This is a genomic window from Nocardiopsis sp. N85 (assembly GCF_028882275.1).
Classification (GTDB): domain Bacteria; phylum Actinomycetota; class Actinomycetes; order Streptosporangiales; family Streptosporangiaceae; genus Nocardiopsis; species Nocardiopsis lambiniae.
The window spans coordinates 1-222,299 of the sequence record NZ_JARBUT010000007.1 but is presented as its reverse complement, the minus strand read 5'-3'; the positions used below and the strand labels follow the sequence as shown (position 1 = coordinate 222,299).

The window sequence follows — 222,299 nt, the reverse complement described above, 5'->3', positions numbered from 1 at the left end:
GACGGGTCGGACGCACAGGGCGTGGATCTCCCGTGCCTCCGGTTCGTCTTCGACCACGTCGGCCACGGCCACCACACGGGTGGTCAGGGTCAGGTCCGATCGGGAGGGGCGGGTGCGTCCCCCGGTCAGCGCGTAGGGGCGGATCAGGTCCGGCCCTTCGGCGTGGTCGTCGGGGTTCACCCGCGTCCGCCCCGGCGCGGCAGCGCCGCCAGGTGCGGGCCGACCTGGCGCACCAGCCGGTTGATCTCGAAGGCGGCCTGACCCATGTCGCAGGCGCTCTCGGCGGCCAACGCCAGTGACGCCCCCCGGCCGGCGTCCACGACGAAGAAGAACACCGTGTCCAGTTCCACCACGGTCTGGTGGACCCGGGAGGCGCCCAGGGGGGCGCGGGCGCCGCGGGCCAGGGACGCGAACCCGGAGGCGATCGCGGCCAGGCGTTCCCCGTGTTCGCGGTCCACGCCGGGGGAGGCGGCCAGGGGCAGTCCGTCGGCGGACAGCAGCAGCGCGCAGCGGGCGTGCGCGACCTTCTCGACCAGGTCGGCCAGGAGCCAGTCCAGGGTGCCGGAGTCGTTCGCCTTGGCATGGGCGGACATCGTTCTCATCCTTCCTCGTGGTCGCCGTCGAGGTCGGGGTGGCCCGCGCGGGCGCGCAGGGTTCCGGCCTGGAAGGCGCTCATCATCGAGCGGATCCGTTCGGGGGAGCGGTCCGCGTCGTCGTCGGTGCTGGAGACCGGGGCCGGTGCCACGGTGCGTCGCCTGCGGCGGGGCAGCCCCTTGTAGTGATCCGATTCCGGACCTGGGGCGGACGAGGAGGCCGGCGCGGTGGCCCGCGCGGGCTCCGGTGCCACCGCGGCGGGCACGATCGCCGGTTCGGGGGTGACCACGGGCACGGTCTCGGGTTCGGTGAGGGCGTCGGCGGGCACGTGCACCGTCGCGCGCACCCCGTGCCCGCCGGGACCGGCGGCCAGCTCCACCCGCAGGCCGTGGCGGGCGGCCAGGGTGGCCACCACGAACAGGCCCAGGGGGGAGTCCTCGACCAGCCCGGCCACGTCGAACCGGGGTGGGTCGGCCAAAAGCGCGTTGGCCTCCTCCAGGGCCGCCTCGCCCATGCCCAGACCTCGGTCGATCACGTCGATACGGCACCCGTCCGCGTCGACGGAGGCGCGGACCTCGACCTCGGTGGAGGGCGGGGAGAACGCCGTGGCGTTCTCCAGCAGTTCGGCCGACAGACGGGCGGTGTCGGCGGCCACGTCGCCGCGCAGTGCCACCGGGGGCAGGTCGCGCGGCTGCACCCGGGTGTAGTCCTCGATCTCCCCCGCGGCGGCCCGCACCACCTCGTACAGGCGCATCGGGGCGCGGGGACGCCGGACGGGGGAGCCGCCGCTGAGCAGCATGAGGTTCTCGGAGTTGCGGCGCAGCCGGGCACTGAAGTGGTCGACCCGGAACAGCGCGGCCAGGGTGTCGGGGTCGCTCTCGTCGCGTTCGAGTCGGTCCAGGACCGCCAGTTGGCGGTGGACGAGGGACTGGGTGCGGCGGGCCAGGGTGCCGAACATGGCGCGTACCCCGGCGCGCAGCCGGGCCTCTTGGAGGGCGGCGGTCACGGCGGCGCGTCGGGCGTCGTCGAAGGCGTCGGCCACGTCGGTGATCTCGTCGTGGCGGGTGCGCGGTGCGGCGGCGGGTTCGGGTTCGACGTCGTGGCCGGCGCGCAGGCGGGCGGTGAGCCGGGGCAGGTGCACCCGGGCGTGCTCCAGGGTGGTGCGGCGCAGCAGGTGCAGGCGGCGACCCATGCGGACGGCGCCGGTGACGGCGAAGGCGGCCGAGGCCAGGGCCACGATCAGGACGGGGAGACCGATCAGGAGCACGCCGCCGGTGAGCTCGGAGGAACGTGCGTCGTTGAACTCGCCGATGCGGTCGATCTGGTCCTGTTCCACGGCGCGCATGCGCTGGTCGGAGGCTTCGGCGGCGCCCCGCCAGGCGGTGGCGTTGACGGGCGGTCGGGTGTGGGCGGGGGCGGCGATGACCTCGTCCTGGAGGTCGTGCACGCGTTCGAGGGAGTCGTAGGACTCCAGGAGCCGGTAGGTGCGGGCGTCCTCGGAGGAGAGTTCGGCGCCGATGCGGTCCCAGGTGTGGCGTTGGGCTCCGGCTGCCGCGACGAACTCGTTGTGGGCCTGGGGGGTGAAGCCGTCGGTGGCGACGGCGTGGGCGAACACGGTGCTCTGCCGGCCCAGGAGTTCGCGGGCGCGCATGAGGGAGGTCAGGGAGCGCAGGCGGGGGATCTGGGCGGGGTCGGCGTGTTCGACGCGGGCGTCCCAGAAGCGCAGGCCCTGCTCGATGATGTCGTTGTAGGGGCCGCCGGAGTGGAGGTGGTCGCGCTGGTGGGGCGGCAGGCCGTCGACGGCGGCGCGGTGGGCGGGCAGGCGATCCAGGGCGCGTTGGAGGTCCAGGGCCTGGTCGGGGAGGACGTCGGTGTCGAAGCCGGCCAGGGCCTCGCGCAGCTCGACCAGGGCGGTGTCGGTGGTGTCGCGGGCGGTGCCCAGGGCCTGGTCGGAGCGTTCGGTGTCGCGCGCGGAGTCGGCGGTGGCCAGGCGTTCGTCCTGGAGGGTGTCGATGACGAGGGAGACGGCGGTGCCGACCTGGCGGGTCAGGTCGGCTTCGGCGCGCAGTTCCCGGATGTCGTCGACGAGCAGGGAGGTGAACAGGGAGCACACCAGGAGCAGCACGACGCTGGGGGTGAGGACCAGGGTGATCATGCGGGCGCGAAGCGACCGGCGCTTCTTGGGGGGCATGGGCTCGCTTCCGGGCGATATCGGGGGATGGGGGTGCCGGATCCCCAGAGTGAATCCGGTCGGTGGGGGATCGTGCAAGGGTCGAGTGGTGCGCGAGGGCCCGGATGGGGGTGTCGTGGCAGGTCATGGGCCGGGGCTCAGCTTGGTAACGGGCGGCCGGACACGGGTCTGTTCGACTACTAAGAATCTACGTAGTAAAGGTGGGGGTCTTGTTGTTCAGACATCCACAAACAGAAAAAGGAGCGGCTCACGCCGCACCGACCACCCGATTCACGCCCCTTGGCCGCGGGTACGGGACCGTCCGTGACCATGACGAACGGGAGAGCGATCGTGAACCTCAGCGAAGACCTGATCCGCGACGGACTGACCCGCCTGGACGGCTGGGAGTTGGACCCGGACGGCCCCGCCATCCGCCGCACCCTGCGCCTGCCCGATTTCCCCGCCGCGATCGCCCTGGTCGGCGTCATCGCCCAGGCGGCGGAGCAGGCCGGGCACCATCCCGACATCGACATCCGCTATGACACGCTGCACCTGCGCCTGACCACCCACTCGGTCGGCGCCGTCACCGACAAGGACATGGCCCTGGCCGCGCGCATCGACGAACTCGTCCCCCGGGGCTGATCCTCACCGAGGGGCGCCGCGGGCGGGGGCCGCGCTCACACGCGCGGACGGCTCCGGTCGAGTGCGGACCATGGGAGCCGGGGCGCCCCGAAACCCGCGTCGGTGTCCCACAACGCGGGGTGCTCCGTCATTCCGACCTCGCGACCGCGGAAGCCCTGTTCAGGACCGTGTCGGTGGAGATCCAGGTCTCGGAACGCGGGGTCGGTCGACGGCTCAGCGCAGGCGGGCGCGGCGCATCTTGCCCGAGGCGGTGCGCGGCAGCTCCGATACGAAGCCCACCACGTCGGGGGAGGCGTGGGTGGCGAACCGCGTGGCCACCCATTCCTTCAGCTCGGTGGCCAGCGCTTCGGAGGCCTCGAACCCGGGGGCCGGGACGATCCGGGCTCCGATGAGCTGTCCGGCGAGTTCGTCGGGGATGGAGTACACGCCGCACTCGTCGACGGCCGGGTGGTCGTTGAGGACCGCCTCGACCTCGGTGGGGCCGATCCGGTAGCCGCGGCTGAGGATGGCGCCGTCGTCGCGGGTGGAGAAGAACAGCCAGTGGCGCCGGTCGAGGATGCCGGTGTCGCCGGTGAGGTAGAAGGCCTTGTCGGGGGTGAAGCGCACCTGGGAGGCGGAGTCGTTGTCGAGGTAGCCGGTGAACCAGGCCAGGGGGCTGTGTTCGAGGTCGACGGCGATGCGTCCGTAGGCGCCCAGGGGTGCGGGTTCGTCGGAGATGGCCTCCAGGACGGTGGCCGTCCAGCCGGGGAGGGCGGGGCCGATGGCGCCGGGGGTGACGTCTTCGATGTCCTGGCCGGTGTCGCCGTTGGGGATGCCCACGCACCAGCCGAGTTCGGTCTGGCCGAAGTGGTCGCGCACGGGAACGCCGAAGACGTCGGTGACCCAGTCGATGACGTCGGGGGCGAGGGGTTCGCCGAAGCTGGTGAGGCGTTGGACGACGACCTCGGGCGGCAGGGTCTTGGTGGCGGCGCGCAGGGTGCGGTAGGTGGTGGGGTCGGCGGCGAGGTTGGTGACCTCGTACATGCCCAGGACGTCGAGGGTGAGTTCGGGGTCGAAGAATCCGGCGCGCAGGGCGAGGGAGGTGTGTCCGGCGAGGAGGGGGGAGATGACGCCGTGGTAGAGGCCGAAGGCGGAGCCGGGGTCGGCGGTGTTCCAGAAGATGTCATCGTCGTCGACGCCGAGGCCGTAGTGGTGGTAGGCGTGCATGGCCGCGAGGGCGCGTACGGGGACGGGGACGCCGCGTGGGGGGCCGATGAGTCCGGAGACGTAGACGATGGCGAGGAGGCCGTCGCCGCCGACGGCGGTGTCGGGTGCGGGTGGGGCCTGGGTGTCGGCCAGGGCGGTGAGGGTGGTCTCGCCGTCGCGGAGGGGGCGGGGGCCGGTGGTGACGATGGACCAGGTGGGGGTGGTGTCGGTGTCGAGTTTGGCGCGGTTGTCGTCGTCGACGACGACGAGGCGGGCTCCGGAGGAGGTGAGGCGTTCGCTGATGGCGGAGGGGGCGAAGGAGGAGAAGAGGGGGACGAGGACGGCGCCCAGGCGCCAGACGGCGAGGGCGGTGACGGCCATGTCGATGCCCTTGGGGATGAGGGTGGCGACGCGGTCGCCGTGGCCGATGCCGTGGGCGGCGAGTCCGGTGGCGAGGGCGTGGGATCGGTCGCGGAGTTCGCCGAAGGTGAGGGTGGCGGGTGCGAGGTCGGGGCCGATCTGGGTGATGGCGTTCCGGTCGGGGTCGTGCCGGTCGCACAGGAGGTGGGACACCGAGGTGGTGGGGGAGTCGTAGGCGGTGAGCCACTCACGTACACGGTGCGCCGGTTCGGGCATCGAAGGTCGTCCTCGTCTGGGTCGGAGTGGTGGGGTGGGTCACGTCAACACTATGCCCACCTGGCAAACCTCTTCTGGGGGATGGGAGGGGTTTTCGGTGTGTGGGATGTCCGCGGGGGTCTGTGGGGTTCGTGGTTTTTCGTGGGGGAGGTGCGGGGGTGGTCCTTCCTCTCGCGTGCGGGTGGGCGGGTCGGCCATGATGTGGGGTCATGGACGCTGACATCGTGGCCGACCGGTTGGGTCTGGCCGAGGACGAACGCCGTTGGTTGATCGCCGCTCACGAGTTGCCGGATCCGGTGGAGCCTTTGGTGGTGCCGCAGGGTGAGGATGCCCGTCGGGTGTGGGACGAGTTCGCTCTGGCGGAGGAGGATCGGGCGGAGTTGGCCGGGTTGTGGCCGGGTCCGGGTGGGGCGGGGTGGTCGCCCGAGGTGTGGTTCGTGGTGGAGGGGATGTACCGGCGGTTGGCGGCGGACGCGGATCTGCCGGTGGGGTCGTGGGTGGATTGGCCGGCGTTGGTGGGTCATGGGGATCCGCGGGTGCGGTCGGCGTCGTTGGTGGCGTTCGCGGCGCGGGTGCCGGCGCAGTACGCGGCGCATGGGGCGTTGGGTGTGGATCCGGCGGTGACGCGGGCGACGTTGGCGGATGTGGGGGTGCAGACGGCGCGTTCGCGGCGGATGTACGGGCGGTCGGGTGTGGAGACGGCGTCGTGGGTGGCGGCGCAGTTCCGTGGTCGGTTGTTCTGGGTGGGCGGGTTGCAGTTGGAGCCGGCGGTGTTGGGGGATCAGGGCGGGGTGGAGTGGTATCCGGAGGGGGAGGCCGCCGGGTTGGGTGCGGGGATGGCGGTGGGTGATCCGGTGTTGCGGTTGCACATTCCGACGGGTGGTCTGGATCCGGTGTCGGTGACGGATGCGTTGGGGCGGGCGCGGCCGTTCGCGCGGGCGCATCTGGGGATCGATCCGGTGGTGGCGACGTGTACGTCGTGGTTGTTGGATCCGCAGTGGGGTGAGGTGTTGGGGGAGGGGTCGAACATCGTGTCGTTCCAGCGGCGGTTCACGTTGGTGGGGCGTGGGCAGCCGGGTGAGGCGGATGTGTTCCGGTTCGTGTTCGGGATGTCGGAGGTGGATGTGGTGGCGGCGCCGCGTCGTACCCGGTTGGAGCGTGCGGTGGTGGAGCGTGTCGAGGGGGGTGGTGGGTGGTGGGTGCGGACGGGGTGGTTGCCGTTGTCCGTGTGATCGTGGGTGTGGGGTGGTGGGGGGTCTTGGTGCGGGTGGTCAGGTGTGGGTCGTGGTGTCGGGTGTGTCGGGGTGGACGGTGGCGGTGAGTTCTTGGTGGCCGGTGCGGTCGCAGTCGGTGCAGGGGTGTCCGAGGAGGACCTGGGTGAGGGTGTGGTCGGCTTCCCGGCGGGCGAGGACGACGGCACGGGTGCCGGTGCCCAGGCAGGTGCGGCACAGGATGCTGATGCGCATGTGCGCAGGATAGGTTTCTTTGCCGGTTTCGTCTGGGAGAACACGGCTTTTTTGCGGTGATATCCGGGCAAAGGGTGTCGGGGGTCCGTCGACGGGTGTCGGGCGCACGGGTGGCGGGGGCGGGCCCTGTGGTCCGCCCCCGCCGGTGTGGGGTGGGTCGGTGGTGGCGTGCGGGGCCGCTCCGCGGGGTCCGTCGACGGGGGGCGGCCTCGATGGTCTTCGGGGTCGGGGTCAGGTGAAGATCGGGGCGCCTTGGCGCACCAGCCGCCAGTTCACCTCGTGGAAGTCGGTGGGGTCGATGACCCCGACCGCGGTGGCGTGGTCGATGAGGGCCTGGCGGATCTCCCGCTGGGCGTTGTAGACGACGGGCGCGTCGGTGATGTGGGGGAAGGCGCCGCCGCCGGATTGGCGGTAGTTGTTGACGGCGACCACGAATCTCTGGTCGTCGGCCACCGGGGTCCCGTTCAGGGTCAGTGAGGTGACCCGTTGTCCGGCGGGGCGGGACACGTCCAGTTCGTAGTCGACGCCGGCGAACTGGTCGCAGTTGTAGTCGGGGGTGTTGTCGGCGTTGGTCAGGTCGGCCGGGTCGACCGTTCCGGTGGCCGGGACCTGCTTGTAGTAGCGGGCGGAGTGCTCCAGGTAGGCCCGTAGTCCGGCGCCGGTCAGTACCGATCCCAGCAGGGTGTTGTCGTAGATGTAGAGGGCGGCGATGTCGCGGATGCTCAGGTCGCCGGCGGGGAAGACCGCGGAGCGGCTGAAGGGGGCGGCGATGGAGACCACGGGCAGGTCTGCCTCGGGGGTGCCGGTGAGGGCGGCGGTGACGGTGTCGATCTGTACCTTGTGCACGAAGTCGACGATGGCGGTGTCGGTCCAGCAGGCCTCGGCGGCGCGCAGTTCTCGGGCGCTGGTGGCCACGACCTGGTTGACGTAGGCGACCGTGGTGGCGTGCTGGTCGGCGACCAGGGCGGCGATCTGCGGGTCCTCTTCGACGGTGTTGGCGTTGAGGGTGAGGGCGTTCTTGGAGATGACCTTCCAGCGGCCGTGTTCGCGGCGCAGGGCCAGGTCCATCACGGAGAGGCGGCGTCCCCAGAAGGAGGGCATGGTCATGAGGACCTGTTCGCCGGTCTCGGTGTTGGTGACGAAGCGTTCGGGGACCTCTCGGTGGGCGTGTCCGAACAGGATGGCGTCGATGCCGGGGACCTGTTCGGCGACCATGGCGGAGGCGTTCTCGACGGGGATGTCGCCTTGGTAGGAGGAGGTGCCGCTGTCGCCGGCGTGGGCGCTGACGATGACGATGTCGGCGCCTCGGGCGCGCATGATCGGTACCCAGTGGCGGGCGGATTCGATGAGGTCGCGGAATTCCAGGCGGCCGTGGACGTGGTGGCGGTCCCAGATGGCCGAGCCGGGGTTGGTCAGGCCCAGTACTCCGATGGTGAGGGGTTGGGTGCCGGGTCTGTTCGTGCAGTCGACCTTCATGCGTTTGAGGGCGTAGGGCTTGTAGGCGGGGTCGTCGGTGCCGTGGTGGACGGCGTTGGCGGCCAGTGCGGGGGCCCGCATCTGGGAGATCCAGGTGTCGAGGTGGTCGATGCCGTAGTTGAATTCGTGGTTGCCGAGGGTGATGGCGTCGTAGTCCAGGGCGTTCATGGCGCGGGCCATGGGGTGGGTCTCGCCGGTGTCGGTGATGGGTTCGACGACGCTGTAGTAGGTGGCGAGGGGGGCGCCTTGGATGGTGTCGCCGGAGTCGAACAGCAGGGTGTTGTTGTGGCCGCGTTCGGCGCGGATCTCTTTGACGAGGGCGGCGGCCTTGGCGATGCCGATGTGGTCGCCGTTGGCGTCGGAGTAGGTGGTGTTCTTGTAGTAGTCCCAGTTGAGGCAGTGGCCGTGCAGGTCGGAGGTGCCCATCACGGTGATGAGGGCCTCGCGGGCGGAGGAGGCGGCGGCGGGGGTGGGCCAGCCGGCGAGGGTGAGGGCTCCTGCGGCGCTCAGGCCGCCTATGGCACCGCGTCGCGAGATGGTGGGCTCCTTCGTCATGGGCTTCTCCCGGGGGTTTTCGAGCGGGGCGAAGCCACACACGGTAGCGAGGCGGTCGCGGGGGAGGGAACCGGGCTCGCGTTAACAATCGGTGCACACGATAGGAGAAGGGGGCGCGTTATGGAAGGTGGGGGTGCGGCGGTGGTGGAGGTCCGTGATTCTCGGGGCCATGGCGGGGGTGGGGCCCCGGTGGGTGGTGTGTCGGGGTAGGTCACGGCGGTTGGTGTCGGGGTCGTGTCCCGGTGGTGTGCGATGTGTGTCGGGTGTTGTCTTCTGGGGGCGGGGTTGGCGTTGTTCGGGTACGTGTCGTGCCCGTCGCCCCCTCTCCGGATCGCGACGGGCACGCGGGCGGGCCTCAGGGTTCGTGTTGTTGTCGGGAGGCCGCCGTGACCTCGTCCCGGACCTGTTCTTGAGTGCTGTGGGCGGCGTCGGTGGCGCTCTCCTTGAGGTGCTCACCCGCTTCCCGGGCGCTCTCGGTCGCCTGGTCCCGGACGCGCTCGACGGACTCCGTGACCGCGCGCCGGGCGGGTTCGATCAGGTCCGAGGCCTGGTCCTTGGCCTTGTGGGCGGCCTTTCGTTCCGCTTCGCTCTCGGACAGCACCGAGGCGGCGAGGAGGCCTGCGCCGAAGGCGATCAGGCCGGCCGCGAGCGGGTTGCCGCGGGTCTGTTCCATCGCCTGTCGTGGCGCGGATCGTGCCGCCTCGCCCATTTGTCCGGTGCCGTGCCGGATGCCGCTCATCGCTCCTTGTGAGGACGGTGCCGCACCCATGATCCGGTCTCGCAGGCCGCGTGCGCCGCGGCGTACGCGCTCCGTGCGCCGCTCGACCGCCCGTCGGGGGTCGACGCGGTCCACGAGTCGGTCCGTGTCCGCGGTCAGCTCGGCGCGGGTCCGTTCGATGTCCTGCCTGATCCGGTCGGATGTCTCGCCCATCGTGCGTCCTCCTTCAGTGTCTCGATGGTGTGTCGGGGTGTGGGGGACACGAGGCGCATACGCTTGCGGCCCATGACGAACAGGATCGTTCCGGCGATCGCCCAGAGCGCCGCCACGGCCAACGCGGCCCAGGCCGATCCGATGAGGACGGACAGGCCGAACACGGCCGCGAGGCTCAGCAGGACCACCGTCATGTAACCGGCGAACGCGGCCGCGCTGAGCATGCCCGCGGCCTTGCCGGCCTTGGTGGCCTCTTCGCGGAACTCGGCTTTGGCGAGCTCCAGTTCCTGTCGGAACAGGGTCTGGAGGTCGTTGGCGACCTCCGTGATCAGTTCGGCCACCGATCTGTCGTCCGGTGTCGTGTCCAGTGTGGGTGGTGAGGGTCGGGGAACGGTCGCCATGTCAACCACGCCCTTCCCCGGGTGCCCGTTGGGGCTCTTCGAAGGGTGTGGGGACCGGTTCCTCCGTGGCCGACTCGCCCTGTCGGGGCAGGGGAGCGCTGGACCGTGCCCGCTCGCTCGTGTCCTGCGGTGCGGTCGTGTCCTCGTCCTGTGAGGTGGAGGAGGAGGCCTTGAGGAGGCGTCCGAGTGCGAAGCCGGCGACGGCGGCGCCCAGGAGGAAGACCATGGGCCTGCGTCGCGCGAGGTCTCCGGCCTCGTCCAGCAGACCGTCGACGCCCCGGTTCTCCAGGAAGTCGGCCGTCTGGGAGCCGCTCGCCGCGACCCGGTGGACGACGCCGCCCACGGGGGAGTCGGGCGCGCCGTGTTCGGCCATCGATTCGAGGTCTTGGGACCACTGGCGCAGGTGGTCCGAGGCCATTCCGGTGAGGTGTCCCACCTCTGTGCGGATCTGGTCCTGTACGTCGTCCATGACGTGGCCGGTCTCGGCGCGGGTGTCCTGGGCGAGGGAGCGCACCTGGTCTTTCGCGGAGGACGCGACTTCGCGGGCGGCCGTGCGCGCTGCTTCGGCCTTGCCGCCGCCTCCTGGTCCTTCGGTACCGTCCAACGGGCGCATGAGCACGACCTCCTCGGTTTCGATCGGTGTCTTCCCTGTGCCGCGCCGTACCCCGCAGGAGGTCATGGAAGCGGTTTGACATGCCTTGATGCCCAACCATGAGGATGGTTTTTCTCTGGTTTGGGGTTTTTCTGGTCTTTTGGCGCGGTTTCGGTCGTGGTCCGGGGGCTTTGCGGCGGTAGTGGGCCGTTTGTGGGTGTGGCCGGGTGTGGTGTGTGGCCGGCCGTCGCGGTGATCGGCCGGTGGTGGGGCCGTCGGGGTGCGACGTTCGCCGGTGGCGGTCGTACCCACCGTGGGTGTGGGGTGGGTGTCAGGGGAGGACGACGACCTTGCCGCCGTTGTGGCCGGCGCGCACGTGGGCGAGGGCGGCGGCGGTGTCGGTGAGGGGGAAGGTGCGGGCGACCACGGGGGTGAGGCGTCCTTGTGCGGCGAGGTCGGCGAGGTGGGCGAGGTCTCGGGGGGAGTTCTCGGTCATGAGTCCGGTCAGGGTGTGGGTGGTGAAGGGGGACCACAGGGCGGCCCGGAGTTGTCGGTCGGTGCCCTGGATGAGGGGGCCGCCGCCTTCGGATCCGACGATGACGAGGGTGCCGTGGGGGTTCAGGGCGCGGCGTAGGAGTCGGAGGGGGCGGTGTCCGGCGGTGTCGATGATGAGGTCGTGGCGGTGGCCGTGGTCGGTGATCTCGGCGCGGGTGCGGTCGATGACGTGGGTGGCGCCCAGGGAGCGGACCAGGTCGAGGGTGGCGGGGCCGCATACGCCGGTGACGCGGGCGCCGGCGTCGGCGGCGAGGGCGACGGCCAGGGTGCCGACGCCTCCGCTCGCGCCGATGATCAGGACCGTGCGGTCTTTCAGGTCGCCGCCGGTGCGCAGGGCTTGGAGGGCGGTGCGGCCGCAGGTGGGCAGGGTGGCGGCTTGTTCGAAGGTGAGGGTGGTGGGTTTGCGCACGAGGTCGTCGGTGGTGGTGAGGGCGTATTGGGCGCAGGCGCCCGGGGCGGTGCCCATGACCTCGTCGCCGGGGGCGAGGTCGGTGACGCCTTCGCCGATGGCGGTGACGGTGCCGGCCAGGTCTTCGCCGATGCCGGTGGTGCGGGGGCGGCGTACTCCGTAGCCGAACAGGCGGGTGAGGTAGGGGAGGCCGGTGGTGAGGTGCCAGGTGCCCTGGTCGATGCCGGCGGCGTGCACCCGTACCAGGACCTGTCCCGGTCCGGGGGTGGGGAGGGGGGTGTGGACGGTGCGCAGGACGGTGTCGGGCGGGCCGTAGCGGTCGCGGACGATGGCGGTCATGGTGGTGGCGGTGGTGTCGGGCATGGTGTCCTCGTTCCGTGCGGTGGGTGGCTCGGGGTTCAGGTTTCGGGGTAGTGGAAGACGTCGTCGAGGCGGGTTCCGAAGACGCGGGCGATGAGGAACGCGGTCTCCAGTGAGGGCGAGTAGCGGCCTTGTTCGATGGCGATGATGGTCTGGCGGGTCACTCCGACGCGTTCGGCGAGGTCGGCCTGGGTCATTTCGTCGTGTGCGAAGCGCAGGGCGCGGATGGTGTTGGTCACCCGGGTCTTCTTGGGCACGGTTCACATTCCTCGGCGGTAGGCGACGATGCGGGCGGCCGATGAGGTCAGTGCGGAGAGCACGAATCCGAGGTAGAGGGTGTGGGCGATCCAGAAGTGGTCGGCTCGGGTGAGGGTGAGGGCCAGTGCGGCCGCGGCGCCGATGGCCAGGACGATGAATTCCCAGCGCAGGCCGCGGCGGTCGATCTCGGTGTCGCGTTCGTCGCGCAGGTGGGCGTCGCGTGGCCATAGGGCGCCGGCGATGACGGTGAGGAGGAGGTTGGCGGCCAGGGCGGTGCCGATGGCGATGAGCAGGGGGCGTGTGTAGGTGATGTGTTCGGGTGGGGTGTCGGTGAGTCGGGTGGCGATGATCGCGGTGTAGATCACCGGGATGATCAGGGCGATCGCGGTGTAGATCCACACGCGTCTTTCTTCGAATGTCATGTCCGCCTCCATGTCAAATATCTAAGACTCAGTGTCAGGTACGGCGGACATGATGTCAATGATGTTTTACATCTGAGGGTGTGCGGGATCGGCGGATCGGCGGGGTCCGTCGGTCACAGGTCCCTGCGGTAGACGATGTTGGGGATGCCGGACTCGGGGAAGCGGCTCTCGCCGACGGGGTACCAGCCGGTGGCCTCGTACAGGGCGCGGCCCGCGGTGTTGGCGTGCAGGACTTCGAGGGTGAGGGAGTCGGCGTGGTCGGCCACGCGGGCCAGGGTGGCGTCCATGAGGCGGCGGCCCCATCCGGTGCCCTGGAGGGCGGGGGCCACGGCGAGGTGGGTCAGGTGGGCGGTGCGCTCGCCGCCGGTGGGCAGGCGGGTGAGGGTGTAGCCGTTCAGGGCGGGGGTGCGCAGGAGCAGCAGGAGTCGGGGGGTGTGGAGCAGTCGGTGTTCGGCGCGGGCGCGCACCACGGGGTCGGGGGCGGTGCCGTCGCGGTGGGCGACGGCGCGGGTCCACAGTGCGGCGCAGGCGGGGTGGTCGGCCTCGGTGCCCTCGACGATGGTGTGCCGGTCCACGGTGGTCCTTCGGGGTGTGGGGGCGGGGGGCGTCCCCGCCCGTGTGGTCCATGGGGTCGGGCGGTGCCGGCGGATCGCGCCGTCACCGGTGGGGGCGGGCGTCGGGGGTGGACACCCGGGTCCCCGTGGCCGCCGGGGTGGGGGCGGGCCTCACCTTCTCGGGGCGGTGGCGGCGGCGGACAGGTCGGTGAGCGTGGACAGGGCGGCGACGACGGCGGGGTGCGTGCGCGACCCCCGGCGGGCGCAGGTGAGGATCTTGCGCGCCGGGGCCGGTGTTCCCTTCAGGGGGACGCGGACGACGGGCAGTGGGGGCAGGTCGGCCAGTCGGGGGACGAGCGCCACTCCCAGACCGTGGGAGACCATGGCGGCGATGGCGTTCCACTCCCGTGCCCCGTGGGGGCCGTGCGGGGTGAAACCGGCCGCGCCGCAGGCCGACACGGCGTGGGCGTGGCAGGTGGTGTCCGCCGGGGGCAGTACCCAGGTCTGGCCGGCGGCCTGGGCCAGGGGCATCTCGGTGCGGTCGGCGAAGGGGTGGTCGCGGGGCACCACCAGGTCCAGGACGTCGTCGAGCAGGGGTGTCTGGTCGAAGCGCGTGTCGGTGGGCGGTGGTGTGGCGGGGGAGGCCTCGATGACGGCGAGGTCCACCTCGCCCTGGAACAGCAGGTCCAGGGCGCGTTCGGGGGCGTTCTCCGACAGGTGCACGTCCAGGCGGGGGTGGGCGGCGGTCAGCGCGGCGGCCATGGGTGCGAGCAGGCGGGAGAGCACCACCGGGAATCCGGTCACCCGCAGTGGTCCGGCGGGTTCGGTGCCCAGGCCGCGCAGTTCGATCTCGGCGCGTTCCCAGCGGGCGGTGATGTCGTCGGCGTGTGCCAGCAGGCCGTGCGCCGCCGGGGTCAGGCGCACGCCGCGCCCCCGGGGTTCCAGGAGGGTGACGTCGAGTTCCCGGGCGAGCAGGCGGACCTGTTGGGACGCGGCGGAGGTGGTCATGTGCAGCGCTTCGGCGGCGGCGGTGACGGTTCCGTAGTGGGCGACGGCGCGTAGGACGCGCAGGCGCCGTAGATCGATCATGTAGTTCATACTTCATGGTCTGGTCCATGAATTCAACGTGGACATTGAAGGTCGGTGGGGAGAGGCTGGAGGGGTCAGACTTCCGGCGACGAAGGACGAGGAAACGATGACGAGTGTGTGCCCGCACTGCGGTCGGCCCGATGGTCGGCCCTTCCGTGTGGTGTCCCGCCATGCCACCGCCTCGGGGATGACCGTGTGGGTGCGCTGTGCGTGCGGTTCCCTACAGATCCGTGAGGTCGGCCCGGCGGGGGTGCGGGTGGTCTCCCGTGGTGGGCCCGTCCTGGTGCCCGAGGGCGGGGGGTGCCCGGCCTGATCCCGCCGTTGCCGTCGTCGGTGGGGGTTGGGCTCGGGGGGACGGTCGAGCGACGCCGGGAGGTCCGCCGTGGTCGAGTCGGAGAAGGTGTCGCCCACGGAGTTCCCCGCGAGCATGGGCGGGGTCGCCCCGCGGGAGCCGGCCGCCCACGGTCACACCCGGTTCGATCAGTTGACGGGGGTCACCGCGGGGGAGTTGCTGAAGATCCGCGGTGTGGGTCCCAAGGCGGTCCGTGTCCTGGAGCGGGAGCCGGCCGCCCGGGGGTCGTCCTTCGCGGATCGGTGACGCGTCGGTGGTGGGGCGCCCGGAGTGGGGTCCCGTCTCCGAGGCCCCCGAGGGGGTGTGGAAATCGTGGCCTGTGGGCGGTCCGCGATACGGTTGTGGGCATGAGCGACACCCCGACACGGCCGTCCACGTCGGTTGAGGACTACGTGAAGGTCGTCTACGACCTCCAGGAGCGCGGTACCGGGCCGGTCACCATCTCCGGGATGGCCGAGCGGCTGTCGGTGTCCAATTCGTCGGTGTCGGGCATGCTCCGCAAACTCGGTGAGCTGGGCCTGGTCGAGCACCGCCGCTACGGGACGGTGAGTCTCACCGAGGCGGGCACCAAGGCCGCCCTGTCGGTGCTGCGCCGCCACCGGCTGTTGGAGACCTATCTGGTGGCCGCCCTGGGTTACTCCTGGGACGAGGTCCACGACGAGGCCGAGATCCTCGAACACGTGGTGTCGGACAAGTTCGTCGACCGTATCGCCTCCTACCTGGGCGATCCCGTCGTGGATCCGCACGGCGACCCCATCCCCACCACCGAGGGCCACATCGTCGAACGCCCCTCGGTGCTGTTGTCGGACGCCGAGGAGGGGGTGGAGGGCGTCATCGTGCGCGTCAACGACACCGACCCCCACCTGTTGCGCTACCTGGCCGACATCGAGATCGGCATCGGTATGAGCGTGCGGGTCGTGGAGCGTCAGCCCTTCGCCGGGTCGCTGCGCATCGCCGTGCGCCCCGACCACCAGACCCCGGCCCACGACCGCTCACTGGGGTTGGTCGCCGCCGAGGCGTTGTGGATCGCCCCCGACGATTCGTGAGCGGGGGCCGGCGGCGGCCGGCCCCCGCCGGTCTCAGCCCTGCGGTGCGGCTCCGGGGACGCCGTCGGTGATGACGAACCGGGCCCGGTCGGTGATCGGTTCCCCGGGCACCGACACCCGTTCCACGGTCCGGTAGTCGGCCGTCCACTCGGTGGGCGTGACCACGTTGCGCACGTAGCCGCGTTTGCGGTTGATGAAGGTGATGTGGGGGTTCTCGGCGAGCTGTACGGCGTCGCCCGGGTTCTGGTCGGTGCCGTCGCCGCCGCTGGTGAAGGAGGTGCCCACCAGTTCGGTGGCGACGGTGGCCGAGGCGGGGTCGTCGAAGTCGGCTTTGACGTCCACCACGTAGCCGGCGTGCACGTCCCCGGTGATCACCACGGGGTTGCGCACCCCGGCGAGGTGGTCGCGGACCTCGTCGCGTTCGACCTTGTAGTTGTCCCAGGCGTCGTCGCTGAAGCGGGTGGGGTCTCCGGCGGCGAAGTCGCGCTGGGAGAAGAACACCTGCTGGGCGAGGATGTTCCATTGTGCCCGGGAGGCGGACAGCCCGTTCAGGAGCCACCGTTTCTGGTCGGCGCCCAGCAGGGTGCGCGCGGGGTCCTCCCGGTCGGCTTGGGACTGGGCGTCGCGGTACTGGCGGGTGTCGAGCAGGTGCAGGTCCACCAGGCGGCCGAACGCCAACCGGCGGTACAGGTGCAGGTCGGGTCCCTGGGGGCGTTGTGCGGGTCGCAGCGGCATGTGCTCGTAGTAGGCCTTGAGGGCGTCGGCGCGGCGCTGGAGGAACTCCTCGGAGGGCTGTCCGCCGTAGGGGTGGTCGTCGGCCCAGTTGTTGTCCAGTTCGTGGTCGTCGAAGACCACCGCCCAGGGGAACGCGGCGTGGGCGGCCTGGAGGTCGGTGTCGTTCTTGTACTGGGCGTGGCGGATCCGGTACTCGGCGAGGGTGTGGACCTCGCGGGCGGGTACGTGGGGGCGGCCCACCGATCCGGCCTCGCCGGTCTCGTAGATGTAGTCGCCCAGGAACGCGACGAGGTCGAGGTCCTCGTCGGCGAGGTGGCGTTGGGCGGTGTAGTGGCCGTGGGTGAGGCTCTGGCAGCTGGCGAACGCGAACGCGAACCGGTTCACGCGGGCGCCGGGTGCGGGGGTGGTGCGGGTGCGGCCGACGGGGCTGATGTCGGTGCCGACCCGGAACCGGTAGTGGTAGTGGGCTCCCGGGCGCAGTCCTCGGGCCTCGATGTGGACGGAGTGGGCGCGGTCGGGGCCGGTGGTGGTGGTGCCGGTGGCGGTGACGCGGGTGAAGCGCTCGTCCTCGGCGATCTGCCATTGGACGTCGACGTCGCGGTCGGGCATGCCGCCCAGGCCGTCCTGGGCGAGGGGGTCGGGGGCCAGGCGGGTCCACAGTACGACGCTGTTGTGGTCGGGGTCGCCGGAGGCGACGCCGAGGGTGAAGGGGTCGGTGAGGGGGGTGGCGCGGGGGGTGGCGTCGGCGGGTGCGTTCCAGGGGGTGGCGGCGCCCACCAGTGCGGCGGCGCCCAGGGCGGCGCCGCCGGCCAGGACCGTGCGTCGGGTGGTGTGGGGGTGGTTCGGGTGGTGGGGGGTTCCCGGCATGGGTGTTCTCCTGTGGTGCGGGTGTGCTCGCCGCGGGAGCGGCGGGGCCGTGTCCCATCCGGTCACGGGAGGGAGAACGCCCCAACCATCCTGCGGTGAACATCGTCCCTCATTCAGTGACGAATCGGTTGCATTGAGCGACGGTTCGGGGGGCGATGTGCCGGGCGGATCGCGGCCGCACCGTGATCGGGGGCGTCCACACGGTCCACCTCGCGTGAGGAGAACGGCATGCGGCGGTCTCACGGGGCGGTCGGGTCCCTTCGTTCCGCGATCTCCGAGGACCGTCGTGACCGTGGTGAACGTCGGTATCGTCGCCCATGTCGATGCCGGTGAGACCGGCCTGACCGGGTGCCCGCCCTTCCACCGCGGCGCCGTCGACCGCCTGGGCGGCGGGGGCGGCGTGGACACCCGTACCGACAGGTCGTGTCGAACGCGAACGCGGTATCACCGTGCGCGCCGCGGTGGCGCCCTCGCGGGTGGGCGAGGCGCGGATCTATCTCGTCGACGCTCCCGGGCACACCGATGTCGTGGCCGAGGTCGAACGCGCCCCGACCGTGTGGGACGGCGCGGTCCTGGTGCTGTCGGCGGTGGAGGGGGCGGGCCCACACCCGGGTGCTGGTGCGCACCCTGTGTCGGGCGGGGCGCGTCGAGTGCTGGTCCCGTGGACCGCCGGCCCCGGGCGGGGTCGGCGGCGTATGCTGGTCCCATGCGCAAGCGACATTAAGTTCCACGATGGTCCTCGGTCCGTGCACGGGCGCCACCGGGTGGTGGTGTTCCCCGGTGTCCCTGCACGTTCGACCGAAAGACCTCCATGTTCCTCTCGTTCCCACGCGCGTGCGGCGCGCGTGTGTCCCGTGTGACCGGGCCCCTGTACGCCTATGCGGCGTCGGAGGAGTTCGTCCTCCTGTACCCGGTGTACGTGCTGTTGTTCGCCGACCACGGCCTGTCGGTGACGCGGATCAGTTCCCTGTTCGTGCTCTGGGCGGTGACGGGTCTGCTCACGTCCGTGCCCGCCGGGGCGTTGGCCGACGTGGTCCCGCGTCGGTACCTGTTGGCCGCCGCCCCGGTGTTCGCCGGTGCCGCGTTCGCCCTGTGGTCGTGGTCTCCCGGGTACGGGGTGTTCGCCCTGGGGTTCGTGCTGTGGGGTGTGGGCGGTTCCCTGTCCTCGGGCGCCTTGGAGGCGTTGGTCTACACCGAGTTGGCCCACCGTGGGGCCGCGGACCGTTATGCGCGGGTGATGGGTGTGACCCGGGCGTTGGGTGTGGCCGCGGTGGGCGCGGCGACCCTGCTGGCGGTGCCGGTGATGTCCTGGGGCGGGTACGGCGCGGTGGGTGCGGCCAGTGTCGCGGTGTGCGCGGTGTGCGCCCTGGCCGGTCTGGCCCTGCCCGAGCACCGGTCGGCCTCCGACGCCACCGGTCCCGAGGCCGACGACTCCGAGGCCACCGGGCCGGCCGGTTCCGGTGGGTGCGAGGTGCGGGCGGTGCCGCACGCACCGGGGCACGGACGTGGCGGCGCCCCGGCCGGTCGGGCGCACGATCCGGCCGAGGAGGACGAGGAGCCGACCGGCCCTTCGGAGTACGTCGCCGCGTTGCGGGCCGGTCTGGCCCAGGCGCGCGGGGACCGTCGGGTGCGCGGTGCGATCCTCATGCTCGTGGTGGTCACCTCCGTCTGGGGCGTGCTGGACGAGTACGTGCCGTTGCTGGTGGCCGCCGAGGGTGTGCCGGTGGAGACGGTGCCGGTCGTGGTGGCGGTGGTGTGGGCCGGGGTGACCCTGGGCGGTCTGGTGGCCGGTCCGGTCTCGCGTCTGCCGGCCGGTGCGTTCGCGGTGCTGTTGGGTGCGGCGGCGGTGGCCATCGCGGCGGGTTCCCTGATGGGCGGTCCGGTGGGGTGGGTGCTGCTGGGGGCCGGGTTCGGTGTGTGCCAGGCCGCGAGTGTGGTCGCCGACGCCCGGTTGCAGGAGCGCATCACCGGTTCGGCCAGGGCGACGGTGACCTCGGTGGCGGGGTTGGGGGTGGACCTGGTCACCACGGTCTCCTATCCGCTGTACGCGGTGGTGTTCGCGGTGACGGGGCACGGGATGGCGTTCGCGTTGTTCGCCGTGCCCTATCTGGTGGCGGCGTGCGTCCTGGGGTGTGCGAGGCGATCGGTCCCCGCGGTGGGGAGGTAGGGGGTTCTCGTCGGGGAGGCGTCCGGGGCCCGGTCCGTGCGGGAAGGCGTCGTCGGGGTCGGTCCCGAGGGGCGGCCGGGGCGTCCTCCCCGGGGTCGGGTGTCCCGGGTCTCCGGGGAGGACGGGGTGGTCTTCACCACGTCGTGCCGTGCCCGGGGACGGCGGGTCACGGCGTGTGGGGGCCGGGATCGCGCACGGTCCCCGTCGTTTCCGTCGTCTCCAGGGTGGGCCCCCACGGATCGATGCTCTTGCGCGGGTGAATAGCATCGTTTCTTGTGGCACATCAGACGAACCCCGTGAACAGCGACGGATCGCGTACCGCCCGCGTGCGCGGTATCGACGTCCACTACGTGGACCTCGGTGTGGGGTATCCGATCCTGTTCGTGCACGGGCACCCCTTCGACCACACCATGTGGGAACCGCAGGTCAGGGCGTTGGCCGGTCGTGGGTTCCGGGTGATCGCGCCCGATCTGCGCGGGTACGGGCGCAGTACCGTCGTGCCCGGTGTCACGACCATGGACGCCTTCGCCCGTGACCAGGACGCGCTCCTGGAGCATCTGGGGCTGGACGTGGTGGGCGTGGTGGGGTTGTCGATGGGCGGCCAGATCGCCCTGGAGCTGTGTCGGCTCTTCCCCGACCGGGTCGACTGTCTCACCCTGGCCGCCACCAACCCCTACGCCGAGACGGAGCAGGGCCGGGCGGGGCGTCGGGCGATGGCCCGGCGGCTGCGGGTGGAGGGCATGGGCGGTTACACCGACGAGGTGTTGGTCGGGATGATGACCGAGGCCAACGTGCGGGCCCTGCCGGCGGTCGCCGACCATGTGCGGGCGATGATGTACGCGGCCCCGCCCGAGGGGGCGGCGGCCGCCTTGGAGGGGCGGGCGCAGCGGCCGGACCACGTGCCGTTGCTGCGTCGTATCTCGGCGCCGACGTTGTTGGTGGCCGGCCAGGAGGACGTGTTCACCCCGCCGGACTTCACCGAGGCCATGCACGTGCGCATCCCCGACTCGGTGGTGGAGATCATCGAGGGTGCGGGGCATCTGCCCAATCTGGAGCGTCCCCAGCGGTTCAACGAGGTGTTGCGGCGTTTCCTGGAGCGCTCCCGTGCCCGGGTGCGCGCCCCCCATCTGTGAGCGCGCGTCCCGGCCCCGGCGCGCGCCGGGGCCGGGACGCGGTCAGTGCTGCTGGGTGGCCAGGTCCAGGTCGCGGGGTACCAGGGCGAAGACCACCGCGGCGGCGGTGAACATGACGATGGCGCCGATGAGGCCGGTCTGGACGAGGGCCTCGGTGAAGGCCGTGCCGGCGCGGGTGGCCAGTTCCGTGCTCTGGGCGCGTTCGGCGATCTCCAGGGCGGCGCCGAGCGATTCCCGGGCGGCGGTCAGGTCCGCCGGGGTGGGCCCGGTCAGGTCGGCCACGTCCAGGTGGGCGCGGTAGACGACGCTGGCGATGGAGCCGACGACGGCGACCCCCAGGACGTTGCCCAGGTCGTAGGCGGTCTCCTCGATGGCGGCGGCGTTGCCGGCCTTGGTCTGGGGGGTGCCGGACATGATGATGGCCGAGGCGATGGCCAGCGCGCCCGCGCCGATCCCCAGCATCAGCAGCGAGACCAGGACCACCGGGTGGGCCGGTGGGCTCGGTGCCAGGTACAGCAGGAGGAACCCCGTGCCGGCCACGGCCAGGCCGCCGGCCAGGGTGGTGCGCGCGCCGATCCGCGCGGCCAGCCAGGGGGCCAGGGGTGAGGCGACGACGGCGCCCAGGGCCATGGGGGTCAGGTACACCCCGGCCATGAACGGGGACGCGCCCAGGACCAGTTGCAGCCATTGGGCGACCAGCAGGAGCAGGGAGGCCATGGCGAACATGGACGCCAGCGCGGCCAGGACGCCCGCGGTGAAGGGGCGTCGGGTGAACAGGCGTACGTCCAGCAGGGGGTCGGGGCGGCGCAGGCAGCGCAGTACGAACCAGGTGAGGACGGTCAGGGCGGCGGCGAGCGCGGCCCAGCCCAGGGGGTCGCCGGGGCCGGCCTTGGCGAAGTGCTTGATGGACCACACCAGGGCGAGCATGCCGGTGATGGCCTGGACGGTGGCGAGGGCGTCCCAGCGGCCGGGGGAGGGGTCGCGGGCCTCGGGGAGCAGGAGCAGGCCGGCGATGATCGCGGCGACCATGAGCGGCACGTTGACCAGGAACGCGGCGTGCCAGGAGAAGTGTTGGAGCAGTAGTCCGCCGAGGATGGGGCCCACGGCCATGCCCAGGGAGGAGGTGGCCGCCCACACTCCCAGCGCGGTGGCGCGTTCGCGCGGGTCGGGGAAGAGGGTGCGGATCATCGACAGGGTGGTGGGCATGATCATGGCCCCGCCGGCGCCGAGCAGGGCGCGTACGGCGATGACGGCGGCGGGGGTGTCGGCGAGGAGCACCAGCAGGGAGGCGCCGCCGAACACGGCGAACCCGGCCAGCAGCATCAGGCGGCGGCCCCACCGGTCGGCGAGGGCGCTCATGGGTACGAGCAGTCCGGCCAGGACCAGGGAGTAGACGTCGACGATCCACAGTTGTTGGCCCGCGGTGGGGCGCAGGTGGGCGGCCAGGTCGGGCAGGGCCACGTTGAGGATGGTCATGTCCATGGCCACGACGAGCAGGCTGGCGGACAGGACGATCAGTCCGGCCCAGCGGCGGCGTCGGGAGGGGGCGGGGGTGGTGGTCCGGGGCAGGGGCGAGGTCGTCACGGGGTCCTCTCGGCCGCCGCGCCCATGAGCGCGGTGATGGTGCGGTGCAGGGTGGTGGTGTCCAGGGGGGTGTCGTGCAGGAGGGCGTGTACGACGGCGCCGTCGGTGAACACCGTGATGGCGTGCGCGGTGTCGGGGTCGGTGTACCGGCTCAGTAGTTCCACGAGGCCGTCGAACCAGATCAGGGACAGGGGGCGCAGGGCGGGGTCGCTCGCGGCGGCGGAGGTGAGGGCGAAGTCGGTGTGGACCCGGTCGCGGTCGGCGAGGTAGTCGGCGAGCAGGGCGCACAGTCCGATGGGGTCGCCGTCGTGGTCGGCCAGGGCGGTGCGTGCCCGTTGGAGCCAGGCGTCGCATTCGGCGGTGAGGTGTTCCAGGGCGGCGACCTTGAGTTCGGTCAGTGAGGAGAAGTAGTAGGTGGTCGAGCCCAGGGGCACCTGGGCTCGGGAGGCGATGCGGCGGTGGGTGAGGTCGGCGGCGCCCTCGTGGACGATGAGGTCGGCGGCGGCCTCGATGATGGCGTGTCGGCGGCCGTGGGGGTCGCGGCGGGCGCGGGGCGGTGGGGTGCCGTGCCGTTGTCCTCGTCGCATGGTCGGGCTCCTCGCTCGCCTGGGACATATGTACATGTACAAACGTACTGTACGTGTGTTCCCGGTGGGTCCCGTGGTGGGGGAGGGCCCTTGTGGGGTGTGCCGGCGGGCCCCTTCGAGGGGCGTCCGGTGTGTGCGGGGCCCGTCCCCGGGGCCCGCGCGCGCCGGTGGCGGGGCGGGGGCGCCCTCGGCCTCGCCGCCCCCCGGGGGTGATCGGGGCCCGGACACGTTCGACGGGCACCGCCGGTGGTCGGGTTCGCCGCCCTCAAGCCACCGGGGGTCGACGTCGGAGGTCACCGACGGCACCCCGGCCGTTCGCCGTCGGACAGGGCGTCCAGAGCGGCCGGGGTGTCGTGTCCCGGGCCCCGCACGAACGTCTCGATGGCGGGTCGGGTCCCCCCGTGCACCAACGGCACCCGCGCCCGGTGGCCCACCAGGCGCAGCGCCCTTCTCCTCCACGATCCGGTACCGCACGGCGGTACCTCCCTCCACGGTCAGGCGGAACGTCGTCCGCGGTTGTGAGGTGAGCGTCGCGTCGGCGCGAGGGGCCTCGCCGGGGCCCACGCCGTGCAGGGCGCGAAAGGCCCCGGCGAACGCCTCGGCCGACCCGTGGCCGTACCGGACGGCGATGCCGAGCGGGGTGGCGTCGCCGTCGACGACCGGCCGCCAGGGGCAGGCGGCGTCTGCGCGGGTACTCCCACAGCGGCGTTCCGGCCAGGGCGCGGAACAGGCGGCGCAGGTGGTGTTCGAAGGTGAGCGCGACACGCGCCATCGCCGCCGTGTCCAACGATTCCCCGGTGTTCTCCTCGACCGGTTCCAGGGCCCGGTTCAGTCCCTCCGGCGCGGTCGCTCCCTTCGTCCGGCACCGACGTTGCGCAGGAGGGACGCGGTCGCACCCGACCGTCGCGGTGCCCGTGATGTCGGGTCGGTGGGCGGGCCCGATCTCGGGCAAGGCCGGGACATCGTTGGGCAAGGACTTGTGACACCGGCGACGTGGGCGGTTACGGTGGGCAGCACCGTCCCCTGAGGATGGCCCGAACAGGCCGACCCCGAGAAGGAGGTGGGCGGGGCGAGGTGGAGACCGCGCCCCGCGGATACATGGATCTGGGTTTTCTGCGACCGCTGTACGAGAGCGACGCCCCGGTGGCCTCGGTGCATCTGGACACCAGCCGCGCCACCACCGACGCCGACAAGAAGATCGAACTGAGCTGGCGCCACCTGCGTGAGGATCTCGCCGCGATGGGTGCCGACGAGGCCGACCTGAAGGTGCTGGGGGAGGCGGTGAGGGAGGGCACCTCCCGGGCCTTCGGTGAGCACGGCCACGCCCTGTACGCCTCCGAGGGGCGCCTGCTGGGGGTGTACACGCTGAGCGAGCCGCCCTCCCGGGACCGGGCGCTGTGGTCGCCGGTGGCGGACACGCTGCCGGTGGTGGTGGACCGGGGCCGGCACCTGCCGTACGCGTTGGTGGCCCTGGACCGGGTCAACGCGAAGGTGTACGCCTACGCCGGGGAGCCCGACCCCAAGCCGGTGACGGAGAAGTCCTTCACCGGTGCCGACCTGCACAACATCCCCACGATGGGGCGGGGCGGGCCGGGCAACCTGGGCGGGTACGGCGGCGACTTCGTCCGCAAGCAGTACCCGTTGGAGACCTGGCGGGAGAACACGGCCCGGCTCGCCGAGATCGTGCGCGAGGCCGTGGCGGAGGTGGACGCGAGGATCATCCTCGTCGGCGGGGACGACGAGGCCATCGCCTACCTGCGCGACAACATGCACGAGCGCAAGCTCTCCATCCCGATCCAGGTGGTGCCGGGCGGGCGCGGCGGCCCGGACGCGGAGGAGCGGCTGCACCAGGCGGCGGCGGAGGCGTTGCGGGCGTTCGTGGTGGACTCCCACGACGAGGCGTTGGACGAGTTCGAGCGCAAGTTGGCCCACGACCAGGCGGTGCGCGGCACGGAGTCCACGTTGCCGATGCTGTCGGAGGCCCGTGTGCGGACCCTGCTGTTGGGGGCCGAGCGCGACGGCGAACCCGACCTGTGGGGTTCGCCCACCGAGCCGATCCTGGTGGCCGCCAAGCCGACGCATCTGGACGACCCGGACAGGGCCTTCAAGGCGCCGGCGAGCGCGCTCATGCTGCGCTCGGCGGCGATGGCCGACGCCGGGTTCATGGAGGTGTTGCAGCACGGGGAGACCGCCGCGGACAGCGGGGCGATCCTGCGCTTCCCCAAGTAGGGGCCGCACACGTCGCGGGGCCGTCCGGTGCGGGCGGCCCCGTCCTGGTGTCAGGCGCCGGTGGTCATGCCCAGCAGTACCAGGAGGTCGGCCTCGGTGACGAAGTCGATGCGCTGGCCGCGTTCGACGTAGGTCTCGGCCTGGCGGTGCTTGGCGGTCTTGCCCGCGCCGTCACCGACGCCGGTGACCAGCACGTCGGTCTTCTTGGTGACGTTCTTGGCGGGGGTTCCGCCGGCCTCGGCGATGCGCCGCCACACCTCGGGTTTGTCCATGGACGCCAGGTCGCCGGAGACGCACACGACCTTGCCGTACAGGGGGCCGGCGGGGTCGGCGTCGGGGGAGGGCGCGGGCAGGTCGGCCTTGGCGGCGCGCTGCCAGCGCGCGAAGCGGTCCTCGCCGCCCGCCGGCGCGCGCACGGGCACCGCCACGGGGGTGAGGGTGGCGGTGGCGGCGGCCAGCCGGCGCAGTCCGCCGGCGGCGCGGGCCAGGTCGGCCAGGGAGGTCGTGCCGTGCCGTTGCATGGCGGCGATGGCGATGCGCGCGGCGGCCTCGGCGTCGGCGTCGGCCCGGTGGTGGTGGGTCACCCGGTGTCCGATGTGGGCGCTGACGGTGGGCAGCCGGTGGTCGGGCAGGTCGGCCCAGGTGCGGCGGGACAGGGCCAGGGTGCAGGCGTAGTCCCAGTCGGGGTGGGCCAGGCCGGTGTGCGCGCAGGCCCGGACGAGCACCCCCATGTCGAAGGGGGCGTTGTGCGCCACCAGCGGGTCGCCGTCGGCGAACTCCACGATGCGGCCGTGCACGGTCTCCCAGGTGGGGGCGTCGGCGACGTCGGCGGGGGTGATGCCGTGGACGGCGATGTTGTGGTGGGAGAAGAAGTCGATCCCGGCGGGCGGGCGGATGAGGGTGGTGTGGCGGTCCACGATCACCCCGTCGCGCACTTTGACCAGACCGACGGCGCAGGCGCTGCCCCGGTCCTGGTTGGCGGTCTCGAAGTCGATCGCGGTCCACCTGTCGGACACGGTCGTCCTCCCCTGTCTGCCCCTGTGCGGTGATGACGCATCGAGGCTACCGCCGCTTCCGGCCGGCGGGGGCCGAACGGGGAGGGTCCGCCCCCGCCGGGGCCCGGTCGGGTGTCCCCGAGTCGGTGGCGCGCGCCGCCGGTGCGGCGTTCCTGGACACCCCCTTTCGCGCTGGGTCGGGCTCATCCCCTCTGGCGGGGGCGTGGTACTGCTGTGCCGGGCGGCGGTGGCGTCGGTCGGGTGGCCCCACGACCGTGCGCGCCGTCCTGCCCCGGTGACCGGCCTCGCCGGGAGACGAGAAGAGGGACGTTTCATGCGTTTGGTGATCGCCGACGACTCGGTCCTGTTACGGGAGGGGCTGGTGCGTTTGTTGGAGGAGGAGGGGGACGAGGTGGTGGCGGCGGTCGGGGACGCCGAGGCCCTGCTCGTGGAGGTGGCCCGGCGGGTGCCCGACGCGGCGGTGGTGGACGTGCGGATGCCGCCGACCCACACCGATGAGGGGTTGCGGGCGGCGTTGCGCATCCGCGCCGAGCACCCGGGGGTGGCGGTGCTGGTGTTGTCGCAGTACGTGGAGCGGCGCTACGCCACCGAGCTGCTCACGGGTTCCTCGGGCGGGGTGGGGTACCTGCTCAAGGACCGGGTGTCGGAGGTGGGGGAGTTCCTGGACGCGTTGGAGCGGGTGGCGGGGGGGGGGGGGGGGGGGGGGCGGGGCGGCCTTCGACCCGGAGGTGGTGCGTCGTCTGTTGGCGCACGCCGGCCGCGCCGATCCGCTGGCGCGGTCGACCCCGCGTGAGCGCGATGTGCTGGAGCAGATGGCGCAGGGGTGGAGCAACCCGTCGGTCGCGGCCCGGTTGCACATCTCGTTGAGCGCGGTGGAGAAGCACGTCAACGCGATCTTCGACAAGTTGGACCTGGAGCACGGCACGGGGCACAGCCGTCGGGTGCGCGCGGTGCTGCGTTACCTGGGGGACTGACCCGGGCGGGTCCGGTCGGGCGCGGTGTGCCTCCCGGGGCGGTCCACGTCCAGGGAGGGGTCGCAGAAGGATCCGCCGAGCCGGTCGTGGGGCGGTCGGGTCGGGTCGGGTCCCCCGCCCCGGGCGGCCGGGATCTCGGGGGCGTGCGTCTCCGCGTCGTCCCGGGGGTCGTAGCCCAGGGCGCGGGCCTCCTTCAGCGACCACCAGCGGCGGGTGTTGTCCGAGACGCCCCACACCACCCGGAACCCGGGGGAGGGCGCGGTCAGCAGTGCCTCCATCAGGCGTGCGCAGTCGTCGGGTGAGAGCCACGTCTGCAACATGTGGGCGTCCAGGGGGCGGGGGAAGCAGGCGCCGATGCGCACGCACAGCACGTCGAGGCCGTAGCGGTCGTGGTAGAGGCTCCCCAGCGCCTCCCCGGCCGCCTTGCTCACCCCGTAGTGGGTGTCGGGCCGGGGGAGGGCGTGGTCGCCGGGGTCGCCGGCGGCGCGCGGGTGGAAGCCCACGACGTGGTTGGTGCTCGCGAAGACCACCCGCGGTACCTTCGCCCGGCGGGCCGCCTCGAACACCTGCCGGGTGCCGTGCACGTTCAGGCGCAGGACGTCCTCCCAGGGGCCTTCGGTGCTGAGCCCGCCCAGGTGGATCACCGCGTCGGCGCCGGCGCAGGCCGCCTCCATGGCGGGCAGGTCGGTGATGTCCCCGTGGACGGTCTCGACGGCCTCCCCGGGGGCGGGCGCCGGTTGCGGGGCGATGTCGACCAGGCGCAGGATCCGCCCGGGGCGGGCCATGCGGGGGCGCAGCAGGGTGCCGATCCGGCCGGCGGCGCCGGTGATGACGATGAGTTCGGTCATGTCCGCCCGCTCCCGGATCGCCGGACCTGTGAACCGGGCCATTCTCACAGGTGGGTGCGGGGGGCGCAACGGTCCCGCCCGGACACGGGCGCGGGGCCGACCGGGAGTGGTCGGCCCCGCGTCACGGGAACGGGTCACTGGGAGCCGGTGGCGGTCTCCACCTCCGACATCCACTGCTCGGCGGCCTCCTGGGGGGTGAGGTCGCCGAAGGCCATCGAGTCGGTCACGCGCTTGGTGATCTCCACGACCTGGCCGGCGCCGATGGGCGGCGGCGGGTTGCCGTCGACGATGGTGCCCTCGACCTCGGACAGGAACACGGCGCTGCGCTCGTCGGCGGGCGGCAGGGAGCTGAGGATCTGGGCGCGCACGTCGACGTTGGCGGGCAGGCCCAGGTCGGACAGGATCAGCTCGGCGGCCTCGTTGCTGTTGAGCATGAAGTCGACGAACCGGGCGGCCTCCTCGGGGTGCTCGCTGCCGGCCGAGACGGAGTAGAACATGGCGGGCTTGAAGTACATGCCGGTGCGCTCGCCGGTGGTCTCACCGGGGTAGCGCAGGAGCTCGATGTCGCTGCCGGAGGCCTCGGTGATGCCGCCGAGCTGGTTGGTCCAGAAGTGGGCCATGGCGCCGGCGTTGGTGGACAGCACCGACTGGTCCGGGCCGCCCGCCTCGATCTCCACGCTCTCGGACGCGGAGGGCTGGCCGCCCTCGTCCAGCAGTTCCTTGGTGATCTCGAACCAGGCGGCGAGGGTGTCCTCGGAGAAGCCCAGGGTGCCGTCCTCGTTGTAGAGGTTCTCCCCGTGCTGGCGGGCGAAGATCTGGAACCCGGACTCGTTGTAGGACATGCTCTGGGTGCCGACGATGTCGCCGCCGGAGGCCTCGGTGATCTCGGCCGAAAGCGCGACGTAGTCCTCCCAGCTCCAGGTGGAGTCGTCAGGCAGTTCCACACCGGCGGCCTCGAACGCCTTGGGGTCGGCCATGACCGCGTAGGCGTTCACGCCGCTGGCGATGCCGTAGGTCTTGTCGTCCAGGTTCCCGCTCTCGGCGACCAGCGGGTCGACCTTGGACAGGTCCAAGTGGTCACCGAACTCCGACAGGTCGGCCAGGGCGCCCCGGTCGCCGTATTCGCGCAGGTAGCGCTCCTCCTGCATCATGATGTCCGGTGCGTCGCCGGCGGCGGTGGAGGTGGCCAGCTTGTCCCAGTACGAACCCCAGTCGGTGTAGTCCGCGACGATGCGGATGTCGGAGTTCTGCGCCTCGAAGACGTCGATGACCTGCTGGAGGGTGGAGTGGCGGTCGTCGGAGCCCCACCAGGAGTAGCGCAGTTCGACGACGCCGTCGTCGCTCTCGGAGCCGCCTCCGCCGCAGGCGGAGGTCATCAGGGCCAGTGACGCGGCCACCGCGGTGAGGGTGAGGAGGCGACGCGGGCGTCGGCCTTCGGGGAGGATGTTCATGGGGGGATGGGTCCTTTCCGTCATTTGATGCCTGTGGTCGCGATGCCCTTGACGAGGTAGCGCTGACCGGCCAGGAAGAATCCGAACACGGGTCCCAGTGCCACGACCGACATGGCGAACAGGGGACCCCAGGAGGTCTGGGAACTGGAGTCGACGAAGGTGCGCAGCGCCACCGGGACCGTGTACATGTCGGGCCGGGTGAGGAAGATGAGCTGGCTGAAGAAGTCGTTCCAGGTCCAGATGAAGGTGAAGATCGCGGTCGTGGCCAGTGCCGGCATCGACAGCGGCAGGATGATGCGCAGGAAGATGCGCACGTGTCCGCAGCCGTCGATGCGCGCCGCCTCGTCCAGGTCCCGGGGCAGGCCGCGGATGAACTGCACCATCAGGAAGATGAAGAAGCCGTCCGTGGCCAGGAGCTTGGGGACGATGACCGGGTAGAAGGTGTTGATCCAGTCCAGCTGCGCGAACAGGATGTACTGGGGCACGATCACGACGTGGATCGGCAGCATGATCGTGGCCAGCATGATCGCGAAGAAGAGCCGCTTGCCGCGGAATTCCAGGCGGGCGAAGGCGTAGGCGGCCATGGAGCAGCCGATGAGGTTGCCGACGATGGATCCGCCCACCACGATCGCGGAGTTGAGCAGGTAGTGGTGGAAGGGGTACTGGAGGGCGGTCCAGCCCTCGCTGTAGTTCTCCGGGGTGAAGTTCCAGGGGATCAGCCCCGGTTCCCGGAAGATCTCCGCGGTGGGTTTGAAGGAGCTCGACAGCATCCACAGCAGCGGGTAGAGCATCACCAGGCCGAAGCCGATGAGTCCGATGTGGACGAGGAGCCGTCGGATGTGTGCGGTCCGCTTGCCGGCGTCGTTGGAACGCGCGAGGGACCTCGTCTCAGTCGCCATAGAAGACCCAGAACTTGGAGGCGAGGAAGTTCACGGCGGTGAACCCTCCGATGATCATCAGCAGGAGCCAGGCCATCGCCGAGGCGTAGCCCATGTCGAACGCCCCGAAACCCCGTTGGTAGAGGTAGAGCGTGTAGAAGAGGGTCGAGTCGGAGGGGCCGCCGGTGCCGCCGCTGACGATGAACGCCTGGGTGAAGGTCTGGAAGGCGTTGATGATCTGCAGCACGAGGTTGAAGAAGATGATGGGTGTGAGCATGGGGACGGTGATGTGCCAGAAACGGCGCACCGGTCCCGCACCGTCGACCGCGGCGGCCTCGTGGTACATGGCGGGGATCTGGCGCAGCCCGGCCAGGAAGATGACCATGGGTGCGCCGAAGGTCCACACGTTGAGCACGATGAGGGTGCTCAGGGCGTGGTCGGGGTGGGACACCCAGCCCTCGCCCTGGATCCCGAACACCGCCAGGACCTGGTTGACCAGGCCTTGGGCGCCGAACACCTGGCGCCACAGGATGGCGATGGCGACGCTGCCGCCGAGCAGGGACGGCAGGTAGTACACCGACCGGTACAGGGGTAGGCCGCGCACACCCCGGTCCAGGACCATCGCCAGGGCCAGGGCCATGGCGAGCTGGAGCGGCACCGACACGAACACGTAGACGAAGGTGACCCTCAGGGAGCTGTGCAGGCGGGCGTCGTCGAGCATGCGCTCGTAGTTGGCCCACCCGACGAACTCGTGGTCGCCGATGAGGTTGTAGTCGGTGAAGGAGAAGTACAGGGAGGCCAGGAGGGGGCCGGCGGTGATGAGGGCCAGGCCGACGAACCAGGGCGCCAGGAAGGCGTAGGCGGCGAGGTTCTCCCGCTTGTGGCGACCGGTGCCGCCCCGGCCCGCCTTGGCGCGGCGGGGGCGTGCCGAGGACTCGGACACCGGGGCCGCCCCGGGCCTCCGTTGGAGGAGTGCGCTCACGGGGACCCGCCTCCTCTCGGGGCCGTCTCCCACTGCGAGGTGGGGACGCGCGTACCGGGATTCATGCTCAGAGACCACCAATCTGGTCGGGGAGGGCGCGGGACACGGGGTCCCATGGGCCCTGTGTCCGAGAACACTGCGGGAATTCGCAGGTGATGAGTTGGTAAGCGCTATCCAGCTACTAAGATGTTCAGTTTCTAGCACCGGGTTACATGGGTGTCAACGCCCGGTTTCCCCTCCCGCGACAACCGCAGGCCGGATCGTTACCTTCCCGATCGGCCCGGAGGGCGTCCCCCGGAGGGCTTTTCGGGCCCCGCCGAACCTCCCCGGCGGCCCCCGGAGCCCGGGATTCCACCCCGATGATCTTCGCGGGGCCATTGTGGTCTTGTTCGGAAAGCGTTTACCATCTCGGTGTGAACCACACCACGCAACGCAGGTACGCGATCGTCGGCACCGGTTCCCGGGCCCGGATGTACACCCGTGCGCTCACCGGCGGCCACCGTCGGCACGGCGCCCTGGTCGCCCTGTGCGACACCAACGCCACCCGGATGGCCGTGCACAACCGGATCGTCACCGAGGCCGGCCTGGACCCCGTGCCCACCCACCACGCGGACGACTTCGCCCGCATGCTCGGGGAACGGGCCGTGGACGAGGTCATCGTGTGCACCGTCGACCACACCCACGCCGACTACATCGTCACCGCCCTGGAGCACGGCGCCGACGTCATCACCGAGAAGCCCATGACGACCGATCTGGAGGGGCTGCGCCGCATCGAGGAGGCCCGGGAGCGCACCGGCGGGCGCGTCACCGTCGGCTTCAACTACCGCTACAACCCCGTCCACCGCAAGGTCCGCGAGCTCATCGCCGAGGGCGCCGTCGGCGAGGTCGGATCCGTCCACTTCGAATGGCTGCTGGACCTGCGCCACGGCGCCGACTACTTCCGCCGCTGGCACCGCGACAAGACCCGCTCGGGGGGTCTGCTCGTCCACAAGGCGAGCCACCACTTCGACCTGGTCAACTGGTGGATCGGCGCCCGTCCCGAAGAGGTCTTCGCCTCGGGGAGGCTGTTCTTCTACGGTGAGGAGAACGGCCGCCGGCACGGCGTGGCCGCCGACTACGAGCGCGGCCACGGCGCCGACACCGCCCAGGACGACCCCTTCGCCCTGCACCTGGCCGACAGCCCCGACCTGACCGCCCTGTACCTGGACGCCGAGCACGAGGACGGCTACCGCCGCGACCTCAACGTGTTCGGTCCCGGCATCACCATCGAGGACGACATGTCGGTCCTGGTGCGCTACGACACCGGGGCCCGGCTCACCTACCACCTCACCGCCTACGCACCCTGGGAGGGCTACCGGTTGACGATCACGGGCAGTCGCGGCCGCCTCGAACTCGACATGGTGGAGTTCGACCGCACCACGCCCGGTCGCGACGAGACCAACCCGGTGCGCGGTATGCCCGCGCCCAAGGAGGACACCGTCTCCCGGCTGCTGCTGCGCCGCCACTGGCAGGCCCCGCAGGAGATCTCCGTGGAGGTGGGCGAGGGCGGTCACGGCGGCGGTGACACCGCCATGCTCGACGCCCTCCTGGGGCGTGTGGACGACGGTATCCGCCCCGACCACGCCGACGGCGGCAACGCCCTGCTCACCGGGCTGGCCGCCAACGCCTCCATGGCCTCGGGGGCTCCGGTGCGCGTGGCCGACCTGCGCGCGGGGAAGACCGGATGAGCGTGCCCGTCGCCGACCCCGTCCCGTTGCTGCTGGTCGGCCTGCACGGCCACGGCCGTTCCCATCTGCGCTCCCTGCTCCCCCTGGCCGCCTCGGGCCTGGTGCGGCTGGTGGGGGTGTGCGACCGGGTGCCGCCCGCCCCCGACGACGACCTGGAGGGGCACGGGCCCGTCCCGTTCTTCGAGGACCTGTCCACGGCGCTGGAGCGCACGCGGGCGCGGATCACCGTCCTGGTGACCCCCATCCACACCCACCTGCCGTTGGCCCTTCTCGCCCTGGAGCACGGTTCCCACCTGCTGTTGGAGAAGCCCACCACCGCGACCCTGGCCGAGTTCGACCGGTTGGTCGACGCGGTCGAGGCCTCCGACCTCGCCTGTCAGGTCGGGTTCCAGAGTCTGGGGTCGGCGGCCGTGGACGCGGTCCGCTCCCTCGTCGCGGAGGGGGCGGTGGGGCGGGTGCGCGGCATCGGCGGGTGGGGGGCGTGGAAGCGCACCTCGGCGTACTACGCCCGCGCGCCCTGGGCCGGGCGGCGTCGCCTGGACGGGCGTGACGTCGTGGACGGCGCGCTCACCAACCCCTTCGCGCACGCCACCGCCACGGCCCTGGCCGTGGCCGGAGGCGGCGATCGGCCGCCCTTGGAGATCGAGGTGGAGCTGCACCGGGCCCACCCCATCGAGAGCGACGACACCTCGGCGTTGCGGTTGCGCACCGCCGACGGGACCGTCGTCACCCTCGCGGTGACCCTGTGCGCGCCCGAGAGCGTCCCGCCGATGCTGGTGGTGCACGGCGAGCGCGGACGGATCGAGCTGGAGTACACCCTGGACCGGGTGACCCTGCACCGTCCGGGACGGGCTCCGCACGTCACCACCCATCTGCGTCGCAATCTGGTGGCCGATCTGGTCGACCACGTGCGCCACGGCGCGCCGCTGTCGGTCCCGCCCGCGGCCACGCGCGGTTTCATGCACGTCCTGGAGGCGGTGCGCACCGCGCCCGATCCGCTGTCCATCGGGCCCGAGCACCAGGAGGTGCGGGAGGAGGACGGGGTGGTCCACCGCTCCGTGCACGGCATCGCCGACCTGGTGGCCCGCAGCGCCGAGTCCCTGTCCCTGTTCTCCGAGCTGGGCGCGCCCTGGGCGCGCCCGAACGTGGAGGTCCACCGATGAACCTCGTGATCGACGGCACCGTGGTGGCCGTCGGCGTCGACGGCGCCGACATCGAGCCCCGGCTGTCGCCCCGCCCGTACCTGCACCCGGTGCGCACGCCGGCCGGGACGACGGTGACCGAGGTGCTGCCCGCCGATCACCCGCACCATCTGGGGGTGGGGGTGGCGGTGCCCGACGTCTCCGGTGTCAGTTTCTGGGGCGGGCGCACGTTCACCCCCGACCGGGGGTCGGTGCTGCTCGACAACCACGGTCGGCAGCGGCGTCTGGCGTGGCGTGGCGATGGCGATGGCGGGGGTGTGGAGGAGGTGTCCTGGACCGGTCCCGACGGTGGGGAGCTGGTGCGCGAGGAACGTCGCCTGCGCGCCCGCCCCCTGGACGGCTCCGCGTGGGTCCTGGACCTGGACACGACCCTGCGCAACACCTCGGGCCGGGACCTGGACATCGGCAGCCCGGCCACCAACGGTCGGCCCGGCGCCGGTTACGGGGGGCTGTTCTGGCGGGCGCCCATCGGTCCGGCGGCGCCGCGCGTCCACGGCCCCGATGGTCTGGAGGGTGAGGCGGCTTTGCACGGTTCGCGCGCCGCCTGGTTGGCGCTGGTCGGGGACGCGGGCGGGCCCTGGACCCTGCTGTTCCACCAGCCCGGGGGGCACACGGACCCGTGGTTCCTGCGGGCGGGGGAGTACCCGGGGGTGGGCCCGGCCCTGGCCTGGGACGTCCGCCTGCCGGTGCCGGGGGGCGCGGTCCTGCGTCGGCGGCTGCGCGTCGCGGTGTGCGACGGGCACGTCGGTGATCTCGCCGGTCTGGCCGCGGCCGTCGTCGCCCTGCCCTGAACCCTTTTTCTCCGATTTCCCAAGTTCCGGAAAGGTGGAACGATCCATGCGCGTGCTCGTCACCGGGGGCGCCGGTCGGTTGGGGCGCAGTGTCGTCTCCGGGCTGGTCGACCGAGGACACGATGTGACCTCGGTGGACATCGCCGAACACACCCATGCGTCGGGGGCGGTGGGGGTGCGGGCCGATCTGCTCGATCCCGCCGCGCGGGCGGCCGCCTTCGAGCGGGCGCGTCCGGAGGCGGTGGTGCACCTGGCGGGGATCGCCGTGCCGTTCGCCCGACCGGACGTGGAGACCCTTCAGGTCAACACCGGTCTGGCCTGGGCGGTGCTGGGCGAGGCGGTGGAGCGCGGGGCCCGGTGCGCGGTGGCCGCCTCCAGTCCCACCGTGTACGGCTACAACACGCCGTCGTGGCGGCCGCGGTACCTGCCGTTGGACGAGGAGCACCCGGTCGAGCCCTGGCACGCCTACGGGTTGAGCAAGGCGATCGTGGAGCAGACCGTGCGGGCGCTGGCCCGCACCTCCTCGGCGTGCACGTTGTGCGCGGTGCGTCCCGGGTACGTGGTCGCCCCCGAGGAGTGGGCGGGCGCGCCCACCCAGCAGGGGCACACCATGGCCGATCGGGTGGCCGATCCGGAGTTGGCGGCGGTGTCGTTGTTCAATTACGTGGACGCCGGTGACGTCGCGGACCTGTTCGCGCGCATCGTGGAGCACCCGGAGCGGGTGGAGCACGGCGGTGTCTACAACGCGGTGGCCGCCGATCCGTTGGCGGTGGGGCCGGTGGACGGGTTGATGGCGCGGTCGCATCCGGGTTCGGCGCCGGTGGCGGGGGCGTTGGCGGACGGGCGGGCGGTGTTCTCCTCGGCCAAGGCGCGGCGTGATCTGGGGTGGGCGCCGACCGCGACCTGGCGTGACCGGTTGCGGTCCGATCGGGTGCGCTGAATTGGCGAAGCCTCGGAGCCCCGGGCGCTCGGCTACTCTGGGAAAGAGTTTTCCAGGACGTGGGACGAGAAGGGCCAGGGGCGTGGACTCCGGTTACGTAACGCTGGAACAGGTGGCCGAGCACGCGGGCGTCTCCCTGGCGACCGCTTCGAGGGTCATCAACGGCAGTACCCGGCAGGTCAGTCAACGGCTGCGGGACAAGGTCAACGCCAGCGCGGAGGAGTTGGGCTATCTGGCCAACGCCTCCGCGCAGACGTTGGCGCGCAACAGCAGTTCGCTGGTGGGCCTGTTGGTCCACGACATCTCCGACCCCTATTTCTCCTCGATCGCGGCCGGGGTGACCCGGTGCGCCGAGGAGCGGGGGCTGGTGTTGGTGCTGGGCAGCACCAACCGGTCGGCGCAGAAGGAGGGGCGGGTGCTGGCGGCGTTGCGCTCCCATCGGGCCAAGGCCGTGATCCTGGTGGGGTCGCGTTCCACCGACGAGGAGAGCAACGCCCGCCTGATCGGGGAGATCGAGGCGTTCCGCCGCCAGGGCGGTCGGGTGGCGTGCGTGTCGCAGCCGGGGTTGCCCGCCGACACCGTCAGCCCCGACAACCATTCCGGGGCCGCCGCCCTGGCCCGGCACCTGGTGGGGTTGGGGCACCGGCGGTTCGCGATCCTGGCGGGGCCCACGGACCTGCGCACGGCCCGCGAGCGCCTGGACGGTTTCCACGGTGCGCTGTCGGCGGCCGGGTTGGAGTTGGCCCACCACAACGTGGTGCACGGGGCGTTCACCCGTGACGGGGGTTATGAGTCCACGCGTCGGCTCATGACGTTGGGCACCGACGCCACCTGTCTGTTCGCGGTCAACGACGTCATGGCCACGGGGGCCATGGCGGCGTTGCGCGATCTGGGCATGCGGGTGCCCGACGACCTGTCGGTGGCGGGGTTCGACGACATCCCCACCCTGCGGGATCTGACTCCGGGGTTGACCACGGTGCGGTTGCCGTTGGAGGAGATGGGCGAGCGGGCCGCCGCGCTGGCCTTGGACGAGGACCATCAGGGAGGGCACCGGGTCATCACGGTGCCGGGAGAGGTGGTGGCGCGGGAGAGCACCGCGCCGCCCACCGCGTCCTGAGGCCGGTTCGGGGCACGATCCGCCGACCGGTCCTTCTCCGTGTCGGGGTGGCCTTCGATGCCCGGACGCGGGGTCCCGGGCCGCTGGGCGGACCCGGGTGGAGGGCGTTCGGGGGGTGCGCCGGGTCGCGGTGTTGATCCCCGCAGGCCCCGCTCGGACGGGTGGTGGGGCGCCGTGGGCGCCCCACCACCGGTCACCCCGTCCAGTGCTAGGGGAGAGGGGTGAGCGTGTCGGCGAACACCAGTCCGTGCCCGAGGCCGGTGTCCGCCGACAGCGCGCCGCGCTCCACCCGCACACCGCTGGGGGCGGCCAAGGCTCCCAGTGCGGCGAAGGAGGCGCGATCGATGTCCTCGACCATGGCGGGTCGGGACAGGCACAGGGCCAGCTGCCCGGACAGTTCGGGCAGCAGGTGGGGGGCGACGGGCACGCCTCGGCGGGCGGCCGTCTCGGCGATGCGCAGGAACGGGGTGATCCCGCCGACGCGCACCACGTTGGGTTGGGCGATGTCGCACACCCCGGCGTCGATGAACCGTTCGAACTCCTCGATCGTGCGCAGGTTCTCCCCGAGCGCGAACGGTACGTCGGTGCGGGCGCGCAGCCGGGTGTGGGCGGCGAGGTCGCCGGCGGGCAGCGGTTCCTCGACGAAGTGGAGGTCGAAGGCGGTCAGGGCGTCCAGGGCGCGGGCCGCTCCGGGCACGTCCCACCGCTGGTTGGCGTCGATCATCAGGGTTCCTTCGGCGCCCAGGAGGTCGCGCACCGTGCGCACCCGTTCGACGTCGCGGGCCGGGTCGGGTGAGCCGACCTTGATCTTCGCGGCCCGGTGTCCGGCCGCCGACCACCCCTTGACCTGGTCCGACAGGTCGGACAGGGGGTAGTCGAGGTTGACGCCGCTGCCGTAGGCGGGCACCCGGTCGCGGCGTCGGCCCAGCAGGTCGACCAGGGGCAGGCCGGTGGCCTTGGCGGTCAGGTCCCACAGGGCGATGTCGATGGCCGCCAACGCCATCAGGGTGAGCCCGCCGGTGCCCGCCTCGCGCAGGTGCCACAGCAGGTCGTCCCATCGGGAGGGGTGGGCGGGGCCGCCCACCAGGGCGGGCCGCAGGTCGTCCTCGACGAGGGCGAGCACCGCCCGGGCGCCGATGAACGGCGTCCAGGAGAAGCCCGTTCCGGTGATCCCGGTGTCGGTGTCGACCTCGACCACGACGATGTCGTTGCGGTCCACCCCGCCGTCCCACGCCCGGTGCAGGGGGAGTCGATGGGCGCGGGCGCGCACCCCGGTGACGCGCACGCGTTCAGCCCTTCCCGACCAGGGCCAGCCCGGTCTCGATGAGGGCGGCCAGTTCGGTCTCCTCGTGGGGGGTGAGGTCGACGAACGGCGGTCGTACCCCGCCCACCTCGACGCCGCGCAGTCGGGCCCCGGCCTTGACCAGGGACACCGCGTACCCGGGGGTGCGGTCGCGCAGGGCGACCAGCGGGTCGAAGAAGTCGGCGAGGAGCCGGTCGGCCAGCGGGTCTCCGGCCTCCACCGCCTTGTGGAAGGCGTCGGCGACCTCGGGGACGAACGCGAACGCCGCGGAGGAGTACAGCGGCACCCCCACCCCCCGGTAGGCGGGGACGGTGAGTTCGGCGGTGGGCAGGCCGTTGAAGAACGCGAAGTCCTCGCCCCGCACGGCCCGTACCGCGAGCACGATCCGCTGCATCAGCCCCAGGTCGCCGACCCCGTCCTTGATCCCCACGACGGAGGGCAGGGCCGCGATCTCGGCGGCCGAGGCGGGGGTGAGCACCATGGTGCCGCGCTGGTAGACGATGATCGGGATCTCCACCGCGGAGGCCACCGTGCGCACGTACTCCACCAGGCCGCGCTGGGGCGCCGTCACCAGGTAGGGGGGCAGGAGCAGGATCGCGTCGGCGCCCGCCGCCTTGGCGGTGCGGGCCTGTTCGACGGCGGTGCCGACGCTGCCGCCGGCTCCGGCCACCACCGGGACCGCCCCGTTCACGACCGCGACGGTGCGTTCGACGACGGCGGCGTGCTCGGCCGCCGACAGGGCGTGGATCTCCCCGGTGCCGCAGGCGGTGAACACGCCGCCCGCGCCGTGGGCGACCCCGGAGGCGACGTGTTCGGCGAGCACGTCCAGGTCGACCGTGCCGCCGTCGGGGCCGAAGGGGGTCAGGGGGAAGAAAAGGATTCCGTCGAAGTGCATGACTCTCCTCGTCGGGGAAGGGGGACCGGGTTCACAGGACGTGTTCGACGTGGCGTCGGGCCATGGTGGCGATGACGTCGTCGACGTCGGCCGCCCAGATGTCGGCGTTGAAGATCTCGACCTCGATGTCGCCGGTGTGGCCGGCGGCCGTCACCGTTTCCAGCAGGGAGCGTACGTCGATGTGGCCGTCCCCGACCATGCCCCGGCCCAGCAGGGCGTCGGAGGGCAGGGGCAGGACCCAGTCGCAGACCTGGAACAGGGCGATGCGTCCGGTGTGTCCCGCGCGGGCGATCTGCGCTTCCACCTCGGGGTCCCACCACACGTGGTAGGTGTCCACGGTGACGCCGACCGTCTGGGCGGGGAAGGTCTCGGCCAGGTCCAGGGCCTGGCCCAGGGTGGACAGTACCGCGCGGTCGGCGCAGAACATGGGGTGCAGGGGTTCCAGGGCGAGCCGGACACCGCGTTCGGCGGCGTAGGGGACGAGTTCGCCGATGGCGTCGGCGGCCCGGGAGCGCGCCCCGGCCAGGTCCCGGTCGCCTTCGGGCAACCCGCCCAGGACCATGACCAGGGCGGGGGCGCCCAGGGCGGCGGCCTCGTCCAGGGCGCGCCGGTTGTCGTCCAGGGCCTTGGCCCGGTCGTGGCCGGTGAGGAAGCCGCCCCGGCAGTAGGAGGAGACGCGCAGGCCCGAGCGGTGCACGAGGTCGACGGCGCGGTCCAGGCCCAGGTCGGCGACGTGTTCGCGCCACAGGCCGATGGCGGGCAGCCCGGCGCGCAGGCAGCCGTCGACGGCCTGGATCAGGGTGCTGGGGCGCACGGTGGCCTGGTTGAGGGCCAGGCGTGCCAGGCGGGGGTCGCCCGGTTCGGGGGTGGCGACGGTGGCGGGGCGTCCGGTGGGGACGTCCACGGCGGTGGGGACGGGGATCAGGGCGGTCATCGTCGCACCCCCGCCACGTCCAGGAGGGCGCCCATGCGGGCGGCGGCCAGGTCGGGGTCGGTGAGGACCCCGGCGGCGTCGGCCAGGCGCAGGGTCTGCGCGAGGTGGGGCAGGTCGCGGGCGGACTGCATCCCGCCGACCATGTGGAACCCCCGCTGGTGGCCGTTGAGCCAGGCCAGGAACGCGATGCCGGTCTTGTAGTGGGGGGTGGGGGCCGAGAACAGGTGCCGGGCCAGTGGCACGGTGGGGTCCATCAGGGCCCGGTAGCGGTCGACGTCCCCGGCGTCGAGGGCGGCCAGGGCCCGTGCGGCGGCGGGGGCGATGGCGGCGAGCACACCGAGCAGGGCGTGGGAGTGGCCGTGGTCGTCGCCCAGGATGAGGTCGGGGTAGTGGAAGTCGTCGCCGGTGTACATGCGCACCCCGGGGGGCAGCAGGCGGCGCAGGCGCACCTCCAGCCCGGCGTCCAGGAGGGACACCTTGATGCCCTCGACGCGGTCGGCGTGGTCGGCGATGAGCGCGGCCACGGGTTCGATGGCGTCGGCCGGGTCGGCGAATCCCCAGTAGCCGGCCAGGGCGGGGTCGAAGACGGCGCCCAGCCAGTGCAGGATCACCGGCCCTTGGGTGCGCTCCAGGAGGGTGGAGTAGACGCGCACGTGGTCGTCGTGGCCGGTGGCGATGGCGGCCAGGGCGCGTGAGGCCATGAGGACGGGGGTGGCCCCGGCCTTGTGGACGAGGTCGAGCTGGTCCGTGTACGAGGAGATGACGCCGTTCAGGTCGGCGTCGGAGGGCGCCAGGTCGTCGGTGCCGACACCGCAGGCCAGGGCGGCGCCCCGGGCGGCGGCCTCGGCGCCCGAGCGGCGGATCAGTTCGGCGACGGTTCCGGGGTCCAGGCCCATGCCGCGTTGGGCGGTGTCCATCGCGTCGGCCACGCCCAGCCCCTGGTCCCACAGGTGGTGGCGGAAGGCCATGGTGGCGTCCCAGTCCAGGTGGGCGGGGGCGCCCGGGGCGTTGGGGAGGGAGGGGTCGGCGACCACGTGGGCGGCGGCGTAGGCGACGCGGGAGCGGGCCGGGGGCAGGGGGGAGGTGTCGGCGGCGGCACCGCTCAGCGTGTAGGGGGCGAGGGTGCCGTCGCCGGTGGGCAGGCTCAGCGTGCTCATCGGATGGAGACCTCGCTCAGCTCGACGGTGCGGCCGGTGCGGGCCGACTCCAGTCCGGCCTCGGCCATCTGGAGTCCGCGCGCGCCCGACAGCAGGTCGTGGGGGAAGGGGGTGTCGGTGACGACGTGGCGCAGGAAGTCCTCCCACTGGGCGCGGAACCCGTTGGGGAAGTCGGTGTTGTCGGGGACGGTCTCCCACCCGTCGCGGTAGCGGCCCGGGTCGACGGCGTCGGGGTCCCACACGGCCTTGGGGGTGAGGGAGCGGTGCTGGACCCGGCAGGAGCGCAGGCCCGCGACGGCGCTGCCGTGGGTGCCGTCGACCTGGAACTCCACGAGTTCGTCGCGGTCCACGCGCACGCTCCAGGAGGAGTTGATCTGGGCGATGGCGCCGCCGTCGAGTTCGAAGATGCCGTAGGCGGCGTCGTCGGCGGTGGCCTCGTAGGGGAGGCCGTTCTCGTCCCAGCGGCGGGGGATGTGGGTGGCGGTGCGGGCGGTGACGGTGCGCACCGTGCCGAAGAGGTGCTCCAGGACGTAGTGCCAGTGGGGGAACATGTCCAGGACGATGCCGCCGCCCTCTTCGGAGCGGTAGTTCCAGCTGGGGCGTTGGGCGGGCTGCCAGTCGCCCTCGAAGACCCAGTAGCCGAACTCTCCGCGCACGGACAGGATCTCGCCGAAGAAGCCGGACTCGACCAGGCGGCGCAGTTTGAGCAGGCCGGGCAGGAAGAGCTTGTCCTGGACGACGCCGTTGCGCACGCCCGCCTGTTCGGCGAGCTTGGCGAGTTCGAGGGCGGCGTCCAGGGTGGACGCGGTGGGCTTCTCGACGTAGATGTGCTTGCCCGCGGCGATGGCCGAGCGGACGGCGGCCTCGCGGGCGTGGGTGATCTGGGCGTCGAAGTAGATCGACACGTCGGGGTCGGACAGGACCGAGTCCAGGTCGGTGGACCAGCGGTCCAGGCCGTGGCGGTCGGCGATCTCGCGCAGTCTGCGCTCGGAGCGGCCGATCAGGATGGGTTCGGGGAGGATCCGTGATCCGTCGGGCAACGGGATGCCGCCGTCGTCCCGGATGGCCAGGATGGACCTGGTCAGGTGCTGACGGTATCCCATGCGCCCGGTGACGCCGTTCATGGCGATACCCAGTACGCGATCGCTCATCGTTTGTGACCACCTCTCGTGTGAAAGCGCTTTCCACCTTACGACAAACCCGGGCGTCGCACCAGGGGCGAACAGGGGGTACGGGGGTCGGGCGGGTGGACGCGAGGGGGTGCCCGGTCGGTGTGCCGGCGCCGGAAGGCCCTCGCGTCACATCGGCGACGGAAAAGGGCCGGTTTTCTCCGGAGCCCGACCCCGGAATGCGCCCGCCCCTTTTCCGACTTTCCTCTCGGGCGCCCTGACCTGCGCAGACACTGGAAAGGCATATTCCTTCACGGTGGCGTTCCGACAATGCTCCGATGCGGAGCGTCGGCACCGTGGTATCGCGTGCGCGCCGCCCGAGATATGGAAAGCGCTTTCATTTCGAGTGGCGACGGCGCCCCCCATCCGTTCCGCGGGGGACCCGCTCGGACGGCCGCACCGCCGGTCGCCGTGGGGCGCATCCGGCGGCGCGGGCCCGCCTCCCTCGCGGGCGCTCACCGAGGTCGACGCGGAGCCGGGCGGGCCCGACCGATCGACCTCACCGGACTGAAACCCCCGCCATGTCGAGGAACTCGTCGACCTCACCGTCGAGGTCGACCTCCCCGAGGCCCGGGTGCGGGCGGTCCGCGGGTGACACCGCCACCGGCCGGACGCCGCCCGCGCGAGGAGGCGGTGTCCGGCCGGTGGGCGGCCCGCAGTCCCTCAGAGGAGGAACGGGATCACGGCGGTCGCGACGAGGATCCCGACGAGGAGGGCGGTGGCGGCGAGGCCCCTGCGGTCGGCGGGCAGGCGGCCGAAGAGCCGGGACAGGCGCCCGAGGAGGGCCAGCGGCGGTGCGGCGAGCCAGACGTCGCGCTCGACGCGGGAGCCGGCGGCGCGCACGATGCCGGGCAGGTGCCCGACGGCGCGCAGCAGCGAGCCCGCCATGCCCCTGCTGTGGCCGCGTGCGGGCGCCCGCCCCCGCACGGCCGCCGCGAGGGCGCCGCGCAGACCGCGTTCGTCGTTGGCCCAGTGGGCCCGGTAGAGGATCGTGCCCTCCGGGTCGATGAGGTAGGCCGAGTTCGGTTTGGGGCTGAAGGCGCGGTGCGTGGCGCCGTCGATGTCGTCGACCGCGACCTCGAAGGGGAGCGCGTGGTGGCGGCGCAGTTCCCGGGCGTGCTCCCATTTGCGCTCGAAGGTCCGGGGCTGGGGGAGGAGCTGTCCGGGGTGCGCCTCCCGGGTGTTGACCAGGACGAACCGGACCGCCTCGCCGAACTCGGCGTGCAGGTCGCGCAGGACGGGGCCGGCGCTCTCGGTGACGGGGCAGGTGCGCGATCCGAAGACCAGCAGGACGGGGAGAGGTCCCGGGTCGGTGCTGGTGAAGCGCGCGCCGTCGAGGGTGGGCAGGTCGAAGGCGGGGACGCGGTCTCCGGCGCCGGGGGCGTCGGGGCCGAAGTACATGTCCTTCGCCAGCAGCCCGGTCCGGAACCGCTCGAAGCGGTAGGCGTCTCCCGTCGGGGTGGCGGCCGGGGCCGGGTCGGGGGTGGGCGGTCGGTTCATGGTGGCTCCTCGGTCGGGATGATCCTTGATTGACTGGTCAGTCAAGTGGTGCGGCAGACGGAACCGGTCCGTGTCCGGGCCGGCGGGGGTGCGGGTTCAGCGGGAGGGGGCGAGCAGGGCGCGGACGCCGTCCCGGGCGTGCTCCACGATCTCGGGCCGGTCGTAGGCCTTGGCGAGCAGTGCCGTTCCCTGGAGGTAGGCCAGGATCCGCAGGGCGGTCTCGTGGGGGTCCACTGTGGGGTCGACCTCGCCGCGGGCCTCGGCCTCGCGGATGGCGTCGGAGAAGTAGGCGGCCCAGGCGTCCAGGATCCGTGTCGCGTGGGCGCGCGGCTCGTCGCCCTTCGCCGAGAGTTCGGCGGACAGGCCGCCGATCGGGCACTCGGGCGTGCTGCCCGTCCGCTCCCGCATCAGGGCGATCATGCCGCCGAAGCCGCGGACGAACCGGTCGATCCGCTCCAGGGGAGGGGCCTCGGCGCCGAAGGCCTCGTCGAGCAGGGCCGCCATCATCGCCCAGTTGGCGTCGAGCACGGCCAGGCCGAGTCGTTCCTTGGAGGGGAAGAAGTGGTAGAGGCTGCCCCGGTGGACGCCGGCCTCCTTGCAGATGTCCTCCACGCTCACCTGGGCGAACGAGGAACCGTGGATGAGGTCGCGCGCCACGCGCACCAGCCGTTCCCGTGTGTCCCCGGCCATGCCGCCTCCTCGCATTGACTGTTCGGTCAAGAATCTAGGCGCTCTTGACCGAACAGTCAACAAGGGGTCGTCCCGGAACGCCGCGACCGGCATCGCCCTTCATCGCGGGAGGCCTCCCGCCGGAGTCCGGTCTCGTCGGCGCCCGGCTTTTCGCGCGTGATCGACCGGGGCCCGGTGGCTCAGGCCCGGGTCGTCACGTCCAGGGTGATGCCGGGGAGGGCGGGCAGGTCGGTCAGGGTGGTGACCCGGTGCAGGTGGTGCACGCCCGGGGGCAGGGCGGCGGCCAGGCCCACGGAGTGGGCGGTGAGCAGGGCGGTGGCCCGCGACTGCCCCCGGCCCCGGGCCCGGCGCAGGTGGGGGCCGCTGCGGGCGGCCACCGTCCAGGCGTCCGAGCCCGGCAGGTGCGGGACCTTCGACAGCCGGCCCGCGCCGGGCAGCCGGGCCAGCAGACCCAGGCCCCGGGTGAGGGCGGGGGAGTCCAGCCCCAGGTGGGTGCGGACCGGTCGGCCCAGGTCCCGGGTGAGCGTGTGCTGGTCGGAGAAGTCGGCGCGCAGCAGTCGGCGCCGCCCCTGTCCGGGCAGGTCGAACACGGCGCCCCGGGACAGGTTGCGCACCGGTTCCCCGGTGGTCGGGTCGGCGAAGGAGCGCCCGATCAGACCGATCGTCCACGCGGTGGCCGCGGCCCCGTGCGCCTCGCCCGCGCCCAGGATCACGGCCACGTCGATCGGGTCGTCCCCCGGGTGGGCCGCGTGCAGGTCGGCGGCGAGCAGGTTGGTCAACCCCGGGGCCAGGCCCACGCTGAGGAGCACCGGGGCGCGCGGGGTCAGGCGTTCCACGCGGGCGATGTAACCGGTGGTGGCGGTGGCGTCGACGAAGGCGGCGCCCCGGTCGGCGGCGATCCCCGCGAGGGCGGGATCCTCGGCGCCGGAGGCGTTGACCACGACGTCGATCCCCTCCAACGCGGCGCGGTAGTCGTCGGGGCGGGTCAGGTCCAGGGGTCGGTCGGCGCGGTGGGGGTCGCGCCCGGCGGTCAGGCAGGTGTGGCCGGCCTCGCGCAGTGCGGCCGTGGTGGGCGCGCCGACGGCCCCGTAGCCGCCCAGGACCAGCACCCGAAGGGTTCTTGTAGTCATACTCCACATAAGATATGTGTAGTGGCACTACAGTCAAGTTCGAGGATCGTGGGCATGGACACGCAGACCGTCGACGGGCGCACCGCCCGCTCCCGGGCCACACGGGCCCGGATCGCCCTGGCCGCCGCCCGGCTGTTCACCGCACGGGGGTACGCCGCCACCAGCGTCCAGGCCATCGCCGACGAGGCCGGCGTGGGGGTGCAGACGGTGTACTACACGTTCAGGACCAAGGCGGCGGTGCTCAAGGAGGCCGTCGACCGGCTCGTGGCCGGGGACGACGAACCCGTGCCCACCCTGGAGCGGCCCTGGGTGCGCGAGGCGTTGGCGGCCCCCGACGCGGCCGGGCAGGTGCGCCTCCAGGTCGCCGGGACGGCCGAGATCATGGTCCGCGGGGCCGGGCTGCTGGAGGCGGTGCGCGGTGCGGCCGCCGACGAGCCCGACCTGGCCGCGCTGTGGGAGGTCAACGTGGCGCAGCGGCGCACCGTGCAGCGGGTGTTCGCCGACGCCCTGGCCGACCGGGGCGCGCTGCGTCCGGGGACGGGCCCCGAGGAGGCCGCCGACACCATGCTCGGCCTGCTCTCCCCGGAGCTGTTCACCCTGTACACCGTGCACGTGGGCCGACCGGTGCGGTGGTGGCGCGACTGGGCGACCGACGCGGTCCTGAGCCAGGTGGTCGGGGTGTCCTCCTAGGCGAGGAAGGCGCGGACCAGCGCTTCGACCCGGTCGGGGCACTGGCGGTTGACCCAGTGCCCGGCGCCCTCGATCGTCTCCAGGCGGGCGCCGGGCACGCGGGCGGCCGCCGCGGCGGTGCGCCGGGGGCTCACCCCCACGTCACGATCGCCCTGGACGAACAGCGCCGGGCAGGTGATCGCCCCCAGGCGGGGGAGCAGGTCGACGTTCATGCGGGTGAACCCGATGGAGGCGTTCTGCCAGTCGGAGGAGTCGGAGCCGTTGGCGCGGGACTCCTGGACGATCTCGTCCACGATGGCGTCGAAGTCGGGGACCGGCCCGGGGATCAGCGCGGTGCGCACGAACCGTTCCACGCCGCTGCGCGAGCGCAGCATCAGGCCCGGCAGGGTGGTGTTGAGGAACCGGCTGCGGGCGGTGAGCCACAGCAGCTGGTGCACCAGGGGTGGGAAGGAGAGCGTTCCGGCCGGGGCGATGGCCACCAGCCGATCCACCCGGGCGGGGTGTTCGATGGCGTAGGACAGGGTGAGCGCGCCGCCCTGGGAGAGACCGACGAGGGCGACGCGGTCCAGCGCGAAGTGGTCCAGGACGGTGTCCACGACGCTCAGCAGCGCCGCGTGGTCGGCGGTCCCGCGCCAGGGGCGACTGCGGCCCTGTTTGGGCCAGTCGGGGGCGAACACGCGGTGGTCCCGGGCGAGGGCGGGGATCAGGTGCCGCCAGCTGAGCAGGGCGTTGTCCCGGCCGCCGCCGCTGAGCAGGACCACGGGGGTGCCGTGGTCGCCGGCGGTGACCACGCTGAGGGGACCTTCGGGGCGGGTGATGACGGTGCGCTCGTGGGGGTCGGCGATCACGGGGAGGTGTCCTTTCCCCGGGTGTCCTGCCAGCGTCGGAAGAGGGCGGGCAGTTCCGATTCCAGGAACCGGTACAGCTCGTTGACGTTGGCCAGGCGTTCGCGCCGTTCGGGCGAGGCGTCGTCCAGGGCGCGCAGCCCGCGTTCGGTGATCTCGCGGAACCCGGCGGTGCGGGCGTAGCGGCGTTCCAGCATGCGACTCCACCCGTCCGCGGAGACGCGGTGGTAGGCGTTGCGGTCGCCGGGGCGGCGCACGGTCTCGACCAGGCCGCCGGGGACGAGCAGGCGGGTGGCGGTGCTGACGGAGCTGCGGCTGACCCGCAGGGCCTCGGCGATCCGGGCGGGGCTCTGCTCGGGCGGGTCGCAGATCAGCAGCCAGCCGATCACCCGTCCGGAGATCAGGGGGAGTCCGTCGCGCTCGAAGAAGGCCGCGACCTCGTCCACGAAGGCCGATTCGTCGTCGGTGGGTCCGCTCATGCCTTCACGTTACCGTCATTGCAGTCACTACTGCAATGAGAAGAACGGGGCGTTCCCGTCGGAGGGGGAGGGGATCGCCGATCAGGCCGGTGCGAAGGAGTCCAGGGCGGCGGTGCGCATCCCCTCGAACTCCGACCAGGCACCGGCCGGGGAGGCCCAGGCCACCGTGTAGTGCACGCCAGGGGAGACCGCGATGTCGCGGGCCAGCACGTGGCGGTCCTGTCCGGCGTCGGTCCAGGTGAACTCCCAGTCGGCGACCGAGTGGAAGTCGGTCCCGGAGGTGACGTCCTCGATCCGCACCTGCTCGTACCCCGGCAGCCTCCCGGAGTCGAACACCCCCTGTTCCTGGTCCAGGACGTGCCGGTACTCGTCGTCGGTGGGGTGGTCGGCGTGGTCGATCTGGAGGTAGGTGTCCCCGTTCGCGGACTCGTAGTAGATGCTGCTGCCCTCGGTGCGCCTGTTCCACCCCTCGGGGGCCAGGACGGAGAACCCCTCGGGGTCCTCGGTCCAGACCATGCCCTCCGCGCTCGGCTCACCCGTGTCGTCCTCGGCCTCCCCCGCGTCGGTGGGCGGGGATTCCGCCGGGGCGTCGGTGTCGGGGTCGGCGCCCTCGGCTCCCCCGTCCTGCCGGGGCTCCGCGTCCGGCGTTCCGGGGTCCTCGCCCGACAGGACCGTCCCGGCGGGGTCGCCCCACGGATCCAGGACGACCACGAGGGTCGCGGTGGCCACCAGGAAGGCCAGACCCAGGGCCAGGACCACGAACGGCCAGGACAGTCGGCCGCCGCGCGCCGAGGCCCCGGACGCACCGGGCGGCGCCGGGCTGGTGTGGGCGACCCGGCGCGGGACGGGGGCCACGCTCCGGGGGAACCGGCGGGTGCCCTCGGGTCCCTGCGGGTTCGCGGGCGGTGGGATCAGCGGCCCGGAGTCGGCGGGCGGCGGCGCGATCGGGCCCGAACCGGGGGGAGTGCGCGGGGGCGGTGGCCCGAACGGTGCCGCCTGCGGGCCCGAGGGGTGGGGGGTGGTCGGCGGACCGCCCGCCGGGCCTGACGGGGGCCGTGGAACCGACACGGGCGGCGCGCCCCGCCGGCCGCGGGGTACCCCGCGGCCGGTGCGGGGCCGATCGGGGCGGGACCCCGCTCCAGGACGGCCTCCAGGAGGGTCCGGCAACCCCGTGAGTCCAGGCGCAGCCCGGGGTCCTTGGTCAACAGCCCGCGCACCGCCCGGTCGAGCGGGACCGATCGCAGTCGGAGCGCCGGCTCCTGGGTGAGGACGGCGTTGAGGGTGGCGGGGACCCCCTCCCGTTGGAACGGCGAGGTCCCGGTGGCCGCGTGGTACAGGGTCGCCCCGAGCGACCACAGGTCGCCGGCCGGGGTGGCGGGGCTCGTCGAGAGCCGTTCGGGGGCCAGGTAGGCGGGGGAGCCCATGATCCCGGAGGTCTGGGTGAGAGTGGAGGTGTCGGCGATGGTGGCGATGCCGAAATCGGTGAGGACGACGCGGCCGGCGTCGGTGAACATGACGTTCTCGGGTTTGACGTCGCGGTGGGTGATGCCCTGCCGGTGCGCGGTGTCCAGTGCGCTGAGCAGGTCGATCCCCCATTCGGCCACGGTCTCGGGGGGTCGGGCGCCCTCGCGCCGGATCAGCTCGTGCAGGGAGCACCCGGTGAGGAACTCCATGACGATCCAGGGGCGGCCGTCCTCCTCGAAGACGTCGTGGACGGTGACGATGTTGGGGTGCGAGCCCATGGCGGCGGCCTGGGCCTCGCGGCGGGCGCGGGCGGCGGCGCGGGCGCGTTCGTCCTCGTCCGGTCCGGGGCCGAAGAGGATCTCCTTGACGGCGACGGTGCGGTTGAGGTCGTCGTCGTGGGCCTTCCAGACCCGCCCCATCCCTCCGCGACCGAGTTCCTCCGTGAGGCGGTAACGGTCGCGCAGCAGGCGTGCGGGTTCGGGTTCGGACCCCATGGGTCTCCCTCGTGTGCGGGCCGTCGTGGCCTGCCCGCGCGGACGTGCGAGCAGGGCGACGAGTGTAAGGAAACGTGCCCCGGGGGGCGGTCCGGTAGTGGCCATCGGTCCGTCCGCTTCCGGCCACCTCGGTTTCGGGGGGCGTCGGGGCGTTGCGGCGGGCACCGGCCCGATCCCGGGCACCGAACCCGACCGAGCGAAGATCGCCACCTCCGACATGCGTGGTTCGGCCCGCGCATGGTAAAAAGTTAGGTGTGCCGAACTTTAGAGATTGGGTCTCTTCGCCGCGGTGGTACGCCGCCCCGGTCGCCCTCGCCCTGACCCTCACCGCCTGCACCCCCTCCGCCGGCGGAGAGGACGACGACGGCCGTCCCCTGGTCCTGACCACGTTCACCGTCCTGGCCGACATGGTCGACAACGTCGCCGGCGACAGGGTCCGGGTCGCCTCCCTCACCCGCCCCGGCTCCGAGATCCACGGCTACGAGCCCGTCCCCGACGACCTGGTGCGAGGCCAGGGGGCCGACCTCATCCTGGAGAACGGGCTGGGCCTGGAGGCCTGGTTCGCGCAGTTCACCGAACGCGTGGACGCCCCCACCGCGGTGCTCTCCGAGGGTGTGGAGACCCTGCCCATCTCCTCCGGCGACTACGAGGGCGAACCCAACCCCCACGCCTGGATGTCCCCCGACAACGCCCTCGTCTACGTGGACAACATCCGCGACGCCCTCATCGACCTCGACCCCGAGGGCGAGGCGGACTACACCGCCGCCGCCGAGACCTACAAGGCCGAGATCACCGAGGTCGGCACCTACCTGGAGACCGAGCTCGCCGAGGTCCCCGAGGCCTCCCGCGCCCTGGTCACCTGCGAGGGCGCCTTCTCCTACCTGGCCCGCGACGCCGGGCTCACCGAGATGTACCTGTGGCCGGTCAACGCCGAGAGCGAGGCCACCCCGCAGCGCATCGCCGAGGTCACCCGGTTCGTCGAGGACAACGGGGTGCCCGCCGTGTTCTGCGAGAGCACCGTCAACGACGGCGCCCAGCGCTCCGTCGCCCGCGAGACCGGCGCCGCGTTCGTCGGTCCGCTGTACGTCGACTCCCTGTCGGAGGAGGACGGCCCCGTGCCCACCTACCTGGACCTGTTGCGCCACGACGCCGAGACCATCGTGTCCGGCCTCACCGGGGCCCGGCCGTGACCTCCGCCATCGAGGTCGTCGACGCCACCGTCCACTACGGTGACGTGCTCGCCCTGGACGGGGTGTCCCTCACCGTGGAGCCCGGCCGGATCTGCGGCCTGCTCGGCACCAACGGGTCGGGCAAGTCCACCCTGTTCAAGACCATCCTGGGGCTGACCAGGCCGGACCGGGGCCGCGTGCGGCTGCTCGGCATGGACGGAGCGCGCGCCCGCCGCAAAGGGCTGGTGGGCTACGTGCCCCAGACCGAACAGGTCGACTGGGACTTCCCGCTGAGCGTGCACGACGTGGTGATGATGGGCCGCTACGGGCACATGGGGATCCGCCGTCGCCCCCGGCCCGCCGACCGGGACGCCGTCGCACGGGCCCTGGCCCGCACCGACCTGACCGACCTGGCCCGGCGCCGTATCGGCGCGCTCTCCGGCGGCCAGCGCAAACGCGCCTTCGTCGCCCGCGCCCTGGCCCAGGGCGCCGACGTGCTGCTGCTCGACGAACCCTTCGCCGGCGTCGACAAGCGTTCGGAGGCGACCATCACCGACCTGTTGCGCCGGTTGCGCGACGAGGGCCGCACCCTGCTGGTGTCCACCCACGACCTGGCCCAGGTGCCCGGGTTGTGCGACGAGGCGGTGCTGTTGCAGCGTCGCGTCATCGCGCGGGGCACCCCCGCCGAGGTGCTGCACCCGGAGATCGTCATGGAGGCCTTCGGCGTCCACGTCGGCGAGGAGAGTGGGAGCACATGGACGCGCTGACCGCCGCCGTCGACTGGTTCGCGGTGCCGTTGCAGTTCGAGTTCGTCCGGCGCGCCCTGCTGGTCGCCGTGGTCGCCGGGGCGGTGTGCGCGGTGCTCTCGTGCTGGATGACCCTGGTGGGTTGGTCCCTCATGGGGGACGCGGTCTCCCACGCGGTGCTGCCCGGGGTGGTGCTGTCGTACATGTTCGGGTTGCCGTTCGCACTGGGCGCCCTGGTGTTCGGCGCCGGGTCGGTGGCGCTGATCGGGGTGGTCAACCGCACCTCCCGGGTCAAGGAGGACGCCGTCATCGGGGTGGTGTTCACCGCGCTGTTCGCCCTGGGCCTGGTCCTGATCTCCACGGTGCCCAGCCAGACCGACCTGGGGCACATCCTGTTCGGCAACGTGCTGGGGGTCTCCGACACCGAGATCCTCCAGGTCGTGGTGCTGGCCGCGGTGGTGCTGGTGGTGGTGTGGTTCAAGCACCGCGACCTGACCCTGTACGCGTTCGACCGGACGCACGCCCACGCCATCGGGGTGAACCCGCGCCTGCTGGAGACCCTGCTGCTGGGTCTGCTCGCGGTCACCGTGGTGGTGGCGTTGCAGGCGGTGGGGATCATCCTGGTGGTGGCCATGGTCATCGTCCCCGGCGCCACCGCCTACCTGCTCACCGACCGGTTCGAGCGGATGCTGGTCATCTCGATGGGCATCGCCGTGGTCGCGGCGGTGGCGGGGGTGTTCGTCAGCTACCACGCGAACGTGTCCACCGGCGGTTGCATCGTGCTGGCCCAGGCGAGCGCGTTCACCCTGGCCTACCTGTTCTCACCGTTGCACGGGGTGCTCGGTCGCCGTCGGCGCCGCGCCCTCTCCGCCGTTCTCCCGGACGCGGGAGCTCAGAGCACCGCCCGGCAGTAGAGGCGGTGTCCCCTGGCCGCCGTCGTGGCGGCCAGGCCGGCGAGCCGTTCCACGAAGTCCGGCGGGCCCGCGGTGTCGGCGCCGTTGGGGAGGGGAGCGCCCGTCGCCCACGCGGCGCCGGTCCGGGCCCCCCGTGGTGGGGCCGTCCGAAGGCCCTCGCGGAGTTCCCGGCGCTCAGGTGCGGGCGGGGGCGTGGCGGCGGTAGTGGCGTGCGGCGCGGGCCCTGTTGCCGCACGAGGTGCCGCACCACTGCTGACGCCCGTGGGCCTGCACGAAGTAGCGCGCGCAGCGCGGGGCGGGGCAGGCGCGCAACCGGTCGCGGTCGGGGCCCTCCAGGAAGGCGATCGCCGCCCGCGCCAGCGCCGCGACCGTGTCGGGGCACCCGCCGCCGGGGGTGAACTCCACCGTGGGCAGGTCCCCCTCCTCCCAGCGCAGCCTCGGGACCACCGGTTGGCGGGCGGACGCCGCGTTGAGCAGGATCAGCGCCTCCCGTGTCGGCGGTAGCAGGTGGGTGTCGGCGGGGCTGGGCGAGGCCGGGGCGACCGTCCGCGCGAACAGGGACCGCACCGCCCCGCGCAGGGTCACCACCTGGGCGTGGAGTTCCTCGTCGACCCGGGGATGTCGCGCCGGGGGCAACCGGTCGGCGACCTCGCCCAGCCAGCGCGCGGTGCCCGCCACCCCTTCGAGGTCGTCGGCGATCCCGCCGACGCCGTCGTGGCGGATCGTCCCGGCCAGTTCGAGTGCCAGGCGGCCGTCCATGGATCCCCCATCCGTTCACCGGAACCCCACTTGCCCGCATCCTTCCCCACGGGCTAGCGTTCTAACGGTTAACACTAACTTATCCGTTAGAACGCCGTATCCGGTGAATCGAAAAGGATCTCGATGACTCTTCTTCTCGCGCACATCAGCGACCTGCACCTGGACGGGTCGGACCGCTCCACCGAACGCGCCGAGCGCACCGTGGCCTACCTGCGCGACCTCTCGCAGGCCCCGGACGCGCTGCTGGTCACCGGGGACATCGCCGACGCGGCGACGCGCGAGGAGTACGAGGAGGCCGCCCGGCTGCTGGACCTGCCCTTCCCGGTGATCGTCTGCCCGGGCAACCACGACGATCGGGCGGCGCTGCGCGCGCACCTGTTGGGGGAGGGGCCCTCCACCGAGCCGTTCAACCGGGTCCACCACGTGGCCGGGGCGGCCGTGCTGGCCTGCGACTCCACGATCCCGGGCCAGGACGGGGGGCGTCTGGAGGCGTCCACCCTGGTGTGGATCAACGACACCCTCAACGCCCTGCCCGCCGACACCCCGGCGCTGTTGGCCTTCCACCACCCGCCGGTGCGGATGCACCATCCGCTGCCCGACTCGATGCGCCTGGGCAACTCCGACGACCTGGCCGGGTTGTTGCAGGCCCACCCCCGGGTGGCGGGCATCCTGGTGGGTCACATGCACACCGGGGGGGCCACCATGTTCGCGGGGCGGCCGTTGCTGCTGGCCCCGGGGGTGACCTGGACGCTGCGCATGCCCTGGGAGGGGGAGCCGGCCGCCGACCGCACGCAGCCCCCGGGCGTGGCCTTCCACCTTCTGGACGACGACCAACGGTTGAGCACGCACTTCCGCGCCGTGATGCGCGCCGGCGCCGAGGTGTGAGTCCGCAGCCGCCCCGGGGAGCACCTCGGGGCCGCCACGAGTCGGTGGCGGCCCCGGATGAGCGGAAGGATCCCGACCGAACCGGTGGTCGCCTCGGCGACCTGATCGGGGCTCTCTCCCCGGTTCGACGGGCCCGTGCAGGTCGGGCCGGGCACCGTCGGACCCGTTGGGAGTCTAGGCGAGACGGGGGAGTCGACCGTCCCGAACGGTCGGGACCGCGACTCAGAGGAGCATCGCGAGCTGGCGGCACTGCGCCACCAGGGTGCCCGTGGAGTCCCAGATCTCCATGTCCTCCTCGTGCAGGCCGCCCGAGACGTGTTTGGTGAAGACCCGGCAGGCCAGCCATCCGGGGGCGGGCCTGGCCCGCACGTGGACGCTGAGCTCCACGGTGATCGTGGTGAACTCGCCGATCTCCAGGACGGCCGGGGGCGCGAAGTCGACCATGGCGGGCAGGGAGTGCGCGTCGGGTTCGCGGCCGTCGGCGAAACGCATCCAGAACTCGGCGTGGGGACGCCCGTCCTTCTTCCCGTCCAGCCATCCGGGGCGGGTGGGGTAGCGGTACTCGACGCTGCGGGCGATGCCCGGCGCTTCGGGCCTGTTCGCGAACTCGTCCGGGACGGGGCAGTCCTCGGGCGCGGGCAGGTCGGGCGGGGAGTCCAGGGTCAGGACCCGGGCGGAGGGGTTCGGGGTGAGGTCGCCGTAGGTGGCGGTGGCGCGGACGATCTCCTTGCCGCCCTGGTCGAGGACCACCTGGCCGGTGGCGGTGCGTCGGCCTTCGCGGATCACCTCGGTGCGGGCGATGACGGGGCCGGGGGAGGCGGGGCGCAGGAAGAACGCCGAGACGGCCAGCGGGTCGGGCTGTCCCAGGTTCTGGCGCAGCGCGTTGAGCGCGGTGCCCAGGATGTACCCGCCGTTGGGGTGGGAGGTGAAGGTGGTCCAGGAGTCGGTGAGGGTGGCTGCGAACTCGCCGTCGGCCAGCTTCTCCACGCGGGTGTCGCGGTCGAAGCGGTGTTCCTCGGCAATGGGGTCAGGGCTCATGCCCCCAATGTTACCGACCGGTAGGTTCGAGTGCGCGACACGTCCGGAGAAAAGGGATTGACCCTGACGTCACGTCAGGCCCTAGCGTCGAGGACATCGGGGAGACCCGAGGCCACCTGCGCGAACGGAGGAGAGCGGATGGGCCGCACCGTGGGCGAGGTCGCCCGTCTGAGCGGGCAGACCGTGCGCACCCTGCACCACTACGACCGTATCGGCCTGCTCGTTCCGGCCGAGCGCACACCCTCCGGTTACCGCAGCTACGACGACGAGGACCTGGAGCGGCTCCGCCGCATCCTGACCTACCGGGAACTGGGATTCGGTCTGGAGGAGATCGCCGAGCTCATCGACGACCCCACCGCCGACACCCGGGCCCACCTGCGGCGACAACACCGCCTGGTGACCGAGCACATCGAACGCCTGCGCGCCGTGGCGCGCGGTCTGGAACACCTCATGGAGGCCGACACCATGCAACTGAACATCACCCCCGAGGAGCGACTCGAACTCTTCGGCGACTTCGACGTCGACACCCACGCCGAGGAGGCCGAACGCCGCTGGGGCGGCTCCGACGCCTACGAGCGGTCCCGGCGCACGGTGAGCGCCTACACCAAGGAGGACTGGAAGCGGAACCAGGCCGAGGCCGCCGAGATCAGCCGGGCCCTGGCCGCAGCCATGGCCGAGGGAGCGCCCGCCCACGGCGAGCGGGCCATGGACCTGGCCGAACTCCACCGGGCGTACGTCACCCGCTGGTTCTACGACTGCACCACCGAGATCCATCGCGGCCTGGGCGCCCTGTACGTCGACGACGAGCGGTTCACCGCCACCATCGACGCCCACGCCGAAGGCCTGAGCCGCTACCTGCGCGACGCCTTCGCCGCCAACGCCGACCGTCAGGAACGGGACTGACCCCGCCACCAGGCGGGGGCCGCCCCGGCGGCGTAGTCGGTGAAGTCCCTCGGAGGACGCCCGGTCACCCGCGACACCGTCTCGGTGGGCAGGGCGTCCCCGCCCTCCGCCAGGGCGGTGAACGACGCCGTCATCGCCTCCGCCGCCTCCACCGGTGTCCCCGCCTCGCGCAGCACCCGCGCGTAGGCCTCCGGTGACCCGTCGAAGACCACCTCGTACCCGGCCGCCTCCGAGATGGTCGCGGCGGCCTCGGCGAACCCCAGGGCCCGGGGCCCGGTGACCTCGTAGATCCGCCCGGCGTGACCCTCCCCGGTGAGGACGGTCGCCGCCACGGCCGCGACGTCCCCCGCGTCGACGAACGCCTGCCGCGTGTCACCCACGGGAACGGTGATCCGTCCCGCGCGCACGTCCTGCGCGAACACGCCCTCGTCGAAGTCCTGGTCGCACCGGTCGGCGCGCAGGATCGTCCACTCCGCCCCCGATCCCCCGACGGCCCGCTCGGCGTCCAGCAGCCTGCGGTCGTTCGCCTGCTCGATGCCGCGGCCGGACAGCAGGGTCAGCCTCCGCACCCCGTGGCGGACCGCGTACTCCAGGAACTCGGGGTCGACCCGGACGCCGTCGGGTGCCATGACGTGGATCGCCGAGGCGCCGTCCAGGGCGCCCTCCCAGGTGTCGGGGTCGGTCCAGTCGAACCTGACCCGGCCCCGGAGCGAGGCCGCGCGCACCGGGACGCCCCGCGCCCCGAGCCGTTCGACGACCCTGCGGCCGACGGAGTCGGTGGAGCCCAACACGAGTACCGTTGGTTCGCCCATGTCCCACCCCTACCCACCGGGGAACCCCGCCATGGGGCCCGACCCGGCGGCCCCGCGCCGCCCGCACGTCCGGGTGGGGGGAGGTCGCGGGCACGGTGGTCGGTCGGGTCCGCCCGGTGAGGGCGCGGCCGAGGCCCGGGGAGGTCCCGGATACCCCCGCCCGGTCGGCCCGGGTCCGGGTGTTCGATCGCTTCAGGGGATGAGGACGATCTTGCCCGAACCCCGCGACTCCAGTTCGGCGTGGGCGTGGGCCGCGTTGGCCAGACTCATCAGCCGGGGCTCGGGCAGCACGATCCGCCCGTGGGCCTGTGCGTCCAGCAGGGTGCGCAGCACCTCCGGGGTCCGGGCGCCCTGCCCGCCCGAGGAGAACCGCACCCCCAGCTCGCCCGCCGCGTCGTCGGCCAGGGTGACGATCCGCTCCGTGGTGCCGCCGCGCAGCGCGATCGCGTCCGGCAGAGCACCGTGTCCGGCCGTGTCCAGCACCGCGTCCACCCCCCGCGGCGCGACCTCCCGCACCCGGTCGGCCAGCCCCGCGCCGTAGACGACGGGCACCGCGCCCAGTTCCCGCACCCGGTCGAGGTTCGCCTCCCCCGCGGTGCCGATCACGGACACCCCGTCGGCGATCGCCAACTGCGTCGCGATCGCCCCCACCGTGCCCGAAGCGCCGTGGACCAGCAGCGTCTCGCCCTTACGGGGCGCCAGCTCCCGCAGCGCGCGCGACGCCGCCTCCCCGGCGACGGGCAGCGCCGCCGCCTGCGCCCAGTCCAGCTCCTCGGGTTTGACCGCGTAGACCTCCATCAGCGCGCATTCCGCGTACCCGCCCTCCACCGCCCAGCCCGCCACCGCGTCGCCCACGGCGACGTCGAGGACGCCCTCGCCCAAGGCGTCGACCACGCCCGCGACCTCGGCGCCCAGCCCCCTGGGCAGGGTTCCGAGCCGCATCGCGCCCGACCGCACCTTGGCGTCGAACGGGTTGACCCCGGCCGCCCTGACCGCCACCCTCACCTGTCCGGTCCCCGGTACGGGCTTGTCGGTCTCCACCACGGTCAGCACCGACGGGTCACCGTACTCGGCGAAACGGACAGCGTGCATCGGCTCGTTCCTCTCATCCCACGGGCCCCACCGGGTCCCCTACTCTCTTGCCCATCCCTTCCCCGTCCCGAACGAGGAGACATGGCCCCCCTCACCCACCGCGCCCTGGCGGCGATCGACCGGTTCAACGACGCCCACCCGTGGGACCACAACGCCCACTACCACCGGTGGATCCTCGATCGTCTCCCCGAACACGCGGGCCGCGCCCTGGACGTGGGCTGTGGCAGCGGCGACCTGGCGCGGTCCCTGGCCGACCGGGCCGACGAGGTGGTCGGCGTCGACGCCGACCCGCGCATCGTCGACCTGGCCCGGCGGGCCACCGACCCCCGGGCCGGGATCTCCTTCCGGGTCGGCGACGCCGCCGCGGACCTGCCCGAGGGGCCCTTCGACGTCATCACCTGCGTGGCCGTCCTGCACCACCTGCCGTTCGCCCCGACCCTGGAGCGCCTGCGCGGCCGTCTGGCCCCCGGCGGCGTCCTGGTGGTGCTGGGCGTGCACCGGGCGGCCATGTTCACCGACCACCTGATCGACGCGGCGGCCGTCCCCGCGAACCTGGCCATGGGGCTGTTCCGGAGCCGGGGAGGACCCGCGCCCCGACCGACGTCGATGACCGCGCGCACCGCCCCGGCCGCCATGACCCTTCCGGAGATCGCCCGAGAGGCCGGACGGGCACTGCCGGGGGTCCGCCTTCGGCGTCACCTGTTCTGGCGGCACTCCCTCGTATGGCACGCCCCGATGTGAACCGTTCCGGAACGGTTCACGGTCGTTCCGCCCATGCGGCGTGTGATGAAAACCAGTGGCGCACCGGCGTGGGAAAGTTGCACAGTTCAACCGGAAAACGCACTTTTGACCGGAAACCACTGGGAAGAGAGCCACCCGTGCGCTGGACCGTCCACTCGGAGCGCCCCCTCTACACCGACCCGTGGTTGGACGTGCGCGTCGCCGACGTCGAACTCCCCGACGGCCACCGCTTCGATCACCGCCTGATCCGGCGCCCCCGGGGCGCCGGCGCGGTGATACGCGACGGCGACCGGGTGCTGCTGTTGTGGCGGCACCGGTTCATCACCGACACCTGGGGCTACGAGGTCCCCATGGGCGGCGTGCACGAGGAGGAGGATCCGCGTGACGCCGCCGCCCGGGAGGCCGAGGAGGAGACGGGGTGGCGGCCCCGCACCCTCGAACCGCTGCTGCGGGTGCAGCCCTCCAGCGGCCTCACCGACAGCGAGCACCACGTGTTCGTCACCGACGACGCCGAGAAGGTGGGCGAGCCCACCGACGCCTGGGAGTCCGAACGGATCGAGTGGGTGCCGCTGGTCCGGGTCCCCTCCCTGATCGAGCAAGGGCTGATGGTCAGCGCCACCACGGTGAGCGCGCTGTTGTACCTGCGCGCCCTGGCCCCGGAGTGAGGGTCAGTCCCACCAGAAGGACCAGGTCTCGTCACCGAGGAGCGACTCGGCGTAGGCCTCCAGGCTGCCCGCGCCCTGCCAGACGTTGTCCGGGCACAGCGCGAAGTGCTCGGCGGCCACCCGCAGCGCCCGCTCCCGGTCGGTGACCACGGCCGCCGTGCTCAGGACCAGGGTGTCGAACCCGGCCATGATCAACCGGGCACCGAATCGGCGCTCCCAGTCGGCCAGGACCGCGGAGATCGCCTTGACGTCGATGCCGTGGTTGACCGCGCCGTCCCAGCCGATGACGCTCAACGCCTCGGCTCCGGAGGCGGCCCGCACCAGGCCCAGTCGGGGGTTGGGCCGTTCCACCAGCCACTCGGCGTTACGGTCGGCGATCTCGTCGGGGTCACCTGCCAGGGGCGTCTCGGGAGCCAGACCGGGCCACGCGATGTCGTGGGGGGCGGTGACGGCGAGCCGCGCCGCCGGGACGAGGTCGTCGTACTCCTCCTCGATCTCGGTGGAGCCGCGCCAGGCCTCGGCCAGTACCGTCTCCGCGTCGTGGTCGGCGATCGCCCCCTCCTGGGACGGGACCAGCTCTCCGGTCTCCCAGGGGCGGTCGCCGCCCTCGTCGCTCATGGAGGTCAGGAGCAGTGGCCACCATCCCGAGGTCGCGTGGGCGGCGCGCAGCCGCTGCCACAGTCCCGGAGGTGCGGTGCCGTCACTGATCCACATCACGGCCTCGCCGCTCTCGGAGAGCGCGGGCCTGCCCGGCGGGAGTTCGACGGGGATGTCGGCTCGGGGGTCCATGGGGATCTCCTCAGGGTCGTGGGTGTCCGGTACCGGTGTTCCGGGACGCGGAGGGGGCGAGGTGCCGTGGGCGCCGGTGCGCGAGGGCCGTGTGCCCACCTCTCGGCGGTTCAGGCGGCTCGATCCGGCCGTCGGACGTCCTCTCCTCGCTGCGTCCGTGATCGGATCACGCCGGCAGATTATCGATCTTCGGGGCCGAATCCGTCCTTGAGGCACCGAACGGATCCGTCGGTGTCGGCGGCGATGGCCTCTCTCACCCGGCGGACGATCCTGGCGGGGAGAACGCCGGACAGGGCGTCCGGGGCGACCCACGCCCACGACGCGAGTTCCCTCTCCGGCAGGCGGATCCGTGCGCCCTCGGGGAGTTCGGCGGTGAACACCCGGTGGACCAGGTCGCCGACCCGGTCCACCACCAGCGGACGCTCCACCCGGGTCAGGCCCCCCGATTCCTCGTACGGTTCGCGCGCGCAGGCCTGCCGGGGCGTCTCCCCGGCCTCGATGACCCCACCGGGCAGGGTCCACGGCGCTTCGGGCCTGTAGGTGCGCTCCACCAGCAGCACTCGGCCGGACGTGGAACGGATGAGCGCCCCGGCCGACCCCGATCCCACGACGATCACGGCGTCGGTTCCACCTCTCTCCCAAAGTGAATCAAAAGGCGTTTTTCCTCATGTTCGGTGTTCTCGTGGTCGATGGGATGCATGAAATCCTCCAGATCGGACAGGGGTTGGGGTGACACCGAGAATCGAGGAGGCTGAGATGACCGAGGACAACAAGGCGAAGAACAAGTTCAACGAGGCCAAGGGCAAGGGCAAGGAGGGTCTCGGCAAGGCCACCGGCAACGAGCAGTGGCAGGCCGAGGGCAAGACGGAGAAGACCAGCTCCAAGCTCAAGCAGGCCGGAGAGAAGGTCAAGGACGCCTTCACCTCGGACGACAAACCCCGGTGAGGACGGCGCGCTCCCGCCGCCCCATCGTCCATCGGCTCACGGGCCCCGACCGGCATCTCGCCGGTCGGGGCCCGTCACGATGTCGCCGGTAGGTCGATCTCACCGACCTGTGCGTCGGACGGCGGGGACGGCGCGCCGAGGATCACCGCGGCCACCGTCTCCGGCCGGACGCACGCGCTCGGATCGTGGTCGCGGCCGAACGCGACGCGGGTGCGCCGCAGCAGATCGCCGGCGGTCCCGGCCGGGTACACGCTCGTCACCCGTACACCGTCGCGCGCCTCCGAGGCCCTTCCGGGGATGGACGGGCGGGCGCACCGCGGCGTCGCGCGGCAGAGCGGGTACGCGCGGAACACGTCTCACCCGCGCGAGGTGAGGTCGTCCTCCACCAGCAGGCGCTCGGCGGTCTTCTCGTAGCCCAGCAGGCGGTTGACCTCCAACATCGCCGTGTTCTCCCGGTTCAGGGTCACCACCATGGCCTGTACGTGCGGGAAGTTCTCGTGCACCCGCAGGGTCTGGGTCGCCTTGACCCGGCTGGCCAACCCCCGCCGTCGGTGGGCGGGCAGCACCGCGGTGTCGTGCTGGTCGGCGACGGGGCCGCGGGTGACGGTGCACACCGTCGCCGCCACCACCTGGTCGGAGGTACGGTCCACCACCGCGCCCACCAGCAGTCGCGAGCCGTCCTCGGTCATCCTCAGTTCCCAGGCGCGCACGTCTTGCGGCCCCCACCGGCGCGGCTCCTCCTGGAAGGCGGATCCGGGGGCGTCCAGCAGGTGGTCCATCACCCGCCCGTACGACGGCAGCAGCGGCTCGGGCGCCCTCCCCACCCAGTGGGTGATCCGGTACCCGCGCCTGGGCGTGGACGCCAGGCGCCGACAGTGCCGGAGGGTCTCATCGTCGAACGGCTGCACCTGGAGTTCCAGGTGCAGCAGGGTGCGCAGGTGGGGGCTGGTGCGGGCGAACGCCTCACCGGCCCGGCCCGCCGGGACGGTGCTCTGCAACCGGCTCATGCCCTCGGCGCGCGCCCGTGCGGCCGCCTCGGACCGCAGAAGGGTGCCCATGCCGTTGCGGCGGGCGGAGGCCTCCACGAACAGGCGCAGGAACCCGATGCCCGCGTCGTGGGGCTGGCGCCGTAGTTCGGCGGTGCCCAGGATCGGGCCCTCGCCGTGCATACGGCCGGCCCACCGCCAGGCCCGCCCGGCGCGCCCTCGGCCGAGCCGCTCGGCCAGTTCGTCGGCCTCGGGTGCGCTGCCGGACAGTTCGCGTCGCCCCGTCACATGGGCCGCGCTCCAGGCCGCCAGCTCGGCGGGGGCGGCCGTGAGGGGATCGAAGACCTCCACCACAGGACTCACGCGTCCACCGTTTCACATCGGCCACCCTCTTGTCCCGTTGAACTCCTCCTCTCCCGTGAGGAGGGGGAGCCCGAGCGCACCATGGGGGCGGTGCCGCTCACACGGGGCGCCTCACGGCGGTGTTCCCCCGGGTGAAGAGGCCGCTCAACGTCCGCACGTCGCCTTCTCGACGCGGCGCTCCGCACCCCCGGGGCACCGGTCGCGCCCGGGAAAACCGGTCGCGGACATCGGGTGCGGCGGGCAGGGTGGAGGCGTCCCCCACTCCGGAGAGGAGTCCCGTTGGACGAGCCGTCCGCGCGCGCCCTGGCCCGGTGGGCGGCGGTGGCCGGCCACCACGGCGCCCCTGACCGTCGCCGCCGTCCCGGCTTCGGGCCTGTGCCCGCCGGGCTGGTGCGGGATCGTCCACCTGGACGGTGTCACCCTGGCCACCGCGCCCGACCCCGGCACCGCGCGCACGCTGCGCGCCGCCCTGTCCGTACTGCCGCCCGGGGAGCACACCGACCCCGGCGCGGTCGGGCGCGCCCTGACGGAGGTCCGGTTCCCCGGCCTCGACGGCTCCGGCGTCGGCCCTCACCCGTCCACGGTCGGGTCCTGCGCCCTCGCCGGTCCCGGGGCGCAGGTCGGGCCGTCGGGGTCGGCCGGGCCCGACGCCTCACCGGTGGCGGCGGTGCTCGGCCCCGCCGTCCTGGCCTACCTGGCCCCGGGCGATTTCCTCCCCGCCCATCACGGTGCTCCGGTGAGCACCACGGGCTCCGGCGACCCCAGGATCAGGGGCCTGCTGGAGCGGGTCGGCCCGCGGGAGGCGGGGGAGAGCGGTCTGGGCGGTCCGGGCGTCCCCGTGTCCGTGCTGATGGAGGGGGATCGCGCGGTGGCCGCCGCCGGGTACGTCCGCCAAGGCGGGCGCACCGCCCACCTGTGCGTGCTCACCGACACCGACCGGCGCGGCCGCGGCCTGGCCCGAACGGTGGCCTCGGCGGCCACCGCCCGCGCCCTGGCCGAAGGGCTGCTGCCCCAATGGCGGGCCCGCCCGCCGGCGTCGAGGGCGGTGGCCGCCTCCCTGGGCTACCGCACCCTGGGCGCCCAGCTGAGCCTGCGCCTCGCCCGAACCCCCGGTCCGTCGCCTTCGGAGGGCGGGGGAACCGGGTAGGAGCCGGACACGTCCTAGGACCAGACCCGCACCACGACCGACCGGAGCCCGCATGACCGCCGAGAACGCCGCCTTCTCCCTGCCGCTCGCGGTGGCCTTCGCCATCGTCTTCGGGCTGCTCTTCGACAGCATCGCCCTGGGGGTCGCCATGGGTGCGGCCATGGGTGTGGCTTTCGGCGCCGGCATGTCCGCACGTTCCAAGGGAGGCGATTCCTGAACCCCGCGGCCCGGAAACCCCGGGCGCCCCGGTCTTCCCGCCGGATGTCCCGATACTCCATGATGTCCGGATGGACACCCACCGTCACATCGAGGCGCTGACCGCGGAGGGCCGTCTCCTCGCCGACGCCGCCCGCCGGGCCGGGTCCCACGCCCCCGTGCCGACCTGTCCCGGGTGGACGGTCCGCGACCTGCTCGTCCACACCGGCCGCGTGCACCGCCGGGCCACCGCGCACGTGGCCTCCGGCAACGGCGGCCCGGCCGTGGGGGGCGAGATAGCCCGGGGCCGTTCGCCCCTGCCCGCCGACGAGCCGTACCGGGTGCTGCGGGACCGGCCGGCCTCCGGCCCGGAGGTCTTCTCCGGTGATCCGCGCGCCCCGCGCCCGTGGCGGGATCCGGCCCGGGTGCGCCGGAAGGATCGCCCCGACGTGTCAAAGAACACATCACCCCCGCGTCCACCCGTGTTCACCTGTGCCTACGGTGTTCTCACCGAGGTCAGGGCCGTGGGGTGAGCCCACTGTTTCCCCCGTGTTACGGCGCGACATGTTCAGGCAACGCGGCCTTCCTACCTTCGGTTTTGTCAGTGGACACCGAAAAGGAAGGCCCGGTCGTGACCCCCGAGACAGGCCGCCGCGCATCGCGCACGAGCAAGAGCTGGATCTCCCGTTGGGACCCCGAGGACGAGACCTTCTGGAACGGTGAGGGCCGTCCCATCGCCCGCCGGAACCTGTGGGCCTCCATCGCCTCCGAGCACATCGGTTTCTCCGTCTGGAGCATCTGGTCGGTGCTCGTGCTGTTCATGATCCCGGAGAACGGGTTCTCCGCCACCCCCGAACAGAAGTTCCTCCTGCTGTCGGTGGTGACCTTCGTGGGCGCCATCCTGCGCGTCCCCTACACCCTGGCCGTCCCCGCCTTCGGCGGCCGCAACTGGACACTGGTGTCCACCGCGCTGCTGCTCCTCCCGACCATCGCCGCGTTCTTCCTCATCCAGAACCCCGACACGCCGTTCTGGCTGCTCGTGGTGCTGGCCGCCACCGCCGGTCTGGGCGGCGGCAACTTCTCCTCCTCCATGGCCAACATCAACGCCTACTTCCCCGAGAAGGAGAAGGGGTGGGCGCTGGGTCTGAACGCCGGCGGCGGCAACATCGGCGTGGCCACCGTGCAGCTGGTCGGCCTGGGCGTCATCTCCCTGTTCGCCACCAGCGCCGGGTACCTGGTGCCGCTGTTCTACCTGCCGCTGATCCTGCTGGCCCTGGTGTGGTCGTGGCGGTCCATGAACAACCTGACCCAGGTGCGCAGCGACGTGCGCGGCCAGATGGCCGCCACCGGTGACCGCCACTTCTGGATCATGTCGCTGCTGTACATCGGCACCTTCGGATCCTTCATCGGCACCGGGTTCGCGTTCGGGCTGCTGTTGCAGGCCCAGTTCGGGCTGGCCCCGGTCCAGGCCGCCGGCATCGCCGTCCTGGGTCCGATCATCGGCTCCCTGATCCGGCCGGTGGGCGGCCGTCTCGCCGACTCCCTGGGCGGGGCCCGCGTCACGCTGTGGGTGTTCTGCGCGATGGCACTGTGCGCCGGTGTCCTGGTCCTGGCCGTCCAGGCCTCCCAGCTCGGCCTGTTCATCGGCGCGTTCGCCGTGATGTTCACCCTCACCGGCCTGGGCAACGGCTCCACCTACAAGATGATCCCGTCGATCTACGCGGCCAAGGCCGAGGACGCGATCGCCGCCGGGGAGCCCCGCGAGGAGGCGCTGGCCCGCACCAAGCGGATCTCCTCCTCCATGCTCGGCCTCATCGGTGCCGTCGGCGCGTTGGGCGGGGTGGGCATCAACGTGGGCTTCCGCGAGTCGTTCGCGGCGTTCGGCACCACCGCCCACGCCTTCGCCGCCTTCGGCCTGTTCTACCTGATCTGCGCGACCGTCACCTGGGGCGTCTACCTGCGCCGCCCCCGCACCGACGCGGTCGACGCCCCGAGCACCGCCGTGGAGACCGCGAACCGATGACCACCACCCACTGCCCCTACTGCGCGTTGCAGTGCGCCATGAGCCTGGAGCCCGGGCCGGACGGTCGCCCGGCCGCCCGCCCGGCCCCCTTCCCCACCAACCGTGGCGGACTGTGCCGCAAGGGGTGGACCTCCGCCGAGGTCCTGGGCGTCCCCGACCGACTCACCCGACCCCTGCTGCGCAAGGACCGCACGGAGGACCTGGTCGAGGTGGACTGGGACACCGCCCTGGACCACGTCGCCGAGCGCCTGCTGGCGCTGCGCGCCGAACACGGCCCCGACGCCGTGGCCGTGTTCGGCAGCGGGGGATTGACCAACGAGAAGTCCTACACCCTGGGCAAGTTCGCCCGTCTGGCCCTGGGCACCTCCCAGATCGACTACAACGGCCGGTTCTGCATGTCCTCGGCGGCCGCCGCCGGCAACAAGGCGTTCGGTCTGGACCGGGGCATGCCCTTCCCGCTCACCGACGTGGGCTCCTCGAAGGTGGTGCTGTTGGCCGGCGCCAACCCCGCCGAGACCATGCCGCCGATGATGGGGCACCTGTCGGCGCCCCGCCTCATCGTCATCGACCCGCGCAGGTCGGCCACCGCGCAGGTCGCCCTCGACAACGGCGGCCTGCACCTGGCCCCCCGCCCCGGCACCGACCTGGCCCTGGCCCTGGGGTTGTCGCACCTGATGGGCGCGCGCGGCTGGATCGACCGGGACTACCTGGAGGAGCGCACCACCGGGTTCGAGCGGGCGTGGGAGCACGCCGCCGCCTGGTGGCCCGAGATCACCGAACAGGTCACCGGGGTACCCGCCGTCGCGCTGCGCGAGGCCGCCGACATGCTGGGCGCCGCCGCCCGTGAGCACTCCGCGTACATCCTCACCGGACGCGGCAGCGAACAGCACGCCAAGGGCACCGACACCGTCTCGGCCTGGATCAACCTGGCCCTGGCCCTGGGCCTGCCCGGCCGTGAGGGGTCGGGGTACGGGTGCATCACCGGGCAGGGCAACGGCCAGGGCGGGCGCGAGCACGGCCAGAAGGCCGACCAGCTCCCCGGTTACCGTCGCATCGACGACCCGGCCGCCCGCGCCCACGTCGCCTCCGTGTGGGGAGTGGACCCCGACACCCTGCCCGGACCGGGCCGGTCGGCGTTCGAACTCCTCGACTCGCTGGGGGAGGGCGGCGGCCCCCGCGCCATGCTGCTGTTCGGGTCCAACCCGGTCGTCTCGGCCCCCGACAGCTCCCGGATCCGTTCCCGGCTGAACTCCCTGGACCTGTTGGTCACCGCGGATTTCGTCCTGTCGGAGACCGCCGCCCTGGGCGACGTGGTGCTGCCCGTGGCCCAGTGGGCGGAGGAGTCGGGCACCATGACGAACCTGGAGGGGCGGGTGCTGCGCCGCAACCGCGCCCTGCCCCCGCCCGAGGGGGTGCGCACCGACCTGGAGGTACTGGCCGCGTTGGCGGTGCGCCTGGGACAGCCGGCCGACCGGTTCCCGACCGAGCCCGACACCGTCCTGGCCGAACTGGGACGGGCCACCGCCGGGGCCCCGGCCGACTACTCCGGGGTCACCCCCGAACGGCTGGCCTCCGGTGAGGCCCTGTACTGGCCGGTGCGCGCCGGGGCCGAGCCCACCCCGCGCCTGTTCCTGGACGCCTTCGCCCACCCCGACGGGCGGGCCCGTCTCGTGCCGGTCGCCCACCGGCCGCCCGCCGAGGTGACCGACGAGGCCTACCCGCTCATCGCCACCACGGGCCGGTTGATGGGCCACTACCAGTCGGGCGCCCAGACCCGCCGCGTCCCCGAGCTCGCCGGCGCCGAACCGGAGGTGTACGTGGAGGTGCACCCCGACACCGCCGCCCACGCCGGGCTGGGGGAGGGCGACCTCGCCGCGGTGACCTCCCGCCGGGGCGTCACCCGGGCCCGGGTGCGGCTGACGCCCACCGCCCGCCTTGACACCGTCTTCCTGCCCTTCCACTACGCCGGGGAGCAGGCCGCCAACAACCTGACCAACCCGGCGTTGGACCCCACCAGCCGCATGCCCGAGTTCAAGGTCAGCGCCGTGCGCCTGGAACCGGCCCGTTGAACCCGTCCCGCACCCGTCCCCGCCCGGCCGACGCCGTCCGGCGCGACACCCCACCCGTAGGAGGCAGCTGTTGAACACCGTGCAGGGTGCACGCCGGATCGTGGTCGTCGGCAACGGCATGGTCGGTGCCCGCTTCGCCGAGGAGACCGCCCGCCTGGATCCGCTGGGGGAGCGGGTCCACGTCACCGTCGTGGGCGCCGAACACCACCCCGCCTACAACCGGGTCCTGCTCTCGGGGATGGTCGCGGGTGACTACACCGCCGACCAGATCCGACTGCCGGTCCCCGACACCCCCGGCGTCACGGTCCGCACCGGGCTGGCCGCCGTCTCCCTGGACACCGCCGGGCGCACCGTCACCCTGGACGACGGCACGGCCCTGGAGTACGACGAGCTGGTGCTGGCCACCGGTGCCCGCGCCGCCTTCCCGCCGGTCACCGGGGTGTCCGCACCCGACGGGGCACCGGGGGAGGGGGTGTGCGCGCTGCGCGACCTGGACGACTGCCGGCGGCTGTTGGCCCTGGTGCGGCCGGGGGCGCCCGTGGTGGTGCTCGGCGGCGGTGTCCTGGGGCTGGAGGCGGCCCGCGGCTTGCAGAGCCGGGGCGCGCGGGTGTCGGTGGTGGAGTCCTCGCCGTGGATCATGCGCCGCCAGATCGACCGGCCGGCCGCCGACATCCTGCGCCGTCGCTATGACGCCCTGGGCGTGCGGGTGCACTCCTGGCGGGTGGCCTCCCGGTGGATCCCCGGGACCGGTCTGGAGCTGGACGACGGCCGGGTCCTGCCCGGCGACGCCCTGGTGGTGACGGCCGGGGTGCGCGGCAACATCGAGCTGGCCAAGGACGCCGGGATCGAGGTCGAGCACGGGATCCTGGTCGACGACACCCTGGCCACCTCCGACGCCCGCGTGCACGCCGTCGGCGACTGCGCCCAGCACCCGGGGGGCGGCGCCGGGCTGGTCCAGCCCGGATGGGAGCAGGCGGGTGTGCTGGCCCGTCGGTTGACGGGGATCGAGCCGCAGGCCCTCTACAGCGGTTCGCGGCCGGTGACCAGGCTCAAGGCCGAGGGGATCGAGCTGACCGCGTTCGGCGAGGTGCACACCGACGACAACGACGAGGACCTGGAGACGCTCACCGTCAGCGACCCGCACGGGGGGCGGTACGCCAAGTTGGTGGTGCGCGAGGACCGGTTGGTGGGGTCGGTGCTGCTCGGGTTCCCCGAGGCGGCCGCGACCCTGTCGCAGCTGCACGACACCGGCGCTCCGGTGCCGGCGGACCGGTTGGCGCTGCTCCAGGGCGCCGTGCCCGCGCCGGTCGGGCAGGAGGCGGGGGCGCAGGCCGCGCCGGTGGTGTGCCGGTGCAACGCGGTCACCCGCGACGACCTGGAGCAGGCCTGGCTGGACGGGGCGCGCACGCGCGAGACGATCGCCGCGGCCACCCGCGCCACCACCGGGTGCGGCGGATGCGTGCGCGACGTCAACGCCCTGTTGTCGGGGTGGGACGACAAGTCCCCCGTCGGCTGAGGCCCGTCGGCGGCCCCGATCCCCTTTCCGGGGCCGCCGACGTGGGCACCGGTCGGGGTCGCCGCCGTGGGAGGGACGCGGCGCGATGGCGGGGCCGTGCCCCACGGGGAGGATCACCGCGCGGTGAGACGCGGCGGAGGCGATGAGCGCGGAGTGCCGGCGCGCGATGGCGGGGCCCGCGGAGGCGATGAGCGCGCCGCGCGGGCGGGCGTTCCTCCGGGGCCGGCCCGGGGCTCAGGTCGCGATGACCGCCAGCACCGCGCACACCGACGCCGCCGTCGAGGCCAGGGTGCGCAGGTGGTTCCAGCGCACCCACACCGGCTCGAAGTCGGCGCGCACCGCCGCCGGGTCGGTCAGGCGCGCGGGGGCGCCGGTCCGGTCCAGGGCGTTGTTGCGCGGCACGTTCACCGCGAACGTCACCACCAGCGTCACCACCATCAGGGCCAGGGCCGCGCCCGCCCACCACGCGGCCTCCGTGCCTCCCGCCGCCCAGTGGAGCACCGTCTGTGCCAAGGCCATCGCGGGCGCGCCGATGAACACCACCGCGAAGAAGGGGTTGATGATGGCGACGTTGATCTTCTGCATCGCCTCGATCATGACCCTGTCATCGGTCCGCGCCAGCCCCGGCATCACCGCGATCGAGAAAGCGAAGAACAGGCCGGCGAACAATCCCGTCAACACCACGGACATCACCGGCACCACCGCGTACACCATGCCCGCCATCAACCGGTCACCCCATGCCCTTTTCCCGTGGTCTGCGCAGCACCTGGGCGGATTGTACGCTCCTTGCCGCCGCGCCCACCACGGCCGGAATGCCTGAAAATATCGTCGATATCTCTCATGTGAACCCCGAGAGGGAGGCGTTTTTCCTCACTGTTGCGCGAATATGAACACGGAAAGTCACTCATATCCCCCTTTTCCGGAACCTCGTCGCGCTATACCGTCGGGTAATGTGCTCCTCCCCGCTCGTGGGGCGCGAGCGGGAACGACGACGGCTGCGCGCGGCGACCGCCCCCGGGACCCTCACCCTCCTGGCGGGGGCGGCGGGCACCGGCAAGACCCGCCTGGTCCGGGAACTGCACGACCTCCCCGGGCCGACGGTCCTGACCGGCCACTGTCCGCCCGGTGCCGAACCGTTCCCCTTCGCGCCGCTCATCGAAGCCCTGCGCCGGATCACCGTCCCCGGCGGCCTCAACCCGCTGTGCGGCGCCCTGCGCACCCTGCTGCCCGAACACGCGGACCACCTGCCCCCGGCCCCGGAGCCCGCCGCCGACCCCGCGGCCGAACACCACCGGCTCTACCGCGCCCTCACCGAACTCCTCGACGCCCTGGACCCGACCGTCCTGGTCCTGGAGGACGTCCACTGGGCCGACCCCGCCACCCGCGACCTGCTCGCCTACCTCACCCCCCGCCTGCCCGCCCACCTGGCCCTGGTCCTCACCTACCGTCCCGAGGACCTGCCCCGCTCCTTCCCCGTCGCCGCTCTGGCGGCCCGCACCCCGCCGGGCGTCCGCCACCACGAACTCACCCTGGCCCCCCTCACCCGGCACGACCTGCGCGTCCTGGCCGGACGCACCCTGACCGGGACCGACGTCACCGCCGACGACGCCCGCCGCCTGCACACCTGGACCGGCGGCCTTCCCCTGGCCGCCGTCGAGACCCTGCGCGACCTCGCCGAACACCCCCGTCCGGGCACCGCGATCCCCGAACGTCCGCCCGTCCCGCCCTCCCTGCGCGACTGGATCCTGGACCGCCTGCGCGCCCTGGACGGCGACGCCCGCCGCCTGGTCCGCGCCGCCTGCGTCCTGGGCGAACCCGCCACCGAGCCCCTCCTGGCGCACGTCGCCGAACTCACCCCCGCCCGCGCGGACAAGGCCCTGTCCCGCGCCTGCCGTCACGGCCTGCTCACCCCCGCCGGACCCGCGGCCCTCACCGCCGCCACACCACTGCTCGCCCACGTCTGCAACACCGCGCTGCCCCACGGCAAACGCCGCCGACTGCACCGCGTGGCCCTGGCCGCCCTCTCCCGCCTCCCCGAACCACCCCACCCCCGTCTGGCCCACCACGCCCGCGAGGCCGGGCTCCTCGACGAGTGGACCGACCACGCCGAACGCGCCGCCGACATCGCCCTGCGCCAAGGCGAGGACTGCGCCGCCGTCGCCCTGCTGCGCGACGCCCTGACCCGCCCCGACCTCACCACCCGCCGGCGCCGCGACCTGGCCCTCAAACTCGGCCGTGCCGCCGTCAGCGGCATCTCCGCCGAACACACCATCGACCAGCTCCGCGACGTCCTCGCCATCCCGGGCCTGCCCGCCACCGAACGCGGCGAACTGCGCATGGGGCTGGGCCTGCTCCTGCTCAACCAGGCCGCCCGGAACCGCACCGCCCGAGGCGAACTCGTCCGCGCCGCCGCCGAACTCGCCGACCGGCCCGACCTGGCCGCCCGCGCCATGTGCGCCCTGGCGGTCCCGCGCAGCACCCCCGACTCCGTCGACACCCACCGCCGCTGGATGGAACAGGCCCTGGCCGCCGCCGGGCGCAGCCACGACACCACCGTCGCCCACAGCGTCGTCGTCAACCACGCCACCCTGCTCGCCCAGATCGGCGACCCCGCCGCGTGGAAGGTCGACCTGCCCGCCCCGGGCGCCTCCTTCGACCCGCCCACGCCCGACGCACTGGCCCGCCGCAGGGAGTTCGCCCGCGGTTCCCTCAACCTCGCCGACGCCGCCGTCATGCTCGGCCACTACGACCGCGCCGACCGTCACCTCGACGACGCCGCGACCTGGTCGGGCGCCGACGACGCCCCCTACGTCCACGAGAGCGTGCGCGCCCTGCGCCTGACCCTGGACTGGGCCCGCGGACACTGGCGGGGGCTGGCCGAGGAGACCGAACACCGCCTCGACTCGCCCCGCCTGGCCCACTCCCCCTCGGTGACCGCCGAACTCGACATCCTCCGCGCCGCCCTCGCCCTCGCCCAGGGCGAACCCGCCCTGGCCCGCACCCACCTGGCCCGGGTCCACCCCTGCCGCGACCGACCCGACGATCCGCCCCGACCCGACCACACCGTTCCCGTACGGGCCTTCGCCGCCGGTCTCATGGCCCGTCTGGCCCTCGCCCGGGGTGAACCCGCCCGCGCCTGGGAACACGTGGAGGACCTGGTCTCCCTCATCGCCGCCAAGGGCATCTGGGTGTGGGCCGCCGACCTCGTCCCGGGCATGGAGGCCCTGCTCGCCTGCGGGCGCGAGGCGATCGCCCGCGACCTGTGCGTGCGCCTGCGCACCGGGCTGCGCGGCACCGACGCCCCGGCCGCCGCCACCGCCCTGATCCGCTTGGAGGCCGCGCTCGCCCGCCGCGACGATCACCATGACAGGGCCCTGCTGCTGTACGCCGAGGCCGAGGCCGGCTACCGCGCCATGCCCCGCCCCTACGACGCCGCCCAGCTCCGCGAGGCCGCCGCCCACGTCCACTTCGCCCGCCCGCGCGGCGAGGGCGTCGAACCCGGCCTCACCGCCCTGCACACCGCCCTGAAGGAGTACACCGAACTCGGCGCCTCCTGGGACGCCGCCCGGGTGCGCCGGCTGCTGCGCGCCCACGGCGTCACCACCGGGTGCGCCACCGTCACCCGCCCCCACCACGACGGGCGGCTCTCCCCCCGGGAAGGGGAGATCGCGGCCCTGGCCGGACAAGGCCGCACCAACCGGGAGATCGCCGTCCTGCTGCACCTCTCGCCGCGTACTGTGGAGACCCACGTGGCCAACGCCCTGTCCAAACTGGGGTTGCGCTCACGCCGCGACCTGGCGGCCCCCGTCCCCGCCCCCGACGGCGACGGCGGCCCTTCCCCCGCCCCGGGCCCCTGAGGAGACCTCCCTCGCGATGACCGCACGAGCGATCACGACGACCTGCGCCGCCGTGGCGTTGAGCCTGCTGTCGACCTCCTGCGGCCTCATTCCCGGCCGGGGCACCGGAGAGGACCCGCCGACCGACCCGGCCCCCTCCGCCGAAGCGGACGCCACCGACCACCGCGACCTGCCCCTCACCCGACAGGGGCGCATGTTCCTGGAGAACGGCAACGACCCCCTGCTGGAGGTCACGTTCCTGCGCCTCCAGAACAACGGGGAGTACCTGATGTTGGAGGTCGACCACGACGTCCTCGAACCCATCCGCGCCCACGGCACGGTGACCGACCGCACCGCGTCCCCCCGGATGGTCGATCCGGTCACCGGCGAGGTGCTCGACTCCATCAAGGATCCCGAGACCGACCTGCCCCTGGGCACCTACTTCACCGAGGGCTCGAACGTCACACCCGTCCACCAGGGCATCCCGATGAGGTTCCGGCGGTACTTCCCGGCGCCCGTCCACGACGCCGAGTACATGACCTTCACCGGATCGGGGCTGGGTCACGTGCCGGGGCTGCCGGTGGAGTACGTGGAGGAGTTCGCCCCGGCACCCGAACCGAACATCCACGCGTACTTCAACGAGTACTCCGAACGGATCGTCGACGAGCTGCCCGAGGACCTGTACTACCCGGAGGCGGTGCCCGAACCGGGGACGGACGTCTCGGCGTTCCGGAAGAGCGTGGAGGGCTTCGTGGACACCCCGGAGTCGTCCACCACCCGCGCGGGGGACCGGGCGACCATCGCCCTGCACGCCGACCGCATGTTCGACGTCGACGCCGCCGAACCCACCGAGGAGGCCGTCGCCACCCTGTTGCGCGCCGCCCACACCCTGCGCGAGAACCCGGGGCCGGCGGAGATCACCGTCATCGGCCACACCGACACCCGGGGGACGGACGCCCACAACCGGGAACTGTCGCTGCGCCGCGCCGAGGCGGTCCGCGACCTGCTGGAGCGGGAGCTGGGCGAGGACTTCACCTTCTCGGTCGAGGGGCGCGGCGCGGACGAACCCGTCGCCGAGGAGGGCGGCGGGGACGACGAGGAGGCGCGAGCCCGCAACCGGCGGGTGGAGTTCGAGTACACGGTGCCCGACATCACCGCAGGCGAGGGCGGGGCCGACGGGGAGGGGCTGGACTCGGCGGCCCGGCACGTGGCGGAGCCGGCGGCGTTCGTCGACGAGCCGGAGGCGTACACCACGGTCACGCACGACGACGTCGACCTCAACGTGTACCCGCTGGTACGCGACGGCGCCTACCTGTTCCAGCCGGTGGGGTTCCAGAACTCGACCCTGGCCGACCTGGAGGCGGACCTCGACGCCGAGGACGCGCTGCTCCCGGGCGGGCCGGACCGGTACGAGGAGGGGACCCTGGGCGGGTTCCGGTTGATCGAGCCCGGCGACGGGTCGACCCGGTACGTGGTGCGGATCGTCACCGGTGAGGGGTACGAGGACTTCGCCGACGAGGTGCTGACGCTGGCGCCGGGGGAGGAGTACCTGGCGCTGGCGGTGTTCCCGGCCCCGGGGGAGGACGTCACGTCGATGACCCTGCACGCGGGCGCGTTCGGCGAGATCCCGGACGTCCCGATCGTGTGACCTCCCGGCGTGCGCGGTCGGGCACCGTGGAACCCCGAGGCGGTGAAGATCGATCGCGGGCCGTGGCCCCACGACCTGTCCTGGGACGAGGTCGACCCGCTCCGCCATCCGTTCGACCCCGGCACCGCTTCGGAGGTCGTACGCGGGCTCGTCACCGTCGGACGGATCCCCACACCTCCGTCCGTCTCCGCCGGTCCCGGGGAACCGGACGTCCGACGTTCCGAGGACGGCGGCGTCTGGACCGACGCCATGACCGCCGCCCTGGTGGAACGGTTCGGGCGGTGGGCCACGGGATGGCGCTGGGCGCTCGACGAAGACGAACCGGGCGGCGGGCCGGTGGAGCCCGGTGACCCCGAACGGTACTGATCACCTCAGGACGTGGCTCGCGGTGCGCGAGTCGGTGCCCTGGGGTGAGGCGCGCCCGGTCGAGACCTCTGAGGGGGAGTTCGTCCCGGTCCGGGATGGTGCGGAGCATGACATCCGTACCCACGACCACGCCCGGTCGCCACAACGGGCGGAGGGGATGTCGGAGGCGCTCGCGCGGGTCCGCGCCGACGCCGCCTCCGAGGCCCGCCCGACCTTCGCACTGCTCGCCGGTTGGCAGCGCCGTGTCCTGGGGCGTCCGGCACCGTTCCGCACCGGAGCGGCGTTCGCCAAGGGCGGCCGTGAACGCTACGGGGCGTGGCCCGACCTGCCGATCCGTTTCGCGGAGTGCCTAGCCCAGAGCGACGAACCGGGGACGCCGCCGGCCTCCCGCGCGGCCCGCGCGTACCTGGACGTGTGCTTCTTCCACCCGTTCGAGGACGGGAACGGTCGGTCGGCCTTCCTCACGCTGGTCTTCGTCCTGGCCCGGGAGGGCGTGGCCTTGGACCAGGTGGGGCCGATCCGCCGTCCGGTACGCCACGCCGACGACCCCGAGGACGCGCTCGCGCTCGCCGACCTGGTGGCGGTGCTGATCGACCCCGCCCGCGGGCGCGCGGTCAGCGGCCGGTGATCTCCGCGCGGCGGGCCCGGTCGCGCAGGTACCTCTCCTCGACCCGGTTGGCCGTCAGGTCGGCCGCCCGACGGTACGCATCCGCCGCGGCCTCCCCGTCGCCGGTCATCTCCAGCAGGTGGGCGCGCACCGCGAGCTGTCGCCGCCGGGTCAGCGGATCCCGGTCCACCCCGTGGCGTCGGTTGAGGTCGTCCAACAGGGCCAGGCCCCGATGCGGCCCGTAGGCGCGGGCCACCGCGACCACCCGGCTCAGTCGCACCGGAGCGGTCGGGGCGAGCCTTTCCAGCCAGAGGTACAGCGTCGCGATCCGGGGCCAGTCGGTCTCCTCCGGTGCTCCGGCGGTGGCGTGCACGGCGGCGATCGCCGCCTGCAACCGGTACGGGCCCACCTCCCGGCGGTCCCAGGCGGCGTCGATCAACCCGGTGCCCTCGCGGATCAGCCCGCGATCCCACAGCGTCCGGTCCTGCTCGTCCAGCGGCACCAGTTCATCGTCATCGCCGACGCGTGCGGCCCGCCTCGATCCGGTGAGCAGCATCAACGCGAGAAGACCGGTCACCTCGGCGTCGTCGGGCCGGAGCGCGTGCAGCATGCGGGTCAGCCGGATCGCCTCACGGCTCAGGTCGACGCGGACCAGGTCGTCGCCCGCGCCGGCCGTGTGACCCTCGTTGAAGATCAGGTAGAGCACCTGCGTCACGGCGGCCATCCGGTCGTCCCGGTCGGCGTCGGTCGGCGGGGCGAAGCGAACGCCCTCGCGGTCCAGGCGTTGCTTGGCACGGCTGATGCGCGTCCCCATGGTCGCCTCGGTCGTCCCGTACGCGCGGGCGACCTCGACCGTGGTCAATCCGCCCACCGCGCGCAGGGTGAGCGCCACCTGCGAGGTGGTGCTCAACACGGGGTGGCAGCACAACAGCACCAGGGTGAGGCTGTCGTCGTTCTCCCGGGCGGGGGCCGGCCGGCGGTCCGGTTCCCCCATGACGAGTTCGGCGGCGCCGATGCGCTGCTCGCGCTCCCGGCGGGCCCGGTCGGAGCGCAGCAGGTCCACCATCCTCCGATAGCCGATCCGGATCAGCCAGGCGCGCGGTTCGTCCGGGACGCCGTCGTCGGCCCAGGTCCGGCTCGCGACCAGGAGCGCTTCCTGTACCGCGTCCTCGGCGAGGTCGAAACGTCCGAAGCGCCGCACCAGTGCGCCGAGCACCTGCGGCGCCTCGGTGCGCAGCAGGTGCTCGATGTCCGCGTTCACGCCGTGAAGTCCTCGCCCATGATCGGTCGGATCTCGATCGGCTCCCCGAGGGCCTCGACGATCCGGGAGGCGATCTCGACGGCGCGTTCGTGGCCGGACACGTCGATGATCGCGAAGCTGGCCAGGACCTCCTTGAGTTCGACGAACGGGCCGTCGGTGGCCACCACGCCGTCGGAGGTTCTGCGGACGGTGGTGCTGACGGCCGGGTGCCCCAGGCCCTCGCTCGCGACGAGTTCGCCGCTGTCGAGCAGTTCGCGTTCGAGCCGCTGGTAGGTGGCGAAGGCGGTCAGGGCGTCCTCCGAGGGGGTGTCGGCGGACGCCGGGTCCCAGTCGTCGGCGGGTGTGTGACCCAGGAGCAGATATCTCATCGTCTTCCTCGCACGGATCGTGGGTGGTCCAAGGTAGTCCGGTTCACACCGAGCGGCGCAGCCACAGGGCCAGCGCGGTCGTCCAGGCGAAGGCGACCAGGCCGTTCACCGCGATCTGGACGCTCATGTGGTCCGGCGACATCGGCAGCAGCAGGACGAGCGCGGCGGCTCCGCCGAGCACGGCCGGCAGCACGGCGCGGCGACCGGCGTGGCGGACGGTCAGCACGATGGCGGCGACGGCCAGTGCGCCGAAGGCGACGGCGGCCGCGGCCGAGTGCGCGATGCCGTGCCATGACATTCGGGCGGCGGGACCGTCTGGGGTGCCGACGGGGAACCCGTACTGGGGGTCCATGGTGAACAGGCCGGACGCGATCGACCCGAGGCCGAAGACCGCCAGCAGGATCGGCAGCGCACGTCGCCCACGTCCTTCGGTGAGGGTGCGGGCGGTCCCGGCGGCCAGGGCGAGGACGCCCAGGCCGGCCAGGACGAACGTGGCGATCTGGATCCAGCCGGAGTCGCCGGTGGCCAGTTGGCTGATCGGGTGTCGGGTGATGTCGAAGCCCTCGCGGGTGAGCATCTGGACGCCGACCGAGGCGAAGAAGAGCGGGCCGGCGAGGGCCCCGGCGATCAGCAGACGGTCGGTGGAACGGCGTACGCCGACGGGGGTGGTCGTGTGGGCTGTGGCGGTCACGGGGTCCTCCTCGGGTGGGTTCTCGCCGGTACCTCGTGGCCGGTTCGGGGATCTCGACCTCCGAGGAATGTGATCTGGATCACATGGACAGGGTGTCGAGGCGGGGGAGTCGGCCACGAGGTACCGGTGCAACCCCACCCGAGGAGGACGAGATGGACGAGAACATCCGACCGAGCGGAGCGGTCACGGCGCTGGACCGACTGGTCGGCACCTGGTCGGTGACCGGCGGAGCCGAGGGGACCGTGCGGTACGAGTGGATGGCCGGAGGGTTCTTCCTGCTCCAGCACGTGGAACTCGCACAGTTCGGCGAACCGGTGACCGGTCTGGAGGTCATCGGGAACCTGCACCCGTTCGGCGAACCGGTCGGCGCGGACGTGGTGTCCCGGTTCTACGACGCCTGGGGCAACACCTTCGACCACGTCTACGAGCTCGACGGCGACACGCTGTTCATCTGGGCCGGGGCCAAGGGCGGACCGGCGTACTACGAGGGTGTCTTCGGCCCCGATGGGGACACGGTCGTCGGCGAGTGGGTCTACCCGGGAGGTGGCGGATACACCTCCACCATGACCCGGGTCTGAGATCGCCGGCAGGCCCCGCCCCGCGCCTCGGCGCCCGCGGGCGGGGCCTCGCACCCCGGTCGACGTTCGACGACCTCCACCCCCCGATCCCGGAGGATCCCCGACGCCGTGTCCATGTGGGAACCGTCGGGGAACACGTCGGCCAGGGCCCGGCGGGACTCCTCGACGTGCTCCCCCGCCAGGGTGAACGGCGGCACCGACCCGAATCCGTCGCCCAGTCGGTCGGCCATGCCGTTCGACTCCCGGCCGTGTCCGCTTCCGTCGTGCCGGGGCGGACAACGGGCGCCACCGGCCCGGCGTCTCGGGTCGGACGCGCGTCGAGGGGCGGGCGGACGGCGGACATCGGAACCCCTCTGAACAGGGCGAACACCGCCCTATCCCGTTGATACCGTTTCCTCCCTTTTTCAGGGGGCACCGGTGCGTTATGAACGCTTCCTCGAAGGCACGGCGCTCCGCGCACAAGGCGAAGGCAGACGGTGAACGCGCCGGGCGGCAGGCGGCCCACAGCAGATCGCTCCGGATCCTGGCCGGCATCGGGTACGCCGCCAGGGGCCTCATCTACCTCATCATCGGTTACATCGCCCTGCGGATCGCCTTCGGTGACTCCGGCGGCGAGGAGGCCGACAACAGCGGTGCCCTCCAGATCATCGCGCAGGGTGAGGTCGGGACGATCCTCCTGTGGGTGGTCGCCGTGGGCCTGGCCGCCCTCACCCTGTGGCAGGTCCTGCTCGCCCTGCTGGTGAAGGACGACGCCAAGAAGCGCCTCGCCGGCGCGGTGCGGGCCGCCACCTGCGCGGCGCTGACCTTCGCCATCGTCACCTTCCTGCTCGGCCGGGGCGCTCCGGAGAGCCAGGACAGCCAGGCCGAATCGCTCACCGCCCAGCTGATGTCGCTGCCGTTCGGCCGCTGGCTCATCGCGCTCATCGGTCTGGCCCTCATCGGCGTCGGCTGCTATCAGATCTGGAAGGGCGCGACCCGGCGCTTCACCCGTGACCTCACCTTCGACGGCGCCTCCCGCACCGTGCGCACGGCGGTCGTGTGGATCGGCACCGCCGGCATCATCACCCACGGCCTGGTCCTGGGCACCGCCGGCGTCTTCTTCGTGCAGGCCGCCTGGACCTTCGACGAGGACGAGGCCCAAGGACTGGACGGCACCCTGCGGTCCTTCTCCGAGACGCCCGTCGGCCCCTACGCCCTGGTCGCGGTCGCCGTCGGCGTGGTCCTGTACGGCGTCTACTGCTTCTGCCAGGCCCGCTGGCAGCGCGACTGATCCACCTCACGCGGGACGTCTCCGGCGGGGAGGACGTCTTCCCGGAGCCGATGGCCGGCGGCGTGCCCACCACAGGGGAGATCAGCGGCGGTCGACCCGTCGACGGTCGGAACCGAGCCCTCGGTCACCCGCACGAAGGGGGCGGACAAGGGGTGCGGGCCCGAGACGCCCGGTCCCGCCTACCGTGCGGGTTCGGTCCCCATGCCGCCGAACACCTCCTCGACGAGCCTTCGAGTCGCCTTCTGGAACGCCTCCGCCAGGGACATGTCGGCGTCGTCCACGTAGTTCAGCGAGGCGGTCAGGGTCCTACCGCCGTCGGGCGAGCAGTACATCAGCCCCGCGTGGCCCGCGATACCGCCGTTGTGGGTGATGACGGTGCCGCCGTCGGGGCCCGCTTCCTGTACGAACACGCCCAGGCCGTAGCCGCTCTCGGGGTGCGGCCCGCACATCTCGGCCAGCAGCGGGGCCGGCAGGAGCCCACCCCCCACCAGCGCGGAGATGAACGTGTGCAGGTCCTGAGTGGTCGAGATCATGTCACCGCCGCTGGAGATCCAGGAGGGGTTCTGGCGGGTGACGTCGACCGTCTTCTCCCTGCCGTCCTCCTCGTACCGGTAGTAGGCGTGGGCGTGCGGTTCGGGGACCTCGGTCTCGGTGCCCGGGACCACCGTGCCCGAGAGGCCCAGCGGCTCCAGGATCAGACGCCGCATCTCCTCGGCGAGCGAGCGACCGGTGACCTTCTCGATCAGCAGCCCGGCCAGCACGTAGTTGGTGTTGGAGTAGCTCCAGCCCGCGCCCGGCTCGAACCGTGCCGGCTTCGACAGTGCGAGTTCCACCAGTTCCTGCGGTCGGTAGGTCGCGAACCGATGGTCCACCCACTCCCGGCCCGCCCAGGTGATCCCCGGCGCGTACGTCCCGTCCTCGTAGTACTCACCGGTGAAGTTGAAGATCCCGCTGGTGTGCTGCAACAGCATCCGCACCGTGATCCGCCGGTCCAGTCCGAACCCGGGCAGGTGGTCGGCCACCGGGTCGTCCAGCCCGATCCCACCTTCGGCCACCAGTCGCAGCACCACGGTCGCGACGAAGGTCTTGGTGTTGCTCCCGATCCGGAACCGTCCGTCCGTCGGTGGCTTCGCGGCCTTGCCCGGCTCGGCCGCACCGGCGCTGCCGACCCAGGTGCCCCGCTCGTCGTGCACGCGCATCTGCACCCCGACGAAACCGAGATCGACGACCTCCTCGATGGCCTTCTGTAGTTCCGGGCGCTCCTGCCCGGCGGCGTCGGGGGCTCCGGTGGCCGCAGTGGTCGCCAGGGGGAGTCGGTCCTGGTCGTTGAGGTCGTTGGTCATGGTGGTGTGCTCCTTCGGAACCGCGGGAGAACGCGATGGGACGGACGGGATCGCCGGGCCACCGGCTAGAGGCCGCGGGCGGTGATGTCGCCGTGGGAGGTGGTCGCGTGGATGTTCAGGCCCGCGTCCGCGCCGTCGGTGTTGTTGAGCGTGTTGTGGATGCGGCCGTAGGAGGTGCCGGCGTCCAGGGACGCGGAGACCCCGGGGGCGGCGCCGACCGAGATCCGGCCGGACTCGGTGCGCAGCTCGACCGTGCCGCGCACGGCCTCGGTGATGTCGATGTCGCCCTTGTGGGTGCTGATCCGGGCGGGGCCGCCCAGGCGGCCGACCGAGACGTCACCGTCCAGGAGGCCGAGGTGCGCGCCCGCGGTCTCGTCGAGCTCGACCGAGCCCTGGGCGGCTTCGAAGGAGACGTCTCCGAGGCGGCCGACGCCCCGGAACTCCGAGGTGGCGGCCTTGGCCTCGATCCGGGAGCCGGCGGGCAGTTGGACGGTGACCTCGACGGATCCGGCGGGGCCGAAGAGCCGGTTCTCGGGCTCGGGGGCCTGGATCCGCAGGACCCCGTCGGCGTAGGCGACGGTGACCCGCTCGGCCGCCTTGACGTCGCGGCCCTTGGAGGCGTTGGCGGGCAGGACCCGGACCGTGGTGTCGGTCCGGTCGGCGGCGATGAACCGGATGCGCCCGGCGGGGATCTCCAGGGCGGCGGAGACGGGGGCGGGGGTGTCGAACGTGTGCATGGCGTGCTCCTTCTCCTGTGGCGGGTCCGCTTCGCCCCGCCGTTTCTGATGATGGAAACGCTACGTTGCATTCAAAGATTGGGCAACATGATTGTTGCGACTGATCTTTGTTTTAGCAGGTAGAGAACTTTCAATTGTTGCAATGGTCGTGAATCTAATGCAATGAATCAGCTCTGCTCGTTGCAATAGATGGGAATTGAACGCTATGCTGGCCACACTGCGGACCATGGACCACGAAGGGGGCCGCGATGCCGGGAGGCAGGCTCGACCAGGACGAACGCCGACAGATCGCATCGGGACTGGCCGAAGGCCTGGCCTACGCGGAGATCGCCAGGAGGCTGGAGCGCCCCACCTCGACGATCACGCGCGAGGTGATGCGCAACGGCGGTCCCACCGTCTACCGGGCCGACATCGCCCACCGCGCCACCGAACACCGTGCCCACCGCCGCAGGAAGACCGCGCCCCGGGGGCAGGAGGCGCCCTCGCAGGACGACGGGCGCGACGCCGAGGCGGTGCGCGGATTCGAGGAGGCGCTCACCACCGTCTTCGAGCAATCGGGGCTGCCCAGGATGACCGCCCGGGTACTGGTGTCGCTCTACACCACCGACGCGGGCAGCCTCACCGCGTCCGAACTCGTGCAGCGCCTACAGGTCAGTCCGGCGTCCGTTTCCAAAGCGATCGCGTTCCTGGAGGGCCAGGGACTCGTTCGCCGAGAGCGCGACGAGGGCCGCAGAGAACGCTACGCCGTCGACGACGAGGTCTGGTACCAGTCGATGATCGCCAGCGTCCGTGCCCACGCCCGGCTCGTGGAGACCGTGCGGCAGGGCGTTCTCGTACTGGGCCCCACCACCCGGGCCGCCGCCCGCTTGGAAGGTGTCGCCCGCTTCGTCGACTTCGTCGGCGAGAGCATCGCACGCGCCGCGGAGCAGGCCCGCGAGATCTTGTACACCGAACCCGAAGCGGCCTCGGACGGCATCGCCGAGCCCGACTCGGACCACGGGTAGGCGGCCCTCTCGACGGCCGTGTCCGGTGGGGGAGTGGGACGGGTGGGCCCAAGGTCCTCCTCCGGTCCGAGCGACCAGGTCGAAGCGCATCGCGCCCTCCTGGTCACCGGGGGCGGTGATCCCTTGGATCTCGACCTGGCCAGGGCCCTCGATGAGGGTGGCGGAACCGGCTTCGGCGGCGGCCTCGGCGAACTTCCACGCGCACATGCGGACGGCCTCCTCGGGCCCTTGGACGTGGTGAGGGTCGTGAGTGGTGCGGCGGTGGGATCCCGGACCCTGCTCGTGTTCCTCCGAGAGCGAGGATGTCGGGGTGCGACACCGCCGCACCGGCTCGGTGGTGGTCCGGGTGGTTCAGCGGTCGAGGATCGCGCGGACCCGGGTGGGGGTCCCGGCGCCGCCCTCCCAGTCCCAGTAGAGGGAGAGGGAGTCGACCAGTCGCAGGCCCGTGCCGGCGCCCAGCGTGGGGAAGGGGTACCAGCCGTCCTCACCGGGTACCGCGCCGTCGTCGGTCACGGCCACCTCCACCTGGAACCCCGTGCGGCGGACACGGAGTTCGGCCGTGCCGCCGGGCCGCCCCGACAGGGTCCACCGGTGGGCGTTGCGCACGAGCGCGACGGAGACCCGGGCCACCCGGCGGGAGACCGTCGAGCCGCTTCGTGCGGCTCGATAGGCCCAGGGCCGGACGTGGGCGTCGTACCATTCCGTGTCGTCCGCGTCCAGTGCCGGGACCAGCAACGCCGATACGTCGGGGTCGGTGACCTTCAGCCGACGGGGGAGTGGCAAGGGCGACCCCGAGCCACGCTGGCGCGGAACGGTACATTGCATTTCGTCTCATTTCGGGGTTTTGGAGGCGTGGCACTTCTGCCTCGGAGGGTCGCTCGCGACTTCGACCCCCGAGGTTTTTCACTTGTCGCGAGGGCCTTTTCTTCGCCAACCTTGCCCGTGGCCTCGCCCTGTGGTCTACGCTTATCGTCACTCTCGGTAATTTTTTTATAAGCGTCGGTAATCCGAGATAAGGGATCGGAGCGCAGAAGACGTGGCAGGTGACGACCTCAAGATCTCCAGGGCCAGGTTCGGTCGCCTCTTGAGAAAACTGCGTGCTCAGATGGGCTTCACGCAGCAAGAGCTGTCGGCGTCCTCGACGGTCGGGCAGAGCACCATCAGCGATTTGGAGCTCGGCAAAAAGGGGACACAGCGGGACTATGTGGTGCTGCTGGACTCGGCCCTTACCGCGCACGGTGTGCTCATCGGCGCATGGGACGCCTCCTTCTCAGAGGGAGGCACGAGCGCGTATTTCCGCGAAGTGGCCGAATCCGAACAGACCGCCATCGAGATCAGGGAGTACTCCCTCGGCCTGGTGCCGGGCCTCCTCCAGATCGAGGAGTACGCGCGCGGCATCAGCATGCTCGCCCGTCCCCGCGCCGAGCCCGAGAGCATCGACAAGATCGTGGCCGCCCGTAGGCACCGGCAGGAACTCCTGGACCGTGCGTACCCACCTGCGATGACGGTTCTGCTGGACGAGAGCGTGCTGCTGCGCCGGTTCCACGATCCGGGGATCATGGACGCTCAGATTCAGCACCTCGTCAAACAGTCGAAACGTCCTCGCCTGCGGATTCAGATCGTGCCGTTGAACACCGAAGGGCATGCGGGGCTGGGCGGGGCCTTTACGCTCATGGAAGTGCCCGATACCGGCACATTCGTCTACGTGGAGAGCCAGGAGACCGGGTTCGTCCTGAAACAACCGGAGGTTGTGGCAAGCTACGAGCGCACGTTCGCGGAGCTGAGGAGCGCTGCGCTGCCGGTACCTGAGTCCCGCGCGAAGATGGAAGAGATTCGAGGCAACATCAGATGATGACCGAAGACTGGAAGAAGTCGTCGTACAGCAACGGGACCGGTGGCAACTGTGTAGAGGTCGCGGGAACGGACACGGGGGCCGCCGTGCGCGACACCCGCAACCGGGAACTCGGGCACCTGGAGTTCACCGCCGGGGAGTGGACCACTCTCCTGAGCACCCTCGCCTCCTCCTGACCTTCAACGGGGTCGTCCCCGCCGCCGTGCCGGCGGGGGACGACCCCGTTGAAGGCGTCGGGATCAGCGGAACACGGCAGGGTCGCCCCACACGGCGATGCCTCCGCTACTGACCCGCTCGGCCTCCAGTTTCAAATACAACGCCCCCTCCACATCGATGGAGATCTCCTCGACCTCACCTCGGGACAGGGTGTGGCTGAGGACCGGGTCGGAGTCGGCGTACATCCGGAAGGTGACCTCGGCGCCCTCCTCGGAATCGTCGGCCAGGCCGATCGTCGCCTCGAAGGTCGTCCAGTCCTTGCCGAGGTCGTACTCCATGGAGCACAGGGCGCAACTGCCCAGATGCACGGCCTCGGTGTAGGTGTCACCCCCGACCCGGACGGTTCCGGTGCCCTGATGGTGGGTGGAGGAGGTCCTCTGGAGACCCAGCAGCGACTTCCGTTCCGGGGAAGGACTCACCGGGGCCGAGACGTCATCCTGTGGATCGTCCGGGGACGAGGTGACGGCCACCCCCTCTCCGGTGCCCTCCGAGGAGCCACCGATCTCCGGTGTGGCGGTCCCGGAAGGTCCGGGGTTCCCCACGCCGTTCCCCGCCGCACCGGTCCGCTCGGCCACACTCTCCTTGAGCAGGTGGGCCACGTGCTGACCCGCTCCTCCCAGGAGGACACCGCCGATGAGAGCCACCGTCACCGAGAAGCAGACGGCTGCCCGGGTCCACTCGACCCGCTTGTGCGGCCAGGGAGGCGCCCCCTCTTCCTCGGGAGTGCGCGCCCCGCGCAGGACGAAAACGGTGAAGGTGCCCAGGGCGGCGACGATGGCGGTCAAGGACCCGGCCGACCAGGAGAAGAACTCCCAGGAGGCCGCCTCCGTGATGCCACCGCCGATCCACAGCAGCCACGCGGCGAGGCCGAGGGCCGCGAGGAGCCAGAGCGACCAGGTGGCCCACAGGAAAAACCGGGTTCTCCACATACGGGAAAGTATGGGGTAGGGGGTTTTGGCGGTGCCAGTGGGTTTCGGAGATCGCCGCCCTGTTTCTTCACAGGGGAGATCTTTCGGTTTCCACTTCCGGGCTGTTCGCGTTCTTATTCGTTTTCGATACGGATTCCGCCCGCTCGTTCCTCGGTGTCGGAGTCAGCGGCCGGTCTCGCCGTCGATCCTTTCGCGCAGGATGTCGGCGTGACCCGCGTGGCGGCCCGTCTCCTCGATCATGTGCGCGAGCGCCCAGCGGACACTGGGCGCGGGACGTTCCGGCCGGACCCGGGGCCGGGGGACCGGGGCGCCCAGGTCGTCGCACCCGTCGAGGACCTCGTTCGCGCGCTCGACCGCCTCCCGGTAGCGGGCGACGACATCGGCCACCCCGTCTTCCGGCGCGGCCTGGAACGTCGCCTGCCAGTCGGTGACCTCGTCCCCCAGGAACATCGAGCGTTCCACGAAGGTCAGATGGTGGAGCAGCCCGAGCAGGTTCGTGCCCGACGGCACCCCGGCCGTGCGCACCTGCGGTTCGGGGGCGCCCTCGACCTTCGCCGCCATCGAGGCCCGAAGGTAGTCGAGGAACCCGCGCAGGACCTCGGTCTCGCCGCTCCCGGTCCGGGGCGGCGGGGTGTCGCCGCGCCGATGGCGGCGTGAGGCCGTCGGCATGAGGATCCTCCTTCGTCGCGGTCCGCTCCCGGAACCTGGTCAGGCCGTGCGGCGGACGAGCAGAACATGGTCGATGACCTCGGCGGTGCGCCCGTCCGGCCCGGTGGCGATCCTGCGGGGCGCGTCGACCCGCTCGACCGTCCACGCCGCCGGGTCCAGATCGATGCCCGCGGCGACCTCCTGTGGGGTGGGGTGATGGGCGTCGGGATCCCGGTTCCACGACCACGGCGCGGTCGAGCCGTGGTCGACGACCAGTAGCCGTCCGTCCGGGCGCAGGGCGTGCGCGGCCGAGCGCAGGACGGCCGCCCGGTCCAGGTCGAAGGGGGTGTGGAGGTAGTGGGCGCAGACCAGGTCGAACCGGCCCTGTGGGAAGGAGGCGCGCAGATCGTGCCGCTCGGCGGTGATCACCTTCTCCAGACCGCCCGAGCGTGCGAGGCCGGCGAGCCGCTCGACCGCCACGGCCGAGATGTCGATCGCGGTGACGCGCCACCCCCGCCGGGCGAGCCACAGCGCGTCTCCGCCGGTGCCGCACCCCAGGTCCAGCGCGTCGCCGGGCGGCAGGTCCGTGACGATCTCGGTGAGACGGGCGTTCGGTCGCGGGTCGGTGGCGGCCGGTCGGGCCGCGTAAAGGTCGTCCCAGAACGCGACCGCGTCGGTGGTGCTCATGAGGGGCTCCTTCTGTCGAGGTGCGCTCAGTCTCGCCGGATCACCACGGTTCGGCACGAAAACTTGCGGTTCTGGCAAGATGGTCCCGTGGATCGTGAGACGCGGGACGTACTCGACGTGGTGGGCCCGAGGCTGCGCGCGCTGCGCCGCGAGCGCGGCGTCACCCTCGCCGACCTCGCGGAGGCGACCGGGGTCTCGGAGAGCACCCTGTCCCGACTGGAGAGCGGGCGACGCCGGGCGACATTGGAGTTGCTGCTGCCGCTGGCGCGCACCTACGACGTCCCGTTGGACGACCTCGTCTGCGCCCCGCGCACGGGCGATCCCCGCATCCACCTGAAGCCGATCCGGCGGTTCGGGATGACCTTCGTTCCGTTGTCCAGGCGGCCGGGCGGTACGCAGGCGTTCAAGATGATCATTCCCGCGCGGCCCGAACCGCTCGAACCGACCCCTCGGACACACGAGGGCTTCGAGTGGCTGTACGTGCTCAACGGCCGTCTGCGGCTCGTGCTCGGCGAGCACGACCTGACGCTGACGCCCGGTGAGGTGGCCGAGTTCGACACGTCCTCGCCGCACTGGTTGGGCAGCGCCGACGGCGGAGTGGTCGAACTCCTCATCCTCTTCGGCCTGCAAGGGGTGCGCGCGCACGTGCGCGCCGCCCCCGCCTCCACGTCCACGTCCACGTCCTCGGACCGCTGACCGGGCCCGGTCGCCCGATTGCCGTTCCCCGCGTCGCCGACCGGGTTCCGGTCGGCGGTCACCCCCGGATCACCGTCGCGATGGCCCGGAACGTGTCCGGGCGGAGGGGACGGGACCCCGATCGACGGGACGGCGGATGAGCCGTCGCCCCCACGTTCGCGGATCTGGAACGATCGGACCATGACCGACTCCATCACGCCACGGGACCTCGCCCGCCGCACCTCCGCCGCCGTCGACGCGGCCGTCGAGGCGGGGCGCGACCTCGGACTCACCGTTACCGACGCCAGGGTGCTCCACGACCTGTTCTCCGTCGTCGTCCACCTCGCGCCCGCACCGGTCGTGGCCCGGGTCCCCACCGTCCTGCCACCCTGTACGGACCTCGATTCCCTGGCGGACCGCCAGCGGTCCGAGTTGGACGTGACACGGTGGCTGGCGGATCGCGGGACCCCCGTGATCGAGCCCAGCCCCCTCGTGCCGCCGGAACCCGTTCGGCGCGATCGCTTCTCGATGACGTTCTGGCGGTTCGTCGAGGAGGACCGCGACAAGGAGCCCGACTACGCGGCGAACTCCGAAAGCGTCGCCGACCTGCACGCCGCGATGCGCGGGTACCCGGGCCGGCTGTCGTTCTTGTCCGCGGCCGAGCCGCGGTCCATCACGGAGGGCCTGGTCCTGCTCGAAGGGCACCCCGATCTCATCGGCCCGGCCGACCTGGACCGCGCGCGACGTGAGTGGCGGGTCCTGGAACCCCTCGTGTGCTCGCGTGCGGCGTTCGAGGAGGCGTTCCCCGGGATCGAACTCCAGCCGGTTCACGGCGACTCCCCGCCCGCGAACGTCTTCTCCGGGGTGAACGGGGACCTCTACGCCGATTTCGAGCTGGTCACCCTGGGTCCCGTCGAGTGGGACCTGGCGGCGCTGGGCCCCGACCTGGAATCGGCCTACGACCGAGGCGCGCGACGCAACGGCATGAGGACGCTGAACGAGGACGTCCTCGGTTTCGTGAACGCCGTCGGGATGCTGCGCGCCATCACCACCCTCGCGCTCGTACCGCGACTGCCCTCGTTGGTGGAGTACCTGGTGCCGGCCGTCGACCAGTGGCGGGAGATGCCGTTCGCCGGCGGCGTCGCCCACTGAGTCGGGCGCGGCACCGCCGTGGCCGTGGCCGACCAAGAGCAGGCTTCCGCCGAGGGCGACGGAGTCCAGGAGGCCGCGCGGTGCGGTCGGCGCGGAAGCGAAAAGCAGTGGACGGAGACCAGAGCGCGTCTCCTCCCTTCCCTCGCCACAGCCCACGTCGAGTGCCCGCCCCGACGGCGTATCGGCGACGTCGGTGACGAGCACCCGTTGGGGTCGCCACCGAAGAGCCGTTCGCGGCGGCCGTACGGTCTCGTCCCGGAACCGCGCGTCCATGGTTTTCGCCTCGGTGGTGGGGAGGGGCGTCCGTTGACGCCCCCGGGCCGTCCCCGTCCGGGAGGATCCGACAAAAACCTTTGCCGAAAAAGCAAAACGCGAATGCGCCGACAGGGCCTGCCCTAGCGGAGACGGGCCAGCAGGTGGGCGTCGAGGAGACCCCGCTCCGAGGCCGGGTCGTGGAGCAGGCGCGCGAACGTGGGGAGCCCGGCCTCGGCCATCACCTCGGCGAACCGGTCCGCCGGCCAGCCATAGGCGGGTGTCACCTTGTGGTCGAAGCGGATCGGCTCGGGCCCGTCGGTCGCGAAGAACGAGACCAGGAGCAGGCCACCCGGTGCCAGGACACGTGCCTGCTCTGCGAGCAGCGCGGGCAGTTCCCCTGGCGGGGTGTGGATCATCGAGTAATGGGCCAGCACGCCGCCGAGCGCGCCGTCCTCGACCGGCAGGGCCTCCATCCGCGCCTCGTCGAACCGCAGCGCCGGATGGGCCCGCCGGGCGTGGTCGACCATGGCCGGGGAGAGGTCGAGCCCGAAGGCGTCCAGCCCCAGGTCGTGCAGCATGGCCGTCAGGTGTCCGGGTCCGCACCCGACGTCGGCCGTCCGCCGGTTCCCCGTCCCGCGCACCAGCTCGGCGAAGGTGCCGATCATGTTCCGCGAGAACGGTCGTGTCTGCAACCGGTCGGCGAACATCGACGCGTACGGTTCGACGACGCCGTCGTAGGCCGCCCTGGTCTCATCCTGGTGTTCCGCCACGGGAAGGAAGTTAACACCCGCGGTCGGCGGCCGTCCTCCCGCCCCGGCCGGTTCCCGCCCGGAAGGATCCGAGGAAGGGGGGCGAACCAAGTAAGCCCGAAAGGGGCAACGGCCCCGCTCGCCCGTGATGTGAGCCCGTATTGGGTTGCGGTTCGGTGAAACCCCCACGCTCCTGATCGGCCTCTGGCTACCGTGTCCGCGACCCCTTGCCCCCGTTTCGGAGAGAGCCCGCCGGTGGCCTCGATCGAGCGCACGGCCTACCCGCAGTTCAAGAAGCCGGCCTCAGCGCGGATGCCGCACCTGTCCTTCACCCCCCAACGCCGACGAGATCACGTGGGCGAGTGAGCGCACCAACACCCCCGAGGCGCTGTTCGCGGTGGTGCTCGCGTTGAAGTGCCACCAGAAAATGGCGCGCCTCCCCTCCGCCGGCGAGGTCCCCGACGAGGTGGTCGACCACGTGCGCCACTACCCGGACCTGGACGAGGCCGTCGAACCCGACCACGGGTCGGGGCGCACCGCCAGGTGGCACCGCAAACAGATCCGCGCCCGCCAGGGCGTGACCTACGACCCGCCGCGGGCCCGCACGATCGCCGCCGAGGCGATCCGTGAGACCGCCCGGTCCAGGAACTACCCGCCCGACCTGATCAACGCCGCGCTGGACCGCCTGGTGGAGGCGTCGCTGGAGCTGCCGGGGTTCACCACCCTGAACGAGATGGCCACACGCATCCGCGGCGAGGTCAACGCCGAGATCTTCGCCCAGGTCAACGACCGCATGGGCGAGGAGGGCCAAGCTCGGCTGAAGGCCCTGGTGGCGGTGGCCGAGGACGGGTACTCGATGGTCGACCGCCTCAAGAAGCCCGCCCAGCGGGCGACCTGGTCGCGGTTCAAGGCCCAGGTCGCCTCCATGGCCGAGGTGGACGAGCTCGGCGACACCCACACCTGGTTGGAGGGCGTCACCCTCACCAAGATCACCGGCTTGGCGGCTCGCCGTGGCTTCAGGAGTAGTGGGCCTTCTTCGGCGGCGGGGTGGACGGGTGCTTCGCGGGAGCGAACTGTCCCGTGGCGATCAGGACCACGACGAACGCGAGCGGCACGATCCACCCGCTCCAGCCGAGGACCGTCGCCTGCGTGGTGTCGACGTGCTCTCCCGCCGAGGCGAAAAGGAGGTAGGTCCCGCCCGCCCCGTTGAACGCGGCATGTGCCAGGGCTGCGGGCCACACGGATCCCGATCGGAGCCTCAGCCAGCCGAAGACCGCGCCGACCAGAACGCACATGCCGACCATCGCGGTCAAGCCGAGCCAGCCCGGTGCATCCGGGTAGTTGTACCCGAGGAGGATGAGCGGAGCATGCCAAAGGCCCCAGATCACGCCAGAGACCAGGAGGGCTGGGAGTGTACCGAGCGGTATCAGTTTCGGGAGCAGCCACCCTCGCCACCCGAGTTCCTCGCCCAGCGCCGGGATGAGGTTGATGAACGCCGCCAAGGGGAGTATGGCGATCTGGATGGCGATGAGCGCGCCGGTTGGTATCGGGATTTCGGCCGCTCCTGCGCTGCCCGCCTGCTCGTCGAGAACCTGCCGGAACGCGGAGAAGTTCGTGAAGTCGGCCGGATAGACCCCCAGCAGCGCGCCGACCGGGAGCGCCACCAGGACCAGCGCGATGGGCACGAAGATTCCCAGCGCCGAGTAGACGAGGAGTCCGCGAACCGGTCTCAGCGGCCACAGTCCGAGCGTCCACGCCTTCTGCTGCGGCCGCTCCACGAAGAACACGACGACGAGAGCGGCGATCGCGGGGGTCATCATCGTGGCGGTCGCCACGAGGGTGAACCAGGGGCTGGCGAGTCCGTCACCGAACCAGAGCGGGAGCGCGAGGAGCCAGGCGAGCGCGAAGGCCAGGGTGGTGAACACGCCGATGGATCGCAGATCGCGGCCGCTCATGCGGGGCCCGCCTTGGGTCGTGGTCGTCTTCGATCCGTCCGGAGATTCGATGGTCACGACGTCTGCCCTTCGAGGATGTGCAGACCGGCGATGGTGCGGTCGTCGCGGAACGCGATCCGTGCCGTGTAGTCGCCCGCCTCGAACGCGAGCGGTGTGTTCGTGATCGTCACGTCGCCGGCCCGGGTGACCGCCGGCTCACCACGACCTTCGAAGGCTCCTGACAGGCCGACGATCTGCGCCCACGCGGCCGCGAGCGCGTCCTCCGACAGGCCATCGCGCATGGTCGGATCGAACTGCTCGGTGACACGCGTCCATTGCCCGGAAGCGAGGTTCTCGATCACCGAGGCGGCCAGTTCGGCAACGCGGGGGAGTGGCGTGGTGTTCATGGGTTCTCCTGTTCTGGGATCGATCGGTTTGCCATAGCGCTGAAACGCCGCTTGCCTGCTCACACCGAGCGCGTCGCCGATGACCTGCCACGTAGCGCCGTTCTGGCGCGCCTGCTGCACGACAGCACGCACGACGTCATCGGCGGCCGTCTGCATGCTCACGGCACGTCCTATCGAGTCGGCCCAGTCGTCGTCCTTCGTCAGGACACGTGACGCGAGGAACGCCTCCGTGCGCGCCTTCAAGACCCGCATCGCATCTGTCAATCCTTCTTGCACTTGTAAAGGATAGCTTTACAACCGGACTGTGCGCCAGGAGGGTGCGCGCAACGATGTGCGAAACTGCCCGACCGGGTGTGTCCGCCCACCGTGAGGGCTCATCCACCGCCTCGTAGTCTTTCCTCTGGCGCGGGCGTGGTGTGCATCGGATGCCGCACCGCAGCCGTCGCCAAGATCCGATCTGCGTCAAGGTGTTCGAGGAGAAGGTCAGCGGCAAGCTCAAGGTGAGCGACCGGCCCGCCCTGAAGGCCGCCCTGGACTACATGCGCCCCGGCGACATGCTCACCGTCGCCGAGGCCGACCGGCTGGGCCGAACCTCCTCGAAGGGCTGATCGTGCTCAACGACCTGTTCGAGCAAGGGGTAGCGGTCAAGATCCTGGACGGCATCGCCGCCGGAGAACACACCGAGCGCAGCCTGACCCTGGACCTGGCGCTCGCCCTGGCCGAGGACCGCCGCCGCGACATCGTCCGCAAGACCCGCAACGGCCTGGAATCGGCCGCCGGGGCCGGCCGCAAGGGCGGACGCCCCCGCGTGGTCGACCCTTGGTGCGTTTGCCCGCGTCATAGCCCTGCTCGGACTCGGCGACGTTGGAGGAGGTCGGTGTGGCCTGGATGTCGATGATCGCCGCGCTGGGCTCGGCCTGGCGCCCGGCCGCGCGGCGGGTGCTTTGGCGCAGCAGGTCGTGGATGTGCTCGGTGGTGCCGTCGGCCTGCCATCGGGCGAAGTGGCCGTGGACGGTCTTGTAGGGCGGCAAGTCGTGGGGCGGGTACTCCCAGGCGATACCGGTGCGGTTGACGTACAAGATGGCGTTGACGATCTCGCGTAGGTCGTGGACGGGTTTTTTGATGCCCAGGCCGCGACGGGCATCACGCCAGGCGGTCAGGGTCGGCTCGATGAGAGCCCAGCGTTCGTCGGACAGGTCGGTGCGGTAGGGGCGTCGGGAGGCCATATCCGCTGGACTGCCAGGTGATCGCCTTTCATGGGGTGGTTTCGCGGTGGTCCCGGATCATCGGATCAGGATGATCCGGGACCAAAACAAGCAAGACGCCCTCTCAGAGGCCGAGAAGCGGGAGGCGTTCACCGGATGGTTGCACGAGGACGATCACCACCGGTTCCACACCGCGATCAACGGCCCTCCCGCCTCCCGCGTACCTAACCTCTCAGGGCAGTACACCAGGACGGTCGGTTCCATGTCCGGTGATCCTCGTAGGGGTCGCTGCGCGGTGCCCCTGGTTTCGCATTCACGGTGTTCTGGGCCCACGTCGGTGTCCTGCCGGCACGGCCCGCCGGCCGTGCGGTTCAGCCTTCTCCCCAAGCACCCACCGTCAATCACAGGAGGAGATGGAGGAGCACCGACATCCCCGTGCTCGTCAACATCCTTGTCCATCTCCGTGTTCTTGCCCATGACCATCACCTACCCGCTGACCAGACGATTGCCGCTTTCCGGCGTACTTGGTTCGCCCCCCAGGAAGACCTTCGCCGGGAAAGCAGGGCGCGAACGCGCCGTGTGCCGTACGGGGCCCTCTCCGGGACGTGTCACCCGATGCGGTCGTAGACCAGGCCGACCGTCCCGTGTTCCCCTGCGGTGTGGGAGACCAGCGACCACTTCCCGGTCGGCAGTCCGTCATCGAAGAGCCTGGGCCCGCCGCCGACGAACTCCGGGAAGATCATCAGCGCCAGCCGGTCGACCCTGTCCGCCGCGAGCAGCGCCCGGATGACGCTCGCGCTGGACAGCACGAGGACGTCCCCGCCCTCCTCCGCCTTGAGCCTGTCGACCACATCTGCGGCGGGCGCGTTCTCGACGCGCGTGCGCTCCCACGGGGGGTCGGTGAGGGTGCCGGAGAGCACCACCTTCTCGGCTTCCACCAGCCAGGAGGCGAACCCCCGGTCCCGCGCGTCGGCGGACCCGTCGTCGGCGACGGGCGGCCAGTACCCCATGAACCCCTCGGCGTTGACCCGTCCCAGCAGCGCGGTGGTGGCGGTCCGCCACAGCTCGCTCAGATGGTCGCGGGCGACGTCGGTGGTGGCGTACGGCATCACCCATCCGAGGTCGTGCGGGCCTGCGGGTCCCGCGTACCTTCCGTCGAGGGTGAGGCTCATGTTGGTGACGACCCTGCGGCCGGTGTGTCCGTTCACGATGGTTCCTCTTCTCGGTCCTGCTGGGGGGAGGCGCCGCCGGTGACGGCGGCGGTGAGCTTGTCGAGCGACTGGTTCCAGCCGATCTCGATGCCGGCGACGAACTCGGCGGAGGCGACGGCGCTGTCGGTGATCCGCAGGCGCACGGCCAGCCCGGTTCCGCCCTCGGTGTCGGAGAGCGTGAACTCGTAGTGGCCCGTGAACGCGGTCCCGCCGTCCGGGAGGAGCGGGGAGAGGCGGAGGACGATCCGCTCCCCCTCGGCGACCTCGTCCACGACGCCCTCGGCACGGCCCACGGTGCCGTCCACACCGGAGGTGTCGGCCGCGTCGCGATAGGCGAGCACGGCCCGCCCGCCGGGTCGGGGCTCCAAGGCCGCCTCGGTGACGGTCAGATCGTTCGGCGCCCACCAGCGCGCGAGCAGGTCGGGCTCGGTGAGGTGGCTCCACACGGTCGCCCGCGACGCCCGCAGGACGCGATCGAACACGAAGGTCCGCTCGTCGGCCCAGCGTGCGCGGTCGGCGGCGCGCGTCTCGGCCTCGACGGCGGCGAAGTAGGCCTCGAAGGTCTCCCGGCCGCCCCGGTGCGCCTCCGCCGTGTCGGCGAGTCCGGTCAACAGTGCGGCCAGCTCGCGGAGCGGTTCCGGTTCGAGGGCGTAGACCCGCCGGTTGGCGGACCTCCGGGAGACCACCAGTCCCGCTCGCTCCAGTCGTTGCAGGTGCTTGGTCGCCTGGGGTTGGCGCAGTCCCGTTCGTTCCGCGATCACCCCCACCGACAGCGGTCGCTCCGTCAGCAGGCGGACGATGCGCAAGCGGGCGGGCTCGCCCAGAGCCTCCAGTCGTTCGTGCATGACCTCGATTATTCTCCCATGCGAATATTCTTGTCAATGAATATGGAGATGTCGATCGTCCACCGTCGGAAGGAGACGGAGAAGACGGCTCCGAGCCGCCATGTGTACCGAGGGGCGCGACGGGTAGCCGCCCACACGAAGCGCACACGCGCCGTCAAGGCGCAGGGAAGGGAGGAGCGTCCATGGCACACGATGACCGCGTCGATGGAGCGACCGAGTTCGACGACTACGACCGTGTGGCGATCGTGACCGGCGCCGACAGCGGTATCGGCCGGGCGATCGCCATCCGTCTCGCCCGGATGGGCTTCGCCGTCGGAATCACCTACCACAGCGACGAGGAGGGCATCGCCCGCACCGAGAGCGAGATCCGTGAGACCGGACGCCGGGTGGCCGTGCGCCGGCACGACCTCACCGACCCGCCACGCGGCGCTGAGGCCGTCTCGGCCCTGATCGAGGAACTCGGCGGGGTGGGCGTCCTGGTCAACAACGCGGGGATCGGTTCCGGAGAGCACCTCCTGGAGACCGACTACGAGCGCTGGCGCCAGGTCCTGGCGGTGGACCTGGACGCGCCCTTCCTGTGCTCGAAGATCGCGGCCTCGTACATGCGCGACGCCGGTCGCGGCGGCCGCATCATCAACATCACCAGCGTGCACGAGGAGTATCCGCGGGTGACCGCCGGCGCCTATTGCGCGGCCAAGGGCGGGCTGAAGCTGCTCACCCGCGTCCTGGCCCTGGAACTGGGCCTGTACGGCATCACCGTGAACGCCGTCGCGCCGGGCGAGATCGCCACGCCCATGACCGGCCGGCACGAGGAGGAACCCGCGCTGGACTCGCGCGCCGGGTACCCGCTGCCCCGACCGGGCCACGCCTACGAGGTGGCGGAGGCCGTGTCGTTCCTGGCCGACCCGAAGGCGTCCTACGTCACCGGGGCCTCGCTGTTCGTCGACGGCGGGCTCTCCTTGATGGGACCCCAGGCCGGAGGCGCGCTCCAGGACGCCACCTGGCGGGCGGGGTGACCCACGAACGAAACGGCCGCCTCCCCGTTCCGGGCCCCCTCGGTCCGGTTCTGCCCCACGGCGGGTGCAAAATCCCGATGGGCGGGTAGGGCGGCCACCACGGCGCCGTGAGGGGCGGCGCCCGCTATGCGAGGAGGCGAAGGAGAATGGCAACGCTCACCGGTCGCCGGGTCGCGTTCCTGGCCGCGGACGGGGTCGAGCAGGTCGAGTTGGAGCAACCCCGTCGGACCCTGCGCGAGGCCGGGGCCGACACCGAACTGCTGTCCCTCAAGGACGGCGAGATCCAGGCCATGAACGGCGACATCGAACCGGCCGACGTCTTCCGGGTCGACCGCCGGGTGTCGGAGGCCTCGGTCGACGACTACGACTACCTGGTCCTGCCCGGAGGGACCGTCAACCCCGACAACCTGCGCTCCGACTCGGACGCGATCCGGTTCGTCAAGGAGTTCGCGGCGGCCGGCAAGCCCATCGCGGCGATCTGCCACGGACCGTGGGTGCTGGTGGAGGCCGATCTGGTGCGCGGCCGCACGGTGACCTCCTACCCGAGCATCCGCACCGACGTGCGCAACGCCGGCGGTCACGTGGTCGAGGCCGAGGTGGTCACCGACGCGGGCATCACCACCAGCCGCAACCCCGGTGACCTGCCCGCGTTCTGCGAACGGATCATCGAGGAACTGACCCGGGCCTGACGGGGCACCGGCGAACCGGGGCGGGGCCGACACGGGCTCCGCCCCCGGCGACCGCGTCGGCCGGTCCGGGACGTGGACGTCCCGGACCCGTCTCCGAGAGCGTGCCCCGGGGACACGACGACGGGCCCGCCGAGAACGGCGGGCCCGTCGTCGTGCCGTGATCAGTCGGTGTCGGGATGGCGTCGCAGGTGGACGACGGCCGCGATCAGCCCTCCCCACAGCAGGACCATCGAGACGATCATCATGACGATCGCGCTGGTGGACATCAGCGGTCACCCTCCTCGGTGTCAGTGGTCCCGCTCTTGAGGCGTTCGGCGTCCTGGGCGGCCATCCGGTCGGCCCGACGCCAGGGCACCAGCGCGACGACCACGCCGATGACGATGGCGCCGATGGCCACACCCCAACCGGCCGAGAGCAGGAACCCGACCGGGTAACCGCCGTAGTTCTCGGCCAGCTCCGCGCGCAGGCTGTCCCACATCATGAAGCCCAGCAGGATCGGTGTGATCACACCCAGGGTGATCTTCCACCACGCGCCCAGGCGGATGGAGGAGACGGCGTTGGTGTGCTCCTGGAAGACCGGCAGGCGGCGCAGCACCCAACCGAACACGATGAGCGTCACCAGGGCGGCCAGGACGATGCCGTACTGGTTGATGAAGCGGTCGAACACGTCCAGGTAGTACAGGCCCTCGTGCGTGGGGAAGACCAGCACGGACACCAGGGCGATGACGCCGCCGACCATCAGGACGGCCTGGAGGCGGCCCAGCCCGACACGGTCCTGCACCGCGGAGACCACGACCTCGACGATGCTGATCAACGAGCTGAGACCGGCGATCACCAGCGAGGCGAAGAACAGCACACCGAACATCGACCCGCCGAAGGGCAGGGTGGAGATGATCTGCGGGAAGGCGATGAAGGCCAACCCGATGCCCGAGGTGGCGACCTCGTCCACGGCGCTGCCGGCGGCCGTGGCCATGAACCCCAGGGCCGCGAACACACCGATGCCGGCCAGCAGCTCGAAGGAGCTGTTGGCGAAACCGGCCACCATCGCCGAGCCGGTCAGGTCGGCCTTGCGCTTCAGGTAGGAGGCGTAGGTGACCATGATGCCGAAACCGATCGACAGGGAGAAGAAGATCTGCCCGTAGGCCGCCACCCACACCCCACCGTCGAGCATGGCGCTCCAGTCGGGGGTGAACAGGGCGTCCAGACCCGTGGTGGCGCCCTCCAGGGTGAGCGCCTGCACCACCATGATGAGGAACAGGACCACCAGCAGCGGGATGAAGATCCGGTTGGCCCTCTCGACGCCCTTGCGGATGCCCAGGGCCAGGATGGCCAGCACCACGACCCACACGGCGATGAGCGGCAGGGCCACGGCGGGCACGTACCCGGTGACACCGCCCGGGGTCTCGCTCATCTGAAGGTATTCGCCGAAGAAGAACCCGTTGGGGTCGTCCCCCCAGGCCTCGGTGACGGAGAACCAGATGTAGGAGGCGCTCCAGGCGATGATCGCCCCGTAGTAGACGGCGATCACGAAACAGATCGCCACCTGCCACCAGCCGATGGCCTCCGCCGGTCGAGAGATCCGCCGATAGGCCAGCGGGGCCGACGACCGGTACCTGTGACCGATCGAGTACTCCAGGATCAGCAGCGGGATACCGGCGGTCAGCAGGGCCACCAGGTAGGGCACCAGGAACGCCCCGCCGCCGTTGTCATAGGCGATGTAGGGGAATCGCCAGATGTTGCCGAGTCCGACGGCGGATCCGATCGCCGCCATCAGGAAGCCCGCGCGCGTCCCCCACTGCTCGCGAGTCTGTTGGACCATGTTCAGGTCTCCTCATCATGCCGTCGTTGCGCGCCCCGCACGCTAGCAGGAATGTGGACGGAACAGCACGTTCCGACAGCCTGGAACGGCGGTTCGTCTCGCCCCTTCGGGGCCGTGGCGATCAAACGTCCATGGTGTGCTCAAGCCCGCGACGGTCGATGAGGGCGACTTGACCGTGATGTTCAGTGCGCCTTGTCGAACCGTCGGCGCCCGCCTGGAGGCGGGCCTCGACGGGGCCGGGCGGGCTATCGGCCGCTGTGGTGACGCGGCCGGGACCGCAGTCGCGCGTTGGGCAGGCCGGGAGCGGGCAGTGCCGCCCCACCGTCGCCGATGACCTCGCCGAACCGGCGGCCCTCACCGGGCGCGGTGCGCCCGGCCTCCCAGGCGTCGCGGGCGGCGACGATCTCGTCGTGGTCGCGCCCCACGAAGTTCCACCACATGACGAGGTCCTCGGTGAACGGTTCCCCGCCCAACAGCAGCAGGTGGGCCGGCTCCGCCGACTCCGGTACCGACAGCTCCACCTCCGTGCGCCCCTGCCCCAGGTAGAGCAGGGCCCCGGCCTCCACCCGGTGGCCGAGCAGCGACACGGGCGCGTCCAAGGGCAGCACCCCGTGTTCGAAGTCGGGGTCCAGGGGCAGGCGCACCCGCGCCCCGGGTTCGACGAGCACCTCGGCGCCGACCAGCGGGGTGTGCGCCGTGGCGGCGGAACGGTGTCCGGCCACCTCGCCGACGATCACCGTGATCCGGGCCCCCGGCACCTCGAACACGGGCAGATCGGCGTGGTGCTCGAAGACGGGCGTCCCGTCGCGGGCCCCGTCGGGCAGGGCCACCCACAGTTGGGCGCCGTGCAGCAGGGCGGGCGCGTCGGCGGGGGTGCGTTCGGAGTGCGCGATGCCGTGCCCGGCGCTCATGAGGTTGAGCTGGCCGGGCCGGACCAGCCGGTCGGAGCCGAGGCTGTCGCGGTGGTGGACCGAACCCCGGACCAGCCAGCTGACCGTTTGCAGTCCGATGTGCGGGTGCGGGGGCACCTGCATGCCCTCGCCGGCCGAGACGTCGTCGGGACCGTAGACGTCGGCGAAACACCAGGCGCCGATCATGCGCCGGTGCTTGCCGGGGAGGGCGCGGCGGACCAGCATGGCGCGGGGCCCGCCGAGGGGGACCTCGCGGGGCAGGAGGAGTTCGGCGTCGGGGTCGGGTGCGGCGGGTGCGGCCTCTCCGCCGCAGACGCTCTCTTCGACGGGATGGGTTTCGAGGTTGCTCACATCGCCGACGGTAGTCGAGTCGACGGTGCCGACAGCGGGTGACACGGCGTGCGGCCCCGACGGGGTCCGGTCACCGGGGGGCGCGGATCACCATCGCATGTGGACATGTTCGGCGAACCCGGTCAGGCCGTCCACGGCGATCCCCTCGCCGTCGTCGGTGCGGATCGTGCCGGTGTAGTGGCCGAAGCACTGGCGGGTGTCGTTGACCAGCACCCCCGCGTCGATGCGGTCCAACCTCCGGTGGAACGGGGTGAACAGCAGGTCCACCCGCTCGGAGGCGGGGGTGCGGATCCACCAGGGCGAGGACTCGTCGTCGGGGTCGTACTCCCACTCCAGTTCCTCACCGATCTTGGTGAGGCGTCCGTCCACGCACAGGGCGTTCTCGGTCAGGCCGGTGCCCTCGGTCCACCTGCCGCCCAGTTGCAGGCCCACGGTCCGGCCGTCGGTCTCCCCGGCGGCGGCCCCCCGGTTCCAGCGGGTGTCGTAGGGCCAGCGGCCGCGGCCGTGGTCGAGGACACCCCATCCGCCCTCGAAGTCCAGGACGCGACCGCCCAGTCGGACGGTCCCGTGGGCGGGGCGGGCGGTGTGCTTGGAGGTGTACTGGAAGCGGTCCTCGCTCCACGGGATGACGACGCTCATCGTCTCGTGGCCGGCGGGCAGGTCCACGGTCAGGTCGGCGTCGAGTCGGCCCTGCGGGGTGTCGCAGGAGAACCGCAGGTGGGTGCCGCCGTCCAGCGGGCGGATACGGGCGCGGATCGGCCCCAGTGCGGTGACGGGGCCGGCGTCGAGGGTGTCGGGCAGGCGCACCCCGCGGCCGAGCGGACCGAGTACGGTGCGGCCGGTCTCCACGCCCCCGTACTCCAGGAGGTGGACGGCGGTGACCGACAGGTAGTCGATGTCGGCGACGGTGAGGGCGACCAGGTGCGTGGGGGTGAGCACGCACCAGTACTCCCACTTCTTGCGGCGCCCCCACCCGGCGGGCAGGACGGTGCGGTGCAGGGGCGTGCGGGACCAGCCCACGGCCCCGGAGGCGAGCCGGCCGTCGGGGGTGCACAGATCGACGGGGGTGGTGATCTCCCGCTCGTGAGTAGGCATGACCGGCAGCATAGGGGGCGTGTCCGCTCACGGGTAAGGGAGAGAGGGCCCGTACCCGCGCTTTCCGGAACCGTCCGAGGGACTTTCGGAGCGGGCGGGCCGCACCCATCGTGCGACCGGGGCGGCGGGGCCGGATCTCGCGAGCCCCCTGAAGCGGGTGAGCCACCGGTCGGGGGGCTTCCACGCCCACCCGCGCGTCCTTCCCGGGTTCGAGGGCGATCCGTTCCCCACCCGGCGGTCCGGGGAGGTCGCCCGGAGTGCGCCGGACGACCGTGGCACGGGGCCACACGGGGTCGCCGGTTGAGCACCGGCACCCACCTGTCCTGAGTACGAGCGCCCATGTGGGGGGAGGCCGTGCCCTCGTACGTTCGAGGCCATGACCTTCCTCGTCCTCCTGGCCGGGCTCGCCGCGGCGGCCCTGCACTTCGCGTTCTTCGCCTACGTCGTCCTGGGCGGTTTCACGGCCTGGCGGCACCCCCGCCTGTTCTGGGTGCACCTGGGCGTGGCCGCCTACGCTCTGGGCATCGTCACCATCGGCTGGCCCTGCTTTCTGACCGAGATCGAGAACTGGTCGCGGGCCGCCACGGGGCGACCGGTGATGGAGTTCGGGTTCATCGACCACTACCTGACCGGCACCCTGTACCCGCGCGAGCACCTGATGACGTCGCGGTACGTCATCGCGGGCATCGTCGCCGCCTCGTGGGCGGGCACGTGGTGGCTGTGGCGGCGTCGTGTGGAGGCGGGTGCCGGGGAACACCGAAGCGAGATCCGGAGCTGAGCGGTTCCTGCGCGGGGCACGACGCCGCTTCGGAGCGACCGTCGAGGGTGCGGTGGTCCGTGGAGGCGACGACCCGGGCCCGGCCCACAGCAGCGGCCCGCACGGGGGCGACGGCCCGACCTCTCCGGCCGTTTCCGAGGATCCCGATGTTTACTCGCGGGGGATCGGGTACAGGCTCTGGTGAGCACTCGCGCTCCTCGCGGGCCAGAGGGGGACGGTCGTCGAGGCCGCGCGGCCCGGGAGGACCCGGCGCGGGTGCGGGGCCGGGCGTTTTCGGGGGATGACGCCCGTGGCCCGGCCGGATCCTCGGTCCCGGGGGGGGAGCCGAGGTACCGGCTGTGACGGGAGCCCCCGTGCGACCGAGTGTCGCGCGGGGGCTCCGTCGTGTGCCGTGGCGTCGTCGGTCCCCGTCCGAGACCGATGGTCCGTGGTCTGCCTCCCGTACCTGTACACGCGACGACTCGTCGGTGGTGACGGGGACGATCGTTTGATGGTGGACACGGTGGAACACCCTGATCTGCGAGCATTGACCCACCCCATCATCGTTGGTCTCAGGGATGGTTACAGGAACGATCATCTCCCCGAAGTGTGTCGACGGCCCGACCCGATGGGGCGGGGGTGGGGACGGCCTTGACCGGGTCCCGCTATCGTCATCGCGGACATACCCCCCGTAGTGACCAGAGAGGGCACTCCCATGCAGACCGAGGCCCCACCCAGGCCTGCACACCGGCCACCCGCCCCGTTCAACGAACGGCTCCATTCGAGCCTGTACTTCGTGGTGGCGGGCGTGTTCTTCCTCCCGGTGGTGCCGGTGGCGGCGGCCGCAGCGATCGTGGTGCCCTGGTTCGCGTCGCGGCACGGCCGTATCGTCAACGGCACCCCGTGGCTGGACGCACCGCTGACGGATCTGCTGCCCACCTGGGTTTTCTGGGCTGCGGGGGTCGCGGGCGCATGCGTGGCCGTGGTGTCGTGGGGGGTCGCCGTGCACCTGCTCGCCCAGGCACTGCACGGCCGCCCCGTCCGCCTTGGGCGGGCTCTGGCCCGTTCCCTGACACGGTTCCCTCTGACCCTGGCCGCCGCCGCGGTGACCGCAGGTGTGCTCTGGGCAGCGGATGCGGCTCTCCTGGCGGCCTACGACCAGGCCCACCCGGCGCTGCGCTTCAGTGTGGGCGCCGCCCTGTTCGCGTCCCTGACCCCGCTGTGGGCACCCTTGGCCGGGATCCATACCCAGGAGCGGCCGTTGGCGTTCCTGGCCGGGTTGCGCGGTCGGGGCCTGCTCACCGGTTCCGGCGGCGCCGACCAGTGGGGTTCGGTGTCGGCGGTGGCGGGGTGCGCGGCCGTCGTCGCCTATCTGGGGTCGGGGATCACCACGGAGAACACCCTGATCCCCACCCTGATCGCAGGGTTGGCCGGGTTGTTCGTCGCGGCCCTGGCGTTGACCCTGGCCGTCACCGGTGGGGGGCCGGCCCCCCAGGAGCGGCCCCGGCGGCCCTACCTGGCCGCGGTGATGGTCGTGGTCGTCGTCATGGGGCTGGCGGTCCCGGTCCGGATCTACCAGCACCTGCTCACCGGCGGTCCCTGGCCGACCCTGCGCTACGAGACCGTCTCCCTGGCGGCGTGGGGCCGCGTCGAGACCAACCCCCAACCGCTCCTGCTGCCCGAGGACGAGGCATCGGTGGTCTTCGGCGACCGCGAGGTGCTGTGCGGTGAGGGCGACCGGTGCGTGGATCTGGAGACGCCCCAGGACGACGTCGGCGCGCTGCTGACAACCACCGGTATGGCGGGCAACGCGGTGCGCACCGTGTACACCTCACGCGAAGTGTGGAAACCCCAGGGCACCATCGTGCTGCACGACCAGTGCCTGGACGCCACCGACTGCGCATCGGGCACGTGGACGATCGAGCCGCCGGTGGAACCCGAAGGGCGGTGGAACACCACAGAAGAGGACCCCGCCGAGCAGATCACCACCAGCCGCCTCTCCCAGCACATGGCGGCCTGGGGCGGGGTCGGCGGCGGCCGCCACCTGGTCGTGACCGCCACCCCCTCCGTCGGGTACCCCGACACCCTGCTCACCCTGTCCAGCTGCAGCACCGACCACTGCCGCAACCAGGCCTCCACCCTGCTGGTCCGCGAACCCGGGAGCGCGTTCGCCTCCACCGACTGGTCCCGTCACACCTACCCGGCGCTGGTCAGCGTCACCGCCACCGACCAGGGCGTAGGGCGGGTGAGCGTCCACCATCCCGACACCGGCGCGCTCACCCTCTACGCCTGCCATGACGTGGAGTGCGCCGACTTCACCACCACCGAGCTGCTTGCGCCGTCCGGTGTGCCGCGGACCATGGAATGGAATCCGGAACGCTATACCGGCGCGACGGTGCGGATCCGCCCCGACGGCACCCCCGTCATCGTCCACCTGGACACCCGCGACGGGTCCGTGCGGCTCATCGACTGCGCCGACGCGGTGTGCTCCGAGCACGATACCGCCCAGGTGTTGGGCCCGGGCTGGCAGCGCACCCCGCCCGCGCTGGCCTTGGACTCGGCCGGGCTGCCCCAGATCGCGACCATCGACACGACCACCAGGGAAGTCCTGTACCTGGCGTGCGCTGACGCACGTTGCCAGGACTATGACCGCACCGTGGTGGGCGTCTACGATTACACGCCGGGGTGGATCGACCTGGCGTTGGACGGCGACGACCGCCCGCACCTGGTGTGGCACCGCGTCGTCGACGATGAGGAGCACACCTACGAGCTGGTGCGGTGCGCCACCGCACATTGCGCTCGGTGAACGTCAGTCGATGTTGACCGCGTACAGGCGGGGCTCGGCACAGCGCACCCCCGGCGCGTGGGGTTCTGCCTCCAGAGAGGGCACACCATCGGGGGCGCACGCCAACGCCACCGCCATGTCCCCCCGGCCCTCGATGGTGACCCCGACGCCGGTCAGGGCGATCGTTCCCAGCCCGGCGGGCCCGTGCCAGCCGGAGCCCGCCTCCACCGCGCTGGTCGGTCCTTCGTCCACCTCGGTGGCGAACACCCGGGAGGGTGTGTGCAATCGGCCACCGGACAGGTCCGCCTCGTCACCCTCTCGGAACTCCCACAACGTCCGACCGGTGGCCAGGTCCAGGGCCAGGTAGGAGCCCTCGTGGTCATGGCAGTGCTCCAGGACGACCTGGTCGCCGTCGATGGCCGCCAGGGCACCGGTGCACGGCGGCATCGGCGCGATACCGGACACGGCCCCGTCTTCGGCGTCGACCTGCACGAACCCGTCACCGTAGCGCAACACGATGCGGTCGGTATCGGCGTGCAGCGACCGCAGCCCCGAGTGCAGGAAGTCCACGTCCGGGTCCTGGCGCAGGTCGGTGGTCCACCGCACGCGGCCGGTGTCGGCGTCGATCATGCGCAGCAGCGCGTTCTCGGCGTAGAGCACCCCGCGCCGGCCGGCCTCCACCGCGTGGAAGGTGGTGAAGTTGTCGTGGTACTGCGCACCGGTGTCGATGTGATGCATCAGCAGGTTCCCGGTGAGCCGGTACTCGCCCTCCAACGGCAGCGACCAGCGCACCTGGCCGGTGCCCTCGCAGTCGGGTGAGCGTTCTGCGCCCGCGGTGCACAGCAGGTGCTCATCCGGGCTGATGGCGGAGGCGGTCGGTGTGTATCCGGCCTCGCGCAGATGGTCTGCTGCGGGGTCGGGCGCGGGTTCGCCCGGGCCGGGGGTGACCGTGCAGGCGCTCACCGCCAGGACGGCGGCTGCCACGGCGGCGCCCCGGACACCAGGAGAGGGGAAAAGGCTGGGCATGCACCGCAATCTAGCGAAGTCCTCACACCCGGTGGCCACCGGCGCCCAAGGCGGTGCGGGCGCGGTGGGCGAGGGCGCGGCCCACGTCGGAGTCCGGTCCCAGCAGCACCACCAGGCCCAGTCTCGACCCCCTGGGCTCCGTCGTGTGCCGTGGCATCGTCGGTCCCCGTCCGAGACCGATGGGACGCCGAGAAGCCGGGTGGACGCGTCGGTGTCAGGTCAGGGCGGCGGGCCGGTCGTCCGGTTCGGCGGGTGTCGCCGCCGGAGGCTCCGGGGTGCCGGGAACGGCGGTCTGGGCGATGAACGCCCCCGTGACGATGACGACCGCGCCCGCGATCTGTACCGGGGTGAGTGCCTCGCCCAGCAGCACCCAGGCCAGCACGATCGCGGTGACAACCTCCAGGTAGGCGACGCCGCCGGCGATCTGCGGCGACAGGCGGCGCACGGCGGCGATGCCGGTGAAGTAGGCGATCGCGGTGCACACCAGGCCCAGCCACAGGGCCAGGGCCCACCCGGGCACCGGTAGCGGGCCCAGGTCCATGGACGCGGTCAGCAGGCCCCGGTCCAGGGTCCAGGGCCGGGCCAGGGGCAGCAGCAGGACGGTGGCGGTGATGGAGCCGAAGGCGATGACGGCCAGTGGGTCGGCGTCGTCGCCGGTGCGGTCCGACAGCAGGAAGTAGGCGGCCTGACCGGCCGCCGCGCCCAGGGCGAGGGCCACCCCGATGACGTCCAGGCGCATCCCGGCCCATACCTCCAGCAGCAGCCCCAGCCCGGCCACGGCCAGGATGACGCCGATCGCGGCGGCGGGGGAGACGCGGGTGCGGCGTACCGTGCGCAGCCACAGCAGGACCAGGACGGGGCCGAGGAATTCGATGAGCAGAGCGATCCCGACGGGGATGCGGGCGATCGCGGCGAAGTACAGGGCCTGGACCCCGGCCATGGGGAACACCCCGTAGGCGAGGATGAGCAGGGGGCGGCGGGTCAGGACGCGGCGGTGGCGCACGGCGATGGGCGACAGCAGCAGCGCGGCCCCGGCCAGGCGAAGCCAGGTGACGTGGAGCGGGTCCATGCCCGCGTCGAGCAGGGGGCGGGCGAAGACACCCGAACCGCCGAAGGCCAGGGCCGAGGCGAGGGCGAAGGCCAGGCCGGAGGGGCGGTGGCGGACGGGTGCTGCGGACACGGGCTCGATTCCCCCGAGGGTGCGCGAAAGGGACGGGATCCCTCTGAGGATAGGTGTCGGTGGTGGGGCCCGCATCGGATTTCGGGGGCTCCGCGGGGGGTCAGCGCAGGGTGGTGAGGTCGAGTTCGGCCCAGGCGACGTCGTGCCAGACGCCGTGCTTGCGGCCGACCCGGTGCATGACGCCGACGTCGGTGAAACCCAGGGATCGGTGCAGGCCGAGGCTGGCGTCGTTGGGCAGGGTCATGCAGGCGATGGCGCGGGTCATGCCGCGTTCGGCCAGGCGGGGTAGGAGCGCGCCGTACAGGGCGCGGCCGGCGCCGGTGCGGCGCACGCCTCGGCGGAGGTAGACGCTGACCTCGCAGGACCACCGGTAGGCGGGGCGGGCGCGGAAGGCGCCGCCGTAGGCGTAGCCGAGGACGTCGCCGGTGGCGTCCTCCAGGACGAGCCAGGCGTGGTCGCGACGGGCGGTGGCGATGCGCTCGACCATCTCCTCGGTGGTGGGGGGATCCAGTTCGAAGGTGATGGCGGTGTCGGTGACGTAGGGCGCGTAGACGTCGGCGCAGGCGGCGGCGTCGGCCGGGGTGGCGTCACGAACGGTGTAGAGGGTCGGCGTCACGTTCATATTGAGGATGGTAGACGAATATGTTCACTATGATGAACCCATGAGCGACGACCTCCATGTGGCCCTCGCCACCGCCCTCCAGCGTCTGCGCACCGACCGCGGTCTGACCGGGGCCGCCCTGGCCGACCGTTCCGGGGTGTCCCGGGCCATGATCAGCCGCATCGAGAACGGCGACGTCCAGCCCACCGCATCCCTGCTGGGCCGGCTCTCCGCGGCCCTCGGCATCACCCTGTCGGAACTGATCGCCAGCGCCGAGCGCGGAGAGCGCAGGCTGGCCCGACGCGATGAACAACCGGTGTGGACCGACCCCGACACCGGGTACACCCGGCGGGCCGTCTCGCCCACCTCCGACGGCCGACTCGAACTCGTGGAGGTGCACCTGCCTCCGGGTGCGCGGGTGTCCTTCCCCGCCGAGGCCTACGCCTTCACCCACCACCAGATCTGGGTGATGGAGGGGACGCTGGAGTTCCGCGAGGGGGAGACCGCGCACCTGCTGGACGAGGGTGACTGCCTCCGGTTGGGCCCGGCCGCACCGTGCGAGTTCCACAACCCCGGGGAGAAGGAGTGCCGGTACCTGGTGGCCGTCACCCGCCGTGCCCCCTGACCCCCGGTCGGCCGTCGACGGCCCCGGGCGCGGTCAGCGCGCGGACCAGCCCGGACCGCCGGTCGGACGGCCAGTCCCGCCGACGATCCCAGCGCGCCCACCCGCCGCCGTGTTCCAGGGCGTCGACGAACCCCGCGTCCCCGGCCGCGACCCGCCCGGCCACGAACACGCGGGCCACGGCCAGGTACTCCTCCACGGTCTGCGGCAGCAGGGCGCGCTCTCGACCGGCCAGCCCGTAGGAGTCGGCGATCAGGCACAGACGACGGGCGGTGTCCAGGTCCTCCCAGACCCGCCCGGTGGCGGCTTCGGGCGGCAGGGTGGGGCCCATGTGGTGGGCCAGGGCCGCCACGTCCCAGATCGGGCGGCCGGGGGCGGCCAGGTCGAAGTCGATGAGCGCCGCCGCGCGACGGTCGCGGAACACGATGTTCTCCACGCACGGGTCGTTGTGGCACAGGACCGGCCCGCCCCGCGCGGATCCGCGAGGTCGCCCGGCCAGGGCGCGTCGCGGTCGTGCGGGAGGCTGGCGGCGGCGTCGTGGTAACGGCGCAGCAGACGGGCCGCTGAGGCCAGGACCTCGTCGCCGGCGACCCAGGAGGGGAACGGGGGCAGGGCCACCTCCCCCTCGACGAAGCCCAACTCCTCGCGACCGTCGGGACGCAGGGCCAGAGGGCGCGGCGCGCCGTCGAAGCCGCCGTCGGCCAGGGCTCGCAGGTGGCGGTGCAGGGCGGCGGCCGTCGAGGGGGCGGTCGGACGACCCGGTCGCCGCGGCGGATGACGGTGTTCATCATGCCGCCGGGCAGGGGGTTTCGGGCATCGGTCATCCCCCAGCCTCGCACGATCGGACCGGGGAGACCCGGCGGCACGTGCGATCCCCGGGTGGGACCGGAGAAGTGGTTCCGGCCGGGGCCGTGCCCGGTGTCCGCTCAGCCGATGGCGCGGGGTGCGCGGGCGATGAGGACCGTCGCCCGAGTGCTCCAGCCCAGAGAGGTGTACAGGTGCCGTCCCTCCGAGGAGGCCATCAGCACCCCCCGGGTCGCACCCGCCCTGCGGGCGTGCTCCGCCAGCGCGGACATCACCGCCCCGCCCAGCCCCCGGCGCCGGTGCTCGGGCTCGGTGACGATGGCGTCGGCCACGGCGTCGTCGTCACCGACGCCCACCGCGCCGGAGGCCGCCTCGTCCCCCTGCGGGGTCGTGATCCGCACGCGGATCACCGCCCTCGCCTTCCCGACCGTGACACCGTAGGGCCTCGGCGGTTCGATGACCGGGTGATCCTCCAGGTCCACGTCCATGAGCGTCTCGTAGCCCGGGTCGACCGCCAGCCCCGCCTCCTGCAACAGCAGCGTCGTCTTGTCGGGCACGGTCGTGGGAACGGTCACCCAGTCCGTGTGCGGCGAGTCGAGCACCCGCGCGGCGACGGCCCGGATCGTGTCGGGTTCCCGGTCGACGTCGAGCAGCACGTACTCGTCGTGGCGGTGCGCGAAGCCGAAGTGCACGCGCAGCGCCCCGTCCTCCTCCACCGGCGGGGAAAGGGAGCGCGCCGTTCCCCAGCCCCGCTGCCATCGGCGGACCAGGTCGGAGAGAGGGACGTCGGACGGGAACGGCATGAGCGTCCTTCCTGGCACGGAGGGCGGACCGAGGGGCCCCGGAAACGGATGTGAACCATGGTGCCCCCTGTCCGTATCCGATCACACTCCCGGAGCGCCCTCGCCGTTACCGCACGCGGGAGGGGACACCGTGGTCAACGGAACACGAGCGGCCTGTGTAACGTCGATGGCACGTCACCGAAACAGCCATGACATCACCGTGCCGCGGCGCCCCGCCCTGGAGGCGCCGGTGCGCCGCCACCGAGAGGACCGCGTCCCGCATGTCCGACGCCCACACCACCGGACTCGCCGACCGCCACCCCGCCCTGCGCGCCGCCTACGAGCAGGTCGTACGACGCGACCCGGAGCAGCCGGAGTTCCGCCAAGCCGTCCTGGAGGTTCTGGAGACCCTCTCCCCGGTACTGGTCCAGCACCCCGAGTACGTCGAGGCCGGCATCCTGGAGCGCCTGTGCGAACCGGAACGCCAGATCGTCTTCCGGGTCCCCTGGCGCGACGATCGAGGCCGCGTCCACGTCAACCGGGGTTTCCGGGTGGAGTTCAACGGCGCCCTGGGCCCCTACAAGGGCGGCCTGCGCTTCCACCCGAGCGTGGACCTGGGCGTCGTCAAGTTCCTCGGTTTCGAGCAGATCTTCAAGAACGCCCTCACCGGCATGAACATCGGCGGGGGCAAGGGCGGCAGCGACTTCGACCCCAAGGGCCGCTCCGACGCCGAGGTCGAACGCTTCTGCCAGTCCTTCATGACCGAACTCCACCGTCACCTGGGTGAGCACACCGACGTCCCCGCCGGTGACATCGGGGTCGGCGGGCGCGAGCTCGGCTACCTGTTCGGCCAGTACCGGCGGCTCACCAACCGCTGGGAGGCCGGGGTCCTCACCGGCAAGGGCCTGGAATGGGGAGGCTCGCGGGCGCGCACCGAGGCCACCGGGTACGGGGCCGTCATGTTCGCCCAGCGGATGCTCGAACGCCACGGCCGTTCCCTGGAGGGCGTCCGCGTGGTGGTGTCGGGGTCGGGCAACGTCGCCCTGTACGCGGTGGAGAAGGCCCGGGATCTCGGCGCCGTCGTGGTCGCCTGCTCCGATTCGGGCGGGTACGTGGTCGACGACAAGGGCCTGGACCTGAACCTGCTCAAGCAGATCAAGGAGGTGGAGCGGGGCCGCATCGTCGAGTACGCCCAGCGGCACGGCGGTGACGCCCACTACGTGCAGGGCGGCAGCGTGTGGGACGTGCCCTGCGCGGTCGCGATCCCGTCGGCCACCCAGAACGAGCTGGACGCCGACGACGCCCGCACCCTGGTGCGCAACGGTGTGGCGGCGGTCGTGGAGGGCGCGAACATGCCCACCACCCCCGACGCGGTGCGGGTGCTGCGCGAGGCCGACGTGCTGTTCGCCCCGGGCAAGGCCGCCAACGCCGGGGGTGTGGCCACCAGCGTCCTGGAGATGCGTCAGAACGCCCGCCGCGAATCCTGGTCGTTCGAGCACACCGAGGCGGAGCTGGCCCGGATCATGGTCGACGTCCACGACCGCTGCGAGGAGGCCGCCGAACGCCACGGCGCTCCGGGCGACTACGTGCTGGGCGCCAACGCGGCCGGGTTCGAGCGGGTGGCCGACGCCATGCTCGCCCAAGGGCTCATCTAGGTCGCCGGACGGTCCCGGTGGGCGTCTCCCCGCGCACCGGGACCACGGCGGCCGCGCGGCGAGGGCGGCCGATCACGTCGCCGGTCCAGGGACCGGCGACATCCCGTTGACCGTCCCCGGCCGTGCTTCCCGAGGCCGACGCCCATGAGCGATCCCCGCGTCTCCCCCCGTCCCGTGTCCGACGAGCGCACCATGCCGACCCGGTGACCGGACCGGTATCGCGAGACCGTGGCCGTCGAATGCCGGGGCCCGGGGGGAAGGGGCCGCGTGAGCGCGTGGACGGTGCCACGGGCGAAGGGGGCCGCCTTCGGGTTTGACCTTGACGCAGCGTCAACCCCTAGCGTCGGGCCCATGAAGATCACCGTTGCGGACACCCTGACCTCCATGGGGCGCATCCTGCGCGCCCCCGCCGCCGACCGCCTCGACCTGCTGCGCGCCATGCTCGAACCCGTGCGGGACATGTACCGTTTCGTCCCCGGCGAGGTCGACCTCGCCGACCTGCACCTGCGGTCCTTCGGGTTCCCCCTCGACCGCGACGAGGAACGCTGCCTCGCGGCGCTCGACACGTTGGCGGCGGCCGACGCCTGGGGCCGGATGAGAAGCGCCCTCGACGAGGCGTCGGCCGTGCTGCTCAAGGGAACGCCGGGGATGGAGGGCCCCGACATCACCGTGCTGTTCGTGCTCGGCGACCCGGGCGACCCCCACTTCATGGGGCCGGTCCTGGGCTTGGCCGGCTCCGGCGGCCTGGCCGGATACATCACCATCACCCTGTGGCCCTTCCCCGAGAACGTGGAGCGGCTGGAGGCCACCGCCGTGCACGAACTCCACCACAACCTGCGCTACGGACCGGGCGGGGTCGTGTGGGATCCGGCGACCGTCACCGTCGGCGAGCACGTGATCGGCGAGGGTCTGGCCGACGCCTTCGCCCGGGAGCTGTACGGCGACGCGCTCGGTCGCACCCGTATCGGTGTACCGTCCCTGGACGACGAGGCGGTCTTCGGCAAGGTGCTGTCGGGGCTCGACGTGACCGGCATGGAGAATTTCACGGCCTGGGTGCACGGCGACGCGAGCGCGGAACGGTTCGGCGCCACGCCGGTGGGGCTGCCGACCGGTGCCGGGTACGCCGTCGGCAACCGGTTGGCCGACGCCTACCTGGCGGCCACGGGGCGCACCGCCGCCGAGGCCGTGCGCGCCGACCGCACGGAGGTCATCGACACCGCGCTGCGCCATCTGGGCCGGTGACGGACGGGGGGACGACCATGGAGTGGACGATCCGGGAACTCGCGACCAGGGCGGGCGTCACCGGCCGCACCCTGCGGCACTACGACCGCGTCGGACTCCTGCCCCCCTCCCGGGTGGGTGACAACGGCCACCGCCATTACGGTCCCGGCGAGGTCGCCCGCCTGCGGCGCATCCTGCTGTTGCGCCGGACGGGCATGGGACTGGCGGCCATCGCCGAGGTCCTGGCCGAGGAGGTCGACGAGTGCGACGGGCTCCGGGCGCACATCGCCGCACTGGAGGAGGAACGCGACCGGATCGACCGGGACCTCCGGGCGGTGCGGCACGTCTTGACGGCCCGGGAGGCCGGGGCGGAACCGTGCGCGGACGTGCTGCTGGAGGGGTTCAACGACCGCTACCGGGACGAGGTGACCGAGCGCTGGGGGGAGGACGCGTTCCGAGCGGGCCACGAGTGGTGGCACGCCAAGAGCCTGCGGGAGCAGCAGGCATGGAAGCGGGACACCGAGGACCTGGTCGCCGCGTGGGTCGCCGCTCGGGGGGAGGGGGTCGCGCCCGTGTCGGCGCGCGCCCAGGGGGTGGCGGCCCGGCACGTGGAGTGGCTGTCCGGGATCCCGGGCACCCCGACGGCCGAGGGCGATCGGGAGCGCGCGATCTCGATGGTGACGTGCCTGGCCGACACCTATGTCGAGAACCCGGCCTTCATCGCCACCTACCAGGGGGCGGAGGGCGCGGCGTTCGTCCGCGACGCGCTGCACGAGTACGCCCGGACCCGGATGTAGGCGCCCCGTACCCGCGCCGCGCACCCCGGATATCCGCCGACCGTGGTCCGCGGTGCCCGCCGCTCCTCTGGTCACCTCAAGTGAAGTGCTTTGATCGGAGTCGTTCCCAGCATGGACTCGCCTGCCACGCGCCCCCCTCGACGGGCGGACCGCGGGTCCCTGCGGAGAGTTCGACTTCTTCTTCCCGGCCCTGGCCGATGAGGAGCGCTCGGCCGGCCACAACACCTGGATCGACGCCCACCGGCCCGAGGCCACGCCCAGCGTCGGCCGCGAGGCCGCCGGACTCGCCGACACGCCCAACGCCCGCTTCGACACCGTCGTCAAGGAGGAGGGGGAAGGACGTCCGGCTGTGCGGTGGCGGGAAACCGGCGGGCGTCCTCCTGTCGGAGATCGCCCGCCTGGTCCTCAGGGGCCATCCGGTCCTGGCGGGGGCGGGCGTTCCGCTCGTCGACGGCGGACTCGACCCCGCCCTCCTCTCCGCCGTGGACCGGCAGGTGTTCGACGACGGGGCCACCGCGACCGAACTCGTCCGCGCCCGAACGGGGCGCTCCACGGCGGCGCCGCCGCCCGGGGCCGAGGTCGGGCAGGGCCCGTCGAGGGACGCCCCTCAGGTCGGTGGGCCCGCGAAAAAGCCGCGGAACACTACCCGATCGTCGCGGTCAGCCCCTCTCGCCCGCGTCCATCGGCGATGAGCCGTTCGATCCTGGCCGCCACCGGCGCCAGACCGCCGTCGCCGAGATGCCGACCGGCCCGCAGCCCGATGAGGTGACGCACGACCGTGAGGTGCTCGGTGAGGTCGGCGGGGCCCCTGGGGTACTCGGCCTCTCGCGCCTCGGCGACGGTGGCGGGAACCGCCGCGACCACGTGACCGAGCTGGGTGGCCGCCGTGTCGGAGAACTCGGTGACGTCGATGCCGGCCCGCCGCACCGTGTCGATGGCTCGAAGCAGGCCCAGTTGGGCGTCGTACCAGACACCGAAGAGCGCGAGGTCCCAGATGGCGGCCGCATCCGGCGCCTCCCCGACGAAACGGGGCCTGCTCAGCGACGCGAGGGTCGTGAGGTGCCGCTCGAACGCGGCCCGCGAACCGCTGTAGAGAATGGTCGCCGCATCGGTGCCCATCATCTCCGGTGAGGTCTGGATGCCCGCGTCGATGTAGTCGGCCCCCGTGGGGGCGACCTGCCGGGCGGCCTGCCGAGCGTCGTCCGCGGTCCCGGTGCACATGACGACGATCGTCCGCTCGGACAGGTCGGTGCCCAGTTCGGACAGGCACTGTCGCACCGCCGCGTAATCGGTGAGGGTGAACAGGATCAAGTCGGCGGAGGCCGCCGCCTCCTCGATGGATCCCGACGGCCGGGCACCCGTGTTCACCAGATCGATCGCACGGTTCGCGGTCCGGTTCCACACCGTCACGTCGTGCCCGTCGGCGAGCAGACGCCGCGCCACCGCACCGCCGATGGCCCCTGTGCCGATGACCGCCACCCGTCTCACGGAACGCTTGTTCTCTGTCATGACGGCGATCCTCGAACATCAACCGGTGTTGAGGTCAAGACGCGATGTCTCCGCGTCGAACCCGGGCTCCGAGCATCGGGGAGACCGGATCACCACAGGATCGGATGGTGGGGCCTCGCGCGAACGTCGGGGGTTCGGCCGCCGGGGCGTACCGGGCACGGGGCCGTCGTCGGCCGGGCCGCACGGGGTGCGGCACTGCTCACCTGTCGGCACCGGCCTGGGCGTCGCGGCCTCCGGAGTGGGGGCCGTGCCAGTCCAGGCACATGACGGTGGCGTCGTCGGCCAGCCGGCCGCCGCAGGCGTCGGTGACCGCGGTGGAGAGGGCCCGTACGACCTCACGGGGGTGTTCGCCTTCGGTGTCACGGATCAGGCGGGGCAGGTCGACGGTTTCCGCCCGGCGTTCCTGCATACCGTCGGTGTAGAGGACGAGGCGGTCGCCGGGGCGCAGGTCGACGTCCTGTACCTGGTAGGAGGCGGGCGCGGGGATGCCGAAGGGCAGGTCGACGTCCAGACGCACCTCGGTCACCATGCCGTCCCGCAGGAGCAGCGGCCAGGGGTGTCCGGCGTTGACGAATCGCGCGCCGGTCCCGTCCAGGGCGATGCGCACCAGCTGCCCGGTGGCGTGGGTGTGGCCGCCGTGGTCGAGAAGGGCCTGGTGGGTCCGGCGGGCCTGCTCGGCCAGGTCGGTGTCGGCGCGGCGAGCGCCTCGGGAGGCGCTGATCAGAAGGGTGGACATGAGGGCGGAGTTGACGTCATGGCCCATGGTGTCGGTGATGGACAGGTGCAGGGTGTCGTGGTCGAGGGCGTAGTCGTAGGTGTCCCCGGCGACCGAGTCGGCGGGTGTCAGGGCCGCGGCGAGGGCGAACTGCGCGGCCTCGCAGGAGGGGGCTCCGGGCAGGAGTTGGCGTTGGATCTCGGCGGCCAAGGTGAGCCGGGTGGTGCGCTGGCCCCAGTGGTAGAGATCGGTGAAACGGCGGTCGGTGACGATGATGTACGCCAGCGCGTGCGCGGCCTCGCGGACCTCGTCCAGGATCTCCTCGGTGACGTGCGGCAGGGTGATCTCCAGAACACCGATGGTGTCGCCCCGGTTGGTCACCGGCGCGAGCACCCGCTGTCCGGGGCCGTCACCGGGGGCGCGTACCAGTTCCTGGGTGCGCAACACCCGGTCGTAGACGCTGTCGGCCAGCGGGATCCGACCGGCGTGGCCTCCTCCGGTCCGCGTGGCGGTCTCCTCGTCGACCCGCACCATCTGCCGACCGACGATGTCGACGAACAGGAACGACACCGCATGCGCGTCGAATCGGTCGCGAAGGTTCCGCGCCACCACGTCGAGGGACTCCACCGGTGCCGCGTCCTCCGCCGCCGCGAGCATCTCCACCAGCCCGATCCGGTCACCCGCCATCGTCGCCCCCCGAGTTCCCACCCATCCCGACCTGACCGCCGGCACCATTCTCCCCTGCCCACACCGGTCGTACCGTGAACAACAGGCCGCTCCCGGTCATCGGGTTGCCTCGTTCACGGCCTCCGGGGGGTGTGCGGCCTTCGTCGCCCCGCTTGCCGATGGGGTCCCGTTGTGCCTCCCTGCGACGATCCCTGCCATGATCACCGTGGAACGCGTGGCCGCCCGTGTCCGGGCCCGCTCGTGGGTCCGGGACCCCACGAGCGATCGCGCTGGCGAACGCCGGACGGGCGGCCCCGGTCCCCGGCGTCGGCGAACGGGCCGTCGGCGCCCGCACGCTCACGCTGATACCGGAGCGCCGGGCGGCGGGGGAGGCCGCACCCCCGCTCCGTTGGCCTCTCGGGCGCGGGTCCGGGAAGGGGAGGTCACCTGAGACGCCTGCCGCCGCGCCGGCCCCGCGACCAGGGGCGCTTCCCTTCGGTTCCCCTTGCGTCCTCGGCATCGGGACGTGCGGTGGGGCCGTGTTCAGGCGGTGCGGAGTTCGGCCCAGGCGTGGGTTCCGGTGACGGGATGCGGGACGATCCCCCAGCGGTCGGTGACGTGCTCCACCAAGAGCAGGCCGCGGCCCGACTCGGCCTCGTCGGCCGGGGTCAGGACGGCGGGCAGGGCGCCGGACAGACCGTGGTCGCACACGTCCACGCGCAGCGTGGGGCGTCCGTCGGTCAGCCAGGTCATGGTCAGGTCCACCGGTGGGAGACCGTGCTCGACGGCGTTGGCGACCAGTTCGCTCACGACCAACTGGGCGCTGTCGGCGAGGTCGGTCTGGCCGAGACGGTGCAGGAACCGTCCGAGGAGCCCTCGTGCGCGGGCCGCGCAGGCGAGTGTTCCCGGTAACCGGTGGAACTCCCGCGCGAGGGTGTCCGGTGTGGCGACGCGGTGGACCGCGTCGTCGAGCGTGCTCATCTCGCGATCTCCTTCGGCCGTTGCGCCGAGGTGGAGCGGTCCGCGGGCCGGTCCGGAAGGGGAGGGGCCCGCCTGAGGCGCAGGTCGCTGTGGTATGTCCAGGTCTAACGCCGCGATGATTAGAAGTCAACAGGTTGTCTTGACATATTTACCTGAACTCCATGCCTGATGACCTGCGAAAAGAGCGGAGGCCGGGTCGGCGACGCCGACCCGGCCGAGGGGCCGTCACGTGAGATCGGCACCGCAGGGCCCGGGAGGGGCGGACGGGCATCGGGTTCCGGTGGTCTCCGGGCTCCAGGGCCATCTCGTACGTGAGGACACCGTGGCGCGCGGCCGTGAAGGGCTCAGTCGGTCAGGGTGAGCTCGAAGGAATAGCGCGACGCTCGGTAGACGTGCGAGCCGACCTCGACCACGCGGCCGACGTCGTCGTACACGGTGCGCTCCATGGTGAGCAGGGGGGCGCCGCGCGTCTCGTGCAGTATGCGCGCCTCGGCGGCGCTGGCGTTGCGCGCGCCGATGCTCTGCGAGGCGATCTTCAACGAGACGCCCACGTTGCGCAGCAGTTGGTAGAGCCCCTGGTCTGCCAGGGACTCGGCGCTCAGCCTCACCAGATCGGTGGGGACGTAGTTGTGCATGATCGCGAGCGGTTCGTCGCGGGCGTAGCGCAGCCGCTCGATGACGTAGACCTCGGTGCCCGGCGGGACCTCCAGGGCGGTGGCGATCGCGTCCGGCGGCGCCTCCACCGCGAACCTCAGCACGTCGGTCCGCGGGTGTTCGCCCGTGCGGCGCAGGTCGTCGTACAGGCTGGACAGCTCCAGTGGGCGGCGCACCCGGGGCATGACCACCTGGGTTCCCACGCCCCGCTTGCGCACCAGGAGTCCCCGGTCGACCAGGTACTCGATGGAGCGGCGGAGGGTGGGGCGGGAGAGGCCGAGCCGCTCGGCGAGGTGCAGTTCGTTCTCCAGACGGGTGCCGACGGCGATCTCCCCGGACGTGATGCGCCGTTCCAGCTCCTGCGCGACCTGGAAGTACAGGGGCACCGGGCTGCTCCTGTCGATCGCGATCGACAGCGGGGTCTGACTCACGTGCGGGTCCGTTCGTCGTGGGAGTACCGGAAGGACGATCCCTCCTGGGATCAGTGTAGTGATGCCCAGTTGTCCTGAAGGCTATACGTAATCATGTCTAGACAAAGTATTGACATCCACGTTTCGGTGGGGTGAACATTGGCTCGTGGCTGTGACCCAGGGAACAGCCTGGTGAGACCTGGGACATCCGTATCCGGGATTCCGGAGACCGAGAGGGGTGGGCATGCGCGTCGGACTGGTGGGAGCGGGCCGGATCGGTGAGTCGCACGCGGCGGCGATCGTCCGGCGGCCCGAGGTCGACGAGTTGGTCGTCGCCGACGTCGACCCCGAGCGCGCCCGCGAGGTCGCCGGCCGGGTCGGCGCCCACGTCGCGGGCGCCATCGAGAACCTGCTGCACCCCTCGGCCATCGACGCGCTCGTCATCACCGCCGCCACCTCCGCGCACGCCGACCTCATCCTGGCCGGGGTCCGCGCCGGAACCCCCGTCTTCTGCGAGAAGCCGGTCGCGCCGACCGTCGCGGAGACCGTCGAGGTCCTGCGCGAGGTCGACAGGCGCGACGCCCTCGTGCACATCGGCTTCATGCGCCGCTTCGACGCCGGTTACCGGCGCGCCCGCCAGGCCCTGCGTGACGGCGAACTCGGCGAGCTGCACCGCGTCCACGCGGTGACCTGCGACGCAGCGCCGCCCCCCGCCTCCTACCTGCCGACCTCGGGCGGACTCTTCCGCGACTGCCACGTGCACGACTTCGACGTCCTGCGCTGGGTGACCGGCCGCGAGGTCGTGGAGGTCTACGCCCGCGGGGCCAACCTCGGAGCCGACCTCTTCGCCGCCGCCGACGACATCGACACCTCCGCGGCCGTCCTGACCTTGAACGACGGCACCTTCGCCACGCTGTCGGGCTCCCGCTACAACGGCGGCGGCTACGACGTGCGGATGGAGCTGGCCGGGACGGCCGGGACCATCGCCGTCGGGCTGGACGAGCGCGCGCCGCTCCGCTCGGCCGAGGACGGGGTGACCTTCCCCTCCCTCAATCCCTGGCAGGAGTTCTGGTCCCGGTTCGCGCCCGCCTACGACGCGGAGATCACCGCCTTCCTCCACGCGGTCCGCACCGGCGGACCCAGCCCGTGCACGGTCGCCGACGCCCTCGAAGCCGTCCTGGTGGCCGACGCCGCCGACCGGTCGCGCCGCGAGGGCCGACCGGTCCGGATCGAGGAGGTGCGGCCGTGACCTCAGGAGTCTCCGGTGCCCCGTGGGGCGGCCGCGTCCTCCACCGTCGGACGTCCGCCACCCCCCGGTGCGATGGGGTCCCCACCATCGGCGGCACCCCGGTCCCGACCACTCGCTTCGCCCCCCGGCCCCGTCCCCTTCCACCGAACACGTGGGGAGTGGTCGACACATGATCCATGGATCACCACGCCTCCCTCCGGAGCGCTCCGGTGAAGCGCTCTAGACCCTCCGAGGCCCACCCGGACCGGCCGTCGACCACGACGCCGCCGGCCACAGACCCCGACAGCAAGGAAGAGAAGTACCGGTGCAGCGCTACCAACGGAGGTTCCAGTGAACGCCAGTGCAGGTCGCGGGCCTGACGATCCCTTCGAGGTCGTCACCATGGGCCGCGTCGGCGTCGACATCTACCCCGAGCAGATCGGGGTCGGTCTGGACGCGGTGCGCTCCTTCGGCAAGTTCCTCGGCGGAAGCCCCACCAACGTCGCCGTCGCCGCCGCGCGGTACGGCCGCCGCTCCGCGGTGGTGACCCGGACCGGCGACGACCCCTTCGGCGCCTTCGTCCACCAGGCCCTGCGCGGGTTCGGCGTGGACGACAGGTTCGTCGCCCCGGTCGCCGACCTGCCCACCCCCGTCACGTTCTGCGAGATCCACCCGCCGGACGACTTCCCGCTGTACTTCTACGGCCGCAGCCCGAGCGCCCCCGACCTGCGGGTGCGGGCCGAGGAACTGGACCTGGACGCCATCGCCGCCGCCGACGTGTTCTGGGTGACCGTCACCGGCCTGTGCCAGGAGCCGAGCCGTACCGCCACGTTGGAGGCGCTCAAGGCGCGCGGCCGCGGCGGCATCACCATCATCGACCTCGACTACCGGCCGATGTTCTGGGAGTCCCGCGAGGAGGCCCGCCGCCGGGTCGCCGAAGCCCTTCCCTACGCCACGGTCGCCGCGGGCAACCTCGACGAGTGGGAGACCGCCGTCGGTGTCCGCGACCCCCGGGCCGCGGCCGCGGCCGGGCGCGACGCCGGTATCGACCTCGTCGTCGTCAAGCAGGGACCCGAGGGCGTGCTCGCCGTCGACGACACCGGTGAGGTCCACGTGCCGCCCGTCCCGGTCGACGTCGTCAACGGCCTCGGCGCGGGCGACGCCTTCGGCGGCGCGCTGTGCCACGGACTGCTCGGCGGGTGGGACACCGAGCGCGTCATGCGCTTCGCCAACGCGGCGGGCGCCATCGTGGCCTCCCGACTGTCCTGCTCCGACGCCATGCCCACCTCCGCCGAGGTCGAGGCCAAGCTCGGGGAGGTCCCCCATGTCGGTTGACACGCTCCGCACCATCGTCGAGACCCGGCTGCACAACCCGGGCGCCATCGCCGAGGCCGCCGCCGGGCGCGTGCGCCCCACCTCCCCGGTGGGCCCGAACGGCAAGGCGATGATCGTCGCCGCCGACCACCCCGCCCGCGGTGCCCTGCGCTCGGGCGACCGGCCGATGGCGATGGCCGACCGCGTCGACCTGCTGGACCGCCTGCGCGCCGCGCTGTCCCGCCCCGGCGTGACCGGCGTCCTGGCCACCGCGGACATCCTGGAGGACCTCCTGCTGTTGAGGAACCCCGACGGAACGGGCGTCCTGGACGGCAAGTCGGTCTTCGGCTCGATGAACCGCGGCGGGCTGGCCGGCGCCACCTGGGAGATCGACGACCGGTTCACCGGCTACGACGCCGCCGGGATCGTCCGGATGGGCTTCGAGGGCGGCAAGATGCTGCTCCGCCTGGACTACGACGACGACCGGACCATCCCCACCCTGGAGAGCTGCGCCAGGGCGGTCAACGAGCTCAACGCGGCCCGGGTCACCGCCATGGTGGAACCGTTCGTCTCCGGTCGCACCGACGGCGTGATCCGCAACGACCTGGCGCCGGACGCGGTCGCGCGCTCCATGGCCATCGCCTCCGGTCTGGGCAACACCTCCGCCTACACCTGGCTCAAACTGCCGGTCGTCGAGGAGATGGAGCGGGTCATGGCCACCTCCACCCTGCCGACCGTGCTGCTGGGCGGCGAGGTGTCCGAGGACCCCGACGCCGCCTTCGCCCGCTGGGGAGAGGCGCTCAAACTGCCGAACGTCATCGGCCTGACCGTGGGCCGTTCCCTCCTCTATCCGGCCGACGACGACGTCGTGGCCGCCGTCGACACCGCTGTGGGGTTGCTGTGAGCGAGTACCACCTGCCCGCGGGGAGCACCGCCGCCCCGCCGTTCCGCACCGTGATCACCCCCGAGACCGCCGGGTGGGGGTACTCCGGGCTCCGTGTCCTGGAGCTGGCGCCCGGCCAGGCCCGGGAGATCGCCACCGGCGACGCCGAGACCCTCGTCCTGCCGCTCAACGGCGGGTGCTCGGTCACCGTCGACGGGCTGGAGTTCGCGGTCACCGGCCGCCGGTCGGTCTTCACCCGCGTCACCGACTTCGTCTACCTGCCGCGCGACGCCCACGCCGTCGTCTCCAGCGAGTCCGGCGGCCGGTTCGCGCTCCCCTCCGCGCGCTGCGGGCGCCGGCTGGAGCCGCGCTACGTCCCGGCCGAGGACGTGCCGGTCGAGCTGCGCGGCGCGGGCCGGTCCAGCCGCCAGGTGAACAACTTCTGCACCCCCGGCACCCTGGACGCCGACAAGCTCATCGCCTGCGAGGTCCTCACCCCCGACTCCAACTGGTCCTCCTACCCGCCGCACAAGCACGACGAGGTCACCGCCGACGAGTGCGAGCTGGAGGAGATCTACTACTTCGAGGTCTCCGAGGGCCCGGCCGGCCCCGGCATCGGATACCAGCGGGTCTACGGCACCGAGGAACGCCCCATCGACGTCTTCGCCGAGGTGCGCGCCGAGGACGCCGTCCTCATCCCGCACGGCTGGCACGGCCCGTCCATGGCCGCGCCCGGGTACGACCTGTACTACCTCAACGTCATGGCGGGCCCCGGACAGGAGCGCGCCTGGAAGATCTGCGACGACCCGGCGCACGGCTGGGTCCGCCGGACCTGGGCCGACCAGGAGATCGACCACCGCCTGCCGCTGACCTCGACCGAGGAGAAGGAGGGACGGACCCGATGACCGACCCCACCGGCACCCCGACCGTCCGGCTCACCACGGCCCAGGCCCTGGTCCGCTTCCTCGCCGCGCAGTACAGCGAGCGCGACGGCGTCGAGCAGCGGTTCATCCCCGGCGTGTGGGGCATCTTCGGGCACGGCAACGTCGCCGGACTCGGCCAGGCGCTGCTCCAGGCCGCCACGACCGGCGAGGTCGACCTGCCCTACCACCTCGCCCGCAACGAGCAGGGCATGGTGCACGCCACCGTCGGTTTCGCCAAGACCCGCAACCGGCTCCAGACCTTCGCCTGCTCGGCCTCCACCGGCCCCGGTTCCACGAACATGGTCACCGGCGCGGCGCTGGCCACCACCAACCGCATTCCGGTGCTGCTGCTGCCCAGCGACATGTTCGCCACCCGCGTGCCCGACCCGGTGCTCCAGCAACTGGAGGACACCCGCGGTGGCGACGTGACCGTCAACGACGTGTTCCGCCCGGTGTCCAAGTACTTCGACCGCGTCACCCGGCCCGAGCAGCTGATCCCGGCCGCCCAGGCGGCCATGCGGGTCCTGACCGACCCCGTCGAGACCGGCGCGGTCACCCTGTGCCTGCCCCAGGACGTACAGGCCGAGGCCTACGACTGGCCGGAGACGTTCTTCCGCAAGCGCGTGTGGCACATCGGCCGCCCGCTCCCGGAACCGGACGCGCTGGCCCGCGCCGCCGCGGTGATCCGGATGGCCGAGCGCCCCCTGCTGATCGCGGGCGGCGGCGTGGTCTACTCCGAGGCGGAGACCGCCCTGCGCGAGTTCGCCGAGGCCACCGGAATCCCGGTCGCCGACACCCACGCGGGCAAGGGCGCGCTGCCCTGGGACCACGACCGGGCCGTCGGCGGTGTCGGCTCCACCGGGGCCGAGAGCGCCAACGCCCTGGCTCGCGAGGCCGACGTGGTGATCGGCGTCGGCACCCGCTACAGCGACTTCACCACCGCCAGCCACACCGTTTTCGCCGACCCGGACGTCACGTTCGTCAACCTGAACGTGGCCCGGCTCGACGCAGCCAAGCACGCGGCCACCCAGCTGGTCTCCGACGCGCGCACGGGTCTGGAGGCGCTGCGCCGGGAACTGGCCGGCTGGGAGGTCGCGGCCGACCACCGGGCCCGCACCCGGGAACTGGCCGACCGGTGGGCCGCGATCACCGACGCCTGCTACCACGTCGAGCACGGCCCGCTGCCCGCCCAGACCGCCGTCCTGGGCGTGCTCAACGAGGAGCTCGACGACCGCGACGTGGTCGTCAACGCGGCCGGGAGCATGCCCGGCGACCTACAGATGCTGTGGCGGGCCCGGGATCCCAAGGCCTACCACGTCGAGTACGCCTACTCCTGCATGGGATACGAGGTGGCCGGCGGTCTCGGCGTCAAGATGGCCGACCCCTCCCGTGAGGTGGTCGTCCTGGTCGGCGACGGGTCCTACCTGATGATGGCCCAGGAGATCGTCACCATGGTCTCCGAAGGGCTGAAGGTGATCATCGTCGTGGTCCAGAACCACGGCTTCGCCTCCATCGGGTCGCTCTCGGAATCGCTGGGCTCGCAGCGGTTCGGCACCCGGTACCGCTACCGCGACCCCGCCACCGGGCGGCTCGACGGAACGGTCCTCCCCGTCGACCTGGCCGCCAACGCCGCCAGCCTCGGCGCCACGGTCATCCGCGCCGAGGGGATCGAGGGCCTCCGTGCCGCCATCGCCGAGGCCAAGGCCGCCGACACCACGACGGTCGTGCACATCGAGACCGACCCGGTGGGTCCCAACCCGCCCGGCAGCGCCTGGTGGGACGTACCCGTCAGCCAGGTCTCCGACCTGGACAGCACCCGCGACGCGTACGAGACCTACCGCTCCCACCAGCAGGGACAGCGCCACTACCTGTGACGCCTCCCGGAAGAAGGAACCGACAGTGAAGACCATCCAGCACTGGATCGACGGGGCCGCGACCTCCGGGGCCTCGACCCGCACCGCGCCGGTGTGGGACCCGGCCACCGGGCGACAGCAGGCCGCCGTCCTGCTCGCCGAGCAGGCCGACGTCGACGCCGCGGTCGCGGCCGCCGCCAGGGCCTTCGAGAGCTGGGGCGACTCCTCCCTGACCAAGCGCACCCGCGTCATGTTCTCACTGCGCGAACTCCTGGCCAGGCACGAGGACGAGATGGCCCGGATCATCGCCGCCGAGCACGGCAAGGTCGTCGACGACGCCAAGGGCGAGATCGTCCGCGGCCGTGAGGTCGTCGAGTACGCGTGCGGCATCATCAGCGCCCTCAAGGGCGGCTACTCCGACCAGATCTCCACCGGGATCGACACCTTCGACTTCCGCCAGCCGCTGGGCGTCGTCGCGGGCATCACCCCGTTCAACTTCCCGATCATGGTGCCGTTGTGGATGCACCCGATCGCGATCGCCTGCGGCAACACGTTCGTCCTCAAGCCCAGTGAGCGCGACCCCTCGGTGTCCGACTTCGTCGCGCGGCTCTACGCCGACGCCGGACTGCCCGACGGCGTGTTCAACGTCCTGCACGGTGACAAGACCGCGGTCGACGGGCTCCTGGACCACCCGGACGTCGAGGCCGTCTCGTTCGTCGGCTCCACGCCGATCGCCAGGTACGTGCACGAGCGGGCCACCGCCTCGGGCAAGCGCGTCCAGGCCCTGGGCGGCGCCAAGAACCACGCGGTGGTCATGCCCGACGCCGACCTGGAGTTCGCCGCCGACCACCTGACCGCCGCCGCGTTCGGCTCCGCCGGGCAGCGCTGCATGGCCATCTCCGCGGTCGTCGCCGTGGGCGAGGCCGCCGACGCCCTGGTGCCGGTGCTCGCCGACAAGGCCAAGGCGATCAAGGTCGGACCCGGCCAGGACGCCACCAACGAGATGGGCCCGGTCATCACCGCCCAGGCCCGCGACCGCGTCGTCTCGTTCGTCGGCTCCGGCGAGGAGCAGGGCGCCGTCGTGGTGGTCGACGGCCGCGACCTGGAGGTGGAGGGGCACCAGGAGGGCTTCTTCGTCGGCCCGTCACTGCTCGACAGGGTCACCGCGGACATGGACGTCTACCGGCAGGAGGTCTTCGGGCCGCTGCTGGTCGTGGTCCGCGCGGCCGACCTCGACGAGGCGATCGCACTCATCAACGCCAACCCGTACGGCAACGGCACCGCCATCTTCACCGGCGACGGCGAGGTCGCGCGCCGCTTCCAACGCGGGGTCACCGTCGGGATGATCGGCGTCAACGTGCCGATCCCGGTCCCGATGTCGCACTACTCCTTCGGTGGATGGAAGGACTCGCTGTTCGGCGGCGACCACATCCACGGACCCGAGGGCGTGCACTTCTACACCCGCGCCAAGGTCGTCACCAGCCGGTGGCCGCACGTCGACCGCTCGGTCGCGGCCGCCTTCGACTTCCCGACCCACGGCTGAGGCGGTCCGGGCCGCGGTACCGACTCCACCGTGGCCCGGCCCCCGGTTCACCTTTCAACGCGTTCTTCGAAACGAGGCAGAAATGACCGACAAACTGGTCCTCGGGTCCGCACCCGACTCCTGGGGCGTGTGGTTCCCCGAGGACGAGCACCAGACGCCGTGGAACCGGTTCCTCGACGAGCTGTTCGAGGCCGGGTACGAGTGGCTCGAACTGGGCCCCTACGGGTACCTGCCCACCGACCCCGCGCAGCTGGCCGACGAGGTGGGCCGACGCGGCCTGAAGGTCTCCGGCGGCACCGTGTTCGGCAACCTGCACGACCCGGACGCCTGGGACGACACCGTCGCCACGGTCCGCAGGGTGGCCGAGCTGACCGCCGCCGTGGGCGCGCACCACCTGGTCTTCATCCCGCCGATGTACCGCGACGAGAAGACCGGGGAGTTCAGCGAGTCCCCGACGCTCGACGACGGACAGTGGCGTCATCTGCACCGGTCCGCCGACGAACTCGGCAAGATCCTGCTCAACGACCACGACGTGCGGCTGTGCCTGCACTCGCACGCCGACAGCCACGTCCAGACCCAGCCCGAGATCGAGCGCTTCCTGGACGGCACCGACCCGGAGTACGTCTCCCTGTGCCTGGACACCGGGCACGTCGCCTACGGGGGCGGCGACGCGGTCGACCTGATCCGCCGCTACTCCGAGCGCGTGGACTACGTCCACATCAAGCAGATGGACCCGGAGATCATCCGCCAGGTCCATGAGGAGAAGCTCGGCTTCGGCGAGGCCGTCAAGCGCGGCGTGTGCGTGGAGCCCCCGGCGGGGGAGCCCGCACCCGCGGCGGTGATCGACGCGCTGCGCGAGGTCGACGCCCGCCTGTTCGTGATCGTCGAACAGGACCTCTACCCCTGCGAGCCGGACGTCCCGCTGCCCATCGCGGTCCGGACCCGCAAGTACCTCAACGGCTGCGGATTGGGGGCGCGCCACCAGAAGGCCTGACACACAGCCCGACCACGCTGAGCCGCCGGTGCGGTGGCTCCCCGCAAGTCGCGTCCGCCCCTCGTGACCGCCATAACCGCAGTCGAGTGAATCCCCCTGACCGATGAGAGGTCTCATCATGAAGCGCAACACCAGCCACACCGCTCTGATCGCCGGTGCCGCGGGCCTGGTCCTCGCCGCCTCGGCCTGTAGCTCCGAGGGCGGCCGCGACGTGGCAGAGGAGGGCGTCGACACCCCGGAACTCACCATCGCGATGATCACCCACGAGGTCCAGGGCGACACGTTCTGGGACATCATCCGCTCGGGCGCCGAGGACGCGGCGGCCAAGAGCGGCATCACCCTGGAGTACGCCGCCGACCCCGAGGCCAGCGAGCAGGCCGGCCTCATCCAGAACGCGGTCGACCGCGGCGTGGACGGCATCGCCGTCACCCTGTCCAAGCCCGACGCGCTGGAGGGCGCCATCGCCGACGCCCAAGAGGCCGGCATCCCGGTGGTCGCGTTCAACTCCGGTATCGAGGACTGGGCGGACATGGGCGTCCAGCAGTACTTCGGCACGGACGAGCACCTGGCGGGGACCGCCTTCGGCGAGCGCCTCAACGAGGTCGGCTCGGAGAAGGCCCTGTGCGTCATCCAGGAGCAGGGGCACGTCGCCCTGGAGACCCGCTGCGCCTCCCTGGGCGAGGCCTTCGAGGGCGAGTCCGAGGTGCTCTACGTCGACAGCGCGAACATGCCCGAGGTCCGTTCCGGCATCTCCGCCAAGCTCCAGCAGGACGACGAGATCGACTACGTCGTCACGCTGGGCGCCCCGATCGCCATGACCGCGATCGACGCCATCGACGACGCGGGCAGCGACGCCACCGTCGCCACCTTCGACACCAACAGCGACCTGGTCGGGGCACTCCAGGAGGGCGTCGTCCAGTGGGCCGTCGACCAGCAGCCCTACCTGCAGGGCTACCTGGCGGTCGACTCCCTGTGGCTCTACAACACCAACGGCAACACCTCCGGCGGCGGCACCGAGCCCGTCCTGACCGGACCGGCGTTCATCGACGAGACCAACGTCGACCAGGTCGCCGAGTACGCCGAGCGGGGAACGCGATGACCACGGGTCGGACCCTCAGCCCCACGGCGCCGAAGGGCGGCTCGGAGAAGAGCCTCCGGGTGACCCAGCGGTCGGCGCTGCGCAAGTTCATGACCCGGCCGGAGGTCGGCTCCCTGGTCGGCGCGATCATCGTCTTCAGCGTCTTCTTCACCATCGCCGACCCGTTCCGCACCGGTGCCGCGTTCGCGACGATCCTGTACGCGAGCTCCACCATCGGCATCATGGCGGTGGGCGTGGCACTGCTGATGATCGGCGGCGAGTTCGACCTCTCCGCCGGCGTCGCGGTGATCGCCTCCGGGCTCACCGCCTCCATGTTCGCCTGGTACTTCTCGGTGAACGTGTGGGTCGGCGCCGCGGCCGCCCTGGTGGTCTCGCTCACCATCGGGTTCCTCAACGGGTGGATCCTCGTCCGCACCAGACTGCCCAGCTTCCTGGTGACGCTGGCGATGTTCCTGATGCTCCAGGGCCTCAACATCGCGATCACCAAGCTGATCACCGGGCAGGTCTCCACCACGAACATCTCCGCCATGGACGGCTTCGATTCGGCGCGGGCGGTCTTCGCCTCCAGCTTCTCCGTCATGGGGATCAACGTCCGGATCACCGTCGTGTGGTGGATGGTGTTCATCGGCCTGGCCACGTGGGTGCTGATGCGGACCAAGGTCGGCAACTGGATCTACGCGGTCGGCGGCGACCAGGAGAGCGCGCGGGCGGTCGGCGTGCCGGTCGCCAGGGTCAAGATCGGCCTGTTCATGACGGTCGGCTTCATGGCCTGGTTCTCCGGCATGCACCTGCTCTTCATGTTCAACACGGTGCAGTCCGGTGAGGGCGTCGGCAACGAGCTGCTCTACATCATGGCCGCCGTGGTCGGCGGGTGCCTGCTCACCGGCGGCTACGGGACCGTGGTCGGCGCCGCGATCGGCGCCTTCATCTACGGCATGACCCGCCAGGGCATCGTCTACGCCGGCTGGGACAACAACTGGGTGTTCTTCTTCGTCGGCGCGATGCTGCTGCTGGCGGTCGTCGTCAACGGCTGGGTCCGCACCCAAGCGAACAAGAGGTGACCGAGGTGAGCACGATGACGAGTGCGAAGGCGACGTCGAAGGAGTCCGCCGACGCCGGAGCGCAGACCGCCCCGCTGCTCGAACTGGACGGGGTCGGCAAGAGCTTCGGCAACATCAAGGCGCTGACCGACATCAGTCTGAAGGTCGGTGCGGGCGAGGTCACCTGCATCCTCGGCGACAACGGCGCGGGCAAGTCCACGCTGATCAAGATCATCGCCGGGCTGTACAAGCCCACGTCGGGCCGCTACCTGGTCGACGGCGGGACGGTGGACTTCTCGTCCCCGCGCGACGCACTGGACCTGGGCATCGCCACCGTCTACCAGGACCTGGCGATCGTGCCGCTGATGCCGGTGTGGCGCAACTTCTTCCTCGGCTCCGAGCTGCGCAAGGGGGTCGGCCCCTTCCGGATGCTCGACACCGCCCGGATGCGCCGCATCGCCGACGAGGAGCTGAGGAAGATGGGCATCGACCTGCCCGACATCGACGCTCCGGTCGGCAACCTGTCCGGCGGACAGCGCCAGGTCGTGGCGATCGCCCGCGCGGTGTACTTCGGGGCCCGGGTCCTGATCCTGGACGAGCCCACGGCGGCGCTGGGCGTCAAGCAGTCCGGCGTGGTCCTGAAGTACATCAACGCGGCCCGCGACGCGGGACTGGGCGTCATCTTCATCACGCACAACCCGCACCACGCGTTCCTGGTCGGCGACCACTTCGTGATCGTCAAGCTCGGCCGGATGGAGCTGGACCAGCCCCGTTCCGAGCTGACCCTGGACGACCTCACCCACCACATGGCGGGCGGGGCCGAGCTGGACGCGCTACAGCACGAGCTCAAGCGCGGTGAGGCGCCCGAGGTCGCGCCGCTGCACGGCTCCGGGGGCGAGGGCCCCGATGTCCGACGACTCTGACGGCCCTTCGGCCGTACGGATGGAACGAGAGAGGAGACGGGCACGATGACCGTCAAGGTAGGAGTGATCGGCACCGGCTGGATCGGGGCCGAGCACATCCGGAGGATCACCACCTCGATCGGTGGTGCCGAGGTGGTCGCGGCGACCGACATCGACGCCGACCGGGCTGCCCGGGCGGTCGAGGGGACCGGTGCGCGCGTGCTGGCCGACGGTACGGAGGTGATCGCGGCCGACGACGTCGACGCGGTCGTGGTCACCTCCTGGGGGCCGGCGCACGCCGAGTCGGTGCTCGCCGCCATCGCGGAGGGCAAGCCGGTCTTCTGCGAGAAGCCGCTGGCCACCACCGCCGAGGACGCCCAGCGCATCCTCGACGCCGAGCAGCGGCACGGTTCGCGGCTGGTGCAGGTCGGCTTCATGCGGCGCTTCGACGCCGGCTACGTCCAGATGAAGGAGGTCGTCTCCTCGGGTGGGATCGGCGCCCCCCTGATGGCGCACTGCGTCCACCGCAACCCGACGGTGCCCGAGACGTACCACTCGGAGATGGCGGCGCAGGACACCGCCGTGCACGAGATCGACGTGATGCGCTGGCTGCTGGACGACGAGATCTCCGCCGTCCAGGTCATCACCCCGCGCCTGACCGGCAACCGCTTCGAGCACCTGCGCGATCCGCAGTTCATGCTCTTCGAGATGGCCGGTGGGGCACGGGTGGACCTGGAGGTGTTCGTCAACTGCCGGTACGGCTACGAGATCGGCTGCGAGGTCGTGGGTGAGGAGGGCACGGTCCGGCTCCCGGAGATCCCGGGCGTGGTCGTGCGGAACTCCGGCCACCGGAGCACCCCGGTCCTACAGGACTGGACGACGCGGTTCGCCGCCGCCTTCGACGCCGAGTTCGAGGCGTGGGTCCGGGAGGTCGCGGCGGGGACGCCGACGACCGGGCCCAATGCCTGGGACGGCTACGCCGCCACGGTCGTCACCGACGCGGCCGTGCGGTCGCTGCACTCGGGAGGGGTCGTGGAGACCGGGATCAAGGACCGGCCGGCCTTCTACGCCTGAGAGGGGTGTGAACAACGATGAAGATCGCGATCGACCCGTACATGTTCCGCGGCCTGCCGATGGCCGAGATGGTCCGGACCGTGGCGGACATGGGCTACTCGTACATCGAGCTGTCCCCGCGGGCCGAGTTCATGCCGTTCTTCCGGCACCCCCGGGCCGACGACGCACGGGTGGCCGAGCTGAGGTCCGTGCTGCGCGAGACCGGTGTGGAGCTGTCCTCGATCCTGCCGCTGTACACGTGGTCCAGTCCCGTCGAGGAGGAGCGCCGGGACGCGGTCCGCTACTGGAAGCGGATGATCGAGGTGGCGGTCGAGCTGGGCGTCACCCTGATGAACTCCGAGTTCAACGGCCGTCCGGAGAGGGCCGCCGAGAGCGAGGGGGCCTTCTGGCGGTCCATGGAGGAGCTGCTGCCGATCTTCGAGCGCGAGGGGATCGCCCTCAACCTGGAGGCGCACCCGGACGACTTCTGCGAGGAGAACGGTCCCGCCGTGGACCTGGTCCGGGCGATCAATCGGCCGTGGGTGAACTACCTGTACTGCGCTCCGCACACCTTCCACCTGTCGGGAGCCGAGCCCGGGGCGGACATCCGCGCGATGATGGAGTACGCGGGCGACAAGCTCAAGCACGTCCACATCGCCGACTCCTTCGACCACAAGGGGTCGTCGGGCCTGCGGTACATCCTCAACCCTCCGGGGACGACCGCGCGCGTCCACCAGCACCTGGACATCGGCCAGGGTGAGGTGGAGTGGGACGCGTTCTTCCAGACCCTGCGCGACCTGGACTTCGACGGGGTGGCCACGGTGTGCGTGTTCGGCTGGGAGGAGCGGGCGCGCGAGTCCTCGGAGTCCATGCTCGACCGGGTCACCAGGGAACTGGTGGCCTGACCCGGGACACCGGGGCGTCGATTCGGCGGCGTGACGCCGCCAGGGGCGCGACGGCCCCGGTCGGGCGCCGCGATCGGACCACCGGTCCGGTCGCGGCGCCCTCTTGCGTCCCTCGACCACCGGGTTCCCCGGAGGCGCTCGGCGCCGATGTTCGGGCCGCTGCGGCGCCCGGCGCCGGGGACTCCCGGTCGTACACGGTCCACGGGGGACCTCGAATCCCGGGGCGCGGGTCCGCCCTTGAGGTGGTCCGGGGACATCGGAGCGTCGTGGAGGCCGTGCCGGCGTCGCCGCGTCCGTTCCCCGTCGGGGGACGCCCTTCGATCGAGGCACGCCACATCATCCCCATTAATTCCCTTTGCATCCTTTGAGCAAGGAAGTTTAAAGTACTTTAATCAACTCCAAGGGGGAGTGGTGCGCCGGGGCCGGCGCGGAAAAGGGAGGGGTCCGCCCATGAGCGCGATCTATCGGTCCGAGGCGGGGGAGCGGGAGATCCTGCGGCGGTACCGGGAGGTGCTGGACACCTGGCCGGTGCCCGCCGAACGGGTACGACTGCCCACCCGCGAGGGCGAGACGTTCGTCCTGGTCAGCGGACCCGAGGACGCGCCGCCCGTGGTGCTGTTGCACGGATCGGGTGCCAACGGTTCCGTTTGGGCGGGGGACATCGCCTCCTGGTCCCGGAACCTGCGGGTGTACGCCGTCGACATGGTCGGCGAACCCGGGCTGAGCGCGCCTTCGCGCCCGGCTCTGGACTCCGACGCCGTCGCCCTGTGGCTGGACGACGTCATGGCGGGTCTCGGGCTGTCCCGGGCCGCCTTCGTGGGCATGTCCCTGGGCGGATGGACCGCGCTGGACCACGCGATCCGTCGCCCCGGCCGGGTCGAGCGGCTGGCACTGCTGTGCCCCGGAGGCATCGGTCGGCAGACCCCGCTGCGGCTGGCCGCCGCCCTGGCCTGGAGTCCGTTCGGTCGGTGGGGGCGGCGGCGCTCGGTGCGGGCCGTCCTGGGCCTGCACGCCCCCGAGCACGCGCCGGTGGTGGACGAGGTGACCGCGACCTTCGGGGCCTTCCTGCCGCGTACCGAGCGGCTGCCCGTGTTCTCCGACGCCGACCTGCGGGGCCTGGAGATGCCGGTGTTCGTCGTCGTGGGCGGCCGGGACCGCATGTTCGACTCCGCCCGGACCGCGCGGCGGGTGCGCGAGCACGTTCCGCGCGCCACCGTCACCGTGGTGCCCGACGCCGGGCACGCCCTCGTGGACCAAGGGCCCGCGGTGCTGGACTTCCTGCGCGCCGGGTGAACGTCAGGCGCGGTGGCGGCGTTGGTAGCGCGCGACGCGGACCCGGTTGCCGCAGCGTTCGGGGGAGCACCAGCGGTGTTCGGGGTGCGCGGGCAGGAACGACAACACGCAGTCGGGGGCCTCGCAAGCGCGCACCCGAACGCCGCCCCGAAGCGATCGCCGGGCTCATCGTGCAGAACGCCGACCTCTACGACGAGGGCCTCTCGCCCGGTGCGCGCGATTTCATCGCCCTGCGTCCCGAGCAGGCCGGGGCGCGCGAGCGGATCCTGGACCTGTTCACCGTCGCGGGCACCCGAAGCCGGTACGAGACCGGTGTCGCCGACCTCGAACATCTCGCCCCCGACGGCTGGGTGCTGGACCAGTACTTCCTGGAGTCGCCCGGTCGCGCGGACGCCCAGGCGGCGCTCGCCTTCGACTACCACTCCAACCTGGCCGCCTACCCGCGCCGGCAGGCCCACCTGCGCGCACTGGCCCCGCCGACGCCGGTGCTGTGGGGCGAGGGCGACCCCTTCTTCCCCGAGCCGGGTGCGCACGCTTACCTGCGGGACCTGCCCGAGGCCGAGGTGCACGTCTTGGACACCGGTCATTTCGCGTTGGAGGAGCGGCTTTCGGAGATGGCTCCGCTGATCACCGACTTCCTGGACCGACTCCCCGAAGGAGGGCGCAACGCCGGCGCGGGGCAGGCCCTCGCGCGATGACCCCCCGGCGACGGGGTCCGGATGATCCGGGAACGGGTCGGTTCGCCCGGCGCGGTCGCGCCGTCGAGGGTCGTCCGCTCAGTCGATCTTTTGTCCTAGGACATATCGGCGTATGATGGGGGCATGCCGGAACCGACCATCACCGGGGATTCCGCGGCCGCGATCGCCGACTCGGTACGCGACCTGATCGCGCGCGGGGAGTTGCGCCCGGGCGATGTGCTGCCCTCGGTCCGCGCGCTGGCCGCCGTGCGGGGGGTGAACCGCAACACCGTCGCGGCCGGATACGCCGCGCTGGCGGCGGCGGGGATCGTCGAGACCCGCCGCCGCGGGGGCACGGTGGTGCGCGCCCTGGTGCCCGTGGCCGGCGAAGGCGCCTCCGCGCTCGGCGACGCGGTGAACCTCGCCGACGGCAACCCCGATCCGGCGCTCCTGCCCGCACTGCCCGACCTACGGGGCTACTCGACCGTCCTGTACGGCTCGCCCGGGATCGATGAGCGACTGGGCCGCTGGGCCGAACGGCACCTGCTCCCCGACGCCGGTCCCGACGGGGCACTCGTGCTCACCCACGGAGCCGTGGACGCGGTCGAGCGCGTGCTGAGCGCGCACCTGACGCGCGGGGACGCGGTCGCCGTCGAGGACCCGTGCTTCCTGTCCAGCATCGGCACGCTCCGGCTCAACGGATACCGCCCCGTGCCCGTGCCGATCGACGAACACGGCATGACCACCGACGGACTGCGCGCGGCCCTGCGAGCGGGGGTGCGGGCGGTGGTGTGCACCCCGCGGGCGCACAACCCGACCGGGGCGAGCCTGACCGCGCGGCGCGCGGAGGAACTGCGCGCGCTCCTGGCGGCCCATCCGGAGGTGCTGGTGATCGAGGACGACCATTTCTCGGCCCTGGCCCGCACCCCCTACCGGCGCGTCACCCCCGTCGGTACGGCCCGGTGGGCGTTGGTCCGCTCGGTCTCGAAGTTCCTGGGCCCGGACATGCGTCTGGCCCTGACGGTGTGCGACCGCGACACCGCGGACCGGTTGCGGGCTCGTCCGGCGGCGGCCGCGTGGGTCAGCCACGTGCTCCAGCACCTGGTCGCCGGCGTCCTCACCCACTCCGCCACCCCGGCCCGGCTGGACCACGCCGCCCGGACGTACGCGGACCGGCGCAGGTTGTTGACCGACGCCCTGGCCGCCCACGACCTGTCCTGGTCGGAGGCGGCGGACGGCCTCAACGTGTGGATCCCCCTGGCCGGGGTCCCGGAGGCGGTCGTGGTGAACGCCCTGGCCGACCACGGGTGGGCCGTGCGCCCCGGGTCGCTGTTCACCCTGGCCCACGGGCCGGCCATCCGGGTCACCACCTCCACCCTCCTCCCCGAACACGCCGACGCCTTCGCCGCGCGGCTGGCCACCACCCTCGCCTCGATCACCTCGGAGAGTCCATGTTCACCGGCCTGAGCGCCTTCCCCTTGACCCCGCTGGACGACGACCGCTTCGACGAGCGCGCCTACGCCCGGCTCGTCACCCGCCTGGTCGAGGCCGGCGTCGACTCCATCGGCGCGCTGGGATCCACCGGCTCCTACGCCTACCTCGACCGCCGGGAGCGCGGCCGTGTGGCCCGAGCCGCCGTGCGCTCGGCGGGCGACACCCCGGTGATCGTCGGAATCGGAGCGCTGCGCACCTCCCAGGTGCGGGCCTTGGCCCAGGACGCCCAGGAGGCCGGCGCGGCCGGCGTGCTGCTGGCCCCGATGAGCTATCAGGCGCTCACCGACGACGAGGTGTTCGGACTCTACGAGGACGTCACCGCCGACCTGTCGGTGCCGCTGGTGGTCTACGACAACCCGGGCACGACGCACTTCACCTTCTCGACCGAGCTGTACGCGCGGATCGCGGGGCTGCCGAACGTGGCCGCGATCAAGATCCCCCCGGTCCCCCCGGACCCGGACGCCGCCCGTGAGCACGTCGCGGCGATCCACCGCGCGGTCCCCGAACACGTGCGCATCGGCGTCTCCGGTGACGGTGCCGCCGTCACCGGGCTGAACGCCGGCGGCCGGGTCTGGTTCTCCACGGTCGGCGGTACGGTGCCCGGCATCGTGACGCCCCTGGCCCGGGCCGCGCTCGACGGGGACCCCGCGGTCGCCGTGGCCGGGTCGAAGCGGTTGCGGCCCCTGTGGGATCTGTTCGCCGCCCACGGCAGCCTGCGGGTGACGGCGGCGATCGCCGAACACCTGGGGCTGGTCGCCCCGCACTGCCTGCCCCGCCCGGTCCTGGGGCTGGCCGCCGCCCAGCGTGAGCGGGTGGCCCGCCTGGTCGAGGAACTGCGCCTGGCGTGAGCCGCACGAACACCCGGCCCGGATGAGGGCCGCCCCCACGCCTTCGCGGCCGCCGCGCCGGCACGCTCCGCCGATGCCGGCCAGGGCGCACGGTGGCGGGTCGGGGCCCTCAGGTGAGGGTCGTATCCGGATCGGCCCGGCGAGGACCTCGGTCCCCGGGGGACAGGTGCGCCTCCAGGGAGTCCAGGACGGAGGCCAGACCGGAGCGGAAGGTCTCGCGGGCCTCCTGCTCCAGGTAGGGCTCGTCCTCTGTCTCGTTGACGAACGCGCCCGCCTCGGCCATCGCCGACAGCACCGGGAAGCGCGTCGTGAAGTCGGGGGCGACCTCCTCCAGCAGCGCCGAGCGCTCGTACCACCACTCGTCCTCGGGCACACCGGTGACCGCCTCGGCACGACGTGCCTCGGCGGCGGTCTGCACCTGGCCGCGTACCAGGTTGTGCAGGGTGCCGTAGGTGTTGCGGATACGGGCCGGAGACAGTCCGGCCCCGTGCAGGACGCCCGCCAGCGATTCGAGGAGCCGGTACTCGTTGGGGCCCAGGACCGGGCGGGCCAGCGAGACCTCCAAGGTCCACGGGTGGCGCAGGTAGAAGTCCCACAGGCGGTGCGCCCACGCCTCGGTGGCGGTGCGCCAGTCGGGGGAGTCGTCGGCCTCGGCGGCGTCGGCGGGTTCCCCGAAGGCGTGGTCGTACATCAGCTCGACGAGCTCGTTCTTGCTGGCCACGTAGGTGTAGAGGGACATGGCGGTGCGTCCCAGGCGTTCGCCGACGGCACGCATGGACAGCGCCTCCATGCCGTCGGTGTCGGCCACCGAGACGGCGGTCTCCACCACCAGGTCCACGCTGAGTTCGGGACGGCGTCCGGGGGCCGCCGGCTCCGGGCGGTCCCTCCGATCGCGCCACAGCAGGGTCATCGCCCTGCGTGCGTCCCCCTGTCCGGCGTACACGACCACGATTGTCCCCCTTATGCCATAAAATCTTTCAGGCAAATACTTTATCGCATAAGGAAACTTGGGGTACAGCGTGCGAACCGAGCATCCGGCCGACGGCCACGACAGCATCCAGGTCCGCGGGGCCAGGGAGAACAACCTCACGGGCGTCGACGTCGACATCCCCAAACGCCGCCTGACCGTGTTCACCGGCCTGTCCGGTTCGGGCAAGTCCTCACTCGTCTTCGGCACCATCGCCGCCGAGTCCCAGCGGCTCATCAACGAGACCTACACGACCTTCGTCCAGTCGTTCATGCCCAGCCCGGCCCGCCCCGAGGTGGACACGCTGCGCAACCTCAGCGCGGCGATCATCGTCGACCAGGAGCGCATGGGCGCCAACTCCCGCTCCACGGTGGGCACCGCCACCGACGCCGCCGCGATGCTGCGGATCGTCTTCAGCCGGGTGGGCACCCCGCGCCTGGAACCCTCCAGCGCGTTCAGCTTCAACAACGCCGAAGGCATGTGTCCCGAGTGCGAGGGCCTGGGCCGCGTCAACGCGATCGACGTCGACGAACTGGTCGACGCCGACCTGTCCCTGAACGAGGGCGCCATCACCGCGCCCGGGTACGGCGTGGGCACCTGGTACTGGCAGATCTTCGCGGGCTCCGGGTTGCTGGACCCCGACAAGAAGGTGCGCGACTACACCGACGGGGAGCGCCACGACCTCCTCCACCACCCCGGCACCAAGATCAAGGTGGGCACCAACAACGTCGGCTACGAGGGCCTGGTCCCCAAGATCAAGCGCACCTACCTGGTCAAGGACCGCGACAAGATGCAGGCGGGGCTGCGCGCGTTCGTGGACCGCGCCGTCACCTTCTCCACCTGTCCCGAGTGCGAGGGCACCCGCCTCAACGCCGCCGCCCGGTCGGTGAAGGTCGCCGGACGCACCATCACCGAATGCTCGGCCATGCAGATCGACGACCTGGCCGTGTTCGCCCGCTCCCTGGACGAGCCCTCCGTCAAACCCCTCCTGGACACGCTGGGGCACACCCTGGACTCCCTGGTGGAGGTCGGACTCGGGTACCTCAGCCTGGACCGGGAATCGGGCACCCTGTCGGGCGGGGAGTCCCAGCGGGTGAAGATGGTCCGCCATCTGGGCTCCAGCCTCAGCGACGTCACCTACGTGTTCGACGAGCCCACCGTCGGACTGCACCCGCACGACATCGAGCGGATGAACGGCCTGCTGCTGAGCCTGCGCGACAAGGGCAACACGGTGCTGGTGGTCGAGCACAAGCCGGAGACGATCGCCCTGGCCGACCACGTCGTGGACCTGGGGCCGGGCGCCGGTCCCGCCGGCGGTCGCATCACCTACACCGGCGACGTCGCGGGACTGCGCGCCTCGGGCACCCTCACCGGCGACCACCTGGGCCACCGGGCCCGGCTGCGCGAGGAGGTGCGCACCCCGAGCGGGGTACTGCCCATCACCGGGGCGACCTCCCACAACCTCAAGGACGTCAGCGTGGACGTCCCCCTGGGGGTGCTCACCGTGGTCACCGGCGTGGCCGGGTCGGGCAAGAGCTCCCTCATCCACGGGGCGTTGCCGGGCCGCGAGGGCGTGGTGGTCGTCGACCAGTCGCCCATCAAGGGATCACGGCGCTCCAACCCCGCCACCTACACCGGTCTGCTGGACCCGATCCGCACCGCCTTCGCCCGCGCCAACGGGGTCAGGGCGGCCCTGTTCAGCGCCAACTCCGACGGTGCCTGCCCCGAGTGCAAGGGAGCCGGGGTCATCTACACCGACCTGGCGATGATGGCCGGCGTGGCCACGACCTGTGAACAGTGCGAGGGCAGGCGGTTCCGGCCCGAGGTGCTCGTCCACGAGCTGCGCGGCCGCAACATCGCCCAGGTGCTGGCGATGTCGGTGGTGGAGGCCCGGGAGTTCTTCCCCTCCGGCAACGCCCGCGTCATCTTGGACCGTCTCCACGACGTAGGCCTGGGTTACCTGGGTCTCGGTCAGCCGCTCACCACCCTCTCGGGCGGTGAGCGCCAGCGCCTCAAGTTGGCGATCTCCATGGCCCGCCAGGGCGCGGTGTACGTGATGGACGAACCCACCAGCGGCCTGCACCTGGCCGACGTGGACCGGTTGCTGGCGCTGCTGGACCGCCTGGTGGACGACGGCAACACGGTGATCGTCATCGAGCACCACCAGGCGGTGATGGCGCACGCCGACCACATCATCGACCTGGGACCGGGCGCCGGGTACGAGGGCGGCCGGGTGGTGTTCGAGGGCTCCCCGGCGGCGCTGATCGCCGACGCCGACACCCTCACCGCCCGCCACCTGCGCACCTACCTGGGGCGATGACCCCGCTCACCCCACCCCGGAGTGGCACCGCCCCGCCCCCCGGCGGGTCCACCGTGCGGGCGTCTCGCCCACCGCTTCCCCTGCCCGGGACGCGGTGGGCGGCGACGCCCGCCGTCACGGCCGGGGACCACGTACGGAACGAGGACGTGAGCGCGGAACCGAGGGTCCCCGTTCCCCGGGCGCGCCGAGCACGAAGCGGAGGCTCACCGGGACACGACCCGGCGGGGTGGGCGAGAGGCGCGGAAAACCGACCGGTAGGCGAGGGGGCTCACGCCGACGACCCGGTGGAAGTGGCGGCGCAGCGTGGTGGCGGTGCCCATGCCGCAGCGGGCGGCGATCTGCTCGACGGTGGCGTCGGTGCTCTCCAGGAGTTCCTGGGCCAGGTGGATGCGCCGACGGTGCAACCACGCCAACGGCGTCGTCCCCGTTTCGGCCCGCATCCGCCGGACGAGCTGTCGGGAGCTCAGACCGGCCCGTCGGGCCAGGTCCTCGACGGTCAGTGGCAGGTCGAGGCGTGCGCGGGCCCACTCCAGGGCCTCGCCCAGGGTGTCGGCGGGGTGGGGGACGGCCGGTGGGGCGATGAACTGGGCCTGACCGCCCGGGCGATGGGCCGGTGCCACGAGGCGGCGGGCGAGCCCGGCGGCAGCCGCGGCCCCGTGGTCGAGGCGCACCAGGTGCAGGCACAGGTCCAGGGCCGCGGTCTTGCCCGCCGAGGTGAGGACCCGACCGTTGTCGGTGTAGAGGACGTCGGCGCGCACCTCCACGGACGGGTGGAGCCGGGCCAGCGCGTCGGCGTGCATCCAGTGCGTGGTGGCGGCCAGGCCGTCGAGCAGGCCGGCGGCGGCGAGCACGAAGGAGCCGGTGCACAGGGACACGATCCGGCTCCCGGCGTCGTGGGCCGCGCGCAGGGCCGACAGGAACGCGGGGGAGGGGTCCGCCTCGGGGAGGCGGGTCGCGGGCACGACCACGGTGTCGACCCCGACCAGGTCCGCCCACCGTCGCGCGGGAACCCCCGGCAGCGGAGGGGCGACCGCGCCGTCGGCGGTATGGGCGGTCAGCCGGTACCAGCCGCCGTCAGGGGACAGGTCGGAGCGGTCGACTCCGAAGACCTCCGCGGCGATCGCCGTCTCGTAGGGCATCGTGTGCTCGTGTACGGCGATTCCAACGGAGTGCATGTCGGAAAGTGTACGGAGGATGTCGGATCGGACGCTGGTGCGTCGCGGGCCCGGGGCGAAGGATGGACCCGTGAATGCATCGAGGAGCACATCGCGCGCACACGGACGTGTACTGGTCCACGGCGCCTACGGCCACACCGGCCGGTTCGTGATCGACGAGTTGGTGCGCCGTGGTCTGGAGCCGGTGCCGTCCGGGCGCGACGCGGAGCGGCTCGCCGAGGTGGGCCGTCGGTACCCCGGTGTCGAGGTGCGTCCGACGGGGGACGCCGAGTCGCTGGGAAGGGCGGTCGAGGGTGTGGCGGCGGTGGTCAACTGCGCCGGCCCGTTCCTGGACACCGCGGGACCGGTGGCCGCCGCGGCGGTGCGGGCCGGAGCCCACTATCTGGACGTGACCGCCGAACAGGCCTCGGTGCGGGCCACCTACCGAGAGCACGGCGATGCCGCCGCCGCGGCGGGCGTGGTGGTCCTGCCGGCGATGGCGTTCTACGGCGGTCTCGCCGACCTGCTGGCCTCCGCCGTGGTCGGTGGACGCACGGGCGGGGTGGAGGCGATCACGGTCGCCATGGGGCTGGACCGGTGGTGGCCCACCGAGGGTACGAGGATCACCGGCGAGCGCAACACGGCCCGCCGCCTGGTCGTCGCCGACGGACGGTTGGCGCCCCTGGACGCGGCGGCACCGCGCATCTGGGACTTCCCCGCCCCTCTCGGGAGACAGAAGGTGGTGGATCTCCCGTTCTCCGAGGTCATCACGATGCACCGCCATCTGGGGGCGCGACGGATCGTCTCCCATCTGAGCGAGGCGCCCCTGAACGAGCTGCGCGATCCGACCACCCCCGGGCCCGAGGCGACCGATGAGACCGGGCGGTCCGACCAGAGGTTCGCGGTCGACGTCCGGGTGCTCCTCGACGGGGTCGAGCACCGGGCCCTGGCCACCGGCCGGGACATCTACGCGGTGACCGCGCCACTGGTGGTCGAGGCGGTCGCGCGCCTGCTGGACGGCCGTTCCCACGCGGTCGGGGCCGTCGCCCCCGGGGAGGTGTTCGACGCCGCCGACTTCCTGGCGGCCCTGTCCCCCGAGCCGCTGGCGGTGGATCTGTCCGAGGTCGTCGGGGCGCCGAGAAGGTAGGCGGCACCCGGGCACCCTCCGTTCGCCGTACCGAGCCCGCGCACCACCTCGGCGGGGCCCGGCGCGGTCACGGCCCCCGCCGGACCGCACCGGGCCCCCGCACCCGCGTCCCGGCGGTGCGGGGGCGCGGGGTGTCAGGCCCGGTCGGAGCCGTCGGAGACGGCCTCGGGGGCCTCGGTCGGCTGGGACAGGGTCCGCAGGCTCTCACCGGTCAGGACGGAGTGCACGCCGACGGCCACGGCGCCGATGCTGTCCACCCCGTACTGCATACCGTCGTTGCCGTCGGTGAGGACGACGATGTCGTAGTCGCCGATCGACGTGTCCTGGAACCCGCCCATGCTGTTGATCCGCCAGGTGTCGGTGTTGTCGTAGGGCAGCCAGCCGTTCTTGTGGTAGACCCCGGCGCCCGCGGGCGCACCCGTGGGAACGCCCCAGCGCTGCGACTCGATCACGTCGCCCATGAGGCCGCGGGCGTACGCGCGCTCGTCCGCGCCGAGCACGTCGTTCTCGGTGCGGAGCACGCCGAGCAGGGTGAGCTGGTCCCGGACGTTGATCTTCATCAGCCCGGTGTACCCCTCGGGGTGGAGCTTCGTGCGGTGCATCCCCGCGAGGTCGAGGAAGCGCTGGAGGCGCTCGGGGCCCAGCTGATTGCGCAGCTCCACCGCGGAGTCGTTCCCGGACACCGTGATCATGTCGGTCGCGAGCTCCTTCTCCCGGGAGGTGAGTTCGCGCCCCTCGTCCATGGCCGTGCGCAGCAGAGCGCCGAGGATGACCACCTTGCCGGTGCTGGCGGCGTCGAACCGGTTCTTCGCGCCCAGCGCGCAGACGAGGTCCCCATCGAAGGCGGAGACCCCCACGGAGATGGTCCCTTCGCGCAGGCGGACCTCCTGTCGGATCCGCTGGTCGAGTCGTTTCGCGATCTCGGGATGCGCCTTCGAGGTGCAGATGGGCGCCCTCTTGGCCTCGGGGGCGGCGGCTGCGGTCGTGGTCGGGACGATGGCGAGGCCCGCGGCCAGCAGGGCGGTCAGCGCCACGGCCGTGGCGCGGCCGGTGTTCGTTCGGTCAGTGGACGTCATGTGTCTCCTCGGAGTGGTCGGACGGCGGGGGCGAGGGGAACCGGAGGTGGGCCCCGACCCGAGGGGCCGGGACCGCCGGGCCGGAGCGTCACGCACGGACTCCGTTCGGCGGTACGACGTTCGTTCCGATGTGCTCTTCCTTTTCCGCTCCGCTCACCGGGACCGGTGAGCGGCGAATGCGTCCGATCGTTGGTGCGGCCGCATCGGAAGACCGTTCTTCCTTCGCGTCCACTCCTCTATCGCCTTTCCCGAACGGACGGTTCTCTGATTCCACGTCTTTCTGATGGAAAAGACGCGTCGGTCGCTTCTCCCGGAACACGGGAAGCCCGTGCTCGGAGCCGAAGACGCTCGCATCCTCCACGGAGAAAGCCCGCGAAGTCAAATCCTCCCGGAGCGCGCGCACATACTCTTCTCGACGTAGCCCGAGTTCAGGGAAAGCGAACTGCCGACGCGCCGGAATGTGATGATTCGATCATGAGATCCCATCACCCGGAATGTAATATTCGATGCGCGGATATCGCGGCCTGGTCAAACGCTGTACCGGTCGGCGGAGTTCGAGATCGTCGCCGGGCGCCGGGCGCGCTCCGCGGGCCCGGTCGGGGGTGCGGCGAGAGGCGGCGGGGGTGTTCCCGGTGCGGCCGCGTGAGCGGCCGCACCGGACCTGCGAGGGGTCAGGCCGTTGGCTCCAGCAGCGCCTTGAGCCGGACCAGGCGATCGCGCCAGGACTCCTTGGCCTCGGTCGCCGACTCCGGATCGGACAACCGGGACTGTTCCACCGCCACCGAGACCCGGTCGTTCTTCCCGGCGGTGAGGTAGAGGACCACCCGGGTGCCGTCGGTCAGGTCCGCGGTGATCCGCCTGGGCGCGTTGTGCGAGAGCACCGTCAGCTCCAGGCCGTCCGCCCAGCGTTCGCGGACCGACTCCTCCAGGAACGCCGTGAAGATCTCCTCCATCGGCGCGCGGACCGTCTTGGACGCGGTGACCGAGTACCCGTCCTCGCGCTGGCCGGGGACGCGCATCCCCCGTTCCTGCTCGTAGGCCACCGTCAGCGACTGGGCCCACCAGCCCGGCACGCCCTGATCCCGCATCAGATGGGCGGCGATCTCCTTGTGGGTGCGCCCGGTGGCGCCCCAGGTGTCCAGCAGGGCGAACCACGTGTCGTAGTCACGGCCGGTGCGCTCGCGCACCGCCTCCTCCGAGACGCGGCCCCGCATCGCCGCGGTGGGCGTCCCGGCGGGGGCCTCCACCGGCGCCGCGGGCGGTTCGGGAGGTGCGGCCGGGATCAGGTGGACGCGGGCCGCCGTGTAGCTCTCACCGGTCTTGGCCATACGCGAACGCACCCGCTGCTTGAACGACTTCTGCCTGGTCATGGCGTCTCCTCGGCGACAGCGGACCGACCCACGCTCGTCCACCCCGCCGTGAGGGCGCATCAGACCGGCGTCCCGAGGACTCGAAGTCCCCTTTGCCCCCTCTCAGCCGGTGGCGTGGGCACCGGAACCGGGGGTTGGGCGCGGGACCGCGCCGACTCTCAGTTTACTCCGATCACCGGCGTTCCTCCAGACCTGTGCACGATCACGGGTGGCACACCGTCACGCCCGCCCCGATCGGGGCCGGTGCGCCCACAGGGCGTGGCCGCCCGCGCCCTCGGGCACGAACTCCTCGCTCGTCACCGCCGGCCCCCGCCACGCCCGGTGGTCGGCGGCGTCGGCCTGACCCCACCGCGTCGGAACACCACCGCCCGACCGGTCCTCGTCCACCCCGGCCCAGGACCGATTCGTTACCGAAGGCACGGCCGTCATGGTGCGGCAGGGCGTCGTGGCCGCGCCGGACCGTCTGGGATCGTCCACGCCCGTCAGGCGTAGCCGGACGGCCGAGGCCCTCGCGAGGGGATCTCCCCCTCTCCGGCCCGGGGCCCGTCCGGGGCGGCTCAGGGGCATCCCCCATGGCGGTCCGGCCGCCGGTGCTAGATTCTGGCCATGCGGTCAAAAAATGAACCGAGCGGTCAGAAACGGTCCTTCATCGAGGAGGCCCGGCGGGAGCAGATCATCGCGGCGGCCATCGAGACCATCGCCGCGGTGGGGTTCCCCCGGGCCTCCCTGGCCCGGATCGCCGCCACGGCCGGCGTCAGCAAGGGCGTCATCTCCTACCACTTCGCCGGAAAGGACGAACTCGTGGACCAGGTGGTCACCACGGTCTACACCGACATCGCGGACACGATCCTGCCCGGGATCCTGGAGCAGGAGACCGCCACCGACATCCTGCGCGCCCACGTGACGGGCGTGGCCGAGTACGCCTTGGCCCATCCGGACCGGCTGCGCACGGTGACCGAGATCTTCGTGCACGCCCGCGGCGCCGATGGGACGCCCCGCTACGGGGTGGTGGCGGCCGAACCCCTCTACGAGTCCCTGGAGGGGCTCTACCGGGAGGGGCAGCGGAACGGGGAACTGCGCGTCTTCGACCCCCGGGTCATGGCGGTCACCCAGCAGGCGGGCATCGACGCGATGTTCGGCTACTGGCTGGCACACCCCGACACCGACCTGCTCGCCCACGCCCGTGAACTCGCCGACCTGTTCGTACGAGCGATCCGACCCGACTGAACCGCGCCCCGCACCCCCGACGACGAGGACGCACCATGGCACAGCCCGCCCCACCGATCACCGAACCCGCCGGCGGCACCCGAGCCCGCCTGCACCACATCGACAACCTACGAACGGCCCTGACCGTCCTGGTCGTGCTCCACCACGCGGCGTTGACCTACGGCAACATCCCCGTGTGGTTCTACCTGGAGCCGGTGGGAGACGCCTCGGCCGGGCTGCTGGACCTGTTCGTCATCCTCAACCAGACGTACTTCATGGGTCTGTTCTTCCTGCTGGCGGGCTACTTCGTGCCAGGCTCCGCCGACCGCAGGGGAACGGGCGGGTTCGTGCGCGAACGCCTGGTCCGTCTGGGCGTGCCCTTCCTGCTCTTCGTGCTGCTCGTCCGGCCGTTGCTGATGATCGCGCCCTACCGGGAGGCGATGGCCGATGGCCTCGTCGGCGACATTCCGTTCTGGCTGTTCGCGATCGTGACCTACGACCCGGGCCCCATGTGGTTCGTGGAGGTGCTGCTGGTCTTCAGCCTGGCCTACGCGCTGCTCCGTCGGCCTCGACGCGACCCGGCCGTCCGCCCCGACGCCGACGGACGCCTGCGGTGGCTCTGGCCGGTGTTCGGGTTCACCCTCGCTTTGGCCGTGGTGTCCTTCCTGTGGCGGTGGGTCAACCCGGCCCCCTACTGGCCGGTCCTGGGCCTGCCCAGCCCGGACCACCTGCCCCAGTACGTCGTGCTGTTCACGGTGGGCGCGGTCGCCTTCCGCCGCGACTGGTCCTCCCGTCTGCCCGGAGCCGCGGGCTGGTACGGGGCGGCCACGGCCCTGGCCGCGCTGGTCTGCTTCGTGGCCGCGCAGGGGGTCCTGGGCGAGGTCGCGTTCACCCCGGGGACCCCGCAGGCGCTGGTGGCCCTGGTGCTGGAGACCTTCCTGTCGGTGGGCACGGTTCTCGCCCTGTTGGTGTTCTTCCGCCGCTTCGTCACCGGTGGCGGCCGGGCCTCCCGGTTCCTGTCCGACAACGCCTTCGCCGTGTACGTCCTGCACCCGCTGGTACTGGTCCTCGGCGGGGTGGCGCTGGCCGGCTGGGAGGCGCCCGCGCTGATCAAGTTCCTGGGCCTGGCTGCGCTGGCGGTACCGGGGTGCTGGGCGCTGGCCGCCGGGGTCCGGGCGATCCCCGGGGCCCGGCGGATCCTCTGACGCCACGGGGTCGGGGCCGCCCACCACGGGCGGCCCCGACCCCGTGCCCGGCCTCCCGTCCCTGCGGTTAGGGTGCGGAACCGAGACCCACTGGAAAGGACCCGCGTGGCCACTCAGAAGGAACGCATGCTCGCCGGCGAGCCGTACCGGTCCGACGACCCCGAGCTCCAGGCCGAGCTCATCCACGCCGCGAAACTCGCGGATCGGTTCAACACCCTCCCGGTGGACGACCCGGCCCGGCACGAGGTGCTCACCGAACTCCTCGGCGACCTGGGCGAGGACACCTGGATCCGGCCGCCGTTGTACGTCGACTTCGGCTATCACGTCAGCGTCGGCCCGCGCACGTTCGTCAACTGCGGCGCGGTGATGCTCGACGTGGCGCCGATCCGGATCGGCGCGGACGTGCAGATCGGCCCCAACGTCCAGCTCCTCACCCCCACCCACCCGATCGAACCGGGCCCGCGCCGCGACAAGTGGGAGTCGGCCGAGCCCATCACCATCGGCGACAACGTGTGGCTGGGCGGCGGCGTCATCGTCTGCCCGGGGGTCACCATCGGCGAGAACACGGTGGTGGGCGCGGGCGCGGTGGTCACCCGCGACCTGCCCGCCGGCGTGGTCGCCGTGGGCAACCCGGCCCGGGTCATCCGCGAGATCGACGCCGACTGATCCCGCCGTGCGATGGGGACCGTCCCGCTTCCGGAGGCGGTCCCCATCGCCGTCCCCGAGGTCAACCTCCGAGGCGGTCCATGTTGTCCTCGCCCCAGGCGCCCAGAGCGTTCAGCGCCGGCAGGAGGGAACGCCCGAATTCGGTGAGGGAGTACTCCACCTTGGGCGGGACCCGGTCGTGGACCTCCCGGTGCACCAGCCCGTGCGCCTCCAGCTCGCGCAACTGGAGGATGAGCACCCGTTCGCTGATCCCCTCGACCGTGCGGCGCAGCTCCCCGAAGCGCAACGGCTCCTCCTGGAGCCACCACAGGATCAGGGCCTTCCACTTGCCCCCCATGGCGTGCATCGCCGCGTCGAGTCCGCAGATGTAGGTCCGGCCGCTCATCGCCCCTCCTCACTGACAAAAAGTTCAGTACCCGTCAAAAATATCGGTACTTGCGCGCATGTTCGTGCCCGATCCAGCATGGGGATCGGCCCCGGGCGAGCACGCCGGGGGCCGGTGCGGAACGAGGGTTCCTTCGAGGGCGGGAGAACGACATGGCACAGGAACGGCGCGGCGCGGTGACCGTCATCGGACTCGGGCTCATGGGCTCGGCACTGGCGAGGGCGTTCGTCCGGGCCGGCCATCCGACGACCGTGTGGAACCGGAGCCCGGACAAGGCCGCGCCGCTGGTGGCCGAGGGCGCCCGGCACCCCGGGACGATCGAGGCGGCGGTCGCGGCGAGCCCCCTGGTGATCACGTGTCTGAGCACCTACGACGCCACCCTCGCGGCGTTGGCGCCGACGGCCGCCGGGCTGCGGGGGCGCACCCTGGTCACCCTCAACTCCGGTACCCCGGCGGGGGCGCGGCGGATGGCGGAGTGGGCGTCCGGGCACGGCGCCCGGTTCCTGGACGGAGCGGTCAAGGACGTGCCCACGGCGGTCGGGGGAGCGGACACCCTGCTGTACTACTGCGGTGACCGGGAGGTGTTCGACGAACACGGGCCGACCCTGCGGGTGCTGGGCGGCGCCACGGTCCATCTGGGGGACGAGCCCGATCTCGCCTCCCTGTACGAGACGGCGGTGGGCGTGCCCCTGCTGCCGGCCCTCCTCGGCTTCTTCGAGGGTGCCGCCCTGATGCGCCGACGCGGACTGACGGCGGGCGCCCTGGTGCCCTACTCCGTCAGGTGGCTGGAGATGATCGCCTCGATCCTGCCCCTTCTCGCGGAGGAGATCGACGCCGGTCACTACACCGACCCGATCTCCACGGTGAACACCTTCCACGTGGGGATCCCCGAGGCCCGGCTCGCGGCCGAGGAGGCCGGGGTGGACGCCACCTGGCGGGCGGCCATGGACGACCTGCTCGAACGGGCGGTCGCGGAAGGGCTCGGCGAGCGGAGCATAGCGACGCTGTACGAACTGCTCGCAGGGCCCGCGCCGAGGCCCTGACACGGAACGGATCCGTCCCCCGGTGTGGCGCCACCGGGGGACGGGGTCGAGGATCCTCAGCGGACGGTCGAGGGTTCGTCGGTGGCGAACTGGGTGCGGTACAGCTCCGCGTAGCGTCCGCCCCGGGCCAGCAGCTCGGCGTGTCGGCCGCGTTCCACGATGTGCCCCTCCTCCACGACCAGGATGGTGTCGGCGGCGCGGACCGTGGCCAGCCGGTGGGCGATCACCAGGGCGGTGCGTCCCTCCAGCGCCTCGGCGAGGGCGGCCTGGACGGCGACCTCGGAGGTGGAGTCCAGGGCGGAGGTGGCCTCGTCGAGGATGACCACCTCAGGCCCGGTGATCAGCAGGCGGGCGATGGTCAGGCGTTGGCGTTCCCCGCCGGAGAAACGGTACCCGCGCTCGCCCACGACGGTGTCCAGGCCGTCGGGCAGCGAGGCGACGAGGTCGGCCAGGCGGGCACGGCGCAGGGCGTCCCAGATCTCCTCCTCGGTGGCGTCGGTGCGGCCCAGGGTCAGGTTGGCTCGGATGGACTCGTGGAACAGGTGCCCGTCCTGGGTGACCATGCCCAAGGTGGCGCGGATCGACGCGAAGGACAGTTCGCGCACGTCCCGTCCGCCCAGGCGGACGGTCCCGGAGTCGGTGTCGTACAGGCGCGGGGCGAGCTGGGCGATCGTGGACTTGCCGGCGCCGGAGGACCCGACCAGGGCGACGGTGCTGCCCGGCTCGACGGTGAAGGAGATGTCGTGCAGCACCCGGCGCCCTTCGGCGGGGTCCAGGGTGGCGACCTCCTCCAGGGAGGCCAGCGACACCTTGTCGGCGGAGGGGTAGGAGAAGGAGACCCGGTCGAACTCCAACGACACCGGCCCTTCGGGGAGGGTGTCGGCGTCGGGGGCCTCGCGCACCAACGGCCGCAGGTCCAGGATCTCGAAGACCCGGCTGAAGGCGACCAGGGCGCTCATGACCTCCACCCGCGCCCCGGCCAGCTCGGTCAGCGGCGCGTACAGGCGGGTCAGGAGCATGCCCATGGCCACGACCGTGCCGGCGTCCAGGTTCCCGGCCAGGGCGTGGAATCCGCCCAGGCCGTAGACCAGGGCCAGGGCGAGCGCGGAGACGAGGGTCAGGGCGGTGAAGAACACCTCTTGGACCATGGCGGTGCGCACGCCGATGTCGCGGACGCGGTCGGCGCGGCGGGCGAACTCGGCGGATTCGTGTTCGGGGGAGCCGAAGAGCTTGACCAGGGTGGCGCCGGGGGCGGAGAAGCGTTCGGTCATCTGCGTGCTCATGGCGGAGTTGTGCTGGGTGCGCTCGCGTTCGATGCGGGCCAGACGGGAGCCCATGAGGCGGGCGGGGTAGACGAACACGGGCAGCAGCACCAGGGCGGCCAGGGTGATCCACCAGGACAGGGTGAGCATCACGACCAGCGCGAGCACGAGGGTGACCAGGTTGCTCACGACCCCGGACAGGACACTGCTGAAGGCCCGTTGGGCGCCGATGACGTCGTTGTTGAGCCGGCTGATCAGGGCGCCGGTACGGGTGCGGGTGAAGAAGGCGACCGGCATGCGCTGCACGTGGTCGTAGACGGTGGTGCGCAGGTCCAGGATGAGGCTTTCGCCGAGGCCGGCCGACAGGCGGCGCACGATGAGGTTCAGGCCGGCCTCGACCAGGGCGACGACGGCGATGGCGCCGGCCAGGAGGAGAACGGTCTCGGGGGCGCCACCGGTGACGATGGTGTTCACGACCCGGCCGGCCAACAGCGGGGCGGCCAGCGCCAGGACGGCGACGACCACGCTCAGGGCCAGGAACCAGGCGAGGACGCGACCGTGGGGTCGGGCGAAGGTGGCGATACGGCGTAGTACCGGAAGGGAGAAGGGGTTTTGTTCCTCACGGGCGTGCATGGCGTGGTAGATCGAGTTCCACGCGGCCATCTCCATGCTCATGGCGGTCACCGGTTCCGGTCGGGGTGGGCGGTCACCGACAACGTTATGACCTCAATATTAGTTGAGGTCAATGATCCGGACGGCGGGTCGGGCTCAGTCGAGGGACACCACGAGCCCATCCAGGACGCCGGTGAGCCAGAGTCCGTGGCGCAGGACCAGGAGACCGACGATGCCCACCATCCAGGGAAGCGCCGCGCGCCCGCCGGACTCGACCTTGGCCCGCCACTTCTCCAAGCGGGGGCGCAGCCGTTCGCCGTGGGTCCGGTGGGCCAGGTAGAGCAGGATCGGCGGCAGCACCATGACCACGTTGTAGGCGGCCAGCGTCGGCACCCAGGCGACGGGGGAGAGGCCGGCGGTGGTCATGATGCCGATCGCGCCGAAGTAGGGGATGGCCGTGCCGCCCTCCAGCAGGCCGGTTCCCAATCCCAGGGCGACCATCGCCCCGGTGCGCAGGGACGTGGGGCGCCGGGGTCGGGGCTCGGTGGACATGAAGAGCGAGTACCCGAGCGCCGCGCCGCCCAGCACCACCATCACCCGGCCCAGGGTGGCGGAGTCGATCAGATCACCGACACCGTCCAGGGCGAGACCGAGGCCGAGCATGAGCGCGCAGCCCAGGGCGAAATAGAACCCGGCGACGGTGCCCAGGTAGACGAACAGGGGTCGGGCCACCGGGTTCGATCCGCCGAGCAGCACGTAAAGGGAGACGCCGATGACGGCGGGGCTGAGGGTGTCCAGCAGTGCCAGTCCGGCGACCGGAAGCAGAACGTCCAAGGGTGGCACGGGGAGGGGCTCCTTTTTTATCACGGGTGTGCGAAAACAAAATAGCACGGGTGCGCTAGAAAAGGGGTGTGCCGAAGATCGTCGATCACGAGCAACGCCGCCGCGAACTGGCCGACGCCCTGTGGCGGATCGTCGCCGCCGAGGGTCCCGCAGGGGTGTCCATCCGCTCCGTCGCGGCCGAGGCCGGGTGGTCACCGGGGGCGCTGCGCCACTACTTCCCCACCCGCGAGGAACTCCTGCTGTTCGCGATGGACCTCTCCGAGGCCCGGGCCGTGGAACGCATCTCCGGCCTGAACGCACTCCTGGACCCCGACCTGCCCCTGCTGGAGCGGGTGGCCGTCTACGCCGAGCAGCTCCTGCCCCTGGACGACGTCCGCCGGGCCGAGTACCGCGCCTGGGAGTCGGCCGGAATCCTCAAGGAGCACGACCGTGACCGGGATCGCCGCTGGCAGCAGCAGCGCGGCCTGTACCGCCGCCTGGTCTCGGCCCTGACCTGGGCCGACGTCGGCGATCCCGAGCGTCCCCATGACGACCCGTGGGTGGAGGAGTGGTCCTCCCACCTGCACACCATCGTGGACGGGCTCGCCCTCCAGCTGATGGTCACCCCGGGCATGACCGACGCCCAGGACTGCCGCCACCGGTTGCGCGCCTTCCTGGCCCGGGTGGTCGAGGCGGCCGGACACCGCGCGGGAGAGAACGGCCGGAACATCACCTGAGAGCCGATCGTTCACCCTTCGTCCTCGGGATCCGGTTTCCGAGTACCCCACGAAGGTCGCTACTGTGGGGCCCAGAGAGCAGGACCATCACAGGGGAGGCGCGGGTGACCACGGAGAGCACCGAGGAGAAGGCCTGGTCGGAGCCGACCTACCGCCACGCCGAGCGGGCCGACGTGCCCGTGCTGGTCGACCTGGTCAACTCCTGCTACCGGGGGGACGCCTCCGGCAAGGGCTGGACCACCGAGGCCCACCTGCTCGACGGCCAACGGGTCGACCCCGAGGGCATGGCCGAACTGTTGGAGCGCACCAACACCATCGTCCTGGTCGCCGAGGCCGCCGGACGCATCGTGGCCTGCTGTGAGTTGCAGCGCGGGGTCAACGGCGCCTACTTCGGGATGTTCTCGGTGCGCCCCGAGATCCAGGGCGGAGGCCTGGGCCGGCGCGTCCTGGCCGAGGCCGAGCGCACCGCCGCCCAGGAGTGGGGCTGCCGCCTCATGCGGATGAAGGTGCTCAAGCAGCGCCCCGAACTGATCGCCTGGTACGAGCGGCGCGGCTACACCAACACCGGCCGCACCGAGCGCTTCCCCTACGGGGACGAGGTGTTCGGGCTGCCCCGCCGCGACGACCTGTCCTTCGTCGAGCTCACCCGCGAGCTGCCCGCCTGAATCAGGCGTCGTCGCCGGCCTCCAGGTTGGCCGACATCCGCTCCAGGACGTCGACGGCCGCCCGGTACTCCTCGGCGCCGATCCCGCGCGAGATCCGCTCGCGCGCCCGGCCGACCTTGACGAACAGCGCCTCGTGCGCGGTCCGGCCGTCGGGGGTGAGGTCCAGTGCCACCAGACCCTCCACCCAACCGCGCCGGCGCAGCTCGTCCACCGCGGGGGCCGTGCTCGCCTCGTCCTCGTCCAGGAAAGCGGCGAGCCTGCGGTCCAGGTCGGCCAGGGTCCCGGGTTCCTCGTGCAGGGAATGGAGCACCTGCCAGTGGCGTCGCCCCAGCGATTCCGAGGCCAGGGTCCGGTCGAAGTCGTTCTCGATGAGGCGGTCCAGGTGCTTGAGCCAGTAGCCGATGGGCAGGTCGGACATGTTCTCCCCTTGGTCGTTCGCGCGGCGTGGATCCGCCGCCCCTCAGGGCATGTCCTACCCGCCCGCTAGCCTCGGCGTCATGTCCGACACCCCCACCGCTTTGCGGATCATCCGCGGCGGCTGGGGCAAGGGTTTCGTACTGGCCCTCTCCAGGCGGTGGCCCGAACCCGAGCGCGACTACCGCGTCTGGCATCGCGAGCGGGCCCGCAACGACTTCGCCCTGGGCGCCGTACGCCTGGCGAGGGTGCGACCCGACACCTGGGTGGCGAACATGATCGGCCAGCACGGCACCAAGCGCGGCAGCGGCGGACCGCCCGTGCGCTACGAGGCGATCGCCGCCTGCCTGCGCACCCTGGCCGACCACGCCCTCGACCTGGGCGCCACCGTGCACATGCCCCGCATCGGCTGCGGCCTCGCCGGCGGCAGGTGGGAGCGGATCGAACCCCTCGTCCGGGACGGCCTGCTCTCCCGGGGCGTCGCCGTGACCGTCTACGACGTGGACTGAGCCACGTCGGCCAGCCACGCGTCGAAGGTCGTCGGCGCGATGTGCGCCCCCTCGCCGGGCAGCAGCACCTCGCCCGCCATCGACGTGCCGAACACCCCGGACCAGGTGGGTACCAGGCGTACCTGACGGCCCTGGGCCTCATGGGTGCGCCTGGCCATGTCGACCAGGTCCTGGGTGTCGGGCCCGGCGATATCGGCGTGGCGCCCGCGCGGTCCCCCCACCGCGACCCCGGCGAGGATCTCCGCCACGTCCCCGGGCGCGATCGGCCGCACCAGCAGCGGGGCGATGGCGGCGACGCCGTCCCGCTCGCTCCAACCGGCCACCATCGCCGCGAAGTCGTGGAACTGGGTGGACGGCACGATCGTCCACGGTACCGGGCCGCCCTCCACCAGCCGTTCCTGCTCCCGTTTGCCGGCGTAGTGGGCGTTGCCCTCGACCCGGTGGATCCCCACGATCGAGAGCAGGACGTGGTGGCGCACCCCGGCGCGAGCCTCGGCGGCGAGCAGGTTTCCGGTGAGAGCGGCGAAGCGCGCCACCGAACCGTCGCGATCGGCGGCCGGCACGTTGGTGGTGTCGACGACCGCCTCGACCCCTTCGAGTGCGGCGTCGAGCCCTTCCCCGGTGTCGAGGTCCACACCGAGGGAGCGGCTGATCCCGACGACCTCGTGACCGTTCCGCCGTAGTGCGGCGACGGTGAGGGAGCCCGTGTTGCCGGTGGCCCCGGCTACGGCGACGCGCATGGTGCGCTTCCTTTCGTTCGTGGTCGACGGAAGGGACCATATCGTGGACTTAAAAGATCCACAATATCTCCGATAGGCTGTCGGGATGAGGCTTCCCGCGAGCACCGAATGGGTCCTGCACTGCGCCACGACGTTGGCCCAGCTCGACCCCGGGGACACGGCGTCGACGGCGCAACTGTCCCTGTACTACGACCTTCCCGCGCCCTACCTCGCCAAGCAGCTGAAGGCGCTGGTCAAGGCCGGCGTACTGAGCGCGACGACGGGGCCGCGGGGCGGATTCCGGCTCGCGCGCCCCGCCGAGGCGATCGACCTGCTCCAGATCGTCGAGGCGGTCGACGGCGCCTCGTCGCCCTACCGCTGCGCGGAGATCCGCAGGCAAGGGGTGGGGGCGCTCCCGCCCGAGGAATGCGAGGAGGCCTGCGTGCTGGCGCGCAAGATGGCCGAGGCGCACGAGGCGTGGCGCCGCAACCTGGCCGGGACCACGCTCGCCGACGTCGTCGCCACCCTGCCGTCGGCCGCTCCGGCCCGTACCCGTTCCCGCCTGGCCGCGGCACGGTGAGGACGGACCGGAGCGGAGGGGCCGGGCCTCAGACCCGGCACAGGATCGCGCCGCGCGGGACGACGAACACCCCTTCGGGGTCCTCGCTCCAGGCGGCCCACCCGGCCGAGATCCGCTCCAGCTCCTCGCGGGTGGCGTGTCCCTCCGCCAGGGCCTGGCGGGCCAGGTCCGACTCCAGGATGCGACGCGACCACATCCCGCCCCACCAGGCGCGGCGCTCGGGCGAGGAGTGGCTCCACGCCTCGGCGAGATAGGTGACGTCGGTGAAGCCGGCGGCGCGCGCCCAGGCGACCATGCGCCGACCGGCGTCGGGTTCTCCGCCGTTGTGGCGGGCCACCCGTTGGTACAGGTCCATCCAGGCGTCCAGCTCGGGCGCGCGGGGGTACCAGTACATGCCCGCGTAGTCGCTGTCGCAGGCGGCCACCACCCCGCCGGGCGCGGTCACCCTGCGCATCTCGGACAGGGCCCGGACCGGGTCGGCGACGTGCTGCAACACCTGGTGGGCGTGCACGACGTCGAAGGAGGCGTCGGGCAGGTCCAGCTCGTGGACGTCGCCGACCCGGAACTCGACGCCCTCCACCCCCTCCTTCTCGGCGGTGGCACGGGCCAGGTCGACCGCCTCGGCGGAGGAGTCCAGGGCCACGACCCGCCCCGGGGCCACGCGCGCGGCCAGGTCGGCGGTGATGGTGCCCGGGCCGCAGCCGATGTCCAGCAGGGAGCGGCCGGGCGTCATCTCGGCCAGGGCGTAGGCGGCCGAGTTGGCGGCGTTGCGCCACCGGTAGGAGTCGGTGACCGAGGGGTGCTGGCCGTGGGTGTAGCGCGTCATGATCGCCCTTCCGTGGGGGGAGTCCGCCTCATCGCGATGCCTCGATCCTACACCCGGCGTCTCTTTATATGAGATTAAAATATCAACATATGAGACAAGGGGTTCACGTGAGCCTCCCCACCAGGTCGAGCAGGGCGGCCGTGCCCGCCGCGTCCCCCAGGATCACCAACCGTAGACTCCGCCCCCCCGGATCGTGGACCGCCTGCACGTGCAACCGCGCCCGCCCCTCGGGAGGGCCGGCGGCCGCCACGGTCACCAACGTCGTCACCCGATCCGCCAACTCCCGGTCCACCCCCTCCAGCCGCACCACCGTGGAGACCTCCACCGACGGCGGCCCCTCCGGCTCCGCAGGACCCACCGGACCGCCGCCGAACTCCTCCAGGTCCTCGCGGCGGATCCGGTACTGCTTGCCGATGCGCGTCGCCGACAGCCGCCCATCGCGGATGTAGCCGCGCACGGTCTTCACGTGCAGGCCCAACAGGTCGGCCACCTGCTCCACCGAGTAGTACAACTGCTCCACGAACCACCCCTTCGTCACCGGAGATCACCCGATCCCCCTTCTGGCGGGGAAGGATACGGGATGACGGCGCAGCTCCGAAGATCCGTCGAAGAAAACCCCGCCGAACGCGATGAGTCCGCACCGGGCGCCGAGTCGGTACGGGAGACGGAACACCCCGCACCGAAGGGAACGACACCATGACCCGCCTGAACAAGATCACCCCCTGCCTGTGGTTCGACACCCAGGCCGAGGAGGCCGCGAACTTCTACGTCGGCGTCTTCGACGACGCGCGCGTCCTCAACGTCACCCGCTACGGCCCCGGCGCCCACCGGCCCGCCGACATGGTCCTCACCATCGACTTCGAGATCCAGGGCCAGCAGATCACCGCCCTCAACGGCGGCCCGGAGTTCACCTTCTCCGAGGCGTTCTCCCTCCAGGTCACCTGCGACGACCAGGAGGAGTCCGACCGCTACTGGTACGCCCTCCAGGCGGACGGCGGACAGGAGGGCCAGTGCGGGTGGCTCAAGGACCGCTACGGGTTCTCCTGGCAGGTCTTCCCGCACGAGCTCAACGGCCTGCTCACCGACCCCGACCCCGAGCGGGCGCAGCGCGCCATGCAGGCGATGCTCAAGATGCGGCGCATCGACCTGGCCGAGGTCCGCCGCGCCGCCGACCAGGGCTGAGAGGGCCCGTGGCCGGGGGACACCCTCCGGCCACGGCGCTCACACCCGGATCAGGGTCGGACGGGCCATGCCCATGACCTCGCGCCGACCGTCGACCCGGGCGACCCGGTGCCGGTCGGCGCGGGCGCGGATCTCGTCGGCGTCGGGGGAGTCGGGGTTCTCCAGCAGCCAGTCCTCCCAGCCCCGGGCGTGCCGGTCCTCGAAGTCGTCCCACTCCTCCAGGGACGCCTGCGACAGCGCCCGCAGCCGGAACCCGTACGACAGGGCCAGGTCCACCAGGCCGCGCATCGTCCGGTACTGATCGCGCGGGGTGTCGTACATGGCGGCCGGCTCGGCGTCGGTGGGCTCGCGGGTCCAGAAGCACTCCCCGAACAGCAGCCGGCCGCCCGGTTCGAGCAGGTCGGACAGTGCCTCCAAGGCGTTGGTGGTGTGCGCCGCCGGCTCGCCTCCCCAGACATGGGTGGACCCGATGTCGAACACGATGTCGGCACCGGCGCCCGACCAGGCGCCCGCGTCGCCGACCACCGATTCCACCCGTCCGTCCAGCCCCCCGCTCCTCGGCGTTGGCCCGGCCGTGGGCGATCGCCTCCTCGCCCAGGTCGACGCCGAACCCGGTGGCGGTCGGCTCGCCCTCCAGGGCGCGCAACAACGGTTCGGCCCACCCGCACCCCACGTCGACGATCCGTTTCCCGTGCGGGGGACCCAGGGTGCGGATGAGCCGGGCGGCGTGGGCGTCCGAGAGCGGACCGTTGAAATCGCAGTCACGGTGGAGCGGGGGGAGCGCGGGAGTGACCATCAGGGCAGGATCGCGCGTCCCCACCCCGATGTCACCCGGTTCTCCCCACCAGCCGACCGGGGCCCCGGGGTCGGTGGCGGTCACGGCCGGTCCGCCCGCCCGCGTCCGGGGGCGGTCAGCGCGCAGTCACCGCAGTACCCCGACCCGGGCACCCGGTAGTACAGGCAACAGGTGGTACGCCGGAACACCGCCGCCCCTTGCGCGTCGAGGCCGCCGTAGGACCCGGTGCCGACCAGCGGGGGACGCGCTCCCACCAGACGGACCACCTCCTCGGCGGCCGCGCGCACCCCCGGCCGGTCCAGACCCAGCGAACGCGCCGCACCGGCCAGGGCCGAGGCGGTGTTGCCCCGCAACAACCCCGGCGCCACCCGCCCCACTTCGGCCAACCCCGCCGCGACCGGCTCCAGCACCCCTTCCAGAACGGTCGTGACGAGGTGGCCGGCGGCCTCGGCGGGGCCGGTGCCCATGCGCTCGGCCCACCGCTGCCGGGTGCGCAGCGCCACCGGGCCCCGCCGGGCCGGGTCCCAGTGGAACGCCTCCACCCGTAGCGCCGCCCCGTGGCACAGGGCCGCCGCCAACACCGGCGACGACAGCCGGGTGGCCAACCCCTGCTGGAAGATCGACGCCCCCACCCGCCACTCCACCGCCTCGACGGGGACACCGGCGAACCCGGCCAGGGTCGCCCGGACCCGGTCCACCTCCGTCGCCAACGTGCCGGGGCCGGCATCACCCAACGGCCGCCACCCCGGCCCGGGCGGCTCCGTCTCCACGGCGAACAACGTGTTGACCCGGCCGATGTCGGCCAGGACCGGCACCACCTCGATCCGCGCGGAGTCCACCCTCGCCCCTCCTCACCGGTGGCGGTAGTGCCACCACCACTTCGGGTCCACGTGCTGATGACATCGTCCCGTCCACGTCCGCGAACCTAGATTGGGATACGTGACCGGTCACAGCCCACCACTCTCCGAAGAACACGGCACCGACGGACCTCCCGCCGTGCTCGCCGGACTTCCGCGTGTCACCGTAGTGGCCGACGGCCCGCCCTGGCGCGCACGCGCGGTCGAGATCGCCTACCTGATGACCTCGTTCGCGTTGGCGCCGCTCCAGCTGGTGCCCGCGTTCATGATGATCATCGCGGCCTCCTGGGTGGGACTCGTCATCGCCCGCCCCTGGTCGCCCTCACCGGCCGCGGAGAGCCCACTGGACTTCCTCGTCGAGGCGGTCCTGCTCCTGGTGGTGCTGCCCGCCTGCGCGACCCTGCTGGCGCGGGCGACCTGCCGGGTGCAGCGCCACCGGCTGGGCGCGGTCTTCGGGCTCGTGGAGGCCGGGGCACCCGACCCGCTGGCCCCCGAAGGGCGCTGGTCGCGCCTGGCGCGGTTCGTGTTCGGACGCGACGCCTGGTCCATGGTCGTGTACTCCACCGCCGCCGGACTGCACGGGCTGCTGTTCGGCGGTCTCGTGGTGATCATGGTGGTGTGCGGCGGAGCCTTCGCGGTCGGCGCCCTGGTCGGGATCGTGTTCATCCTCGTCCAGGGCCAGCCCGACGACCTGTCCTCGCCGCTGGTCCAGGTGCTGGTCGGACCGCTGATCGCCGTGGTCGGTGTGCGCCTGGCCCCGTACGTCGTGGCCACCGAGGTGCTCGTGCACCGGGTGCTGCTGTTCGACGCCCCCGAGATGCGCATCCGGCGACGCCTCTCCCACGTCCAGGACAGCCGGCTGCGCATGGTGGACGCCGCCGAGGCCGAACGGCGGCGCATCGAACGCGACCTGCACGACGGCGCGCAGCAACGCCTGCTCGCCCTGACCATGACCCTCACCCGGGCCCGCGCCCGGGTGGGCACCGACCCCGACGCCGCGTTGGACCTGATCACCGAGGCCCAGCGCGAGTCACGTGAGGTCATGGACGAGCTGCGCCAGGTGGCGCGGGGACTGCACCCGAGGGTGCTCACCGACCACGGACTGCCCGCCGCCCTGCCGGTGGCCGCGGGGCGCTCACCCGTCCCGGTGCGGGTCGAGGTGGACCTGCCCGAACGCCCTTCGCCGCGCGCCGAGGGCGTCGCCTACTACGTGGTGTGCGAGGCGCTGACCAACGTGACCAAGCACGCCGACGCGGCCAGGGCCACCGTGGCGGTCCACCGCCTCGCCCGACCCGCCCGTCACGGCGGGGACCTGCTGCGCGTCATCGTCACCGACGACGGATCGGGCGGGGCCGACCCCGAATCGGGCACCGGCCTGTACGGCCTGTGGGACCGCGTGGACGCGGTCGACGGCACCCTGACCGTGCACAGCCCGCAGGGCGCGGGCACCGTCCTGACCGCCGACATCCCCTGGGAGGCATGAGCACCGTGTTCTACGGTCACCGAACGGGAACCGCCCCGGAGAAGGAACCCCGGGTCATCATCGCCGAGGACTCGGTGCTGCTGCGCAGCGGCATGACCCGGCTGTTGGAGGACGCCGGGGTGGAGGTCCTGGCCGAGGTCGGTGACGCCGACGCCCTGATGGGGGCGATCCTGGACCACCCCGAGGTGGACCTGTGCCTGGTGGACATCCGCATGCCGCCCACCTTCTCCGAGGAGGGCATCAAGGCGGGGATCCGCATCCGCGAGGAACACCCGGACGTGGCGGTGCTGCTGCTGTCCCAGCACGTGGTGAGCCGCTACGCCGCCGAACTGTTCGGCGGCCGCGACATCACCCGGGTGGGCTACCTGCTCAAGGACCGGGTCGCCGACATCGACGAGTTCCTGACCGTGCTGCGGCGCGTGGCGGGCGGCGGCGCCGCGATCGACCCCGAGGTGGTGTCGCAACTGCTCAGCGGGCACCGGGGCAACGCCCTGGACCGGCTCACGCCCAGGGAGACCGAGGTCCTGGAGGTGATGGCCCAAGGGCTCAACAACGCGGGCATCGCCGTGCGGTTGACCGTCACCGAGCGCGCGGTGGAAAAGCACATCCGGTCCATCTTCACCAAGCTCGACCTGGGTCAGGACGACCACGATCACCGCAGGGTACAGGCGGTCCTGCGCTATCTGCGCGACCACGACCGGCCCTGACCGACGACCGTGAGGGGGCGAAAGTCCCCGAAGAGGAGGAAGAAGTGACATTCAAGGCACGGGGCCTGTACGCCTCGTCGAGCAAGGAACCCGGCAGCGGGTTCCGCACCGGGCCGTGGCTCCTGCTGGGCGGCGCCCTGGTCGTGGTCCTGGTCGTGGTGACCGTGTTCTCCGCCCTGGGCAACGTGGGTCTGAACCGCGGCGAACGCGGTGACTCCTTCGCGGCCCCCGAACGGGTGGTCATCGAGAACGAGACCGGCGGAGAGGTGCGGCTGTCCGGCACCGACGCCCCGGAGGTGCGGGTGGACCGGAGCCTGCGCGGCACCCCGTTCAACGAACCCGACGACGAGATCGAACTCGACGGCGGGGAGCTGACGATCGACGCCGAATGCTCGGGCCTGTGGTTCGTGGGCGACTGCGCGGTCGATTACGACATCGCGGTGCCCGCCGGGGTGTCGGTGGAGGTACAGAACCATCGCGGAATGATCGTCGCCACCGGCATCGACGGCGACGTCCGGGCGGAGACCCTCTCCGGCCGGGTGGAGGTCGAGGGGATCACCGGGTCAGCGGACCTGGAGACCGTCAGCGGGAGCATCGTCGCCACCGGCACGGGCGAGCGGCTGAGCGCCGTCTCCGTCTCCGGGAGGATCGACGTGTCCGGGTTCGACGCCGAAACGGTGGAGGCCGAGTCCGTCAGCGGATCCGTGAGCGTGGGGGACGGGTTCACCACCGCCGAGGTCTCCACGACCTCCGGGGGGATCGACGTGTCCACCGACACCCGGTTCGAGACGCTGGCGGTGGAGTCCACCAGCGGCTCCGTCGACGTCCGGGTACCCGAGGGCGCCTACGACGTCACCGGATCCTCCGTGTCGGGCGGCCGCGACATCGGGGTGGACGCCTCCGCCTCCGGTCCGCGCGTCCAGGTGGACACGATCAGCGGCGGGGTGACCGTCCGGAGCGGTTGAGGTTCATCCGCGGACGAAGCGCAACGCCGTCCAGTCCGAGTCGATCGGCACCTGGTCGGTGGGGCGCCACCCCTCGTCGGTCAGCACGTCCCACCCCTTGTCGGGGCCCAGGTCGGTGATGATGGTGCCGCCGCGCCGGGGATGGCACACCCACACCAGGGTGGTGGGCGGCAGGGTCTTCAGGATCGGGTGGACCTCGCGGTCCACCGTCCCCCGGTCCAGCGCGAACAGGTGCACGGAGGCGTACCCGGCGCCCTCGATGGGCCCCAGGTCGATCTGGAGGTCGGGCGGCGGCTCCAACAGCCGCAGGTACCGCTCGGGGGCGTTGAGGACGAGCAACCGGTCGCCGGGACGGACCCCGAGCCTGTGTGCGAGCGTCTCCGCCATGTCCCCCTCCGATCTGCGGACGGGTCCCTCTCCCGCCCTAGGGGACACCGTACGGGCCCCGCGCCCCGAAACCGAGGACCTGCCCCCGCTCGACCCGGAGATGACCGGTTTTTTAGGATGTTCCCATGACAGATGACAACGGCGCACTGCGCTGGGGCGTGCTCGGCACGGGCGGTATCGCGCACTCCTTCATGGAAGGCCTGCGGGCCACCCCGACGGCACGGGTCACGGCGGTGGGCTCACGCACCCGGGAGCGCTCCCAGGAGTTCGCCACCGCGTGGGGGATCCCTCGCGCGCACGGGTCCTACACGGACCTGGCCGCCGACCCCGAGGTCGACGTGGTGTACGTGGCCAGCCCCCACCCCTGGCACCATCCGCACGCCCTGCTGTGCCTGAACGCGGGCAAGCACGTGCTGGTGGAGAAGCCGATGGCGATGAACGCCTTCCAGGTGTCGGAGATGACGGCGGCCGCCGACGACAACGGCGTGTTCCTCATGGAGGCGATGTGGACGCGCTTCCTGCCCGCCCACCGTCTGGCCCGGGAGCTGATCGCCGACGGCGCGATCGGCGAACTGCGACAGATCTCCGCCGAGTTCGGCGTCAACGCCCCCTACGACCCCGACCACCGGCTGTTCAACGCCGACCTGGGCGGCGGCGCGCTGTTGGACCTGGGCGTGTACCCGCTGATGCTCGCCTCGTGGTACCTGGGGGAGTTGACCCTGGTGGGGGCCACCCGTCGGCTGTCACCGGACCACATGGTGGACACCCACACCACGATGCTGGTGCGCGGTGAACAGGGGGCGACGGCCACCCTGTCGTGCGCTTCACTGACCGCCCTCCCGGATCGGGCGGTGCTGGCCGGGACGGAGGGGCGGGTCGAACTCCCCCTGTTCTGGGCGGCCACCGATCTGGTCCTGCACCGCGAGGGCCGCGAACCGGAGACGTTCCACCGCCCCTTCCGCGCCAACGGTTACGAGTACGAGGCGGAGGAGGTCGCCCGGTGCGTCGCGGCGGGGCTGTCGCAGAGCCCGGACATGCCCTGGGACGAGAGCCTGCGCCTGGCGGCGCTCACGGACAGGGTGCGCGACATGGGCGGGCTGGTCTACAGCGCCCCCACCGTCAAGGCCGTGCCCTTGTGAGCAGAACGGCGGCCTCCCCCGGGGCGGGGGCCGCGATGCGTTCACCGCGCCGTGGCCGCCCGCCCAGGGCGGGCAGGCGCCGCACCCGGGAGCGGGCGGCCCGGGCCAGGGCACAACGCGCCAACGCGGCGGCGTTCAGGTGCGCCACCACCATGAGGGCGTCCTTGGGTCCGATCCGGTGGGCGAAGAGGTCGTCGATGTCGCCGTGCCCGCTGCGCGGTCGCACCCCGTAGACGTCGCCCTCGAACATCCGGTAGGCGTCGCGCACCACCAGGGTGTCGGGGTCCAGGCCGGGGCCGTCGCCGAGCCAGTCGGCGGCCTCGGCGGCGATGCGCCGGACCCGAGCGGGGAGGGGCCGGCGCGTGTTGGGGAAGACCCGCTGGGGTCCGAGGTTGTGCAGCCATCCGGCGTAGACGGCGGGGTGGCGGGTGCGCAGGACCACGTCCACGCCGCGCAGGGGCCGGTGACGGATCTCCCGGGTCAGGAAGTGGGTCATCAGCGCCGAGGTGAGGCCGGTCCGCCGGTGGGCGGGCACCACCCCGGTGGCGTCCAGGTACACGACGGGACGTCCGGCCAGGTGGAGCCGGTGGTAGCCGCCCCAGCCCACGGGGACGTCGTCCTCGTCCAGGACGAGGGCCAGGGTGCTGACGCGGTCGAAGAACCCGCCGTCGATGCGGGTGCGCCAGTAGGAGGAGTGGTCGGCGCCGAAGGCGCGTGCCGCCAGGCCGCGCAGGATCAGGTGCAGACGGTCGCGCCGGTCGGCCGACAGATCGGCCGGGGAGTCCCAGCGGGCGATCCGGTAGCCGGGACACAGGTCTCGGACCGTCGGCGCGGGGTCTGGGGCGGGTGTCTGGCTGTGGATCCGGTCCCGGGTGAGCACGCACAACCCACTTTCGTCACTCTAGGAGATCATGTAAATCCACACAGTAGTGACTTTGGGGTGTGCTCGCTCGGACTTCTCCTCAACGCCCCGAAAAAGTGCCCTCAAGGGAGACCTTCGACGATCGGTGGGTGGGACCTGTGCGCGTGGTCGGTACCGGACCGGCTCATCCCCGCGCCCGGCGGACGCGGGGCGGCGGACCCGGACCGACCGCCCGAACCGCCCCCGCGCCGAACCGATCGACGGGTCCCTCGTCCTCGTGGGTCCCTAGGGCTTCCATGACGAAATCGACCCCGCGACGAAGCGGTACCCCTCCGCCGGGCTGCACCGCCACCGGTCGAAGGTCGCTCTCCCCCGTCCCGTGGACGTCGACCTCACCGGGTATCGGAACGTCCGAGACGCCGGTCGCCGCCGTCGGCGGCACGTTGGAGGCGGGCGGCCAGGGTCCGCATCTCCTCGCGCAGTTCCCCGGGTTCCTCCACGCGCATCTCCACGTCGTACATGGCCAGGTAGCAGGCCATGACCATCAGTGAATCGCTCGCGACCTCGACCACGCAGGAGGAGTCGTCGACGGGCTCCACCCGGGCGTACTCGGCGATGCCGCGCTCGACCGCCTCCCGTGCGCCGATGAACAGGCGCACCCGGGCGCGCTCGGTCCACATGTGGAGGTTCATCCGCTCGGCCATGTAGGCGGCCACCCCCTGCTCGGGCGGGTCGCGCGGGGGCACCCGCGGCCCCGTGGGGGTGAGCGGGCGCATCCGGTCGACCCGGAAGGTCCGCCAGTCGTCGCGCTCGTTGTCCCAGGCCATCAGGTACCAGAGCCGCCCCCGGGAGACCAGCCGATGGGGTTCGGTGACCCGCCGCGAGGTCGTGCCGTCGTGGCGTTCGTAGTCGAAGCGCAGCCGTTCGCCGTCACGGCAGGCACCCGCGACCAGGGCCAGCACGTCGGCCTCCACCGTGGGCCCCCTGCCGGGCATGGGCACGGTGAAGGTGCCCAGGGCGTCCACCCGGCGCCGCAACCGCGAGGGCAGCACCTGGAGGAGCTTGGCCAGGGCGCGCACCGAGGTCTCCTCGATGCCCGACACCCCGCCCTGGGCGGCGGTGCGCAACCCCACCGCGACGGCGACGGCCTCGTCGTCGTCCAGCAGCAGCGGCGGCAGGGCCGCGCCCGCGCCCAGCTGGTAGCCGCCGCCGATGCCCATGGTGGCCTGGATCGGGTATCCGAGTTCGCGCAGCCGGTCCACGTCGCGGCGCACGGTGCGGGCGCTCACCTCCAGGCGGTCGGCGAGTTCGGCGCCGGGCCAGTCCTTGCGCATCTGGAGCAGGGACAGCAGCCGGAGCAGTCGTGAGGACGTGGTGGTCGTCATACGCCGCAGTCTGTCAGGACTCCAGGACAGATGGTGTCCGCCATCGACGGTGGGGGAGCAGCACGGTGGCCCCGGGCCGACACCGTCCGCACGCGACGTGGGCGAGCCGCGGGAGGCGGCCTCGCGCGGTCGTCGGGCGGGTGTTCATCGACACGGCGGCGTGCGCCGTTTCCGCTCCCCACGGTGCGCGACCCGGGCGCGTGTGAACGCGCTCCGGGCCCGCGGCTGCCCCGGCGCTCCGGTGCGGGGTCACGGCTCCGGGGTCACGGCGCGGCCGTCACGGCGACGGCCTCCACCTCCACGAGCTGGTCGTCGTAACCCAGCGCGGCCACGCCGAGCAGGGTGCTCGGGGCGTCGTGTCCGCCCATGTGGGCGCGCACGACCTCCCACGCGGCCACCAGGTCCTCCTGGCGGGGGGAGGCGACGTACACGGTGGTCTTGACGATGTCGGTGAGGTCGGCTCCGGCGTCGGCCAGGGCCGTGCGCAGGTTGCGCATGACCCGTTCGGCCTGCCCGGCGACGTCGCCGACGGCGACGGTGGCGCCCTTCTCGTCGAGGGGGCAGGCGCCGGCGGTCCACACCGCCCGCAGGGGGCCGGTGACGGTGGCCGCGTAGGCGTAGTCGACGTGTTCGGTGAGGGTCCGGCTGCGGACGAGACGTACGGCGGTCATGGGTCTCCCGGGGTTCGCGATCGCTTCCTTCCCCTCCAACGCCCAGGCGCGCGTGACGGTTCGCGGTTCTCCCCACGGCAGAGCGCGTCAATTTCAATTGACACGAAAAGTCCGTCAAGCTAAATTGACACCATGAAAGAGGGAACGCCGGTCGACCCGGCCACCGGCCTGATCGCCGTCGCCGCGCTGCGCAAGCTCGCCGACCACCTGGAGTCCCTGCACGTGCGCACCGCCCGCGAACAGGGTCGCTCCTGGCAGGAGATCGCCGACCACCTGGGCGTCACCCGCCAGGCCGTTCACCAGAAGCACGCCCACCGGGAGTAACCGTGTTCGAACGCTTCAGCCGCACCGCCCGCACCGTCGTCAGCGAGGCCATCACCACCGCCGCCGACCACGGTGACGCCAAGGTCGGCCCCCGCCACCTGCTGATCACCCTGGCCCGCTCGGAGGGGACCGCCGCCCGCATCCTCACCGAGGCCGGGATCACCCCCGACATGCTGGAGGACGCCCCCACCGGCCCAGCCGGACTCACCGACCGCGAACTCCGCGCCCTCCAGGCCGTCGGCATCGACACCGACGCCCTGTTCCGCCGCATGGAGGCCGCCTTCGGCCCCGAGGCCCTGGCCCCGCCCGCCGAACCGGCCGTCCCGCGCAGGCGCGGCCTCCTGGGCAGCCCCTTCGACCCCAAGGCCAGGAAGGCCCTGGAGCTGTCCCTGCGCGAGACCATCGCCGCGGGACACCGCACCATCGACACCGCCCACCTGCTGCTGGCACTGCTGCGCCAAGGCCCGCCCGAACCCGCCGCCACGGTGCTCGCCGAGCACGGCCTCACCTACGACCAGGCCCGCCGCCGCACCGGCGAACTCCTCGACGAAGCCGCCTGACCGGATCCTTCGCGAAAACCCAACGAAGGAACAGTGGAGGACAGAAACCGTCCTCCACTGTTCCTACTGTTCTGATCATGACGAACAGCGCGGCGATCCGCCCCTTCCGCATCGAGATCCCCCAGGAGCAGATCGAGGACCTCCACGCCCGGCTCGACGCCGCCCGATGGCCCGCCCCCCTCCCCGGCGACGACTGGGACACCGGTGTCCCCACCACCTGGCTGCGCGAACTGGCCGAACACTGGCGACACGGTTACGACTGGCGTGAGGCGGAGAAGGAACTCAACGCCCTCCCGCAGTTCACCACCGAGATCGACGGCCAGAACATCCACTTCCTGCACGTGCGCTCACCCGAACCCGGCGCGCTGCCGCTGCTCCTCACCCACGGCTGGCCCGGCTCGGTGGTGGAGTTCCTCGACCTCGTCGGCCCCCTCACCGACCCCCGCTCCCACGGCGGCGACCCCGCCGACGCCTTCCACGTCGTCATCCCCTCCCTGCCCGGCTTCGGGTTCTCCGGACCCGTCTCCGACACCGGCTGGAACGTCAAGCGCGTCGCCCGCGCCTGGGCGGAGCTGATGGACCGGCTCGGCTACGAACGCTTCGGCGTCCAAGGCGGCGACATCGGCGCGTCCGTCTCGCCCGACGTCGCCCGCGCGGCCCCCGACCGGGTGGTGGGCGTACACGTCAACGGGGGTCTGGGCATGCCCCCCGAGGACATCTCCGAGGAGGAACTGGCCTCCCTCACCGACCTCGAACGCGACCGGATCGCCCGCATCGGCGCGTTCATGACCGAGGAGTTCGGCTACATCGCCATCCAGGGCACCCGCCCCCAGACCCTGGGCTACGGGCTGACCGACTCCCCGCTCGCCCAACTGGCCTGGATCATGGACAAGTTCCGCGAGTGGACCCACCCCCGGCCCACCCTCCCCGAGGAGATCATCGACCGGGACCGGCTGCTCACCAACGTCATGCTGTACTGGCTGACCGGCACCGCGTCCTCGGCGGCCTACGTCGGCTACGCCGGTGAGACGGGCTGGGGCGAGGTCGACGAGAACTCGGGCGTGCCCACCGCCGTCCTCGTGTTCGCCCACGACGTGGGCATCCGCCGCTACTGCGAGTCGGAGAACACCATCGTGCGCTGGACCGACGTCGAGGACCGGGGCGGGCACTTCGCCGCCATGGAGGAGCCCGAACTCCTCCTGGCGGACGTGCGCGCCTTCTTCTCCGACCTGCGCTGACGCCCCGCCCGCCGTGCCCCGGCCGGGACACGGCGGGCGCGCCTCACCCCCGCCTTCGGGCGCGCAGCACCGCGTCGTGCATCGTGGCCCGGCGGCCACCGCGCTCGACCTCGCGCCGCCGCGACTCCGCCACCACGACCTCCCACACCCCGGGGTCGAGCCCGGAGGCGATCTCCTTCGCGCTCACGTGCGACTCCGACAGCGACCCGGCGTGACCGTGCGCCTCGGCCGGGTCGTGTCCGACGATGAGCAGCGTGCCGCCCGGCGCCACCGCCGACGCCAACCGGTCGAAGAACGCCCGGTACCCACCGGTGGGATGCACGTAATGACTGCTCACCAGGTCGAACCCGCCCCCACCGGGGATCTCCTCGGTCAGGTCGGCGCGCACCCACGTGATCCGTTCCGCCGCCCCCGGCTCCAGGTCCCCGGCCCGCTCGCGCGCCGCGTCCAAGGCCGCCCGGGAGATGTCCACCGCCGTCACCGTCCACCCCCGCGCGGCCAACCACCGGGCGTCGGCGCCGGTACCGGCTCCCGCGTCCAAGGCGGTGCCCGGGGTCAGGTCGGCGACCTCGGCCACCAGTCGCGGGTTCGGGTGTCCGCCCTTGCCGTGATCGTGCCCCCGGTAGCGGTCCTCCCAGTACTCCCGGTCGAACGTCTCCGCCACCGGATCCCCCTCACAGTCCGTGGCGGCGCTCGCCCGCCACCATCACGTGCGCCTCGGCCTCGGCCTCGGCCGAGAACCCCGCCCCGGCACGCGCCCCGGCGACCGCCCGATCGGCCTCCTCCATGACCAGGTCGCCGTTGATCTGCGCACCCGCCATCGTGCCCGCCGCGGCCGCGGCGCCGACCTGGGCGACCAGATCGGTGACGTTGCCCGCCGCCCACACCCCCGGCACCTCGGTACGGCCGCCGAACTCGGTGTGCACGTGCTCGCCCACACCCATCGGATGCTCCCGCACCACCAGGCCCAACTCGGCCAGGAACCCGGCGCGCGCCACCATGCGGGTGGCGATGGCCACCGCCTCACGTTCCACCACCCGGCCGTCGGCCAGCCGCACCCCGGTGAGGCGGTCCTCGGCCGAGTCCACGGCCACGACCTCGCCCTCGACCACCTCGATGCCGCGCGCGGCCAACCGTTCGCGGTCCTCGGCGCCGATCTCCGGCGCGGTGTGGGCGAAGAACACCACGTCCTCGCTCAACTGGCGCATCAGCAGCGCCTGGTGCACCGACATCGGCCCGGTGGACAGCACGCCGATACGCCGATCGCGCACCTCCCACCCGTGGCAGTAGGGGCAGTGGAGCACGTCCCGTCCCCACCGCTCCCGCAGACCGGCCACGTCGGGGAACTCATCCGCCAGACCGGTGGTCACCAGCAGCCGACGGGCCCGCAGGACGCGCCCGTCGGCCAGCGTCACCGCGAACCCGTCTCCGTCGCGGACGGCACCGGTGACCTCACCGGAGATCACCTCCCCGCCGTAGCCGCGCAACTCCTCACGGCCCAGCTCCAGCAGCGCACCGGGGGCGATGCCCTCCCGGCCCAGCAGCACGTGCACCCCTTCGGCCGGGGCGTTGCGCGGCGCACCCGCGTCCACGACCACCACCGAGCGCCGCGAACGGGCCAGGGCCACCGCCCCGCTCAGCCCGGCCGCTCCGCCGCCGATGACCACCACGTCATGGGTGGCGTTCCATCGATCCGTCACCTCGATCACCTCCGCGACCAGCATGCGGCCCGGGCAACGAAAACCACAAAATTCTTTGCCGCATCGGCAAAAGTGGAGGTGGGGCGTGATCCGCTCACAGCTCCCGGTCGGGGATCAGCACGCTCAGGCAGGTCACGCACGCCTCCAACTTCTCGAACTCGGAGATGTCCACCGGCAGCACCCGCCATCCCTGCCCGGCCAGCTCGTGAACGGTGTCGTGCGCGGCCGCGCTGATGAGCACGTCACGCCCGCCCAACGGCAACACGTGCGCCCCCTCCGCCTCCGCCGGGCGACGGATCGGCGGCAGCGCCGAGGCGTCCACCAGCTCCGCCAGCCCGATGACCGTCCCGTCCGGCAGCGCCGTCACCGCCGACTTCAAATGCAGCGCCCCGCCCAACGGCACCCGCCGCACCTCCCGGCCCAGCGGTTTGAGCAACTGCTCCAACTGGGCGGCCCCCGTCTCGTCGGTGCGCCCGCCCACCCCCACGTACACGGTCGCGCCCACCTGCAACACGTCGCCGCCGTCCAGGACGCCGGGCGCCTCGATCCGCGCCACCCGCAACCCCAGCCGCCGCACCGCGGCCTCCACCCCGTCCACCTCGCCGCGCCGCTCCGGCGCCCCCGACCGGGTGAGCACCGCCAGGTCCTCGAACACCACCACCGGGTCCTCCACGAACACCGCGTCGGGGTGCTCGGGCGCCGGATCCACCTCGTAGACCCTCCACCCGGCCGAGGCCAGCGTCTCCTGGTAGATCGTGTACTGGCGGGACGCCAACACCGGATCGACCTCGACCCGGTCGATGTGGGTGACGATGCCCTGCGCCAGGTCGGGTCCGGGACGCCGCATCAGGGCGACACCGTGCGTGTACGCGTTCAAATCATGTCCTCCAGGGGATGGGTGCGCTCCTCGTCGACCGCACAACCTATCGCCGCTGCATACCCCGGACCGCGGCGTGGCACGCGGGTCCTTCGACTTGTTCCGGGATCCGTCGCACGGCAGGGTGGAGCACATGGACGTGATCGTGGTCGGCGGCGGCATCGTGGGGACCGCCACGGCGTTCCACCTGGCCCGGAAGGGCGTCTCCACCGCCCTGGTGGACTCCTCCCACACCGGTCGGGCCACCGACGCCGGCCAGGGCGTCGTCTTCCCCTGGCCCTTCCCCTGGGAGGACCCGGCCGTCCAGGACTTCAAACGACGCGCCGCCGGTCACCTGCCCGCCCTCATCGAGGAACTGACCGACGACGGCCAGGCCACCGGGTACGAACGGGTCGGCGGCATGTCGGTGGACCTGGAGGGCGACGACGCCGGCTACGAACTCGTACGCGCCCTGGCCGACCTGCCCGGATACGAGGGCATGGGCCGGGTGGAGCGGCTGGCCCCCGGGGAGCCGCGCGAACACCTCCCCCTGCTGCCCGCCTCCTACGGCGGCGTGTACATCGAGGGCATGGCCCGCGTCCACGGCCGGGTGCTGCGCACCGCCCTGTTCAACGCCGCCGAGGAACGCGGCCTGCGCTACCGCAAGGGCGACGCCCACCTGCTGTGGAACGGCCACCGGGTGAACGGGGTGCGCGTGGGCGGCGAGGACCTGGAGGCCCCCGTGGTCGTCGTCGCGGCCGGCGCCTGGTCGGGGCGGCTGCTGTCGGCGGTCGGGGTGAGGGCGCCGGTGTTCCCCGTGCGCGGCCAGATCACCCACTTCGCGCTCCCGGGGACCGACACCCGCGCCTGGCCCGTGGTGCGTTTCGGCGAACACGACCACCACGTCGTCTCCTTCGGCCCCGACCGGGTCGTCACCGCAGGCACCCGCGAACCCGAGGCCGGGTTCGAGTGCCGCGTCACCGCCAAGGGGCTGGCCGACAACCTCGCCACCGCCCTGGACCTGATGCCGGGCCTGGCCCAGGCCACGGTGGTGGAGACCCGCGTCGGTCTTCGCCCCGGCACCCACGACGGCCGCCAACTCCTGGGGCCGATCGAGCGGCTGCCCGGGATCATCGTGGCCACCGGCCTGGGCGGGGACGGCCTGTCCCTGGGCCCCTACCAGGGACTCGTCGCGGCCCGCCTGGCCATGGGACGGGCCACCGAGGAGGACCTCACCGCCTTTCGCCCCGACCGCCCCGGCGGAGGGGCACGACCTGCGGAGAAGGTTGAGTAGGCGTACTCAGGCGCACCCCCACCGGCCCGGACGATCATGGGCACATGAACCTCTTCGCCCCCACCCCCAGGTCCAGCCCCCAGTTCTACCTCCAGTCGATGATCTCCTTCGCCGCCGCCTCCCTGGGCCTGGGCGTGGGCATCGTCTTCCTGCCCGTCGACCTGTGGATCCGCGCGTTCCTGGGCATGGGCCTGCTGTACGTCGTCACCGCCACCTTCACACTCGCCAAGTGCGTGCGCGACCGCCAGGAGGACCAGGCCGCCGCCGAGGCCGCCCAGCAGTACCAGCAGTGGAACGGCGCCGAACAGGTCCCCCAGCAGCGGTGAACCCCGCCCCCCGCCACCGCGTGTGCCAGGGCGGTGGCGGGGCCGCGGATCAGGCGTTGGGCGGAAGAGCGGTTCCGGCGCCCCGGCGGCGCGGACGCAACAGGTCGTGGCGTTCGCGCGGCAGGGTGGGCTCGCCCGCGCCCTGCACCTCGAACCCCGCGTCGGCGATCATCTCCAGGTCGGCCTTGCCGGCCTGCCCCTCACTGGTGAGGTAGTCGCCCAGGAACAACGAGTTGACGATGTGCAGCGCCAACGGTTGCAGCGTGCGCAGGTGGATCTCCCGACCCCCGGCCAGCCGCACCTCCACGTCGGGGAACACGAACCGGGCCGCCGCCAGGATGCGCAGACACCGCTGCGGGGTCAGCTCCCAGGTGCCCTCCAAGGGGGTGCCCTCGAACGGCATGAGGAAGTTGACCGGCACCGAGTCCGGCCCCAGTTCCCGCAGCGCGAACAGGGCGTCGATGAGATCGTCGTCGCTCTCGCGCATCCCCGCGATCAGCCCCGAGCACGGCGACAGACCGGCGTGCTTGGCCTGTTCCACCGTGTCGACCCGGTCGGCGAACTCATGGGTGGTGCAGATGTCGGCGTACCGTTCCTCCGACGTGTTGAGGTTGTGGTTGTAGGCGTCCACACCCGCCTCGCGCAACCGTTCGGCCTGCCCCCGCGACAACAACCCCAGACAGGCGCACACCTCCACCCCCGGGTGCTCCTTCTTGATGCCCTCGATGGTGGGGGCCAGCCGGTCCACGTCGCGGTCGGTGGGGCCGCGCCCGGACGCCACCAGGCACACACGACTGGCACCGGCCCTGACCCCCTGATCGACGACCTCACGGGTCTGATCGGGCTTGAGCCAGGTGTACTTGACGATCTCGGCCTCCGAGCCGAGCCGCTGCGAGCAGTAGAAGCAGTCCTCCGGGCACAGGCCGCTCTTCATGTTGACCAGATAGTTGAGTTTGACGCGGCGGCCGAAGTACCGCAGTCGTACCCGGAAGGCCGCCGCGACCAGATCCATCAGGTCGTCGTCGGATCCGCTCAGGACGGCGCGCAACTCGTCGCGGGTGGGGGTCTCACGGCGCAGGGCCTTGTCGGCCAAAGGCTGGTAGATCGTCACGGAATACGATCCTGAAGGGCCGACCCGGTGCGGCGCATCCACCGGACCCGCCAAAAACACCGCCCGACTCTTGTAAGGGCACGACCGTTTTCGGACGGTATCCGATGATGTACAGGGAGTCGGAGTCCGCGGCGCTCGACGACCCGCCCCCGCCCGTCGACCACGGGCTTCCCCCGAACGTCCCAAACAACGGGCATCGTTGGGCATCTTTGCCCCAGCGTCGGGTACCGGGGCCGTGACGCACGGTCGCGTCGGGTGCACTCTGGGAAGGTCGGTCATCGGGGGGAGCGGGCGTGAGCAGTGTCGGCAAGGGGACAACAGGGGAGAGCGGGGAGGCGAACATCGTCCACGTGACGATGATCGCGATGGCCGCCGCCATGGGCGGTTTCCTGTTCGGGTACGACAGCGCCGTCATCAACGGCGCCGTCGACGCCATCCAGGCCAGGTTCGAGGTCAACTCGGCGGTCCTGGGCTTCACCATCGCCTCGGCCCTGCTCGGCTGTGTGCTGGGCGCGGCCACCGCCGGTTACCTGGCCGACCGCCACGGGCGCATCCGGGTCATGCAGGTCGCCGGTGCGCTGTTCGCGATCAGCGCCATCGGCTCGGCCCTGCCGTTCAGCGTGTGGGACCTGACCGCCTGGCGCATCGTCGGCGGCGTCGCCATCGGCATGGCCTCGGTCATCGCCCCCACCTACATCGCCGAGGTCTCACCGGCCGCCTACCGGGGCAGGCTGGGATCGCTGCAACAGCTGGCGATCGTGCTGGGCATCGCCTGCTCACAGCTGGTCAACTACGGCATCGCCCAGATCGCCGACGGCAGCTCCCAGAACATGCTCGGCCCCGTCCAGGCCTGGCAGTGGATGCTCGGCATGGAGGTGCTGCCCGCCACGATCTACCTGCTGCTCAGCCTGCTCATCCCCGAATCCCCCCGCTACCTGGTGCGGGTGGGACAGGTGGACAGGGCCCGGGCCATCCTGTCCGATGTGGAGGGCGGCGGCGCCGAACGCATCGAACGGCGCATCGGGGAGATCCGCCAGGCCCTGGGCTCGGAGGTACGGCCCAAGCTGAGTGATCTGCGCGGCCCCTACCTGCTGTTGCCGATCGTGTGGATCGGCATGGCCCTGTCGGCGTTCCAACAGCTCGTGGGCATCAACGTCATCTTCTACTACTCCAGTTCGCTGTGGCAGTCGGTGGGCATCGCCGAAACCGACTCGCTGCTGTTGAGCCTGTTCACCTCGGTCGTCAACATCGTCGGCACCGTCATCGCCATCACCCTGGTGGACCGGATCGGCCGCAAGCCCTTGCTGCTGGTGGGCTCGGTGGGCATGACCCTCGCGCTGGCCACCGCCTCCTACGCGTTCGGGAACGCCGTGGTCGAGGGCGACGAGGTGATCCTGCCGTTCGTGTGGGCGGCCGTGGCGTTGACGGCGGCGAGCTCCTTCGTGCTGTTCTTCGCCCTGTCCTGGGGTGTGGTCGTGTGGGTGCTGCTCGGCGAGATGTTCCCCTTGCGGATCCGCGCCGCCGCGATGGGCGTGGCCACCGCCACCCAGTGGCTGGCCAACTGGCTCATCACCGTCAGCTTCCCCAGCCTGCGCGACTGGAGCCTGAGCGGCTCCTACCTCATCTACGCGGGCTTCGCCCTGCTGTCGTTGCTGTTCGTCTGGCGGTTCGTGAAGGAGACCAAGGGCAAGACGCTGGAGGAGATGACCGGCTGAGCGGGGCGGGCCCGCTCTGTCAGCGTCGAGGACACGGACGGGCCGGAGCGGGCCCGGGAGTGCGCCGTGGCACCCCGGGGCGGCACCCCCGGGGCGAGGCCGATGGTCGGCGGCACCCGAGCCGGGAGTTCACCCGCCCCGCCGGACCGCCACCCGGAACCCGGGCTTCCCGGGCTTCCCGGAACGTACAGGACGGCGGCCCGGACGAGGACGCGCAGTGGCCCCATGAACAGCGAGGAGAACATCGACCGACCGCGTCTGTACGCCACGTCGCAGGCCCGTGACGCGGCCGCCCTCATCGACCACCGCACGAAGGTCCTCGGGTTCGTCGTGACCACCCGCCACGAGAACGCCGACGGCCGGGTGGCCCACGCCGAACCGCCGTGGCCCGAGAGCGGAGGCGGGATCGTGCTCGGCGACCACGTACCCGGGGGCGTCTGGACGCGCGAACCCGGACCGCCGCGCCCCGGGCGGGGCGCGGCGGGCACCGCGATCATTCCGAGGGCTCGCCCGCCAGCAGGGCGCGCACCCCCTCGGCCGTGGTCTCGACCAGCCCCTCGCCCACGAACAACCACCGCGTGATACCGATCGACTCCAGGAACGGCAGGTCGTGACCGGCCACCATCAGCGCGCCCTCGTAGGACTCCAGGGCACCGGTCAACCTCCGGACACCGGACACGTCCAGATTGTTCGTGGGCTCGTCCAACACCAACAACTGCGGGGCGGGGGAGGCCAGCAGCAGCGCCGCCAGCGTGGCCCGGAACCGCTCGCCGCCCGACAGGGTCCCCACCTCCTGGGCGGCGCGCGCCCCTCGGAACAGGAACCGGGCCAACTGGGAGCGGATACGCCGATCCTCCACCCCCGGCGCCGACCGTTCGACGTTCTCCACCACGGTCAGGGAGTCGTCCAGCACGTCCAGCCGCTGGGGCAGGAACCGGGCGGGCACGAACACCCGCGCCCGCCCCTCCCTCGGCTCCAACTCCCCGAGCAGGGTGCGCAACAGGGTGGTCTTACCCGCCCCGTTGCGGCCCACCAGGGCGATCCGCTCGGGACCGCGCACCCACAGGTCCGCACCCCTCAGGACCCCGTGCACCGGGGTCAGACCCTCGGCCCTGAGGACCTCCCGCCCCGAGGGCACGGCGGTCTCCGGTAGATCCACCGTGATCTCGGCGTCCTCACGAACCGCGTCGGCGGCCTCCTCCCGGCGTTCGCGCGCCTCGTCCAGGCGCTCCTCGTGCACCCCCTTGAGCCTGCCCGACGACTCCTGGGACCGGCGTTCGAGATTGCCGGCGACGATCTTGGGGATACCGCCCCGGGCCTGGACCCTGCGGTTCTGCCTCAGTCGACGGGCCAGCTTGGTCCGGGTCTCCTCCAACTCGCGTTTTTGCCGCCTGACGTCGGCGTCGGCGGCCCGCAGGGTGCGCTCGGCCGCCTCCCGCTGCACCGCCAGCGCCTCCTGGTAGGCCGACCAACCACCCCCGTACCAGGTGATCGACCCCGAGCGCAGCTCGGCGATGCGGTCCACGTGCTCCAACAGGTCGCGATCGTGGCTGACCACGATCAGAGTGCCCGAGCGCCACCCGTCGACGGCGTCGTACAACCGGCGTCGGGCGAACAGGTCGAGGTTGTTGGTGGGCTCGTCGAGCAGCAGGACGTCGGGGCGTTCCAGCAGCAGGGCCGCCAGGCGCAGCAGGATCGCCTCACCGCCGGAGATCTGGCCCACGGTGCGGTCCAGTTCGATGCCGTCCAGACCGAGTGCGCCCAGGGTGGCCAGGGCGCGCTCCTCGACGTCCCAGTCGTCACCGACCGTTTCGAAGTGCTCCTCGGACACCTCGCCGGCCTCGATGGCCTTGAGCGCCGCACGGGTGTCGGCGATGCCCAGGACCCGGTCGACGCGCAGGTCGGTGTCCAGGGTGATGTTCTGCGGCAGGTGGGCGACGCGTCCGTGGACGGTCACCGACCCCGACGTGGGCGCCCTCGACCCGGCCAGGAGTCCGAGCAGGGTGGACTTGCCCGAACCATTGGCTCCGACCAGGCCCGTACGGCCTCGGCCCACGGTCAGGGACAGGTCCTCGAACACGGTCGTGCCGTCGGCCCAGGCGACGGTCAGGGAGGAGCACGCGACGGAGACACCGGCGGCGGTGGGTTGTGACATGGTTCTCTCGCAATACGGAAGCGAAGTGACAAGGGCTTCGTATGCGAGCACCACGCGGCCGGGGCCGACAAGGAGCGGTGAGAGGGGTCCCGTGACGGGGACGGCTCGTGCACCGAGGTTCCATGCACGCGGATCACCGAGGGCCCGGGGCCGAGGGTGATGGCAGGCGAAAGGCCGTGCCGCGTGATGATCGCGAACCTCAGATGCGCAACGTCCACCTCATTCGTAGACGACAGGGACGGGAGTCAATCTACACGCCCCGCACCCCGATGCCAACGGAGAACCGAACACCACCCCCGAGGGGGATCTCCTCGCCCGACCCGACCCGACCCGACCGGATCAGGGGCGGGGCGGAACGGCGGACGGCCGATCGGCGGCCCCTTCCCGGAACACGGGGATCGCCCGGGCCGGGGGAGTGCGGGCACCGCTCACTCCAGGTCGATCTTGCGTTGGAGGTACTCCTCGCGGCCGATCTCACCGCGCGCGTATCTCAGCCGCAGCTCCTCCTGTGCGCGGTCGACCCGGAGAGGGGACCGGTCCGGGGGCGCGACCTTCTTGGCCTCGGCCACGGCCGACACCGTGATCACCAGATAGGTGCCCAACGCGACCATGACCAGGATCACGATCGTGGCGAAGAAAGCGGTCACGGCGTACTCCCTGCTGCGGAGGGAACCCTTCACCTTCCTGTCTACCCGGGCGGACCGGTCCGCACCAGGGGCCGACCGGACCTGTGCACAACGCGGGCCCCGCGCCGGTCGCCTTAACCTGGGATGTCGCCATCCGGACGAAAAGGGGCGGGATGCGCGTTCTGCTCGTGGACAATCACGATTCCTACACCTACAACCTCTTCCAGCTGATCGCCGAGGTCGCCGGGACCGAACCGGTCGTGCTCACCAACGACGACCCCGACTGGGACCGGCTCGACCTCGCCGGCGTGGACGCCATCGTGATCTCACCCGGACCGGGCCGCCCCCAACACCCGCGCGACCTGGGCCGGGTCCCCGAACTCCTGGCCGTCACCCGGCTCCCGGTACTGGGCGTGTGCCTGGGCCACCAGGCCATCGCCCACCTGGCCGGGGCCGACGTGGTCTCGGCCCCCCGCCCCCGCCACGGCCACCTGACCCGGGTGCGCCACACCGGCCGGGGCCTGTTCGAAGGGCTGCCACAGGACTTCACCGCGGTGCGCTACCACTCGCTGGCCGTCCCCGAACCCCTGCCCGCCCCCCTGACGGTCACCGCCCGGGCCGAGGACGGCGTGGTCATGGCCCTGGAACACCGCACCCTGCCACGGTGGGGGGTGCAGTTCCACCCCGAGTCGATCGCCGGACAACACGGCGCCGCCCTCATCGGCAACTTCCTGGACCTGGCCCGTCCCGACCGCCCCGCACCGGCCCCGCCCGCCCGCCCCGAACCCCCGACACCCCCGCATCCCGCCCCCCGCACCCTGACACTGCCGTACGCCGTCGACGCCGAGGCCGCCTTCGCCCACCTGTACGGCGACGCCGAGTACGCGTTCTGGCTGGACAGCTCCCGCCCCCAAGGGCCGGCCCGCTTCTCCTTCCTGGGCGCGGCCACCGGCGAGGTCCTCACCTACCGGGTGGGCGGCCCGGTCCACGTGCGCGCCCCCGACGGATCCGCGCACGAGGAGCCCGGCACCGTCTTCGACGCCCTGGAACGCCGCCTGCGCGGGCGCGCCCCGAGCCCGCTGCCGTTCGACTTCACCGGCGGGTACGTGGGCTACTTCGGCTACGAGCTCAAGGCCGACTGCGGCGCCGCCGCGGCCCACACCGCGCCCACCCCCGACGCGGTGTGGCTGCGCTGCGACCGGTTCCTCGCCATCGACCACCACCGGGGCCGCACCCACGTGGTCTGCGCCGACGACCTCCCCGACGGCGACACCTGGCGGGCGGACACCGCCGCCGCCCTCGCCGACCTGGCCCCCCTGCCCGCACCGGAACCGGCGGCCACCCCCGTCGACCTCCCCGGACTGCTCCAACGCCCCCGCGAGGGGTACCTGACCGACGTCAAGGAATGCCTGGGCCACCTGGCGGCGGGGGAGAGCTACGAGATCTGCCTGACCAACCGCCTCCACCTCCCCTACACCGGCGGTGACCTGGACTTCCACCGCCGGCTCCGGGCCGCCTCACCCGCCCCCTACGCGGCCCTGCTGCGCCTGGGCGGGATGAGCGTCCTCAGCGCGTCCCCCGAACGCTTCCTGCGCGTGAACGGCCACGGCGACGCCGAGAGCCGCCCCATCAAGGGCACCGCGCCCCGCCACCCCGACCCCGACGTCGACGCCCGCGTCGCCGAGGAACTGCGCACCGGCGCCAAGACCCGCGCCGAGAACCTGATGATCGTCGACCTGCTCCGCAACGACCTGGGCCGAGTGTGCGAGGTGGGCAGCGTCGAGGTGCCCGCGTTCATGTACACCGAGTCCTACGCCACCGTCCACCAACTGGTCTCCACGGTCCGCGGCCGGTTGCGCCCCGAGGTGTCGGCGGTGGACGCGGTCCGCGCCTGCTTCCCCGGCGGATCGATGACGGGCGCGCCCAAACTGCGCACCATGGAGATCATCGACGCCCTGGAGGGCTCGGCGCGCGGCGTCTACTCCGGAGCCCTGGGGTACCTGTCGCACCACGGTGCCGCGGACCTGAGCATCGTCATCCGCACCGCCGTGCGCCACGACGGAGGGCTGACCGTCGGCGCCGGCGGCGCGATCGTCCTGGACTCCGACCCCCAGGACGAGTACGCGGAGATGCTCCTCAAGGCCGCCGTCCCCGCCCGCGGCCGCTGAAAACGGTTTGCGGACCACCGACACCGCGGTCCAAGGTGTGCGTCGTGCAAACCAACGTTCCCCGCTACCGGATCCGCGCCCGGCACACCGACACCACGGTGACCGTGTACCAGGCCTACGCCCCGCGCCTGGGACTGCCCGCCGCCCGTGAGGGCGGCTTCCCCACGGCGTGGAAGCGCGACCGCATGACGTGGATCAAGCCGTCGTTCCTGTGGATGATGTACCGGTGCGGGTGGGGGCTCAAGGAGGACCAGGAGACCGTCCTGGCCGTGGAGATCACCCGCGACGGGTTCGAGTGGGCGCTGCGCAACGCCTGCCTGTCCCACTACAAGGCCGACGTGCACGCCGACCGCGCCGCCTGGAAGCGCGACCTGCGCCGGGCCCCCGTCCGCGTGCAGTGGGACCCCGAACGCGACCTGCGTCTGAACCCGCTGGAGCACCGCTCCCTCCAGCTGGGGTTGGCGGGCGAGGCCTCCACCCGTTACGCCGACGAGTGGCTCGTCTCCATCACCGACGTCACCGCCACCGCGCGACGGATCCACGCCCTGGTACAACAGGGGGACACGGAGGGGGCCGCCGCGCTGCTGCCCGCCGAACACCCCTACCCCGAGACCCCCGGCCTGCTCGACCGCCTGCGCCCCGCCCCCTGAGGAGCCACGCGCGTCGTCGACGGTGACCGTCCCGGGAACGGCGGCCCCCGCTCGGGATACCTGCCGCGGGCGGGGGAGCGGGCGCACCCGACCCCGGAGGAGACCGGCGTCCCGACCGCCCAGTCCCGCGCCGCCGGGTCGGTGAGGGGGGCACCGTCCAGGGCATCGGCCTCCCCGGCCTCGGACAGCCAAATGAGGAAGGCCGCAGTGCTGGGCCGGTACTTGTCGCGGCTGGCCGTCCCCAGGTCGGTGGTGACGGCCAGCCGTTCGGTGAAGGCGGCGAGTTCGGCCGCCAGGTCGCCGGGAAGGCCGTAGGCACGCCGCGGCCGCGAGCACGAAGCCGTCTGACGCTTCTCGAACACCGGGGTTGAGGAACATCGGAACAGGATCCGGCGCTAAGCACTTCGCCCCTGCTCGTACCTTTGTGAGGGTTTGTACCAAGGCAGTCCAGGCACGCGAAAAACCCCCGCGCAACGCCCGGTTGCGCGGGGGCTTCCGTGACCTGGCCGTGACCTCAGTCGGGCTTGTGCTCGGGGGCCGGGACCGGGTCCAGGGGATCGAAGCTCCGACTGCCGACACCCGGGCCGGCCTTGGACCTGTGCACGAGGGGTCTCCTTCCCGGCGGGCACGCGGTGCGCCCGCTCCCGGCGTGACCTTCCCCGCCCCGGCGGTAGGCAGGCCCCGGCCGGGAGGGGCCATGGCCGCACTCGACCGGAAAACACGAAAAGCCCTGGACTCCGGGAGTACCGGAGGACGGGACTTCGTGGTGTGGCAGGGTCAGGCGGAGCCGTTGCCCCTTTCGGGCTTACTTGGTTCGCCCCCTACAGGAGGATCCGGGCGGCCTCGGCGGCCAGCGGGGACGCGGCGGCGGCCAGTAGCAGCAGGGCGCACCCGCCGCCGCCTCTGCGGGGGCTCGCGCCCGCGCCGGTCGCGTAGTGGTCACGCTCGGCCTCGTACTTGCGCCGCTGGATCTCGGCCCCCATCGCCCGTCCCAGGCAGTAGCCGCACTGGCTGTCGGTCTTGTGGCGTCCGCAGGTGCTGCAGGTGCTCACGCATCCTCCAAAGGCGCGCTGGGGGTAGGGGCACGACGATAGTCGGGCAAAGCTGGAGCGCCTAGTGCTGTGTCCGGAAAGGTTCGCCCGGGTGTTCTCTGATGTTGCTTCGGTTCGGTGGACAGATGCCCGCTTTCGGGTAGTTTGTCGCCGAACAAGGAGATTGAAGTGCCCAAGACCCGCCCCGCGTACCCACCGCAGTACCGCGACCAGATCATCGCGCTGGCCCGCTCCGGCCGCACCCCCGAGAACCTCGCCGCCGAGTTCGAGCCCTCCGCCCAGACCATCCGCAACTGGATTCGCCAGGCCAAGATCGATTCCGGCCAGCAAGAGGGCACCACCAGCGACGACAAGGCCGAACTGGCCCGCCTGCGCCGCGAGAACGCCCAACTGCGCGAGGAACGCGAGATCCTGCGCAAGGCCACGGCTTTCTTCGTCCGGGAGACCAGCAGGTGATCCACCGGCTGATCGACGAAGAAAAGGCACACCACCCCGTCTCCCGCATGACCCGGCTGCTCGGTGTGTCGCGGCAGGGCCACTACCAGCACGTGCGCCGGACCCGGACCGGGCCCGGTCCCCGCCAACGCTCCGACGCCGAGCTGACCGAGCGGATCCGCCACCACCACAAGAAGTCCCGGGGCACCTACGGCGCCCCCAGGATCCAGGCCGATCTGGCCGAGATCGACGGGCTGCGGGCGGGACGCAACCGCATCACCCGGCTCATGCGGGCCCAGGGCCTGGTCGGGGTGCACCGCCGCACCGGCCGCAAGAGCCTGACCGCTCAGGACCGGATGGCCTCGGCCCCGCCCGACCTGGTGGGTCGCGACTTCACCGCCCACGCGCCGAACACCACGTGGACCGCCGACATCACCTACGTGCCCACCGACCAGGGGTGGCTCTATCTGGCCGTGGTCCTGGACCTGTTCTCACGAAGGATCGTGGGGTGGGCGATGGCCGGGCACATGCGCGCCGAGCTGGTGTGTGACGCGCTGGCCCTGGCGGTGAACAATCGGCCCCGTAAGGTCCTGGGGTGGCGGACCCCGGCCGAGGTTTTCGAAGAACAGCTACGCTCGCTTCAACAGCCCGGTGTTGCAACGATCGGTTGAACCTACCCAGTACACGAGCCTGGCCTTCGGCAGGCGGTGCGAGGAGGCAGGGATCAGCCCGTCCACCGGGCGGACGGGGTCGTGTTACGACAACGCGGTCACCGAGAGCTTCTTCGCGTCGTTGGAGACCGAGCTGATCGACCGTGTCCGCTTGCCGACCCGTGCCGACGCCGAGCGGGAGGTGTTCTCCTACATCGAGGGGTTCTACAACCCGTGGCGGCGGCATTCCGCGAATGGTCAGCTCAGCCCTGCCGAGTATGAACGTCGTCACATGAGAGCCATGCAAGACGAGCTTGGAGAGCGGTCCCGGGCCGCGTAAAACCCCAGCTCATAGGTGTCCACCGAACTGAAGCAACTCCAAACCGCCGCGCTCTTGCCGCACATCAAGAACAACGGGGAGCGCTGCCCGCCACAGGTCCTGCGCCGGCTCGTCTCCGAACTCGAACGCATCGACACCCAAGCGGAGGACCTGGCCCGCGCACGTCGGACCCTGAAAGGCATGGTCGAGGCCACCCAGGAAGCCATGCGCGGCGAGTGAACACCGACTGAGCCACGGCTCTACCGCTCAATCCTGTGGTAATCCTCCTCGACCCCCGTCCTCACGCGCACGGGCCCGTACCCGCCCCCGGAGGCGACGGTCGCCCGAGCCGGGGTGGTCTGGGACGGGCGGGCCGAACGCGCCCGCGAGGGGAGACCGGCGGCTGTGACCCCCACCGAACTAGAACATGTTCTACAACGGTGTTAGGTTCCGGCCATGCGAGTTGACGAATACCTGCACCATGACGCCGTCGGCCTGGCCGCACTCATCGACAAGGGCGAGGTGAACGCCCTCGAAGTCCTCGAAGCCGCCATCACCCGCGCCGAACAGGTCCAACCCCGGCTCAACGCACTCGTCCTCACCATGTACGACGAGGCCAGGCGCATCGCCGCCGACCCCCCGAAAGGCCCCCTCTCCGGAGTCCCGTTCCTGCTCAAGGACCTCTTCCAGGACTACGCCGGCTTCCCCACCTCCGCCGGCAACCGCGCCCTGCGCCACATCCCCGCCCCCCACCACGCCGAAATCGTACGCCGCTGGCTCGACGCCGGACTCGTACCCTTCGCCAAGACCAACGTCCCCGAATTCGGAGCCAAGGGCATCACCGAACCCCGCGAGTTCGGCCCCACCCGCAACCCCTGGAACACCGCCCACACCCCCGGCGGCTCCTCCGGCGGATCGTCCGCCGCCGTCGCGGCCGGAGTCGTCCCCGCCGCCGGCGGCAACGACGGCGGCGGATCCATCCGCATCCCCGCCGCGTGCTGCGGCCTGTTCGGCCTCAAACCCGGACGCGGCCGGGTCCCCTTCGGCCCCTCCTGGGGCGAACCCATGCACGGCGCCTCCGTCAACGGGGTCCTCACCCGCACCGTCCGCGACAGCGCCCTGCTCCTGGACGTGATGGCCGGCCCCGAGGCCACCTCGCCCTACCCCATCGCCCCGCCCGAACGCCCCTACACCCGCGAAGTCGGCCACGACGTGGGCCGACTGCGCATCGGCTTCACCGACCGCTCACCCCTGGGCACCCGCGTCCACCCCGAGGCCGTCCGCGCCGTCCGCGACGCCGCCGCCCTCCTGGAGTCACTCGGCCACGACGTCGAGGAGGCCGAACCCGCCATCGACGGCCGCGCCCTCACCGAGGACTTCCTCAACCTCTGGTACGGATCCATGGCCGCCCTGGTCGACGGCATCAAGGCCGACACCGGCTGCTCCGACGACGACTTCGAAACCGACACCCTCTTCCTGGCCGCCATGGGACGCGCCCGCACCGCCGCCGACTACGTCCGTGGCCACGACCGCTGGAACGCCCACGTCCTGGCCCTGACCGACTTCCACTCCCGCCACGACCTGCTGCTCACCCCCACCATCGCCGGCCCGCCCCTCACCATCGGCCGCCTGGACCCACCGACCTGGCTGCGCTCCGCCGAACGCCTCCTGGTGCGCACCCGCACCGAACGGCTCGTGACCCGCACCGACCTCGTCACCACCGAGGTCATGAACAACCTCACCGCCACCCCGTTCACCCTGGTGGCCAACCTCACCGGAACCCCCGCCATGTCGGTGCCCCTGCACCGGACCCCCGCCGGGCTCCCACTGGGCGTACAGTTCATCGCCCCCGCCGCGGGGGAGGGCCTGCTGCTCCGCTTGGCCGCCCAACTCGAACAGGCCCGCCCCTGGGCCCACCACCGCCCCACCGGGGTGCCCTTCCCCGACCCCGCCGACGCCTGACCGCGCAGCGAACAAAAAAGGGGGGCGCCGCCCCACGGCGGCACCCCCCTTCACGACCTCACCCGGCGTCCACCACCAGCACGACCTTGCCGGTCACATGACCGGTGTCACCCAACGCGTGCGCCTTGGCCGCGTCCGCCAGCGGAAACGCCTCCTCCACATGCGCCCGCAGCAGACCCCGCTCCACCAGATCGGCCACGGCGACCATCCCCGCGTGGTCGGCCTCCACCAGCAACGTCCGGGCCCGCACCCCCAGCCCGTCGGCCTTCGCGGTGTGCTCGGGCGTCGTGGCCAGCAGCGACACCGCGATCCCACCCGGCCGCAGCACCTCCAACGACCGGCTCAACGTCTCACCCGCGAACGGGTCCAACACCACGTCCACCTCACCGGCCGCCTCCACGAAGTCCGCGCTCCGATAGTCGATGACCTCATCGGCGCCCAGCCCCCTCAAGAACGCGTGCTTGGGCGCGCTCGCCGTACCGATCACATACGCCCCGAGCGCCTTGGCGATCTGCACCGCCACGTGCCCCACCCCACCCGCGGCCGCGTGGATCAGCACCCGCTGACCGGGACGCACCCCGGCGGTGTCCACCAAGGCCTGATACGCGGTCAACGACACCAACGGCAGCGCCCCGGCCTGCACATGATCGATCCCGGCGGGCTTGCGCGCGAACGCCCGGGCCGGCCCCACCGCGTACTCGGCGTGCGAGCCCACCCCGTACGGATAGGGCAACATCCCGAACACCTCGTCGCCGGGTTCGAACAAGGTGACCCCGTACCCGACCGCCTCCACCACACCCGACACGTCCCAGCCCAGCACCAGCGGCGTCCGGTTCAAGAACCCGGCGTGCTCCCGATGCTTCCAGTCGGTGGGATTGACCCCGGCGGCGCGCACCCGCACCAGGATCCCGCTCGGCCCGGGCACCGGCCGGGGCACGCGCACCTCCCTCAGGACCTCGGGGCCGCCGTGGACGTCCTGGGAGATCGCCCTCATCGTCATCTCATCGGTTTCGCTCATGGATCCCAGCCTGCCCAAAGCCCCCGGGCCACGCCATGGCATGATCGCCATCTTTCAATAAGATCGTGCCATGAGCAGCCCCGTACACCACGTGGCCGTCCTCGCCCTGGACGGCGTCTACCCCTTCGAACTGGGCATCCCCTCCCGCGTGTTCGGCGCCGCCGACGGCCGCTACGAGGTGCGCACCTGCGCCCTGGACGGACCCTCGGTACGCACCAACGCCGACTTCTCCGTCACCGTCGACCACGGCCCCGAACTCCTCACCGACGCCGACACCGTCGTCATCCCCCCGTTCGACACCGCCCGCATCACCCGCCACCCCTCGCCCACCCTGCGCGCCGCCCTGGACTCCCTGCGCCCGGACACCCGCCTGGTCTCCATCTGCACCGGCGCGTTCGTACTGGCTTCGACCGGCCTACTGAACGACCGCCCCGCCACCACCCACTGGGCCCTCACCGACACCTTTCGCACCTGGTTCCCCCGCGTGCGCCTGGACCCCGACGTCCTGTTCGTCGACGACGGCGACGTCCTCACCTCCGCCGGGGCCGCCTCCGGCGTGGACGTGTGCCTGCACCTGGTCCGCCGCGACCACGGCACCCGGGTCGCCAACCACGTCGCCCGCGTCTGCGTCGTCCCACCCTGGCGCGACGGCGGCCAGGCCCAGTACATCGAGCACCCGGTACCCGACCCCGACCGGACCGGCACCGCCCCCACCCGCCAATGGGCCCTGGAACACCTGGCCGAACCCCTGTCCCTGGCGGACCTGGCGGCACACGCCCGGATGAGCCGACGCACCTTCGTACGCCGCTTCAACGAGGAGGTGGGCCTGAGCCCGGGCCGCTGGCTCACCGCCCAACGCGTGGAGCGCGCCCGCCACCTACTGGAGTCCACCGACCTGACCGTGGACGAGATCGCCGGCCGGATCGGGTTCGCCACCGGCACATCCCTACGCCAACACCTGCGCACCGCCCTGGGCGTGTCCCCGATCACCTACCGCCGCACCTTCCGCGGCGCCCCGGACCCCGTTCCCTCAGGCGAACCCCCTATTCCCACCAGAGCAATAGGATTTCCGATACCGACATCCAGAACATCATTGGATATCCGGCGCACGCCGTCCTAACGTCGAGGACACCGCACCACGCAACGAGAGGACGGTCCCCATGAGGATCGGCATCATCGGCGCCGGCAACATCGGCGGCAATCTCACCCGCGGACTCACCGCCCTGGGCCACGACGTGAAGGTCGCCAACTCCCGCGGACCACAGACCCTGACCGACCTGGCCGCCGAGACCGGCGCCACCCCGGCCACCACCGCGGAAGCGGCCCGAGGGGCCGAAGTCGTCGTGGTCACCATCCCCCTCAAGAACATCCCCGACCTGCCCACCGACCTGTTCGCCGAAGCGACCGAAGGCCTCGTCCTCCTGGACACCAACAACTACTACCCGCGCGAACGCGACGGCCGCATCGCCGCCATCGAGGACGACGGGCTCACCGAGAGCCGCTGGGTGGAACACCACCTGCGCCACCCGGTGATCAAGGCCTTCAACGGCACCTACGCCTCCGACCTGCTGGACCGACCCCGCCCGGCCGGAGACCCCGAACGCATCGCCGTACCGGTCGCCGGCGACGACGAAGCCGCCAAGAAGGTCGTACGCGACCTCGTCGACGCCCTGGGCTTCGACACCGTCGACGCCGGAGGCATCGACGACTCCTGGCGCCAGCAGCCCGGCACCCCCGTCTACGGACTGCGCGGGGGAGTGGAGGCCGTGACCGAGGCCCTGGCCCAGGCCTCCTCGGACCGCCCTGCGGACTTCCGGGGCTGAACCCCGGACACCGATCCCGCTCTCGACCCGCTCGGCGACGGCCTCACACCGGGCGGGTCGAGAGCGCGGGACCAGCGCCTCCACCGTGACGTCCAACCGCTCACCCGAACGCCGCTGATGCCAGACCCCTGCGGCGAACCCGTCCAGGTACGGCACCGGGTCATTTCCGGGGTGAGAAACCCCTTGTCGGGCCTGATACCGCCCACTCGGCGGCGGCCGAGGCCGCGATCCACAACGGCGGCTCACGCCCGAGGGGCCGGTGCACGGTCCCACGCGGCCCGAAGGTCTCGACCGACCCGCGCGCCTCCCACGACGCGGACCGCACATCCGTGCGGACCGCCCGGCCATCAACGATCCTCCAGGGGATCGCGGTCGGCCCTCCGGAGGACGCCTGATCCACTCGCGGGTCGGTCGGCGACCGGCGACACGCTCCTCGCCGACACCCTGCGTAGGATCGGCGGCATGGCGATTCGGCTTGTTCAAATTCATATGAGTGCTCAGGACGACTCGGCGCTCGGCGGGTTCTGGGCGAAGGTCCTCGGCTGGGATGTCTCCAGCGAGGGACCCGGTGTGACGAACCTGGAACCCGAGGGCTTCGTCTATCCGGACCCCGTCGCCGTCTGCCTCGACGTCGTCGCCGTCCCGGAACCCAAGACGGTGAAGAACCGTGTGCGCATCGACCTCGCCACCACTTCCGTGGCCCATCAGGCGGAGTCGGTCGCGCGCCTTGAGGGTCTCGGAGCGACGCACGCCGACCTCGGCCAGGGCGACGTGCCGTGGACGGTCCTGGCCGACCCCGAGGGCAACGAGTTCCGCGTGCTGGAGCCTCGGGAGATCTACCGGGACACCGGGCCGATGGCCGCGGTGACGGTCGACTGCGTCGACCCCCGGGCGATGGCCCGGTTCTGGGACGAGGCGATGGACTGGACCCTGCACGAGGTGACCGACGATCGTGCGGTCCTGCGCTCCGCCGAGGGCGTCGGCCCGTATCTCGAATTCCTCCGCACGCCCGACGCGAAGACCGTGAAGAACCGCGTCCATCTCGACCTCCGACCGTACCCCGGTGACGACCAGGCGGAGGAGGTGGCCCGGTTGCGGGCGCTCGGCGCCATCGCCGTCGACATCGGTCAGGGCGACGTGCCGTGGACGGTCCTGGCCGACCCCGAGGGCAACGAGTTCTGCGTCCTCACCCCGGCCTGACGCGGACTCGCGCCGACCCTCCCGGCATCCGGTCGGGCGCCACCGCCAAGCCCGGGTCTTCCAGCGGGTCACGTTGACGCCTACCCGTCCCGCCACGGGATCGGCGGGGGAGTGGCGCACCCTTCCCGGCTCTCGGAGGAGCACGTCCCGCCCGGCGCCATCGCCGGATCGTCCGGGCCGAAGCGACCGAGGTGGGGAGCCGCGCGGTCAGCGCAGCACGTACAGGTCCGCGGGCGGGTCCAGCGCGATGAAGGAGCGCACCTGGCACCGGTAGTCCTGCCAGGCCCCCGACTGTTCGCCGTTGCGGCCGATCAGGTGACAGAGGGTGATGATGTGCGTTCCCTGGTACCGCCACGTCGCCTCGGTGACCGCAGAGGGCGTCACCGTGGCGGCGCTCACGGGCGCGCCGCCCAAGAGGCAGGCGCCGGCCATCGCGGTCCCGGCCACGAACAACGAAAGGATTCTGCGCATCGGTCTCTCCGTCTCCTGTGTTCTCCACGCTGTGAGGTGAGAGCCAACCTGCCCGAGCCGATTCGCACGGGGGTCACAGGAACGCCCGGGGGAAGGGCGGTTCCGAGTTTCACTTGACATAATGTGCATTATCGGCGGTGGAGTGGTGAGGGCGGAGAGGGGCTGGAACGCCCGGTGCGCCGGGACTTTTCACGCGCATCCCGTTCTCCGTGCGTCCCAGGGCCCTCCGGGCATCGCACACGAGGACGCTCCCGGCGGCCGCGCGCCGAAGGTCTGAGGTGACGATCGGCGACCCCGAAGGGTGATCCCAGCGTGGGCGGCCACTCCGAGTCACCAGGATCCTTCGGGTGCCCGACGACGCGTGAAGGCCGGGTCGAGCCTCCCGCCGCCGGCCGCCGGAGCCCTCGCCCGTGAGGACGTTCGGACCCTCACGGGCGTCTCCCCTGTTCCAGGGGTTTTTTCCGGCCCCCGCCCCCGAAGGATCGACCCGGGTCCACCCCCACCTCCGCCCCCACCGGGCGTGGACCCGGAGTGCGCAGGACCCCTGCCCCGATCCATCGAGTTTTGATGCATAACATGCTTTATGCATCATTTGCGTGTCTTTGTGAAGTTTGATGCTTTTCGTCACTCGAACAGCCACTATGACCGTTCAGAGACGACCTGCCCTCACCCCCGGGACCCCCGCCTCAAAGAGATCCGATTCGGCTCGGCGTCTGGAGTTCGGCGATCCCCGGCGGTTACCGTGGCCCTTGATCGACGCGCCCCTCCCCCACCCCGGTGGTGAACGCCGATCCCGGAGTCCCCCGTTGACACGACCATACGGATCCATGTTCAGGGAGGAACAACGGCATGGGAATCGGGCAGGACGAAATCGACCTCATCGACGCCTACTGGCGCGCCGCGAACTATCTATCGGTCGGCCAGATCTACCTTCTGGACAACCCGCTCCTCCGCGAGGAACTGCGCCCCGACCAGATCAAACCCCGCCTCCTGGGCCACTGGGGCACCACCCCGGGCCTCAACTTCTGCTACGCCCACCTGAACCGGGTCATCAAGGCCCGCGACCTCGACATGATCTACATCATGGGCCCCGGGCACGGCGGCCCCGCCGCCGTCGCCAACGCCTGGCTGGAGGGCGGCTACGGCGAGATCTACCGCGACGTCAGCCGCGACGAGGAGGGCATGAGGCGGCTGTTCCGTCAGTTCTCCTTCCCCGGGGGGATCCCCAGCCACGTCGCCCCCGAGACCCCCGGCTCCATCCACGAGGGCGGCGAGCTCGGCTACTCCCTCTCCCATGCCTTCGGGGCCGCCTTCGACAACCCCGACCTGGTGGTCGCCTGCATCATCGGCGACGGCGAGGCCGAGACCGGGGCGTTGGCGGGAAGCTGGGACGGCAACAAGTTCCTGGACCCCGAACACGACGGCGCGGTCCTGCCGATCCTGCACCTGAACGGCTACAAGATCTCCAACCCGACGATCATGGCCCGCATCCCCGAGGAGCAGCTCCTCAAGCGGTTCGAGGGCCACGGCTACCACCCGATCATGGTCAGCGGTGACGACCCCGTGTACATGCACGGTCGGATGGCCGAGGCCCTGGACGAGGCGTTGGACCGGATCTCCGACATCCAGCGGTCGGCGCGCGCCTCCGGGACGGGCCCCCGGCCCACGTGGCCGATGATCATCCTGCGCTCCCCCAAGGGGTGGACCGGCCCCAAGGAGGTGGACGGCGTCCGGATCGAGGGCACCTGGCGGTCCCACCAGGTGCCCTTGTCGCAGGTGCGCACCAACGACGAGCATCGGCGGATGCTGAAGGAGTGGATGCTCTCGTACCGTCCCGAGGAGCTGTTCGACGAGAACGGCGAGCCCGTGGCGGAGCTGCGCGATCTGCCGCCGGTGGGTCCGCGTCGGATGAGCGCCAACCCGCACGCCAACGGTGGTCTGCTGCTCCGGGACCTGCGGCTGCCGGACTTCCGGCGGTACGGGGTGGAGTTCGAGGGGCACGGTGTCCACACCAGCGAGGCGACCCGGGTGCTGGGTCACTTCCTGCGCGACGTCATCCGCCACAACCCCGACAACTTCCGGTTGGTGGGTCCCGACGAGACGGCGTCGAACCGGCTCGCGGCGGTGTACGAGGTCACCGACAAGGTCTGGGACGCGCAGATCCTGCCGGTGGACGAACACCTGGCCCGGCGGGGGCGGGTGATGGAGGTGCTCAGTGAGCATCTGTGCCAGGGCTGGCTGGAGGGGTACCTGCTGACCGGGCGGCACGGGCTGTTCAGTTGCTACGAGGCGTTCGTGCACATCGTGGACTCGATGTTCAATCAGCACGCGAAGTGGCTGAAGGTCACGCGGGGGTTGGCGTGGCGGCGGCCGATCGCCTCGTTCAACTATCTGTTGACCTCGCACGTGTGGCGCCAGGACCACAACGGTTTCACGCACCAGGACCCGGGGTTCCTGGACGTGGTGCTGAACAAGCCGTCGGAGGTGGTGCGGGTGTACCTGCCGCCGGACGCGAACACGTTGTTGTCGGTGGCCGACCACTGCCTGCGGTCCAAGGACTACGTCAACGTGGTGGTGGCCGGGAAGCAGCCGGCGCTGGACTACCTGTCGGTGGAGGAGGCCATCTGGCACTGCACGCGCGGGATCGGGATCTGGGAGTGGGCCAGTACCGATGGGGGCGGTGAGCCCGACGTGGTGCTGGCGTGCGCCGGTGACGTGCCGACGTTGGAGACGTTGGCGGCCGCCGCTCTGCTGCGGCGGTTGTTCCCGGAGTTGCGGGTGCGGGTGGTCAACGTGGTGGATCTGATGCGGTTGCAGCCGGAGAGCGAGCATCCGCACGGGCTACCGGACGCGGAGTACGAGGCGCTGTTCACCTCGGACAAGCCGGTGATCTTCGCGTTCCACGGGTATCCGTGGTTGGTCCACCGGTTGGCGTACCGGCGACGCAACCATCCGCAGCTGCACGTGCGGGGGTACAAGGAGGAGGGCACCACCACGACGCCGTTCGACATGGTGATGCTCAACGATCTGGACCGGTTCCATCTGGTGATCGATGTGATCGACCGGGTGCCGGGGCTGGCGGAGAAGGCGGCGCACATCCGGCAGCGGATGGTGGACGAGCGGTTGCGGCATCGGGCCTACACCAGGGAGCACGGTGAGGACCCGGCGGATATCAGGGATTGGGTGTGGCCGTACTGATGCGGGTCCTGGTGGTCAACGCGGGGTCGTCGACGTTGAAGTCGAGCATGGTGGACGGCGACGACACGGTGCTGGGGTCGGAGACGATCGAGCTGGTGGGGGGTGCCTGGGATCCGGTGGCGGTGCGGGGTTTCCTGGACCGGTTCCCCTCCCCCGACGCGGTGGGCCACCGGGTGGTGCACGGCGGGCGGGAGTTCGTGTCCCCCGTGCTGTTGGATCCGACCGTCGTGGGGCGGTTGGAGGAGTTGACGCCGTTGGCGCCGCTGCACCAGCCCAAGGCGCTGTCGGGGATCGCGGCGATCTCGGAGGCGTTGCCGGGGGTGCCGCAGGTGGCGTGTTTCGATACCGCGTTCCACGCGTCGTTGCCGGCGGAGGCGTTCACGTACGCGGTGCCGGTGGAGTGGCGGGAGCGGTTCGGGGTGCGGCGGTACGGGTTCCACGGGTTGTCGCACGCGTACGTGTCGGGGGTGGCGGCGGAACGGACCGGTGGGCGGCGGATCGTGACGGCGCATCTGGGTGCGGGCGCGTCGCTGGCGGCGGTCCTGGAGGGGCGGTGTGTGGACACCACGATGGGGTTCACGCCGTTGGAGGGGTTGGTGATGGCGACGCGTTCGGGGAGCGTGGACCCGGGGATGGTGCTGTGGTTGCAGCGTCAGGGCGGGTTGGACGCGGACGAGGTCGCGGAGGGGCTGGAACGCGGTGGCGGTCTGACGGGGTTGGCGGGGACGGCGGACATGCGGGAGGTGATGGCGGGGGTCTCCCGGGGTGAGGAGGCGGCGGTGCTGGCGTTGGGGGTGTACGTGCACCGTTTGCGGGCGTCGGTGGCGGCGATGGCGGCGGCGATGGGCGGGTTGGACGTGTTGGTGTTCACGGCGGGTGTGGGTGAGCGGTCGGCGCCGGTGCGGTGGGCGGTGGCGGAGGGGCTGGGTTTCCTGGGGGTGGCGGTGGACCGGGTGGCCAACGAGGGGGTGGACGGGGAGGCGGACGTCACGGGTGCGGGGGCCTCGGTGCGGACGTTGGTGGTTCCCACGCGTGAGGACGTGCAGATCGCGCGGGGCGCTCGGGAGGTGATGGGGGGCTGAGGGGCCTCTCCCCCCTGTTCGGGAGGCGGGCGCGGGCCGTGGGGTCCGCGCCCGTTCGTGTGCGCGGGGTCAGGTGGGGAGGCCGGGGAGACCGTCGATGCTGGTGGCGTTGCGGGTGCGGTGGTAGTCGGTGAAGTAGGCGGGGTCGCGGCGTTCGTGGTGGCGGTCGAGGAGGTCGCGGTCGGCGCGCAGGTCCATGAGGGGCACGGAGAAGCCGCAGGAGTCGGAGACGCGGTGGACGTCGACGACGATGATGGCGCGTTGGCCGAGGGTGCGTTGTTTGGTGAATCGGGGGCGCAGTGCGGTGAATTCGGGGTCGGTGGGCAGGAGGGTGCGGCCGGTGCCGTGGAGACGGACGATGGTGGGCGGTCCGGTGAAGGCGCAGAACATCAGGACGATGCGACCGTTCTCGCTCAGGTGGGCGATGGTCTCGGTGCCGGATCCGGTGTAGTCGAGGTAGGCGACGCGGTGTTCGTCGAGGACGGTGAAGGTCCCGGCCATGCCCTTGGGTGAGACGTTGACGTGGCCGTGGGGGTCCAGGGGTGCGGTGCCGACGAAGAAGACGGGTTGGTCGAGCAGGAGGCGGGCCATGCGGTCGTCGATGGCGTCGTGGATCTTTCCCATGAGGGGGATTCTGGCACCCCGGGGTCCGTCGGCGCGTGGTGGGTGTCGTGGGCTTGTCCGTCGCGTCGGGGGAACGGGTGTTCCCCCGTGCGGTCCCGTCGGGGGCTCGACGCGCTCGGATCGGGGATGCTGGGGGCATGAGCGGTGAACAGCGTCTGATGGCGGCGGTGGAGGAGTATCTGGTGGCTCGGCGGGCGGCCAAGCCGTCGGAGCACACGGTGGCGGCCTATCGGCGTGATCTGTCGGGGGTGTTGGGGTGTGCGGCCCGGGTGCGGGGGGTGGGGCCGGAGGAGCTGGGGTGGGCGGAGTTGGACGTGGCGACGTTGCGGGGGGCGTTCGCGGAGTTCGCGTCGACGCGGGCGGCGTCGAGCGTGCTGCGGGCGTGGTCGACGTGGAACGGGTTCTTCGGGTTCTGGGTGTCGGAGCGGGTGATCTCCGGTAATCCGATGTCGGCGGTGCCGCGGCCGAGGGTGCGGCCGTCGGGTCCCAAGCCGTTGATGGGCGAGGACACGCCGGAGCGGTTGTTGGAGGCGTTGGCCCGGGGGGCGCGCAAGGCGCGGGATCCGTGGCCGGAGCGGGATCTGGCGGTGTTGGCGTTGGCGTTGTTGACGGGGATGCGGTCCGCGGAGATGTTGGCGTTGCGGGTGGATTCGGTGTCGGGGCGGGTGGGCGAGCGTCGGGTGCGGGTGGTCGGCAAGGGGGGCGGTGAGCGGGTGTTGCCGATCGAGCGGCCGTTGGAGGTGCTGCTGGAGGTGTACCTGGCGACGCGGCGGGAGCGGTTCGGTCCGGTGGGCGGTGGGGATCCGTTGTTGGTGGACAACCGGGGTGAGGGGTTGCGTCGGGGTGGGTTGCAGTACCTGGTGAAGCAGTGTTATCGGCATGCGGGGGTGAACGATCGGGTGGCGCGGGGGACGTTGGTGCACGCGTTGCGGCATACGTTCGCGACGCGGTTGGCGGAGGACGGGGCGTCGGTCACGGAGATCATGCATCTGTTGGGGCATGCGTCGGTGGCGTCGTCGCAGGCCTATATCGAGGTGACGGCGCGGGCGCAGCGGGAGGCGGCCTCGTCGAACCGGACCTATGGGGTGGTGCGCAGGTTGGTGGCGCAGGGCGAGCGGGAGTGAGGGGGTGTCGTTCGACCTGGGCCGGTGTCCGCTCGGGGACGAGGGTTCCGGCCGTCGCGGGTCGGTCGGTCCCGGATCGTCGCCCGGCCCGAAGGCCTTGGTGTCCTCCCGGAGCGGGGGTGACTAGTCTGTGTGGGTGCAGACGACGATGACGATCTCGACGGTCAATGTGAACGGGTTGCGGGCGGCGGCGAAGAAGGAGCCGGGGTTCTCGGACTGGTTGGCGGCCTCTTCGGCCGATGTGGTGTGCCTTCAGGAGGTGCGGGCGGAGGCGTCGCAGTTGCCGTCGGAGGTGGTCGATCCGGACGGGTGGCATGTGGTGTTGGCGCCGGCCGAGGCCAAGGGGCGGGCCGGGGTCGCGGTGTATTCGCGGGTGGAGCCCGACGCGGTGCGGGTGGGGTTCGGCGAGGCGGAGTTCGAGGGGGCGGGCCGGTACCTGGAGGCGGATTTCGGTCGGGTGTCGGTGGCGAGCCTGTACCTGCCCTCGGGTGAGGTGGGGACCGAGCGCCAGGACGAGAAGGAGCGCTTCATGAAGGCGTTCCTGCCCCATCTGGTGAGGCGGCGTGCGGAGGTGGAGGCGCAGGGTCGGGATCTGGTGGTGTGCGGGGATTGGAACATCGCGCACCGGGAGGCGGATCTGAAGAACTGGCGGGGGAATGTGAAGAACTCGGGGTTCCTGCCCGAGGAGCGGGCATGGATGGACCGGGTGTTCGGTGAGGCGGGGTACGTGGACGTGGTGCGGGGGTTGTTCCCGGATCAGGAGGGTCCGTACTCGTGGTGGTCCTACCGCGGTCGTGCGTTCGACAACGACACGGGGTGGCGTATCGACCTGGTGTGCGCGACACCGGGGATCGCGAACCGCGCGGTCGAAGCACATGTCGAACGCGCGGCGTCGCACGCGGAACGGTGGTCCGATCACGCGCCCGTCACGGTCGTTTTCGGCGTGTAGGGCGTCTCGGCCCGATCCGGTACGTACCAGCGCCCCCGCGCCCGTACAGGGATGGGGGCGCGTGGGGCCGGTGCCGTGGCTCGTTGATGTCCGGGGCGAGCCATGTGTTCACAGCTCGTCCGGGTCCGTCCCCTCCGGCTCCACCACCGCGGGGGCGGTGTGCACACCTGCGGTGAGCGTCGACCGCTTACCGTCCGGGCCTTTGCGTCGCTCCGTTCCTCCGCCCGCGCGTCCCTTGGCCACGACTGCTCGGGCTCCGGCTTCACGGAGCAGCTGACGGCGTTCGGCCACGTCGTGGCGCTCCCAGAACATCGCGTACGTCTCGCCGGTTTCCACGATCCCGGTCCGGGCTTCGGTGCGGGGTGTTGTTTCGAGGGTTTCGGTGCGGCGCTCCAGCGCCCGGGTCTCCTCTTGCCGGATCTTTCGGCCGGTGCGCGAGCGGCGGGCCTCCTTGTCGACGTAGAGCGCGCGATTCGTTCTCGACCCCGCGGAGTTCGTGTGCGGGGTCGTAACCCTTGTGCGTGTATTACGTGGGCGGTCCGAAGTCGGGCTCGTCGTGTGGAGCGGGTATCCCGTATCGTGCGGGGCATTGGTCCGATGATGCGCCGGTGACGGTGCGCTACCAGGTGTGGGGGGTGGGGTGCGTGGGCGTTCCGGTGGGTGTTCCGATCGTGTTGGTGCACGGGTTGCGGGTCTCGGGGAGCATGTGGCGTCCCCAGGTGGATCTGTTGGTGGAGCAGGGGCGTCGGGTGGTGGCGCCGGATCTTCCGGGTCACGGGGCGCGGCGGGGTGAGGAGTTCTCGCTGGGGCGTGCCGTGGACACGGTGTTGGAGGCGATCGACTCCGTGGGGGGTCGGGCGTTGGTGGTGGGGTTGAGTCTGGGCGGTTTCGTGTCGATCGCGACGGCGGCGGCGGCTCCGGCGAAGGTGGCGGGGTTGGTGGCGGCCAGTTGCACGGCCAAGCCGGCCCAGTCGCTGGCGCAGGTGTACCGGATTCCGGCGGTGTTGATGGATCGGTTGCCGGACAAGGGGGCCACGCTCAATGAGCGGTTCCACCGGCTGACGTTGCGCGATACCGCGGCGGACGCGGTGTTGGACGGCGGGTTGGCGGTGGAGGCGGCCACGGCGGTGATCGACGCGGTGGCGGAGATGGACCCGTTGCCGGCGTTGGCGTCGTATCCGGGCCCGGTGTGGTTGATCAACGGGGCGCGGGATCATTTCCGGATCCATGAGCGGCAGTTCTTCGAGGCCTGCGTGGAGGGCCGGTTGTTGAACGTGCCGCGTGCGGGTCACATGGTGAGCCTGGACCAGCCGGTGGACTTCACCCGGATCGTGTCCGATGCCGCGGATGTGGTGTGGGTGCGCGAGTTGGGGATGCGGGAGCAGGGGTCGATGGAGGTCGACGGGGCCTGATCCGTGCCGGTGTTCCGTATGAGGGGGTGGCCGTGGGCCGCCCCCTTTTTTCGTGCCCTCAGGCGGTGGCGTGGGCGCGGGGTCGGGTGGGTGAGGGCGGTGCGGGTCGGGCGGGCAGGTGGAAGAAGATCGCGGGGTCGGTGCGGGTGGTGGTGAGGGGGGTGTTCAGCGTCAGCTCGGTTTTGAGGTCGGTGAGGGCCTGGTGGGTGTGGGGCGCGCGGGCGGCGGAGGCGGTGAAGTATCCGGTGGTGTTGTTGGCGAGCCAGGACAGGACGAGGGCGCCTTCGGTGAAGGGCGCGGTGCGGGGGTGGCGGAAGACGCCGTGGACGGCGATGGGGGTGTGGGGGCGGAGGGTGGGCAGCAGGTGGTGCAGGTACCAGCGGGCGAACCAGCCGCCGTGGGCGGTGTCGAGGGTGAGCAGGCCGGTGTGCGGGGGCAGGTGGGTGAGTTTGGCGCGGACGTCGCCTTTGGTGTGCTTCCACCGGTCGGGGTCCATGCCGGGCGGGAGGTGGTGGGGGTGGGGGTCGTGGGTGTCGAAGGTGTGGAGTCGGCCGGTGCCGTTGTCGCGGAGGGCGGCGAGGGTCCAGGCGGTGGCGGTGCTGTGGGTGGTGCCGATGCGCACGACGTGGTCGGGGGTGTGGTGGCGGATGAGGAGGTAGGTGATCTCGGCTTCGATGTCGTCGAGGGTCGGCGCGGGGGCGGGGGCGGGCAGGGCGCGGATGTGGTCGCGGGCGCGGGCGAGGTCGTCGCGGTGGGTGCGGTAGAGGGCGCTGATGTGATCCAGGTCGATGGTCGGCACGTGCGGCTCCCGGGTGGGTGTGTCGGGGGTGTGAGTGCCGAACGTAGCAGTGGTTTCACCTGTTGTTGGGCCGGTTGTGGGCGTGTCGTGTCGGTGGTCGGGTGATCGGGGTGGGTTCGTCGTGGTTCGTCCCCTCCCCCGGGGTGGGTCAGCGGCGGGCGCGGACGAGTCCGGCGTCGTAGGCGGCGATGACGGCCTGGGTGCGGTCGCGGACCCCGAGTTTGGTGAGGATGTTGGAGACGTGGGTCTTGACGGTCTCATTGCCCAGGTGCAGCCGGGTGGCGATCTCGGTGTTGGTGAGGCCTTGTGCGATGAGGGTGAGGGTCTGGGATTCGCGCGGGGTGAGGGTGGTGACGGCGCGGGCCGCGGGGGTGGGTGCGGGTGGCCGGGTGGCGGCGAGGTCGCGCAGGGCGGTGGGGAACAGGAGGGTGTCGCCGCGGTGGGCGATGCGGAGGGCGGCGAGGATGCCCTCGGGCGGGGTGCGTTTGAGGAGGAATCCGGTGGCGCCGGCGCGCAGGGCGTCCCAGACGTGGGCGTCGTTGTCGAAGGTGGTCAGGACCAGGACGCGGGGCGGGTGCGGGCGGGCGGTGAGGGTGCGGGTGGCCTGGATGCCGTCGAGGCGGGGCATGCGCACGTCCATGAGGATCAGGTCGGGGCGGGTGCGGGCGACCATGTCGGGGACGCCGGTGCCGTCCTCGGTCTGGCCGACGACGCCCATGTCGGGTTCGGCGTCGATGAGGGCGGCCAGTCCGGCGCGGATGAGGGCTTCGTCGTCGACCAGGGCGATCCGGATCATGGGGTTTCTGTGTCTTTCCAGGTCAGGGTGAGATCGAGGGTCCAGTGGGTGGGGTGGTCGGCGGGTGCGGGCGCGGCGGTGAGGGTGCCGCCGAGCAGGTGGGCGCGTTCTCGCATGCCGGTGATGCCGCGGCCGCCGGTGCGGCGTCGGCCGAGGGGGCGTCGGGATGGGAGGGGGTTGGTGGCGGTGAGGTGGAGGTGACCGGGGGTGATGGCCAGGGTGAGGGTGAGGAATCGGCCGGGGGCGTGGGTGAGGGCGTTGGTGATGGCCTGTTGGGCGATGCGGTAGGTCTCGCGGGAGAGGAGCGCGGGGACGGTGGTGGGGTCTCCCGTGGTGTCCAGGCGCAGGTCGGTGCCGGTGTGCCGGGTGGTGTCGGCGAGGTGGGGCAGGTGGGTGAGGTCGGGGGGCGGTGCGGTGGGGGCGGGGGTGTCCTCGCGCAGGATGCCCAGGGCGTGGTCGAGGTCGGCGGTGGCGGTGCGGGCCTGGTCGGCGATGTGGGTGAGGGCCTGTCGGGCGAAGTCGGGGTCGGTGTCGATGAGGCGGGCGGCGGTGGCGGCCTGGAGGGTGACGACGGACAGGGCGTGGCCGAGGGAGTCGTGGAGTTCGCGGGCCAGGCGGTTGCGCTCGGCGAGGGTGCGGGCGCGGGCCTGGGCGTCGGCGAGGAGTCGGGCGGGCGAGGGGCCCAGGAGGCGGGGGGCGAGGGCGGCCATGAGGTGGCCGGTCAGGGCGATGGCGGCGATGAGGGCGAGGAGGAGGGTCAGGCCGAGGAGGGGGCCCAGGAGGCGTTGGGCGCGGGTGAGGGTGTCGTGTCCCAGGATGGTGAGGGGTCCTTGGGAGACGGTGTAGGGGTCCACGGCCAGGGGCGCGATGGCCAGGAGCGCGGCTTCGGTGAGGACCGTCATGGTGGCCAGGCAGACGGCCATGCCGATCAGGCCGTGCAGCCAGGCCCAGAGGGTGGCGCGGGGGCCGGGCGCGGGGGGTGTGTCGGGCAGGTCGCCGAGGGGGCCGCGCAGGAGGGCGCGGGCGAGTTGGTGCTGGGCGGCGGCCACGCCGGGGATGCGGGCGGTGGCGGCGACGGCGGCCAGGGTGAGGGCCAGGCCGAGGATCCAGGCGGCCGGGCCGGGTTGGGCCAGGGTGGAGCCGCGTTGGGTGAGAAGGCCCGCCAGGACGAGACCGGCCATGGCGTAGGGGGTCAGGAGCGCGCCGCCGATGACCAGGTGGACCCAGCGCCGGTAGGTGTGGGCGCTGGTGAAGGGTCGGATCGCGAGGGCGATCGTCGGGATGAGGTGGCGCACAGGGTGATGGTGGCACAGCGGGGCGGCGGGGCGCCTCCCCCGTGGTGGGGATGGCGCGGGTCGGCGTGTCGGTGGGCGTCAGGGTGGGCGGTCGCCGATCACGCGGGCGAAGGTCGTTGTGCTCGCCCCGTCACATGTCCGGTGATGGGTCGATCGGGTGTTTTCCGTGGGGGCGGTGCTCTCACCGGTGGCCTGAGGCTCTTAATGTTGAACGGGTGACGAGAAGTACAACGCCGCCCAACCCCGCGGCGAACACCCCACGGTCCACCACCACCGGACTGGCCCACACCCTGCGGCGCCGACACATGGCGCTCATCGCGATCGGCGGATCGGTCGGGGCCGGCCTGTTCATCGGCTCCGGAACGGTCGTCCAGATGGCCGGACCCGCCGCCGTGTTCTCCTACGCCATCGCCGGCGCCCTGGTCTTCCTGACCCTGCGGGCCCTGGGCGAGATGGTCGTCTCCGTGCCGGCCGGTGGTTCCTTCTCCGACTACGCGCGCCTGGCCTTCGGCCCGCGCGCCGGTTTCACCATCGGCTGGGTCTACTGGTGGATGTACGCGGTCCTGGTGGCCGCCGAGTCCGTCGCCGGGGCCACCCTCCTCGCGGGATGGATCCCCGGGGTGCCGGCCTGGGTCCTGGCCCTGGCGGTCCTGCTGTCGATGACGGCGGCCAACCTGATCTCGGTACGCGTCTTCGCCGAGACCGAGTCCCTGTTCTCCATGATCAAGGTCGCCACCATCGTGGCGTTCCTGTTCATCGGGGGCGCCTGGGCGCTGGGGCTGTGGCGGGGCGCCGACGGCTCCTCCATCGCCAACCTCTGGGAGCACGGCGGAGTGGCGCCCCACGGGTGGACGGCCGTCCTGGCCGCCACCGTGGTGGTGCTGTTCGCCTTCGGCGGTGTGGAGATCATCACCGTCGCCGCCGGTGAGAGCGCCGAACCCGAACGCGGTGTGGCCTCGGCGGTCACCAACGTCCTGTGGCGGATCGGCCTGTTCTACGTGGCCTCCATCCTGGTCGTGGTGATGGTGGTGCCGTGGAACACGGTCGAACCGGGGGTGAGCCCCTTCGTGATGGTGATGGAGCACATCGGGGTGCCGGGTGCGGCCCTGATCATGGAGATCGTCGTGTTCATCGCCGTGCTGAGCGTGCTCAACGCCGCGATGTACACCTCCTCGCGGATGCTGTTCACCCTCACCCGCCAGGGCGACGCGCCGCACGTGCTGCGCGGGGCCAACCGTCGCGGTGTGCCGGTGCGGGCCATCTTGGCGGGCACCCTGGTCGGATACGTCGCCGCCGTGGCCGAGTACCTGTTCCCCGGGCGGGTGTTCCCGTTCCTGGTGGCCTCCATCGGCGCGATCCTGCTGGTGCTGTTCGTGACCATCTGCGCCTCCCAGTTGGTGGTGGGGCGCCGGGTGCGCGAGCGCGAGCCGCAGCGGCTGGGCTTCGCCATGTGGCTCTTCCCCTACCTGACCTGGGCGACGTTGGCCGGTCTGGTGATCATCGCCGCGGCGATGCTGATCATCCCCGACCAGCGTCCGGCGCTGCTGACGTCCTTGGGGGCGGTGGTGGTGGCGCTCGCCGTTTACGAGGTGCGCCGCCGGATCGGCACGCCGCCCACCGACCGGGTGCTGGTGGTGGGGGGCCGTCCCGACGCGGACGGGCTGCGCCGGGATCCGGCGGCCCCCTGACCGGGGCGAGGTCGTGAGCGCGGGCGCCGCTCCCCCACCGGGGGTCGGCGCCCGCGGCGTGTCGGGGGCCGTGGGCGGGGGCGGCGGGAGGCCCGGTCCGAGGCCGGGGAGGGATCCGGTGCGCCGGTCGCCCGCCGGTGGGGCGGAGGGGATCCGAGACCGCCCGAGTAATGGGGTTCCGCGTCTTTCGTGTGCTGAACTCGGGGTTTGTCGCTAAGGTTCTCCGCAACCCCTGAGAGGAGCACCCCCGTGCGACATTTCGTCGGCTTCCTGTCCGGTCTGATCCTCGGACCCGTCCTGGTGCTGGCCTGTGGTTGGGCCTTCTCCCACCTGCGCACCCTGCACGCATCCGAGCGCGGCGTACTGGAGGGCACCGGTCCCCTGGTGCTGGCCGGACTGGTGGGCGTGGGGGTGATCGTGGCGTTGATGGCCGTTCCCCCGCGGCTGACGCCGATGCTGCCGCTGTCGGTGGCGTTGGTCCTGGGCTCCCTGACCGCCGTGGCGCTGGTGCGCGTCCACCTGTTGGAGCGGCTGCCGCCGGTGCCCGGGTTCGAGGGCGCCATGGACCTGTTGCCGTTGGGCGTGTTCGTTCCGGTGGCGCTGGTGCTGGGGTCCACGGTGTTCGTGGGCGGGCGCTGGCGACGCCCCGAGGAGCACGAGGTCACCGAGGAGGAGTACTTCCAAGGCCTGCACGAGGAGGGCGGCGGTCCGCAGGAGGCGCAGACCCGCGCCGAGGCCCCGCACGTGCCCCGGCACCGGGCCTGAGGCCGTTCCGCGCGTGGACGCCTCGGGCCGGTGAACGGTCCGGACCGGGGTCTCAGCGCCAGGTGGGTCCCCACGCGGAGCTGTTGGAGACACCGGGCGGCAGGGGCGGCAGCCCGGTGCCGCCCGAGGACGGGTCACCCGTGCGCCGGGGTTCGGGCCGCGAGGGCTCGGGACGCGGGACGGGTTCCCCGATCAACGGCGTGGGGGCCGGGCCGGGCGGGGCCTGGGGTGGGGGTTCGGCGGCGCGGACCGGGTCGGGCTCGGGGGGCAGGAACCCGCGGATCCGTTCGGCCCCGTGGTCGTCCCCGGCCAGGATCGGCTCGGGGATGGGGGTGGCGTCGTCGGTGGGGTCGGGGATGGCGGGTTCGGCGGGGGCGACCCGCTTCCACCACAGGTCCGCCTCCTCCTCGGTCAGTTCCTCCTCGACCTCCAACCAGCCCCGCACCTGGGGGTGACGCCGTCGGGCGTTCCAGGAACGGGGGTAGGGCTGCTCGTCCAGGACCACGACGTGCTCGCCCCGCAGGGTGGGGATCTCGGCGGGCACGCCCTCGTTCCACACCCAGGTGCCGTCGTGGGCGACCAGGTTCCACCAGCCGCGCACGGTGCGGGCGGCCGGGTCGGGCTCGCCGTCGCGGAAGGCCCTGACCCAGCGCGGGTCGGGAGGTTCTCCGTCCAGACCCCGACCGGAGGCGCCGACGAGGGCGTCGGCGAGCAGGGTGTGGAGCTGGAAGTTGTCGCCGATGCCGTCGAACAGGACACGGAAGGCGCGGCCGGAGCGGCGGTCCAGGATCAGGGCGGAGCCGGCCTCGGCCATGCGCAGCAGGGCGCGGACCTGGTGCAGGTCGGGCAGGTGGTCGCCGAGCTGGTTGGTGACGGCGACGAGTTCGGCGTGCAGGGTGGGGTCGCTGCGTACGTGGGAGCGGACGCCGGGCCGGCTGAGCATGGTCTTGGCGGCCAGGCCGTGGCGGGCGACGGTCCACCAGCACATGGTGGCGCCGGGGGCGTCGGCGCCCAGGTCGCCTGCCACGCGGGCCTCGTCGTCGGCGGTGACGGAGTCGGGGTCGGGGGGGTGTCCGCCGCCGGTGCGCTGCCAGGCGCGGGCGAAGACGATGGCGCCGCGGCCGATGGCGCGCAGGCGGCGCAGGACCTCGGGGCCGCTGGGGCCGGGGTCGGTGCCCATCTCGACGAGGGCTCCGGCCACGACGCACAGGTCGGCGGTGATGCCGGGGGCGGCGTGGTCGCCGGTGAGCAGGGGGGCCAGTGCCTCCAGGGCGAGTTCGCGTTCGGAGACGGGGATCCGGGAGGCCAGGGCCAGGACCCGGTTGACGGCCGAGGGGAATTCACGGGGGTCGGCGGCGACCGAGGCGTCGATCAATCGTTGGAATGCGTCGCGGAATTCGTCGACCATGGCCGTCCCCTTTCTCACGCAACCAACCTAATGTGTCGTGAGGGAAGGATCGCACGTTACGTGCTGTTTTCAGTGTCTACTGGTGGGTTTGTTGACGATTCGAGATTCGCGACGCGCCCGCCTCCCGGGTGTCACAGCCCCAGCCGGGTCACCGCGTTGTCGTCCAAGGGGTCGGCGCTGCGGATGTAGTCGTGCACCGTGCGCGCGTTGGTCCACCGGCCCTGACGCATGATCTCACGGTCGGCGGCCCCGCCCAGGGCCGCCTGGGTGGCGAAACCGGCGCGCAGCGAGTGCCCCCCGAAGTCGTCGGGGTCCAGTCCGGCGCGCGCGGCGTAACGTTTGACCACGTCCCCCACCGCCTGCCCGGTCATCGCCCTGACACCCAGGGCGCCGTGGCGTGAGACCGACACCAGCAGGGGGCGGCCGGTGCCGTCGGCCAACGGCGCCAGGTCCGCGGCGGTCAGCGACCCGCACCGGTGGACCGGGGCGACGGGCGCGCCCGGGGTCTCCACGAGCAGGGCGCGCACCGCCTCGGCCCCGCCTCCCAGGTGGGCGGCGCGCACCTGGGCCCAGTCGGCCAGCGCGCACACCGGACACGTGTGGCGGTGCCGGCCCCGGGGCAGCGCCACGCTGTGGCCGCGCCGGCCCTCCTGGTCGGTCTTGGTGGCGCCCAGCTCCACCACCAGCGTGGTGGCCCCGCCGACGGGGTCGGTGCGCACGGTGATGTCGTCGAAGGTGACGCCGGCCAGCTCCGATCGGCGCAGCGCCCCGGCGAACCCGGTCAGCAGCAGCACCGTGTCGCGGCGGCGGGTGATCCCGCCGGGGTGCCCCTCGGGCGGGCGGTGGGACAGCAGGCTCTCCAGGGTGGCCAGTACCACCGGGTCCTTGCGGCGGGGGCGGGCCCGCCGGGTGCGGCGGATACCGCGCAGCGTCAGGCGCACCACCTCGGCGCGGGTGGGCGATTCCAGGCCGTGGGCGCCGTGCACGGCCGCGATGGCGGCGGCGCGGCGTTCGATGCTGGCCGGGGCCAACGCCCAGCGGCCGTCGGGGGTGCGGGCCTCGGCGCAGGCGGCCAGGTAGACGGCGACGTCGACCGGGTCCGCGGGCAGCGACGTGCGCTCCTCGGCCAGGCACCAGGCGATGAACGCGGTCCAGTCGGTGCGGTAGGCGCGCAGGGTGTTGGGCGATTGGGCGTTGGCCAGGAACCGGCCCAGGGCGCGGGCCTGGTCGTCGTCGAAACGGTCGCGGACCCGTTCCAGGGCGCGGGTGTCGATCAGGACGCTGTGGGTGCCCGCCTCCAGGCGGGTGCGCACGGCGGCCGGCAGGGCGGGGGCGCGGTCGGGGACCCGCACGGTCTCCTCCTCCACGGGCAGCGGCCTCAACCGAACAGGTGGGTGCGCAGCGCGTCCCACAACTCGGCCGGGGGCATCACCCAGAACAGGGGGACCGCCGAGACGATCAACGCGGCGGTGAACCCGATGGCGGCGATCTTGCGTTTGAGGACCGCGGCGGCGATGGCGGCGGCGGCCGGCACCACCAGGGCCAGCACCAGCAACCAGATCAGGGCGTTGCCGATGGAGTCCACGGCGTCCTGCGCCCCGGGGCCGGCGGGATCGACCGCGGCGGCGTCCAGGGTGGTGAACAGCAGGATCGCCAGCGCCAGCGGGGCGCCCAGCCCCCAGGCCAGGGCCAGGACCACCCACAGCGCGGTGACCCGCCGGTCGGGCGGGTCGTCGACGGCCACCGGGGTGCGCGAGACCTTGCGCTCCCCCGCCGCCGGGGCGGGGGGCACGGCGGTGTCGCGGGGCCGGTCCTCCTGGCGTTTGCGCTGCCTGCGCTTCTTGGGTGACACGCCCGGAGCCTATCCGCCCAGAGGGGTCAGATGGATCAGGGACACGAACACCAGGGGCCAGGCCAGCAGGACCAGGGACCACAGGGCGGCCTTGCGGTCGCCGGCGACGGTGGCCACGGCGGCGGCCAGCAGGGGGATGCCGACGAACGCGCCGAAGGCGAGGGTGAACCATTCGGCGGCGGAACCGGCGTGGGATTCGGCGTCGGTGCCCATGAGGTACCCGGCGGGACCCAGGACGAGGGCCATCAGGGCCAGGATGAGGACGACGACGCGGATTCCGGTGGGGTGGCGGGTGTTGCGGCCACCGCCGGAGGCGGAGGGACTGTCGGACACGGGGGCCGGGGTGCCTTTCGAGAACGGGTCGAGGGTGGGCCGTCGCGCACGCGCGGCGGACGGGCCCGAGTGCGCGCGGGCCGCCCGTGACAGGGGGCGTGCTCTGTAAAACGTACTCCACCCCGAGGGGGCCCGGAACCGGTGACGGCGTGTCGTCAGCGGTGGTCGGGCCAGGGGCGGGCGGCGGTGGACAGGCGGGTGAAGGAGGCCAGCAGCCGCAGTTCGTCGATGCTGCGGGGCGCGGTCGCGGTCAGGTGCGGGGAGTGGACGAGCACCGCCGCCAACTGGGCCCGGGACAGGGCGACGTTGAGGCGGTTGCGGTCCAGGACGAACGCGGTGCCGCGGCTGGTCTCGGCGGCGTCGGAGGTGGTCATGGAGCAGATGACGGCGGGGGCCTCCTGGCCCTGGAAACGGTCGACGGTACCGACCCGGATCCCCTCCAGGGCGGGGTCGGTCTCGGCGGCGCGGGCCAGGGCGCGGCGCAGGGCCCGCACCTGGAGGTTGTAGGGGGCCACGACGAGGATGTCGTGACCGGTCAGGGGGCGGGGCCCGCCGTCGGGTCCGGTCGTGACCTTGTCGGCGACCAGGGAGGTGGCGATGGCCACGACGGCGTCGACCTCCTCGGGGCTGTGGGTGGTGCGGCCCCGGTGGTCGACGACGTGCGCGTACAGGCCGGGTTCGTGGACGGCCAGGGCGCGCAGGGCGGTGGTGGGGTGGGCGTGCAGGCGCCCCTGGTAGGACAGGTCCGACACGGGGGCGCACACGGCCGGGTGCATGCGTCGGGTCTGGTCGAGGAAGTAACCGCGGGCGGGGTCGATGATCTGACGGCCGCCCATGAGGTGTTGCAGGGCGGAGGCGTCGGCCCCCTCGCCGTGGGTGCCCTGGACCACCTGGGGCAGTTGCTGGGGGTCGCCCAGCAGGACCAGGTTGCGGGCCGAGGCCGACACCGCCAGGGTGTCGGCCAAAGCGAACTGGCCGGCCTCGTCGATGATGAGCACGTCCACGGGGTCGGCGACCATGGTGGCGTTGGCCATCGCCCAGGCGGTGCCGCCGATGAGGACGGGGCGGCCCTCGGCGGTGTGCCCGGTGCGCCACCCCGACAACGCCTGGGGGGTGGTGGGCTGGTCCCAGGGCAGGTCGGGGTCGGCGTCCTTCCTGGACTTGGCGCGTTTGGCGGCGGGCAGCTCGACGCCGGCCTCCTCGGCGGCGCGCAGCGCGGCCGACATCACGTTCTCGACGGCCTTGTGGCTGGTGGAGCACACGCCCACGCTCTTGCCCTGGCGGGCCAGGTGGGTGATGAGGCGCCCGGCCAGGTAGGTCTTGCCGGCGCCGGGCGGGCCCTGCACGGCCAGGTAGGAGCCGTCCAGGCGGTCCACGGCGGCGATGGTCGCGGCGATGAGGTCGCCGTCGTGGTCGGCCGGGTCCGGGAGCGGACCGGGCGGGTCCAGGCGCGGGGGGATACGGCGAAGGAGGTCCAGCCCGGAGTGACGGGGCCAGGCGGGCAGGTCCTCCAGGGCGCGTCCGGCGACCAGTTCCAGCGCGCCGTCCTTGGGGGCGGGGTTGACCGGTGAGCCCGGCAGGACCGCGACGGGGTGGCGAAAGTGCAGGACGTCGGCGTCGCAGGTCTCCACGATGGTGAGGGTGTCGGGGCGGGCGTCGGCGACGGTGGCCTGGGCGGCGGTGGCGGGGTGCCCGGGGGCGCCGGGGTAGAGCAGGTGCACGTCCTGACCGGTGGTGAAGGGGTGGGGGTGGGAGGTGTCCAGGCGCAGGTCGAGTTCGCGGCGGGCCTTCTTCTGACGGCCGGTGGGTTCGATCCACTCCCCCGCGCGGACCCGCCAGGGCACGGCGCAGTCGGTGTCGGTCTCCAGGTCGGTGAGGGGCGCGTTGGTGCGGCGGTAGTGCTCGCGCCAGGGCGGCAGGTTCTCACGCTGGTAGTAGCCGACCAGGGCGGCCAGGGAGGCGCGGGCGACGTCCTCCTCGGTGCGCTGTGCGGGGTCCTCGGGGAGCTCCTCCAGCAGCGGGCCGGTGATGGCGGCCTGGCGGGCCAGGCGTTCGGCGCGTTTGCGGGCGCGTTCGGCCTCGGCCTCGGTGAGTTCGAGCTGGACCACGGGCCGGTCGGTGATGCCCTGGAGGGTGCGGTGCTCCTCCAACCAGTCGCGCAGGCGGGCGGTGGAGTGGCAGTCGTCGCGGTTGTAGGCGGCGATGTCGGCCAACACCCGGTCGGCCTCGTCGTGGTCTCCGGCCTCGGCCGCGGCCAGGTGGGCGGCGTAGGCGTCGATGCTGGAGGTGGCGGTGGTGACGCCGCCGGAGCGGGCGGCGGGCAGGTAGAGCGGTTCGAGGTACTTGATGGAGTAGGAGCGCTGGGACACGCGCAGGCTCTTGCGGACCACGGTGTACAGGTCGACGAGGCGGTGTTCGCGCAGCAGCCGGTTGACCTCCTCCTCCCGGGTGGCGAACTCCGAGCTGAGGTGTTTGAGGCGGTCCACCTCATAGGAGGCGTAGTGGTAGACGTGCGCGTCGGGGTCGGCGTCCACGCGCGCGCACACGAAGTCGACGAAGTCCTCCAGGGCCTTCTTCTCCTGGGCGCGGTCGTGGGCCCAGAAGGTGTGGAAGGTCTCGGCGCCGTGCTCGTCCTCGGTGGTGGCGCCGAACAGGTACTCCAGGCCGCGGCCGCCGTCGCGGGAGTGGTACGGGTAGCCCTCCATGTCGAAGAACACGTCACCGGTGGCGGGCGCGGGCAGCCCGGCCAGGCCGTCGTGGGAGAACACCTCGGCGGTGACGGTGCCCTGGGGGTTGTCGGGGGTGCGGGTGGTGTCCTGGCGGACCTGGAGGCAGGCCTGGGCGCGCAGCTGCTCGAAGGAGCGGCGGGGCAGGGTGGGCGGACGGTGCTCGTCGTCGGCCTCGGCCAGGGCGTCGATGGTGGTGATCCCGACGTCGGCGAGTTTGGCGGCCTGGTCGGTGCGCAGACCCGCCACCAGGGACAGGTGGCGGGCGGCGGTGCGCCCTTGGGAGCACCAGGCGGTGTAACCGCAGCCCTCGCAGGAGGGGCGGGGCGGACCCCAGGTGGGCGAGGGCAGGGTGGGGTCGGTGGCCAGGGAGGTCAGCAGCCGGCCGGTGACGGTGCCCAGGATGGGGGTGAAGTCGGTGGTGTCCAGGCTGTGGGTGTGGCCGTCGCCGGTGAGCAGGTGCATGCGGCGGGGGGTGCGGCCGGTGGCCACGGCGACGGCGTGGGCGTAGGCGGCGAGCTGGACGACGGCACCGGGGCCGGGGCGGCGGGCGAGTTTGGTGTCCCAGGGTTCGTAGGTCCAGGGCTCGTCGGGGTCGGCGTCGGCGCGGGTGCCCCCGGTGGCGGGGTCCAGGTCGGAGCGGATGAGGAAGTCGGCGCGGCCGTGGAAGGCGACGGGGATCCGCCCCCGGGCGGGCAGGGGGTGGTGGAAGCAGCCCTGGTAGATGACGGGTGCGCCCTCGGCCATCGCGCGGGTGGTGGCGGTGGCGGCCTCGGCCAGGGAGGCGTCGTCGGGGTGGGGGTCGGGGATGTGCACGACGCGGCCGAACAGGGCGGTGAGGCGTTCGAGTTCGGCCTGTTCGTGCAGGTGGCCGTGGTGGGCGACGAGGGGGTCGACGGGTTCGGGGGCGGGGGCGCCCTCGACACGGGCGGCCAGGGCGGCCTTCAGGGCGCTGCGGTGATCGCATTCGAGGGTGTCGACGAGGTCGGTGGGTGAGACGACCCAACCGGTGGTGGTGCGGAACAACGCCCCTGCTCCCTCGCGTGTCGGCGGTGATGATCTTCGATTGGTGGGGATTGTGCCACGGGGTGGGGACGTGTGGGGGTCCACACGCGGGGTCGCGGTCCCCGACAGAGCGCGGCGCCCCGCCCTCCCGAGGGGAGGACGGGGCGCCGCACGGGGTCGCGGGCGGCTACGACACGACCTGCCACTGCACCTGGCCCACACCGGCTCCGGTGCCGATGATCTGGTCGAACGCGACCGTGGACAGGTCCAGGCAACGTCCGGCGATGAAGGGACCGCGGTCGTTGATGCGCACGGTCACCGACTTGCCGTTGTTGGGGTTGGTGACCTGGACCATGGTGCCGAAGGGCAGGGTCTTGTGGGCGGCGGTCATCGCGTTGGGGTCGAAGGTCTCCCCGTTGGCGGTGGTGCGACCGGCGAAGTCGGCCCCGTAGTAGGAGGCCTCGCAGGTGCCGCCCTCACCGGTGGGCTCACCGCCGCCACCGCCGGAGGTCCCGCCTCCGGAGGAGGACTCCGGCTCCGGGTCCGGGTCCGGTTCGGGCTCGTCCAGGACGTCGGAGGCGTCGACGCTGGTGGTCTGGGTGGCCCCGGCGATGGCGGTCTCGGCCCCCTGGGCGGCCTCGGTGTCGGGACCGGCGGAGCCCTCCTCCTGTGGGACGAGCGGATCGGGGTCGGCCTCGGGGACCACGACGGCGTTGCCGGCCGAGTCGGGTCCCGCGCCGGAGGTGATGACGGCGGCGGTGGCGGTACCGCCCACGATCAGGGCCAGGCCGGCGGCGCCGGCCAGGATGAGGGTGCGCTTGCGGCGTGCGCGCTTGGCGGCCACGCGCGGGCCCGCGGGCGCGGGCCCGGGGGCGGGGCCGGGAAGGGTGGCCCCTTCGTCGACCGGTGAGGTCTGGGGCTGGTGTTCGCCCACGTCGAAGTCCTTTGAACGGGAACAGGGCAGGGCGGGCCGCTCGGCGACCCGCGCACGGCATCGCCCATCCGGAGGGCGGGGGGTGCGCCGGGTGCGGGACCCCGGTGGTCCGGGCCGTACAGGGGCCCGGTGCGGGGTCGGAGGGACCGCCGTGTGGCATCACGCGGGGTCTGAGCGCAGAGCCTAAGGGGTAACGCTGGGGTCACGGTACCGGAAAGCGGGGGTTTGTGGAACTTCTCACCGTCCCTGAGCGATGGACCGATACCCGCCCTCTAGCCGGTGGTGCGCCGATCGGGCAGGTCGGCGCGGCGCGGCGGAACCCCCTCGGGGAAGAGGGATCGGGCCGGATCGGGCAGATCGTGTCCGCTGAGGCGGGCGACGGCCCGGGCCAGGGAGGGGTTGTCCAAATGGCCGCCGACGGTGCGGATCAGCAGGGACAGCGCCGGCAGGACCGGCGCGCCCAGCCCGGCGGCGGCGTAGCGCGCGGCCACGGCCGGGGTGCGCGAGGCCCCGGCCCAGCAGTGCAGCAGGACCCGTTTGCCCTCGGCGCGCAGGGCGGCGACCGCGGCGGCGGCCTCGTCGAGGGTGAAGTGCAGGTTGGTGTTGACCTCGGGACTGTCGTGCAGCCACACCCGGATCCAGTCGACGGGCGCCAGGTGGGGGGCGTCGGTGGGGTGGGTGCGGCACAGCGACACCACGGCGTCGACGCTGTCGGGGTGGGCGCGCAGGTGGTCGATGTTGCCCAACAGGACCTGGGGGTCCAGGGGGTGGGGGACGGCGAAGGGCGGCAGCCGTCGCGGTTCGCCGACCAGGACCGACGCCTGGGGCCAGTGGTCGGGGCGGGCACCGCCGGCGCGGGTGAGGGCGTCGATGATCAGGACGTGGGGGTCGATCGTCTCGGACAGGACCCGCAGGGCCTGGAGGGGGATCGCCGACAGCCCCCAGCGGGCGCCGGCCAGGGCCCCGGCGTACACGGCCGCCAGGTCGCCGGCGGTGGTGTAGGCGGCCCAGACGGTGTCCACGAGGTGGGTGCAGGCGAAGGACCCCAGGTGGGGCCGGTGCTCGGGCACCGGGGTGCGGGTCAGGGACCGCCAGGAGACGCCGAGGGGGTCGTCGGAGGGAGCGTGTTCGAGGGCGTCCACCCGGTCGGGGGCCGCCCCGGTCCGGATCAGCGTGCGCAGCACCCCGACCCAGGCGCGTTCGAGGGGATCGGCGGGCGGCTCGCCGGTGTCTTCGAGGGCGGTGCGGGTCAGGTGGGCGGCGCGGGCCGCGGGGGAAGGGGCCGGGGCCAGGAACCGGGTGAGCAGATCGGGGCCGGCGCCGACCAGCGCGGTGGCGGCGGCCGCGCCGCTCAGGGCGCCCATGGCGCGGTCCCGGGCGGGGGCGCGGATGTCGTCGGGGGTGTGAGGGAGGGTGACCATGGTCTGCCTCTCGGGCACGGGGCGGGTCCACCGGGATGTCTTCCCCGCCGGCGGGTCGCACGCACCCGGTTGCCGCTTCCGGCCACCTCCGGCCCGACTCAGACGGGCTGGGGGATCGCCGCCCCGTGGTAGCGGGCGGCCACCGCGTGGGCGACGGCCGCGTCCGGGCACAGGGGGTCGGCGACCACATCGGCGCCGCAGGCGGCCAGACGCCGCTGGAACAGGCCCGGCGCCAGCAGCCACGACGCCACCGCCACCCGCCGGTGCCCCCGCGCCCGCAGTTCGGTGACACGGTCGGCGACGGTGGGACCGCAGGTCGCGACGAACCCGAGGTGGACCGGGCTGCCCAGACGGGCCGCCAGGGCGTCGGCGGCGCGCTCCAGGTCGCCCATGGCGCGCGTGTCGGAGGTCCCGGCGCAGCCCAGCACCACGGCGTCGCCGGGCCGGTACCCGGCGCGGCGCAGGCGGCGCACGGCCACGTCCCGCACGGCGGGGTGATCGCCCAGGGCGGGGGTGATGACGGCGTCGGCGCGTCCGGCGCGGGCGAGCTGCTCGGGGATGTCGGCGCGCACGTGGTAGCCGGCGGCCAGGAACGCCGGGACCACGACCAGCGGCCCGGGGCTGTCGGCGGCCACGTCGCCGACGGTGGGGGCGAGCACGTCGGCGAAGGCCAACCGGGTGGGGACCCGCGCCAGTTCGGCCACCCGCAGGGCCAGGGAGTGGGCGACGGCGGTGCCGCGCGGGTCACGGGTGCCGTGCACGGCCAGCAGCAGGGTGGGGTTCCTGTTCACGTCCCTCACTCGCATTCGAAGGTGTCCAGGGCCAGCCGGTAACCGCGTTTGACGACCGTCTGGATGATCTTGGCATCGCCCAGGGCGGTGCGCAGGCGCGCCACGGCGGTCTCCACGGCGTGGGCGTCGGCGTCCTCGCCCAGACAGGTGAGCAGGCGGGTGCGGTCCATGACCTGGCCGGGGCGCTGGGCCAGGGCGCGCATCAGCCGCATGAGGGTGGGCGAGAGGGTGTGGACGGTGCCGTCGACCAGGACGGCGTGGCCGCGCAGCCGCAACCGGTGCCCGGCCACCGACAGGGTGGGGAAACGGGCGGGCAGCTCCTCGGCGAGCGTGCGGACCTGGGAGCCGATGCGGGCGCGTTCGGGCCACACCGTGGGAACGTCGTGGGCCATGAGCGGGCGGGCGGTGACCGGGCCCACGCACATGGCCAGCACGTCGCGGCGCAAGGCCTGCACGAGGGCGTCGGCGTGGCCGATGGTGCGCGCGCGCAGCAGGAGCCCGGCGGCGGCCGGGGCGCTGGTGAAGGTGACGGCGTCCACTCCCCCGCCCACGATGGCCTCGATGAGGCGGTCCAGGGGCGCGGTCTGCTCGGGCTGGGTCCACCGGTAGACGGGGATCTCCACGACCTCCGCGCCGGCCAGGCGCAGGGCGGCGGTGAAGTCGGGCAGGGGCTCGCCGTGGAGCTGGATGGCGACCCGCAGCCCGTGGACGCCGCGTTCGAGGAGGTAGTCCAGGACCTCGGCGGAGGACTCCGAGGGCGGCGACCACTCCTCGGTGAGCCCGGCGGCGCGGATGGCCCCCTTGGCCTTGGGGCCGCGCGCCAGCAACCGGGAGGTGCGCAGGGAACCGAGCAGACCCTCGACGGTCCCCCAGGTCTCACAGGCCTCCACCCAGCCGCGAAAACCGATGCCGGTGGTGGCGATGACGACGTCGGCGGGGCGGCGCACGAGTTCCTCGGAGACCGCCGCCAGACGCTGGTCGTCGCTCAAGGGGACGATGCGCAGCGCCGGGGCGGCGATGACCTGGGCGCCCTTGCGGCGCAGCAGGGCCGACAGCTCGTCGGCGCGGCGGGCGGCGGTGACCGCCACGGTGAACCCGGCCAGGGGCGCGGTGGTGGGCGGGCCGGCGGCGCGGGCCGCCGACGTGGTCGTCGAGGCGGCGTTCACGGTGCGTCCTCCACACGGGTGTCGATGCGCACCGTGGTGCCGTCATCGTCGACCCGCCAGGTGGTCAGTCGGATGTCGGGATCCTCCAGGCTGCGCCCGGTGCGCAGGGAGAAGACGTTCTTGAGCAGCGGCGAGGCGACGGTCGGTTCACCGGCGCGGTCCCCCACGATACCGCGTGCCAGGACGGCCGCCCCGGTGTAGGGGTCGATGTTGTCGACGGCGTACAGCTCTCCGCCGCGGGTGCGGAACAGGGCGGCCTGGCGTCCGTCGGGCAACAGGACGGCGACACCGTCGTCGGGGCTCAGTCTCGCGCTGGAGCAGGCGTCGATCCGGGTGGCGGCGGCCTCGGTGGCGAAGGTGGTCATCGTGCACTCTCCCGGGTGCGCAGGGCCGGCATGCCGAGCCGGACGGGTTCGGTGGGGACGGGCTGGTCGCGGGTGGTGGTGAAGGCGACGGTGGGGTCGGGGGTGTCGGGGGCGTTGGCGAAGGACTGGAACCGGGCCAGCTTGTCGGGGTCGGCCAGGACCGCGGCCCACTCGTCGGTGTAGGAGGCGACGTGGCGTTCCATGGCGTCCTCCAGTTCGGCGCCGATGCCCAGGGAGTCGTCCACCACGACCTCGCGCAGGTGGTCCAGGCCGCCCTCCATGGCCTCGATCCAGGGGGCGGTGCGCTGGAGGCGGTCGGCGGTGCGGATGTAGAACATCAGGAACCGGTCGATGTAGCGGATGAGGGTGGCCTCGTCCAGGTCGGAGGCGAGCAGGTCGGCGTGGCGGGGGGTGAAGCCGCCGTTGCCGCCCACGTACAGGTTCCAGCCCTGGTCGGTGGCGATGATGCCGAAGTCCTTGCTGCGGGCCTCGGCGCACTCGCGGGCGCATCCGGAGACGGCGGACTTGAGCTTGTGGGGCGAGCGCAGACCCCGGTAGCGCTCCTCCAGGCGGATGGCCAGCCCGACCGAGTCCTGGACGCCGTAGCGGCACCAGGTGGTGCCCACGCACGACTTGACGGTGCGCAGGGACTTGCCGTAGGCGTGCCCGGACTCGAACCCGGCGTCGACCAGGCGGGTCCAGATGGCGGGCAGTTGTTCGAGGCGGGCGCCGAACAGGTCGATGCGCTGGCCGCCGGTGATCTTGGTGTAGAGGCCGAAGTCCCGGGCGACCTCGCCGATGACGATGAGCTTGTCGGGGGTGATCTCCCCGCCCGGGATGCGCGGGACCACCGAGTAGGTGCCGTTGCGCTGCATGTTGGCCAGGTGGCGGTCGTTGGTGTCCTGGAGGGTGGCCTGCTCGCCTTCCAGGATGTGGCCGTTGCCCAGGGAGGCCAGCACGGAGGCGACGGCGGGCTTGCAGATGTCGCAGCCGGCGCCGGTGCCGTGGCCGGCGATGAGGGCCGAGAAGGTGGTGATGCCGGTGGCGCGGACGATCTCCAGCAGTTCGGTCCGGGAATGGGCGAAGTGCTCGCACAGCGCCTTGGACTGGACGATGCCGGCCTTGTCCAGCAGGTTCTTGAGCATGGGCACGCAGGAGCCGCAGCTGGTGCCGGCGCGGGTGCAGGCCTTCAGCGCGGGCACGTCGTGGGAGCCGTCGCAGATCGCCTGCGTGATGGCGCCCTTGGTGACGGCGTTGCAGGAGCAGATCTGCGCGCTGTCGGGCAGGGCGTCGGCGCCCAGGGGTTCGCCGCCCTGGGGGGTGATGAGGGCGAGCGGGTCGCCGGGCAGGGGCGAGCCGACCATGGGCCGCAGGGTGGCGTAGGCGGTGGCGTCGCCGACCAGGACGCCGCCCAGAAGGGTGGTGGCGTCGTCGGAGAGGACGAGTTTGGCGTAGCGGCCGGTGGCGGCGTCGTTGACGACGACGTCCAGGCAGTTCTCGGTGCGGCCGTGGGCGTCGCCGAAGCTGGCCACGTCCACGCCCATGAGCTTGAGCTTGGTGGAGGTGTCGGCGCCGGTGAAGGCGGCCCGGCCGCCGACGAGACGGTCGGCCAGGACCTCGGCCATGGCGTTGCCGGGGGCGATGAGCCCGTAGACGGTGCCCCGGTGGCAGGCGGCCTCGCCGATGGCGTGGACGTGGGCGTCGTCGGTGGTGCAGGTGTCGTCGATGACGATGCCGCCGCGCTCGCCCACGGTCAGGCCGGCGTCGCGGGCGAGTTCGTCGCGGGGGCGGATGCCGACGGAGAAGAGGACCAGGTCGGTGTCCAGGTGGGAGCCGTCGGCCAGGCGCAGACGGGCGACGCGGCCGTCGGGGCCGGCCTCGACCGCGGTGGAGGCGGTGCCGGTGTGGATGCGCACGCCCAGGTCCGAGACCAGCCCGGCGAGCAGGGCGCCGGCGCCCTCGTCGATCTGGGCGGGCATCAGGTGCGGGGCGAGTTCGACGACGTGGGCCTCCAGCCCCAGCAGGCGCAGGGCGTTGGCGGCCTCCAGCCCCAGCAGGCCGCCGCCGATGACCACACCCGTGCGGGCGGTGCGGGCGGCGGCGGTGATGGCGTCCAGGTCCTCGATGGTGCGGTAGACGTGGCAGCCGGGCAGGTCGCGGCCGGGCACCGGCGGCACGAAGGGGGAGGAACCGGTGGCCAGGACCAGCCGGTCGTAGGTGAGGGTGCGGCCGGTGGAGGTGGTGACGGTCCGGGTGGCGCGGTCGATGGCGGTGGCGCGTTCGTCGACGTGGACGTCGACGGCCGGTCCGGACAGGTCGCCCAGGGACAGGTCGTCGGCGGTGGCGCCGTCGAAGTAGGAGGACAGGGCGACACGGTCGTAGGCGGTGCGAGGTTCCTCGCCCACGACGGTGATGTGCCAGTGGCCCGCTCCGTCGCGGTCGCGCAGGGCCTCGACGAGTCGGTGACCGACCATGCCGTTGCCGATGACGACGAGTTCTTCCATGGGGTGGTGGGCTCCTCCCGGTGCGGGGTGGCGGGTGGTTTCAGGCAACCGCCAGGGTGTTACCCGTGCGTTGGGCGATGGTGTCGGGAATGTTTCGTTGTGCTGTCGCCGCAGGTCGGAGAGGAGTGATGGATGTCGACCGATCGGGAAAGGCCGGGTGGGGCGTGGTGCGCGGGGTACCGCGCGCCGCCGGTGGGAGGTCGGTCACACCCGTCCGGTCCTTCGGTCCGGGGGCGAAGGGGCGTGGACGCGCCCCCGGGATCCGGGGAGGATGAGGGGAGATGAACACGACCACCACCTCCGAGCGCGCCCGCCGCGCCCTGTCCAGCCTGTCCGCCCTGGCCGTGGGCGATGCCTTCGGCTCGCAGTTCTTCGTCCCCGACAACCGCCGCTTCCACCGAGGGCGCGAACTCCCGCCCGGCGTGTGGGAGTGGACCGACGACACCGAGATGGCGGCGTCGGTGTACCTGGAGGTGACCCGCGCCGGGAGGGTCGACCCGGACCGGTTGGCGGCCTCCTTCGCCGCCCGCCACGACTTCGACCGCGGGTACGGGCCGGCCACGGGCCGGCTGCTGCGCCTGGTGCGCGAGGGCGCCGACCACCGGCCTTTGGCATCCGGGCTCTTCGACGGGTCGGGGTCGTGGGGCAACGGCGCGGCCATGCGGGTGGCACCGCTGGGCGCCCACCTGGCCGATGACGTGGAGGCGGTCGTCGAGCAGGCGGCGGTGAGCGCGCGGGTGACCCACACCCACCCCGAGGCGGTGGACGGCGCCGTGGCGGTCGCCGTGGCCGCCGCGCTGGTGGGGCGACGTGAGGCCGTGGCGCCGGGCCCGTTCCTGGACCGGGTCGCCGCGGCGCTGCCCCCAGGGGCGCTGTGGGAGGGGGTGCGCGTCGCGCGCGCCCTGTTGATCGTCTCCGACCCGGTGGGGGTGGCCCGGGAGTTGGGCAACGGGTCGCGGGTACGGGCCCTGGACACGGTGCCGTTCGCGTTGTGGGTGGTGGCCAAGCACCTGCGGGGGACGTTGGCGTCGGCGCTGTGGGCGGCGGTCGCCCCGGGCGGGGACATGGACACCGTCGGCGCGATCGTGGGCGGTGTGCTGGGCGCGGGCGCGGTCGGCGCGGTGGACCCGGAGTGGGCCGCCCGTGTGGAGGCTCTCCCGGAGTGGGCGCTGACCTGAGGCCGCCGGCGACCCGCCCTGTGACCCGTTTTGAAGGTTCTCCCCTCCCTCCCCCCGCTCTCCGGGGTGTACGCGGAGCCAGGGTTCAGAAAGGAGTTCAAGGCCACGATGGAAGGTACGGGCCGCCGACCGGGGCCCGGGAACCGACCGTGAGAGGCCTTGAGATGACCCTGGACGAGATCATCGGGTTCACGACGGCGCTGCCGCAGGTGGGCGTGTTGCGGGCCGGACCCGAGAACGGGGCTCCGGAGGCGGCCTGGGGGGACGTGTTCTTCTTCCACGACCCCGACGGGGACGCCCACGAACGGCGGCGCATGCCGTTCGCGACGATCGTGGTCAAGGACTACCCCGGTTTCGACACCGCCTCGGAACTGGACCGGCCCGGGGTGTTCCGGGTCAACATCGCGGTGGGGCGGCGCCTGTTCGAGGAACTGGTGGGACACCCTCCCGCCGCGCACCCCGAGCACGCCGCCGAGGTGGACCCCGCCGCGGCGGACCGGATCATCGGCCACCCGGTCCACGCCGCCCAGGGGTGGGTGGCGGTGGTCTCACCGGGCGAGGCGACCTCGGCCCGGGTGCGCGAACTGCTGACGGCGGCGCGCGAGCGCGACGCGGCCCGCCACACCCGACGGGCCCGGCGCGACTGAGGCGGCCCTGACGAAGGGGCGCCGGCGGGCCGTCGGTCGGCGAGCGCGCGATCGTGGCGTTCGCCGGCGCCCCGGATGTCCTGGCGGTGCTCGGCGGCCCACCGGTCCGGCGCGGTGAGGGGTTCGCGCGGGGTGCGGCCCAGATCGGTCGGGGCGTACTCCACGCGCGGGGGACGTCGGCGTACACGGGTCCCCCGAACGGGGGAGGCGGTTCCCCTGCGGGGGTGAGGACCGGGCGGGGCCGTGCCGACAGGCTCGAAGGAGCAGGAACGACAGCCCTTGAGGAGCCCGCCATGAACACCCGAACATCCCCCGTCCCACCCCCCGTCGCCGCCGTGCGGCCCGCACCGACGACCTGGGCCGTGCTGGCCTGGTCGGCCCTCGCCCTCGCCCTGGGCCTGGGATGGATCTCCGGCCTACTGCCGTCGGGCGTCCCCGAGGGGGATGGATTCGGGTCCCTGTTCGGAACCTGGGGGTCGACCGCGGCCGCATGGCTCACCCTCGCCCTGGGGCTGGTGGGCACGGTGTGCGCGGTGGTGATGACGCGCCCGGGCCGGGGCGGCCCCGCGGTGGCGTACACCGCCTGGGGTCTGTCGGCGGCCACCGTGGTGTTCTTCATCACCGGAAGCCTGCTGGCGCTGTTCGGCTACACGATGATCATGCCGGTGGCCGCATGGTTCGTGCCCGGCCTGGTCGGGCTGTGGATGGAGCAGGTCCTGAAGCCCGAGACCCTGACCCTGCTGTTCTTCACGGTGGGAGCGGCGCTGTGGGCGGTGGCAGGACTGGCGGCCCGTCGGGCCGCCGGCGCCGCCTGCCCGGACTGCGGTCGCGCCCATGACTGGACGCCGCAGGTGGAGCGCACGGTGCGGGCGCGGGCCCTGAAGGTGGGCCGCGTCGCGGTCCTCATCGCCTGCCTGAGCTCGCTGGCCTACCCCGCGCTGCGGTTCCCGTGGCTGCTGGGCATCACGCCGGGGATGGGGGCGGACTTCTCCGAGGAGTTCGCGGCCACCCCCGGGACCCTGTTCGTCGGGGTGGGCCTGGGTGCGGCGGGTGCGGCGGGCACCCTGCTGATGACGGGGCTGGTCCTGCGCTGGGGCGTGCGCTTCCCGTTCTGGACGGTGGGGCTGAGGGGACGCCGGGTGCCGATCGCCCTGGCGGTGGTGCCCGCGACACTGGTGGCGCTCGCGCTGATCGCGATGGGGCGCAGCGTCCTGGTGCAGATCGTCATGGGGCAGGCGGGCATGCTGACCGCGTCGGACCCGCACGCGTGGGTGTTCCTGGGCATGGCGGTGTGGGGTGTGGCGCTGGCGGTGGCCACGGTGGCCTACGCGGTGCGCCGGCGCGCCGAGTGCGACACCTGTGAGCGGGGCCTGCCCGAGGTGGACCCGCGCGGGCTGCGCGCCGCCGCCTAATGGGACTTGCCAGGTCGGTGAGACTTGGTGCCGTAGCCGCCGGCAGGTGAGCACTT

General features: G+C 72.2%; 220 protein-coding genes and 5 pseudogenes (1 of these 225 running past the window's edge). 107 read left to right on the top strand and 118 right to left on the bottom strand.

Annotated elements, in window-relative coordinates; translation table 11 throughout:
* The 3 genes in view from PWG71_RS12590 to PWG71_RS12580 are tightly spaced (at most 5 nt apart) and all read right to left on the bottom strand, a layout consistent with a single transcriptional unit that may run on beyond the window.
* Positions 1-180: the 5' portion of a DUF742 domain-containing protein gene (locus tag PWG71_RS12590; protein ID WP_274809867.1), read on the bottom strand. 171 nt of this gene lie to the left of the window's left edge; only the first 180 of its 351 coding nucleotides appear in the window; it begins with the start codon at positions 178-180; the stop codon falls past the left edge of the window.
* Positions 177-593 (bottom strand): roadblock/LC7 domain-containing protein, encoded by a 417-nt coding sequence (locus PWG71_RS12585; RefSeq protein ID WP_446725015.1) that lies wholly within the window; start codon positions 591-593, stop codon positions 177-179. Before PWG71_RS12585 ends, PWG71_RS12590 begins: the two co-directional genes overlap by 4 nt.
* A 5-nt stretch (positions 594-598) precedes the next feature.
* Positions 599-2,785, bottom strand: coding sequence for a sensor histidine kinase (locus PWG71_RS12580; RefSeq protein WP_274809865.1), 2,187 nt, complete (start codon positions 2,783-2,785; stop codon positions 599-601).
* Between the two features lie 309 nt (positions 2,786-3,094).
* On the opposite strand from PWG71_RS12580, the gene PWG71_RS12575 reads away from it, so the two are divergent.
* Positions 3,095-3,406, top strand: coding sequence for a 4a-hydroxytetrahydrobiopterin dehydratase (locus PWG71_RS12575; protein WP_446725014.1), 312 nt, complete (start codon positions 3,095-3,097; stop codon positions 3,404-3,406).
* 213 nt (positions 3,407-3,619) lie between these two features.
* Here PWG71_RS12575 and PWG71_RS12570 read toward each other — a convergent pair whose 3' ends face one another.
* Positions 3,620-5,227: an AMP-binding protein gene (locus PWG71_RS12570; protein WP_274809863.1), complete on the bottom strand. Its 1,608-nt coding sequence runs from the start codon at positions 5,225-5,227 to the stop codon at positions 3,620-3,622.
* Between the two features lie 209 nt (positions 5,228-5,436).
* On the opposite strand from PWG71_RS12570, the gene PWG71_RS12565 reads away from it, so the two are divergent.
* Positions 5,437-6,459, top strand: a complete 1,023-nt coding sequence (locus PWG71_RS12565) for an acyltransferase domain-containing protein (RefSeq protein WP_274809862.1) — start codon at positions 5,437-5,439, stop codon at positions 6,457-6,459.
* 39 nt (positions 6,460-6,498) lie between these two features.
* Here PWG71_RS12565 and PWG71_RS12560 read toward each other — a convergent pair whose 3' ends face one another.
* The 10 genes from PWG71_RS12560 to PWG71_RS12515 form a co-directional block, all read right to left on the bottom strand.
* Positions 6,499-6,693 carry a hypothetical protein gene (locus PWG71_RS12560; RefSeq protein ID WP_274809861.1) on the bottom strand — a complete coding sequence of 65 codons (195 nt, stop codon included), beginning with the start codon at positions 6,691-6,693 and terminating at the stop codon, positions 6,499-6,501.
* 231 nt (positions 6,694-6,924) lie between these two features.
* Positions 6,925-8,724 carry a bifunctional metallophosphatase/5'-nucleotidase gene (locus tag PWG71_RS12555; RefSeq protein WP_274809860.1) on the bottom strand — a complete coding sequence of 600 codons (1,800 nt, stop codon included), beginning with the start codon at positions 8,722-8,724 and terminating at the stop codon, positions 6,925-6,927.
* Positions 8,725-9,079: 355 nt separating this feature from the next.
* A complete protein-coding gene (locus tag PWG71_RS12550; RefSeq protein ID WP_274809859.1) occupies positions 9,080-9,655 on the bottom strand; it encodes a DUF3618 domain-containing protein in 576 nt (191 codons plus the stop codon).
* The gene (locus tag PWG71_RS12545; protein ID WP_446725013.1) at positions 9,598-9,996 is read right to left on the bottom strand and encodes a phage holin family protein; all 399 of its coding nucleotides are present in this window, start codon (positions 9,994-9,996) and stop codon (positions 9,598-9,600) included. The genes PWG71_RS12550 and PWG71_RS12545 overlap by 58 nt, the downstream gene beginning before the upstream one ends.
* 61 nt (positions 9,997-10,057) lie before the next feature.
* Complete coding sequence (locus PWG71_RS12540) at positions 10,058-10,669, bottom strand: hypothetical protein (RefSeq protein WP_274809857.1); 612 nt, start codon at positions 10,667-10,669, stop codon at positions 10,058-10,060.
* A gap of 310 nt (positions 10,670-10,979) precedes the next feature.
* Entirely contained in the window at positions 10,980-11,975 is a 996-nt protein-coding gene (locus PWG71_RS12535) for an NAD(P)-dependent alcohol dehydrogenase (RefSeq protein ID WP_274809856.1), read from the bottom strand.
* Positions 11,976-12,010: 35 nt separating this feature from the next.
* The gene (locus tag PWG71_RS12530; protein ID WP_397222449.1) at positions 12,011-12,229 is read right to left on the bottom strand and encodes a helix-turn-helix transcriptional regulator; all 219 of its coding nucleotides are present in this window, start codon (positions 12,227-12,229) and stop codon (positions 12,011-12,013) included.
* Between the two features lie 3 nt (positions 12,230-12,232).
* Positions 12,233-12,652: a hypothetical protein gene (locus PWG71_RS12525; RefSeq protein ID WP_274809855.1), complete on the bottom strand. Its 420-nt coding sequence runs from the start codon at positions 12,650-12,652 to the stop codon at positions 12,233-12,235.
* Positions 12,653-12,765: 113 nt separating this feature from the next.
* Positions 12,766-13,227: a GNAT family N-acetyltransferase gene (locus tag PWG71_RS12520; RefSeq protein ID WP_274809854.1), complete on the bottom strand. Its 462-nt coding sequence runs from the start codon at positions 13,225-13,227 to the stop codon at positions 12,766-12,768.
* Positions 13,228-13,377: 150 nt separating this feature from the next.
* Positions 13,378-14,295, bottom strand: coding sequence for a LysR family transcriptional regulator (locus PWG71_RS12515; protein WP_274809853.1), 918 nt, complete (start codon positions 14,293-14,295; stop codon positions 13,378-13,380).
* Positions 14,296-14,677: 382 nt separating this feature from the next.
* On the opposite strand from PWG71_RS12515, the gene PWG71_RS12510 reads away from it, so the two are divergent.
* Positions 14,678-14,893 carry a hypothetical protein gene (locus PWG71_RS12510; protein ID WP_274809852.1) on the top strand — a complete coding sequence of 72 codons (216 nt, stop codon included), beginning with the start codon at positions 14,678-14,680 and terminating at the stop codon, positions 14,891-14,893.
* 101 nt (positions 14,894-14,994) lie between these two features.
* On the top strand, positions 14,995-15,693 hold the full coding sequence (locus tag PWG71_RS12505; protein ID WP_274809851.1) for a metal-dependent transcriptional regulator: 699 nt from the start codon (positions 14,995-14,997) through the stop codon (positions 15,691-15,693).
* A gap of 33 nt (positions 15,694-15,726) precedes the next feature.
* Here PWG71_RS12505 and PWG71_RS12500 read toward each other — a convergent pair whose 3' ends face one another.
* Positions 15,727-17,295, bottom strand: coding sequence for an alkaline phosphatase D family protein (locus PWG71_RS12500; RefSeq protein WP_274809850.1), 1,569 nt, complete (start codon positions 17,293-17,295; stop codon positions 15,727-15,729).
* A gap of 449 nt (positions 17,296-17,744) precedes the next feature.
* Between PWG71_RS12500 and PWG71_RS12495 the strand changes: the two genes are divergently transcribed.
* The 3 genes from PWG71_RS12495 (at position 17,745) to PWG71_RS12485 (ending at position 20,595) form a co-directional block, all read left to right on the top strand.
* Positions 17,745-18,155 (top strand): GTP-binding protein, encoded by a 411-nt coding sequence (locus PWG71_RS12495; RefSeq protein WP_342455967.1) that lies wholly within the window; start codon positions 17,745-17,747, stop codon positions 18,153-18,155.
* A complete protein-coding gene (locus PWG71_RS12490) occupies positions 18,107-19,462 on the top strand; it encodes an MFS transporter (protein WP_274809849.1) in 1,356 nt (451 codons plus the stop codon). Before PWG71_RS12495 ends, PWG71_RS12490 begins: the two co-directional genes overlap by 49 nt.
* A gap of 326 nt (positions 19,463-19,788) precedes the next feature.
* Positions 19,789-20,595, top strand: coding sequence for an alpha/beta fold hydrolase (locus PWG71_RS12485; protein ID WP_274809939.1), 807 nt, complete (start codon positions 19,789-19,791; stop codon positions 20,593-20,595).
* Between the two features lie 42 nt (positions 20,596-20,637).
* Here PWG71_RS12485 and PWG71_RS12480 read toward each other — a convergent pair whose 3' ends face one another.
* Complete coding sequence (locus PWG71_RS12480; RefSeq protein WP_342455966.1) at positions 20,638-22,179, bottom strand: MFS transporter; 1,542 nt, start codon at positions 22,177-22,179, stop codon at positions 20,638-20,640.
* Positions 22,176-22,766: a TetR/AcrR family transcriptional regulator gene (locus PWG71_RS12475; protein ID WP_274809848.1), complete on the bottom strand. Its 591-nt coding sequence runs from the start codon at positions 22,764-22,766 to the stop codon at positions 22,176-22,178. The genes PWG71_RS12480 and PWG71_RS12475 overlap by 4 nt, the downstream gene beginning before the upstream one ends.
* A 1,098-nt stretch (positions 22,767-23,864) precedes the next feature.
* Between PWG71_RS12475 and PWG71_RS12465 the strand changes: the two genes are divergently transcribed.
* Positions 23,865-24,995: a baeRF2 domain-containing protein gene (locus PWG71_RS12465; RefSeq protein ID WP_274809847.1), complete on the top strand. Its 1,131-nt coding sequence runs from the start codon at positions 23,865-23,867 to the stop codon at positions 24,993-24,995.
* Between the two features lie 50 nt (positions 24,996-25,045).
* Here the strand turns inward: PWG71_RS12465 and PWG71_RS12460 are convergent, their stop codons facing one another.
* A complete protein-coding gene (locus PWG71_RS12460) occupies positions 25,046-26,011 on the bottom strand; it encodes an exonuclease domain-containing protein (protein WP_274809846.1) in 966 nt (321 codons plus the stop codon).
* A 313-nt stretch (positions 26,012-26,324) separates the two neighbouring features.
* Here PWG71_RS12460 and PWG71_RS12455 point away from each other — a divergent pair.
* Positions 26,325-26,985 (top strand): annotated as a pseudogene (locus PWG71_RS12455) (response regulator transcription factor).
* On the opposite strand, the gene PWG71_RS12450 reads toward PWG71_RS12455, so the two are convergent.
* The 4 genes from PWG71_RS12450 to PWG71_RS12435 form a co-directional block, all read right to left on the bottom strand.
* Positions 26,970-27,833 carry an NAD-dependent epimerase/dehydratase family protein gene (locus tag PWG71_RS12450; protein WP_274809845.1) on the bottom strand — a complete coding sequence of 288 codons (864 nt, stop codon included), beginning with the start codon at positions 27,831-27,833 and terminating at the stop codon, positions 26,970-26,972. The pseudogene PWG71_RS12455 and the gene PWG71_RS12450 sit on opposite strands and share 16 nt — an antisense overlap.
* A 134-nt stretch (positions 27,834-27,967) precedes the next feature.
* A complete protein-coding gene (locus PWG71_RS12445) occupies positions 27,968-29,284 on the bottom strand; it encodes an ABC transporter substrate-binding protein (RefSeq protein WP_274809844.1) in 1,317 nt (438 codons plus the stop codon).
* Positions 29,285-29,304: 20 nt separating this feature from the next.
* Positions 29,305-30,183, bottom strand: a complete 879-nt coding sequence (locus PWG71_RS12440) for a carbohydrate ABC transporter permease (protein ID WP_274809843.1) — start codon at positions 30,181-30,183, stop codon at positions 29,305-29,307.
* Positions 30,173-31,105 carry a carbohydrate ABC transporter permease gene (locus tag PWG71_RS12435; RefSeq protein ID WP_446725017.1) on the bottom strand — a complete coding sequence of 311 codons (933 nt, stop codon included), beginning with the start codon at positions 31,103-31,105 and terminating at the stop codon, positions 30,173-30,175. Before PWG71_RS12435 ends, PWG71_RS12440 begins: the two co-directional genes overlap by 11 nt.
* A gap of 452 nt (positions 31,106-31,557) precedes the next feature.
* Between PWG71_RS12435 and PWG71_RS12430 the strand changes: the two genes are divergently transcribed.
* From PWG71_RS12430 to PWG71_RS12410, 5 genes are all read left to right on the top strand, one after another.
* A complete protein-coding gene (locus tag PWG71_RS12430) occupies positions 31,558-32,871 on the top strand; it encodes a Gfo/Idh/MocA family oxidoreductase (protein ID WP_274809841.1) in 1,314 nt (437 codons plus the stop codon).
* Entirely contained in the window at positions 32,868-34,034 is a 1,167-nt protein-coding gene (locus PWG71_RS12425) for a Gfo/Idh/MocA family protein (protein WP_274809840.1), read from the top strand. Before PWG71_RS12430 ends, PWG71_RS12425 begins: the two co-directional genes overlap by 4 nt.
* Positions 34,031-34,864 (top strand): DUF6807 domain-containing protein, encoded by an 834-nt coding sequence (locus PWG71_RS12420; RefSeq protein ID WP_274809839.1) that lies wholly within the window; start codon positions 34,031-34,033, stop codon positions 34,862-34,864. Before PWG71_RS12425 ends, PWG71_RS12420 begins: the two co-directional genes overlap by 4 nt.
* Positions 34,865-34,910: 46 nt before the next feature.
* Entirely contained in the window at positions 34,911-35,804 is an 894-nt protein-coding gene (locus PWG71_RS12415) for an NAD-dependent epimerase/dehydratase family protein (protein ID WP_274809838.1), read from the top strand.
* 82 nt (positions 35,805-35,886) lie between these two features.
* The gene (locus tag PWG71_RS12410; protein WP_274809837.1) at positions 35,887-36,921 is read left to right on the top strand and encodes a LacI family DNA-binding transcriptional regulator; all 1,035 of its coding nucleotides are present in this window, start codon (positions 35,887-35,889) and stop codon (positions 36,919-36,921) included.
* Between the two features lie 208 nt (positions 36,922-37,129).
* On the opposite strand, the gene PWG71_RS12405 is transcribed toward PWG71_RS12410, so the two are convergent.
* The 8 genes from PWG71_RS12405 to PWG71_RS12370 all read right to left on the bottom strand — a co-directional run bounded on the left by PWG71_RS12405 (position 37,130) and on the right by PWG71_RS12370 (position 45,699).
* Complete coding sequence (locus tag PWG71_RS12405; protein ID WP_274809836.1) at positions 37,130-38,206, bottom strand: mandelate racemase/muconate lactonizing enzyme family protein; 1,077 nt, start codon at positions 38,204-38,206, stop codon at positions 37,130-37,132.
* A gap of 4 nt (positions 38,207-38,210) precedes the next feature.
* Positions 38,211-39,119, bottom strand: coding sequence for a 5-dehydro-4-deoxyglucarate dehydratase (locus PWG71_RS12400; protein ID WP_274809835.1), 909 nt, complete (start codon positions 39,117-39,119; stop codon positions 38,211-38,213).
* Between the two features lie 31 nt (positions 39,120-39,150).
* Entirely contained in the window at positions 39,151-40,053 is a 903-nt protein-coding gene (locus PWG71_RS12395; RefSeq protein WP_274809834.1) for a sugar phosphate isomerase/epimerase family protein, read from the bottom strand.
* A complete protein-coding gene (locus PWG71_RS12390) occupies positions 40,050-41,210 on the bottom strand; it encodes a DUF993 family protein (RefSeq protein WP_274809833.1) in 1,161 nt (386 codons plus the stop codon). Before PWG71_RS12390 ends, PWG71_RS12395 begins: the two co-directional genes overlap by 4 nt.
* On the bottom strand, positions 41,207-42,361 hold the full coding sequence (locus PWG71_RS12385; protein WP_274809832.1) for a Gfo/Idh/MocA family protein: 1,155 nt from the start codon (positions 42,359-42,361) through the stop codon (positions 41,207-41,209). Before PWG71_RS12385 ends, PWG71_RS12390 begins: the two co-directional genes overlap by 4 nt.
* Before the next feature lie 681 nt (positions 42,362-43,042).
* The gene (locus PWG71_RS12380) at positions 43,043-43,879 is read right to left on the bottom strand and encodes a peroxiredoxin family protein (protein WP_274809831.1); all 837 of its coding nucleotides are present in this window, start codon (positions 43,877-43,879) and stop codon (positions 43,043-43,045) included.
* A 96-nt stretch (positions 43,880-43,975) separates the two neighbouring features.
* Positions 43,976-44,569 carry a TetR/AcrR family transcriptional regulator gene (locus tag PWG71_RS12375; RefSeq protein ID WP_274809830.1) on the bottom strand — a complete coding sequence of 198 codons (594 nt, stop codon included), beginning with the start codon at positions 44,567-44,569 and terminating at the stop codon, positions 43,976-43,978.
* 179 nt (positions 44,570-44,748) lie between these two features.
* Entirely contained in the window at positions 44,749-45,699 is a 951-nt protein-coding gene (locus tag PWG71_RS12370) for an NAD-dependent epimerase/dehydratase family protein (RefSeq protein ID WP_274809829.1), read from the bottom strand.
* A 54-nt stretch (positions 45,700-45,753) separates the two neighbouring features.
* Between PWG71_RS12370 and PWG71_RS12365 the strand changes: the two genes are divergently transcribed.
* Entirely contained in the window at positions 45,754-46,389 is a 636-nt protein-coding gene (locus tag PWG71_RS12365) for a TetR/AcrR family transcriptional regulator (protein ID WP_274809828.1), read from the top strand.
* On the opposite strand, the gene PWG71_RS12360 is transcribed toward PWG71_RS12365, so the two are convergent.
* From PWG71_RS12360 to PWG71_RS28690, 4 genes are all read right to left on the bottom strand, one after another.
* Positions 46,386-47,237: an alpha/beta fold hydrolase gene (locus PWG71_RS12360; protein WP_274809827.1), complete on the bottom strand. Its 852-nt coding sequence runs from the start codon at positions 47,235-47,237 to the stop codon at positions 46,386-46,388. The two genes, PWG71_RS12365 and PWG71_RS12360, sit on opposite strands and share 4 nt — an antisense overlap.
* Positions 47,234-47,713, bottom strand: coding sequence for a GbsR/MarR family transcriptional regulator (locus PWG71_RS12355; protein WP_274809826.1), 480 nt, complete (start codon positions 47,711-47,713; stop codon positions 47,234-47,236). Before PWG71_RS12355 ends, PWG71_RS12360 begins: the two co-directional genes overlap by 4 nt.
* An 81-nt stretch (positions 47,714-47,794) precedes the next feature.
* On the bottom strand, positions 47,795-48,568 hold the full coding sequence (locus PWG71_RS28695) for a hypothetical protein (RefSeq protein ID WP_342455963.1): 774 nt from the start codon (positions 48,566-48,568) through the stop codon (positions 47,795-47,797).
* A 56-nt stretch (positions 48,569-48,624) separates the two neighbouring features.
* Positions 48,625-49,671, bottom strand: coding sequence for a serine/threonine-protein kinase (locus PWG71_RS28690; protein ID WP_342455962.1), 1,047 nt, complete (start codon positions 49,669-49,671; stop codon positions 48,625-48,627).
* A 254-nt stretch (positions 49,672-49,925) separates the two neighbouring features.
* Here PWG71_RS28690 and PWG71_RS12345 point away from each other — a divergent pair, with 254 nt between their 5' ends.
* Genes PWG71_RS12345 through PWG71_RS12335 form a run of 3 tightly spaced genes read left to right on the top strand, consistent with a single transcriptional unit; the run spans position 49,926 to position 52,500 of the window.
* Positions 49,926-50,861, top strand: a complete 936-nt coding sequence (locus PWG71_RS12345) for a metal ABC transporter substrate-binding protein (RefSeq protein WP_274809825.1) — start codon at positions 49,926-49,928, stop codon at positions 50,859-50,861.
* Positions 50,858-51,607, top strand: a complete 750-nt coding sequence (locus tag PWG71_RS12340) for a metal ABC transporter ATP-binding protein (protein WP_274809824.1) — start codon at positions 50,858-50,860, stop codon at positions 51,605-51,607. The genes PWG71_RS12345 and PWG71_RS12340 overlap by 4 nt, the downstream gene beginning before the upstream one ends.
* A complete protein-coding gene (locus PWG71_RS12335; protein ID WP_274809823.1) occupies positions 51,595-52,500 on the top strand; it encodes a metal ABC transporter permease in 906 nt (301 codons plus the stop codon). Before PWG71_RS12340 ends, PWG71_RS12335 begins: the two co-directional genes overlap by 13 nt.
* A gap of 174 nt (positions 52,501-52,674) precedes the next feature.
* On the opposite strand, the gene PWG71_RS12330 is transcribed toward PWG71_RS12335, so the two are convergent.
* Positions 52,675-53,259 carry a CGNR zinc finger domain-containing protein gene (locus PWG71_RS12330; RefSeq protein WP_274809822.1) on the bottom strand — a complete coding sequence of 195 codons (585 nt, stop codon included), beginning with the start codon at positions 53,257-53,259 and terminating at the stop codon, positions 52,675-52,677.
* Positions 53,260-53,382: 123 nt separating this feature from the next.
* Between PWG71_RS12330 and PWG71_RS12325 the strand changes: the two genes are divergently transcribed.
* Positions 53,383-54,144 (top strand): metallophosphoesterase, encoded by a 762-nt coding sequence (locus PWG71_RS12325; RefSeq protein WP_274809821.1) that lies wholly within the window; start codon positions 53,383-53,385, stop codon positions 54,142-54,144.
* Between the two features lie 222 nt (positions 54,145-54,366).
* On the opposite strand, the gene PWG71_RS12320 is transcribed toward PWG71_RS12325, so the two are convergent.
* The gene (locus PWG71_RS12320) at positions 54,367-55,182 is read right to left on the bottom strand and encodes a thioesterase family protein (RefSeq protein ID WP_274809820.1); all 816 of its coding nucleotides are present in this window, start codon (positions 55,180-55,182) and stop codon (positions 54,367-54,369) included.
* Positions 55,183-55,320: 138 nt separating this feature from the next.
* On the opposite strand from PWG71_RS12320, the gene PWG71_RS12315 reads away from it, so the two are divergent.
* A complete protein-coding gene (locus PWG71_RS12315; protein ID WP_274809819.1) occupies positions 55,321-56,085 on the top strand; it encodes a MerR family transcriptional regulator in 765 nt (254 codons plus the stop codon).
* Here the strand turns inward: PWG71_RS12315 and PWG71_RS12310 are convergent.
* Positions 56,070-56,897 carry an NmrA family transcriptional regulator gene (locus PWG71_RS12310; RefSeq protein WP_274809818.1) on the bottom strand — a complete coding sequence of 276 codons (828 nt, stop codon included), beginning with the start codon at positions 56,895-56,897 and terminating at the stop codon, positions 56,070-56,072. The genes PWG71_RS12315 and PWG71_RS12310 overlap by 16 nt on opposite strands.
* A 192-nt stretch (positions 56,898-57,089) precedes the next feature.
* On the bottom strand, positions 57,090-57,989 hold the full coding sequence (locus PWG71_RS12305; protein ID WP_274809817.1) for an NADP-dependent oxidoreductase: 900 nt from the start codon (positions 57,987-57,989) through the stop codon (positions 57,090-57,092).
* An 81-nt stretch (positions 57,990-58,070) separates the two neighbouring features.
* Here PWG71_RS12305 and PWG71_RS12300 point away from each other — a divergent pair, with 81 nt between their 5' ends.
* Together PWG71_RS12300 and PWG71_RS12295 are read left to right on the top strand one after the other, a co-directional pair.
* A complete protein-coding gene (locus tag PWG71_RS12300; RefSeq protein WP_274809816.1) occupies positions 58,071-58,730 on the top strand; it encodes a class I SAM-dependent methyltransferase in 660 nt (219 codons plus the stop codon).
* A gap of 137 nt (positions 58,731-58,867) precedes the next feature.
* Complete coding sequence (locus PWG71_RS12295; protein ID WP_274809815.1) at positions 58,868-59,395, top strand: NUDIX hydrolase; 528 nt, start codon at positions 58,868-58,870, stop codon at positions 59,393-59,395.
* Between the two features lie 3 nt (positions 59,396-59,398).
* Here the strand turns inward: PWG71_RS12295 and PWG71_RS12290 are convergent, their stop codons facing one another.
* Together PWG71_RS12290 and PWG71_RS12285 are read right to left on the bottom strand one after the other, a co-directional pair.
* Positions 59,399-60,184, bottom strand: coding sequence for a DUF4253 domain-containing protein (locus PWG71_RS12290; protein WP_274809814.1), 786 nt, complete (start codon positions 60,182-60,184; stop codon positions 59,399-59,401).
* 179 nt (positions 60,185-60,363) lie between these two features.
* Complete coding sequence (locus PWG71_RS12285) at positions 60,364-60,801, bottom strand: NUDIX domain-containing protein (RefSeq protein WP_274809813.1); 438 nt, start codon at positions 60,799-60,801, stop codon at positions 60,364-60,366.
* A gap of 139 nt (positions 60,802-60,940) precedes the next feature.
* On the opposite strand from PWG71_RS12285, the gene PWG71_RS12280 reads away from it, so the two are divergent.
* Positions 60,941-61,129 (top strand): CsbD family protein, encoded by a 189-nt coding sequence (locus PWG71_RS12280; protein WP_274809812.1) that lies wholly within the window; start codon positions 60,941-60,943, stop codon positions 61,127-61,129.
* 74 nt (positions 61,130-61,203) lie between these two features.
* Here the strand turns inward: PWG71_RS12280 and PWG71_RS12275 are convergent, their stop codons facing one another.
* Positions 61,204-61,389, bottom strand: coding sequence for a hypothetical protein (locus PWG71_RS12275; RefSeq protein WP_274809811.1), 186 nt, complete (start codon positions 61,387-61,389; stop codon positions 61,204-61,206).
* Between the two features lie 96 nt (positions 61,390-61,485).
* Entirely contained in the window at positions 61,486-62,478 is a 993-nt protein-coding gene (locus PWG71_RS12270; protein WP_274809810.1) for a GNAT family N-acetyltransferase, read from the bottom strand.
* Positions 62,479-62,533: 55 nt separating this feature from the next.
* Between PWG71_RS12270 and PWG71_RS12265 the strand changes: the two genes are divergently transcribed.
* The 6 genes from PWG71_RS12265 to PWG71_RS12240 all read left to right on the top strand — a co-directional run bounded on the left by PWG71_RS12265 (position 62,534) and on the right by PWG71_RS12240 (position 69,428).
* Positions 62,534-63,625 carry a GNAT family N-acetyltransferase gene (locus PWG71_RS12265; RefSeq protein ID WP_274809809.1) on the top strand — a complete coding sequence of 364 codons (1,092 nt, stop codon included), beginning with the start codon at positions 62,534-62,536 and terminating at the stop codon, positions 63,623-63,625.
* Between the two features lie 52 nt (positions 63,626-63,677).
* Positions 63,678-63,842, top strand: coding sequence for a hypothetical protein (locus PWG71_RS12260; RefSeq protein WP_274809808.1), 165 nt, complete (start codon positions 63,678-63,680; stop codon positions 63,840-63,842).
* Positions 63,843-63,912: 70 nt separating this feature from the next.
* Positions 63,913-64,353 (top strand): maleylpyruvate isomerase N-terminal domain-containing protein, encoded by a 441-nt coding sequence (locus tag PWG71_RS12255; protein WP_274809807.1) that lies wholly within the window; start codon positions 63,913-63,915, stop codon positions 64,351-64,353.
* A gap of 98 nt (positions 64,354-64,451) precedes the next feature.
* Positions 64,452-65,843 carry an MFS transporter gene (locus PWG71_RS12250; protein ID WP_274809806.1) on the top strand — a complete coding sequence of 464 codons (1,392 nt, stop codon included), beginning with the start codon at positions 64,452-64,454 and terminating at the stop codon, positions 65,841-65,843.
* Positions 65,840-67,912: a molybdopterin oxidoreductase family protein gene (locus PWG71_RS12245; RefSeq protein WP_274809805.1), complete on the top strand. Its 2,073-nt coding sequence runs from the start codon at positions 65,840-65,842 to the stop codon at positions 67,910-67,912. The genes PWG71_RS12250 and PWG71_RS12245 overlap by 4 nt, the downstream gene beginning before the upstream one ends.
* A gap of 70 nt (positions 67,913-67,982) precedes the next feature.
* Positions 67,983-69,428, top strand: coding sequence for an FAD-dependent oxidoreductase (locus PWG71_RS12240; RefSeq protein WP_274809804.1), 1,446 nt, complete (start codon positions 67,983-67,985; stop codon positions 69,426-69,428).
* A gap of 234 nt (positions 69,429-69,662) precedes the next feature.
* On the opposite strand, the gene PWG71_RS12235 is transcribed toward PWG71_RS12240, so the two are convergent.
* Entirely contained in the window at positions 69,663-70,151 is a 489-nt protein-coding gene (locus PWG71_RS12235) for an anthrone oxygenase family protein (protein WP_274809803.1), read from the bottom strand.
* Between the two features lie 227 nt (positions 70,152-70,378).
* On the opposite strand from PWG71_RS12235, the gene PWG71_RS12230 reads away from it, so the two are divergent.
* The 4 genes from PWG71_RS12230 to PWG71_RS12215 all read left to right on the top strand — a co-directional run bounded on the left by PWG71_RS12230 (position 70,379) and on the right by PWG71_RS12215 (position 75,906).
* Complete coding sequence (locus PWG71_RS12230; protein ID WP_274809802.1) at positions 70,379-73,285, top strand: helix-turn-helix transcriptional regulator; 2,907 nt, start codon at positions 70,379-70,381, stop codon at positions 73,283-73,285.
* Positions 73,286-73,301: 16 nt separating this feature from the next.
* Positions 73,302-74,912, top strand: coding sequence for an OmpA family protein (locus PWG71_RS12225; protein ID WP_274809801.1), 1,611 nt, complete (start codon positions 73,302-73,304; stop codon positions 74,910-74,912).
* A 42-nt stretch (positions 74,913-74,954) separates the two neighbouring features.
* Entirely contained in the window at positions 74,955-75,278 is a 324-nt protein-coding gene (locus tag PWG71_RS12220) for a hypothetical protein (RefSeq protein ID WP_274809800.1), read from the top strand.
* A 157-nt stretch (positions 75,279-75,435) separates the two neighbouring features.
* Entirely contained in the window at positions 75,436-75,906 is a 471-nt protein-coding gene (locus tag PWG71_RS12215; protein WP_274809799.1) for a Fic family protein, read from the top strand.
* Here PWG71_RS12215 and PWG71_RS12210 read toward each other — a convergent pair.
* The 3 genes from PWG71_RS12210 to PWG71_RS12200 are packed head-to-tail and all read right to left on the bottom strand — an operon-like array spanning position 75,893 to position 78,205.
* Positions 75,893-77,146 (bottom strand): RNA polymerase sigma factor, encoded by a 1,254-nt coding sequence (locus tag PWG71_RS12210; RefSeq protein ID WP_274809798.1) that lies wholly within the window; start codon positions 77,144-77,146, stop codon positions 75,893-75,895. The two genes, PWG71_RS12215 and PWG71_RS12210, sit on opposite strands and share 14 nt — an antisense overlap.
* Positions 77,143-77,514, bottom strand: a complete 372-nt coding sequence (locus PWG71_RS12205) for a YciI family protein (RefSeq protein WP_274809797.1) — start codon at positions 77,512-77,514, stop codon at positions 77,143-77,145. The genes PWG71_RS12210 and PWG71_RS12205 overlap by 4 nt, the downstream gene beginning before the upstream one ends.
* A 43-nt stretch (positions 77,515-77,557) precedes the next feature.
* Entirely contained in the window at positions 77,558-78,205 is a 648-nt protein-coding gene (locus PWG71_RS12200; RefSeq protein WP_274809796.1) for a DUF998 domain-containing protein, read from the bottom strand.
* A 152-nt stretch (positions 78,206-78,357) separates the two neighbouring features.
* On the opposite strand from PWG71_RS12200, the gene PWG71_RS12195 reads away from it, so the two are divergent.
* Positions 78,358-78,783, top strand: coding sequence for a hypothetical protein (locus tag PWG71_RS12195; RefSeq protein WP_274809795.1), 426 nt, complete (start codon positions 78,358-78,360; stop codon positions 78,781-78,783).
* On the opposite strand, the gene PWG71_RS12190 is transcribed toward PWG71_RS12195, so the two are convergent.
* On the bottom strand, positions 78,738-79,013 hold the full coding sequence (locus PWG71_RS12190; protein ID WP_274809794.1) for a hypothetical protein: 276 nt from the start codon (positions 79,011-79,013) through the stop codon (positions 78,738-78,740). The two genes, PWG71_RS12195 and PWG71_RS12190, sit on opposite strands and share 46 nt — an antisense overlap.
* Positions 79,014-79,207: 194 nt before the next feature.
* Here PWG71_RS12190 and PWG71_RS12185 point away from each other — a divergent pair, with 194 nt between their 5' ends.
* Positions 79,208-80,053, top strand: a complete 846-nt coding sequence (locus tag PWG71_RS12185) for a DUF1206 domain-containing protein (RefSeq protein WP_274809793.1) — start codon at positions 79,208-79,210, stop codon at positions 80,051-80,053.
* Positions 80,054-80,232: 179 nt separating this feature from the next.
* Here the strand turns inward: PWG71_RS12185 and PWG71_RS12180 are convergent, their stop codons facing one another.
* Together PWG71_RS12180 and PWG71_RS12175 are read right to left on the bottom strand one after the other, a co-directional pair.
* A complete protein-coding gene (locus PWG71_RS12180) occupies positions 80,233-81,396 on the bottom strand; it encodes a serine hydrolase domain-containing protein (RefSeq protein WP_274809792.1) in 1,164 nt (387 codons plus the stop codon).
* Between the two features lie 65 nt (positions 81,397-81,461).
* Positions 81,462-82,133, bottom strand: a complete 672-nt coding sequence (locus PWG71_RS12175; protein ID WP_274809791.1) for a DUF4097 family beta strand repeat-containing protein — start codon at positions 82,131-82,133, stop codon at positions 81,462-81,464.
* Positions 82,134-82,381: 248 nt separating this feature from the next.
* Here PWG71_RS12175 and PWG71_RS12170 point away from each other — a divergent pair, with 248 nt between their 5' ends.
* Positions 82,382-83,137 (top strand): GbsR/MarR family transcriptional regulator, encoded by a 756-nt coding sequence (locus PWG71_RS12170; protein WP_274809790.1) that lies wholly within the window; start codon positions 82,382-82,384, stop codon positions 83,135-83,137.
* Positions 83,138-83,488: 351 nt separating this feature from the next.
* On the opposite strand, the gene PWG71_RS12165 is transcribed toward PWG71_RS12170, so the two are convergent.
* Positions 83,489-83,920, bottom strand: a complete 432-nt coding sequence (locus PWG71_RS12165; protein ID WP_274809789.1) for an ATP-binding protein — start codon at positions 83,918-83,920, stop codon at positions 83,489-83,491.
* A gap of 253 nt (positions 83,921-84,173) precedes the next feature.
* Between PWG71_RS12165 and PWG71_RS12160 the strand changes: the two genes are divergently transcribed.
* Together PWG71_RS12160 and PWG71_RS12155 are read left to right on the top strand one after the other, a co-directional pair.
* A complete protein-coding gene (locus tag PWG71_RS12160) occupies positions 84,174-84,989 on the top strand; it encodes a Scr1 family TA system antitoxin-like transcriptional regulator (protein ID WP_274809788.1) in 816 nt (271 codons plus the stop codon).
* On the top strand, positions 84,986-85,165 hold the full coding sequence (locus tag PWG71_RS12155; RefSeq protein WP_274809787.1) for a DUF397 domain-containing protein: 180 nt from the start codon (positions 84,986-84,988) through the stop codon (positions 85,163-85,165). Before PWG71_RS12160 ends, PWG71_RS12155 begins: the two co-directional genes overlap by 4 nt.
* A 63-nt stretch (positions 85,166-85,228) precedes the next feature.
* Here the strand turns inward: PWG71_RS12155 and PWG71_RS12150 are convergent, their stop codons facing one another.
* The 3 genes from PWG71_RS12150 to PWG71_RS12140 form a co-directional block, all read right to left on the bottom strand.
* Entirely contained in the window at positions 85,229-86,134 is a 906-nt protein-coding gene (locus PWG71_RS12150) for an NPCBM/NEW2 domain-containing protein (RefSeq protein WP_274809786.1), read from the bottom strand.
* A gap of 162 nt (positions 86,135-86,296) precedes the next feature.
* On the bottom strand, positions 86,297-86,803 hold the full coding sequence (locus tag PWG71_RS12145) for a DinB family protein (RefSeq protein ID WP_274809785.1): 507 nt from the start codon (positions 86,801-86,803) through the stop codon (positions 86,297-86,299).
* Positions 86,804-86,842: 39 nt separating this feature from the next.
* Entirely contained in the window at positions 86,843-87,469 is a 627-nt protein-coding gene (locus PWG71_RS12140) for a class I SAM-dependent methyltransferase (protein ID WP_274809784.1), read from the bottom strand.
* 87 nt (positions 87,470-87,556) lie between these two features.
* Here PWG71_RS12140 and PWG71_RS12135 point away from each other — a divergent pair, with 87 nt between their 5' ends.
* Positions 87,557-88,165, top strand: a complete 609-nt coding sequence (locus PWG71_RS12135) for a helix-turn-helix domain-containing protein (protein ID WP_274809783.1) — start codon at positions 87,557-87,559, stop codon at positions 88,163-88,165.
* A 180-nt stretch (positions 88,166-88,345) separates the two neighbouring features.
* Entirely contained in the window at positions 88,346-89,296 is a 951-nt protein-coding gene (locus PWG71_RS12130) for an aminoglycoside phosphotransferase family protein (protein WP_274809782.1), read from the top strand.
* 395 nt (positions 89,297-89,691) lie between these two features.
* On the opposite strand, the gene PWG71_RS12125 is transcribed toward PWG71_RS12130, so the two are convergent.
* A complete protein-coding gene (locus PWG71_RS12125; RefSeq protein ID WP_274809781.1) occupies positions 89,692-90,321 on the bottom strand; it encodes a class I SAM-dependent methyltransferase in 630 nt (209 codons plus the stop codon).
* Between the two features lie 234 nt (positions 90,322-90,555).
* Here PWG71_RS12125 and PWG71_RS28800 point away from each other — a divergent pair.
* Positions 90,556-91,303 (top strand): annotated as a pseudogene (locus PWG71_RS28800) (DUF4158 domain-containing protein); the annotation flags it as partial.
* Between the two features lie 13 nt (positions 91,304-91,316).
* Here PWG71_RS28800 and PWG71_RS12110 read toward each other — a convergent pair.
* Together PWG71_RS12110 and PWG71_RS12105 are read right to left on the bottom strand one after the other, a co-directional pair.
* Positions 91,317-92,255: a CPBP family intramembrane glutamic endopeptidase gene (locus PWG71_RS12110; RefSeq protein WP_274809780.1), complete on the bottom strand. Its 939-nt coding sequence runs from the start codon at positions 92,253-92,255 to the stop codon at positions 91,317-91,319.
* Between the two features lie 53 nt (positions 92,256-92,308).
* Positions 92,309-92,893 carry a DUF3887 domain-containing protein gene (locus PWG71_RS12105; RefSeq protein WP_274809937.1) on the bottom strand — a complete coding sequence of 195 codons (585 nt, stop codon included), beginning with the start codon at positions 92,891-92,893 and terminating at the stop codon, positions 92,309-92,311.
* Positions 92,894-93,066: 173 nt separating this feature from the next.
* Between PWG71_RS12105 and PWG71_RS12100 the strand changes: the two genes are divergently transcribed.
* Both PWG71_RS12100 and PWG71_RS12095 read left to right on the top strand, forming a co-directional pair.
* Positions 93,067-93,249 (top strand): recombinase family protein, encoded by a 183-nt coding sequence (locus tag PWG71_RS12100; RefSeq protein ID WP_274809779.1) that lies wholly within the window; start codon positions 93,067-93,069, stop codon positions 93,247-93,249.
* Positions 93,250-93,251: 2 nt separating this feature from the next.
* A complete protein-coding gene (locus tag PWG71_RS12095) occupies positions 93,252-93,539 on the top strand; it encodes a hypothetical protein (RefSeq protein ID WP_274809778.1) in 288 nt (95 codons plus the stop codon).
* Between the two features lie 73 nt (positions 93,540-93,612).
* Here the strand turns inward: PWG71_RS12095 and PWG71_RS28795 are convergent.
* A pseudogene (locus tag PWG71_RS28795) lies at positions 93,613-93,867 on the bottom strand (transposase); the annotation flags it as partial.
* A gap of 127 nt (positions 93,868-93,994) precedes the next feature.
* On the opposite strand from PWG71_RS28795, the pseudogene PWG71_RS12090 reads away from it, so the two are divergent.
* A pseudogene (locus PWG71_RS12090) lies at positions 93,995-94,093 on the top strand (IS481 family transposase); the annotation flags it as partial.
* A 361-nt stretch (positions 94,094-94,454) separates the two neighbouring features.
* Here PWG71_RS12090 and PWG71_RS12085 read toward each other — a convergent pair.
* On the bottom strand, positions 94,455-95,054 hold the full coding sequence (locus PWG71_RS12085; protein WP_274809777.1) for a dihydrofolate reductase family protein: 600 nt from the start codon (positions 95,052-95,054) through the stop codon (positions 94,455-94,457).
* Entirely contained in the window at positions 95,051-95,902 is an 852-nt protein-coding gene (locus PWG71_RS12080; RefSeq protein WP_274809776.1) for a metalloregulator ArsR/SmtB family transcription factor, read from the bottom strand. The genes PWG71_RS12085 and PWG71_RS12080 overlap by 4 nt, the downstream gene beginning before the upstream one ends.
* Positions 95,903-96,084: 182 nt before the next feature.
* Here PWG71_RS12080 and PWG71_RS12075 point away from each other — a divergent pair, with 182 nt between their 5' ends.
* Together PWG71_RS12075 and PWG71_RS12070 are read left to right on the top strand one after the other, a co-directional pair.
* Positions 96,085-96,918, top strand: coding sequence for an SDR family oxidoreductase (locus tag PWG71_RS12075; protein ID WP_274809775.1), 834 nt, complete (start codon positions 96,085-96,087; stop codon positions 96,916-96,918).
* Positions 96,919-97,064: 146 nt separating this feature from the next.
* A complete protein-coding gene (locus PWG71_RS12070; protein ID WP_274809774.1) occupies positions 97,065-97,607 on the top strand; it encodes a type 1 glutamine amidotransferase domain-containing protein in 543 nt (180 codons plus the stop codon).
* A 161-nt stretch (positions 97,608-97,768) separates the two neighbouring features.
* Here PWG71_RS12070 and PWG71_RS12065 read toward each other — a convergent pair whose 3' ends face one another.
* The 4 genes from PWG71_RS12065 to PWG71_RS12050 all read right to left on the bottom strand — a co-directional run bounded on the left by PWG71_RS12065 (position 97,769) and on the right by PWG71_RS12050 (position 101,783).
* Positions 97,769-97,873 carry a methionine/alanine import family NSS transporter small subunit gene (locus tag PWG71_RS12065; RefSeq protein ID WP_274809773.1) on the bottom strand — a complete coding sequence of 35 codons (105 nt, stop codon included), beginning with the start codon at positions 97,871-97,873 and terminating at the stop codon, positions 97,769-97,771.
* Complete coding sequence (locus PWG71_RS12060; protein WP_274809772.1) at positions 97,873-99,426, bottom strand: sodium-dependent transporter; 1,554 nt, start codon at positions 99,424-99,426, stop codon at positions 97,873-97,875. Before PWG71_RS12060 ends, PWG71_RS12065 begins: the two co-directional genes overlap by 1 nt.
* A gap of 245 nt (positions 99,427-99,671) precedes the next feature.
* Positions 99,672-100,688: a pirin family protein gene (locus PWG71_RS12055; RefSeq protein WP_274809771.1), complete on the bottom strand. Its 1,017-nt coding sequence runs from the start codon at positions 100,686-100,688 to the stop codon at positions 99,672-99,674.
* Between the two features lie 87 nt (positions 100,689-100,775).
* The gene (locus PWG71_RS12050) at positions 100,776-101,783 is read right to left on the bottom strand and encodes a DUF2804 domain-containing protein (protein WP_274809770.1); all 1,008 of its coding nucleotides are present in this window, start codon (positions 101,781-101,783) and stop codon (positions 100,776-100,778) included.
* 376 nt (positions 101,784-102,159) lie between these two features.
* Here PWG71_RS12050 and PWG71_RS12045 point away from each other — a divergent pair, with 376 nt between their 5' ends.
* Entirely contained in the window at positions 102,160-102,561 is a 402-nt protein-coding gene (locus PWG71_RS12045; RefSeq protein WP_274809769.1) for a DUF2784 domain-containing protein, read from the top strand.
* A 694-nt stretch (positions 102,562-103,255) separates the two neighbouring features.
* Positions 103,256-105,346 carry a hypothetical protein gene (locus tag PWG71_RS12040; protein WP_274809768.1) on the top strand — a complete coding sequence of 697 codons (2,091 nt, stop codon included), beginning with the start codon at positions 103,256-103,258 and terminating at the stop codon, positions 105,344-105,346.
* A 3-nt stretch (positions 105,347-105,349) separates the two neighbouring features.
* Here the strand turns inward: PWG71_RS12040 and PWG71_RS12035 are convergent, their stop codons facing one another.
* The 4 genes from PWG71_RS12035 to PWG71_RS12020 form a co-directional block, all read right to left on the bottom strand.
* On the bottom strand, positions 105,350-106,351 hold the full coding sequence (locus PWG71_RS12035; protein ID WP_274809767.1) for an outer membrane protein assembly factor BamB family protein: 1,002 nt from the start codon (positions 106,349-106,351) through the stop codon (positions 105,350-105,352).
* Between the two features lie 22 nt (positions 106,352-106,373).
* Entirely contained in the window at positions 106,374-106,508 is a 135-nt protein-coding gene (locus tag PWG71_RS12030) for a hypothetical protein (protein ID WP_274809766.1), read from the bottom strand.
* 57 nt (positions 106,509-106,565) lie between these two features.
* The gene (locus tag PWG71_RS12025) at positions 106,566-107,531 is read right to left on the bottom strand and encodes an EamA family transporter (protein ID WP_274809765.1); all 966 of its coding nucleotides are present in this window, start codon (positions 107,529-107,531) and stop codon (positions 106,566-106,568) included.
* A gap of 100 nt (positions 107,532-107,631) precedes the next feature.
* Positions 107,632-108,153 (bottom strand): GNAT family N-acetyltransferase, encoded by a 522-nt coding sequence (locus PWG71_RS12020; RefSeq protein WP_274809764.1) that lies wholly within the window; start codon positions 108,151-108,153, stop codon positions 107,632-107,634.
* 40 nt (positions 108,154-108,193) lie between these two features.
* Between PWG71_RS12020 and PWG71_RS12015 the strand changes: the two genes are divergently transcribed.
* Positions 108,194-108,757, top strand: a complete 564-nt coding sequence (locus PWG71_RS12015) for a helix-turn-helix domain-containing protein (RefSeq protein WP_274809763.1) — start codon at positions 108,194-108,196, stop codon at positions 108,755-108,757.
* On the opposite strand, the gene PWG71_RS12010 is transcribed toward PWG71_RS12015, so the two are convergent.
* Both PWG71_RS12010 and PWG71_RS12005 read right to left on the bottom strand, forming a co-directional pair.
* The gene (locus tag PWG71_RS12010; RefSeq protein WP_446725012.1) at positions 108,738-109,190 is read right to left on the bottom strand and encodes a hypothetical protein; all 453 of its coding nucleotides are present in this window, start codon (positions 109,188-109,190) and stop codon (positions 108,738-108,740) included. The two genes, PWG71_RS12015 and PWG71_RS12010, sit on opposite strands and share 20 nt — an antisense overlap.
* 490 nt (positions 109,191-109,680) lie before the next feature.
* Positions 109,681-110,361 (bottom strand): GNAT family N-acetyltransferase, encoded by a 681-nt coding sequence (locus PWG71_RS12005; protein WP_274809762.1) that lies wholly within the window; start codon positions 110,359-110,361, stop codon positions 109,681-109,683.
* A 260-nt stretch (positions 110,362-110,621) separates the two neighbouring features.
* Here PWG71_RS12005 and gdhA point away from each other — a divergent pair, with 260 nt between their 5' ends.
* The 3 genes from gdhA (at position 110,622) to PWG71_RS11990 (ending at position 114,013) form a co-directional block, all read left to right on the top strand.
* Positions 110,622-111,995 (top strand): NADP-specific glutamate dehydrogenase, encoded by a 1,374-nt coding sequence (gene gdhA / locus PWG71_RS12000; protein WP_274809761.1) that lies wholly within the window; start codon positions 110,622-110,624, stop codon positions 111,993-111,995.
* Between the two features lie 351 nt (positions 111,996-112,346).
* On the top strand, positions 112,347-113,237 hold the full coding sequence (locus PWG71_RS11995) for a DUF2268 domain-containing protein (protein WP_274809760.1): 891 nt from the start codon (positions 112,347-112,349) through the stop codon (positions 113,235-113,237).
* Between the two features lie 17 nt (positions 113,238-113,254).
* The gene (locus tag PWG71_RS11990) at positions 113,255-114,013 is read left to right on the top strand and encodes a MerR family transcriptional regulator (protein ID WP_274809759.1); all 759 of its coding nucleotides are present in this window, start codon (positions 113,255-113,257) and stop codon (positions 114,011-114,013) included.
* A 642-nt stretch (positions 114,014-114,655) separates the two neighbouring features.
* On the opposite strand, the gene PWG71_RS11985 is transcribed toward PWG71_RS11990, so the two are convergent.
* The 4 genes from PWG71_RS11985 to PWG71_RS11970 all read right to left on the bottom strand — a co-directional run bounded on the left by PWG71_RS11985 (position 114,656) and on the right by PWG71_RS11970 (position 118,969).
* Positions 114,656-115,522: an NAD(P)-dependent oxidoreductase gene (locus tag PWG71_RS11985; RefSeq protein WP_274809758.1), complete on the bottom strand. Its 867-nt coding sequence runs from the start codon at positions 115,520-115,522 to the stop codon at positions 114,656-114,658.
* A 199-nt stretch (positions 115,523-115,721) separates the two neighbouring features.
* Positions 115,722-116,924, bottom strand: a complete 1,203-nt coding sequence (locus tag PWG71_RS11980) for a PP2C family protein-serine/threonine phosphatase (RefSeq protein WP_274809757.1) — start codon at positions 116,922-116,924, stop codon at positions 115,722-115,724.
* Between the two features lie 522 nt (positions 116,925-117,446).
* Positions 117,447-117,884, bottom strand: a complete 438-nt coding sequence (locus PWG71_RS11975) for an ATP-binding protein (protein WP_274809756.1) — start codon at positions 117,882-117,884, stop codon at positions 117,447-117,449.
* Positions 117,885-118,228: 344 nt separating this feature from the next.
* Positions 118,229-118,969: a GntR family transcriptional regulator gene (locus tag PWG71_RS11970; protein WP_274809755.1), complete on the bottom strand. Its 741-nt coding sequence runs from the start codon at positions 118,967-118,969 to the stop codon at positions 118,229-118,231.
* Positions 118,970-119,192: 223 nt separating this feature from the next.
* Between PWG71_RS11970 and PWG71_RS11965 the strand changes: the two genes are divergently transcribed.
* The 13 genes from PWG71_RS11965 to PWG71_RS11905 all read left to right on the top strand — a co-directional run bounded on the left by PWG71_RS11965 (position 119,193) and on the right by PWG71_RS11905 (position 133,978).
* Positions 119,193-120,197, top strand: coding sequence for a Gfo/Idh/MocA family protein (locus PWG71_RS11965; protein ID WP_274809754.1), 1,005 nt, complete (start codon positions 119,193-119,195; stop codon positions 120,195-120,197).
* A 330-nt stretch (positions 120,198-120,527) separates the two neighbouring features.
* On the top strand, positions 120,528-121,511 hold the full coding sequence (iolC, locus tag PWG71_RS11960) for a 5-dehydro-2-deoxygluconokinase (RefSeq protein ID WP_274809753.1): 984 nt from the start codon (positions 120,528-120,530) through the stop codon (positions 121,509-121,511).
* A complete protein-coding gene (locus tag PWG71_RS11955) occupies positions 121,501-122,394 on the top strand; it encodes a Cgl0159 family (beta/alpha)8-fold protein (RefSeq protein ID WP_274809752.1) in 894 nt (297 codons plus the stop codon). The genes iolC and PWG71_RS11955 overlap by 11 nt, the downstream gene beginning before the upstream one ends.
* Positions 122,391-123,278: a 5-deoxy-glucuronate isomerase gene (gene iolB / locus PWG71_RS11950; RefSeq protein ID WP_274809751.1), complete on the top strand. Its 888-nt coding sequence runs from the start codon at positions 122,391-122,393 to the stop codon at positions 123,276-123,278. The genes PWG71_RS11955 and iolB overlap by 4 nt, the downstream gene beginning before the upstream one ends.
* Positions 123,275-125,170 carry a 3D-(3,5/4)-trihydroxycyclohexane-1,2-dione acylhydrolase (decyclizing) gene (gene iolD / locus PWG71_RS11945; RefSeq protein ID WP_274809750.1) on the top strand — a complete coding sequence of 632 codons (1,896 nt, stop codon included), beginning with the start codon at positions 123,275-123,277 and terminating at the stop codon, positions 125,168-125,170. Before iolB ends, iolD begins: the two co-directional genes overlap by 4 nt.
* A 25-nt stretch (positions 125,171-125,195) precedes the next feature.
* Positions 125,196-126,692 carry a CoA-acylating methylmalonate-semialdehyde dehydrogenase gene (locus PWG71_RS11940; protein WP_274809749.1) on the top strand — a complete coding sequence of 499 codons (1,497 nt, stop codon included), beginning with the start codon at positions 125,196-125,198 and terminating at the stop codon, positions 126,690-126,692.
* Between the two features lie 82 nt (positions 126,693-126,774).
* Positions 126,775-127,686, top strand: coding sequence for a TIM barrel protein (locus tag PWG71_RS11935; protein ID WP_274809748.1), 912 nt, complete (start codon positions 126,775-126,777; stop codon positions 127,684-127,686).
* 118 nt (positions 127,687-127,804) lie between these two features.
* Positions 127,805-128,785: a substrate-binding domain-containing protein gene (locus PWG71_RS11930; protein ID WP_274809747.1), complete on the top strand. Its 981-nt coding sequence runs from the start codon at positions 127,805-127,807 to the stop codon at positions 128,783-128,785.
* Positions 128,782-129,846 (top strand): ABC transporter permease, encoded by a 1,065-nt coding sequence (locus tag PWG71_RS11925; protein ID WP_274809746.1) that lies wholly within the window; start codon positions 128,782-128,784, stop codon positions 129,844-129,846. Before PWG71_RS11930 ends, PWG71_RS11925 begins: the two co-directional genes overlap by 4 nt.
* 14 nt (positions 129,847-129,860) lie before the next feature.
* The gene (locus tag PWG71_RS11920; protein ID WP_274809745.1) at positions 129,861-130,748 is read left to right on the top strand and encodes an ATP-binding cassette domain-containing protein; all 888 of its coding nucleotides are present in this window, start codon (positions 129,861-129,863) and stop codon (positions 130,746-130,748) included.
* 45 nt (positions 130,749-130,793) lie between these two features.
* The gene (locus PWG71_RS11915; protein ID WP_274809744.1) at positions 130,794-131,801 is read left to right on the top strand and encodes a Gfo/Idh/MocA family protein; all 1,008 of its coding nucleotides are present in this window, start codon (positions 130,794-130,796) and stop codon (positions 131,799-131,801) included.
* Positions 131,802-131,818: 17 nt separating this feature from the next.
* Positions 131,819-132,685 carry a sugar phosphate isomerase/epimerase family protein gene (locus tag PWG71_RS11910; RefSeq protein ID WP_274809743.1) on the top strand — a complete coding sequence of 289 codons (867 nt, stop codon included), beginning with the start codon at positions 131,819-131,821 and terminating at the stop codon, positions 132,683-132,685.
* Positions 132,686-133,135: 450 nt separating this feature from the next.
* Positions 133,136-133,978, top strand: a complete 843-nt coding sequence (locus tag PWG71_RS11905) for an alpha/beta fold hydrolase (RefSeq protein WP_274809742.1) — start codon at positions 133,136-133,138, stop codon at positions 133,976-133,978.
* A 3-nt stretch (positions 133,979-133,981) separates the two neighbouring features.
* Here PWG71_RS11905 and PWG71_RS11900 read toward each other — a convergent pair whose 3' ends face one another.
* Positions 133,982-134,113, bottom strand: a complete 132-nt coding sequence (locus PWG71_RS11900; RefSeq protein WP_274809741.1) for a CGNR zinc finger domain-containing protein — start codon at positions 134,111-134,113, stop codon at positions 133,982-133,984.
* A gap of 35 nt (positions 134,114-134,148) precedes the next feature.
* Here PWG71_RS11900 and PWG71_RS11895 point away from each other — a divergent pair, with 35 nt between their 5' ends.
* From PWG71_RS11895 to PWG71_RS11885, 3 genes are all read left to right on the top strand, one after another.
* The gene (locus tag PWG71_RS11895; protein ID WP_274809740.1) at positions 134,149-134,676 is read left to right on the top strand and encodes an alpha/beta fold hydrolase; all 528 of its coding nucleotides are present in this window, start codon (positions 134,149-134,151) and stop codon (positions 134,674-134,676) included.
* Positions 134,677-134,799: 123 nt separating this feature from the next.
* Positions 134,800-136,122 (top strand): aminotransferase class I/II-fold pyridoxal phosphate-dependent enzyme, encoded by a 1,323-nt coding sequence (locus PWG71_RS11890; RefSeq protein WP_274809739.1) that lies wholly within the window; start codon positions 134,800-134,802, stop codon positions 136,120-136,122.
* Complete coding sequence (locus PWG71_RS11885) at positions 136,107-136,997, top strand: dihydrodipicolinate synthase family protein (RefSeq protein ID WP_274809738.1); 891 nt, start codon at positions 136,107-136,109, stop codon at positions 136,995-136,997. The genes PWG71_RS11890 and PWG71_RS11885 overlap by 16 nt, the downstream gene beginning before the upstream one ends.
* 109 nt (positions 136,998-137,106) lie before the next feature.
* Here the strand turns inward: PWG71_RS11885 and PWG71_RS11880 are convergent, their stop codons facing one another.
* Entirely contained in the window at positions 137,107-137,946 is an 840-nt protein-coding gene (locus tag PWG71_RS11880; protein ID WP_274809737.1) for a TetR/AcrR family transcriptional regulator, read from the bottom strand.
* 70 nt (positions 137,947-138,016) lie between these two features.
* Here PWG71_RS11880 and PWG71_RS11875 point away from each other — a divergent pair, with 70 nt between their 5' ends.
* A complete protein-coding gene (locus PWG71_RS11875; RefSeq protein WP_274809736.1) occupies positions 138,017-140,284 on the top strand; it encodes an excinuclease ABC subunit UvrA in 2,268 nt (755 codons plus the stop codon).
* A gap of 203 nt (positions 140,285-140,487) precedes the next feature.
* On the opposite strand, the gene PWG71_RS11870 is transcribed toward PWG71_RS11875, so the two are convergent.
* Positions 140,488-141,459 (bottom strand): GlxA family transcriptional regulator, encoded by a 972-nt coding sequence (locus tag PWG71_RS11870; RefSeq protein ID WP_274809735.1) that lies wholly within the window; start codon positions 141,457-141,459, stop codon positions 140,488-140,490.
* Positions 141,460-141,529: 70 nt separating this feature from the next.
* Here PWG71_RS11870 and PWG71_RS11865 point away from each other — a divergent pair, with 70 nt between their 5' ends.
* Positions 141,530-142,585, top strand: a complete 1,056-nt coding sequence (locus tag PWG71_RS11865) for a saccharopine dehydrogenase NADP-binding domain-containing protein (protein ID WP_274809734.1) — start codon at positions 141,530-141,532, stop codon at positions 142,583-142,585.
* A 134-nt stretch (positions 142,586-142,719) separates the two neighbouring features.
* Here PWG71_RS11865 and PWG71_RS11860 read toward each other — a convergent pair whose 3' ends face one another.
* The 3 genes from PWG71_RS11860 to PWG71_RS11850 form a co-directional block, all read right to left on the bottom strand.
* Positions 142,720-143,661, bottom strand: coding sequence for a serine hydrolase (locus tag PWG71_RS11860; RefSeq protein WP_274809733.1), 942 nt, complete (start codon positions 143,659-143,661; stop codon positions 142,720-142,722).
* A 671-nt stretch (positions 143,662-144,332) separates the two neighbouring features.
* Positions 144,333-145,031 carry a hypothetical protein gene (locus PWG71_RS11855; RefSeq protein ID WP_274809732.1) on the bottom strand — a complete coding sequence of 233 codons (699 nt, stop codon included), beginning with the start codon at positions 145,029-145,031 and terminating at the stop codon, positions 144,333-144,335.
* A gap of 219 nt (positions 145,032-145,250) precedes the next feature.
* Positions 145,251-145,451: a hypothetical protein gene (locus tag PWG71_RS11850; RefSeq protein ID WP_274809731.1), complete on the bottom strand. Its 201-nt coding sequence runs from the start codon at positions 145,449-145,451 to the stop codon at positions 145,251-145,253.
* 186 nt (positions 145,452-145,637) lie between these two features.
* On the opposite strand from PWG71_RS11850, the gene PWG71_RS11845 reads away from it, so the two are divergent.
* The 3 genes from PWG71_RS11845 to PWG71_RS11835 all read left to right on the top strand — a co-directional run bounded on the left by PWG71_RS11845 (position 145,638) and on the right by PWG71_RS11835 (position 148,108).
* Positions 145,638-146,258: a TetR/AcrR family transcriptional regulator gene (locus PWG71_RS11845; protein ID WP_274809730.1), complete on the top strand. Its 621-nt coding sequence runs from the start codon at positions 145,638-145,640 to the stop codon at positions 146,256-146,258.
* Positions 146,259-146,293: 35 nt separating this feature from the next.
* The gene (locus PWG71_RS11840; protein WP_274809729.1) at positions 146,294-147,442 is read left to right on the top strand and encodes an acyltransferase family protein; all 1,149 of its coding nucleotides are present in this window, start codon (positions 146,294-146,296) and stop codon (positions 147,440-147,442) included.
* A 126-nt stretch (positions 147,443-147,568) separates the two neighbouring features.
* Positions 147,569-148,108, top strand: coding sequence for a sugar O-acetyltransferase (locus PWG71_RS11835; RefSeq protein WP_274809935.1), 540 nt, complete (start codon positions 147,569-147,571; stop codon positions 148,106-148,108).
* 61 nt (positions 148,109-148,169) lie between these two features.
* Here the strand turns inward: PWG71_RS11835 and PWG71_RS11830 are convergent, their stop codons facing one another.
* Positions 148,170-148,493, bottom strand: a complete 324-nt coding sequence (locus PWG71_RS11830) for a winged helix-turn-helix transcriptional regulator (protein ID WP_274809728.1) — start codon at positions 148,491-148,493, stop codon at positions 148,170-148,172.
* Positions 148,494-148,645: 152 nt separating this feature from the next.
* Between PWG71_RS11830 and PWG71_RS11825 the strand changes: the two genes are divergently transcribed.
* Positions 148,646-149,536, top strand: coding sequence for an NAD(P)-dependent oxidoreductase (locus tag PWG71_RS11825; protein WP_274809727.1), 891 nt, complete (start codon positions 148,646-148,648; stop codon positions 149,534-149,536).
* A gap of 56 nt (positions 149,537-149,592) precedes the next feature.
* Here PWG71_RS11825 and PWG71_RS11820 read toward each other — a convergent pair whose 3' ends face one another.
* A complete protein-coding gene (locus tag PWG71_RS11820) occupies positions 149,593-151,473 on the bottom strand; it encodes an ABC transporter ATP-binding protein (RefSeq protein WP_274809726.1) in 1,881 nt (626 codons plus the stop codon).
* Between the two features lie 93 nt (positions 151,474-151,566).
* Entirely contained in the window at positions 151,567-152,253 is a 687-nt protein-coding gene (locus PWG71_RS11815) for a GAP family protein (RefSeq protein ID WP_274809725.1), read from the bottom strand.
* Positions 152,254-152,321: 68 nt separating this feature from the next.
* On the opposite strand from PWG71_RS11815, the gene PWG71_RS11810 reads away from it, so the two are divergent.
* Positions 152,322-152,969, top strand: a complete 648-nt coding sequence (locus PWG71_RS11810; RefSeq protein ID WP_274809724.1) for a TetR/AcrR family transcriptional regulator — start codon at positions 152,322-152,324, stop codon at positions 152,967-152,969.
* Positions 152,970-153,073: 104 nt separating this feature from the next.
* Positions 153,074-153,634, top strand: a complete 561-nt coding sequence (locus PWG71_RS11805; RefSeq protein WP_274809723.1) for a GNAT family N-acetyltransferase — start codon at positions 153,074-153,076, stop codon at positions 153,632-153,634.
* Between the two features lies 1 nt (position 153,635).
* Here PWG71_RS11805 and PWG71_RS11800 read toward each other — a convergent pair whose 3' ends face one another.
* Positions 153,636-154,052 (bottom strand): MarR family winged helix-turn-helix transcriptional regulator, encoded by a 417-nt coding sequence (locus tag PWG71_RS11800; protein WP_274809722.1) that lies wholly within the window; start codon positions 154,050-154,052, stop codon positions 153,636-153,638.
* Positions 154,053-154,131: 79 nt separating this feature from the next.
* Here PWG71_RS11800 and PWG71_RS11795 point away from each other — a divergent pair, with 79 nt between their 5' ends.
* Positions 154,132-154,557, top strand: a complete 426-nt coding sequence (locus tag PWG71_RS11795; RefSeq protein WP_274809721.1) for an Appr-1-p processing protein — start codon at positions 154,132-154,134, stop codon at positions 154,555-154,557.
* Here PWG71_RS11795 and PWG71_RS11790 read toward each other — a convergent pair.
* Positions 154,542-155,297 carry an SDR family oxidoreductase gene (locus PWG71_RS11790; protein ID WP_274809720.1) on the bottom strand — a complete coding sequence of 252 codons (756 nt, stop codon included), beginning with the start codon at positions 155,295-155,297 and terminating at the stop codon, positions 154,542-154,544. The genes PWG71_RS11795 and PWG71_RS11790 overlap by 16 nt on opposite strands.
* Positions 155,298-155,382: 85 nt before the next feature.
* On the opposite strand from PWG71_RS11790, the gene PWG71_RS11785 reads away from it, so the two are divergent.
* Positions 155,383-155,856: an RrF2 family transcriptional regulator gene (locus PWG71_RS11785; RefSeq protein WP_274809719.1), complete on the top strand. Its 474-nt coding sequence runs from the start codon at positions 155,383-155,385 to the stop codon at positions 155,854-155,856.
* Positions 155,857-155,884: 28 nt separating this feature from the next.
* Here the strand turns inward: PWG71_RS11785 and PWG71_RS11780 are convergent, their stop codons facing one another.
* Positions 155,885-156,682: a methyltransferase domain-containing protein gene (locus PWG71_RS11780; RefSeq protein ID WP_274809718.1), complete on the bottom strand. Its 798-nt coding sequence runs from the start codon at positions 156,680-156,682 to the stop codon at positions 155,885-155,887.
* A gap of 103 nt (positions 156,683-156,785) precedes the next feature.
* Positions 156,786-157,220: a helix-turn-helix domain-containing protein gene (locus PWG71_RS11775; RefSeq protein WP_342455961.1), complete on the bottom strand. Its 435-nt coding sequence runs from the start codon at positions 157,218-157,220 to the stop codon at positions 156,786-156,788.
* A gap of 158 nt (positions 157,221-157,378) precedes the next feature.
* Between PWG71_RS11775 and PWG71_RS11770 the strand changes: the two genes are divergently transcribed.
* Positions 157,379-157,864, top strand: a complete 486-nt coding sequence (locus tag PWG71_RS11770; protein ID WP_274809717.1) for a VOC family protein — start codon at positions 157,379-157,381, stop codon at positions 157,862-157,864.
* Positions 157,865-157,903: 39 nt separating this feature from the next.
* Here PWG71_RS11770 and PWG71_RS11765 read toward each other — a convergent pair whose 3' ends face one another.
* Complete coding sequence (locus PWG71_RS11765; RefSeq protein WP_342455960.1) at positions 157,904-158,398, bottom strand: hypothetical protein; 495 nt, start codon at positions 158,396-158,398, stop codon at positions 157,904-157,906.
* A 342-nt stretch (positions 158,399-158,740) separates the two neighbouring features.
* Positions 158,741-159,499, bottom strand: a complete 759-nt coding sequence (locus PWG71_RS11760; RefSeq protein ID WP_274809716.1) for a (2Fe-2S)-binding protein — start codon at positions 159,497-159,499, stop codon at positions 158,741-158,743.
* Between the two features lie 100 nt (positions 159,500-159,599).
* Here PWG71_RS11760 and PWG71_RS11755 point away from each other — a divergent pair, with 100 nt between their 5' ends.
* Genes PWG71_RS11755 through PWG71_RS11745 form a run of 3 tightly spaced genes read left to right on the top strand, consistent with a single transcriptional unit; the run spans position 159,600 to position 162,672 of the window.
* Positions 159,600-161,000 (top strand): sensor histidine kinase, encoded by a 1,401-nt coding sequence (locus PWG71_RS11755; protein ID WP_446725011.1) that lies wholly within the window; start codon positions 159,600-159,602, stop codon positions 160,998-161,000.
* On the top strand, positions 160,997-161,707 hold the full coding sequence (locus tag PWG71_RS11750; RefSeq protein WP_274809715.1) for a response regulator transcription factor: 711 nt from the start codon (positions 160,997-160,999) through the stop codon (positions 161,705-161,707). The genes PWG71_RS11755 and PWG71_RS11750 overlap by 4 nt, the downstream gene beginning before the upstream one ends.
* 44 nt (positions 161,708-161,751) lie before the next feature.
* Positions 161,752-162,672 carry a DUF4097 family beta strand repeat-containing protein gene (locus tag PWG71_RS11745; RefSeq protein ID WP_274809714.1) on the top strand — a complete coding sequence of 307 codons (921 nt, stop codon included), beginning with the start codon at positions 161,752-161,754 and terminating at the stop codon, positions 162,670-162,672.
* A gap of 3 nt (positions 162,673-162,675) precedes the next feature.
* Here the strand turns inward: PWG71_RS11745 and PWG71_RS11740 are convergent, their stop codons facing one another.
* Positions 162,676-163,059: a hypothetical protein gene (locus PWG71_RS11740; protein ID WP_274809713.1), complete on the bottom strand. Its 384-nt coding sequence runs from the start codon at positions 163,057-163,059 to the stop codon at positions 162,676-162,678.
* A gap of 125 nt (positions 163,060-163,184) precedes the next feature.
* Here PWG71_RS11740 and PWG71_RS11735 point away from each other — a divergent pair, with 125 nt between their 5' ends.
* On the top strand, positions 163,185-164,198 hold the full coding sequence (locus PWG71_RS11735) for a Gfo/Idh/MocA family protein (protein ID WP_274809712.1): 1,014 nt from the start codon (positions 163,185-163,187) through the stop codon (positions 164,196-164,198).
* Here the strand turns inward: PWG71_RS11735 and PWG71_RS11730 are convergent.
* The 3 genes from PWG71_RS11730 to PWG71_RS11720 form a co-directional block, all read right to left on the bottom strand.
* Positions 164,179-165,078, bottom strand: a complete 900-nt coding sequence (locus PWG71_RS11730; protein ID WP_274809711.1) for a GNAT family N-acetyltransferase — start codon at positions 165,076-165,078, stop codon at positions 164,179-164,181. The two genes, PWG71_RS11735 and PWG71_RS11730, sit on opposite strands and share 20 nt — an antisense overlap.
* 374 nt (positions 165,079-165,452) lie before the next feature.
* Positions 165,453-166,445 carry a helix-turn-helix transcriptional regulator gene (locus tag PWG71_RS11725; RefSeq protein ID WP_274809710.1) on the bottom strand — a complete coding sequence of 331 codons (993 nt, stop codon included), beginning with the start codon at positions 166,443-166,445 and terminating at the stop codon, positions 165,453-165,455.
* 263 nt (positions 166,446-166,708) lie between these two features.
* Entirely contained in the window at positions 166,709-167,116 is a 408-nt protein-coding gene (locus PWG71_RS11720) for a RidA family protein (protein ID WP_274809709.1), read from the bottom strand.
* 132 nt (positions 167,117-167,248) lie between these two features.
* Here PWG71_RS11720 and PWG71_RS11715 point away from each other — a divergent pair, with 132 nt between their 5' ends.
* The 3 genes from PWG71_RS11715 (at position 167,249) to PWG71_RS11705 (ending at position 169,238) form a co-directional block, all read left to right on the top strand.
* Positions 167,249-167,440, top strand: coding sequence for a hypothetical protein (locus PWG71_RS11715; protein WP_274809708.1), 192 nt, complete (start codon positions 167,249-167,251; stop codon positions 167,438-167,440).
* Positions 167,441-167,442: 2 nt separating this feature from the next.
* Positions 167,443-168,000 carry a Clp protease N-terminal domain-containing protein gene (locus PWG71_RS11710; RefSeq protein ID WP_274809707.1) on the top strand — a complete coding sequence of 186 codons (558 nt, stop codon included), beginning with the start codon at positions 167,443-167,445 and terminating at the stop codon, positions 167,998-168,000.
* A gap of 77 nt (positions 168,001-168,077) precedes the next feature.
* Positions 168,078-169,238 (top strand): epoxide hydrolase family protein, encoded by a 1,161-nt coding sequence (locus PWG71_RS11705; RefSeq protein WP_274809706.1) that lies wholly within the window; start codon positions 168,078-168,080, stop codon positions 169,236-169,238.
* Between the two features lie 43 nt (positions 169,239-169,281).
* On the opposite strand, the gene PWG71_RS11700 is transcribed toward PWG71_RS11705, so the two are convergent.
* From PWG71_RS11700 to ddaH, 3 genes are all read right to left on the bottom strand, one after another.
* On the bottom strand, positions 169,282-169,902 hold the full coding sequence (locus PWG71_RS11700; protein ID WP_274809705.1) for a class I SAM-dependent methyltransferase: 621 nt from the start codon (positions 169,900-169,902) through the stop codon (positions 169,282-169,284).
* 10 nt (positions 169,903-169,912) lie between these two features.
* A complete protein-coding gene (locus PWG71_RS11695; RefSeq protein ID WP_274809704.1) occupies positions 169,913-170,962 on the bottom strand; it encodes an NAD(P)/FAD-dependent oxidoreductase in 1,050 nt (349 codons plus the stop codon).
* 70 nt (positions 170,963-171,032) lie between these two features.
* Positions 171,033-171,785 carry a dimethylargininase gene (gene ddaH / locus PWG71_RS11690; RefSeq protein ID WP_446725016.1) on the bottom strand — a complete coding sequence of 251 codons (753 nt, stop codon included), beginning with the start codon at positions 171,783-171,785 and terminating at the stop codon, positions 171,033-171,035.
* A gap of 163 nt (positions 171,786-171,948) precedes the next feature.
* On the opposite strand from ddaH, the gene PWG71_RS11685 reads away from it, so the two are divergent.
* Both PWG71_RS11685 and PWG71_RS11680 read left to right on the top strand, forming a co-directional pair.
* On the top strand, positions 171,949-173,088 hold the full coding sequence (locus PWG71_RS11685; RefSeq protein ID WP_274809702.1) for an NAD(P)/FAD-dependent oxidoreductase: 1,140 nt from the start codon (positions 171,949-171,951) through the stop codon (positions 173,086-173,088).
* A 44-nt stretch (positions 173,089-173,132) separates the two neighbouring features.
* Positions 173,133-173,414: a YiaA/YiaB family inner membrane protein gene (locus tag PWG71_RS11680; protein WP_274809701.1), complete on the top strand. Its 282-nt coding sequence runs from the start codon at positions 173,133-173,135 to the stop codon at positions 173,412-173,414.
* A gap of 49 nt (positions 173,415-173,463) precedes the next feature.
* On the opposite strand, the gene bioB is transcribed toward PWG71_RS11680, so the two are convergent.
* Complete coding sequence (gene bioB, locus PWG71_RS11675; RefSeq protein ID WP_274809700.1) at positions 173,464-174,525, bottom strand: biotin synthase BioB; 1,062 nt, start codon at positions 174,523-174,525, stop codon at positions 173,464-173,466.
* Between the two features lie 293 nt (positions 174,526-174,818).
* Between bioB and PWG71_RS11670 the strand changes: the two genes are divergently transcribed.
* Positions 174,819-176,240, top strand: a complete 1,422-nt coding sequence (locus PWG71_RS11670) for a sugar porter family MFS transporter (protein WP_274809699.1) — start codon at positions 174,819-174,821, stop codon at positions 176,238-176,240.
* A 493-nt stretch (positions 176,241-176,733) separates the two neighbouring features.
* On the opposite strand, the gene PWG71_RS11665 is transcribed toward PWG71_RS11670, so the two are convergent.
* Positions 176,734-178,395: an ABC-F family ATP-binding cassette domain-containing protein gene (locus tag PWG71_RS11665; RefSeq protein ID WP_274809698.1), complete on the bottom strand. Its 1,662-nt coding sequence runs from the start codon at positions 178,393-178,395 to the stop codon at positions 176,734-176,736.
* Between the two features lie 428 nt (positions 178,396-178,823).
* Complete coding sequence (locus PWG71_RS11660; RefSeq protein ID WP_274809697.1) at positions 178,824-179,042, bottom strand: SHOCT domain-containing protein; 219 nt, start codon at positions 179,040-179,042, stop codon at positions 178,824-178,826.
* A 152-nt stretch (positions 179,043-179,194) separates the two neighbouring features.
* Here PWG71_RS11660 and pabB point away from each other — a divergent pair, with 152 nt between their 5' ends.
* Both pabB and PWG71_RS11650 read left to right on the top strand, forming a co-directional pair.
* Positions 179,195-181,189, top strand: coding sequence for an aminodeoxychorismate synthase component I (gene pabB, locus PWG71_RS11655; RefSeq protein WP_274809696.1), 1,995 nt, complete (start codon positions 179,195-179,197; stop codon positions 181,187-181,189).
* Between the two features lie 44 nt (positions 181,190-181,233).
* Positions 181,234-181,839: a DUF4291 domain-containing protein gene (locus PWG71_RS11650; RefSeq protein ID WP_274809695.1), complete on the top strand. Its 606-nt coding sequence runs from the start codon at positions 181,234-181,236 to the stop codon at positions 181,837-181,839.
* On the opposite strand, the gene PWG71_RS11645 is transcribed toward PWG71_RS11650, so the two are convergent.
* Together PWG71_RS11645 and PWG71_RS11640 are read right to left on the bottom strand one after the other, a co-directional pair.
* The gene (locus PWG71_RS11645) at positions 181,791-182,201 is read right to left on the bottom strand and encodes a hypothetical protein (protein WP_274809694.1); all 411 of its coding nucleotides are present in this window, start codon (positions 182,199-182,201) and stop codon (positions 181,791-181,793) included. The genes PWG71_RS11650 and PWG71_RS11645 overlap by 49 nt on opposite strands.
* A gap of 459 nt (positions 182,202-182,660) precedes the next feature.
* Entirely contained in the window at positions 182,661-182,891 is a 231-nt protein-coding gene (locus tag PWG71_RS11640; RefSeq protein ID WP_274809693.1) for a hypothetical protein, read from the bottom strand.
* A 168-nt stretch (positions 182,892-183,059) separates the two neighbouring features.
* Between PWG71_RS11640 and PWG71_RS11635 the strand changes: the two are divergent.
* The 3 genes and pseudogenes from PWG71_RS11635 to PWG71_RS11625 all read left to right on the top strand — a co-directional run bounded on the left by PWG71_RS11635 (position 183,060) and on the right by PWG71_RS11625 (position 186,257).
* Positions 183,060-184,316, top strand: a pseudogene (locus PWG71_RS11635) (IS3 family transposase).
* A 15-nt stretch (positions 184,317-184,331) separates the two neighbouring features.
* Positions 184,332-184,535 carry a hypothetical protein gene (locus tag PWG71_RS11630; RefSeq protein ID WP_274809692.1) on the top strand — a complete coding sequence of 68 codons (204 nt, stop codon included), beginning with the start codon at positions 184,332-184,334 and terminating at the stop codon, positions 184,533-184,535.
* 216 nt (positions 184,536-184,751) lie between these two features.
* Positions 184,752-186,257, top strand: a complete 1,506-nt coding sequence (locus PWG71_RS11625; RefSeq protein WP_274809691.1) for an amidase — start codon at positions 184,752-184,754, stop codon at positions 186,255-186,257.
* Positions 186,258-186,315: 58 nt separating this feature from the next.
* On the opposite strand, the gene PWG71_RS11620 is transcribed toward PWG71_RS11625, so the two are convergent.
* On the bottom strand, positions 186,316-187,275 hold the full coding sequence (locus tag PWG71_RS11620; protein WP_274809690.1) for an NADP-dependent oxidoreductase: 960 nt from the start codon (positions 187,273-187,275) through the stop codon (positions 186,316-186,318).
* A 70-nt stretch (positions 187,276-187,345) separates the two neighbouring features.
* On the opposite strand from PWG71_RS11620, the gene PWG71_RS11615 reads away from it, so the two are divergent.
* The 3 genes from PWG71_RS11615 (at position 187,346) to PWG71_RS11605 (ending at position 190,298) form a co-directional block, all read left to right on the top strand.
* Positions 187,346-188,395, top strand: a complete 1,050-nt coding sequence (locus PWG71_RS11615) for a GlxA family transcriptional regulator (RefSeq protein ID WP_274809689.1) — start codon at positions 187,346-187,348, stop codon at positions 188,393-188,395.
* A complete protein-coding gene (locus tag PWG71_RS11610; protein ID WP_274809932.1) occupies positions 188,373-189,098 on the top strand; it encodes an NADPH-dependent F420 reductase in 726 nt (241 codons plus the stop codon). The genes PWG71_RS11615 and PWG71_RS11610 overlap by 23 nt, the downstream gene beginning before the upstream one ends.
* Before the next feature lie 462 nt (positions 189,099-189,560).
* Positions 189,561-190,298: a VOC family protein gene (locus PWG71_RS11605; protein WP_274809688.1), complete on the top strand. Its 738-nt coding sequence runs from the start codon at positions 189,561-189,563 to the stop codon at positions 190,296-190,298.
* Positions 190,299-190,505: 207 nt separating this feature from the next.
* Here the strand turns inward: PWG71_RS11605 and PWG71_RS11600 are convergent, their stop codons facing one another.
* Positions 190,506-190,769: a hypothetical protein gene (locus tag PWG71_RS11600; protein ID WP_274809687.1), complete on the bottom strand. Its 264-nt coding sequence runs from the start codon at positions 190,767-190,769 to the stop codon at positions 190,506-190,508.
* A gap of 849 nt (positions 190,770-191,618) precedes the next feature.
* Between PWG71_RS11600 and PWG71_RS11595 the strand changes: the two genes are divergently transcribed.
* Positions 191,619-193,967: a phosphoketolase family protein gene (locus PWG71_RS11595; RefSeq protein ID WP_274809686.1), complete on the top strand. Its 2,349-nt coding sequence runs from the start codon at positions 191,619-191,621 to the stop codon at positions 193,965-193,967.
* Positions 193,967-195,049, top strand: coding sequence for an acetate/propionate family kinase (locus PWG71_RS11590; protein WP_274809931.1), 1,083 nt, complete (start codon positions 193,967-193,969; stop codon positions 195,047-195,049). Before PWG71_RS11595 ends, PWG71_RS11590 begins: the two co-directional genes overlap by 1 nt.
* Positions 195,050-195,118: 69 nt before the next feature.
* Here PWG71_RS11590 and PWG71_RS11585 read toward each other — a convergent pair whose 3' ends face one another.
* Entirely contained in the window at positions 195,119-195,673 is a 555-nt protein-coding gene (locus tag PWG71_RS11585; protein WP_274809685.1) for a pyridoxamine 5'-phosphate oxidase family protein, read from the bottom strand.
* Between the two features lie 137 nt (positions 195,674-195,810).
* On the opposite strand from PWG71_RS11585, the gene PWG71_RS11580 reads away from it, so the two are divergent.
* The gene (locus PWG71_RS11580; protein WP_274809684.1) at positions 195,811-196,797 is read left to right on the top strand and encodes a tyrosine-type recombinase/integrase; all 987 of its coding nucleotides are present in this window, start codon (positions 195,811-195,813) and stop codon (positions 196,795-196,797) included.
* A 148-nt stretch (positions 196,798-196,945) separates the two neighbouring features.
* A complete protein-coding gene (locus PWG71_RS11575) occupies positions 196,946-197,746 on the top strand; it encodes an exodeoxyribonuclease III (protein WP_274809930.1) in 801 nt (266 codons plus the stop codon).
* 108 nt (positions 197,747-197,854) lie between these two features.
* On the opposite strand, the gene PWG71_RS11570 is transcribed toward PWG71_RS11575, so the two are convergent.
* On the bottom strand, positions 197,855-198,082 hold the full coding sequence (locus tag PWG71_RS11570) for a hypothetical protein (RefSeq protein ID WP_274809683.1): 228 nt from the start codon (positions 198,080-198,082) through the stop codon (positions 197,855-197,857).
* A gap of 320 nt (positions 198,083-198,402) precedes the next feature.
* On the opposite strand from PWG71_RS11570, the gene PWG71_RS11565 reads away from it, so the two are divergent.
* Positions 198,403-199,158, top strand: a complete 756-nt coding sequence (locus PWG71_RS11565; protein ID WP_274809929.1) for an alpha/beta fold hydrolase — start codon at positions 198,403-198,405, stop codon at positions 199,156-199,158.
* Positions 199,159-199,216: 58 nt separating this feature from the next.
* Here the strand turns inward: PWG71_RS11565 and PWG71_RS11560 are convergent, their stop codons facing one another.
* The 3 genes from PWG71_RS11560 to PWG71_RS11550 form a co-directional block, all read right to left on the bottom strand.
* Entirely contained in the window at positions 199,217-199,957 is a 741-nt protein-coding gene (locus PWG71_RS11560) for a class I SAM-dependent methyltransferase (protein WP_274809682.1), read from the bottom strand.
* A 148-nt stretch (positions 199,958-200,105) separates the two neighbouring features.
* Entirely contained in the window at positions 200,106-200,753 is a 648-nt protein-coding gene (locus PWG71_RS11555; RefSeq protein WP_274809681.1) for a response regulator, read from the bottom strand.
* Positions 200,750-202,048, bottom strand: a complete 1,299-nt coding sequence (locus PWG71_RS11550; protein ID WP_274809680.1) for a sensor histidine kinase — start codon at positions 202,046-202,048, stop codon at positions 200,750-200,752. The genes PWG71_RS11555 and PWG71_RS11550 overlap by 4 nt, the downstream gene beginning before the upstream one ends.
* 305 nt (positions 202,049-202,353) lie before the next feature.
* Between PWG71_RS11550 and PWG71_RS11545 the strand changes: the two genes are divergently transcribed.
* A complete protein-coding gene (locus tag PWG71_RS11545; RefSeq protein ID WP_274809928.1) occupies positions 202,354-203,736 on the top strand; it encodes an amino acid permease in 1,383 nt (460 codons plus the stop codon).
* A gap of 249 nt (positions 203,737-203,985) precedes the next feature.
* The gene (locus PWG71_RS11540) at positions 203,986-204,501 is read left to right on the top strand and encodes a hypothetical protein (RefSeq protein WP_274809679.1); all 516 of its coding nucleotides are present in this window, start codon (positions 203,986-203,988) and stop codon (positions 204,499-204,501) included.
* 52 nt (positions 204,502-204,553) lie between these two features.
* Here the strand turns inward: PWG71_RS11540 and PWG71_RS11535 are convergent, their stop codons facing one another.
* The 11 genes from PWG71_RS11535 to nirB form a co-directional block, all read right to left on the bottom strand.
* Entirely contained in the window at positions 204,554-205,909 is a 1,356-nt protein-coding gene (locus PWG71_RS11535) for a hypothetical protein (protein WP_274809678.1), read from the bottom strand.
* Positions 205,910-206,040: 131 nt separating this feature from the next.
* Positions 206,041-207,282: a site-specific integrase gene (locus PWG71_RS11530; protein ID WP_274809927.1), complete on the bottom strand. Its 1,242-nt coding sequence runs from the start codon at positions 207,280-207,282 to the stop codon at positions 206,041-206,043.
* Positions 207,283-207,287: 5 nt separating this feature from the next.
* Positions 207,288-207,761 carry a hypothetical protein gene (locus PWG71_RS11525; RefSeq protein ID WP_274809677.1) on the bottom strand — a complete coding sequence of 158 codons (474 nt, stop codon included), beginning with the start codon at positions 207,759-207,761 and terminating at the stop codon, positions 207,288-207,290.
* Between the two features lie 9 nt (positions 207,762-207,770).
* Positions 207,771-208,094 (bottom strand): hypothetical protein, encoded by a 324-nt coding sequence (locus tag PWG71_RS11520; protein ID WP_274809676.1) that lies wholly within the window; start codon positions 208,092-208,094, stop codon positions 207,771-207,773.
* A gap of 155 nt (positions 208,095-208,249) precedes the next feature.
* Complete coding sequence (locus PWG71_RS11515; RefSeq protein WP_274809675.1) at positions 208,250-211,846, bottom strand: TM0106 family RecB-like putative nuclease; 3,597 nt, start codon at positions 211,844-211,846, stop codon at positions 208,250-208,252.
* Between the two features lie 166 nt (positions 211,847-212,012).
* On the bottom strand, positions 212,013-212,759 hold the full coding sequence (locus tag PWG71_RS11510; RefSeq protein ID WP_274809674.1) for a septal ring lytic transglycosylase RlpA family protein: 747 nt from the start codon (positions 212,757-212,759) through the stop codon (positions 212,013-212,015).
* 272 nt (positions 212,760-213,031) lie between these two features.
* The gene (locus tag PWG71_RS11505) at positions 213,032-214,180 is read right to left on the bottom strand and encodes a dual specificity protein phosphatase family protein (protein WP_274809673.1); all 1,149 of its coding nucleotides are present in this window, start codon (positions 214,178-214,180) and stop codon (positions 213,032-213,034) included.
* Positions 214,181-214,278: 98 nt separating this feature from the next.
* Positions 214,279-214,971 carry a sirohydrochlorin chelatase gene (locus PWG71_RS11500; RefSeq protein ID WP_274809672.1) on the bottom strand — a complete coding sequence of 231 codons (693 nt, stop codon included), beginning with the start codon at positions 214,969-214,971 and terminating at the stop codon, positions 214,279-214,281.
* 5 nt (positions 214,972-214,976) lie between these two features.
* Complete coding sequence (locus tag PWG71_RS11495) at positions 214,977-216,137, bottom strand: uroporphyrinogen-III synthase (RefSeq protein WP_274809671.1); 1,161 nt, start codon at positions 216,135-216,137, stop codon at positions 214,977-214,979.
* Positions 216,134-216,502 carry a nitrite reductase small subunit NirD gene (nirD, locus tag PWG71_RS11490; RefSeq protein ID WP_274809670.1) on the bottom strand — a complete coding sequence of 123 codons (369 nt, stop codon included), beginning with the start codon at positions 216,500-216,502 and terminating at the stop codon, positions 216,134-216,136. Before nirD ends, PWG71_RS11495 begins: the two co-directional genes overlap by 4 nt.
* Complete coding sequence (nirB, locus tag PWG71_RS11485; protein ID WP_274809669.1) at positions 216,499-219,006, bottom strand: nitrite reductase large subunit NirB; 2,508 nt, start codon at positions 219,004-219,006, stop codon at positions 216,499-216,501. The genes nirD and nirB overlap by 4 nt, the downstream gene beginning before the upstream one ends.
* A gap of 281 nt (positions 219,007-219,287) precedes the next feature.
* Here nirB and PWG71_RS11480 point away from each other — a divergent pair, with 281 nt between their 5' ends.
* The 3 genes from PWG71_RS11480 (at position 219,288) to PWG71_RS11470 (ending at position 222,243) form a co-directional block, all read left to right on the top strand.
* Positions 219,288-220,184, top strand: a complete 897-nt coding sequence (locus PWG71_RS11480) for an ADP-ribosylglycohydrolase family protein (protein WP_274809668.1) — start codon at positions 219,288-219,290, stop codon at positions 220,182-220,184.
* A gap of 149 nt (positions 220,185-220,333) precedes the next feature.
* On the top strand, positions 220,334-220,831 hold the full coding sequence (locus PWG71_RS11475) for a DUF6194 family protein (protein ID WP_274809667.1): 498 nt from the start codon (positions 220,334-220,336) through the stop codon (positions 220,829-220,831).
* 293 nt (positions 220,832-221,124) lie between these two features.
* Complete coding sequence (locus tag PWG71_RS11470; protein ID WP_274809666.1) at positions 221,125-222,243, top strand: hypothetical protein; 1,119 nt, start codon at positions 221,125-221,127, stop codon at positions 222,241-222,243.
* Positions 222,244-222,299: the final 56 nt, after the last annotated feature.

What these genes read in the sequence shown, in the direction of transcription:
- PWG71_RS12585 (WP_446725015.1), bottom strand. Translation starts at nt 593, where the DNA reads ATGTCCGCCCATGCCAAGGCGAACGACTCCGGCACCCTGGACTGGCTC.
- PWG71_RS12580 (WP_274809865.1), bottom strand. Translation starts at nt 2,785, where the DNA reads ATGCCCCCCAAGAAGCGCCGGTCGCTTCGCGCCCGCATGATCACCCTG.
- PWG71_RS12575 (WP_446725014.1), top strand. Translation starts at nt 3,095, where the DNA reads ATGACGAACGGGAGAGCGATCGTGAACCTCAGCGAAGACCTGATCCGC.
- PWG71_RS12570 (WP_274809863.1), bottom strand. Translation starts at nt 5,227, where the DNA reads ATGCCCGAACCGGCGCACCGTGTACGTGAGTGGCTCACCGCCTACGAC.
- PWG71_RS12565 (WP_274809862.1), top strand. Translation starts at nt 5,437, where the DNA reads ATGGACGCTGACATCGTGGCCGACCGGTTGGGTCTGGCCGAGGACGAA.
- PWG71_RS12560 (WP_274809861.1), bottom strand. Translation starts at nt 6,693, where the DNA reads ATGCGCATCAGCATCCTGTGCCGCACCTGCCTGGGCACCGGCACCCGT.
- PWG71_RS12555 (WP_274809860.1), bottom strand. Translation starts at nt 8,724, where the DNA reads ATGACGAAGGAGCCCACCATCTCGCGACGCGGTGCCATAGGCGGCCTG.
- PWG71_RS12550 (WP_274809859.1), bottom strand. Translation starts at nt 9,655, where the DNA reads ATGGGCGAGACATCCGACCGGATCAGGCAGGACATCGAACGGACCCGC.
- PWG71_RS12540 (WP_274809857.1), bottom strand. Translation starts at nt 10,669, where the DNA reads ATGCGCCCGTTGGACGGTACCGAAGGACCAGGAGGCGGCGGCAAGGCC.
- PWG71_RS12535 (WP_274809856.1), bottom strand. Translation starts at nt 11,975, where the DNA reads ATGCCCGACACCACCGCCACCACCATGACCGCCATCGTCCGCGACCGC.
- PWG71_RS12525 (WP_274809855.1), bottom strand. Translation starts at nt 12,652, where the DNA reads ATGACATTCGAAGAAAGACGCGTGTGGATCTACACCGCGATCGCCCTG.
- PWG71_RS12515 (WP_274809853.1), bottom strand. Translation starts at nt 14,295, where the DNA reads ATGATCGATCTACGGCGCCTGCGCGTCCTACGCGCCGTCGCCCACTAC.
- PWG71_RS12505 (WP_274809851.1), top strand. Translation starts at nt 14,995, where the DNA reads ATGAGCGACACCCCGACACGGCCGTCCACGTCGGTTGAGGACTACGTG.
- PWG71_RS12500 (WP_274809850.1), bottom strand. Translation starts at nt 17,295, where the DNA reads ATGCCGGGAACCCCCCACCACCCGAACCACCCCCACACCACCCGACGC.
- PWG71_RS12490 (WP_274809849.1), top strand. Translation starts at nt 18,107, where the DNA reads ATGTTCCTCTCGTTCCCACGCGCGTGCGGCGCGCGTGTGTCCCGTGTG.
- PWG71_RS12475 (WP_274809848.1), bottom strand. Translation starts at nt 22,766, where the DNA reads ATGCGACGAGGACAACGGCACGGCACCCCACCGCCCCGCGCCCGCCGC.
- PWG71_RS12465 (WP_274809847.1), top strand. Translation starts at nt 23,865, where the DNA reads ATGGATCTGGGTTTTCTGCGACCGCTGTACGAGAGCGACGCCCCGGTG.
- PWG71_RS12450 (WP_274809845.1), bottom strand. Translation starts at nt 27,833, where the DNA reads ATGACCGAACTCATCGTCATCACCGGCGCCGCCGGCCGGATCGGCACC.
- PWG71_RS12445 (WP_274809844.1), bottom strand. Translation starts at nt 29,284, where the DNA reads ATGAACATCCTCCCCGAAGGCCGACGCCCGCGTCGCCTCCTCACCCTC.
- PWG71_RS12440 (WP_274809843.1), bottom strand. Translation starts at nt 30,183, where the DNA reads ATGGCGACTGAGACGAGGTCCCTCGCGCGTTCCAACGACGCCGGCAAG.
- PWG71_RS12425 (WP_274809840.1), top strand. Translation starts at nt 32,868, where the DNA reads ATGAGCGTGCCCGTCGCCGACCCCGTCCCGTTGCTGCTGGTCGGCCTG.
- PWG71_RS12420 (WP_274809839.1), top strand. Translation starts at nt 34,031, where the DNA reads ATGAACCTCGTGATCGACGGCACCGTGGTGGCCGTCGGCGTCGACGGC.
- PWG71_RS12415 (WP_274809838.1), top strand. Translation starts at nt 34,911, where the DNA reads ATGCGCGTGCTCGTCACCGGGGGCGCCGGTCGGTTGGGGCGCAGTGTC.
- PWG71_RS12400 (WP_274809835.1), bottom strand. Translation starts at nt 39,119, where the DNA reads ATGCACTTCGACGGAATCCTTTTCTTCCCCCTGACCCCCTTCGGCCCC.
- PWG71_RS12395 (WP_274809834.1), bottom strand. Translation starts at nt 40,053, where the DNA reads ATGACCGCCCTGATCCCCGTCCCCACCGCCGTGGACGTCCCCACCGGA.
- PWG71_RS12390 (WP_274809833.1), bottom strand. Translation starts at nt 41,210, where the DNA reads ATGAGCACGCTGAGCCTGCCCACCGGCGACGGCACCCTCGCCCCCTAC.
- PWG71_RS12385 (WP_274809832.1), bottom strand. Translation starts at nt 42,361, where the DNA reads ATGAGCGATCGCGTACTGGGTATCGCCATGAACGGCGTCACCGGGCGC.
- PWG71_RS12380 (WP_274809831.1), bottom strand. Translation starts at nt 43,879, where the DNA reads ATGAACCGACCGCCCACCCCCGACCCGGCCCCGGCCGCCACCCCGACG.
- PWG71_RS12375 (WP_274809830.1), bottom strand. Translation starts at nt 44,569, where the DNA reads ATGGCCGGGGACACACGGGAACGGCTGGTGCGCGTGGCGCGCGACCTC.
- PWG71_RS12370 (WP_274809829.1), bottom strand. Translation starts at nt 45,699, where the DNA reads ATGACTACAAGAACCCTTCGGGTGCTGGTCCTGGGCGGCTACGGGGCC.
- PWG71_RS12365 (WP_274809828.1), top strand. Translation starts at nt 45,754, where the DNA reads ATGGACACGCAGACCGTCGACGGGCGCACCGCCCGCTCCCGGGCCACA.
- PWG71_RS12355 (WP_274809826.1), bottom strand. Translation starts at nt 47,713, where the DNA reads ATGAGCGGACCCACCGACGACGAATCGGCCTTCGTGGACGAGGTCGCG.
- PWG71_RS28690 (WP_342455962.1), bottom strand. Translation starts at nt 49,671, where the DNA reads ATGGGGTCCGAACCCGAACCCGCACGCCTGCTGCGCGACCGTTACCGC.
- PWG71_RS12335 (WP_274809823.1), top strand. Translation starts at nt 51,595, where the DNA reads ATGGACGCGCTGACCGCCGCCGTCGACTGGTTCGCGGTGCCGTTGCAG.
- PWG71_RS12330 (WP_274809822.1), bottom strand. Translation starts at nt 53,259, where the DNA reads ATGGACGGCCGCCTGGCACTCGAACTGGCCGGGACGATCCGCCACGAC.
- PWG71_RS12325 (WP_274809821.1), top strand. Translation starts at nt 53,383, where the DNA reads ATGACTCTTCTTCTCGCGCACATCAGCGACCTGCACCTGGACGGGTCG.
- PWG71_RS12320 (WP_274809820.1), bottom strand. Translation starts at nt 55,182, where the DNA reads ATGAGCCCTGACCCCATTGCCGAGGAACACCGCTTCGACCGCGACACC.
- PWG71_RS12315 (WP_274809819.1), top strand. Translation starts at nt 55,321, where the DNA reads ATGGGCCGCACCGTGGGCGAGGTCGCCCGTCTGAGCGGGCAGACCGTG.
- PWG71_RS12310 (WP_274809818.1), bottom strand. Translation starts at nt 56,897, where the DNA reads ATGGGCGAACCAACGGTACTCGTGTTGGGCTCCACCGACTCCGTCGGC.
- PWG71_RS12305 (WP_274809817.1), bottom strand. Translation starts at nt 57,989, where the DNA reads ATGCACGCTGTCCGTTTCGCCGAGTACGGTGACCCGTCGGTGCTGACC.
- PWG71_RS12300 (WP_274809816.1), top strand. Translation starts at nt 58,071, where the DNA reads ATGGCCCCCCTCACCCACCGCGCCCTGGCGGCGATCGACCGGTTCAAC.
- PWG71_RS12290 (WP_274809814.1), bottom strand. Translation starts at nt 60,184, where the DNA reads ATGGACCCCCGAGCCGACATCCCCGTCGAACTCCCGCCGGGCAGGCCC.
- PWG71_RS12280 (WP_274809812.1), top strand. Translation starts at nt 60,941, where the DNA reads ATGACCGAGGACAACAAGGCGAAGAACAAGTTCAACGAGGCCAAGGGC.
- PWG71_RS12260 (WP_274809808.1), top strand. Translation starts at nt 63,678, where the DNA reads ATGACCGCCGAGAACGCCGCCTTCTCCCTGCCGCTCGCGGTGGCCTTC.
- PWG71_RS12255 (WP_274809807.1), top strand. Translation starts at nt 63,913, where the DNA reads ATGGACACCCACCGTCACATCGAGGCGCTGACCGCGGAGGGCCGTCTC.
- PWG71_RS12245 (WP_274809805.1), top strand. Translation starts at nt 65,840, where the DNA reads ATGACCACCACCCACTGCCCCTACTGCGCGTTGCAGTGCGCCATGAGC.
- PWG71_RS12235 (WP_274809803.1), bottom strand. Translation starts at nt 70,151, where the DNA reads ATGGCGGGCATGGTGTACGCGGTGGTGCCGGTGATGTCCGTGGTGTTG.
- PWG71_RS12230 (WP_274809802.1), top strand. Translation starts at nt 70,379, where the DNA reads ATGTGCTCCTCCCCGCTCGTGGGGCGCGAGCGGGAACGACGACGGCTG.
- PWG71_RS12225 (WP_274809801.1), top strand. Translation starts at nt 73,302, where the DNA reads ATGACCGCACGAGCGATCACGACGACCTGCGCCGCCGTGGCGTTGAGC.
- PWG71_RS12215 (WP_274809799.1), top strand. Translation starts at nt 75,436, where the DNA reads ATGTCGGAGGCGCTCGCGCGGGTCCGCGCCGACGCCGCCTCCGAGGCC.
- PWG71_RS12205 (WP_274809797.1), bottom strand. Translation starts at nt 77,514, where the DNA reads ATGAGATATCTGCTCCTGGGTCACACACCCGCCGACGACTGGGACCCG.
- PWG71_RS12195 (WP_274809795.1), top strand. Translation starts at nt 78,358, where the DNA reads ATGGACGAGAACATCCGACCGAGCGGAGCGGTCACGGCGCTGGACCGA.
- PWG71_RS12190 (WP_274809794.1), bottom strand. Translation starts at nt 79,013, where the DNA reads ATGGCCGACCGACTGGGCGACGGATTCGGGTCGGTGCCGCCGTTCACC.
- PWG71_RS12185 (WP_274809793.1), top strand. Translation starts at nt 79,208, where the DNA reads ATGAACGCTTCCTCGAAGGCACGGCGCTCCGCGCACAAGGCGAAGGCA.
- PWG71_RS12180 (WP_274809792.1), bottom strand. Translation starts at nt 81,396, where the DNA reads ATGACCAACGACCTCAACGACCAGGACCGACTCCCCCTGGCGACCACT.
- PWG71_RS12175 (WP_274809791.1), bottom strand. Translation starts at nt 82,133, where the DNA reads ATGCACACGTTCGACACCCCCGCCCCCGTCTCCGCCGCCCTGGAGATC.
- PWG71_RS12170 (WP_274809790.1), top strand. Translation starts at nt 82,382, where the DNA reads ATGCCGGGAGGCAGGCTCGACCAGGACGAACGCCGACAGATCGCATCG.
- PWG71_RS12155 (WP_274809787.1), top strand. Translation starts at nt 84,986, where the DNA reads ATGATGACCGAAGACTGGAAGAAGTCGTCGTACAGCAACGGGACCGGT.
- PWG71_RS12150 (WP_274809786.1), bottom strand. Translation starts at nt 86,134, where the DNA reads ATGTGGAGAACCCGGTTTTTCCTGTGGGCCACCTGGTCGCTCTGGCTC.
- PWG71_RS12145 (WP_274809785.1), bottom strand. Translation starts at nt 86,803, where the DNA reads ATGCCGACGGCCTCACGCCGCCATCGGCGCGGCGACACCCCGCCGCCC.
- PWG71_RS12140 (WP_274809784.1), bottom strand. Translation starts at nt 87,469, where the DNA reads ATGAGCACCACCGACGCGGTCGCGTTCTGGGACGACCTTTACGCGGCC.
- PWG71_RS12130 (WP_274809782.1), top strand. Translation starts at nt 88,346, where the DNA reads ATGACCGACTCCATCACGCCACGGGACCTCGCCCGCCGCACCTCCGCC.
- PWG71_RS12110 (WP_274809780.1), bottom strand. Translation starts at nt 92,255, where the DNA reads ATGAGCGGCCGCGATCTGCGATCCATCGGCGTGTTCACCACCCTGGCC.
- PWG71_RS12105 (WP_274809937.1), bottom strand. Translation starts at nt 92,893, where the DNA reads ATGCGGGTCTTGAAGGCGCGCACGGAGGCGTTCCTCGCGTCACGTGTC.
- PWG71_RS12100 (WP_274809779.1), top strand. Translation starts at nt 93,067, where the DNA reads ATGCCGCACCGCAGCCGTCGCCAAGATCCGATCTGCGTCAAGGTGTTC.
- PWG71_RS12080 (WP_274809776.1), bottom strand. Translation starts at nt 95,902, where the DNA reads ATGCACGAACGACTGGAGGCTCTGGGCGAGCCCGCCCGCTTGCGCATC.
- PWG71_RS12075 (WP_274809775.1), top strand. Translation starts at nt 96,085, where the DNA reads ATGGCACACGATGACCGCGTCGATGGAGCGACCGAGTTCGACGACTAC.
- PWG71_RS12070 (WP_274809774.1), top strand. Translation starts at nt 97,065, where the DNA reads ATGGCAACGCTCACCGGTCGCCGGGTCGCGTTCCTGGCCGCGGACGGG.
- PWG71_RS12065 (WP_274809773.1), bottom strand. Translation starts at nt 97,873, where the DNA reads ATGTCCACCAGCGCGATCGTCATGATGATCGTCTCGATGGTCCTGCTG.
- PWG71_RS12060 (WP_274809772.1), bottom strand. Translation starts at nt 99,426, where the DNA reads ATGGTCCAACAGACTCGCGAGCAGTGGGGGACGCGCGCGGGCTTCCTG.
- PWG71_RS12050 (WP_274809770.1), bottom strand. Translation starts at nt 101,783, where the DNA reads ATGCCTACTCACGAGCGGGAGATCACCACCCCCGTCGATCTGTGCACC.
- PWG71_RS12045 (WP_274809769.1), top strand. Translation starts at nt 102,160, where the DNA reads ATGACCTTCCTCGTCCTCCTGGCCGGGCTCGCCGCGGCGGCCCTGCAC.
- PWG71_RS12040 (WP_274809768.1), top strand. Translation starts at nt 103,256, where the DNA reads ATGCAGACCGAGGCCCCACCCAGGCCTGCACACCGGCCACCCGCCCCG.
- PWG71_RS12035 (WP_274809767.1), bottom strand. Translation starts at nt 106,351, where the DNA reads ATGCCCAGCCTTTTCCCCTCTCCTGGTGTCCGGGGCGCCGCCGTGGCA.
- PWG71_RS12030 (WP_274809766.1), bottom strand. Translation starts at nt 106,508, where the DNA reads ATGCCACGGCACACGACGGAGCCCAGGGGGTCGAGACTGGGCCTGGTG.
- PWG71_RS12020 (WP_274809764.1), bottom strand. Translation starts at nt 108,153, where the DNA reads ATGAACGTGACGCCGACCCTCTACACCGTTCGTGACGCCACCCCGGCC.
- PWG71_RS12015 (WP_274809763.1), top strand. Translation starts at nt 108,194, where the DNA reads ATGAGCGACGACCTCCATGTGGCCCTCGCCACCGCCCTCCAGCGTCTG.
- PWG71_RS12005 (WP_274809762.1), bottom strand. Translation starts at nt 110,361, where the DNA reads ATGCCGTTCCCGTCCGACGTCCCTCTCTCCGACCTGGTCCGCCGATGG.
- gdhA (WP_274809761.1), top strand. Translation starts at nt 110,622, where the DNA reads ATGTCCGACGCCCACACCACCGGACTCGCCGACCGCCACCCCGCCCTG.
- PWG71_RS11995 (WP_274809760.1), top strand. Translation starts at nt 112,347, where the DNA reads ATGAAGATCACCGTTGCGGACACCCTGACCTCCATGGGGCGCATCCTG.
- PWG71_RS11990 (WP_274809759.1), top strand. Translation starts at nt 113,255, where the DNA reads ATGGAGTGGACGATCCGGGAACTCGCGACCAGGGCGGGCGTCACCGGC.
- PWG71_RS11985 (WP_274809758.1), bottom strand. Translation starts at nt 115,522, where the DNA reads ATGACAGAGAACAAGCGTTCCGTGAGACGGGTGGCGGTCATCGGCACA.
- PWG71_RS11980 (WP_274809757.1), bottom strand. Translation starts at nt 116,924, where the DNA reads ATGGCGGGTGACCGGATCGGGCTGGTGGAGATGCTCGCGGCGGCGGAG.
- PWG71_RS11975 (WP_274809756.1), bottom strand. Translation starts at nt 117,884, where the DNA reads ATGAGCACGCTCGACGACGCGGTCCACCGCGTCGCCACACCGGACACC.
- PWG71_RS11965 (WP_274809754.1), top strand. Translation starts at nt 119,193, where the DNA reads ATGCGCGTCGGACTGGTGGGAGCGGGCCGGATCGGTGAGTCGCACGCG.
- PWG71_RS11955 (WP_274809752.1), top strand. Translation starts at nt 121,501, where the DNA reads ATGTCGGTTGACACGCTCCGCACCATCGTCGAGACCCGGCTGCACAAC.
- iolD (WP_274809750.1), top strand. Translation starts at nt 123,275, where the DNA reads ATGACCGACCCCACCGGCACCCCGACCGTCCGGCTCACCACGGCCCAG.
- PWG71_RS11935 (WP_274809748.1), top strand. Translation starts at nt 126,775, where the DNA reads ATGACCGACAAACTGGTCCTCGGGTCCGCACCCGACTCCTGGGGCGTG.
- PWG71_RS11930 (WP_274809747.1), top strand. Translation starts at nt 127,805, where the DNA reads ATGAAGCGCAACACCAGCCACACCGCTCTGATCGCCGGTGCCGCGGGC.
- PWG71_RS11925 (WP_274809746.1), top strand. Translation starts at nt 128,782, where the DNA reads ATGACCACGGGTCGGACCCTCAGCCCCACGGCGCCGAAGGGCGGCTCG.
- PWG71_RS11920 (WP_274809745.1), top strand. Translation starts at nt 129,861, where the DNA reads ATGACGAGTGCGAAGGCGACGTCGAAGGAGTCCGCCGACGCCGGAGCG.
- PWG71_RS11915 (WP_274809744.1), top strand. Translation starts at nt 130,794, where the DNA reads ATGACCGTCAAGGTAGGAGTGATCGGCACCGGCTGGATCGGGGCCGAG.
- PWG71_RS11910 (WP_274809743.1), top strand. Translation starts at nt 131,819, where the DNA reads ATGAAGATCGCGATCGACCCGTACATGTTCCGCGGCCTGCCGATGGCC.
- PWG71_RS11905 (WP_274809742.1), top strand. Translation starts at nt 133,136, where the DNA reads ATGAGCGCGATCTATCGGTCCGAGGCGGGGGAGCGGGAGATCCTGCGG.
- PWG71_RS11890 (WP_274809739.1), top strand. Translation starts at nt 134,800, where the DNA reads ATGCCGGAACCGACCATCACCGGGGATTCCGCGGCCGCGATCGCCGAC.
- PWG71_RS11885 (WP_274809738.1), top strand. Translation starts at nt 136,107, where the DNA reads ATGTTCACCGGCCTGAGCGCCTTCCCCTTGACCCCGCTGGACGACGAC.
- PWG71_RS11870 (WP_274809735.1), bottom strand. Translation starts at nt 141,459, where the DNA reads ATGCACTCCGTTGGAATCGCCGTACACGAGCACACGATGCCCTACGAG.
- PWG71_RS11860 (WP_274809733.1), bottom strand. Translation starts at nt 143,661, where the DNA reads ATGACGTCCACTGACCGAACGAACACCGGCCGCGCCACGGCCGTGGCG.
- PWG71_RS11855 (WP_274809732.1), bottom strand. Translation starts at nt 145,031, where the DNA reads ATGACCAGGCAGAAGTCGTTCAAGCAGCGGGTGCGTTCGCGTATGGCC.
- PWG71_RS11845 (WP_274809730.1), top strand. Translation starts at nt 145,638, where the DNA reads ATGCGGTCAAAAAATGAACCGAGCGGTCAGAAACGGTCCTTCATCGAG.
- PWG71_RS11840 (WP_274809729.1), top strand. Translation starts at nt 146,294, where the DNA reads ATGGCACAGCCCGCCCCACCGATCACCGAACCCGCCGGCGGCACCCGA.
- PWG71_RS11835 (WP_274809935.1), top strand. Translation starts at nt 147,569, where the DNA reads ATGCTCGCCGGCGAGCCGTACCGGTCCGACGACCCCGAGCTCCAGGCC.
- PWG71_RS11830 (WP_274809728.1), bottom strand. Translation starts at nt 148,493, where the DNA reads ATGAGCGGCCGGACCTACATCTGCGGACTCGACGCGGCGATGCACGCC.
- PWG71_RS11825 (WP_274809727.1), top strand. Translation starts at nt 148,646, where the DNA reads ATGGCACAGGAACGGCGCGGCGCGGTGACCGTCATCGGACTCGGGCTC.
- PWG71_RS11820 (WP_274809726.1), bottom strand. Translation starts at nt 151,473, where the DNA reads ATGAGCATGGAGATGGCCGCGTGGAACTCGATCTACCACGCCATGCAC.
- PWG71_RS11800 (WP_274809722.1), bottom strand. Translation starts at nt 154,052, where the DNA reads ATGTCCGACCTGCCCATCGGCTACTGGCTCAAGCACCTGGACCGCCTC.
- PWG71_RS11795 (WP_274809721.1), top strand. Translation starts at nt 154,132, where the DNA reads ATGTCCGACACCCCCACCGCTTTGCGGATCATCCGCGGCGGCTGGGGC.
- PWG71_RS11790 (WP_274809720.1), bottom strand. Translation starts at nt 155,297, where the DNA reads ATGCGCGTCGCCGTAGCCGGGGCCACCGGCAACACGGGCTCCCTCACC.
- PWG71_RS11785 (WP_274809719.1), top strand. Translation starts at nt 155,383, where the DNA reads ATGAGGCTTCCCGCGAGCACCGAATGGGTCCTGCACTGCGCCACGACG.
- PWG71_RS11780 (WP_274809718.1), bottom strand. Translation starts at nt 156,682, where the DNA reads ATGACGCGCTACACCCACGGCCAGCACCCCTCGGTCACCGACTCCTAC.
- PWG71_RS11770 (WP_274809717.1), top strand. Translation starts at nt 157,379, where the DNA reads ATGACCCGCCTGAACAAGATCACCCCCTGCCTGTGGTTCGACACCCAG.
- PWG71_RS11750 (WP_274809715.1), top strand. Translation starts at nt 160,997, where the DNA reads ATGAGCACCGTGTTCTACGGTCACCGAACGGGAACCGCCCCGGAGAAG.
- PWG71_RS11740 (WP_274809713.1), bottom strand. Translation starts at nt 163,059, where the DNA reads ATGGCGGAGACGCTCGCACACAGGCTCGGGGTCCGTCCCGGCGACCGG.
- PWG71_RS11735 (WP_274809712.1), top strand. Translation starts at nt 163,185, where the DNA reads ATGACAGATGACAACGGCGCACTGCGCTGGGGCGTGCTCGGCACGGGC.
- PWG71_RS11725 (WP_274809710.1), bottom strand. Translation starts at nt 166,445, where the DNA reads ATGACGACCACCACGTCCTCACGACTGCTCCGGCTGCTGTCCCTGCTC.
- PWG71_RS11720 (WP_274809709.1), bottom strand. Translation starts at nt 167,116, where the DNA reads ATGACCGCCGTACGTCTCGTCCGCAGCCGGACCCTCACCGAACACGTC.
- PWG71_RS11715 (WP_274809708.1), top strand. Translation starts at nt 167,249, where the DNA reads ATGAAAGAGGGAACGCCGGTCGACCCGGCCACCGGCCTGATCGCCGTC.
- PWG71_RS11705 (WP_274809706.1), top strand. Translation starts at nt 168,078, where the DNA reads ATGACGAACAGCGCGGCGATCCGCCCCTTCCGCATCGAGATCCCCCAG.
- PWG71_RS11695 (WP_274809704.1), bottom strand. Translation starts at nt 170,962, where the DNA reads ATGCTGGTCGCGGAGGTGATCGAGGTGACGGATCGATGGAACGCCACC.
- ddaH (WP_446725016.1), bottom strand. Translation starts at nt 171,785, where the DNA reads ATGCGGCGTCCCGGACCCGACCTGGCGCAGGGCATCGTCACCCACATC.
- PWG71_RS11685 (WP_274809702.1), top strand. Translation starts at nt 171,949, where the DNA reads ATGGACGTGATCGTGGTCGGCGGCGGCATCGTGGGGACCGCCACGGCG.
- PWG71_RS11680 (WP_274809701.1), top strand. Translation starts at nt 173,133, where the DNA reads ATGAACCTCTTCGCCCCCACCCCCAGGTCCAGCCCCCAGTTCTACCTC.
- PWG71_RS11665 (WP_274809698.1), bottom strand. Translation starts at nt 178,395, where the DNA reads ATGTCACAACCCACCGCCGCCGGTGTCTCCGTCGCGTGCTCCTCCCTG.
- pabB (WP_274809696.1), top strand. Translation starts at nt 179,195, where the DNA reads ATGCGCGTTCTGCTCGTGGACAATCACGATTCCTACACCTACAACCTC.
- PWG71_RS11625 (WP_274809691.1), top strand. Translation starts at nt 184,752, where the DNA reads ATGCGAGTTGACGAATACCTGCACCATGACGCCGTCGGCCTGGCCGCA.
- PWG71_RS11620 (WP_274809690.1), bottom strand. Translation starts at nt 187,275, where the DNA reads ATGAGCGAAACCGATGAGATGACGATGAGGGCGATCTCCCAGGACGTC.
- PWG71_RS11615 (WP_274809689.1), top strand. Translation starts at nt 187,346, where the DNA reads ATGAGCAGCCCCGTACACCACGTGGCCGTCCTCGCCCTGGACGGCGTC.
- PWG71_RS11605 (WP_274809688.1), top strand. Translation starts at nt 189,561, where the DNA reads ATGGCGATTCGGCTTGTTCAAATTCATATGAGTGCTCAGGACGACTCG.
- PWG71_RS11600 (WP_274809687.1), bottom strand. Translation starts at nt 190,769, where the DNA reads ATGCGCAGAATCCTTTCGTTGTTCGTGGCCGGGACCGCGATGGCCGGC.
- PWG71_RS11595 (WP_274809686.1), top strand. Translation starts at nt 191,619, where the DNA reads ATGGGAATCGGGCAGGACGAAATCGACCTCATCGACGCCTACTGGCGC.
- PWG71_RS11590 (WP_274809931.1), top strand. Translation starts at nt 193,967, where the DNA reads ATGCGGGTCCTGGTGGTCAACGCGGGGTCGTCGACGTTGAAGTCGAGC.
- PWG71_RS11585 (WP_274809685.1), bottom strand. Translation starts at nt 195,673, where the DNA reads ATGGGAAAGATCCACGACGCCATCGACGACCGCATGGCCCGCCTCCTG.
- PWG71_RS11580 (WP_274809684.1), top strand. Translation starts at nt 195,811, where the DNA reads ATGAGCGGTGAACAGCGTCTGATGGCGGCGGTGGAGGAGTATCTGGTG.
- PWG71_RS11575 (WP_274809930.1), top strand. Translation starts at nt 196,946, where the DNA reads ATGACGATCTCGACGGTCAATGTGAACGGGTTGCGGGCGGCGGCGAAG.
- PWG71_RS11555 (WP_274809681.1), bottom strand. Translation starts at nt 200,753, where the DNA reads ATGATCCGGATCGCCCTGGTCGACGACGAAGCCCTCATCCGCGCCGGA.
- PWG71_RS11545 (WP_274809928.1), top strand. Translation starts at nt 202,354, where the DNA reads ATGGCGCTCATCGCGATCGGCGGATCGGTCGGGGCCGGCCTGTTCATC.
- PWG71_RS11535 (WP_274809678.1), bottom strand. Translation starts at nt 205,909, where the DNA reads ATGGTCGACGAATTCCGCGACGCATTCCAACGATTGATCGACGCCTCG.
- PWG71_RS11505 (WP_274809673.1), bottom strand. Translation starts at nt 214,180, where the DNA reads ATGGTCACCCTCCCTCACACCCCCGACGACATCCGCGCCCCCGCCCGG.
- nirD (WP_274809670.1), bottom strand. Translation starts at nt 216,502, where the DNA reads ATGACCACCTTCGCCACCGAGGCCGCCGCCACCCGGATCGACGCCTGC.
- nirB (WP_274809669.1), bottom strand. Translation starts at nt 219,006, where the DNA reads ATGGAAGAACTCGTCGTCATCGGCAACGGCATGGTCGGTCACCGACTC.
- PWG71_RS11480 (WP_274809668.1), top strand. Translation starts at nt 219,288, where the DNA reads ATGAACACGACCACCACCTCCGAGCGCGCCCGCCGCGCCCTGTCCAGC.
- PWG71_RS11470 (WP_274809666.1), top strand. Translation starts at nt 221,125, where the DNA reads ATGAACACCCGAACATCCCCCGTCCCACCCCCCGTCGCCGCCGTGCGG.